Below are 228,377 nucleotides of genomic sequence, written 5' to 3' on the forward strand. Positions count from 1 at the left end.
AGCAGCACCATGATCGCGGCGCTTGCAGACAAGGTCGCCATCTTGCCGGCATGCTGGAGCCCGAATCCGTAGGCGAGCGGCCCCACCGTCTGCCCCATGAAGAAGAAGAACGAATGCAGCGACATTGCTGTGGCGCGCGCCTCGACCGAGAGCTCGCTGGCGAAGACCTGGAGACAGCCATGGGCGATGTAGAAGCCCCAGCCCATCACGACGAGATTCAGCGCCTGCACTTCCCAGCGTGGACCGAAGGCGACGGCGATGAGCTGTGAGGCGACCAGCGTCATCCCTGCGATCATCATGCCCTTCACGCCGAGCCAAGGCAGCAGGCGCGACACCGTGAGCGTGTAGAACAGGCCGCCGACCGCAAAGCCGGCGATGACGATGCCGGCGATCGACAACGAGGTCTGGCCGAGCTCGAACAGGAACGAAGCGATGTAGGGAAACAGGCCGAGCACGCAGCAGCCTTCGATGAACACAGCCGAATAGCAGACATAGGCATTCGGGTTGGTGAAGATGGTGCGATAGCCGGCCTTCAGCGCCGACAGGCTCGTCTTCGGCGGATGCTTGACCTTGGCGCCACGAAAGCCGGCAGCGACTGCGATAGACGCGACGATCACGAGCACACCGAGCACCGCCAGCACGCCGCGCCAGCCGAGGAAATCGCCGATCAGGCCGGAGGCCGAGGCGCCGAGCAGATTGCCGGTCATGGCGCCGGCGAGCGTGCGGCTGATCGCAACCTGGCGTTTCTCGGACCCGACGAGATCGCTGGTCAGGCTGAGCGCCACCGGAAATACGCCGCCGGAGCCGATGCCCGCGAGGATGCGGGTCGCAAACAGAACCGAGAACGACGTCGAGAATGCGCCCAGGATGTTGGCGAGGCCGAGCAGCGCGAGGCAGCCGATCATCAGCCGCGTCTTGCCGAACAGATCGGCGGCGGCGCCGATAATCGGCTGGATGATCGAGAAGGTGAAGGCGAACACCGCGGCAAAGCCCGCGGCGGTCGCGATGCTGACGCCAAAATCCTCGGCGACGTGCGGCAGCACCGGATCGAGTGCACGGGCCGACAAGGCAGCGGCGAAGCTTGCGCCTGAGATGACGTAGAGCGCCGTCGGCAAGCCGGGATCTGGCGGCCGCGCCTCGCTCTGCTGCATCAGCGCGGATTCTTTGCCAGCGCGTCGAACGCGATCAGCCGGGCGATGAGCCCTTCGAACTCGCGCAGCGGCACCATGTTAGGACCGTCGGAAGGCGCGCGATCGGGATCGGGATGGGTCTCGATGAAGACGCCGGCAACGCCGACCGCGACAGCTGCACGCGCCAGCACCGGGACGAATTCGCGCTCACCGCCCGAGGACGTCCCCTTCCCGCCCGGCTGCTGCACCGAATGGGTGGCGTCGAAGATGACGGGTGCGCCGGTGGTGCGCGCCAGGATCGGCAGCGCGCGCATGTCGGAGACGAGCGTGTTGTAACCGAACGAGGCACCGCGCTCGGTGACGAGCACGTTGGGATTGCCGGCGCTCGTGATCTTGGTCACGACGTTGGCCATGTCCCAGGGTGCCAAGAACTGGCCCTTCTTGACGTTGACGACCTTGCCGGTCGCGGCCGCCGCCAGCAGCAGATCGGTCTGCCGGCACAGAAAGGCTGGAATCTGCAGGATGTCCACGGCCTGCGCCACCTCGGCGCATTGCGTGGCTTCGTGCACGTCGGTCAGGACAGGCAGGCCGAGCGAGGATCGGATCTCGGCGAAGATCGGCAGCGACTGCGCAAGGCCCAGCCCGCGCGCCGCCGCCGCGCTGGTGCGGTTGGCCTTGTCGAACGAGGTCTTGTAGACGAGGCCCAAGTTCAGCCGCGCGGCGATCTCCTTCAGCGCGGAGGCGACCTCCAGCGCATGCTGGCGGCTCTCGAGCTGGCAGGGCCCGGCAATGACCGAGATCGGCAAATCATTGCCGAATTTGACCCTGCCGATGGTGACGACCGGCGCCGCTGAATTCGAAGAGCTCAAGGCAAATCCCTCGTTTCGGCGCGACCATAGCCGCCACGAGGGTCGGATCAACCCTCTTCCGCCCGGGCGGTCCGAATATCAGGGTTGCGCCAGGGTTCCCTGCCCGCCGCCTGCTACTTCACCGCCGAGAAGGCGGTCGGGGTCAGGATCTGGCTGACGATGTTGGCGACGATCTGGCCGTCGGCTTCGCTCTCGGCGCGCGCCTTCATCCAGTCCGGATCGGTCATGAACGCGCCCCACTTCTTCTCGCGCTCGGCAAGCGAGTCCCAGGCGAGGAAATAGGTCAGGTCCTGGTTGGATTCGCCGATCAGGGTGGTGAAGAACCCGGCCTGCTTGATGCCGTGCTTCTCCCAGATTTTTAGCGTGGCGGTCTCGAAGCGCTTGAGCAATGCCGGTAGGCGGCCGGGCACGCAACGATAGATACGCATTTCGTAAATCATTCTTGCTCCCTCCCTGGCAGGAGCGGCGGTTATACCCGCTGGCCACAACTCTGTCTTGAGCCTCACCCGGGCGACCTCATGGCGTTTCGCGCATAGCTCGATAGCGCGGAGCCGGCGCTCTTGATAATGTGCAGGCTCGGTCCGGACGGATCAGCCGCCGACGGCCCGAGCAATCGGCAAAACGACCGAAGCGATCAAAGGGGGGCAGAGGCAATGACCTATTTTGATCTCGGACCCTACAGCCGCAAAATCACGACGACCTCGCCCGATGCGCAGCTCTGGTTCGACCGAGGGCTCAACTGGGTGTTCGGATTCAACCACGGCGAGGCAATCAAATGTTTTCGCAAGGCGCTCGAGTTCGATAGCAGCTGCGCCATGGCGCATTGGGGCATCGGCTACGCCGCGGGTCCCAACTACAACCTGCCCTGGGTCCGCTATGACGCACAAGGCCGTCAATTGGCGCTGGCGGCATCATACGATGCGACGCAGGACGCGCTCGCGCAGGCGGATAAGGCGAGCCCGGTCGAGCAAGCGCTGATCCGCGCCTTGTCGGTGCGCTATCCGCAGCGTGAAGCGATCGAGGACATGGCGCCGTGGGACAAGGCCTTCACGCGAGAGATGCGAAAGGTCTTCGCCACGTATCCCGAAGATCTCGATGTCCGAGCCATCTTTGCCGAATCGATCATGAATGAGACGCCGTGGCTGATGTGGGACCTTGAGTCTGGAGAACCCACCAAGGGCGCTGGCACCGAGGAATGCAGGGCCGTGCTCGAACAAGCTTTCGATGGATGGCCGGCTGCGTGGAATCATCCGGGGCTGCTCCATCTCTACGTCCACCTCATGGAGATGTCGCCCTTCCCGCAACGGGCGATGCGGGCTGGGGACCGGCTGCGCGGGATCGCCCCCGATAGCGGCCATCTGATCCACATGCCGACGCATCTCGACGTGCTGTGCGGGCAGTACAACGACGTCCTGCTCTACAATCAGAAGGCGCTGGCGACCGACCGCAGATTCCTCGCTTATTCGGACGATCCGGGTGTCTACCTGGTCTATGTCATTCACAACTTCCACTTCGCCATCTACGGCGCGATGTTCCTGGGTCAATACGCCCCCGCTATCGCAGCGGCCGAGGAACTCATTGCCACCGTGCCCGAGCCAGTGCTGCGCATTCAATCGCCCCCCATGGCGGACTTCCTGGAAGGCTATTTGACGATGAAGCAGCACGTTCTCGTGCGTTTCGGCAAATGGCACGACATCATTGCCCAACAGCTGCCGGAGGATCGCGAGCTATACTGCTCTGTGACGGCGATGATCCACTACGCCAAGGCGGTGGCTCATTCGGCGCTTGGCCACGTCACTGAGGCCGAAACCGAGAAAGCGTTGTTCGCACAGGCGAAGACGCGCGTGCCGGAGAGCCGGCTCGTGCACAACAACAAGGTCGTCGCCCTGCTCGGCGTGGCCGAAGCCATGTTGAATGGCGAACTGGAATATCGCAAAGCCAATTACGACTTCGCGTTCGCTGAGCTGCGCAGATCGGTCGCGCTCAGCGACGCCTTGCCCTATGACGAGCCGTGGGGATGGATGCAGCCACCGCGTCACGCACTCGGCGCGCTGCTGCTGGAGCAGGGACGGGTCGAGGAAGCCGAGGCAGTGTACCGTTCCGATCTCGGCCTCGATGGAAAGCTGAGCCGGGCCTGCCAGCATCCCGACAATCTGTGGTCGCTTCACGGTTTGCACGAATGTCTCATGCGGCGTGGCGACAAGGCCGAGAGGCCGCTGATCAAGCAGCGACTTGACCTCGCCCAGTCGCGGGCGGAGGTGCCGATCGAGGCATCTTGCTTCTGCCGCAGGATGGACATCGCGGCCGCGTAACCGGACGTGCGAGCAAGACTTTGGTCAGGGCAGACCGAGCCGGCTACACCAGCCGGCTCTGCTTCGCCGCTGCCTCGATGAACGAAGCGAACAGCGGATGCGGCTCGAAGGGGCGCGACTTCAGTTCGGGGTGGAACTGGACGCCGATGAACCAGGGGTGGTCCTCGTACTCGACGATTTCAGGCAGCACGCCGTCGGGCGAGAGGCCTGAGAACTTCAGGCCGTGCTGCTCGAGGCGGTCCTTGTAGGCAGTGTTGACCTCGTAGCGATGGCGGTGACGCTCGGAGATTTCGGTTGCACCGCCATAGACCTGCGAGACGCGGCTGCCGCGGTTGAGCGTTGCCGGATAGGCGCCAAGCCGCATCGTGCCGCCGAGGTCGCCGGCCTGCGAGCGCTTCTCCAGCTCGTTGCCGCGCAGCCACTCCGTCATCAGGCCGACCAGCGGCTCCTTGGTCGGGCCGAACTCGGTGGAGTTGGCGTCCTCGATGCCGACGAGGTTTCGCGCGGCCTCGATCACCGCCATCTGCATGCCGAAGCAGATGCCGAAATACGGCACGTCGCGCTCGCGCGCGAACTGCGCCGCCTTGATCTTGCCTTCGGCGCCGCGCTGGCCGAAGCCGCCGGGCACCAGGATGCCGTTGACGTGCTCGAGGAACGGCGCCGGATCCTCCTTCTCGAAGATCTCGCTCTCGATCCAGTCGAGATTGACCTTCACCTTGTTGGCGATGCCGCCATGCGAGAGCGCCTCGATCAGCGATTTGTACGCATCCTTCATGCCGGTGTACTTGCCGACGATGGCGATGGTGACGTTGCCCTCGGGGTTGCGGATGCGCTCGTTGATCTGCTGCCAGCTGCGCAGCTCCGGCGGAATCCGCGAGCCGATGCCGAAGGCGGCGAGCACCTCATCGTCGAGGCCCGCATTGTGATAGGCCTCGGGCACCGCGTAGATGTTGTCGACGTCGCGCGCCTCGATCACGGCGCTTTCGCGCACGTTGCAGAACAGCCCGAGCTTGCGCCGCTCTTCCTTCGGGATCTCGCGATCGGTGCGGCAGAGCAGGATGTCCGGCTGGATGCCGATCGAGCGCAGTTCCTTCACGGAGTGCTGCGTCGGCTTCGTCTTCAATTCGCCGGCGCTGGGAATATAGGGCAGCAGCGTCAGATGGATGTAGACGGCGTGATCGCGCGGCAGCTCGTTCTTGAGCTGGCGGATCGCCTCGAAGAACGGCAGGCCCTCGATGTCGCCCACGGTGCCGCCGATCTCGACCAGCACGAAGTCGTAATCGTCGTTGCCGTCTAGGACGAATTCCTTGATGGCGTTGGTGACGTGCGGAACCACCTGGATGGTCGCGCCGAGATAATCGCCGCGGCGCTCCTTGGAGATGATGTCCTGGTAGATGCGCCCGGTCGTGATGTTGTCGGCCTTGGTCGCGGGACGGCCGGTGAAGCGCTCGTAGTGACCGAGATCGAGATCGGTCTCCGCGCCGTCATCGGTCACGAACACTTCGCCGTGCTGATACGGCGACATCGTTCCGGGATCGAGGTTGAGATAGGGGTCGAGCTTGCGGAGGCGGACCTTGTAGCCTCGGGCCTGCAGCAGGGCACCCAGTGCCGCCGAAGCCAGACCCTTGCCGAGCGAAGAAACCACGCCGCCGGTGATGAATATGTACCGCGCCATGGGACTTAACCTCTAATCCCCTAAATACGATTCGCCAAAGCGATTCGCATTCCGCCCCAAAGATTTTGCGGGCCTGTGGGTGAGCCGAAACGAAGAGTGATGACAGTGCCTTGATGGGGATTGTTGATGCAGGACGGTAGCCACCGCCCTGCATGGCCCCCCTGCTTTATTGCGAGCGCGGCACCTGAGGACCGGTCGGAGCCGGTGCCTGCTGCTGCTCGTCAGCCTTCTTCAGCGAATCCAAGATGCCGCCCGAGGTCGGCGGCGCGATCGGCGACCCGCCGGCCGGCTGGGTCTGCGAGGGCTGGCCGATGATCGACGACGGCTTGCGGTCGTAACCGGCATACCAGGACAGGAACAGGCTGGTGAGGAAGAAGCCGACGGCCAAGATCGCGGTGGTCCGCGTCAGAAGGTTCGCCGTGCCGCGGCTCGACATGAAGCCCGCGCCGCCGCCCATGCCGAGGCCGCCGCCTTCCGACTTCTGGAGCAGGACGGCACCGATCATGACGGCGACGATCATGAGGTGGATGACGATGACAACGGTCTGCATGATATCCTTCCGTCACAAGCGGGCGGCGCCTGACGGCGGCCGATCGCGCTTCGCGGGTTTTCCTGAAGTTGCGCGGTGTTACACGATCGGAGGTGGCAATGCCACCCCCGATCGGGCCCGGTCCCGCGGTTTGGACTTAGCTAGGGGCAGCCCTTGGCGATCGCAAGGAAATCGGCCGCCTTCAGGCTGGCACCGCCGACCAGAGCCCCATTGACGTTCTTCACCGCCATCAGTTCGGCCGCGTTCGAGGGCTTGACCGAGCCGCCGTAGAGGATTCGCATCTTCGCGCCCTCAGCCTTGAACCTGATGGTCAGGAGTTCCCGGATAAAGCCATGAATCTGCTCGACATCCTTGGCTGTGGGGGTCAGCCCGGTGCCGATCGCCCAGACCGGCTCATAGGCCACGACCAGATTGGCCGCCGTCGATCCATCCGGCAGCGAGCCGTCGAGCTGGCCGCGCAGGATGTCCAAGGTCTGGCCGGCGTCGCGCTGGCCCTGCGTTTCGCCAATGCAGACGATCGCAACGGTCCCGGCGCGCCAGGCCGCCTCGGCCTTCTGCCGGATCAGCGCGTCGCCCTCGCCGTGGTCGGCGCGGCGCTCGGAATGGCCGACGATGATGGCGGTCGCGCCTGCATCGGCGAGCATTTCGGCGGCGATATCGCCAGTGTGGGCGCCGGAGGCCTTGGGGTGGCAGTCCTGGGCCCCGACCGCGACCTTCTTGCCGCGCGCCTTCTCGGCGAACGCCGCAACCAGGGTCGCCGGCGGGCAGACCAGCAGGTCGGCCTTGCCAGCCGCGTCTGCCGCGTCGTTGAGCATGGCGTCGAATTCAGCAGCCTGGGCTTTCAGGCCGTTCATTTTCCAATTGCCCGCGATCAGCGGTCGGATGGCGTCGGTCATGTCAATGTCCAGCAGAATGAGGTTTGTTCATGCGCTAGCAGAGGTGCTCCTGCAGTTCCAGAGACCAGAGGCCCTTTCGCCGCAGCTTCAAGTGGTCGCCCGGGGCGAGGTTGCGGGGGGAAAGCCGCCACTTTATGATGATCTATCAATTTGGTGACGCGCTTTTGCGGAATCTGCATTAAGACGCGCTCCGTTCCCCTCCTGACCAAACAAGTTGGACCAAATGCTCCGAGGAATACGCAAGGCCTCATCGAACTGGCTCGGCAAGATCATTATGGCCGTGGTGATGGGCGTGTTGATCATCAGTTTCGGCATTTGGGGCATTGCCGACATCTTCAAGGGCTTCGGCCAGTCCACGGTCGCCAAGATCGGCAGCACCGAGATCTCGCTCAACGAGTTCCGCCAGATCTACACCGACCGCCTGCAACAGATCAGCCGCCAGTTCGGCCGTCCGTTGACGTCCGACCAGGCGCGCGCGTTCGGCCTTGACCGCCAGGTGCTGCAGCAGACCATTGCCGAGGCCGCGCTTGACGAAGAGGCGCGCCGGCTCGGCCTCGGCCAATCCGACGAGCAGATCCGCCAGCTCATCATGAACGACCCCAACTTCAAGGGTATCGGCGGCAATTTCGACCCCAATCGCTTCCAAGCCTTGATCCGCAATTTCGGCTACACCGAGCAGCGCTATGTCGCCGAACAGCGCAAGGTATCGCTGCGCCGGCAGATCACCGGCACGGTCGGCGCCGGCCTCGAGCCCCCGAAGGCCATGGTCGACGTCCTGACGCGCTACCAGAACGAACAACGCTCGATTGAATTCGTCCGGCTCGACGCCGCGCAGGCCGGTCCGATCGACCCGCCCTCGCCCGAGGCGCTTGCCGCCTATTTCGAGGATCACAAGGTCCAGTTCCGCGCGCCCGAATATCGCAAGATCTCCTTCGTCGTGGTCTCGCCGGAAGAGATCGGCAAATGGACCGAGGTCTCGGACGAGGATGCCCGGAAGGCGTTCGAGCAGCGCAAGGATCGGCTGGGCACGCCGGAAAAGCGCCAGATCCAGCAGATCGTGTTTCCGAACGTTGCCGAAGCGCAAGCCGCTCGCGAGCGCCTCGTCGGCGGGACGTCGTTCGAGGACATCGGCAAGGAACGCGGGCTGAGCGCCTCCGACGTCGACCTGGGACTGGTGACCAAGTCTTCGCTCACGCCCGCCGTCGGCGATGCCGCGTTCGCGCTGCCTGCCGGCGAGATCAGCCAGCCGATCCAGAGCGGACTCGGCGTCGCAATCGTCAGGGTCGACAAGATCGAGCCGGGCGCCGAGGCCGACTACACCAAGCTTGTCGGCGACATCAAGCGCGAGATCGCGACTGAGCGTGCGCGCGTCAAGGTCGCCGACCTCCGCGACAAGATGGAAGACGAGCGCGGCGGCGGCTCCAGCGTGATCGATGCGGCGCAGAAGCTCGGCCTCACCGCCGTGACCATCGAGGCCGTCGACCGCTCCGGCCGCGCCCCGAACGGCCAGCCGATCGCCAACATCCCGCAGGGCCTCGACGTGGTGTCGCAGGCCTTCAACACCGACGTCGGCGTCGACAACGACGCGATCTCGTTCAAGGGTGGCTATGTCTGGTACGACGTGCTCGCCATCACGCCCTCGCGCGACCGCAATCTCGACGAGGTCCGCGACCAGGTCGAGGGGCGCTGGCGCCAGGACCAGATCGCGGCCAAGCTGAAGGCCAAGGCGACCGAGATGGTGCAGAAGCTCGAAGCGGGCGGCAAGCTCGCCGACGAGGCCGCCGCTGTCGGCGCCAAGGTCGAGACCGCGACGGGCTTCAAGCGCGACGACTCGCCCGCCGGCGTGCCCGGCACCGTCGTGGCGGCGGCCTTCCGCACCGCCAAGGACGGCATCGGACAGACGGCCGTGAGCGGCGGCGGCGAGGTGATCGTCTTCCGCGTCACCGACATCGTCGATCCCGCGGTCGACTTTGCCTCCGACGCGGTCAAGAAGCTGAAGGAGAGCCTCGACCGCGCCCAGACCGAGGAGCAGGTCGCTTCCTACGTCAACAAGCTTGAAACCGACATCGGGACCACCATTAATCAGGCCGCCTTCGCGCAGGTGACCGGCGCGAACCAGTGAGTTGAAAGCACGCGATGGACGACCTGAAATCGATCATTGGAAAAGTGGCGACCGGCGCCAGCCTGTCGCGTGACGAAGCCGCTTCCGCCTTCGATGCCATGATGAGCGGCGAGGCCACGCCCTCGCAGATGGGTGGGCTCTTGATGGCGCTGCGGGTGCGCGGCGAGACCGTGGACGAGATCACCGGCGCGGTCGCGGCGATGCGCGCGAAGATGCTGACCGTGCAGGCGCCGCCGGAGGCGGTCGACATCGTCGGCACCGGCGGCGACGGCTCCGGCTCGGTCAACGTCTCGACTTGCGCGTCCTTCATCGTCGCGGGCGCCGGCGTGCCCGTAGCCAAGCACGGCAACCGCGCGCTGTCGTCGCGCTCGGGCGCTGCCGACGTGCTGGCCTCGCTCGGGGTGAGGATCGATCTCAAGCCGGAGCAGGTCGGCCGCTGCGTGCGCGAATGCGGCATCGGCTTCATGTTTGCCCCCGCCCACCATCCCGCCATGAAGAACGTCGGCCCCACCCGGGTCGAGCTCGCCACGCGCACGATCTTCAATCTGCTCGGTCCCCTGTCGAATCCGGCCGGCGTGAAGCGGCAGATGGTCGGCGTGTTCTCCAGGCAATGGGTGCAGCCGCTGGCGCAGGTGCTGAAGAATCTCGGCTCCGACTCCGTCTGGGTGGTGCACGGCTCCGACGGCCTCGACGAGATCACACTCACCGGCCCGACCTTCGTCTCCGCGCTTCACAACGGCGAGATCCGGAATTTCGAGGTGACGCCGGAGGAAGCCGGCCTTTCGCGTTGCGAGGCCGGTGCGCTCAAAGGCGGCGACGCCGATGCCAACGCGATCGCGCTGCAGAGCGTGCTCGACGGCAAGCCGAGCCCCTTTCGCGACGTGGCGCTGCTCAACGCCGCCGCCGCGCTGGTCGTGGCCGGCCGTGCCAAGGACCTCAAGGAGGGCGTCGCGATCGGCGTCCGCTCGATCGACAGCGGCGCAGCCAACGCGAAGCTGAAGCACCTGGTCACGGTCTCCAAGAGCTGAACTCCCGCATGTCCGACATCCTGACCAAGATCGAGACCTACAAGCGCGAGGAGATCGCGGCGGCGAAGCGAGCGCGTCCGCTCTCCACCGTCGAGGCGCAGGCCAAGGCCGCCTCCGCGCCGCGCGGCTTCCTGCGCGCGATCAAGGCAAAGCACGCCAAGGGCGGCTACGCGCTGATTGCCGAGATCAAGAAGGCCTCGCCCTCCAAGGGACTCATTCGCGCCGATTTCGACCCGCCGGCACTCGCCAGGGCCTATGAGGCCGGCGGCGCCGCCTGCCTGTCGGTGCTGACCGACACGCCCTCGTTCCAGGGCCATCTCGACTTCATGATAGCCGCGCGCGAAGCAACCTCGCTTCCCGTTCTGCGCAAGGATTTCTTGTTCGATCCCTATCAGGTGGTCGAGGCCCGCGCGCACGGCGCCGACTGCATCCTGATCATCATGGCGGCGCTCGATGACGCCGCCGCAAGAGACCTCGAAGACGCCGCCCTCGCCTACGGCATGGACGTCTTGATCGAGATCCATGACCGCGCCGAGCTCGACCGGGCGCTGAGACTTCGCTCGCCGATGATCGGGGTCAACAACCGTAATCTTCGGACCTTCGAAACCACACTCGCGACCAGCGAGGCCTTGGCGCCGCTGATCCCTTCGGACCGGCTGATGGTCGGCGAGAGCGGCATCTTCACGCCCGAGGACCTCGCCCGGCTGGAGCGCGTCGGCATGGCGACGTTCCTGGTCGGCGAGAGCCTGATGCGGCAGGCCGACGTCACGGCGGCGACGCGCTCGCTGCTCGCGCGCCAGGCGACGGCGCGCGCGGCGGGCACGCGCTGACATGGCGCGCCAGCCAGCGAAGAGGTTGGCCAAAGCGAAGCAGGCCAAAGCCGAGGCGGGCCCGGCCCTCACCCATATCGGCGCCTCCGGCGAAGCGCGGATGGTCGACGTCTCGGACAAGCCCGCGACGGAGCGGCTTGCGGTCGCCGAGGGACGCGTCGTCATGACCAAGACGACGCTCGATCTGATCGTGTCCGGCAACGCCAAGAAAGGCGACGTACTCGGCACCGCGCGCATCGCCGGCATCATGGCCGCCAAGCGCACCTCGGAGCTGATCCCGCTCTGTCATCCGCTCGCGCTGTCAAAGGTCATCGTCGATATCGAGCCTGACGCCAAGCTGCCGGGCTGCGTGGTACGGGCCAGCGTGAAGGTGACGGGACCGACCGGCGTCGAGATGGAGGCGCTCACGGCGGTGTCGGTCGCCTGCCTCACCATCTACGACATGATCAAGGCCGTCGAGCGCGGCGTGCGCATCGAGGGCATCCATCTGGTCGAGAAGCTCGGCGGCAAATCCGGCCATTACCGCGCCTGACGCGGGTTTGCGCAAGCACGCCGGTTTCGCGCCGCGCGCATGGATTGCTTTTGCGCGCGAGCATTCACGTCTCGTTAACCGCGCTTCCTAACTTTACTTCCACACCGTCACCGTAAACCAACGGATGTTCTCAGGGTCCTGAATTGATCCTGACGTGTGCGCGGCAACGAATCCAGCATGAAGATGAAATTCGGCAATCGTCTGTTTGACCAGGTCTTCGTGCGCAGCGGTCCGATCCGCTGGCTGGTGGTTGGCGGCACGCTGCTGATCGCGGCCATCGCCATAGGCTCGGTCCTGATCGCGCAAAATTTCCGGGAGCGGGCGCTGCGCAATTCCGGCCGCGAGCTGGAAAACACCGTACTGCTGCTCGCTCATCATTTCGACCAGCAATTGCAGGACTTCGCCGTCATCCAGAAGGATTTCGTCGATCACGTCCGCACCACCGGAATTGCGACCGGAGAGGACTATCGCAAGCGCCTCTCGGGCGAGGACGTGCATCGGAGGCTGCGGTCGAAGATCGAGGCGCTGCCCTACATGGGCGGCGTCAACATCATCGATGCCGAAGGCAATCTGATCAATTCGTCGACGGCGTGGCCGGCCCCCAAGGTGAATGTCGCCGATCGTGCCTACTTCCGCACCTTCAAGTACGATCCCAATGCGCCTGATGTCCTGATCGAGCCGCTGCACAGCCGCGTCTCCGGTGCGTGGACCATTCTGGTGGCCCGGAGGGTCGTCGGGCCACGCGGCGAGTTCCTCGGTGTGGTCGGACGCGGAATCGAGCCCGCCAACTTCGAGAAGTTCTTCGCCTCCGTGGTGCTCGGCGAAGGCGCGACGATCTCGATGCTGCATCGCGACGGCACACTGCTCGCCCGCTATCCGCAGTCCGGCGAATTGATGGGGCGAAACTTCAAGACCGGACCGTTCGAGCATCAAAGGGTGTTCGGGCTCGATCATTTCGCCGGCCGCTTCAACAGCCCGGTCGACGGCGAGGACCGGCTGATCTCCTCCCGCGCCCTGCCCCACTTCCCGATCCTGGTGATGGCCACCACGACGCGCGCAGCAGCCCTGGCGGACTGGCGCGAGCAGATCGGCATTCTGATCTCGATCGCAGCCTCTTCCGCGCTCGCGATCGCAGGCGTGCTGATTGCCGTCGTGCGCAAGCTGCTGGAGCAGCACCGCCTTTCGCGCGAACAGCTGACGCTGGAGAAGCAGCGGCTCGACCGCGCCGTCAACAACATGACGCAGGGCCTGTTGCTGTTCGATTCCGAGCAGCGGCTCGTGGTCTGCAACCAGCGCTACATCGAGATGTACGGCTTGTCGGCCGAGATCGTGAAGCCCGCCTGCAGCTTTCGGGACATCATCGCCCATCGCAAAACGACCGGCTCGTTTACCGGCGACGTCGATGCCTACGTCGCGCGCGTCCTGAAGGACATCCATCTCCGCAACTCCATGGTGGTCGATACCGCCGACGGCCGTTCGATCCACATCCTCAACGAGCCGCTCGCGGATGGCGGCTGGGTGGCGACCCATGAGGACATCACGGAGCGCCGGCGCATCGAGGAGCGCATCACCCACCTCGCCCACTACGACGCGCTGACGGACCTGCCCAACCGCGCCATGTTTCACGAGCATCTGCGGCAGGAGCTGGCTGCGGCCCGCCACGGCGAGCAGACCGCGGTGCATTACATCGACATCGACGAGTTCAAGGGCGTCAACGACGCGCTCGGCCATCTCGTCGGCGACGAGCTGTTGAAATCGATCGCGACGAACCTCCGCCGCTGTGCCGGCCCGGCAGACTTCGTGGCGCGCCTCGGCGGCGACGAATTCGCCATCGTGCAAGGCGCGGTGACGTCGTTGGATCAGGTCAACGAGCTCGTCGCGCGTGTCTTCGAAACCATCCGCACGCCGGTCGACTGCATGGGCCATCATCTCACCAGCGACGCCAGCATCGGCATCGCGCTCGCGCCGGAACACGGCACGGCGCTCGACCAGATCCTGAAGAATGCGGACATGGCAATGTACGCGGCCAAGTCCGCCGGACGCCACACCTACCGCTTCTTCGAGCCGGCCATGGACGCCAAGGTCCGCGAACGCCGCGACCTCGAGGGCGACCTGCGCCACGCCATCGCGCAAGGCGGCCGCGAAGGCGGGCTCGAGGTGTATTACCAGCCCTGCCTCGGCCTGAAGGACGACCGCATCACCGGCTGCGAGGCGTTGGTGCGCTGGCGCCATCCCGAGCGCGGCTGGGTCTCGCCGGCGGATTTCATCCCGATCGCCGAAGACACCGGCCTGATCAACGAGATCGGCGAATGGGTGCTGGCGACCGCGTGCCGGGACGCGGCAAGCTGGCCCGACGACATCCGCCTCGCCGTCAACGTCTCGCCGGTGCAGTTCAAGAGCGGCACGCTGGCGCTGAAGATCATGGCGGCGCTCGCCGCGTCGAACCTGCCGGCGAGCCGGCTCGAGCTCGAGATCACCGAGGCGGTCCTGATCCGCGACGACGATGCCGCGCTTGCCATCCTGCACCAGCTCCGCGCCATCGGCGTGCGCATCGCGCTCGACGATTTCGGCACCGGCTACTCGTCGCTGAGCTATCTGCACCGCTTCCCGTTCGACAAGATCAAGATCGACCGCTGCTTCGTCGAGGACATCGCCCGTCCCGACGGCTCCGCCAGCATCGTTCAAGCCGTCGTCAACCTGGCGGCCGCCCGTCGCATGACCACGACGGCCGAGGGCGTCGAGACCGAGGAGCAGCAGCGTCTGCTGCGCACGCTCGGATGCTCCGAGATGCAGGGCTATCTGTTCAGCGCCGCCAAACCCGCCGACAAGATGCTGGAGCTGTTCGCGCTGCACCGCAGCCGGCTCGCCCGGCGCGAAAGCCGCGAGAGCCGCCGCCGCGAGGTCGGTTAGGCCGAAACGGCGCTGCAAACCAAATCGCCCGGAAGCGGTCCTCCGCTCCCGGGCGAAACATGATCCGAAACGTCGTAAGATCTAGTTCGGCACTGCAGACTTCGTCGCTGGCTTGGCAGCGACGGCATTTGCCGTAACGCCGTGGAGGAAGTCGTAGGCTGCGTGCAGAGCCTTATCGTCCTTCTCTTCCGGCGGAACGTAGGACTGCGATCCGGTCTGCTCGGTGCCGTCGGCCGACAGATGCCCGCGCATCTGGGATTCCGCCATGGTGTCCATCCGCCCCTTCAGCTCGGGCGGCACGTCCTGGAGGATCTCGATGTCGGGCGCGATGCCCTGGGCCTGGATCGAGCGGCCCGACGGCGTGTAGTAGCGTGCCGTGGTCAGCGCCAGCGCGCCATTGCCGGAGCCGAGCGGAATGATGGTCTGCACCGAGCCCTTGCCGAACGATCGCGTGCCGATCAACGTCGCGCGCTTGTGGTCGTGCAGTGCACCGGCAACGATCTCCGAGGCCGAGGCCGAGCCGCCGTTGATCAGCACCACGATCGGCTTGCCTTTGGTGAGGTCGCCGCCATGGGCGGTGAAGCGCTGGGTTTCTTCCGGACTGCGGCCGCGGGTCGAAACGACCTCGCCGCGCTGCAGGAAGGCGCTCGACACCGACACGGCCTGGTCGAGCAGGCCGCCCGGATTGTTGCGCAGATCAACCACGTAGCCGGCGAGCTTCTCCGGCGGGACCTGCTTGGAGACCGAGGCGATCGCCTTCTTCAGGCCGTCGGCGGTCTGCTCGTTGAACGAGGTGATGCGGATATAGCCGATGTCGCCGTTCTCGACGCGGAAGCGCACCGGACGCACATGGATGATCTCGCGCGTGATCGCAACCTCGAGCGGCGCATCCGCGCCCTTGCGGATGATGGTCAGCTTGGTCTTGGTGTCGACCGGTCCCTTCATCTTGTTGACCGCCTGCTCGAGCGTCATGCCCTGCACGGCCTCGCCGTCGATCTTGCCGATGAGGTCGCCGGACATGATGCCGGCCTTCGAAGCCGGCGTGTCGTCGATCGGCGAGACGACCTTGACGAGGCCATCCTCCATCGTGACCTCGATGCCGAGCCCGCCGAACTCGCCGGAGGTGGTCTCCTGCATCTCGGTCCAGGCCTTGGCGTTCATGTAGCGCGAATGCGGGTCGAGCGAGGTCACCATGCCGGTGATCGCCCCCTCGATCAGCTTGGCATTGTCCGGCTTCTCGACATAGCTGGCCTTGACCCGCTCGAACACCGCGCCGAACAGATTGAGCTGGGAATAAGCATCATTCGCACTCACTGCCGCCCGCGCTGCCCATACGCCGCCCTGCGGGCTGGCTACCAGAAGGGTCAGGCACGCTCCCGTGAGCGCGCCCAGGGGGAACAGCAGGGTTTTCCGCATGAAGGTGCCTTTTGCTTGGCGTTTCTCTTGAGGCTGGGAAACGCCATGCAAATGGCGATCCAGTCCATCTCTCACAATACCATTCTGGTTTCTTCAAGGCCGGGATGCCGCGCTGGCGGGTACACCGAAGAAATCTCTTCGCCTTGGCCTAAACTTTTGGCAACGTTCCGAAACTGTTTCGAAGCAACACGACGCCGGTCCGAGCCGCTCACGCCTCGCAGCTATGCGATTTTAGGATGGTTTTGGAGGGCCGGACGCGATAGGCGATGGCGACAAGACTTCAAATTCTCGGGAGGACAACAATGAATGAAGCGCCCCGCATCCGGCCGGAACGGAACGTCGAGCTCGGCGCCAGCGACGAGCCGTTCCAGAACCTGCACGAGTTCATCCGGAAGGCGCGCGCCAACCTCAACCAGAATGCCTGGGACTACATCGTCGGCGCCGCCGAGACCGAGACCACGATGCGGCGCAATCGCATGGCGCTCGACGAGATCGCCTTCCGCCCGCGCGTGCTGCGCGACGTGCGCAGGATCGATGGCAGCGTCGAGCAGTTCGGCCGCAAGCTGCGTCTGCCGGTGGTGCTGGCTCCCGTCGGCGCACTCGAGATCTTCGATCCGGATGGCGCGGCGAGCGTCGCGCGCGCTGCAGGCAGGTTCGGCGCCGCGCACATGCTGAGCTCGGTGTCCGAGCCCGGCCTCGAGACGACCGCCGAGGCTGCCCCCGATGCACTGCGTCTCTATCAGCTCTATGTCCGCGGCGACGATGCTTTCGTCGCCGATGTCGTCAGCCGGGCCGAGAAGAACGCCTATGCCGCCTTCTGCCTGACCGTCGACACCGCCCATTACAGCCGTCGTGAACGTGACATCGCCAAGCGCTACGTTCGCGAGAGCCGCCTGCGCGCCACCGGCGGCGATTTCCAGAAGGGCCTGGAGTGGCGGACCGTGAAGATGATCAAGGATACGTTCAAAATTCCGCTGATCCTCAAGGGTATCGCCACGGCCGAGGATGCGCAGATCGCGCTCGATCACGGCGTCGAGTGGATCTACGTCTCCAACCATGGCGGACGCCAGCTCGACCACGGCCGCGGCGCCATGCACGTGCTGCCGGAGATCGTCGACGCCGTGAAGGGCCGCGCCAGGATCATGGTCGACGGCGGCTTTTGCCGCGGCACCGACATCGTCAAGGCGATCGCGGCGGGCGCCGACCTCGTCGGCATCGGCCGGCTGCAATGCTGGGCGCTGGCGGCAGCCGGCGAAGCCGGCGTCGCACGGATGCTGGAGCTGCTCGAAGACGAGGTGCTGCGCTGCCTCGGCCTCCTGGGCGCCACCTCATTCGCCGAGATCGATAAATCCTGCCTGCATCCGGCGACCGCCACCAACGCGCCCAGCGTGTTCAGCGCGTTCCCGCTGTTCGATCACGAGCCCTATCGTTACTGACGCGCCATACTGAAGTGAAGGACGCAATGACATCGCTCTCTCCCGGCAGCGCGGATGCGCTGCTGTTCGACCTCGGGCGCGTTGTGCTCGACATCGACTTCTCCAAGGCGATCGCCTGCTGGGCGGGACATGCCGGCTGCCAGCCCGAGGCCATCATCGCGCGCTATGTGCGCGACGAGGCCTACCGGTTGCACGAGATGGGCAAGATCAGCGATGCGGACTATTTCGCCTCGCTGCGGTCCTCGCTCGGGATCGGCATCTCGGATGCGCAATTCCTGGAAGGCTGGAACGCGATCTTCGCCGGCGAGATGCCTGATATCGCCGAGCTGCTGCCGCGGGCGGCGAAGCAGATGCCGCTCTATGCCTTCTCCAACACCAATCGGCCGCACGTCGACTATTTCTCGAAGGAATATGCCGGTCTGCTCGGCCATTTCCGCGAGCTGTATCTGTCCTCCAGCATCGGCCTGCGCAAACCGGATGCCGAGGCCTTCGACCATGTCGTGGCGGCGATCGGCGTGCCGGCCGAGCGCATCGTGTTCTTCGACGACCTCGCCGAGAACATCGAGGGAGCGCGGGCGCGGGGGTTGACCGCCGTGCATGTCACCTCGCCGCGCGATGTCGGGAACGCATTGAAAGCACTGGGGATCTGAGCCGCGGGAAAGCCCGGAGCGCGCTCACTTGCCGGAACAAAAACTGCTGAAATTGTGGAACCTGATCACTTTGTGCATTTTTATACAGAGTTCCGGGAACGGAATACCACCTTTCGGACTCATGAGTCCGTTGGGACTTCTACATTGGACTGATCGACGTGCTGGGCAAGACCTATCTCACCAAGCAAGCCTCTCTCCTGCTCGAATTCGCTAGAACCACCTCGGATTCTGACCTCTCCGCCAAGCTGATCAGCAAGGCCGCCGACCTGAAATCCCAGGCCGATCCGCTGCCCGACAAAGATCAGGGTCCCAAGGCGCCCGACGTCGCGGATTTCAGTCCAGGCGATCCGACGGAGCGTTGACCGATGCTGGCCGTGGCGCTCGTCATTCTCGTCCTTGCCATGGCAATCCTCGTTCCGGTCTGTCTCGCCTTCCGCATCATGCCGCGGCGGAGTTGAGCCGACCTCCTCCACCCCGCGATCACGCAGGATAAATCATCCCGCGTGCTGCTTTGCCTCACGCCTGCACTCGGCTAGAACTCTCGCCGCCCATTGACTGATGTGCTCAGCAGGAGTTCGCCCGTGGCCCTGATGCCGGTTTCTGACGCGCTTGCCGCGGTGTTGGCCGGCGTCGAGCCGCTGGCTGAACAGATGGTTTGCCTCGACGAGGCCTACCATCGTGTGCTCGCCCGCGATGTCGCGGCACGGCGCACGCAGCCGCCGGAGGCAATGTCGGCGATGGACGGCTATGCCGTGCGCACGGCGGACGCGGCATACGATTCGAGGTTGACCGTCGTCGGTGAGGTCGCGGCGGGCCGGCCGTTCGCGGGAAGCGTCGGCCCCGGCGAAGCCGTGCGGATCTTCACCGGCGGCGTCGTTCCCGACGGCGCCGATGCCGTCGTGATCCAGGAGGACACGGCTGCCGACGGCAAACATGTCACGATCAAGGAAGCCGCCATTTTCGGCCGGCACATCCGCCCTGCAGGCGTCGACTTCCGCGAAGGAGACGTGCTGCTGCGCAAGGGAATCCGTCTCACCGAGCGCGATCTCGCCCTTGCCGCCGGAATGAATCATCCGCATCTCGCCGTCATCCGCCGCCCGAGGGTTGCCGTTCTCGCCACCGGCGACGAGCTCGTGATGCCAGGCACCACGCCTGGTCGTGGCCAGATCGTCTATTCCAACGGCTATGCCCTGCATGCGCTCGCCCGCAGCGAGGGCGCCGAGACCATCGACCTCGGAATTGCCGCCGATACGCTGGAGGCGACGTCCGCCGGCATCCGCAGCGCGCGCGAGAGCGGCGCCGACATCCTGATCACGACCGGCGGTGCGTCGGTCGGCGACCACGACCTGGTCCAGCAGGCGCTCAAGGGCGAAGGCATCGCGATGGCGTTCTGGAAGATCGCGATTCGGCCCGGCAAGCCGATGATGCACGGTCGACTAGGCGCGATGCGCGTGATCGGCCTGCCCGGCAATCCCGTGTCGTCCTACGTGTGCGCCTTCCTGTTCATGGTGCCCTTGATTCGCGCCCTGTCGGGCCGTTCAGCGATTCATCATCAGCGCGAGCGCGCCGTGCTGGGCCGCGATCTCGCCGCCAACGACCAGCGCGAGGATTATCTGCGTGCGCGACTGGAGGTGCGCGACGACGGCACGCGCGTCGCCCTTCCCGTCAGCCATCAGGACTCCTCCCTGCTTGCGAATCTCGCTGCGGCACAGGTACTTCTCGTGCGTGCACCGTTCGCGCCGAAGGCCGAGGCAGGGACGCCTTGCGAGGTGCTCCGGCTGCCCGTCTGAGCCGCCCAGCCACACGCATTCCGCGAGTTTGGCCGCGTTCACCATAAATTAAGCAGTTGCGGAACACATATCGAACATATAGTGTCCGTTCATGATTTGTTTCGAGGATGTAGCGGCTTATTGCCGACTTCATCGTCTCGGAATCGAACGACATCAACCGGGGGACTTTGGTCGAGATGTTGACGCGCAAACAATACGAGCTTCTGCGGTTCATCAGCGAGCGTCTGAAGGAAAGCGGCGTGCCGCCGTCCTTCGACGAGATGAAGGATGCGCTCGACCTGCGCTCGAAGTCAGGCATCCATCGCCTGATCACTGCGCTCGAGGAGCGCGGCTTCATTCGCCGCCTGCCCAACCGTGCCCGTGCCATCGAGGTGATCAAGCTGCCCGAGCTCCAGGCCGCCGCCGGCAATCGCCGCGGCTTCACCCCGAGCGTCATCGAGGGCAATCTCGGCAAGGTGCGCGCGAGCTCCAGCCCGCCCGCGGACGAGGGCGAGCGCCCGGTCGCGGTGCCCGTGATGGGCCGCATCGCCGCCGGCACGCCGATCGAGGCACTGCAGACCCGCAGCCACACCATCAGCGTGCCGCCGGACATGCTCGGCTCGGGCGAGCACTACGCGCTCGAAGTGCGCGGCGATTCGATGGTCGAGGCCGGCATCCTCGACGGCGACATGGCGCTGATCCAGCGCAACGAGACCGCAAATACCGGCGACATCGTGGTGGCATTGATCGACGACGAGGAGGCCACGCTCAAGCGCTTCCGCCGCCGCGGCGCCTCGATCGCGCTCGAGCCCGCCAATGCCGCCTACGAGGTCCGCATTCTTCCGCCGAACCGCGTGAAGATCCAGGGCAAGTTGATCGGGCTTTACCGGAAGTACTGATACCGGAAGTCTCAAGCGCCGCGCGCGCTTCGATCGGCATCGGCGATCCAGGATCGGAGCGGATACTTGTCCGCTCCGGCTGGACGGTTTCTCTGGTTCTGCGCCGGCTGTCCGGTCCATCTTCCCGCGCGACATTCGCCCGCGCAGGCGCGCAGCCATTTCTGCTTCGCCGGTAGAGTTGTGCCGGCAGTGCTGATAGCTCCGGCCGAATGCAAGGACGCGAGGTTTGTTCCTATCGAATCCGGGAAAGATAATGTGATCGCGTGCTGCGAACGCGAGCCGCAGATTTGCCCATAACCGAGCAGAGCGTTGTATGCTTCCACTCTGATAGAGGCCTGCGCCTCGAAAGAGACGCGGGTCGCTATCCCAGCATGAGGAGCACCCGATGTGTGACTACAGCTTGCATGCCGTCGCGACGCGCCCCGCCGTAGTCGGCGAGACGATCGTCACGACAACCTTCCGCGGCACCTCGACGCGCGGCTTCGCTTCTGAAGCCGATCCCTCCGTCGCGGTCTGTCTGCTGCCGGGAACGGAGCTCGCTTTCGCCGACGACGTCCGCTACGACAACCGCTGGATCTGGACGCGCACCGTGAACTCTCGCGTCGGCAAGTTCGGCAAGATCGACCCGCACATTCCCGATCGCCATCATGACGCGATCGAATTTCCCGACGGCAAATATGTGCTGGTGACGCAGCTCGTCGAAGGCCAGCGCGCGACCGTGCTGCAATTGCCGGTGACGCAGCCGGCCCCCGAGCGCGAGCACAAGCCGCAGACCGTCGCCGACACGCGGCCCACGATCACGCGCCTGCCGATCGGCTGACGCCCTTCGGCCGAAAGGCCGAGCCCGGGATTGAAATTGCCGTCGCCGGCCGAGGCCGGCGAGCCCGGTGGGTTTTTGTTTCAGGACATTCGATCGGCGAGCCCGCCGCCGCGCCTCGTCGCCGCATGAAGTTTGGGCCGTCCTGCCTGAATTTTGAACGTTCGCTCCGCAGCCAAATGACCGATGCTGCAGTGGCTTGAGGCGGCGGACAGGCTCGATGAAGACCTTCATTCGCGTCGTTGAACTCTGGGTACCCGACCGGACGCGCATGCGGCTGGAATTCGGCGGCGGCCTCTACGACGAAGGGCTGTCCGCGTTCAAGGCCGTCAGCGAAGAGCTGCACTTCGGATATGACGAGGGACTTCCAGGCAAGGCCTGGGCCTGTGGCCACCCCGTCATCCTCACGAAATTCGCCAACTCCTATTTCAAGCGGACCGATCAGGCCGCTGCGGCCGGCCTCACCTGCGGCGTGGCGGTGCCGGTGTTCGCGGGCGAATTCCTGCAAGCCGTGCTGGTGCTGTTCTGCGGCGACGACGAGGCGCACGTCGGCGCGATCGAACTCTGGCACAACGATCCTGATCTCTCGCATGAGATGGGGCTCGTCGATGGCTATTACGGCACCGCGGACATGTTCGAATTCAACTCCCGCCACACCAGATTTCCGCGCGGCTTCGGCCTGCCCGGACGCACCTGGAAGGCGGGCCTGCCACTGATCATCAAGGACTTGCACGACGCCAAGAGCTTCTTGCGCTGGGAGGACGCCGCCAAGGTCGGGATCAATCTCGGCGTCGGCGTGCCCTACGGAACCGGTACCGACCAGACCTGGGTTCTGACATTCCTGTCCGCGCAGGCAACGCCGATTGCACGACGCTTCGAGATCTGGGTCCCGAACGAGGACCGTTCGGCGCTGGTCTTTCGCGCCGGCGATTGCAGCGCACAGACCGACCTCGCCGCACGCTATGCGGCGCAGTCCATCGCCAGGGGCGAAGGCAGCATCGGCGGCGCCTGGGCCGCCGGCATGCCCGCGCTCAACGACGATCTCACCCGTGACGGCTCGATAGCCGGCTCCGAAGCCTGCGCAGCCGGGCTGAGCCGAATGGTGGCCCTGCCGGTCATCGGCAACGGAAGGCTTGACGCCGTGCTGGCCTGGTATTTGTGATCCGCGTCAATCGTCGGCCTGCAAGTCGGCCTCCGATGGCGTTGCGTCCCGGCTGCGGGGCACGGCCGCCTTCGGCACCAGGCTGCCGTCGAAATCCCCCTCGCCGGCGCCGGCAGGCAGCCAGGGACGGCTTGCCCCTCTCGCTCTCACCGCCTGCACCGAAAAACCCTCTCCGCTTCGCGTCAGAGCCAGTGCGCCCTGACCGGCAAGACGCGCCCGATCGACCACCATCGCCGCGCAATCGGACGGCGCGGGCCGCGCCGTCACCACCAGCGCGGCGCGGCTGCAATCATCGGCCAGCGCGTCGATGCGCGTCGCCAACGCGATCAGTCGTCCGTCCGCGAGCGGCGCCACGCAGCCGGACTCGTCACACGACACCCCGCTCGCCATCGAGGCGTTACCGGCATCGCGCGGATCGGCATCGGCAGCCAACCACTCCTTCAGCAGGAAGCTGTCCTTGCTGGCGCGGATCACCTGCAAGCGCCCATCCCCGCCCCGGACCGCGACGCTCGCGCCGTCCCCGGCAATCAGGATATCCGGCTGCCGTACCGACAGTCCCCAGAGGATCGCTGCCAGCAGCACCAGGGCGCCGGACCAGCGCAAGGGCGTGCGCAACAGGCCCATCACGATGAGCCCGAGGCTCGCCGCGATCAGCGGCGCGATCCCGAAGGCGGGAATGCGGCCGACGGCGCCCGGCAGGGCCGCCACCCAGCGCGCGACCAGGACCATCCACTCGATGCCGATCCCCATCAACCACCAGAACACGCCGTCGAGCCCGAAGGGCGCCGCGAGCAGCCCCAACAGCCCGGCCGGCATCACCAGCGCCGAGACCACCGGCATGGCGCCGAGATTGGCGAGCACGCCGTATGGCGTCACGCGATGGAAGTGGAAGGCGGCGTATGGCGTGGTCGCGAGCCCCGCGATCAGCGAGGCCAGGAACAGCATCGCGATCTCGCGGCCGCCCCACAACGCGATCCGCGCCGTTGCGGAATGATCGGGCGAGGCGAGCAGGTTCGGCATGCCGATCTGCACCAGCGCCACCAGCCCGAGCGTTGCCGCAAACGACATCTGGAAGCTCGGATGCACCAACGCCTCCGGCGCGACCGCGAGCACGATCAGCGCCGCCACCGCCAGCGTGCGGAAGGTGATGGCGCGGCGGTCGACCATCACGGCGATCAGCACCACCGCCGTCATGAAGAAAGATCTTTGCGTCGCGACCTCCGCGCCCGACAGCAGAAGGTAAAACGCGGCCGCGACCAGCGCCGCCGCCGCCGACCACTTCTTGATGGCAAAGCCGGCCGCCAGCCCCGGGATCAAGGCCAGCAGCGCGCGCACCGCGAAGAAGACGACGCCGGCGACGACCGCCATGTGATAGCCGGAGATCGACAGCACATGGCCGAGTCCCGAGACGAACATGGCATCGTTCACGGGCGCGGTGATCGCATCGCGCCGCCCCGTGAGCAGCGCCGTCGCAATCGCGCGGTTGTCGCCTTCGAGCGTTGCGCGGATGCGCGCATCGATCGCGTCGCGCAGGCCCTGCATGAAGGCGGCATAGCGCAGCCGCAGGCCGCCGCCATCCGGCGGCGAGGACGCCGTGATCGCGCCCATCACGAAGCCGGAGGCGCCGATGCCCTGGAAGAACATGTCGCGCGAGAAATCGTAGCTGCCGGGGCGCACCGGTGAGATCGGCGGCATCAGCCGCGCCTTCAATTGCACGAAGCTGCCGACCTCCGGCGCCGTGCCCTTGCGCACCGAGAGGCGGACGCGCTCGAGCTTGACGTCGCTGCGCTGCGCCTCTATCGCGCTGACGCGCAGCACGAAGCGATCGGTGCGCTCGCGGATGTCGCGCGCTTCCACGAAGCCCGACAGCGACACCGAATAGAGCGGTTTTGCCAAAACGGTGTGCGCGATACGCGCGGTCTTCCAGGTCGCCACGGCAAAACCAGCCGCGACCGCCGCGAGCATGATAGCAGGCGCAAACAGCCGACTTCGCCGCAGCAGCAACGCGCCGAGCATCAGCGCGATGGCTGTGGCGGCAACCACCCACAGCACCGGCTCATGATCGGCGGCGAAATAAAGCGCGATGCCGCCGCCGAAGGCGACCGGCACCCACGGCAACAACCGGCCAGGCCCGGCCTCGGCCCGCGCCCATTGGCGCAGCGTGTCGACGATCGCCGGCCAGATGCCGAGGCCCGCTGGCGCCAAGCCGCCGGCCGGGGCGGCGCGGCCGACCGGCCACGTCCCGGCAACTCCCTGGGACCGTCCTGGCCGGCCCGGCTCCGCCATTCCCCTGCACCTTACGATACGCGACGGCTGCAGAGGCTACCGGACCGTGCGGCTGCGCGAATAGCGGTACAGATCAGGAACAGGCGTGGACCGGCTTACTTTTCCTCTTTCATCGTCACGGCGACGTCCGCCTTGGCAGACAGCCTCACCTTGTGTCCTTCGACATCGGCAACAACGCCCTTGTCGATGAAATGATGGTGCCCTTTGGAGTCACCTCAACCCTCGGAGAGAACTCCGGTTCGTATCCTTCCGTCATTCCGGGGCGCGCCACTTGGCGCGAGCCCGGAATCCATAACCACGAACTGGGGTTATGGATTCCGGGCCTGGCCCTTCGGGCCATCCCGGAATGACAAACTGGTGAAGAGAGTCCTGCTCAGATCAGCGGCGCCTGCGACGAGGCGTGGTGATTGACGATCTTCCAGTCGCCGTCCTCGCGGATGATGACCCAGCTCATCTTGACGACGAGATCATCCCGCTCGCCCGCGAGATCGAACGTGATGGTCGCGGCCATGTTGATCAGATCAGGGCCGGCCTGCGCGGCGTGCACGTCGGAGAAGGTCGCGCTCGGCCTCCCCCAGCGCGGCAGGCCGTTGAAATAGTCGGCGACGCCATCTCGGCCGTGATAGAGCTTCGGGTTCGAACCGAAGAAGAACGCGTTCCTCGCATAGAGCGACGACAGCGCGGCTGCATCGAGCGTCGCGAAGCCGGCGCACCATTTCGCGATGATGGCGGAAACGATGGCGTCGGCTTCGCTGCTCATGTCCTGCTCAGCCCTTCTCAACCCTTGGCGACTTCCTTCGCGAACGTGTCGCGCAGGCCGATGGTGCGCGAGAACACCGGCTTGCCGGGCGTCGAGTCCTTGTCGCGCACGAAATAGCCCTGACGCTCGAACTGCATCGGCTCGGTCGAATTGCTCTCCGCAACGGATGCCTCGACCCGCGCATCGGCGAGGATCTCCAGCGAGTTCGGGTTGAGATCGGCCGCGAAGTTTGAGGCATCCGGGCTCGGATTAGCGAACAGCTGGTTGTAGATGCGGATCTCCGCCGGCTTGGAGGCCGCTGCCGGCAGCCAGTGCATGGTCGCCTTGACCTTGCGGCCGTCCGGCGCATTGCCGCCCTTGGTCGCAGGATCATAGGTGCAGCGCAGCTCCACCACCTCACCCTTGTCGTTCTTAATCACGCCGGTGCACTTGACGAAATAGGCATAGCGCAGCCGCACCTCGTTGCCAGGCGACAGGCGGAAGAACTTCTTCGGCGGGTTCTCCATGAAGTCGTCCTGCTCGATATAGAGCTCGCGGCCGAACGTGATCTTCCGCGTGCCTGCCGAGGGATCGTCGGGATGATTGATCGCCTCGAGCTCCTCGGTCTGCCCTTCCGGATAATTCTCGATCACCACCTTGAGCGGCTTCAAGACCGCCATGCGCCGCTGCGCCGTGCGGTTCAGCTCCTCGCGGATGCAGAACTCCAGCATGCCGACATCGACGACGCTGTTGGCCTTGGCGACGCCGATGCGCTTGACGAACTCGCGCAGCGCGGCCGGCGGCACGCCGCGCCGGCGCATGCCCGCCATGGTCGGCATGCGCGGATCGTCCCAGCCCGCGACATGGCCGTCGCGGACGAGCTGCGTCAGCACGCGCTTGGACAATAGCGTGTAGGTCAGGTTCAGCCGCGCGAATTCGTACTGATGCGGCTGTGAGGGCACCGGCAGCTTCTCGATGAACCAGTCGTAGAGCGGCCGGTGGTCCTCGAACTCCAGCGTGCAGATCGAATGCGTGATGCCTTCGATGGCATCCGACTGGCCGTGGGCATAGTCGTAGCTCGGATAGATGCACCATGCGTTGCCGGTGCGCGGATGGTGCGCATGCAGGATGCGGTACAGCACGGGGTCGCGCAGATTGATGTTGCCCGCGGCCATGTCGATCTTGGCCCGCAGCACGCGCGCGCCGTTGGGGAATTCGCCCGCCTTCATGCGGCGGAACAGGTCGAGGTTCTCCTCCACGGAGCGTTCGCGGAACGGCGAATTCTTGCCGGGCTCGGTCAACGTGCCGCGCGAGAGGCGGATCTCCTCCTGGGTCTGGTCGTCGACATAAGCGAGGCCGTCGCGGATCAGCTGCTCCGCCCATTCGTACAGGCGGTCGAAATAGTCCGAGGCGAAGAACAAGTTCTTGCCCCAGTCGAAGCCGAGCCAGCGCACGTCGGCCTGGATTGAATCGATATATTCCTGCTCTTCCTTGACCGGGTTGGTGTCGTCGAAGCGCAGGTGGCAGCGGCCCGGAAACTCCTGGGCGACGCCGAAGTTGAGTGCGATCGACTTGGCGTGGCCGATATGCAAGTAGCCGTTCGGCTCCGGCGGGAACCGGGTCACGATCTCCTTATATTTGCCCTGATCGAGGTCGGCCTGGATGATGTCACGAATGAAATCGCGCCCAACCTCAGCTGCCACCGGTTCTGTCATTACGAAAATCCTGTAGGGAAATCAGCGGTCCTTCTGCCAAATTCGCGTGGCCGCGCCAAGAGCATAAGCAAGGCCTGCCGGGTCCGCAGTCGCCCTTTAGTTATGTCCCGTTCCTGCTATACACCACCGCCTCCAATGCATAGGCCCTGCCAAGAATGTCCGATTCCGTCGTCACGCGCTTCGCTCCCTCGCCGACCGGCTTCCTCCATATCGGGGGCGCCCGCACGGCGCTGTTCAACTGGCTCTATGCCAAGAAGCACGGCGGCAAGATGCTGCTGCGGATCGAGGACACCGACCGGGAACGCTCCACGGAGGCGGCGATCGGCGCCATCCTCGACGGGTTGAAGTGGCTCGAGCTCGGCTGGGACGGCGAGGTCATCTACCAGTTCGGCCGCGCCGCCCGGCACCGCGAGGTCGCCGAGCAGCTGCTGGCCGACGGCAAGGCCTATCGCTGCTACGCCACCGCCGAGGAGCTTGCCGCCATGCGCGAGAAGGCGCGCAGCGAGGGGCGCACCCGCCTCTATGACGGCATGTGGCGCGACCGCGACCCGGCGACGGCTCCGAGCGACGTCAAGCCCACCATCCGCCTGCGCGCGCCGCAGACCGGGGAGACCGTGATCGAGGACCAGGTGCAGGGCCGCGTGGTCTGGCAGAACGAGAACCTCGACGATCTCGTCCTGCTGCGCGGCGACGGCAACCCGACTTACATGCTCGCCGTGGTGGTCGACGACCACGACATGGGCGTCACCCATGTGATCCGCGGCGACGACCACCTGATCAACGCCGCGCGCCAGAAGCAGATCTACGATGCGATGGGCTGGGCGCTGCCCAGCATGTCCCATATCCCGCTGATCCACGGCCCGGACGGCTCGAAATTGTCCAAGCGGCATGGCGCGCTCGGCGTCGATGCCTATCGCGCGATGGGGTACCTGCCGGCTGCGCTGCGCAACTATCTCGTCCGGCTCGGCTGGAGCCACGGCGACCAGGAGATCTTCTCGACCGAGGAGATGATCGACGCGTTCGATCTCGGCAGCGTCGGCCGCGCCGCCGCCCGCTTCGATTTCGCCAAGCTGGAAAACCTCAACGGCCACTACATCCGCCACGCGGACGATCAATCGCTCGTGAAGATGCTCGAGGACGTGCTCGACCACATCGTGCCGAGCCGCGACGAGATCAAGGCCAAGTTAAACGACACCACGCGCGCGCAGTTGCTCAAGGCCATGCCGGCCCTCAAGGAGCGCGCCAAGACCTTGATCGAGCTGATCGACGGCGCCCATTTCATCTTCGCCGACCGGCCGCTGGCACCGGATCCAAAGGCGCAGGCGCTGCTGACGCCCGAGAACCGCAAGCTGATCGGCCAGCTACATTCCGCGCTGGAGAAAGTCGAGACGTGGAGCGGCGCCAGCACCGAGGCCGCGCTGCGCGCCTTCGCCGAGGAAAATAGTCTCAAGCTCGGCGCTGTCGCCCAGCCGCTTCGGGCGGCGCTCACCGGACGGACGACGTCCCCTGGTATATTTGAGGTTTTGGACGTGCTGGGGCGCCAGGAAAGCCTCGGCCGGCTTAGGGATCAGGCTACAACGTAAGTCGACCATGCGTGCGGCGATCTTGCAGCGCACATAGCAATAATATACCCATCTCCCCCACATTCTGGAACATCCGGCCTGCCCCTATGGTCGCCCTGGGGGTCTCCGGCTCCGGCCCGTCTCACCACACATCGGGGACCTCTGATGGACGCAAAAGAAAGCCCAAAGACCGCGACGCTGACGGTCGGAAACAAGAATTTCGATCTTCCGATACTCAGCGGCAGCGTCGGGCCTGACGTCATCGATATCGGCAAGCTCTACGGCCAGTCCGGCCTGTTCACCTACGATCCGGGCTTTACCTCGACCGCGAGCTGCCAGTCCAAGATCACCTATATCGACGGCGACGCGGGCGTGCTGGAATACCGCGGCTACCCGATCGAGCAGCTCGCCGAGCACGGCGACTTCCTGGAGACCTGCTACCTCCTGCTCTACGGCAACCTGCCGACCGCCGCGCAGAAGAAGGATTTCGACTACCGCGTGACCCATCACACGATGGTGCACGAGCAGATGGCCCGCTTCTTCCAGGGCTTCCGCCGCGACGCCCATCCGATGGCGATCATGGTTGCGGCCGTCGGCGCGCTCGCCGCCTTTTATCACGACTCCACCGACATCAACGATCCGAAGCAGCGCATGATCGCCTCCATGCGCATGATCGCGAAGATCCCGACGCTGGCTGCGATGGCCTACAAGTACACCGTCGGCCAGCCCTTCATTTATCCGAAGAACTCGCTCGGCTTTGCCGAGAACTTCCTGAACATGTGCTTCGCGGTGCCCTGCGAGGACTACAAGGTTAGCCCGGTGCTCGCCGACGCGCTGGAGAAGATCTTCATCCTGCACGCCGATCACGAGCAGAACGCCTCGACCTCGACGGTGCGCATCGCCGGCTCCTCGGGCGCCAACCCGTTCGCCTGCATCGCGGCCGGCATCGCCTGCCTCTGGGGCCCGGCCCATGGCGGTGCCAACGAGGCCGCGCTGAACATGCTTTATCAGATCGGCACGGTCGACAAGATCCCCGAGTTCATCGCCAAGGTGAAGGACAAGAACTCCGAAGTCCGCCTGATGGGCTTCGGCCACCGGGTCTACAAGAACTACGATCCGCGCGCCAAGATCATGCAGAAGATGTGTCATGCCGTGCTCAAGGAGACCGGCCATGGCGACGATCCGATGCTGAAGGTGGCGATGGAGCTCGAGAAGATCGCGCTCAGCGACCAGTACTTCATCGACCGCAAGCTCTACCCGAACGTCGATTTCTATTCGGGCATCACGCTGAAGGCGATGGGCTTCCCGGTCTCGATGTTCACCGTGCTGTTCGCGGTCGCCCGCACCGTCGGCTGGATCAGCCAGTGGAGCGAGATGATCGAGGATCCCCAGCAGAAGATCGGCCGCCCCCGCCAGCTCTACACCGGCGTCGCAAAGCGCGATTACGTTCCGATCGGCGATCGCAAGTAAGTCCGGATTTATCGTCCTGCGAAACGGCGTCACCCCACGGGTGACGCCGTTTTCATTTTGCGTGCCGTCCGGATGGCCGGCATGATTTCCTTTCAATCTACGCGAGTTTTCTGGCATGCTGCATCCGTGCTCGCGAAGCCCGGAGACCGGTCATGTCCGCGAAGACTGTAGCGTCCCCACGAGCGAAGGCCGGCCGCCGGAAAGCCAAGAGGCCCGCCGCCAAGGCGCGAGCGCGGCGGCGCCGCACGACGGACGCGACGGCCAACGACACCGGCCAGGATTTACCGCCCGTGCCCGCGGTCGAAGAGCAGTCCGGGGAGTACGTGGTGCGAATCCGCTATGGAGGCAGCAAGGGCATGGACGAGATCGTCATTCCGATTGACGATCGGGCATTCTACCCCTCTGTCCAGCGCTGGCGCTACGTGATCGCCAACCGGAGACGGATCGTCCGTTCGACACGCGACGATCTCAGCCGGGAGCTTCAGCAGCTGATAAAGGATCACGCTCGCAATTTCGACGAAGACCAGATCCTTTCGCGGATCAAGGATATGGCGGCCGCCAAACTTGTTGAAGTCGGAATCCCTTACATTGCGGAGGAGGTCGGGCGGTCGGCAAGACTGTTCCCCTGGGAGAGCGCGCTGTGGTTGGCCACCGCCCCCTATCGCAGCGAGCCAAGCGAATTTGCGGTCGTCCGCCATCTGGTAGTTGGATCGCCATATCATCACCAGCTGGCACCCTTGACGGCGCTCGCGGTCGACAGCGGACCCGGAAAACTGCGCGCGCTCTACGAATTCGCGCGAGAGATCGAGATGGTCAGCAGCGCGCTGAAAGAGGTCCGGACCGAAATCATCCGGGATCCAGACCGTCAAGGCCTTCGCGCGAGGATCGAAGCGCTTTCCCCTTCGATCGTGCATCTCGTGGGCGTAGACCCGATGTCTCTGGTCGAGCAAAAGCTCATCGACCAGGCGACCAACGAAGAGGACGGCTTTGTCCTCCGCGCAAGCCCGCAGGGAAGCTCCCAAGGAAGCACTCAAGCCTACGACGCCGTCGGTTCGGTCGACCTGGCCTCGATCGTCACAGCCGGCGCGCAGAAACCCCTGCTGGTGGCAATCAGCAGTTGCTACAGCGCGCAGAGCCTTGCTCCTCTTGCCACCGCGCAAGGCGCCAGGCACGCAATCGGTTTCGTCGACACCATCACCGATGCCGACGCCATGCTGTTCTTCAGCGTCTTTTATCGGACCTTGACGCAGGATTGGAACGTCAAGGACGCTTTCCTTCGTGCCCGGCAACAGTGGATGTCCCAGCCCGGCGGCGACAACGAGCAGCGCTCGGGAGTAGCACTCTGGAGCCAAGTTTCGCTCCTCGACAGCTCTCAGGCTGGAACGATCGCGGCCCGCTCCGCGCAGTCGAGAAGAGCCGCGAAGCACAGGGCAACCTACAAGGACCTCAGGCTGGACATCACTTTGGTCCAGGACAAATCCGTTCCCGGTCGGATGCGTAAGACCTCGAGCGCGAGTTTGAACTACTCGCTGCTTCACAACGACCGCTCGCCGTTCAGTATCTTCACGGTCCACAAAACCAAGGCAGGTCCGCTCGATCTGCTTCAAGTCGAAGTGGTGCTGGAAGTCGGTACGGAATCATGCCGCTGCCGCTTCTCAGAGGAACTGCCGGAGGAAGACGCCACACTCAATCTTCTCGACAAGATCCGGCTCCCTCTCGTCGCGGGCATGCTGCGGCAGACCAGCGAGAGCTTGAGGAGCAACCTCTATATCAAGGTCCAATGCGGCGACCGGATCTTGCGCGAGTCCAGCGAGCGCGTGACCGTGCTTCCGGCAGACGAGTGGCGGGACGACGGCGAGGATCATCGCTGGCTGCCCAGCTTCGTTCTGCCCCGAGACCCGACGGTGTTGAAGGTCGTCGCCTGTGCCCAGCGTTATCTGCAAACATTGCTCGATGATTGCTCTGCAGGCTTCGACGGCTACCAGCAAGTGGTTGAGGACGATTCCAATTCTCCCAACGTGGTCGATCCTCAGGTTCAGGCGATCTGGGCGGCCCTTCAGCACGATCTGCCCGTCAGCTACATCAATCCGCCGCCGTCCTACACCAGCCAGTCGCAGCGGCTTCGAACGCCGACGGAGATATTCAAGGGCAATGCAGCCACCTGCATCGATCTTGCGCTTCTGTTCGCATCGTGCCTGGAGTTCGTGGGCATCTATTCGTCGGTGTTCCTGATTACGGGACACGCGTTTCCGGCCTACTGGAGAAGCAACAAGGCCTGGTGGCGCATGAAAAGCTTTCGATTCGACCAGAGCGAACAGCAGATGCCCGGGCAGATCGGCCGTAGTCAGGACGGCTTCACGACGGGGCAGTCGGCCAATACCAAAGGCCAGACTGAGAGCTGGATGTTCACCGGTACCGACAATCTCGCCGAGCTCCTGAGCTACGTGCAGAAAGGCGAGCTCGTACCGTTCGAGAGTACCTTCGTGACCGCGCGGAAGGGCTTCTTCCAGGCCCTGGAACGGGGCGCGAGCAATCTGCATCCGCACAGCTTCGACGCAATGATCGACATTCAATCCGCCCGCGGCGAAAGCGTCACCCCACTTCCCCTGCTGGACCGGCTCGGCTAGCGCCCCGCGACAAAACACGGAGCCCGCATGACTACGCTCCTTTCTTTCGACGATTGGCTCGCGTCGATGCCGGAAATTGAAGGCGTCCGGCCGCTCGATCGGCTCACGGACGGCATGCGGCCGCAATCCTACCGGCCGACCTATCGGCGCCAGCGCCCGCCGACGGATCCACGGAACGGCTGCCGGATCAGCAGATCATTTCACTCGTGCGCGACGGCGGGATCCTGAGATGGCGCCTCGGCGCCGCCATTCCGATGATGTCCAGTCGCGCCGGATCGCGCGCCGCGCTCCCGACGGGACAGATCGTAAAGCAGTACGCCTTTGAGACTCTCGACACGTCGCAGGTCTATGATGCGCTCCTCAAGCTCGACAGGACGCTGACTCCTGATGCGTCTTATGCGGTCAAACCGTCGACGGGCCTCAGGCGGTTGGTACAGGGCCAACTCCAGCCGCTGACACTGGCCGACCTCGCCGATGTTGCGGGAAAGCGCGTATTGCTGTTGATCCACGGGACGTTCAGCGGATCTGCGGCTCTCATCAAGAACGGACTGGCGAAAGTTCCCGAGGGGCAGCAGCTGCTGACGGGAGCGGAGGCGAAATACGACCTGGTGATCGCCTACGACCACCCCACCCTCAGCGTGAGCCCGGTGATGAATGCTTTCGATCTGGCTGCATTGTTGCGACCTGCGCCGAAGGAGCTCGACATCGTCTGCCACAGCCGCGGCGGACTGGTGGCCCGGTGGCTGTGCGAAGGATTTTGCGAGCCCGCACTGAAGCGCCGGGTGATCTTCGTCGGCTCGCCCCTGGGCGGCACCAGCCTGGCGGCTGCCCCACGTCTCCGCAGCACGCTCGATCTCTTGACGAACATCGCAGACGTCTTGCGGGCGGGCGCGGATCTCGCCGCCGCCAACCCCTTCTTCCTTGCGGCGAGCGGATTGCTGCGGGTGTTCAGCACCGTCACCAATCTCGCCGCCAAGACACCGATATTCGATGCCGCCTTGGCTCTCGTTCCCGGGCTCGATGCGCAATCACGCACCGGCAACAATGAGGAGATTCGACGCCTGCGCATGAATACCGGGAGCGGCGAGTTTGGCGCCCAGCCCATCCAGTACTTCGCGATCAAATCGAATTTCGAGCCGACGGAGATCGGTTGGAATTTCCTCAGGATATTCTCCAAGCCGATGCAGCGTCTCGGCGACCTCGGCGCCGACATCATCTTCGAGTCCGAAAACGACCTGGTCGTCGATACTTCGTCGATGTCCGAAGTCGCGGACGGGCGCCAGGTGACGATCGTCCATGATTTCGGCACGAACCCCCACGTGCACCACACCAACTATTTTGCCCAGAAGGAGACGGCCGCGGCGATCGCGAAGACGTTCACGATCTGAGGTGCGTGACGAGATCGCATCATTGCGCGCTCATCCTCATCGATTGCTGACGTCGCTTCGCCGCGCCCCCTAAATGAGCCGCCGGTGGTGGGTACGCCATCGGCCGGTTTGCTGCCACGCACAACAACAAGTCCGTGCTCACGGCGGCAAGCGCCTTGACAGCCGAAATGCTCCGCGCGCATTCTTACTCTAAGTAAGAATGACGACAGGGATGGAAATGCCGGAGCAGCCGAGAAGTCGGCGGCAGACGCGCGCTGCCATTTTGACTCATCTGCTTCAGTCGGGCGGCTCGTTTCGTCCGCCGCTGGCCAAGGCCGTGCGTCTATCGGAAGCGAGCCTGTCGCGCATCCTGCTTGACCTGAAGGCCGAGGGCCTGATCGAGGAAGTGCGGCGCCCTGCCCCTTATGTCGGCGGCCCGACCGGTCTCGTGTCGCTCGACGGCGCGGTGGCGCTGGCAGCCTTCGAGCTGACGGCGCAGCGGCTCAGCGTCGGGGTCGGCGGCCTGTCGGGTGAACTGCACTACACCGAGCGCGTGCCGCTCCCGAAGACGCCTGACGTCGAGACCGTCGGCCGGGCATTTCGCGAAGCGATGACGTTGTTGCGCGACTGGACGCGACGCCGCCGGATCACCCTCTCGCAGATCGGCGTCTCGATTCCCGGCCTCGGCCGTCTCAGCATATCGGCCAATCCGATCATTCCCTGCGACGTCGCTCGCATCAGCGACATGTTCGGCGCGATGTTCGCGGGCGTGCCGCTCGAATTCACCAATTCGGTCGTCGCGCATGCCACCTTTCACCGCTGCCGCACGGAAAACTACCCGTTCAACGACACGCATCTGTTCGTGCTCGTCAGCCACGGCGTCGCCGGCGCCTGGATGGATGATCCGGCCGAGGCCGATGCTCTGCAGCCGATCGAGCTCGGCCACATGGTGTTCGGGCCTGACGGACCGCGCTGCCGCTGCGGACATCACGGCTGCGTCGAGGCCTATACGTCGATTCCCGCGCTGGCCGCGCTTCTCGGCGTTTCCGAGACCGAGCTGCTCCAGCTCGGCAACGAATGGGTCAACACGGTCCCGATCTCAGCGCGCGTGCGGCAGGAGTTGCGCCGGCGGCTGTTCCGGCTCGGCCTTGCGATCGGCAATACGCTGAACGTCAAGCCGTGCGGCGGCGTTGCGATCAGCGGCTGGCCGTCGCTTCTCGCTGAAGAGGATCGGAAAGCACTGGTCGATGGCATCGACGCCTGCCTGCTGGGCGGACGCAAATTGGCACAGGTCTCCCTCGCCTTCGTGCCGCCGTCGACGGGCAACGACCCGCAGGCTGCGCTCGCCTTTGCCGCCTTCTGTCTCGCCAGCCGTGGCGGCATGCCCGCGGCATCGACGGAGGCGGCCTGACATGCGCTGAGCCTGAACGGCCCGCAAGGGCGAAAGATTTCACACCGGGAGGAACTGCCATGCCGATCACAACAACAAGGCGTCGTCTGCTCGCTGGATCTGCTGCCGCGCTCGCATTTCCGCACCTTGCCCGCGCGCAAGGCGCGGCCAAGCCGCGACTGACCGCAATCTCGCAATGGTCGGCGGGCAGCGATGGGGCCGCCATTACGGCGCTCGGTAAGAAATTCGAGGAGAAAGGGGGCGTCTGGCAGCACTCGCCCGTCCCAGGCTTCACCACGGAGATGATGAACAAGCTGCGGGCCCAGATCATTGCCGGCGATCCGCCGGCCTGTTCGCAGCTCAAGGGGCCCGAGATCGCGGCTTGGTCGAAGATTGCTCCGACCGTGGATCTCGACAGCATTGTCGCCGCCGCCGGCTATGAGAAGGTGGTCGCGCCGGACCTTGCGAAATTGCACAAGCCGGGAGGCAAGTGGATCGCCCTGCCGCTCCAGATCTACAGCACCAACATGCTGTTCCTCTCCAAGCGCGGGATGGACAAGGCTAAGGCCGACAAGATCCCCGTCACCTGGGCTGACTTCAACGAACTTGCCGACAAGATGAAGTCGGCCGGAATGAACTACCCACTCGCCAATGGCGGCACCCGTCCCGATGACGGGCAAAAATTCGAGGCCTCCTTCGCCGGCATCAGCCCGACCGCATATCGCGCGGCGATCATGAACCTCGACAAGAAGGCGCTGGAGGGGCCCGAGATCAAGGCTGCCTTCGCACAAACCCGCAAGATCGCCGACTGGTGCGACCCCAATGTTGGCGCACAGCCCTATGCCACCAATCTGAAGCGCTTCATCGATGGCGACATGGGCATGATGATCCAGGGCGGATGGGCCCAGGGCGTGTTGCGCAACGCCGGGTTCAAGTTCGACGATTTCATCATCGCGCCCGGGCCCAGCGACAACGGCAAGCCGGTCTTCCTCTTGAATGCCGATGCCTTCATCTTCTGGCAGCGCAAGGAGCCTGACTTGCAGGCCGGCCAGATGCTGATGGCCCAGCTCGTCATGGATCCGGCGATCCAGACCATGTATTCGCAGATCACCGGATCGATTCCGGTGCGCACCGATGTCGACCTCTCCGGCGAAGGCTGGTCGGACGGCCAACGGCGGACCGCAGCCGCGCTGAAGGACGCGGTCGCCAACAATCAGGCCGTCCTCAGCCTTGCCCACAACATGGCGCAGCAAAACGGCCTGACCGCCGCGATGATCGACGTGCTCACCGAGTACGTGAAGAACAAGACGATCAAGCCGGAGCAGGCGGTCACTCGTCTTGCCGATGCCGTCGAGGGTGCGCGTTGACCGACGTGGTCGCAACAGCAGCGCGGCCGGGCGACGCCCGACTGGGTGCGCCGGCTGCCCGAATATCTGATGATCTGGGTGCCGCTGCTCCTGTCCGCGGCGCATCTGGTGACGTTTTCGCTCTGGACGATCTGGATCTCGTTCACCCCCTCCACCCTGGTTCCTGTCACTGGCTGGGTGGGTCTGCGCAACTACTCGGCGGTCCTGGCGAGCCGGAACTGGCAGATCGCCTTCGACAATCTGCTGCTGTTCGGCAGTGCTTTCGTGCTGCTGAGCCTGGTGACCGGTCTCCTGCTCGCGATCCTGCTCGATCAGCGCATTCGCGGCGAGAACGTGCTGCGCTCCATCTTCCTCTACCCCCTGGCCGTGTCCTTCGTGGTCACCGGCACGGTCTGGAGCTGGCTGCTCAATCCCGGCATCGGCATCCAGAAGCTCGTTCACGACCTCGGCTGGACATCCTTCAGGTTCGACTGGCTGGTCGACCGCGACATGGCGATCTGGACCATCGTCATCGCCGCGATCTGGCAATCCTCCGGCTTCGCCATGGCGCTCTTTCTCGCCGGTCTCAGATCCGTCGACGCCGACATCATCAAGGCGGCGCAGATCGACGGCGCCGGGCCGATCCGAATCTACCGTCGCGTCGTCTTGCCCACACTCTGGCCGATCACGATCACCGTGGTCGTAGTCCAGCTGCAATTTGCGATCTCGGCCTTCGATCTCGTCCGCGCGCTGACCAATGGCGGGCCTGGAATCGCGACCCAGCTGCCGGCGCTCGTCGTCTACGACCTCATGTTCCAACGCAGCCAGCTCGGCCGCGGCGCGGCAGCGGCGGTGCTCATGCTGCTCATTCTGCTCGCGGTGCTGCTGCCCTATGCAGCCTGGCGTTATCTCCGTCGACGGCGGGCCACCCATGCGTGAGCGAACCTTCGCGCCGAGCCGGCTTCTGATCTATCTCGTCGTGTCGCTGGTCGCGGCCGCCTATCTCGCGCCATTGGTTGTGGTCGTCCTGAACTCGCTCCGCAGCAACGAGGAGATCGCGCAGGCCTCGATGATCGGCTGGCCGCAACAATGGGCCTGGAGCAACTACGCGAGGGCCTGGAGCGGTTTCTGCGTCGCCGAAACCTGCGCCGGCATCCGGCCCTACATGCTGAATTCCGCGCTCGTCACGATACCGGCGACGATCATCTCGACCCTGCTCGGCGCAATCGCCGGTTACGCCGTGTCGCTCTGGCGTTTTCGCGGCGACAACTGGATCTATGGCATCGTGACGCTTGGCCTGTTCCTCCCCCAGCAGATGCGTCTGTTGCCCTGGACCATCGTGCTGCGGGACGTCGGCCTCATCAACACGCTGACCGGCCTCGTGCTGATTCACACCATTCAGGGGCTCTCCTTCACCACGCTGTTCTGCCGCAACTATTACGTCGCCGTTCCCCATGAATTGATCAGGGCCGCGCGGATCGACGGCGCCGGCTTCTTCCGCATCTTCTGGCGCATCATCCTGCCGCTCTCCGGGCCGATCCTGATCGTCACGGTGATCTGGCAATTCACCCACATCTGGAACGAGTTCCTCTATGGCGTGACGTTCACCACCGGCCAGCAGCAACCCGTCACCGCAGCTCTCATCGCGCTGTCCGCCGCAATCGCCGATATCCCGCAGCATGGCGTGCAGAGCGCAGCGGTGATCATCGCCGCGCTGCCCACGCTGTTGATCTACCTTCTCGGCGGCAAGTACTTCGTCCGCGGCCTGACTGCCGGGGCCGTGAAATGATGGAGTTGTCATGGCAGCACTGAGCATTCGCGCCCTGTCCAAGCGCTACGCCAATCTGGAGGTGCTGAAGGACATCGCGCTCGACATCGAGAGCGGCGAGTTCACCGTGCTGGTCGGACCGTCCGGCTGCGGCAAATCCACGCTGCTCAACATCGTCGCCGGGCTGGACCGCCCGAGCGCGGGAACGATCGAAATCGGCGGCCGCGTCGTCAACGACGTCGCGCCGAAGGACCGCGACATCGCCATGGTGTTCCAATCCTACGCGCTCTATCCCTCGATGACCGTGCGCCAGAACATCACCTTCGGCATGGAATGCCGCCACATTCCCAAGACCGAGCAGGACGCTGCGGTCGCCAATGTCGCAAAACTGCTCCAGATCGAGCCGCTGCTCGGCCGCAAGCCCTCGCAATTGTCCGGCGGCCAGCGCCAGCGGGTGGCGATGGGGCGCGCGCTGGTGCGCAATCCCCTGCTCTTCCTGTTCGACGAGCCGCTCTCCAATCTCGATGCCAAGCTGCGAGTCGAGATGCGGATGGAGATCAAGCGCCTGCATCAGCGCATCGGCGCCACCATCGTCTATGTCACCCACGACCAGATCGAGGCGATGACGATGGCGACGCGGATCGCCGTGATGCATCAGGGCAGCGTGCAGCAATTCGCCGATCCCGACACCGTGTACCGCTATCCCGCCAATCTGTTCGTCGCACGCTTCATGGGCTCGCCGCCGATGAACACCATGCCGGCGCGGCTCGAGGCCGAAAATGACGGGCCGGTCGTCGTGATCGGCGCAGGACGGCCCGACGAGCTTCGTCTGCGCCTCAGGGGATATGACGCCGCAGCACCCTTTGTCGGGCGCAAGGTGCTGTTCGGAATCAGGCCGGAATGCATTGCCGAGGGCAGCCGCACGTTTTCCAGCGAAGCGCCTGTCCTCGTCGAGGCGCCGGTGGAGCTGGTCGAGCCGACCGGTGCCGAGACCATGGTGCTCCTGCGGCTCGGCGGCGAGCCCGCGATGGCGCGAGTCTCGCCGGATATCCGCCCCGCGCCCGGCACGTCCGCCGCCTTCGCGCTCGACACTCGCCGCATTTGCCTGTTCGACCCCGAGACGGAGCGCCTAATCGCATGACGAAGACGACCTATTCCAGCCTTGCCGGCCGCGTGGTGCTGATCACCGGAGGCGCCAGCGGCATCGGCGCCGCCTTCGTCCGGGCCTTCGCGGGCCAAGGCGCGCGGGTCGCCTTCTTCGACATCGATAAGGACGCCGGCGAAGCCCTGGTGCGGGAGATCGCGGCCCCGTCCGGGCCCGCGCCGCTGTTCGTGCCCTGCGATCTCCTCGACATCGATGCCCTGCGCAGCGCGATGGCAGAGGCCCGCCGCTCGCTTGGCGACGCCGCCGTTCTCGTCAACAACGCCGCCAACGATCAGCGCCAGGCTCTCGCCGAGGTCACGCCGGCCGAGTTCGACTGGATGATCGGCGTCAATCTCAAGCACGTCTTCTTCGCGGCGCAAGCGGTGGTTCCGCAGATGCAGGCGCGCGGCGGCGGCTCGATCATCAACATGTCGTCGATCGCCTGGATGCGCGGCGCGCCGGCACTGCCGGTCTACGCCGCGGCGAAAGCGGCGATCGTCGGCTTCACCAACTCGCTGGCGCGCTCCGTCGGCCCCGACCGCATTCGCGTCAACGCGATCGCGCCGGGCATGGTGATCACCGAGCGCCAGCGCAGGCTGTGGTATCCGGACGATCGGGTCATCGCCGAGATACGTTCGCGCCAGGCGGTGCCCGATGCGGTAACGCCCGAAGACATTGCCAATATGGCACTGTTCCTCGCATCGGACGAAAGCCAGCGCATCACCAGCCAGTGTTTTCGGGTTGACGCGGGACTCGGCTAAGAGGTGCCCGTTTCGCGCCTTGAAAGATGATCAGAATGATCCGCCCGTCCTGAAGTCGCCGTCCCCAAACGACCCTCCGGTCCCGAAACCATCCGGGGGCGGGATCGGCAACCCTCCGCCAAAGCCCGAGTCCCATGGGCTGGGCCCATGGTGGAAGCCATCACGTAAAACCTGCCCCAGTATCGCACCTCCAACAGCGCCGGTCAGGATACCTCCAAGCACGTTTCCGAGCGATGCCTCATTGCCGAACGTCCCGTAAGGCGTGTCGTAGCCTTGATGCCTTAGTTGCTCCCATTGTTGTTCGACTGTCGCGCGGCGCTGAGCAAGCTCCTTGAGCTTCTTGTGAGTCTCGACTGCCTGGCGAAGCGCTGAATTCATCAACTTATCTGTAGACTGAATGCGGCGCACGATCTCCTCGTCCTTGGGGGTAGGCGTGCGAGTAGCCTCCTCGTAGAGTCTGTGCAGGTCTTCGCGCTGGTCGGCGGCTGCCAGCAGCTCGACCGCATCACGGTAGGGGGCGTCCCCCTCGAGGATCGATGCGTCATAAGTTCGGTCCTGAGCAGCGAGAGCCTCGCGCGCCTTGGCGAGCTGGGCTTCGCGGTGCGTGACGACATCGCGTGCCTTTGCGACTTCAGCTTCAGCGGCCTCGGAACCTGCCTCCACGAGCGCCTTGCGTTCCAAGACCTTCAGGTTGGATCGTTCCTCCTGCAGCTTCGCGATAATCGTCCTGGAGTGGTCCCGCAGCCGCTCAGGGATTTCGTTGAGAAGGGCGTAATTGGCCCGAGCCTGGTCAAACCGGACTACGCCGCTCACCAGCCGGTCCATGTAGCGGGTGAACGGGTTCGCTCGGTAGGCGGCGGTCCCGAACTTCCGACGCCACAGGTACATGAACAGAGGATCGGCTTCGTAGGGACGGCGCTTCTCCTCGCGGTCGGCTTCCGCCTGTATGGCCTTCTTCTCGGCTTGCTGGGCTTGTCCGGCGATCTCGTCAACTCGCGCCCGCACAGAAATCCACTCGGCGTTGGTGCTGATCTTGGCCTCGACGCTCTTACGAATCGTCTCCGCGTCAGCCAAGGCCCGTTGCAGATCATCCAAGGCGGCTTGCCGCTCGGACTCCGCTTGCCGCACCTGTTGCTCGGCTTCGTGCCGCCGCTCGGTCAATTGCTGCAAGGCTTGCTGACGGCTTTGTAGCAGGCTGATGGCCTCGCGCTCCGCGCTATCCAGTTCGCCGACGACTTGGTTCTGTCTGATTGCGTCGAGCTTCAGCCGTGCGAGCTCGCGGAACGCTTCCGTGCGTTGCAGGCGGAGGCGGCCCACTTCTTCAGTGGCCTTCGTATAGGCTCGCTCAACCTGCGCCTCCTGCTGGCGAGCCTTCTGAATGAACCGTTCGATCTCGGCAAGCGCCTGTCTTCCGGATATCATGGCCTTACCATTGCGTGATCGCCCCGCCAAGAACCGGCAACTTGTAATCCACCTCGAGCTGGCCGCGGTGCTTCTCGCCGAGACTGCTTTGCTGCACGATCCCGTCGTCGTTCTTGTCTCGCTGCACTTGCATGGCCGTCGCCTCGCTCACACGCACGCCCCATTTCGAGACCTCTACGGTGCGGCCGTCCTCTTCGCTCGTCACGGGCAGCTTCAGAACACGCCCGTCGGGCGTGACCGGTTCAACGATCAAATAATAGTTGCGGCTGGTCGGATTGCGTTGCGGGATGCGCCAGACACCAGTCGCCTCGCCTGGTCGTGAAACGATGCGCAGAACATATTCGCGGCGCAGCTCCGTGCGCAGCACGTCGAGATCGTTGACAGCCTGCCGTGCGCCGTCGGCATCGCCGCGGGCAATGGCGGCCTTTCCGTCCGCAAGAAGGCTATCGGCCCTCTCCCGCGCTGCTGGCACCTTCGCCTCCCGCAGAAGGTCCTCATACTTCTGCTCCAAGGCCGCCGGCAGCTTCTCGGCCAGATCGACCCTGGTCCGCTCCGCTTGGGCCTGCTCCTGCGCTGCCCGTCGTTGTGCGGGCTCGACTACGCCGAAATGGTAGGCGCCCCAGCCGAACGCCAGCAGCGCCAGCAAAGACAGTACACGGCGACCGATGCTACCACGATTGACCCAGGCGTGCGCGATCGTGCGGGCGAAGCTGGCAGGAGGCGGAGTGTAGACGAAGCGCTGTTCCTTGAGGGCCTGCACCCCCTCGACCAGGATCCGGTCAGGCACTTCGATACCTTGTCCGCGATAGATCTCGCGCAATCGCTTAAGGAGCTGGGCGTCCCGCTGCTCTTCGCCCAGCTCTCGACTGACGAGATTCTCCTGGTGGCGCAGCGTGTCGACGACGTCCATCGCGAGCATCACGTCATTGAGGCTCGACGGAGCCTTCGATGGCTCCTGCCCGATCGATGCAGCTTGATCAGCCATTGGCCGGCAATGCCTGTCCTTCCGCTACGAGACGAGCGATGCGGCGCTTGCCCTCCTCGACAGCGTCACGGATCTCAGCCGAGTTCCGGGTCGCAAGTTGTCGCATTTCCCCAATGATTTCCTGGGAGCGCTCCTGAAATGTGATCACGGAGTCGACGAGCTTCTTGACCGCATCTGCGCGGATCGTCGGGCCATAGCCCGCCCTGATCGCCGCTTCTCCGACCTGATCGCCAATTTCGGCGAGCACTTCGAGACTGCGGGACACGCCCTCCTTCATTTCATTCAGGGTCTGTGTCGACTCATTGAGGCCGAACATGCCCGTGAACGAGGCTTTCAGAGCCGTGAAGACGGAATCGTTGGTCGAGAAGAAGGTTACGGCTTGCGCGTAGACGCGCTCCTTGGCGTTGGTCATCTGCATCAGCCGCGCCATGACGACCTCAGAGGTGTTGTAGCCAATCGTCAGGTTGTCCGAGAGGTCCTTGGCGATCTGGTAGCGTTTCTCCTCGTCCTGGGTGCGCCGAAGTTGCTCGTCCCGGGCAAGTTCGAGCCGCGCGCGTTCAGAGACCTCCTGTCCTGTGAAGTTGGCCACGGCATCGGACGCCTTCTGCAACTCGGCTTGAGCGCCCTCCAGCCTCTGCTCGGCGATCTTGAGCACCTCCAACGCCATGACCTCGGCATGTTTGAGCGCGCCGCGGAAGTCGCGGTAGGCGTCGAGGATGACTTGCTCGCGCTGGATCTGGTCCTTCGTTGAGCGTGTGACGTCCAGATAAACTTGCCTGATCTCATCGAAGCGATCGGCCACATCTCCGCGAGACAGCTTCATCCAGACGTTGTTGATGCGTTCGAAAAGATCGATCTTCTGGTCTTCCAGCTGGTCGACCATTTTCTTGGTGTCGTCGCGAATGGAGTTGAAGGATTCGGTGATCTGACGGTAACGTTCGCCGATCTCCATCGCCTGAACCTGCTCGCGGACGACCTCGTTGAAGACGCTGGTCTGGCCCAGAGTGCGAGCGATGATGACGATCCGATCCTCATCGAGAGTGGTAATTTTCTCCAGCAACCCGGCAATTGGAGCCTCTATGGCCTGGGGCGGCGCAATTCCGATTGCCTGCAAAGCCCGGGTCGCTCTGTCAAGGTACTGCATGGGCGACGTTGCTACGACGTCAGACATTGGCGCCTCGCTTGGAGTTCTTTGATAGGGTTCCTGAACGCTCTCCTGGAATCGACGCTTACGGCACGGAAAGCGCCTCCCTGAAGAATTGCATCCCAATTGCGTGCCGGTCGTCTTGGTTCCAATGGGCCGCCTGACAGCTGTGGCGCCATCGTGGAACGATGCGTTCGCCGCGCCCCACGAAGGCTCTCGTGGCTCACTCGTCAACAACGCCGCCAACGATCAGCGTCAGGTTCTCGCCGAGGTGACGCCGGCCGAGTTCGACTGGATGATCGGCGTCAATCTCAAGCACGTCTTCTTCGCGGCGCAAGCGGTGGTGCCGCAGATGCAGGCGCACGGCGGCGGCTCGATCATCAACATGTCGTCGATCGCCTGGATGCGCGGCGCGCCGGCGCTGCCGGTCTACGCCGCGGCGAACGCGGCGATCGTCGGCTTCACCAACTCGCTGGCGCGGTCGGTCGGTCCCGACCGCATTCGCGTCAACGCGATCGCGCCGGGCATGGTCATCACCGAGCGCCAGCGCCGGCTATGGTATCCGGACGATCGGGTCATCGCCGAGATACGCTCGCGCCAGGCGGTGCCCGATGCGGTAACGCCCGAAGACATTGCCAATATGGCACTGTTCCTCGCCTCCGACGAAAGCCAGCGCATCACCAGCCAGTGTTTCAGGGTCGATGGCGGACTCGCCTAGGCTTGGTGCGCATAAGACCGTTCGAGTGCCCTTTGCTTAGTCCTACGTGACGTTCGACAATAGTGGTTGGAACTAGGAAACCTTGGGAGGTTCGCGCGTTTAGGGGCCGGAGCAAGCCGTGGAGGAGAAGCATGCGAACAGCAATTCTCGCATTGATTGTAGTTGCCGGAAGCGCAATGACCTTCCAAGCAACGGCCCAACAGCAAAAGGCCGCACCCAGTGAGCAAACCAAGGAGGAGATGAAGCGCGACGTGGACCGGGAGCTCAAGGCCGGCCAGCCCAACGAGCAGATGCAGCGCGATGCGGACAAAGGGATCAAGACCCGCAACTCCGGAGAGTCCGGATACGTGGCCGATCAAGACAAGCCGGCCGCTTCGGCGCATCCTCCGGGCCGGCCGGGAAGTGAGCAGACCACCGGTTCGGGTGGCCAGACCGGAACTCCGAAATAGAACACTCGGCGTTCGCTGCGTCTACGGCGAGTTGCGCGGACACCGGAAGTGGCCAGTTCACGGGCCGCATGCGGTCCTGGGTTAGCGTGTCGTCCGCTTGGTTGCCGCCCAAATGTCCTCCCGGGGTCAGTATGTCGCGCTCAGCGAGACCCCGGCGGCAAGTGGCGGCCGTCATAGGGCACACAAGCGCCGGTTGAGGCCAAGACGGTCCCCCGCGTTCTGTCCACCGCCGATAGACGACATCCCAACTGCCTCAAATGATCGGGCTAAGGGTCACGAGGCGACATGGAGCGGGATGTTACTCTATGAACAGCAGTCCCCTCTTCTTACCGCCGTCAAACGTATTTACAGCGTCGAACAGCCGCTTCCGTTCGACTAGCCACGGCTGGAAATCGAAATTGACATCGAGCACGAAAACGAGGTCTTCGGCTTCGAAATAGCCCCCGATTGGGGAATGGTGTCCACTACCAGCACCAAAAATATGCGCGCGATCGAAATTCACGATGTAGCGTCGTCGCGGATCGTTGGAGCGACGGAGATGCTCCAGAAACTGGTTTTCGCTGAGATCGCGCAAGACCGTAACTTTCCGGCTGGTGTTGGACTGGGCGACGTTGGCCAGTTCATCAAGCGTGAGCCCCATGATGCATACGCCTGTCCAGCAACTCCACGTCCCGGCCAGCACCTTGCCTTCCGTCCTTGCCGCCTCGCCAAGGGACCGATACGCATTTGCAACAGCGGCGGGTCCGCAGCGAGAGCCATTTGACTGCCAATCAACGTGTCGTTCAAATGTTGCTGCCACGGGCAGGTGCCACGCACGCTCAATAAGCTCCGGAGTACGTGTGACCGATGACGCTATGGCCTCTGATGGCACGTGCGATTGATTGACCACCAGGGCCCCGGCACACACCAGACTCAGGGCAATCACCAAGCTGCTGATGCTTACGCGGTGCCATCGCTTCATGGATCGGAACCTTGGCGGCAATGACGACTTAGGCGCGCAAAATTATACTGGGAAGCCGGAGAGCGCGAAGGTCCGCGTTCGTCCGGGCTGAAAATGCGAGCGTAATCTCCGACAGGACGACCCGAGTTCTTCTTTGGATCGAAGAGAAAAGCGACAGCCAATCGGACCCTTTCCGCGGCACCCCCGAGACGTATCAGCGTCGAGATCCCAGTGCTAGACTTCCTGCTCCTACCGATTAGGAGGACGAACATGCCCGATAGCGTCTACAAGGTCATTGAACTGGTCGGTACCAGCAGCGACTCATGGGAGAAGGCGGCCGCTAACGCAGTCGAGCAAGCTGCTAAATCTCTCCGAGATCTTCGCATTGCAGAGGTCGTCAAGCTCGACATGCAACTGGATGACCAGGGAAAAGTTGAGGCCTATCGCGCCAAGCTCAACGTATCGTTCAAGTTCGAGGGCTCCTGAGCCTCAGCACCTCGCCCCTTCGGGCGAGGACGGCTCATTGGACAGGCGCGTTGCGGTCCGCCAGCCGGACGCTGTGGCCCATCCCGGAAGTTGGCACTAGTCCGAGCGGGACCGAAGTGCTTTGATGCGCAGGAGCGTATGGCGCGTGGTGCCCCCATGTACATGGTCATTCGCAAGTACAGCAAGGTTCGTTCGGTCGCGGACGCCGCTCGTCGCGCCAAGAGCGGCGTTGGTGAGATCCTAAGACAATCGCAGGGATTCAAATCTTACCATGTGCTGGATGCGGGCGACGGTGTCGGTATCGCGGTGATGATATTTGACGACCGCGAAAGCGCCAACGCAGCGAACGCCAAGATACTGGCATTTGTTCAAGCCAGTCTACCCGACCTCGAACTTGGAGTTCCTGAAATCGCTGCCGGCGAGGTTTTGGTAAACATAGAGCCTAATGGATCCTCGGGGATCAAGTAGTCTAGAGTGCTGCCTGTTGCAGGGGCCTGCCGCCCGCTGATCATGCAGTCTACCCAACCCGCATCGCGTTTGCGGCGGTCGCGCCCCGGCACCGGCATATGCCGGCCAAGAATCTGGCGACTGCGCCCATTTTTCGAGGAGCACAATGCCATGAAGCAACACACCTCCGAAGCATTTTCCACCACAGCCAGGAAACTGCTCATACGGATGCGCATCGTGATGCCACCCAGGGATCCCGATGAAGACGAGGAGGACGAAGACGAGGATGAGGAAGATGATGCCGACGAACCGGCGGTCGTGCGCGAGCCGGACGAAGACTAGACTAGCCGGTGTCTGGCAGGCGGCGTTATACTATCTCTCATGGGCTGGGATGCGAAAGACATAGCGCTTCTCAAAAGGCTCTGGTCCGCGGGACAGAGCGCGGCGCAGATTGCGCGCCATCTCGGCTGCAGTCGTAACGCGGTATGCGGTATGCTGAACCGTCTGGGCCTGAAGCGCGGCCACAAGCCGCCCACAGCGCAGCCCCAGATAAGGCCGGCCCCGAAGCTGAGGCCGTCGTCGGCCTCCTGCGCCCGTCCCATCGCGCGGAGGGTGTCGCCGAGTACAGCAGAGAGGGAGCTGCCAAAGGAATTCAGCCGGCAGCAGCTTTACGCCATTCTGGCTGAGGCGGTCAGAAACACTGGTTAAGAGCTCGCCACGAACCTCCTTGCCCTCCCGTCCATGTCAGGCCCGCCTCGACGGTTCGGAGGTTCATGAGTACGCGCCTTAGCTCGTTCGCCCGCTCTTCCGCCCGCGAGACAAGAAAACAGGGCCCACCTCACACGCATGCGTTGAGGGAACCGGGTTTTAGCTCGCGTTGTTTCGGCTCGGGGTCGTCACAGCCACGTCGCTATAGAGAAGCCCTGTATACGGAAGTATAGTCGCCAAAGGCATATTCCCGATCGATCTTGACCGACTCCGGGGGGATGCGATCCGGCACGAGAAATCTGTCGATTGATCCATCACGCGTAAGCAAGAGATGATCATGCAACATGCGATTGAAGTGCCCTCGGTCGCGCTCGACTCGAATGAATGCAAGCGCCCCGAGGAGGCGCTGCGCGAGAGCGAGGAGCGCTTTCGCACGCTGGTGCAATTCTCCTTCGACGTGTACTGGGAAACGGACGCGGAGCATCGCTTCATCCGCCAGGAGTTCGCCGAGACGCTTCCCGAGCCGCCGGTCTCCGAGATCGGCAGGACTCGATGGGAGGTCCCGTATCTAGAGCCTGACGCAGATGGCTGGCGCAAGCACCGGGAGATACTCGACGCTCACCTCCCGTTTCGCGATTTCGAGCTCGCGCGGCCGATGCCCGACGGCGGCAAGCGCTATATTTCCGTCTCTGGGCTGCCCATCTTTGACAAGACAGGGAACTTCGTAGGTTACCGAGGTGTGGGGCGCCACATCACGGAGCGCAAGCGCGCCGAACAGGCGCTGATCGAGAGCGAGGCCCGCTTCCGTACCTTCGTGGACCACGCGACCGATACGTTCATGCTGCACAGTGAAGATGGTCGCGTTCTCGATGTGAATCGGAATGCCTGCGAAAGTCTCGGCTACAGCCGGACCGAACTGGTTGGGGCAACTGCGGCCTTGTTCGATCTGGAGATGGATGAGGCGACTTGGCGTCGCAACCGCGAGCGTCTCAAGGCCGGCGGCATCGCTACGCTCGAGAGGCGCTATTGCCGAAAGGATGGCACTGTGTTTCCCGTCGAAGTTCGTATGCGGGAATTCTGCGAACACGGCCAGTCACGAATCATTTGTCTGAGCCGCGACATCACCGAACGCAAGCGAACCGCCGAGACGTTCCGAGAGATGCAGGCTGAACTAACACACGCCAATCGCGCGGCGGCAATGGGCCAGGTCACGGCGTCGGTGACACACGAATTAAGCCAACCAATCACCGCGGTGCTCTGCAACGCAGAGGCCGCACTGAACTGGCTAGGAACACAATCTCCGAATTTCGAAAAGGCACAGCAGGCGCTCGCATCCATTGTCGCAGAAGCCAAGCGAGGCGGCGAGATCATCAGTTGGATCCGTTCCTTGATCAAGAAAGCTCCGGCGCCGAAGGAGAGCGTCGATGTCAATGGTGCAATCCTGGACGTGATCACCATAGCCCGTAGCGAGCTGCTCAAACATGATGTCTCGATCCAGACCGATCTCGTTCCGGGCTTGCCGCTCGTGAAGGGCTATCGCGTTCAGCTGCAACAGGTGGTTCTCAATTTGATCCTCAATGCGATCGACGCAATGAACTGTGTCGACCTTGGCGGACGAGAGCTGCGGATCAGCACGGCTGCAGATGCTTCAAATCGCGTTGTTGTCGCCGTACGGGATACCGGACCTGGGCTTGACGTCGCAATCGTTGACCGCCTGTTCGAGCCCTTCTACACCACCAAGCCGGACGGGACCGGCATGGGCTTGTCGATTTGCCAATCGATCATCGAGGCGCACGGAGGACGACTTTGGACTGGTGCGAATGAACCACGGGGGGCCGTGTTTCACTTTAGTCTGCCTTCGCAACAGGGGTGATCCACGTCGCTTTAGCGTAACTCACGCCTTCGCCGTTGCGTTTCCTGGCGTCGGTCTTTGAAGGGCCGCTCACGCTTTGGACGGGGCGGCTCAAGCAGACTTTTATGAAACACCCTAGCTCGTTCGCCGGCCCTGGCGCATCGTTGCGAGCACGATGTCGGCGGCGAGCACGCTCGGCGATTTGTTGCCGGTCGACATGATCTGATCGAGCCTGGCGAAGGCCTCGACCTGCTGCCGGCGCAGCGGAGACTCCGTCAGCACGTCCCGAAGCGCCGGCGCCAGCTTCCCCGGCGTGCATTCCTCCTGCAAATACTCGGGAATGACATCCTTGCCGATCACGAGATTGGCAAGGATCACCGAGGAGACACGGATCGCGCGTCGCAGGATGAACGCCTCGATCGCGCCGACGCGATAGGCCGTCACCATCGGAATGCCCGCCAGAGCGAGCTCGAGCGTCACCGTGCCGGATTTCGCCAGCGCGGCGTGAGCGATGCGGAAAGCCGCACGCCGCTCGTTCTCGCCGATCACGATCTGAGGCTTGACCGGCCAGCTCGCGATGCCTTCGCGGATGGTGGCTTCGAGATGCGGCATGGTCGGCAGCATCAGTTCGAACGCACAGCCCTCACCCCTTAAGCGGCCGAGCGTTGCGCCGAACACGTCGAGATGATGCCTGACCTCGCTGCGGCGGCTGCCGGGCAGCACCAGCAGCACCGGCGGCTCACTGTCGCGGCGCGTCTGCTCCTCCGCACTCGGCCGCAGCGAGCCCAATTGCTCGATCAGGGGATGGCCGACATAGCTGCAGGGCGGCCCGCCGAGCTTGCGGTATTCCTCGGGCTCGAACGGCAGCAGGCCGAGCACGTGGTCGACATAACCGAGCATGGTCCGCGCCCGTCCCGGCCGCCATGCCCAGAGCTGCGGCGAGACGTAATCGACGATCGGGATCGCGGGATTGCGCGCGCGAACGCGGCGGGCGACGCGGTGGGTGAAGTCGGGGCTGTCGATGATGACGAGCACGTCGGGCGCGGCCTCGGTCACTGCGTCGGCGGTCTGCCGGATCAGCCGCAGGATCTTCGGCAATTGCTGCACCACCGCGGCAAACCCGACGATCGAGAGCTCCTCGATCGGAAACAGCGATTCCAGGCCCTCGCGCGCCATGGTGCGGCCGCCGACGCCAACGAACTGCACGCCGTCGCCGAGGCGCTGGCGCAGCACCTTCATCAAGGCGCTGCCGAGCCTGTCGCCGGATTCCTCCGTCGCGATCAGGAAGATCTTGCGCTTGGGATCACGCGACATCACGCGGGCAGGCCGATGACGAAGAGATATTTGGCATCGGCAAGCGCGATCATCGCCTGCGGCTCGGCGGCGATGGTGTTGCCCGCGATGACGGCGATGCCGGCAAGGCCGGCGGCCGCGACGCCCTCGATGGTGCGCGGGCCGATCGTCGGCAGGTCGAAGCGCAGGTCCTGGCCGCTCTTCGGCGCCTTCACCAGCACGCCGCGTCCGGTAGCGGCGCGGATGCGGCCCTCCTCGCGCAGCCGCGCGACGCGGGCGAGCAGCGCGTCGGTGCCCTCGATATCCTCGACCGCCACCACGTGGCCATCGATCACGACCACGGCCTGGCCGATGTCGAACGGGCCGAGTGCGGTCAGCACGGCCCGGCCGCGCGCGATGTCGGCCTTGCTGGCATCGCTCGGCCAGGCGCGGCTGATGCAGCCCTCCGGCATCAAGAGATCCGGCGCGACGTCCTTGATGCCGACCATCCGGAAGCCGTCCTGCTCGAGGATGCGGCCGACACCCGACAGCAGATGATCGTCGCCGCCGCGGAAGGCGCGAATGACGTTGCCGAGCAGGCGCAGCGTCGTGAAGTCGAACCGGATCTCGGACAGCGAAGGCCGCACCAACGTGCCGATGAAGATCAGGTCGCGGCAGCCCTCCTCGCGGAACAGCCGCATCGCGCGTCCGAGCTGGCCGACCGAGATCCAGCGATGCCGGTACTTCTCCACCCGCTGGGGATCGCAGGCCCCGCGCAGCGGAAACAGCACCGGCGTGATGCCGTGCGCGGCGAGCGACTCGGCGACCGCGAACGGCATGGCGCCGCCGCCGGCGACGATGCCGACCGGTGACGAAACCTGCAAAGCCGCCGATGTCGTGCCCGCGGCCATCCCAAGGTCACTCCAAGATCACTTCGCGATGGCGGGAAGACAGAGCGGGCGCTTGCCCTTGCCGATGAAGTCGAGGATTTCGGCGATCGCGGGGTCCTCGCCCGCGAGCGGCCGCGCCGCCTCCAGCCGCTCGGCGAAGGTGCCGGCGCCATGGAATAGCTTCTGGTAGAACGCACGCACGATGGCAAGCCGCTGCTTGGTGAACTTGCGACGCTTCATGCCGATCAGGTTGAGGCCTTCGAGCACGGCATATTGGCCGTTGACGAGACCGAACGGAATGATGTCGTCGCGCACGCCACACACGCCGCCGACCATGACCTGCGGTCCGATGCGGGTGAACTGATGCACGGCGGACAGCCCGCCGATGAAGACGAAGTCGCCGATCTCACAATGGCCGCCGAGCGTTGCCGAGGTCGCGAAGATCACGTCGTTGCCGACATGGCAGTCGTGGCCGACGTGGCTGCAGTTCATGAAATAGCCGCGGTCGCCAACCGAGGTGACGCCCCCGCCAGCGACGGTACCCGCGTTCATGGTGACGGATTCGCGGATGGTGCAGCCCGAGCCGATCCTGAGCTGTGTCAGCTCGCCACGATAGCTGAGCGATTGCGGCGGCGTGCCCAGCGAAGCGAACGGATAGATGGTGCAGCCATCGCCGATCGTGGTTTGCGCCGTGATGTGCACGTGCCCGATCAGCTTGCAGTTCACGCCGATGACGACGTTCGGGCCGATGATGCAATAGGGTCCGATCTCGGTGCCCTCGCCGATCACGGCGCCGTCCGCGATCCGCGCGGTGGGATCAATCTTGCTCATCAAGCCAATCTTACTCGTCAAGAAGGTCGGGTTATGTATTGAAGTCGCTCGGTTTTCGGCTGGTTAGCGCGACTATGCCCGATCTGTCCAGTGACGTATCATCTCGCCGTGTTTCAAGTGCCGGATGAGGCGGCCTTCCCGTCCCGTCGTCAGGTTCATGTGGAGCTTCAACGATCGTGGTCAGGGCCCTGATCCTTCTGCTGGCGCAGCTCGCGGATACTCCGATCGTGTCGGAGGCGGTCGAGACCGGCGAACACCGCCTGGTCGATCTCCAGACATTCGAGTGCCGGGACATCACCCGCAGCACGGTGCTTCAGCGGGTCTGTTACGATCGCGCGCAGCAGGACCTGATCGTCGCGAGCAACGGCGCCTATCACCGCTATTGCGGCGTGACGTCCGACACCGTCGAGCGCCTCCTCGGCGCGCCCTCCATGGGCCAGTTCTTCAACCGGACTATCAGGCGGGAGGCGGCCGGCAGCCGCTACGATTGCACCTGAGCCCAGTGCCGCTCAATCGGTCAACATGGCGCCGACGTCGGCTTCGGCGACGACCTGACCGTTGACCTTTGCATCGCCGTGAAACCACCACATGGTCTTGCGGCGGCCGAGCGAGCGCATGTGATACTCGATCGTATCGCCCGGCAGCACCGGCTTGCGAAACTTGCACTTGTCGATGGTGAGGAAATAGACCGCCCGCGGCTTCTCGGTGCCCTCGACCGACTTGATGCCGATCACGCCCGCGGTCTGCGCCATCGCCTCGATCATCATGACGCCGGGATAGACCGGACGCTCGGGGAAATGCCCCTGGAACGCCGGCTCGTTGAAGGTGACGTTCTTGATGCCGATGCCGCTGTAATCGGCGCGGATGTTGATCACGCGGTCGATCAGCAGCATCGGAAAGCGGTGCGGCAGTGTCTGGAGGATCGCGTTGATGTCCACCAGCTCGAACTTAACAGGTGATTCCGCCGTCATTCCCGTCCCTCGTCCTTCGGATCGGCCTTACTGTCGCGTACCAGCCGCTCCACCGCGATGATCTCCTTGAACCATTGCTTGGTCGGCTTGGCGAAGTGCCCGCCCCAGCGGCCGCCCGGCGGGATGTCGTCCTTGACCGCGCTCATCGCCGTCACCTGCGCCCCGTCGCCGATCTTGAGGTGATTGTTGATGCCAACCTTCGCTCCGAGCGCCACGTTGTCGCCGATGGTCAGGCTGCCGGCGAGGCCGATCTGCGCCGCGAGCAGGCAGTGCCGGCCGATCGTCACATTGTGGCCGATCTGGACCTGATTGTCGATTTTGGTCCCCTCGCCGATCACGGTGTCACGCAAGGACCCCCGGTCGATCGTGGTGTTGGCCCCGACCTCGACGTCGTTCTGAATCAGCACACGCCCGGTCTGCGGCACCTTCAGATGGCCCTCCGGGCCGAAGAAGATGAAGCCGTAGCCGTCCTGGCCGATCGAGCAGCCGGGATGGATCAGCACGTTGTTGCCGATCAGGGCGCACTGGATCGCGGTCCGGGCGCCGACATTGCAATCCCGGCCGATCTTGACGCCGGGACCGATCACCGCCCCGACGCCGATCACGGTGCCGCTGCCGATCTCGACGTCCGGGCCGATCACAGCCAGAGGGTCGACGACCACACCGTCCTCGAGCCGGGCCGTGGGATCGATGATGGCCGATGGCGCGATACCGTCGTTGCCGACCCAGGATTGCGGCCGCAGCGCGTCGGGGTGCCATTCCCGCGCGATCCGGACGAAGGCGCGGAATGGCTGCGCCACCCGCAGCACGGCCACATGTTCGGGCACCTCGGCCTCGAAGCGCGGACTGACTAGACAGGCCCCCGCCTTGGTCGCCCTGAGCTGATCGGCGTATTTGAGGTTGTCGAAGAACGCCAGATGCATCGGGCCCGCTTCGTCGAGCGAAGCAAGGCCCGTGATGACGTGGCCGCCCCTCGCGGGATCGACCAGCTGCGCCTTGGTCAGCGTGGCAATGTCGGCCAACGCTGCGGCAGGCGGCTTTGTGAAGAAGGTCGGCTGCGCCATTCCACCCCGTCGCGGTCCGGCTTCGGCATGAAGCGGTCAGGCCGCATCATGCCTCATGTCTTGGATCGGCACGATCCCTTTCGGAAACCGGCTCCGGGTGATCCGGATCGTGCCGTGCTGATCGAATTAGAACGTGGTGCCGCCGCCGAACCGGAATTCCTGCGTGCGGTCATACCTGCCCTTGCTGAGCGGCACAGCGTAGTCGAAGCGCAGCGGTCCGAACGGCGACTGCCAGATCACGCCGACACCGACCGACGAGCGGACGACCTTGCTGTCGTCATAGACGAGACCGGTGCAGGTCCCCGTGCTCGAGGGATTGATGGTCGACGGGATACAGCCCGGCGCGTTGACTTCGTTGGTGGTGGTCCAGCTCGTCGGCCCCCTGTAGTCGTAGAGGCCGCCGGCGTCGGCATAGACCGCGCCCTTCAGACCCACTTCCTTCGGCAGGAACCAGAACGGCATCTGCAATTCGAACGAAGCACCCCAATACTTGGTGCCGCCGAGCGCATCCTGCGTACCGAACGGATTCAAGTCGCGCGGACCGATGCCGTTCGGGGAAAAGCCGCGGACGAGGTTCGGGCCCATCTGGAAGTGGTCGAGCATGCGCAAATCGGTGCCGATCTTGTTCAGCATGCCGCCTTGCAGGCGGACGAGGCCGACGATGTCGGACACCAGCGGAGTGTAGTACTTCGCGTCGACGACCGACTTCAGGTAGGAGACGTCGCCGCCGACGCCGGCGAAGTCCTGCCGGAAGTCGACGAGCAGACCGTCGGTCGGGTTCTTGTTGTTGTCCAGCGTGTTGTAGGTCAGCGTGTAGCCGAGCGCCGAGGTCAGCGTCTTCCCGCCGGCGAGCTCCTTGCGCACCGGCAGCGAGGCTTCGCCATCGTTGTAGCAGCCGAGGCCATTGGTCGACGACAGATCAATCGGCGGCGTCTGAGACGCGGCGAAGGCTGGGCTGGGGTTGAAGGCAGACGAACCAAGGACGTTGTTACAGTTCGCCAGATACGACGGCAGGGTGATTTCCTGCTGATAGATCGAGTAGCGCACCTGCAGCGAGAGATCTTCACGCAAGGAGAAGCCGAGGCGCGGCGAGAAGCCGAGCGTCTTGGTGCCGTAGGAGATGTAGCTGTTGGACTTCTGCTCACGCTGATAGAGGTCGAGGCCGAGCGCGACGCGGTAGTCGAGCAGGTACGGCTCGACGAACGACAGCGAGTAGCCGCGCGCATACTGGCCATAGGTCACCGCAGCCTTGGCGAACAGGCCGCGACCGAGCAGGTTGCGCTCGGAGATCGAGACTTCGGCCAGCGCGCCGTCGGTGGTGGAGTAACCGCCCGAGACCGAGAAGTCGCCGGTCGACTTTTCTTCCATGTCGACGATCAGGATGACGCGGTCGCTCGACGAGCCCGGCTCGGTCGTGATCTTCACGCTCTTGAAATAGTCGAGGTTCTTCAGGCGCCGCTCGGCACGGTCGACCAGCGCGCGGTTGTAGGCGTCGCCTTCCGAGATGTCGAACTCGCGGCGGATCACGTAGTCGCGCGTGCGGGTGTTGCCGCGCAGGTTGATGCGCTCGATATAGGTGCGCGGGCCCTCGTCGATGTTGAACACGACGGACACGGTGTGCGCTTCGAAGTTGCGGTCGCCGCCGGGCCGGACCACGGCGAAGGCATAGCCGCGGCGAGAGGCTTCGATCTGCATCTCCTCGACCGACTTCTCGACCAATTCGACGTTGTAGAGCGAGCCGACATTGAGACGCGAATAGGCGCGCATCGAGCTCGGATCGAAGTTCGGAATGCTGCTGCGGAAATCCACCGCGCCGACACGGTATTGCTGACCTTCCTCGATCTTGAAGGTGACGTTGAAGCCCTTCTTCTCCGGATCGTACTCGGTGAGCGCCGCGACGACCTGCACGTCGGCGAAGCCGTTCTTGAGGTAGAATCGGCGGATCAGGTCGCGATCGGCTTCGACGCGGTCGGGATCGTAGACGTCACCGCTGCCGAGGAAGCTCAGCAGATTCGTCTCGCGCGTCTTGATCACGTCGCGGAGGCGGTAGGACGAGAAGGCATTGTTGCCGACGAACTCGATCGACCGGACGCCGGTCTTGACGCCCTCCTCGACCGTGAAGATCAGGTCGACGCGGTTGTTGGGCTGCTCGATGATCTCGGGCGTGACGCGCACGTCGTAGCGGCCGGAGCGGCGATAGATTTCGGCGATACGGAGCGTGTCCGACTGCACCATGGCGCGGGAGAAGGTGCCGCGGGCCTTGGACTGGACTTCAGCGGTGAGCTGCTCGTCCTTGATCTTCTTGTTGCCCTCGAAGGCGATGCGGCCGATCACCGGGTTTTCCACCACGGAGACGATGAGCTGGCCGCCGGAACCGCGGTTGATCCTGACGTCCTGGAACAGGCCGGTCTCGATCAACGCCTTGAGGCCGTCGTCGATGGCGGCCTGATCCAGCCGGCCGCCGGGACCCGGCTTGAAATAGGAGCGGATCGTTTCCACCTCGACGCGGCGATTCCCTTCGACGGAAATCGACTGAACGGTCTGAGCGAGCGCAGACGAAGACACGAAAACAGCCCCAACTGGGGCAACCACCGGCGCGCCGAACAAGATCAGGGTCGCGAGCAAGCCCCCCCGGAGTCGCAGTCCAAACTTCATCGCGCAACGCGCCCTTATCATTCCCTGCCAGACCCAACCCCAACGCCGGTCCGGAGATTCCCCAAGTTCAGGCCGCTTGTAGCCAATTTCGCCGACGCCGCAAACGGCCGAAAGCGCCGTAATTCCAATTTCATTCCAAGACGTTGCTCAACAGCAACGCCACAAAAAAGCCCCTATCAGGAAGCTGCCATCCGCAGGATGTCGTTGTAGGTCGCAAACACCATCAACATCAGCACCAGGCCAAGCCCGATTCGGAACCCCATTTCCTGGGTCCGCTCGGACAAAGGCCGGCCCCGGACCACCTCGGCCGCATAGAACATCAGGTGGCCGCCATCGAGCAGCGGGATCGGGAACAGGTTCAAAAGGCCGATCGACACCGACAGCACCGCGCAGAGATTGATCACGAACTGGAACCCGGCGCTGGCCGCCTGCCCCGACATTTTCGCGATTCCCAGGACGCCGCTGACCTCGTTCGGATTGCCCTGGCCGGCGAACAGCGAGCCCAGGAACTTGAAGGTGCTGGTGATGATGAACCAGACCTGCTCGACGCCGATCTTGAGCGCTTCACCTACGCCGACCGGGGTGGTCGAGGCCTCCCCGGCCTGCGACTTATGCTCGATGCCGAGAACGCCGAGACGATGGCTGTTGCCGAAGGGGTCCTTGCGCTCCAGCAGCGCCGGGGTCGCGGTCAGCGAGACGACGGCGCCGTCACGCTTCACCTGGAAGGTAAGAGCCGAACCGGCGTTCATCGCAACGATTCGCTGCATGTCGGCAAAGCTCTCGATGGGCTTGCCGTCGATCTGGATGACGACGTCGCCCACCTTGAAGCCGGCGGCAGCGGCCGCGCCGTTGGCGACGACGCCGTCGACCCGGGCGATCGTGCTCGGCTTGCCGTAATAGAGCGCCATTCCGGCGAAGATCAGCGCGCCCAGGATGAAATTGGCGATTGGTCCGGCCGCGACGATCGCCGCCCGGGGACCGACCTTCTTGTGGTGGAAGCTGCCGGCGCGCTCCTCGGCCGACATAGCCGCCAGCGTCTGGGCCGACGGGGTCGAGGCCTCGCTCTCGTCGCCGAAGAACTTGACGTAGCCGCCGAGCGGGATCGCCGAGATCTTCCAGCGGGTGCCACGGCGGTCGTTGAAGCCGACCAGCTCGGGGCCGAAGCCGAGCGAAAAGGTTAACACGCGTACGCCCGCCCAGCGCGCGACTAGGAAATGGCCGAGCTCGTGGAAGAACACGACAATGGTCAGGACGAACAGGAAGGGAACCGCGTAGCCGAGGAGCCCATGGCTCAACGTATTGAAACTATGGACGAAAAAGTCGATCATCGAATTCCCTCACCCAGCGCCGCAAGGCCCTGGTTCCGAACCAACTAGGATGCCTTTAAGGCAATTTGAGGCAATAGGGCGGCAGCCCTATTTCGCGCAACATGGTCAACAGAGATTGCATCGTCTGCGGAGGTCAGGGGCGCCTGGTTGCCGCCTTTGATCCAATCCTCGAGGGTCGCCTCGACCAGCCGGGCAATCGCACCGAACCGGATCTTGCCGCCGATGAAGGCGGCCACCGCGACCTCGTTGGCGGCATTGTAGACCGTGGTCGCGCCCTTCCCGGTCCGGAGCGATTCGTAGGCCAGCCGCAGTCCGGGGAAGCGCTCGAAGTCCGGCGCTTCGAAGGTCAGCTGGCCGATCTTGGCAAGGTCGAGCTTCGCCGCCGGGCCCTTGATTCGATCGGGCCAGCCGAGGCAATGGGCGATCGGCGTCCTCATGTCGGGCGCACCGAGCTGGGCCACCACCGAGCGGTCGGAAAACTCGACCATGCCGTGGATGATCGACTGCGGATGAACCAGCACGTCGATCTCGTCCGGCGAGAGCGCGAACAGATAGGACGCCTCGATCACCTCGAGCCCCTTGTTCATCATGGAGGCCGAATCGATCGTGATCTTCTGGCCCATGCTCCAGTTCGGATGCTTCAGGGCCTGCTCGAGCGTCGCCTGCTCGATGTCTGAGGGCTTCCAGGTCCGGAACGGGCCGCCGGAGGCGGTGATGATGACGCGGACGAGCTCGTCGCGATTGCCTGAGCTCAGCGCCTGAAACAGCGCGTTGTGCTCGGAATCGGCCGGCAGGATGCAGGCGCCGGCTTTTGCCGCGCGCTGCATGAAGAAGTCGCCGGCGCAGACCAGGCACTCTTTGTTGGCGAGCGCGACATGCGCGCCGCGATCGACCGCGGCCAGCGCCGGCTTCAGCCCGGCAGCGCCGCTGACCGCCGCCATCACCCAGTCGGCCGGACGCGCGCCGGCTTCGATCACCGCGCTTTCGCCGGCGCCGCATTCGGTGCTGGTGCCCGCGAGCGCAGCCTTGAGCTCGGCGAGCTTGGAGGTGTCGGCGATCGCGACATAGCGTGCGTTGAATTCCTTGGCGAGCTTGGCGAGCGCTGCGACATTGCCGTTCGCCGTCAGCGCCTCGACACGGTAGCGCTCGGGCGAGGCGCGCAAGAGATCCATCGTGCTGTCGCCGATCGAGCCGGTGGCACCGAGGACCGTGACGCTGCGAATGTCGGACGCAGCAAGCCTGTTGTTACGCAAGGGAACGGCGCTCATATCCTCACCAAACCATAAGACCGCTTCCGGCGCTATGCACACCATGGCGGAAAAAGCCGATAAACCAGGCCGCCAGGATGGCGGCGACAAAACCGTCCAGGCGGTCCATAAGCCCGCCATGGCCGGGAATTAAGTGACTGGAATCCTTGACACCGAAGCGCCGCTTCACGGCGGATTCGAAGAGATCGCCGAGCTGCGACACCACCGACAGGACGGCGCTGACGAGCAGCAGCGGAACCAGCTTTCCGATCCCGCAGGCGGCGAAGCCGGCCGCGACCGCAAGGCTCGCCGCAAAGCCGCCGAGCGCGCCGGCCCAGGTCTTTTTCGGGCTCACACGCGGCCATAATTTCGGGCCGCCGATGCTGCGTCCGGCGAAATAGCCGCCGATGTCGGTCGCCCACACCACGAGCAGCACGAACATCAGTGCGGAGAAGCCGTTGACGAGATCCTTGCGCACCAGGATCGAGGCCAGCAGCGCCGCCGCCGCATAGGCAAACCCGCTCGCCGCCCACAAGAACTTGCCCCGCGCGATCAGCGTCACGATGGCACCGCCGATGAGGCCGGTGACGACGGAGGTCTTGAGCGCGCCGAAAGCGACGGAGGCTCCCATCATGGCGATCACGACCGTCCCTGCCCCGGTCAGCGCGGCCGATGCTGCGCCCACCACCATCAGCCATTCCGCGAACAGCCCGATCGAGACCAGGGTGACGAGAAGCGCCCACAACCAGCCGCCGGCATAGGCGATCGCGATTGCCAGCGGCGCCAGCACCAGCGCTGCGAGGACCCGCATCACCAGATTGCTCGGGGCAGGCTTGGCGCCCGCCGATGCAGGATCGGGTTCGTTCACGAGGCGGTCTTCGCAACCAGGCCGCCGAAACGGCGCTCGCGCCTGGCAAATTCGGCGATCGCGCTTTCCAGCGCCGCCTTGTCGAAGTCGGGCCAATGGATCGGCACGAACACGAGCTCGCTATAGGCGGCCTGCCACATCAGAAAGTTGGACAGGCGCTGCTCGCCGCTGGTGCGGATGATGAGATCGGGGTCCGGAATGTCGGGCGCGTCGAGATGCGCGCCAAGCGTCTCGGCGTCGATCGTGGCAGGATCCCGCCTGCCCTCCGCGACCTCGTGGGCCAGCTTCTGCGCCGCCTTCGCGATCTCCTGCCGCGAACCGTAGTTGAAGGCGACGACCAGCGTCAGGCGCGTGTTGTCGCGCGTCAGCTCCTCGGCCTCGTTCAGCAAGGCGCAGATGTCGCTCTCGAGCCCCTCGCGCTCGCCGATGATGCGGACCTTGACGCCGTCGCGATGCAGGCTCGCCAGGTCGTTGCGGATGAAGCGCCGCAGCAAGCCGAACAGGTCGCCGATCTCGCTCGCCGGGCGCGACCAGTTCTCCGAAGAGAACGAGAAGATGGTGAGATAGCGGATGCCGAGCTCGTGCGAGGCACGCACCACGCGGCGCAGCGCGTCGACGCCGCGGCGATGCCCTTCCGCCCGCGGCAGACCGCGCGCGGCCGCCCAACGCCCGTTGCCGTCCATGATGATGGCGACATGTGCAGGCGCCTCGGACCTGTCGGGTCCTTCCGTTGCGGGCGCGGCGGCGTTGGACATGAAGGCGGTGCCTTAAACGGTGAGGATTTCTTTTTCCTTGGCGGCCAGCAACTGGTCGATCTCGGCGATGGTGCCGTCGGTCGCCTTCTGCACCTCGTCGGCGTGACGCTTCTGGTCGTCCTCCGACATCTCGTGATTCTTCTCGAGCTTCTTGAGCACGTCGAGCCCGTCGCGGCGGACATGGCGCGCGGCGACCTTGGCGGCTTCGGCATATTTGTGCGCGACCTTCACCAGCTCCTTGCGGCGCTCCTCGTTGAGCTCGGGAATGCGCAGGCGCAGCACCTGGCCCTCGGTCGCGGGCGACAGGCCGAGATTGGAATCGACGATCGCCTTCTCGACGGCCTTGACCATCGACTTGTCCCAGACCTGCACCGAGATCAGCCGCGGCTCCGGCACGCTGACGGTGGCGAGCTGATTGAGCGGCATGTGACTGCCATAAGCCTCGACCTGCACCGGATCGAGCATCGAGGCGGAGGCGCGTCCCGTGCGCAGGCCGCCGAGCTCGTGCTTGAGCGAGGCGACGGCGCCCTGCATGCGGCGCTTCACTTCGTTGAGATCGAAATTACCCGTGGCCATCACGTTTCTCCTTCAAAATCCCGGCGACCGCTCCGCACCGTCCTTTCGGCGCGTCAGATGAGCCGTCAGCCGGCGACGATGGTTCCGTGGCCGACGCCACGCAGAATCGCGCCGATCGAGCCCGGCTCCGCGATCGAGAATACGATGATAGGCAGCGACGTCTCGCGGGCAAGCGCGAAGGCGGTCGCATCCATCACCTTGTAACCGCCCTCGATCGCCTGCGAATGCGTCAGGCGGTCGAACCGCGTCGCGGTCGGATCCTGCTTCGGATCGGCCGAGTAGACCCCGTCGACATTCGTCGCCTTCAGGACCGCCTGCGCGCCGATCTCGGCGGCCCGCAGCACCGCGGTCGTGTCGGTGGTGAAGAACGGGTTGCCGGTCCCGCCGCCGAGCAGCACGATCCGGCCTTCGGCCAGGTATTTGTGTGCCGCGGTGCGGGTGAACAGCTCGGAAATCTCGGGCATGACGAAGGCCGACAGCGTCCGGGCCGGCGTTCCCTTGCGCTCGATCGCCGCTTCCAGCGCGAGGCAATTCATCATGGTGGCGAGCATGCCCATGGTGTCGCCGGTGGTGCGCGACACCCCGCGGGATGAGACCTCGACGCCGCGGACCATGTTGCCGCCGCCGATCACGACCGCGACCTCGGTACCGAGCTTGCGGGCGGCGATCAGATCGTCCGCAACCCGGTCGATGGTCGGCTGATCGATGCCAAAGCCTTGCTGTCCCGCGAGATACTCGCCGGACAGCTTGATCACGACGCGACGATAGACCGGATCAGTCATGAGCACTTTCCTTGTCGGGCGCCGCTTCCGGCGGCACGCCGGAAGGAACTTCCGGCGCTTACTTCTTGCCGCTGGCCGCGGCGACCTCGGCCGCGAAGTCGCTTTCCTGCTTCTCGATTCCCTCGCCGAGAGCATAGCGCACAAAGCCCGCGATTTTCACAGCGCCGCCGACCTTGCCCTCGGCCTCCTTCACCGCCTGCGCCACCGACTTGCCGCTGTCGTGGATGAAGGCCTGCTCGAGCAGGCAGACTTCCTTGTAGTAGGTCTTGAGGCCGGACTCGACGATCTTCTCGATCACGTTCTCGGGCTTGCCCTGCTGACGGTACTTGTCGGCCAGCACGTCCTTCTCGCGCTTGACCACGGCCGGATCGAGGCCGGACGGATCGAGCGCCAGCGGGTTGGCAGCCGCAACGTGCATCGCGATCTGACGGCCGAGCGCTGCGAGCTCATCGGCCTTGCCCGGCGATTCCAGCGCCACGATCACGCCCATCTTGCCGGCGCCGTCAATGACGGCACCGTGGACGTAGTGCGAGACCACGCCCTGGCTCACCTCGAGCTGGGCGGCGCGGCGCAGCGTCATGTTCTCGCCGATGGTGGCGATCGCATCATTGATGGCGGTTTCGATCGTGACGTCGCCGACCTTGGCGGCCTTGATCTTCTCGACGTCGGCACCGACGTCGAACGCGACCTGGGCGATCATCTTGACGAGGCCCTGGAACTGGCCGTTGCGCGCAACGAAGTCGGTCTCGGAGTTGACCTCGACCACGACGCCCTTGGTGCCCTTGGTGAGCGCGCCGATCAGACCCTCGGCCGCGACGCGGCCCGACTTCTTGGCGGCCTTGGACAGGCCCTTCTTGCGCAGCCAGTCCTGCGCCGCTTCCATGTTGCCGTCGTTTTCGGTGAGCGCGGCCTTGCAGTCCATCATGCCCGCGCCGGTCGATTCGCGCAGGTCCTTGACCATCGCAGCTGTGATCGTTGCCATCGTTGAAAATCCTTTGTGCCTGCCGGTTTGCCGCGGCGCGGCATCGAATCGCCCCGCCGCGGTCCATCTCAGGAATTCGCGTCAACTGAAATGGTGGCCGGACCCTATCCGGCCAACCCATCGCTCTTTTTGACTATTCCGCTTCCGCGGTCAGCGCCTTGGCCTTGGCCACCCAGGCATCCGCGCGGCTCGGCAGACCGACTTCCTCGCCGATCGTATGCGCGGTGTCGTGGTCGAGCTCGGCGAGCTGCCAATAGTGGAAGATGCCGAGATCGTTGAACTTCTTCTCGATCGCACCCGACACGCCCGGGAGCTTCTTGAGGTCGTCGGCAGTGCCGCGAGGACCCGCAAGGCCCTGGAAGCCGCTCGAGGACGCCGCCGGCAGCTCTTCGGCGACCGGCTGGGCCGAAGCGCCGATGTCGATGCCCGAATCGCCCTGCGCGCGCGAGATGCCGTCGATCGCCGCACGCGCGACGAGATCGCAGTACAGCGAGATGGCGCGGCCGGCGTCGTCATTGCCCGGCACCACATAGGTGATGCCCTTCGGGTCCGAATTGGTGTCGACGATCGCAGCGACCGGGATGTTGAGCCGCTGGGCTTCCTGGATCGCGATGTCTTCCTTGTTGGTGTCGATCACGAAGATCAGGTCGGGCAGACCGCCCATGTCCTTGATGCCGCCGAGCGAGCGGTCGAGCTTGTCGCGCTCGCGCTGCAGCGTCAGGCGCTCCTTCTTCGTGTAGGAATTGGCTTCGCCGCCCGAGAGCACGTCGTCGAGGTGACGCAGGCGCTTGATCGAGGCCGAGATCGTCTTCCAGTTGGTCAGCGTACCGCCGAGCCAGCGCGAATTGACGAAATACTGCGCGCAGCGCTTGGCCGCGTCGGCAACGCCGTCCTGCGCCTGGCGCTTGGTGCCGACGAACAGGATGCGGCCGCCCTTGGCCACTGTGTCGCTGACGGCCTGGAGGGCCTGGTGCAGCATCGGCACGGTCTGGGCGAGGTCGACGATGTGGATGTTGTTGCGGGTGCCGAAAATGAACGGAGCCATTTTCGGATTCCAGCGGTGAGACTGGTGACCAAAGTGCACGCCAGCTTCGAGCAGCTGACGCATAGTGAAATCGGGCAGTGCCATGGTTCTAATTCTCCGGTTGGTTCCTCCGGAAACGTGTGAGCAAAACGGAGCGTTCTCGCCCCGGTTGCCACCGGACGGCCTTGTGAGCCATGTTTCCGTGTGAGATGGCGCGCTATATAGCGCCATTTCGGCCAGAAGCAAGGAAATAACGGCCTTCGGGGACGCCTCTAGGCTGCTGTCGCATCCCGCATCCCTGCCCCTTGCGCCTCCTAACACCTGGGCTGGCCCGGGGGGCAGCTCTTCGGTGGCGGGCCGGCCGGCCGCGGAGGAGCATGCGGCGCCGGATGCGGCGCGGCGGCCATCGGCGGCGGCGCCGGTCGGGTGACCGGAGGTGGTGGCGGCGGCGGCGCTGGCCGCGCAACCGGCGGCGGCGGTGGTGCCGGCCGCGCCATCGCTGGCGGAGGCGGCGCCGGCCGGGCAACAGGTGGCGGTGGCGCCGGCCGCGCCACGGCCACGGGCGGAGGCGCCGCTCGCGGCGGCGGAGGTGGCGCAACGCGCGGCGGAGGCGGCGGCGTCGGCCTTGCCAGGGCCTGAGGAGGCGGCGGCGGAGCGGCGGGCCTGGCGGCCTGCGGTGGCGCTGGCGCGGGCCGATGATCCTGAACTCCGGACGGTGTCCGCGCCGCTACAGGCGGAGGCGGAGGTGCCGCGGGTTTGACTGCAGTCGGGGCCGCGGGCTTGCCGGTAGCCGCGCTCGGCGGGGGCAAAGCGCCCGGCTGGGGCCCGCCCGGCCTGCCGCGCAGGTCAGGCGCAGGCTGGGTCGTTGCCCCCGGCGGCCTGGGCAGGGCCGCGGACGGGCTCGCCGCGGTTCCGGAAGCCGGCGGGTGATTGGGCGTCGTTGCCGCGTTCGGCTGCGCCGGCGGAACGTTGCCGCTCGGCGCCGTGGCGGTCGCGGCGGGCTTGCCAGGGGATGGGACGGTCCCGGGCACAGCCCCTGCCCTGGCCGGCGGCGGCCCGCCGGGGGTGCCGGGCACGGGCAGCGTATTGGCCGGCGGCAGCTTGGTCGGGGCCAGCGCTTGCGGGGTTGCTGCGGCGTTGCCGGTGGGAGCATTCGCGCTCGGACTGGGCGTGCCGCCGGGCGTCCCCGTCGCGGGCGGCGCTCCGGCCGCTGGGCTGCCCGAAGATCCCGGCACCGGCAGCGTATTGGCCGGCGGCGGCTTGGTCGGGGCCAGCGCTTGCGGGGTTGTAGCGGCGCTGCCGGCGGGAGCGTTTGCGGTCGGACTTGGTGTGCCGCTGGGGGTGCCCGTCGCGGGCGGCGCTCCGGCCGGCGGGCTGCCGGGAGCTCCCGGCGGCGGTACAGTATTGGCCTGCGGCAGCTTGGCGCCGGCGGGCGGCGGCGCTGTCGTGCCAGGCGCGACATTGGCAGGAGCTGGTGTCGCGATACCGGGCCTCGCCGTCGGCTGGATGGTCGCGCTCGGCGGCATCGGCGCCTTGCCCTGCTGGATCAGGGCGGCGCGCTGAACGACCGCCTGCGGCACGGCCGGTCCTGCCGGCGTGGCGCGGCCGGCAACCGCCGGCGCCAGATTGCCAGGTCCGATCCCAGATCCGAGCGCCGGCCCCGTGGCCGGCGGCGGCGCCGGTGGGCGGTTGATGACGGTGTTGATGACCGTGGTATTGTGGATGTTCTGGTAGATGATGTTGTTCGGTGGCGGCGCGACATAGACCGGCGGCCTCACGAACACCGGGATCGGCACGAACACCGGCTGCGGCAGCACGAACAGGCCGACCACCGGCAGCGGCGGCGGCAACACGACGAAATCAGGCGGCGGCGGCGGCAGATAATAGACCGGTGGTGGCGGTGGCGGCGCGAAACCGAAATCGGGATCGCTGAAATACAGCACCGGGCGATCGACATAGACCACCTCCTCCGGCGGCGGTGGCGGCACGTCGTAGTCGATCATCGCGAAGGTCGGCGGCGGCTCGGGCGGCGCGGTGAGGATCGCAAGGCGGCGCCGCGCATCCGCCGCATGCGGCCCGCGCGGATAGCGGCGCAGATACGACCAATAGGCCTCCGGCGTGTCCGTCCGGTAAGTCCGCCGCCAGGTGATGGCTTCGCGGCGCGCGGCAACGATCGCCATCACGCGCTTGGCAAGCGGATCATTCGGATAGGCCGCGAGAAACTCCTCATAGGCCGCCAGCGTGTCGCGCTCGAGCGCGGCGGCATAGGCGTCCTGCACGCCGAGATCGCGGATCGGCTTGCTCCGGATCGCGGCGACCTGGTCGGGCGCAGCCGCCGGCGGCGCATCGGGCGCGCGCTCGAAGAACGAGAATGGCGCCGAGATCTTCTGCTCGTTCCAGGGCACCTGCGCACCCTTGGAGGCCTCGTTGACGCGCAGGCGGACGCGCTCGAACACCTCGGGCAGCGGCAAGCCGCCGGTGCGGATCATCTCGGCGAGCGACTGCGCGTAGATGCCGTAGGGCCCCGGCTCCTCCGGCGCCACCGTGCCGGGCGCGGCATTGAAGGCGATCAGCATGTTCGCCTCGGGCTCGACCAGCGCCAGACCGCTCGCGATCGGCTGACCGCCCTCGATGAAGGGCTGCGCACGGGCTGCGTCGAGCACGACGATATTGGCCTTGAGCGGAATCGATGCGAGCTGGCGCGCATAGTCGCTGATGCGCAGGGCCTCGGTCGGTATGTCGGTGTCGCGGCTGATGTTGGAATCGACCGGGATGAAATAGTTCTCACCGGCGAGCTGCACGCCGTAGCCGGCGAGATAGATCATCGCGACGGTGCCCGGGCCCGACGCCTGGGCCTTCTGGATGAAATCGCGCAAGCTCTTGCGCAGCGTGTCGCCGTCGAGATCGCGCGCGCCGACCACGTCGAAGCCGGCCGCCTGGAGCGTCTGCGCGATCAAGCCGGCATCGTTCGCGGTGGTCGCCAGCGGCGATTTGGCATAGGCGCCGTTGCCGACCACGAGCGCGATGCGCTTCTCCTGCTGCTGGGCGCGGGCCTGATGCGGCGTGCCCGCGGCAAGGGCCACCATCGGCAGGAGAAGGCAGAGAAAGACTTTGAGCGTCCCGCGCATGGCTGTGCCCGCTTTTGTCGTTGAGGTGGCCACCGCGTATCAGGCGCGCGGCGAGCTGAATGGCACTTGAACGAGATGACCGGATTGAGGCGACGACATGGCCGCGCCGCTGCCTGCGCGAGCCCAGCGTAAGATGCAAGACGAGGTGGGCTTCCCGCCTTTGGCCCTCAATTCACGCCATGCCGCGATGCCGAAACCAACAAACGCCTCCCGCTCGCCTATTCGGCCAGTCGGAGCTCTGCAACCGTCGTCCGCGCAGCCTGCTCCTCCAGCGGCATGAAATCCAGCGGCCCCTGATTTTTGTACCCAGAGGTGATCGCGAGCGTGAGGCCCCAGCCGAGCAATCCCGTACTCGAATTTGCGATCATCGCGTTTTTTCGCTCGCTGTAGCGCGCAACGAAGAACAAGGTCTGGCCCGATCGCGCGGTGAAGTCCACGCGCGTGACGCCGAGCGCTGCCTCTTCCGCCACGAATTGATGTTGCCCTGCGGGCCGATCGACATAGACGTATGTCCCTGTCTTCAGACCTTTGACCGGTATTCCATCGATGCTGAATGCCCAGTCGGGATCGCCGATCCCGCCGAAGCCCTTTTCGCGCAGGACGACCACACGTGCTTGCCCTGCTTTCGGTGGGCCGATCTTTCGCTCTGCTGCCGCATAGTCGAGCCCGCTCCTTGCGGTTTCGCAGCCGCACAGCAACAAGGCGGCCACGAACAGTACCAGTCCACGCAGCAACATCACGCCCCCAGAAATTCCCCGGAAGCATCCTAGTGGGAAACACCACTTGGTTGCAACAGCATCCGGCGACCACTGTGTCGAGCGTCAACGGGATAATCCGCCGGCCGGCCTCTCCCTGGAAGAGGCGCGACCATCCCACGCCCGATGCTCTCAGCCCTGGGCGAGCAACTCGACGGTCCCGGTGCTCAGCCGATAGATGCCGCCGACCACCTTGAGCTTGCCCTGCTCGACTGCCGCGTTGAGGATCGGGGCGGCCGATTTCAGCTTGGCGACGTTGTTCATGACGTTCTGGCGGATGGCGTTGTCGAGCGCATTGCCGCTCTGCTGCGCCGCCGCCTTCACCGCCGGCGCGATCGCAGCGACCAGCGAGGGGATGTGTCCCGGCAGCGGCTTGTCGTCCTTTAGCGACTTGATCGTCGCATCGACGGCGCCGCAATTGTCGTGCCCGAGCACCAGGATCAGGGGCGTTCCGAGCACCGCGACAGTGTACTCCATGCTCGCTACGGTCTCATCGCCGGCAAAATTTCCGGCAACGCGGCACACGAACAGGTCGCCGCGTCCGCTGTCGAAGGCATATTCGGGCGCGATGCGGGAATCCGCGCAGCTCAGAACGGCCGCGTAGGGATTCTGGCCGCCGACCAGCGCCTCGCGCTCGTGCTTGAAGTCGTGGCGGCGCGACACGCCCGAGACATAGCGCGCATTGCCTTCCATCAGCCGCTTCAGCGCCGCATCGGGCGACAACACGTTGTGCGGCTTCGGCGGCGCCTTCGCCTCTTTGGCCAACGCGGAGCCGCCAATGGCGGCGGACGCAAATGCTGAACCGGCCAACAGCATCATGGCGCGCCGGGAGGGAGTAACCGGCTGATGCAGGTCGTCAGAGCATTGGTCGCACATGGTGTTTTTCTTCCGTGGTTTCCGGTCCGAACGAGATTGCCGAGACGACAACTGATAGCTGCGCTGGCGCAACTTTGAAACCAGGTGCGAGCCAAATAGTTAAGCTTTGGTTTGCAGCGATGCGCGCAATGTCAGAGCTGCTGCACGTCGACCACGCCCGCCACCGCCTTGATCGCGCCAGCGATCTGCGGCGAGACCTTGAAGCGGCCGGGCAGCTTCATTTCCACCTCGGTCTCGAGGTCGAGCATCAGCACCAGCGAGACCTCGCCGTCGCCGTTTCCGCGCGGTGCGATGCCGGGACTGCCGACCTTCGGCACGCCGCCGTTGGCGGCCGCCATCTCGGGCCCGGCGAGCCGCTTGGCGATCGAGTCCAGCGGCTTGGTGTCGCGCAGGAAGATGCGCAGCCCCTTCTGCGTCTTCGCCGCGGCGTCATCGAGCGGCTCGGCATGCAGCACGCGGGCGCGGACGTCCTCGCCCTGAAGCTCGGCCCCTAATTGCAGCAGCACGGCCGCGCCCGGCTCCAGCACGTCTCGATATTGCGCAAGGCCTTCCGAGAACAGCACCGCCTCGAAATGGCCGGTGGGATCGGACAGCCCCATGATGCCCATCTTGTTGCCGGTCTTGGTACGCCGCTCCATGCGCGAGACCACGGTCGCGGCGACCTTGCCGGCGGTGGCGCCGGTCTTCACCGCGCGCGAGAACTCGGCCCAGCTCTGCACCCGCAGCCGCTTCAGCACGGTCGCGTAATCGTCGAGCGGATGCCCCGACAGGAAGAAGCCGATCGCGTCGTATTCGCGGCGCAGCCGCTCGGCCGGCAGCCACGGCTCGACCTGCGGCAGCATGATGGTCGGCGCATCCGCCGACATGCCGAACATGTCGTTCTGGCCGATGGTCGCAGCTTCATGCGCGCGCTGGCAGGCGGCGAGGATCGCGTCCGCACCGGCAAAGACGCGCGCCCGGTTCGGCTCGAGCGTATCGAAGGCGCCGGCGGCGGCGAGACTTTCGATGATGCGCTTGTTGATCGCGCGCGGCGAGACGCGCGCGGCGAAATCCGCGAGCGAGGTGAACAGGCCGCCCCGGGTGCGCTCCGCGATGATCTGCTCGATCGCCTGGATGCCGACGCCCTTGAGCGCGGCGAGCGCGTAGTAGATCGTGTTCTCGCCGACCTCGAAGGTCGCGCCCGATCGGTTGATGTTCGGCGGCTCGACCTTGATGCCGAGCCGCTGCGCCTCGGAGCGGAATTCGGAGAGCTTGTCGGTGTTGTTCAGATCGAGCGTCATGGACGCGGCGATGAACTCCACTGGATAATGCGCCTTCATGTAGGCGGTGTGGTAGGACACCAGCGCGTAAGCCGCCGCGTGGCTCTTGTTGAAGCCGTAGTCGGCGAATTTCGCGAGCAGCTCGAAGATGGTCTCGGCCTGCCCCTTCGGCACGCCGTTCTTCACCGCGCCCGCGACGAAGATGTCGCGCTGCTTGTCCATCTCGGCGCGGATCTTCTTGCCCATGGCGCGGCGCAACAGGTCGGCGTCGCCGAGCGAATAGCCCGACATCACCTGCGCGATCTGCATCACCTGCTCCTGGTAGATGATGACGCCGAAGGTCTCCTTCAGGATCGGCTCCAGCACGGGATGCAGATATTCCGGCTCCTCGTCGCCGTGCTTGCGCGCGCAATAGGTCGGGATGTTCGCCATCGGGCCCGGCCGATAGAGCGCGACCAGCGCGATGATGTCCTCGAAACGGTCGGGGCGCATGTCGATCAGCGCCCGCCGCATGCCCTGGCTTTCAACCTGGAACACGCCGACCACCTCGCCCCGCGCCAGCATCTGGTAGCTCTCGGCGTCGTCGATCGGCAGCGTGGCGAGATCGATATCGATGCCGCGCGGCTTGAGCAGCTTGCAGGCGACGTCGAGCACGGTGAGCGTCTTCAGGCCGAGGAAGTCGAACTTGACGAGGCCCGCCGGCTCGACCCATTTCATGTTGAACTGGGTCACCGGCATGTCGGATTTGGGATCGCGGTAGAGCGGCACGAGCTCGCTCAAGGGGCGATCGCCGATCACGATGCCGGCCGCGTGGGTCGAGGCGTGGCGGGTCAGGCCTTCGAGACGCTGGGCGATGTCGAAGGCGCGCGCCACCACGGGATCCTCGTCGCGGAACGCCTGCAGCTTCGGCTCGCTCTCGATCGCGGCCGCCAGCGTCACCGGCGCCGCCGGATTCTGCGGCACCAGCTTGGTCAGCTTGTCGACCTGGCCATAGGGCATCTGCAGCACGCGGCCGACGTCGCGCAGCACGCCGCGCGCCTGCAGCGTACCGAAGGTGATGATCTGCGCGACCTGGTCGCGGCCGTAGCGCTGCTGCACGTAACTGATCACCTCGCCGCGGCGGTCCTGGCAGAAGTCGATGTCGAAGTCCGGCATCGAGACGCGTTCCGGATTGAGGAAGCGCTCGAACAGCAGGCCGAACCTGATCGGGTCGAGGTCGGTGATGGTGAGCGCCCACGCCACCAGCGAGCCCGCACCGGAGCCGCGGCCCGGCCCGACCGGAATGCCGTGAGCCTTGGCCCATTTGATGAAGTCGGACACGATCAGGAAGTAGCCCGCGTACTTCATGCGCATGATGACGTCGAGCTCGAACGCCAGGCGCTTGTTATAGTCTTCTTCCGTCGTGCCCTGAGAGAGGCCGTGCACGCGCAGACGGTTGGCGAGCCCCTCCTCCGCCTGCCGCTTCAGCTCGGCCGCCTCGACCGCGGCGGCGTCCGAGCTCGCCGCGGCGCCGACGGTGAAGAACGGCAGGATCGGCTTGCGCGTCATCGGCCGGAACGAGCAGCGCTCGGCGATCTCCACCGTCGAGGCCAGCGCCTCCGGAATGTCGGCGAACAGCACCGCCATCTCGGCGCGCGTCTTGAAGCGATGATCCGGTGTCAGCTGCACACGGTCGGTCTCGGCGATCAGCCGGCCGCCGGCGATGCAGAGCAGCGCATCATGCGCTTCGTAATCGTCAGTGGTCGCGAAATACGGCTCGTTGGTCGCAACCAGCGGCAGTCCCTTGGCGTAGGCGATGTCGATCAGGCCGCCTTCGACGCGCCGCTCCTTCTCGGCGTTGTGGCGCTGCAATTCGATGTAGAGACGGTCGCCGAACAGAGCAGCCAGACGCTCGCACCGCGCGCCGGCGAGTTCGGCCATGCCGCCGGCGAGCGCCAGCGAGATCGGCCCGTCCGGCCCGCCCGTCAGCGCGATCAGGCCCTCGGTCTCGCCTTCGAGCCAGTCAAACTTGATGAACGGAGCATGGCTGTCCGGAGATTCCAGAAACGCGCGCGAGTTCAGCCGCATCAGGCTGCGATAACCGCGTTCCTGCGCGGCGAGCAGCACCACGCGCGACGGCCCCATCGCGTTGCGCGCGTTGGGATCCTGATCGCCGAAATCGATGGCGAGCTCGCAGCCGACGATCGGCTGGATGCCGGAGCCCGCCATCTTGTCGGAGAACTCCAGCGCGCCGAACAGATTGTCGGTGTCGGTCAGCGCCAGCGCCGGCTGGTGGTCTTTCTTGGCAAGCTCGGCGAGCTTGGCGATCTTGATCGAGCCCTTGAGCAGCGAATAGGCCGAGTGAACGTGAAGGTGGACAAATCCGGCGCTCGGCATGGTCGCGTGACGGCCTCTTGCAGATGAGATGGAGCGGTCGTCGGCGCCTCAAGGCATCATGCACTCGCGGCCGACTCGCCTCTCAATGGTGGGGTCTCACAGCTTGAGAGTCCACGCCGGAGCGGCCGCTTGGGCGCGTCGTCCCGCTTTTCCCCAAGAGGTCGGAGAAAGCCGGCCTAGAGCTGCGGAATGACCTGGGCCCAGATCGCGATCATCCCGACGAACAGCGTGATGGACGCCAGTGCGGCGGCTTCTTCCACGAAAACCCTGAACATGGCCTGCTCCCTTGTTGGAACGTATGAAGAACATTGTTCTCATTTCGTTCTATGGAGTCAAGCGATCCGGAAGCCGCCGAAAGGATATGGTTAACTCGCTGAAGACAAACAGCAAAAAAGCCCCGGCCGAGGCCGGGGCTTTCGTCAGCCGCTCACGTGGAGCGGTCAGTCTCAGTAACGGCCGATCATCGGGCCGCCGAACTTGTAGTTCAGGCGGACGAGACCCATGTCGATGTCCTGCCCGATGCGTTCGACAGCGCCACTGGCGAAGGTGACGTTGTGGTCGCCGAGGAAGATGTGGTTGTACTCGACGCCGACCGTCCAGTTCGGAGCAAAACCAAACTCGAGGCCCGCGCCAACCGTGGCACCCCAGCGGGTCTCGTCGGCCCGGTCGAGATTCGCACCCGTCACGACGCTGTAGACGTCGTACTTGTTGCTGACGACCGCCGCACCGCCCTTCGCGTAGAGCAGGACGTTGTTCCAGGCGTAGCCAACCTGACCCGTGATCAGACCGAACGCGTCGACCCGCGTACGATTCCGGAGTCCGGTGAGGCCGCTGATGTTGTCACCCGAGAAGTCGGCCCAGTTGCCCTGGCCCTCGAGACCGAACACGAACTGGCCGGACTGAAAGCGGTAACCGATCTGGCCACCGACGGTGCCGCCGGTCGAGTTGTGGGAGCCTTCCGGACCGAAGCCGACCAGATCCCACGACGTGTCAGCCGAACCGCCGCCGCCGTTGATACCGATGTAGAAGCCGCTCCAGTCGTACACCGCAGCGATCGCCGCCGGCGGTGCTTTGGTGTAGGGCCGTGCCGCGAGATCTGCCGCAAGTGCCGGCGCAGCCGCGCTGAGCGCGACGAGGCTGACAGCTGCAAGCAACAAATTCTTCTTCATTTGATTCCCGTTCCAGTTTCTTCAGTGGGCCCCCCGGCCGTGGTGTCGTCATAACAGCGATCGACGGAATTGCTGTAACCACGAGGCAACAGGTGCGATCGAAAGGACCTTGCTCACTAACAAATGTTTATCGGCACGTGCGCGGAAACCCTTTGAAACAAGGGTCTTCAGCACTTTCAATGTCGCCGAGGCGAGACAAACTGCATGCGCGCGCAACATCGTCGCGCGCACATTCGCGTGATGGGAGAATCGAAAGACACGCTCGAGTTCCGCATCCAAATTGTCGCCATGTTTTCGCTCGCTTTCATCACATTCGCGCTCGCATCAATCGCACGCTCGCCCGCGCGCGTTCAGACGATCATCCCTTCTGCTGCCTCGCTGAGAGCACCGCGCCTCGCTCATGCTCGCCCCCACCGGCATTCTCCCGACAAGCGGAGCTTCACGCGCGAACCTCTGATCCGAGCGAACGTCCCCCCTCGCCGCCCGGGCCGCGCCGCCAGTACCAGAGCGTTCTCGGACGCAGCATTGCCGGCCGTTGTCCGAGTAAATGCGCATGGCGAGCGCAAGTTGTGACCGCGCCAGTCATCGTATAGCGTCCGGTCAAACTTTCCTTTCGCGCAGTCGATCCATGCTCGCTCGCATCCTGCTCCTTGCCTCGCTCTTGCTTCCCGGCACTTTGCGTGCCGAAGCAACGCCGACCGAGAAAGCAGGATTCGCCTCCAGGCTGACGATCTATCTCGCCAAGGGGCCAGCCGACGCATGCGGCCCGGGCTGCGATCGCTGGATCGCCATCGAGGGCGAGATCGATCGGGAGGCTGCGCTGCGCATTCGCCGCTTCCTCGCCGCCGTCAAGGACCTGCAGCGTCCGATCTATCTCCATTCGCCAGGCGGCAACGTCGAGCAGTCTTACGCGATCGCGCGGTTGCTGCGCAGCCGCAAGGCGGTTGCCAGGGTTGGCCGGACGATCGCGACCGCCTGCGCCGCGGGCACGCAGCGAGACGCCGCTTGCCTGAAGCTCAAGAACGCGAGCGGCGAGGTCAAGGCCGAACTCGCCACGAACCGTGCCATGTGCAACTCGGCCTGCGCATACCTGTTTCTCGGGGCGGCATCGCGCGAGGTCGCCCCCGACGCCACAATGGCGGTCCATAACTCCAGGCTGGTGCTCGCCTTCGACGGACGGCCCGATCCGGCGGCGGTCGCAGAATACAGGCGTCGCCGGCTCCTGGCGGCCGATCGCGATCGCGCCGCGTTCATCGCGGCGATGGGAATTAGCCGCGAGCTCGACTCCCTCGTCCGAACGGTGAAGTTCGAAAGCCTGCACGTGCTGACGCGATCCGAGCTGTACGGTTTCGGCATTGACACGCGACCGCTCGCTGAGACGAACTGGTCGCTGGAGAAGGAGGCCCGGCCGTTCGTCCGCAAGATCGCCACGGCAAAGAAGGCGAACGGCTCCGCGTTCCGAACGATGGAGCTGCGGCTGTCTTGCGAAAGCAGCAAGGGCGCGCCGCTGACATTTGTGGCCGAGGTCGACGAAGCGGCCGCCGGCAAGAGCACGATCCTGATCGCGGCGGATGCCGACAAAGAGAAGACCGCCGGAGGAGCTCCGCTGCGGACCGGCAAGTACGAGGTCTGGCGCGGCAACATCGATGCCGACATGATCAAGGCGATACTGGCCTCCCGCTCCCTGCATGTCCGCGAAAGCACGCCGATCGCGGACGACAAGACGGACATCATGACATTCGAGCTCGACCTGGCGGGCCTGCCGTCACAATGGGCTCGGCTCAAGGCATCCTGCGCATTGCCGACGCCGGGCCCGACAAGCTCCTGGCCGACGACGCCTGGGAAAGCGGCTCCCTGGCAGGCACCTCATTGGCCCGAGAGCCCTTGGACGCCCGCCCCCCAACTGACCGTCAGCACAAACCCTCGGCCCGCTCCCTCGCCTTGAAATGAGGTCGGACATCGCCCCGCGGGGCGATTCAACGCGCAACATTCATTCACCCCTCGTCGAGCAGCGAGCGGACCTTGGCGGCCAGGTCTTCGATCGCAAAGGGCTTGGACAGCAAATGCTTGCCGGCATCGAGCACGCCATTGTGGACGATCGCGTTGCGCGTGTAGCCGGTGGTGAACAGCACTTTCAGATCCGGGTATCGTCTCGACAGTTCGGCCGCGAGTTCGGCACCGGTCATGTCGGGCATGACGACGTCCGTGAACAGCAGATCCGGAACGAAGCCGCCTTCGATTTTGCCGATCGCCTCCCGGGCGCTGGCGGCCTCGACGACGGTATAACCAAGCTCGCGCAGGCTTTCGGAGGAGATGCCGCGGACCCGCTCGTCGTCCTCGACGACGAGGATGGTCTCGCTCTGCAGACTTGCACCGGGATGTGGTACGCCGTGCGACGGAGTTGAGACAGGCTCCTCGCCCGCGAAGCGTGGAAGATAGATCTTCACGGTCGTACCGACATCCACCTCCGAATAGATTTTGACATGGCCGCCGGACTGCCGCACGAAGCCGTAGACCTGGCTGAGGCCAAGGCCAGTCCCCTTGCCGACGATCTTGGTCGTGAAGAACGGATCGAAGACCTTTCCCAGCACGTCCGCCGCAATGCCCGTGCCGTTGTCCGTCACCGCAACGAGAACGTACTGCCCGGGCTGCAGCGCGTATTCGCGGGCATATTTTGGGTCTATCGAGGCGTTGGCGGTTTCGATCGTCAGCCTGCCCCCCTTCGGCATGGCATCGCGTGCATTGACCGCAAGATTGACGAGAGCGCTTTCGAGCTGCGCGGGGTCTGCCTTGACGCGCCATAGGCCGGCCGCCAGCACCGTCTCGAGACGGACGAGCTCGCCGAGCGAGCGCTCGAGCAGCTCACTCATTTCACCGACCATCTTGTTGATGTCCACGACCTCGGGCGCAAGAGGCTGCTGTCGCGAGAACGCCAGCAACCTTTGCGTCAAGGTGGCGGCGCGGTTCGCACCATCCATGGCGCTCTCGAGGAAGCGGTCAATGTCGAGCTCGCCCTTGCCGAGCCGCCGTTTGGCGAGATTCAAGCTGCCGAGGATGACGGCCAGCATGTTGTTGAAGTCGTGGGCGATCCCTCCGGTCAATTGCCCGACGGCTTCCATCTTCTGCGATTGCCGCAATTGCTCCTCGGCCTTCATGCGCTCGGCGATCTCGTCGGCGACACGTTGCTCCAGCTCGGCATTGAGCGCTTCGAGCCTGGTCAGCAGCCGGGCGTTGTCGATCGCGGTCGCGGCGTGGCCGGCAATGCCGAGCAATGCGGCCTCGTGCTCTTCGTGGAATCGACCGACCTCCGCATGACCGAAGAAAAGCCCACCGAGCACTTCGCCGCTGCGCGAGACCACGGGGACCGCCAGGTATGACCGGACCGGAAGATGGCCCTCGGGCATGCCTTTCCGCGGCGCATTCTTGCCATAGCGCGGGTCTTGCAGGATGTCGTCCGACCTCACCACGCCCGTGCCTTTGAACGTCGGCTCGAACACGGCGGTGGCGCGCGGCATCGGGAAGTTTTCGAAAGCGGATCGCGGCACGCCGGACAGCGAATACAGCATGTAGCTGCCGCCGTCCGCCGACAGGACGTTATAAAAGAACGCTCCGAACTGGGCACTCGTCAGCTCGACGCCGGCATCGGTCACGATCTGGACGATCTTGTCGAGATCGCGTTCGCGGGCGACCGATGCTCCCGTATCGTTGAGGATTCGCAGATGACGTTCGGTCTTCTTTTGGACGGAGATATCGAGCACAGTCCCGATGAATCGTGTGGCCTGACCATTGGAAAAGATCGTGTGGCCCGTTGCGGCGATCCAGCGCTCGACGCCATCCTCGATGCCGACGGTCCGGTATTCGATGTTGTAGCTTCCCGGAGAATTGGGCTGTAGCGCGTTCGAGACGGCCTCATGAGCGCGCTGCCTGTCGTCGGGATGAATGCCTTTCAGGAATGAGCCCTCATAGCTGACCTCGGTATCCGGCGAGAGACCGAACACCTCCTTGCAGCGGGCGTCCCATCGAAGGATATCGTTGACCGGATCGTAGTCCCAGGTGCCGATCCCTGCGGCCTTGTTGGCGAGGACCAGCCGTTCGGCAGCTTCGCGCGCCGCCTGCTCCGATCGTACGCGCTCGATGTGGGCCCATGATCGCTCCGTCACTTCGGTGAGCAAGGCAAGTTCGCGCGGCGTCCACAGATGGGGGCCACGGTGATGAATGGCCATCAAGGCGGTCAGGCGCCCCTCCTTCACCAAGGGCATGCAGATCGTCGAACCGATCCCGATGCGCTGGAAAGTGGCGGCTTCCTCGGGAGCGATTTCCTTCAGATTGTCGTTGATGATGAGGGGCCGCCCGGCGCCCAGCTCTCGCACCGCCTTCTCGCCGAAGTCGGCAAGGCTGTAGTGCCCCAATATGTGCATCGCACCGGGGGCCGCCCAATCCCCGCGGATGGTGAAGCCGTCCTGATCAGGATCCATGTCGGCATAGGCGCAGCTGGAGACGCCGAGATACTCACCGACCATTCTCGTCGTCACCGCCATGACGCCGTCCGCATCGCGCGTCTTGGCCGTTTGCTTGTTGAGAGCGTCTAGGAAGAGGAGCCGTGCTTCGTTCTCGCGCACCGCGCTCTCAGCGCGCCGACGTTCGACCGCGGTGCGGGTGCGTTCGGCAACCTCGCGGATGAGCTCCAGCTCCGCTGGGCTCCATTCGCGGAGCGTGGCATTGTTCAGGTACAACAGCGCCACAACCCCGTCGGGCTCGGAGATCGGCATGTTGACGAATGCGCGCGCCGAGATCGCCTCGAGAGCTCGGGCGCGGTCGCCGACGCGAGGGTCCTTTTCAGCATCGGCGCAGACGACCGTCTCACCCCGCTTCAAGTCTTCGATATAGCTGCCATAGTCGCGAAAGCGCAGCACACCGGCCAGGCTCGAGATCCCAGGCGCATTCCAGTCGCGCGCGATCGTGATGGTCTCTGCTGAGGTGTCGACGGTGCCGTAACCTGCCCGGCTGACATTGAGACTGCGGCCCAGCAGCTCCGCCGCCGCATAGGCGAGATCGTCGGGGCTGCCGATCTCTCGAATATGATCGCCGAGGGTAGCCAAGACGGCGTTGCGATCGGCCGAGGCCCCCTCGGTCGCTCTCGTCATCGGTCAACCCCGAACACGTCCCTCGCTCCACCTGCATAATGATGAAACGGTAACCGTAGGATGGCCCTTAGGTTCCCCGGCTAAGGGAGCACCTCGCGGTCCTGCAGAGCGGACGTGGCGTGATACGGCGGAAGCGCGCTCTGAAGCGGGCTTAGACCGGCGTATAGATCACGAGCTTCAGCGCGGGATCGTCGTTGGCCTGGAAGCTGGTGTGCTCGAACTGCAGCACGCCCTTGCTCGGATGGTTCATGGTCTTGCGGCCCGAGATGGTGCTGCGGATGTCGTGCGCCCCCCACCATTTGACGAACTCCGGACTGCCCTCGCGCAGCCGCATCAGCAGCTCCGTGAAGGCGGGATCGCCGGCCCAGACGTCGTGGGTGGCGCGAAACATCGCCACCATGCGCTTGGCAACGTCGGTCCAGCTCGCGCCGTAGAATTTTCGCGTCTGCTTGTTCGTCAACACCAGAAGCAGCGTGTTACGATCCTCCTCGGGGAACTGACCGAAGCCAAAGACCTCCTCGGCCGCCGCGTTCCAGGCCAGCACGTCCCAGCGACGCCCGGTGATGTAGGCTGGCTGCTCTAGGCTCTCGATCATCCGCCGGATGGGCGGCGGCACGATCTCGCGGGTGAACGCGTTTCTCGCACCGTCACGGGCCAACGCTTTCAGATGCGCATGCTCGGTCTTGCTGAGCCGCAGCGCACGGGCGAGCGCATCGATGGTGGCGACCGACGGGCTGACCGTTCGGCCCTGCTCGAGCCGGATGTACCAATCGACACCGATCCCGGCGAGTTGAGCCACCTCCTCGCGACGCAGCCCCGCGGTACGCCGCCTGGAGGTCAGGGGAAGTCCGACCGCTTTTGGCGTGAGCTTCTCGCGGCGGGACCGCAGAAAGTCGCCGAATTCGACGCGGCGGGGGTCGGCCATGACGTGCTCCCGTAGGGAGGGACAAGACAATACTAGGATAATACCAGGCCTTCCTGCCCGCCGACAGCCCTTGCATATTCCGTGCACCTCACAATGAGGTGCGAACGAAGGTCAACATCATGAAGGCTGCCGTACTTAAATCTTTCGGATCCCCGCTGGTCATCGAGGACGTCCCCGAACCGGTGCTGGGCACCGGCGAGGTGATCGTCGATGTCGTCGCCACCCGCGTGCTGTCCTATTCCAAGGAAGTGTTCAGCGGTGAACGCAAGTACGCGTTGGACTTGCCCGTCATTCCCGGAGCCGGCGGGGTCGGCCGGGTACGCTCGGTCGGCCCGGACGCAACGAAACTGTCCGTGGGCGACTGGGTGCTCTGCGATCCCACGGTGCGCTCGCGCGACGACGCGATCGCTCCCGACATTCACCTGCAGGGTGTGAGCGCGCGCGGCGAAGGCGGCATGCGGCTACAGAAATATTTCCACCACGGCTCCTTCGCCGAGCGGATGATGGTACCGACGGAGAACCTCACGCGGCTCGGCGAACTCAGCGAAGCAGAAGCCACGCAATGGAGCGTGCTCGGCACCATGCTCGTGCCCTATGGCGGCTTCCTTGCCGCAAAGCTGCAGGCCGGCGAGACCGTGCTCGTGAGCGGCGCGACCGGCAATTTCGGCAGTGCCGCCGTGGCCGTGGCGCTCGCGATGGGCGCGGCCTGTGTCGTGGCGCCGGGCCGAAACGAGAAGATGCTGGCCGAGCTCGTGCGTCGCCATGGCACGCGCGTCAGGCCGGTGAAGCTGACGGGCAACGAGAATGACGACCGCGAACTGATGAAGCGCGCCGCGCCTGGCCCGATCGATTGCGCGTTCGATATCATGCCGCCCTCCGTCGCCACGACGGTGGTGCGCGCCGCGATCATGACGGTGCGGCCCAACGGCCGCATCGTGCTGATGGGCGGCGTCAACATGCAGGGCGGTCCAGGGCTGGAGCTGCCCTACAACTGGATCATGCGCGAATGCATCACAATCCATGGCGTCTGGATGTACCCGCGCGATGCCGCGGCTCGCCTGGTCGCGCTGGTACGCGCGGGACTGCTCAAGCTGGAGGAGTATGAGACGACAGCCTTCGACCTCGATCACGCCAATGCCGCCGTGGAGCACGCCGCGGCCAATGGCGGGCCGTTCAAATCGACGGTAATCAGGCCCTGAGTCCCGAGGCGCGCGGCGCAGCGCCGTCGCCGATTTTTTCGGAAGTCCCACCAAGCACTTGGCTACTGTGCATGGGGTTGTTTTCGCAGTTGTTATTTTGACGTTGAACGCACGCCGCGTCGGGACTGCACCTCTCCCTCCGGAGAGGTGAACGCGCCTGCGACTGGCTTCGGTTAGCTAATCGAGCTCGACCACCTGACCGTGCGACAGGGAGACCCGCCGGTCCATGCGGCCGGCGAGCTCCATGTTGTGGGTCGCGATCAGCATCGACACATGCGTCGCCTTGACCAGCTGCATCAGCGCCTGGAACACGTGCTCGGCGGTGCCGGGGTCGAGATTGCCGGTTGGCTCGTCCGCAAAGAGCACGCGCGGCGCGTTGGCCACTGCACGGGCGATGGCGACACGCTGCTGCTCGCCGCCCGACAGCTCGGCCGGACGATGGGTGATGCGGTCGCCGAGGCCGAGATAACCGAGGATCTCCTTGGCACGCTTGACGGTCTCGGACTTCTTCAGGCCGCGGATCATCTGCGGCAGCATGACGTTCTCGAGCGCCGAGAACTCCGGCAGCAGCCGGTGCGACTGGTAGACGAAGCCGATATCGGTGCGGCGCAGCTGCGTGCGCTCGATGTCGGGCAGTTGCGAGGTCGGCGCGCCCGAGACATAGACCTCGCCGGAATCGGGGGCTTCCAGCAGCCCTGCGATGTGCAGCAGCGTCGACTTGCCCGAGCCAGACGGCGCCACCAGGGCGACGGACTGGCCGGCCCACAGCGCCAGCTTGGCGCCGTCGAGGATCGTCAGCGGCACCTCGCCCTGCAAGTACTGCCGCTTTATCTCGTGGAGATAAATGACCGGCACATCTTCTGCCCCCTGCTGCTGCTCCATCAGTCCCTCACTCGTACCGGAGCGCTTCGACGGGATCGAGGCGCGCGGCGCGCCACGACGGATAGAGCGTCGCCAGGAACGACAGCGTCAGCGCCATGATGACGACGGCCGTGGTCTCGCCGACGTCGATCTCGGCGGGCAGTTTCGACAGGAAGTAGAGCTCCGGCGAGAACAGCTCGGTCGAGGTCAGCCAGGACAGAAATTGCCGGATCGATTCGATGTTGACGCAGATCACGAGGCCGACGCAGAAGCCGACCAGCGTGCCGACGACGCCGATCGAAGCGCCCGTGATCAGGAAGATCCGCATGATCGAGCCCTGCGAGGCGCCCATGGTGCGCAGGATCGCGATGTCGCTGCCCTTGTCCTTCACCAGCATGATCAGGCCGGAGACGATGTTGAGCGCGGCGACCAGCACGATCATGGTCAGGATCAGGAACATCACGTTGCGCTCGACCTGGAGCGCGTTGAAGAAGGTCGAGTTGCGCTGCCGCCAATCGACCAGGAAGATCGGACGGCCCGCCGCCTCCGTCACCGCCTTGCGGAAGGCGTCGATCCTGTCGGGGTTGGTCGTGAACACCTCGATCGAGGTGACGTCGTTGCTGCGGTTGAAGTAGGCCTGCGCTTCGGCAAGCGGCATGAACACGAAGCCGAGATCGTATTCGGACATGCCGATCTCGAACACCGCGACGATCTTGTACGGCTTTATGCGCGGCGTCGTTCCCATGGGCGTCACTGCGCCCTTCGGCGCCACCAGAGTGATGCTGTCGCCGGCATGCAGCGAAAGCTGATCGGCGAGGCGCCGGCCGATCGCAACGCCCTGCCCTTCGTCAAACCCCTCGAGCGAGCCCTGCTTGATGTTCTTGGCGATCGAGGTGAGGTTGTTGAGATCGTCGGAGCGGATGCCGCGCACGAGGACGCCCGAGGCGTTCCATGGCGATGACGCCAGCGCCTGACCGTCTACCACCGGCGCCGCGAGCCGGATGCCCTGGACCTGGCTGAGACGGTCGGCAACGTCCTTCCAGTCGGTCAGCGGCGATTCCAGTGGCTGGACCAGGATGTGGCCGTTGAGGCCCAGGATCTTGTCGAGCAGCTCCTTGCGGAAGCCGTTCATCACGGCCATGACGATGATCAGCGTCGCGACGCCGAGCATGATGCCGAGAAAGGAGAACCCGGCGATGACCGAGATGAATCCTTCCTTCCGGCGCGCCCGCAAATAGCGCGCCGACAGCATCCACTCGAAGGGCGCGAAAGGCGCGGTTTGCACGGTTTCGGTCATGGTCTCATCCATCGCTCGATAATCCCATGATTCGGGGTCAATTGTGGCCGGATTGGCGGCCGCGATATCGCGCGATGAACAATATTCAGCCGACCGGCCTCATCAGCCCACAAGTCTTGCGACCGCGTCGGCAGGCGACATGGTCTCGCGCGCGCCGTCGCTGCGCCGCTTGATCTCGACCTTGCCGTCGGCAAGGCCCTTCGGCCCGATCATGATCTGCCAGGGGATTCCGATCAGGTCGGCGGCGGCGAATTTGGCACCGGCGCGTTGGTCGGTGTCGTCATAGAGCACGTCGACACCCCTGGCCGTAAGATCGGTATAAAGCTTCTCGCAGGCCGCATCGACCGCGGCGTCACCCTGCTTGAGGTTGAGGATCGAGACACGGAACGGCGCCACCGCCTCCGGCCATTTGATGCCGGCATCGTCATGGCAAGCCTCGATGATGGCACCGAGCAGGCGCGAGACACCGACGCCGTACGAGCCGCCATGGATCGGCACGTCGACACCATCAGGCCCCGCCACGAGCGCCTTCATCGGCTCGGAATATTTGGTGCCGAAATAGAAGATCTGGCCGACCTCGATGCCGCGGGTGTTCACCCGCTTGTCCACGGGCACCTCCTGCTCGAACCGCGCGGCATCGTGGACGTCTTCGGTCGCCGCATAGAGCGAGGTCCATTGCTTGATGATCGGCGTCAGATCGCTCTCATAATCCACGTCCTCGCCCGGCACCGGCAGGTCCAGCACGTCGCGATTGATGAACACGCCGGATTCGCCGGTCTCGGCGAGCACGATGAACTCATGGCTGAGGTCGCCGCCGATCGGGCCGGTCTCGGCGCGCATCGGGATCGCCTTCAGCCCCATCCGCGCGAAGGTGCGCAAGTACGCGACGAACATCTTGTTGTAGGCGACGCGCGCCGCGGCCTCGTTGAGATCGAAGGAATAGGCGTCCTTCATCAGGAACTCGCGGCCGCGCATCACGCCGAAGCGCGGACGCTGCTCGTCGCGGAATTTCCATTGGATATGATAGAGATTCAACGGCAGGTTCTTGTAGGACTTCACATAGGCGCGGAAGATCTCGGTGATCATTTCCTCGTTGGTCGGTCCGTACAGCAGCTCGCGCTTGTGGCGGTCGGCGATGCGCAGCATCTCCGGGCCGTAGGCGTCGTAGCGGCCGCTCTCGCGCCAGAGGTCGGCGAGCTGGAGCGTCGGCATCAAGACCTCGATCGCGCCGGAGCGATTCTGCTCCTCGCGCACGATCTGCTCGATCTTCTTCAGCACGCGAAAGCCGAGCGGTAGCCAGGCATAGATGCCCGCCGCCTCCTGCCGGATCATGCCGGCACGCAGCATCAGCCGATGCGAGACGATCTCCGCCTCTTTCGGATTTTCCTTCAGGATGGGCAGAAAGAACCGCGACAACCGCATGGTAATACTCTGGGAATCAGTGATCGCCTGCAGTGAAACCGGATTGGGAGCGAAAACACAAGACGGGAATGAGGAAAAGCCGCTAACGCGGCGAAATACCTGTCATCTTTCCGTTGCCTTCAGGTTTGACTTCAGGAGCACCGTGCTCAGCAAAGCCGGTGAGCCTAGGGCGGTGGCACCTCGAGTTCATCCGCCAGCGTGATCTTCTCGAAATCGCTCACGAGCGCCTCGATGCGCACACGCCAGCGGCCGGCGAAGGGCAGTTCGACCTTGCGCACGTGCCAGTAGCCATCCGGCCCGAGCAAGGCGTCCCGTTCCATCGGCTCGATGCCGCGCTCGGGCAGGCTGAGCGTCAACGTCACCTCTTTGGCCGCCAAGGGCGTCCCATCGCCGGTCATGAGCTGGAGCACGAAATCGTCCTTGCCGACCTTTCCAGGCGACACCAGCACCTGGAACATCGCCTTGTCGCCGTGGATGTGGATCGCCAAAGGCGTCTCGGGAATGATCATTCGCGGCGGCGGCGTGAAGCGCCAGCCGGCGACGACGGCGAAGATGGCGAGGGCGATCACGCATTCGAGGAGGATCGAGCGCTTGAGGATGGCTTGGGCTCCACGATCGCGGGCGAGTGCCGGAGTGAGGCGGAAGCGGTTGAGCGCCGCAAGGGCGAGCAGCATGAGAACCAGGCCGAGCTTGATCGAGAGGATGAGGCCATAGCGGGTCTCGACCAACGCCGAAACTTTTTCGAGCTGAACAATCGCAAGGGCGAGGCCCGTCAATGCCAGCACGCCGACCGCCGGCATGGCGATGCCCGAGAAGCGCTTCACGACGGCGAGTGTTGCCGGCGTCGGCTTCGACAGCAAAGCCGCGAGCGGAGCAAGAGCGCCGATCCACAGCGCAACGCAGAGGCCGTGAAGAAACATCGCCGGGCGCATCATCATTCGAGGCGGCGCCGTTGCGGCATGCCCGCTCATGGCGAGCGACAGGCCCACGCCGACCATGGCAATGATCGCAAGAGCCCGCGAGGACCATGCGCTGCGCAGCGCCAGCAGAGCGAACAGCATCGCGGCGGCAGCAACTAGAAACGCGCGGCCGGCGCTGGTTGCCACCGCGACCTTCCAAGGCGCGGCCGTCGCGAGCGCCGCCGGCGGCAGGCCGAGGAGATCGAGGCCCAGCGCACCTAGCGACACCACCGCGCTCGAAAGGCCGATCGCGAGCGCCACGCGCGGCACGGTCATGCCGGCCAGAGACCATGATATCCAGCGCGCAAACCACACACCGCCGACGCCAACGAACAGTCCGAGATAGAGGCCAACGCGCGCCAGCCAGATCAGCGCGGCCAACCATTGGTCCGTACTCGCGGGCAGCTTCGTTTCCGACGGCATGCCGACTGAAAACATCACCGATCCCACGATCGGATGGCCATCCTGCGAGACCACGCGATAGCTGACGACCGCGGTCCCCTCAGGCAGATCCGCTGGTATCTGGATCGAAATCGTGTCGCCGGACGCACTGACGCGCGTCTCGTCCCGCGCCCTGCCCGTCCCGTCGATCAGCCGGATCGCGCCCGGCGTTACCGGTTCGTTGAACCGCAGCTCGACCACCTTCGGCGCGGTCGCGAGCGTGCTGCCATTCGCAGGCTCGACCGAGATCAGCGCCGCATGCGCGAGCGCACCGCTCGCGAAGCCCGCAGCGAAGAGCAGCGTCGCGAGCGCGGCGAGGAGGCGCATCAGGGTTTCGGCAGGAGCTTGACGCCAGGCGCCGGCGACTTGCTCTCATGCGAATGGCTTGACCCGTCGGTTGGGATCTCGATCCAGCGACGAACGCCGGTCTCGCATTCCTGAACCACTGGGAAGTACAAGGTCGTGTTCGCCTTGAGCTTGTCGGTCAGCACCGTCTGCATGATGAACTCGTCATAGTTCTTGTCCGGCAGCTTGCCGCCGGACCACGCCACCTCCTTGACGCCGGACGAGAGCTTGTTGCCGTGATAGTCGTATTCCCCGGCATATTTTCCCTCCACGATATCGATGGTCCAGCCGGCCTTGGGCATCGGCTTCACCGCGATCACCCCTTCCGGAATCTGTACGCGGATCTTCACCGTCGGCGAGCCCGCGCAGCCATGCGGCACGGTGAACACCGCCTTGTAGGACGCGCCGATCGTGGCTTGCTTGGTCTCAAGCGAGACATGCGCCGCCGCTGGTGTTGCGGCGAGCGCGGCAATCAGGACCAGACAGGATCGCTTCGACATATTCGGCCTCCCGAGAATCCAGAACAGTCTCATTTCATCTTCATTCCCGAATGATCCGGCATTTTCTTCATGTCCATGTGGCCCGAGTGTCCGCCATCGCCCGGCGCCTGCGCGCCGACGCCCTGGACGGCGAGCGCAACAGTGACCTTCCCGGCCTTCTCGAACTGAAGCGTCACCGGCACCTTGTCGCCCTGCTTGAACGGCCCCTTCAGCTCCTGAAGCATCAAATGATTGCCGCCGGGCGCGAGCTTCACGGTCTTGCCGGGCTCGATCGCCAGTCCCTTGTCGAGCGCGCGCATCTTCATCACGCCATTGTCCATGGCCATCTCGTGAATCTCGGCCTTGCCTGCGATATCGGCGGACACGCTGACCAACCTGTCGGCCGCGTTGCCCTTGTTTTCGATCGTCAGATAGCCGCCGGCGACCTTGGCGCCACCCGGCGTCGCCCGGCTCCAGGCCTGCGAGACCACGAGATCGCCGGCCTTGACGTCCTCGGCTGCGACCGCCGCGCTGGTGCCAAGCATCATGGCGGCGGCGAGAAGTGATAGCTTGATCCTGTTCATTTTGTTCCCTCGGTTTTGATCTGATCGACCACGGTCCGTCTTGGTGGTCTCGGCAGCCTCAGTGCGCTTACCATCGATACCTCATTCCGGTGTAGACCGCCCGGCCGGCACCTGGCTCGAACAAGGCCGACGTCGCCGTGGCGCGATCGATGATACTGGCGCTTGCAATGTAGGTCCTGTTGGTGAGGTTTCGACCCTCGATATAGGCGGAGAACGGCCCGCCATTGTCGAAGCCCGCTTTCAATCCGAGCAGTGCATACGGCTCGGTCGTCAACGTGTTCATACTGTCGACAAAATAGGCCTGCGGCACCCATTCGACGTTCGGACCAGCGTAGAATCCGGTCGGATGCTTGTAGAGCAATTCGGCGCGCAAATAGTGACGCGGCGCGCCGGGCAGCTGGTTGTTGCCGAACGCCGTGTCGCTGTCGAAGCGAAAATCGCTGTAAGTATAAGCGAGGTTGAGCCACACCTTATCGGGCGCGCCTCCTGTCACGAAGATATCGCGGAAGATTGCTGCCCCTGCCCCCGCCTCGACGCCCTGGTGGACGGTTCGGTCGGCATTGGTCACGTTGCAATTGCCGAACGCGCTGTACAGGCACAGCAGCTCATCGCGGATATCGGCACGATAGGCGGTCAACTCCCACGAATAGTCGGGCCGTCGCATGCGGGTCCCTATCTCGTAGGTCGTCGCAATCTGCGGGCGGATGCTGGTGAACGGAATCGTCGGAATGCCAGGACCGCGCGCGCTCTCGCCGAAGCTCGGCACTTCGGCGCTCCGCGAGACATTGGCGAAGGCCTGCCACGTCGGGTCGATCTGCCACAGCAGGCCCGCCTTCGGCGACCAAAGATCAAAGCGGGTTGCTCCCGACTGGTCGCCGTCGCTAAGAAACCGGTCCCGCCGATTGCGGGTCGCATGCAGAAATTGCGTGCCGGCAATCGCGGCGACGTTCGGCAGAAAATAGAAGCTGTCCTCCACGTAAACCGAGGTGTTCTCCGAGCGATCGAACGACGACGACAGCAATGCCCCCTTCTGTCCGGCAATGTTGGCGAATTGCTGGTTGTCGATGCTGCCATTCAACAGGTTGACGCCCGCGACCAGCCTGTTGCGGTAACCGCCGATCATGCGGTCGTCCGTGACCTTCGCGAAGCCGCCGTAATCCCTGTAGCGATAATCGAGCCACTGGAAGATCGGATGCATGAGGTGCCGGTCGAGGCCGAAGGCGCCGAACTCGAACCTGGTGTCGTCGAATCGGATCGTCGTTTTGTTTGCCAGCCTGACCGTGTCGATGTTGCGCTGCTGGTCCAGCGCAACGTTCGCCGGAGCCGCGGCCTCCGGATTGCTCAAGGCAGACGCCTTGGTGACGGTTCCTGGAATGCGTTGCCGCACCTCGTTGGCATTGAGATAGAATCGCGTCTCGAAATCCGGCGAGAACTGGTAGCCAACATTGCCGCTCACGCGGTTGCCCGAGCCGAAGCTGTGATCGCGGAAGCCGTCCGTGGCCTGCGTTGATGCGGTGACGAAACCATCCCACGGCCCGTTGGCGCCTCCTGCATTGGCCTGCAGTCGCCTGAACCCGAAGGCTCCCACGTCGAGCGAGACGCCATTCGGAAATCGGTCGCGCCCCGATGGCGTCACGAAGTTGACGGCGCCTCCCAGCGAATTGGCTCCGAACTGCAGCGCGTTCGCGCCCTTGTACACCTCGACATATTTGTAGGCGGTCGGGTCGATCTCCTGGAAATCGCCGTAGCCGTCCGCCGTATTGATCGGGATGCCGTCCATGTAAAGCTGCACGCCGCGCAGATGGAAATTGCGCGACAGGCCGGATCCGCGGATCGAAAGCCGGGTGTCGTCGCCCCATTTCGGTTGCGCAAATACGCCGGGCACGTAGTCCAGGACATCCTTGATCGTGCTGGCGGGAGTCGAGTTCCGGTAGGCCTCCGCTGTGACCAGCGCTACGCCGCCCGGCGTCTGGTTGATCTCGCTCAGCGCCTGCTGGGCGGTGAGAACCGTCAGGGCACCAGGGCCGGGGCCCCCTTCGGAAGCTGCCGTCGGTTGCGGACGCGCAGTTGCGGGCGCGCGGGCCCGCGTTGATCGCGCGGCGGTTCGCTGTGCGCGGGCTGGTGAGGCCCGTTTCTCCCGCGGCGCGTCGACCGTGACGGGAGGAAGCTCGCGTCGGTTTTCCTCGGCGATTGCATTGGACGGCACGACGAGGGCAGAAGCTGAGGCAAGCAGAATCTTACGTGCGGAAAGCAGTCGAAAGAAGCCTGAACGAGGCATGAGGTCATTCCTGATGCCGGCAGAGAGCCGGCGCATTGCGATCCCGGCACGGCGGAAGCCGGCGCGGAGCTGAAGGTTTCGCGGATCAGGAAATGCGAGGGGGAGCGCGCGCCCAAGCGCTCGAACCGTCGATGGCGGCGAGGACCGGCGCGTTCGCCACGTGCCAGACGATGCGGGCGATGGGGCGGACGGGCGTTGAGAACGCCGCATGGGGCGGCGCGTCAAGCGAGGCGTCAGCGTGCGCGAGGCAACAAAGCGCGCATGCGCCAGCTTTCGCGGCCGGTGTCCCGGTCTCGTCGACCGGGCCGCCCTGCTCACTTGCGCTGTGGCAGATGACGCCTGCAGAGAACGGATCGGCCGCAGCCTGGCCGGCCGCGAGACAGGCGGCGATCGGCGCCAGCACCTGCATCACAAGGGCGAGCAGGACCAGAGGCAGGAATTTTTGCAGGCGTGCGCGCATCCGCCGGACCATTCGTTCGTGCGCCAACTAATCACTCGGGCGCAGCTGAGTCGAGGCCAGTTCCGCCGCCTGTTGGGCCCTGCGCAAACTGCTCGAAAAATTGTGGTCGGACGACCCCCACCCCCGGCGGGCCGGTATCTAAGGCAGGGAGACCCGCCCGGCAATCCACAAATTTCTTATATCTGTCATATATTTAGGGGAGCGAAAGCCCGATCGTTTCGTCAGCTGCTCCTATTTTGAACATTCGTTGCCGAAAATGATGACAAGTGAGAAAAGTTGATCTAGCATCCCTCTTGCTCAGGCGCTGACCGCGAGGTCGAGGCCTGGTGGTCCAAGTCTCGGGAGGAGCCCCTGGCGCGCAAAACGCAGCGTCGCCCCGTCAATCAAGATCAAATCTTAAGATCGGGGATAATAGGGTCGACACAATTTTTGAGCGGGGCCAGGGCCCCGCTCTTTTTTTGCCCGCGGCACTGAACTGTCGATGAACGCGGCCTTTCATCCCATCCACGACAGCTTTGAACGTGCGGCCTCGCGTTGCGCCGACCTCACGCCGCTCGTCTATCGACGTCTGTTCGAACTCCATCCGGAAACGCAGGCGATGTTCCGCGCGGATAGCGGTGACCTCGTGAAGGGGTCGATGCTAGGGCTGACGATCGAGGCGATTCTCGACTTCGCCGGCGAGCGCCGCGGGCATTTCCGGCTGATCGCGTGCGAGGTCGCCTCGCACGATGCCTATGGCACGCCGCGCGAGCTGTTCATCGCGTTCTTCGTCGTCATCAGGGACGTGCTCCGCGATCTGCTCGGCGATGAATGGACGCCCGAGATCGCGCGGGCCTGGGATACATTGCTCGCCGAGATCGACGCATTCGCCGCCGCGGCCAGCTGACGCTTTGCGCTGCACCAACGCGCGGGCTGCGACGACGCTGCGGCTGAATGCAGATTGAGTGCGAACAACTCTTGTGAGAGACTTTCGGAGATCGGTAGCGCTACCAATGACGCGCCGACGACAAAATATATGGGAGCGAGCGATGTCCGGGACGAAAGATTTCTCGACGACCAGGCGCGATCTTCTTCAGGCGGCTGCGGCCGCCGGCGCCGGAGCTGCCATCCTCGGCAGCATGGGCATAAACCCCGCACTGGCCGCAGTCGGACGCAGCGAGAAGCCGTTGAAGGCGGCCTTCTCCAACGCCGGCCTCCAGGCCACCTGGTGCGCGCAAGGCAAGCAGGCGGCGGAATTCTGGGGCAAGCTGTTCAATGTCGAGGTGACCTGGTTCGACGGGCAGCTCGATGCGGTGAAGCAGCGCGCGGCGATCGACAATATGGCCTCGCAGAAATGGGACTTCGTCGCGATCCAGGCCTTCGGCATCGGCACCCTCACCCAGCCGGTGCAGAAGATGATCGACGCCGGCACGCCCGTGATCGACATGGACACGCTGATCGCGCCGCTCGATCAGATCAACGTCCATTCCTTCCTCGCTCCCGACAACGAGTTCATGGGCGCTTCGGTGACGCAGGCGCTGTGCAACGCCATGGGCGGCAAGGGCAAGATCATCATGACGCAGGGCGCGCTCGGCCACACCGGTGCGCAGGGCCGCGCCAAGGGCTTCAACTCGGTCGTCAAGCAATTCCCGGGCATCGAAGTGCTGGACACCCAGCCGGCCGATTGGGACGTGTCGAAGACCGCCCGTCTCTGGGAGACCTATCTGACCAAATACCCGCAGATCGATGCGGCCTTCTTCCACAATGACGACATGGCGCTGGCCGCCGCCAACATCATGAAGGCGCGCAATCGCACCAACATCCTGATCGGGGGGGTCGACGCCATGCCGCCGGCGATCCAGGCGGTCAGCGAAGGCCGCATGTTCGCGACCGTCCGCAATCCGTCCTGCCGCATCCATGGCGGCGCGATCGTCGCGGGCGTCTCCGCCGTGATCGGTGGCGAGAAGAGCGGACAGGGCATCCCGAAGAACGTCGTCACCGACGGTCCGGTCGTGACCAAGGCCAACGCCGCCGGAATGCAGTGGATGCAGGATCACTTCCTGATCTGAGCCTCCAGATTTTTCATGAGCGTGGGACAACAGCCCATCCTGGAACTGCAGGGCATCACGAAGAGCTTCGGCGGCGTCGAAGCGCTTCGTGGTGTCGACTTCGCGCTTTATCCCGGCGAAATCCACGGTCTCGTCGGCGAGAACGGCGCCGGCAAGAGCACGCTGATGAAGATCATCGCCGGCGTGCACACCGAGTTCTCCGGCCGCTTCCTGGTCGACGGCCAGGAGATGCATTTTCGCTCGGCGCGCGATGCGCACGCCGCCGGCGTCGCCATGGTGCACCAGGAGCTCAGCGTCGCGCCCGACCTGACGGTCGCGGAGAACGTCTTCCTCGGCAACCAGCCGACCAACGCCTTCGGCCTCGTGCAATGGCGGCGGATGGCGCGCGAGGCGGGCGAGCAGCTTGCACGCTTCGGCATCGACGTCGACCCGATGGCGCGGCTCGGCGACCTCCCGATCGGGCTGCAGCAGCTGATCGAGATCGCGCGCGTGCTGTTCTCCGGCGCGCGCATCGTCATCCTGGACGAGCCGACCTCCGCCCTCTCCCCGCCCGAGGTCGAGCGCCTGTTCGCAACGCTCCGGCGGCTGCGCGAGGAAGGCACGGCGATCGTCTTCATCTCGCATTTCATCGAGGACATCCTGCTGGCGTCCGACACGGTGACCGTGTTCCGCAACGGCCGCAAGGTTGCGGAGACGGCGAGCGCCGCGACCAGCAAGGGCGCGCTGATCGAGGCCATGATCGGCCGCGGCGGCGAGGCGCTCGAGCACAGCTATACCGACGACCTGATGCTGCCGCAGCCGAGCGACAGCAAGGTCATTCTCAGCGTCGACCAGCTGTCGCTGTCCCGCAGCCTTCAGGACGTCTCGTTCGAGGCCCGTGCCGGCGAGGTGCTCGGTATCTACGGCTTCATGGGCTGCGGCCAGCAGGAGCTGTCGCGCATCCTGTTCGGCAAGCTGAAGCCGGACGGCGGCACGCTTGCAGTCGAAGGCGTGCCGAAAACTTTCGCCAGCACGGCGGCGGCGCGGCGCGCCGGCGTGGCGCTGGTGCCGGAGAGCCGGCGCGACATGCTGTTCCACCAGGAGCCGGTCTACAAGAACATCTCGATCAGCATTCTCGACCGCATCTCCTCGCTGCTGCTCAAGCCGGCGCAGGAGCGCGACATCGCCAAGCGCCAGGTCGAGCAGCTGCAGATCAGGCCGCCAGTGGTCGGCCTCGATCTCGGCATGCTATCGGGCGGCAACCAGCAGAAGGTCGCGCTGGCGAAATGGCTGACCTATCCGCCCAAGCTGCTGGTGCTGTGCGAGCCGACCCGCGGCATGGATGTCGGCGCCAAGAACGACGTCATCAACATCGTGCGCGACCTCAGAACAAAGGGGCTCGCGATCATCGTGCTGTCGACCGAGCCGGAAACGGTGCTGTCGCTGGCCGATCGCATCCTCGTGCTCAAGCGCGGCGCCTTGGTGCGTGAATTCAAGAACGAGCCGGTCAGCAAGGACCGCCTGCTGGAAGCGGCGTGACGGAGAAGCACATGAGCAGCGAGACGGCTTTGCCGACAGGACAACGGGCACGGGGCCTTGCGCCCTTCCTGCGCTCGCAGATGCGCAACATCGCCCCGTTCCTGACGCTGATCTTCCTCACCGCCTTCTTCGCCTTCGCCAGCCCCTCCTTCGCGACGCTCGACAATCTCGGCAACATCCTGACCCAGGTGTCGGTGACGGGCATCATCGCTGTCGGCCTCACCTTCGTGATCCTCTGCGCCGAGATCGACCTGTCGGTCGCCAGCATCGCCAACGTCACGGGCATTGCCGTCGCCTACTTCACGCTGCAGGAATCCTACGTCAACATCGCCAACGTCCCGCTGCCCGGCGCGGTCGCGATCATCCTGTCACTCCTGCTCTGCGCCCTGCTCGGTCTCGTCAACGCCCTGGGGCTGACCGTGATCGGCATCCCCTCCTTCATCATGACGCTGGCAATGATGCAGATCGCCGCCGGCATCTCCGCGCTGCTGGTACGCGGCCAGATCGCCTACAAGGTGCCGAGCCTGATCACGACGCTGGGCTCGGGCTCGATCGGCGGCATCCCCTGGATCGTCATCGTCGCCGCCATCATGCTGCTCGGCGGCCATCTGGTGCTGACCTACACACGCTTCGGCCGCTACGTCTACATGGTCGGCGGCAATCGCGAAGCGGCCGAATATTCGGGCCTCAACGTCAAGCTGATCCTCGGCGCGGTCATGGTGATCTCGGCGGTGTGCTCGGGCCTCGGCGGCATGCTCGGCGTTGCCCATTTCGGCAGCGCGCAGCAGAACGAGTTCGACACCTACCTGCTCGATTCCATCGCCGCCGTCGTGGTCGGCGGCACCAGCTTGTTCGGCGGCCGCGGCGGCATCGGCAACACCATCGTCGGGCTTTTCGTCCTCGGTGTTCTCAATAACGGCCTCGACCACGTCAACATCGACAGCTTCCTGAAGATCCTGATCCGCGGCCTGATCCTGCTGGCGGCGCTGGTGATCAACGTCTACGCGCAGCGCTTGAGGGAGAAAGCGGCGGAGTAGACGGCCGGCAAAACAAAAGTGCGAAAACAACCCCATGCACAGTAGCCGGGGCCAGCGGAATCAATGACTTGCCGACGGGTGTCGTGAAATTGCGGATTTTGCGAAGTCGATTTGCTCCGTCGGGCAAAACAGGGGTATAGTGGCATCATCGGCAGCCCGCTTTGAAAGGCCGGTGCACGCCCGTCCCCCGTCATTGCGAGCGCAGCGAAGCAATCCAGACTGCCGCCGCGGAACGATTCTGGATTGCTTCGCTGCGCTCGCAATGACGACGTGGATTCGGGATCAGCTATATCGCGGTCAGCGGGTGCGGTCCAATCGCGAAAATCGAAAATTGCAGTGGCTGGCGCCGCCCGCGAGCGTCTGGGTCCGCTCCAGGCGGATGCCTCGCGTGGCGTAGGCGACGAAGTCGAGGCCGCAGATGTTCGGCAGGATTTCCGTGTCGCCGCGGCGCGCCGCGAGCTTGCAGAAGCCGCAGGCCTTGTAGTCGATGCCGAATTCGAAAGTGTCCTGCGGACCCGGCTCGACGAAATCGTAGACGAAATCTTCCGGAAACTCCGCTTGGTGATCTTTTGTATCGCTCCTTGCCGCCTGCTCGCGCATCAAGGCCTGGTTCTCACGTGACATGAACTGACGCCCTGCGGCGAGACGCTCGGCTTCGGGAATCGTCAGCAGCTGCGCCTTGTAGATTTCCCGCTCGATCTCCCCGATCACGGGTACCGGCACGCCGTGGCGCCGCAGCACCCGACTGATGGCCATAAAGCCGGTCAGGCGCATGAAGAAATCGCTCATGCGGCTTGCCGCGCCGCCGACATAGGGCATCTGGGTGAGGACGATCTCGAATTCGTCCATCACCTCCCGCCTGATTGCGTCGATGTCGGAGAGATGCGCTCCCTCGCGGAGCATCGCTTCGGCACGGTCGATTCGCTCGCGCATGGCGGCCTCCATCGCCTGCCGGTGCGTCTGGTAGAACGGATGAATCTCAGCCATTGGACACCCGATATGATTGGCTCATTGCAACGTCGACGACGCCGCTCATTCCGCGGCGATCGCCTCGATCTCCAGCAGCCAATTGCTGTCGACGGTCTCGACCACCACGACGGTCAGTGCCGGCTGGTGCTCCCCGAGCATCGCGCGGCGAATGGCGCGATTGGCGACGACTTGGCTGCGATCGGTCAGGAACGTCGTGACCTTGACCAGGTGCTCGACGCCAAGGCCTGCCGCGGCGAGCACCTCCCTGACATTGCGCCAGGCCTGCTCGCATTGCGCCTCGAAGCCATCAGGCACGGTGCCGTCGGAATTTTGAGGCACCTGGCCGCTGATGAACAGCAGGCGGCTGCGCTGCTTCAGCTCGAGTCCCATGCAGTAGCCGCCGGCGGGCGGGTGAACCGTTGCGGGATTGTGGCTGACGATGTGGGCTGGGGGCATGGCGTTTCTCCGGATTTGCCCCTCGAACGTATCCGCCGGTATCCCTGCTGCGCAAAGCATCATTGCTGCGGTTCAACGCAAGAAAATCTATTGCAAGGCGGCGGCCCATCGGTGTCAAAGTGAAGTTGCGATGACCTACGCCCTTCCCCCACTCAACGCACTCCGCGCCTTCGAGGCCGCTGCGCGCCATCTCAGCTTCAAGCTGGCCGCGCACGAACTGCACGTTACGCCCGCGGCCGTAGGACAGCAGGTGAAAGCGCTGGAGGCGCGCCTCGGCGTGCAGCTGTTCGAGCGTCTGCACAAGCAGCTCATCCTCACGGAGGCCGGCCGGGCCTATCTGCCCGGGATCTCCGAAGGCTTCCGCCACATTGCCGAGGCGACCTCGCAGCTGAAGCCGGCAGGCACGGTGCTGCTGCAAGTGGGGATCCACGGCAGTTACGACCTGCGCCGCCTCGAACTTGCGGCGTTTCGCAGCGCACATGCAGAGATCGGTTTGAGCGTGCTGCAGCCCGCCGGCCTGCACGAGCTCGTCGAAGGCAAGGTCGACCTCTTGATCGCCCGCGGCGTGAGCCACCATCCGGGCTATCGCTGCGAGCGGATCGATGAGGGATCGGGCGCGGGTGATTGGCTGGTTGCGCCGGAAGGCACGGCAGATTGTCCGGAGATCGTGAGTTTTCGCGTGTGGCTACGCGCGCTATCGGCGGACAATCCGCTCGCAAACCGCCGCCCGCGTCTGGTCGGCGGCGTCGGGAGCTGAGGGGGCACAACGTTGCGCGTCGAGGCCCGGACTTTCTTTCAACTCAACGCCCTACCCGTAAAGAGAAAATCGCGATGACCGTCTATGGCGCGTCGTCATAAACCCGCGCCCTAGATGAGGTCCGCTGTGCAGGGCCAGGAGCTGAATTGCGAGAAGTGGCAGCTGCTGACGTAAAACGGACATCGGCCGGCGAGTTGGCTTCAGCAATAGGACAAAGGGACCATCCTTTCTCTACCCCAGCAGTTCCTTCTGCGGACCGCATTTTCTTGATGCGGAGGTTTGTGGGCGCTTCTCATCCGCGAGACATTCTGTCGCAGAACCATTCGATTTGCCGGAGGACTAATCTCTAGGCGGAAATCTGTCGTTCGCAAGCCGAACGGCATGCAACGGGCGATCTGCGCCGTCAAGGTTGCAAGAGCCGTGGGCGTGGTCGCCCCTTTGCCGATCTGTCCAAGAGCGTGAAGTGGACTGCCGCAATACTGACCACTAGTCACGGAGGAGATACCATGACGGAGATCCGGCTGGCCTCGCTGCAGGGCGGGGCGATTACGCTTGAAAGCGATGCAATTGCTGCCTTTCGTCAAACCTTGCGAGGCAACGTCTGTCTGGCCGAGGAGCCGGGCTATGATGAAGCACGTACGATCTGGAATGCAATGATCGATCGCTACCCGGGCGCGGTCGTGCGCTGCAGAGGGGCCGCTGACATCATTCGTGCTGTACGCTTTGCCCGTGCGCATGGCCTCTTGATCGCCGTGCGCGGCGGCGGCCATAACATCGCGGGCAATGCTGTTTGTGACGGCGGGCTCTTAATTGATCTTTCCCTCATGCGCTCCGTCAGGGTTGATCCATTTCACCGCACCGCGCAAGTAGAGCCGGGCGCGACGCTTGGCGACTTCGACACGGAGGCGCAGGCTTTCGGCCTTGCGACCCCGCTCGGGATCAACTCGACGACCGGCGTTGCGGGATTGACACTGGGCGGCGGCTTTGGGTGGCTCAGCCGCAAGTTCGGGCTTGCCGCTGACAATCTGATCTCGGCGAACGTGGTGACGGCCGAAGGCGAGCTTGTCCGGGCGAGCATCGCCGAGAATACCGACCTGTTCTGGGCGCTCCGCGGAGGCGGAGCCAATTTCGGGGTGGTGAGTTCGTTCGAGTTCCGCCTGCATCCTGTTGGCCCAATGGTTCTGGCCGGACTCATCGTCCATCCCTTTGCGCGGGCGAAGGAGCTGCTCGCGGGCTATCGCGACGTCGCCGCCAAGGCGCCGGACGAACTGACGGTGTGGGTGGTGCTGAGGCAGGCGCCGCCGCTGCCGTTCTTGCCAGCCGAGGTTCACGGCAAGGAGATTGTCGCGTTCGCCGTCTGCTACACGGGAGAGGAGAACGAGGGCAAGCGCGCATTGGAGCCGCTGCGCGCGCTCGGAGAGCCGATCGCGGACGTGATCGGCATGCAGCCCTTCGCGGCTTGGCAGACCGCCTTTGACCCACTGCTTACGCCCGGCGCCTACAATTACTGGAAGTCGCACAATTTCGTTGAGCTCAACGACGGCCTTCTCGATACGCTGGAGAGCCATACGACCAGCCTGCCGACCGGAGAGTGCGAGATTTTCATTGGTCAGCTTGGTGGCGCCACCAGTCGCATGGCCGTCGACGCCACGGCGTTCCCCCACCGCGACGCGAACTTTGTCATGAACGTTCACACGCGATGGCGCGATCCGGCAGATGCGCAACGTTCGATCGCCTGGGCGCGCAGGCTCTTTACCGAGACCGCACCTCACGCAACCGGCGGCGTCTACGTTAACTTCATGCCGGAGGACGAGACCGATCGCGTCGCTGGCGCCTACGGCGCCAATTACGCTCGTCTTGCCGCGCTGAAGGCCAAGTACGATCCCGGCAATCTGTTCCGGTTAAACCAGAACGTCAGGCCGTCCACCGCACAGCGACCGGCCGCCTGACGGGCTACGGAGACGAAGTTGGACATCGGAGAATGGCTGCGCAGCCTAGGCCTCCAATCCTATGAGCAGACATTCCGCGACAACGGAATTGATCTCGAGATCCTGCCCCAACTGACGGTTGAAGATCTCAAGGAGATTGGAGTCCAGGCCGTCGGCCACCGTAGGAAGCTTCTCGATGCAATCGGTCTACTACCAGCGAACCTGGCGGCGCGGCCGCCCGCGTTGGTGGAGCGCCGTCGGCTCACGCTCATGTTCGTCGACCTCGTCGGCTCGACCGACCTCAGCCGCCGACTCGATCCCGAGGAGCTGCGCGAGGTCATGCGAGCCTACTCGAACACAGTGGCGGCAGAGATTGTGCGACTGGAGGGCCACGTCGCGAAGTTTCTGGGAGACGGTGTGCAGGCCTATTTCGGCTGGCCGCGCGCAAGCGAAGATGCAGCAGAGCAAGCAGTCCGGGCAGGACTTGCGGTCGCAACAGCGGTCAGCGGCATGTCATCAGGCGCGGGAGGTCTGCTGGCAGCACGCGTCGGCATCGCCACCGGCCTGGTCGTGGTAGGTGATCTGCTCGGGGAAGGTGCTGCGAAAGAGGAAGCGGTCACTGGAGAGACCCCTAATCTCGCGGCCCGTCTGCAGCAGGTTGCGGAGTCTGGTACGGTCGTTATCGCCGACAGCACGCGCCGGCTGGTCGGCGATCTCTTCGAATTTGTTGAGCTCGGGTCCCTTCAGCTCAAGGGCTTTGCGGAGCCGGTGCAAGCGTGGCGGGTCATCGGCGAAGGCAGGGCAGAGAGCAGGTTCGAGGCGTTGCACGGCGCCCACGTCACGCCACTCGTCGGGCGCGGCGAGGAACTCGATTTGATGATGTCACGGTGGCGGCTTGCAGAAGGAGGGGCTGGACAGGCCGTCCCTATTTTTGGCGAGCCGGGAATCGGAAAATCACGATTGGTGCGCGCGCTGCGCGAACGGCTACAGGCCGAACAAATCACGCTCGTTAGCTACGCCTGTTCGCCGCATCACCTGAACAGCTCGCTCTTTCCCTTCATCTCGCAGCTCGAGCGGGAGGCGCGGTTCGCACCTGAGGATGCTGCGGAAAAACGGCTCGAGCGCCTCGAACTACTCCTTGGCGAAAACGGCGAGGGGCTATCTGGCGATGCAATCCAGCTCCTTGCCGATCTGCTCGGCATTCCAACTGAGAGGCCGAGCACCCAGCCAGAGATGTCGCCGCAGCAAAGGAAGGCGCTCCTGTTTCGCACGTTCGTGGCCCGGCTCGATCGACTTGCCGGTCGTGGCCCGGTGATGATGGTGCTTGAAGATGCGCACTGGCTTGATCCGACCTCGCGCGAGCTGTTCGACCAGATCGTGGATCGTATTCAGGACCTGCCAGTGCTGCTCGTCGCTACATTCCGCCCGGAACTCCCGCCGCCATGGACCGGTTTTCCTCACGTCACGTTGCTCATGCTGAATCGCTTGCCAAAGGCGCAGGTGGTTGTACTCGTCGACCGGATCACCGAAGGCAAAGCGCTTCCCGCCGAGGTCCTCGACCAGATTCTGGCGCGGACGGAGGGAGTGCCGCTCTTTACAGAGGAGCTCACGAAGGCTGTTCTTGAAGCCGGGATCCTCCGCTACACCGGCGCTCGCTACGTCCTCGCGGGCGTATTCCCGTCGTTGGCGATCCCCGCGACGCTGCACGATTCATTGATGGCGCGGCTTGACCGTCTTGCTCCAGTCAAGGAGGTCGCCCAGATCGGAGCCTGTATCGGCCGCGAATTCGATCACGAGTTGCTTGCTGCGGTCGTATCGATGCCAGAGGTGGAGCTCGCCGCGGCGCTTGATCGCTTGGTAGCGTCGGAGCTCGTTTTCCGGCGGGGCCTCGCACCTGCCGCCACCTATGTTTTCAAGCACGCCCTTGTGCGCGACGCCGCCTACGAAAGCCTTCTCAAGCGGCGCCGCCAGGAGCTGCACGCACGGATTGCCACATCGATCGAAGCGCTCTTTCCGCAACTTGTCGAAGCGCAGCCGGAGCTGGTCGCCCGTCACTTCGGCGAGGCGGGCTTGGCAGAGAAGGCCATTCCATACTGGCTGAGGGCGGGGGGACTTGCGGCCGCCCGATCCGCGAATATGGAAGCAATTGCCCATCTGAGATCGGGGCTAGAGTGCGCCCAGTCACTTCCTTCCGGAGCATCACGCTCGCGCTTCGAGCTTGATTTACAGCTCGGACTTGGAGGACCGCTGATTGCAACAAAAGGGTTTGCTTCAGACGAGGCAGAAGCGGCATTCCAGCGGGCGCAGGAGCTCAGCCGTGAGCTGCAGAGCGAGGCCGATCTCTCCGCCGCGCTGAAGGGACTCGGCCACGTCTACCACGTGCGCGCCAAATTGCGCGAAGCCGCGAGCATCGTCGCGGAGACGGAGGCGATAGCAAAACGAAGCGGTGATCCGGTACGCCAGGCCGAAGCCGATCATCTTGCGGGCGTGCTCTCATTCCACCTCGGCCAGTTTCAATTCTCGCGCGACCAGCTTGAGAGAAGTGCGCAAGCCGGCGAATACCGCGGCCGCTATTATTCCGAGGTGTACGGAATCGACATGAGCGTATTCTGCCGCGCCTACATGAGTCATTGCGACTGGCATCTCGGTTATCCGATTCGTAGTCTTAAGATTGCTGAGGAAGGGCTCGCCATCGCGCGCGAGATTTCACATCCATTCAGCATCGCGCTCGCGCTCAATTATCTGGCCATGCTCTGTCAATTCCGGCGAGAGCCCGATGCCGCACTGAAAGCCGCGGCAGAGTCGCGCGACGTCTGCACCGAGTACCGCTTCGACTACTATCGTGCATGGGCCAGCCTCGTTCGCGCCTGGGCGATCGCTGAATCCGGCAGGCTTGAGGAAGGTCTGGCGGACTTTGATACTGGGCTTGAGGATCTCCGGCGAACCAGCGCGGGACTACGCATTCCGCACCATCTTGGGTTGCGCGCGGCGCTTCATCGCAAGGCCGGAAACGCCATGACCGGGCTTCGGATCATCGACGAAGCGGTCGCAATTGCGGACGCAAGTCTCGAGAGCTGGTGCGCCGTCGAGCTTCACCGGGAGCGCGGTGAACTGCTGTTGCTGACAGGCGGGGAGCAGGCGGAAAATCAAGCGGACGCGGAGTTCGAGACCGCGATCAAAATCGCCGCCGCCCAGGGAGCAAAGTTGCCCGAGCTTCGCGCAAGCATTGCGCGCGCCAGGCTGCAAGCGTCACGCGGCATGCGGCGAGAGGCGCGCGACGTTCTTGTGCCGATCTACAGCTGGTTCAGCGAAGGCTTAGAAACGCTCGATCTCGTGGAAGCCCGCAAGATGCTAACAGACTTGTGACGAAGTTATCGCCATAACCGTGCGATCAGGTTCCGGACAAGTCTGAGCTTTCGCATGCTTTGGAGTCAAAGTGCTACCTGGCCCAACCGGCCTGTAATGGCGCCAAGCGGACATCCTGCTGACGCGCCACTTCTGCTGCGTAATTAAAACGCGAAGAACTCAGATTGAGCAAATCTGGTTCGCTCTGGCTCAACGAGCGGACTACCTACTGCCGAGGCGCAACTTCGGGGCATCAGCCCTCGGTCGATGCTAGCGCCGTCCGCCCCGCAATCTCCTCGCTCCGCCAGCACCGCACCACATGCCCATCGGGTCGCGTTTCCAGCGTTGGCCCCGGCTCGCTCCGGCACACCGCCTCCGCATATCGGCAGCGCGGGCTGAAGGCGCAGCCGTTCGGCGGGTTAAGCGGGTTGGGCAGGTCGCCGCCGGTCGTTGCCAGCGGAGCGTGGCGCAAGGGATCGGGGATGGCCGCGATCAGGGCCTGCGTATAGGGGTGCGCCGGACGTTCGAAAATCTCGCGCCAATCGCCGTTCTCGACGATGCGGCCGAGATACATCACGGCGACGCGGTCGCTCATGTGCTCGACCACACCGAGATCGTGGCTGATCATGATGTAGGACAAGCCGAGCGTGTCCTTCAATTCCAGCAGCAGGTTGATGATCTGGGCGCGGATCGAGACGTCGAGCGCCGAGACCGGCTCGTCGCAGATGACGATTCTGGGGTTGAGGATCAGCGCGCGGGCGATGCCGATGCGCTGGCGCTGGCCGCCGGAGAATTCATGCGGATAGCGGTCGGCCTGCTCGGGGCGCAGGCCGACATGCCTCAGCATGCTCGCGACGCGGTCCTCGATCTCGCTTTTCGCGGTTACGCCGTGCACGCGCAGAGGATCCTCGAGCGTGCGGCGAACTGTCTGGCGCGGATTGAGCGAGGCGTAGGGGTCCTGGAACACGATCTGCACGATGCGGGCCAGCGCCTTCCGGTCGCCGGATTGCCGGTTCGTGACGACCTGTCCGTCCAGCACGATGCGGCCGCGCGTCGGCGTGAGTAAGCCGAGGATCGACAAAGCGACGGTCGACTTGCCGGAGCCGGATTCGCCGACGAGGCCGAGGCATTCGCCGCGCTTCAGTTTGAGGTCGACGCCGTCGACGGCGCGGAGCAGCCGACGGCCGCGGCCCAGCAGGCCGCCCCCGAGCGGAAAGTGAACGGCGAGATCCTCCACGCTGAGGATCACATCGTCGTCCGCTCTCCCCTTTGGCTCATGCATGGTGGTGACACCGGACGAAACCGCCCGCCTCCAGCCCATCCGTCTGCGGCGCATTGGTTCGGCAAATATCCGTCGCCTGCGCGCAGCGCGGATTGAACCGGCAGCCGTCGGGGAAACGCGTGATCGCCGGCACGACGCCCGCGATCTCCTTGAGCCTGCTGCGGCCGAGCGCAGCGCGGCTGCCGAGCCGCGGCAGCGAGTCGACGAGGCCCTGCGTATAGGGATGGGAGGGCGCTCGGAAGATGTCGGCCGAGCCGCGCTCCTCGACGATGCGACCGGCATACATGACGGCGACGCGGCGGCAGACGTTGGCAACAAGACCGAGATCGTGACTGATCATCAGGATCGCCGTTCCGCGCTCGGCGCACAGATTGCGCATCAGCTCGATGATCTCCGCCTGCACGGTGACGTCGAGCGCCGTCGTCGGCTCGTCCGCGATCAGCAGGTCCGGACCGCAGGCCAGCGCAATGGCGATCATCACGCGCTGGCGCATGCCGCCGGACAGCTGGTGCGGATAGTCCTTCACGCGCCGCTCCGGCGCTGGGACGCGGACGCTCGCGAGCGCCTCGACAGCCAGCTGGTTGGCCTCCCGCCAGCTCTTGCCCTTGTGCAGCACGAACATCTCGGCGATCTGCCGCCCCACCGGCGAGACCGGGTTCAGTGCCGTCATCGGCTCCTGGAAGATCATGGCAATGCGATTGCCGCGCAGCTGCCTTTGCCGGGCGGCGGACAGGTGCTGGATCTCCTGGCCCTGGAACCGGATGACGCCGCCGGCGATCGACAAGGGTGGCCGCAGCAGGCGGATCAAAGCGAGCGCCGTGATGCTCTTGCCGCAACCGGACTCGCCGACGAGGCCGAACGTCTCGCCGCCATCGATGCGGAATGAAATGCCTTCGGCCGCCGCAACGCGCCTCGCTCCGTCATCGAGATCGATGCGGAGATTCTCGACCTCGAGCAGCGGCGCGCCGGTCATATGCGCCGGCTCCGCGATTGCGGATCGAGGATGTCGCGCAGGCCATCGCCGAGCAGATTGAGGCCGAGCACGGTCAGGAAGATGGCAAGGCCGGGAAAAATCGAAAGCCACGGCGCCGTCGTGATCTGCTCGCGCGCTTCCGACAGCATGCTGCCCCAGCTCGGAAAGGGCGGGCGGACGCCGAGGCCGAGGAACGACAATGCGGCTTCGGACAGCACCGCGCTGCCCATGCCCAGCGTGCCGATGACGACGATGGGCCCCAGCATGTTCGGCAGGAGCTGCGTGATCATGATGCGGATATCACCGTAGCCGAGCACGGTGGCCGCCTGCACGTAGCCCTGGCTCCGCAGCGACAGCGCCGAGGCCCGTGCGAGCCGGCAGGTGAACGACCAGTTGGTCAGCCCGAGCGCGATCAAGAGGCTGGTCAGGCCGGGACCAAGCACCGCCATGATGGCGAGCGCGAAAATCAGCGAGGGGATCGCGAGCATGAGATTGGTCAGGGCGTTGACGACATCGTCCCACCAGCCGCCGAAATAGCCGGCGCTGAGGCCGAGCGCCACGCCGATGACGCTGTTGATGAGCTGCGAGACGATGCCGACCGTCAGCGAGACGCGCGCGCCGTAGAGGACGCGCGAATAGATGTCGCGGCCCTGCGCGTCGGTGCCGAACCACCAGGTCCAGCTCGGGGGCTCCTCCGCATTCATCAGGTTGGCGTCCATCACGGGATCGGTGTGTGCCAGCCAGGGCGCGAGCAGGCCGACGACGATCGCCAGCGCGAACAACGCTCCCCCGATGACGAGATTGGCGCGGAGCTTCATGCGTATCTGATCCTGGGATCGATCACGCCGTAGAGCACGTCGATCAGGAGATTGATCGCGAGAAAGAACAGCACCACGACGAGGATGGAGCCCTGGACGGCCGGAATGTCGCGCTGGAGCACGCTGTCGACCAACAGCGAGCCGATGCCCGGCCAGGAGAACAGTTTCTCGACCACGACCGCCTGCCCCATCAGCGCGCCGAACTGCAGGCCCATGGTCGTGAGGATGAGGACGAGCGCGTTGCGCATGACGTGCCACTTCACGACCCTGGTCTCGCTCATGCCCTTCGAGCGCGCGGTGCGGACGAAATCCGCGGTCATGATCTCGAGCACTGCGGCGCGCGTCGTCCGCGCCAGCAGCGCCATCGGCGAGACGCCGAGCGTCACGGCGGGCAGGATCAGATATTTGAGGCTGCCGTCACCGTAGCCGAAGCTCGGCAGCCAGCCGAGCTTGAGCGCGAACAGGTACATCAAGAGCAGTCCGAGCCAGAACTTGGCCAGTGACAAGCCCGACACCGCCAGCATCATCGAGACGGTGTCGACGAGGCTGCCCGGCCGCAAGGCCGCGACGAAGCCGAGCGGCACGCCGAGCAGGATCGCAAACGCCATGGATGCGAAGATCAGCTGCAGGGTCGGCCAGGCCCGCTTGGCGATCATGGTCGTGACGGGCTCACGGGTCCGGAACGAGGTTCCGAAATCACCGGTCGCGAGCCCGGCGATGTAGGTGCCGAAACGCATATAGACGGGCTGATCGAGGCCAAGCTGCTTCTTCATGCGCAGCTCGACCTGCGGATCGCTGTCGTCGCTCATGCTCGAGACGATGCTACCGGGAACGACGCTGAACAGCACGAACACCAGCAGCACCACGGCGAGCACGGTCGGGATGGTCTGCAGGACGCGGCGGATCAGGAACGCGAGCATCTCAACTTTTCCCCGCTCCCTCCCTCGCCGGTCGCGCTGGAGGGAGCGCGCGTGTCACTTCGCGGGCGAGGTCTCGTCGACCCAGAGGTCCTCGACGTTCTGGTGGGTCAGCTCCGTCGCGTTGAGCTGAATTCCCTTGAGCCAGGGCTGCACCGCCATGACCGCCTTGTTGTAGTTGAAGAACCAGACCGGCGCCTCCTCGTAGAGCAGCGCATTGGCCTTCTGCATCAGCTGGATGCGCTTTGTGGGATCGTCGGCCTGTCCGGCTTCATCGAGGATCTTGTCGAAGTCGGGATTCTTGTAGGTCGTGTAGTTGCAGGCCGCCTGCGGCGTCGCCGAATGGAAGCATTTGAGCGCGGCCTGAGGATCCGGGCCGCTCGCCTGGGAATAGATGAAGGCCTGGTAATCGCCGGTGCGGACCACCTCCGCCAGCACCGCGGTTTCGACCTGCTTGACCTTGGCCTTGATCCCGACCTTGTCCAGCATCGGGATGACGGCCGAGACGATCGGCAGGCCCCAGCTTTCATTCTGGCTGGTGGTCCATTCGAACTCGAAGCCGGATGCGTAGCCCGCCTCGGTGAGCAATTGCTTGGCCTTGGCGGGATCGAAGGGGTAAGGCTTCATCGCCTTGTCGTAGGCCGGCGAGGTCAGCGGCAGCCAGCTGGTGGCGCGGTAGGCCTTGCCCTTGACCAGCTTGTTGATGATCAAATCGGTATCGATGGCGTAATTGATCGCCTGCCTCACGCGCTTGTCGGAGAACGGCTTGACCGCGGGATTCATCCCCATGTAGCGCGTGAACACCTCGGCGACCTCGACGATGGTGCCCTTGAGGTCGGCGTCGGACTGGTAGGCGACGTACTGCGCAGGTCCCAGCACCGAGGTGTCGATCTCCTTGTTGCGGAAGGCGACGTCGCGCGCCGCGGCCTCGCCCATGACCGACACGACGATCTTGTCGGCATAGGGCTTGCCTGGCTTGTAGAACCGGTCCCAGCGCTCCAGGACGATGCGTGATCCCGGCACATGCTCGACGAACTTGAACGGACCGAGACCGATCGGCTTCTGGATGAAGCTTTCCTTGGCGGCCTCGTCGGCGGGATAGATCGAGGTCAGCGCGGTGAAGAAGTAGAAGCCCGGATCGACCTTCTCGGTCAGCTTCATCTCGATGGTGAAGTCGTCGATCTTCTTCAGGCCGGAGATCTCCTTGGCCTGGCCCTTCTCGACTGCGGCCGCGCCCTCGATGACGCGAACGTAACGCGCGCCGGGATAGGCCTTGCTGCCGTCCATGATGCGGTTGTAGGACCAGATGATGTCGTCGGCGGTCATCTTGCGGCCGCTATGGAAATAGGCGTCGTCGCGCAGCTTGAAGGTGTGAACGAGGCCTCCGCCCGAGACCACGCTCTCCTTGGCGAGCTCCAGCACCGGCTTGCCCTCCGCCGAATTCCAGATGTAGAGCGAACGGTGCAGGGCCTTGGCGTAGATCTCGTCCTGGGCCCGCTGCGTGGTGTGAATGTCGAGGCTGGTGAAGCTCGAGCCGTAGGGCGCCGTCATGCGGATGGTTCCGCCCTTGCGCGGTGTCTGCGCCTCCGCTGTGGCGGCGAGCGCCAGTCCCAAACCGGCAACGATCGCGATGGTCTTGAACATCATGTGTCCCCCCGACGCAGGCTTATTCCGACAAGTGATTTGATCATTCGTCGCCTGCCGAAAGCAAGCTTCGTTTTGACGGCAAATGATGCCGGTTCCTGAGGCATGCTTTCGGCGGAGGCGCAATGACGCGGTGCGTCATCGGGCGGGTAGGATCGATGAACATTTTTCGTGATCGAGGCGACCAAGCTCAGGATCATTATCTGAGCCCCAAGGGATGGCGCAAAAATGCATCGCCGAACGCTAGGTGCCCTGCTCGCCACGGGTCTGGTCGCCGCGACGGCCGTGCTGGCGCGCCCGGTCGCGGCCGGCCTGGGTGGAGAGAGCGCGACAAACGCTATCCAGTTCGGCTGGAGTCGCACCTCCGGCGCGAACGACAATGTCGACCAGACCTGGTGGGCGGTCCGGAGCCATGACGCTCTGGACAATTTCGTCGAACGACTGCTCAGCATCCCCGTCGGGATGATGGCGCGCGGTGCGGGGGCACGTTTCGAAGCCAAGCTCTCCGAGCATACCGGCCTGCCGCTGCCCGAAGGGTGGGCCCTCGCGACGGCGAAAGAATCGCCGCAGATCCGGTCGATCTACGCCGAGACGCCGCGCGATTTCGCCTCTGTGCTCGGCTTCTATCGCGACGCACTCGGCAAGCGTGGCGGGACGGAGAAAGACGGTGCGCTCGAAGAGCCGGACCGGGCCGTGATCACGTTCCTGACGAGAGAGGGACCGCTCCTGCTCCGGCTCTCACGTCAGGACGGCAAGACAATTGCCGAGCTGTCGAGGCGCAAATTCGCTCCGGCGACCATCGGCCTGCTGCCGAAGCCGGGGCAAGTGAGGCTGATGCTCGGCAACAAGACGGATGAAGCGGCGGTGATCACCGTCGCCGACCAGGCCGTCCATCTGGCGGCGCACGCCGGCGAAGAACTGGCGAACTCCGACGGTGCCGCAGGCAAATTGCCGGACAGCCAGAAGCTCGATCTGCCGCCCGGCAGGTACAAGGTCACCCTCAAGGTGGATGGCGGAGCGGCAGTGAGCCGGGAGTTCGAGGTCGCGGCCAACGAGACCTGGGGTTTGCTGGCCGGCGCGGACGGCGTCCTGCTGCCGATGCGGCTTTACTAACGTTCCGGGGACGATCTCTCATCTCGTAATGACGGAGCGTGGGGCGGGCGCCTCATCATGTGGCTGGTTCAGCCCGACAATTCCGGCATCCAGTCCCGCAGTTTTCGCGCGGCATTCGTCACATCCGCGATGGTCCGGAACGACGCCGTCTCCACCATCATCGCCCTCGCCAGCCGCACGGCACGGGCTTCGCTGACCGCCCGCGTGCGCGGGTCCTCGATCAGCTCGAAATCGATGTTGTGGGCGAGGCCGAAGATGCGGCGGATGATTTTTGCGGCTGCGAAGCCGACAGCGTCGGCGAACAGGCGTTGCATGTAGCTTTGTCGCTCGGCTTCCAACCGCGCGGCACCCTGTTCGCCGGCGAAAAGCGAGACTGGATAGGCATCGCCGGTGCCTCCCGCCCGCCAGAGATCGAGGAACTTTCGGGTAAACTCGGTCCAGACCTGCTCGACCGTCTCCAGCACCCAGGCCTCGAATGCCGCCCGTTCGCCCGGCGCGCGCTCGTGGCCGGCGGAAGCGAAATAGGCCATCAGGAGATTGGCCAGCACCGCGCCGACGTCGAAGCCCATCGGACCGTAGAACGCGAATTCCGGGTCGATCACGCGGGTCTGGCTATCCGTGACCATGATCGAGCCGGTGTGGAGGTCGCCATGGATCAGCGCTTCCGGACCCGCCATGAATTTCAGCTTCAGCCGGGAGATTACGACGTGCAGCTCCAAGTCCTCGCGCAAGCGCGCGGCAAGGCCGTCGAGATGGGGCGCGGTCCAGCGGTTCTGCTCGGCGATGCGGTAGGGATCGGTGAAGATCAGGTCCTCGGTGATCTTGCAGAGCGCATGGTTGCCGGCAAAGGCCGCGATGGCCTCCTTCTTCTCGGCCGCGGATAGCGCGAGGTCGGAGGTGAAGAACAGCGTCCGCGCCATGAAGGTGGTGATGTCGTCCACGAAGCGTGGATAGCGCGTTGCCGCGACCAGGCCCTTGCGCATGATGATGTGGGGCTCGAGCAGCTCCATCACGGTCAGCGCCAGGGTCTCGTTGTGATGCAGCACGGCCGGCACCAGGCTAGGCGCGAGCTGGGCCTGGCGCGACAGCGCCAGATACTCGTAATGGGCGCGCGACAACGGCAAGGGCCAGCTCTCGCCGACGAGGCGGACGTAAGGCAGCGCCTGCTTCACGGCGATGCCGCCGCGTGCGCCCTTGACGATGAAGACGAGGTTGAGGTTGCCGTCGCCCACCTCGGTGATCGCCCAAGACGCCGGTTCGCCGCCAAGGAGCGCGGAGATATCAGGCAAGCCTGCGAGATAGTCCCGCAAGTCCGCCTCGTGCAAAATCCGATAGTCCCCTGCCCGGTCCCCGGTCATTGCGATCCCATCCCATGTCTGGGCCGGATCGCTACTCCCGATGCTGGCAAGCTCGAGCCGATCCGGCCATTCTTTTCATCGGATCGTAGCCACAATGTACGCTGTCTGCCACCCGCTGCTTTGGTGGCGGCCAAGCTGGGACGCTTGGTCGCGAGCTCCGATTGGTCGATTGAGGAACCCAAGCAGGCTGAGACGGTTTTGGGTTTCTGACCTTCTAAAAGGAGCTAGCGATGAGCCGCGGAATGCCTTCCATGACTGCCCTGCTGGCGATGCTGGCCATCGCCGGGTATCAAAATCGCGACAAGCTGGCGGAGCTGCTGAAAGGCGCCGGCGCCGGCTCGTCCACGGGCGGCCAGCAGCCGCTCGGAGGCATGCTCGGCAATCTCGGCGGCATGCTCGGCGCTGGCGGAATCGGGGGCCTGCTCAATGGCGGGATTGGCGAGCTCCTGGAGAGGTTCAACCAGAATGGGCAGGGCGAGATCGCCGATTCATGGGTGAAGCCAGGCCCCAACAAGGAGATCTCCCCGCCGGAGCTCAAGCAAGCCATCGGCAGCGACGTCCTTGAGAAGCTCGCGCAGCAGACCGGGCTTTCCCAGGAGGAGATCGTCTCACGGCTAACCCGCGAGCTTCCTTCCGCCATCGACAAATACACGCCGGATGGACGCCTGCCCGACGCATAGAAGCAGCGGCTCAACTCGAAAAGGTGTACTCATGAGCATTCTCTGGACCATCATCATTGGCTTTCTCGCCGGCGTGATCGCCAAGTTCATCATGCCGGGCGACAATGAACCGTCCGGGTTCATCCTGACGACCATCCTCGGCATCGTCGGCGCCTTCGTCGCTTCGTATCTTGGGCAAGCGCTGGGCTGGTATCGCCCTGGCGAGGGTGCGGGCCTGATCGGTGCCGTGGTCGGCGCGATCGTCGTGCTGTTTGTTTACGGTCTCTTCGCCGGCCGGCAGCGCCGCGCGATCTAGCTAGAAGGTCTCCCGCTCCAGGAAGCTGGAGCCGATGTCGGCCTTTCTCTTGATCGGATCGTAGTCGCAATAGACGCTGTCCGCGACCAGCGTGTAGCTGGCGCTGACCGTGTATTTGTCCGTCTTGACCGAGTTCAGGCCGATCACCGAGGTGCTCTTGCCGCCGTTCCATTTGAACGGCGTCGAGCTTTTGGCCTGCTCGCAGGCCAGCACGGCCTCGTTGAAGACATAGCCCTCAACGAACGCCTTCAGGGTGCGCACCTGCACCGCCATCCGCCATTCGAAATAGCCGATGGCACCGAGCCCTGCGACGATCAGCACCAGAAGCGCAATGACGATACGCTGAAATGTCATTTTTGACCCCATAACAACGCCAATCAAAACTTAAAATGGCATTCCCATCATCTTCGACAGGCGCTCGATCGAGAGATAGCCGGCATGATAGGCCGCAAGGCCAATGCCGAACACGATTGCCGAGATGATCGTGGTCCAGATCAGCTTGTGCCCCATGCGGGTGAGGATGGGAGCACCGGGGTCGGTGCCGGGCGCGCCAACACCGTCCTCGTGCTGGCTGCGCACGCCAAACGGCAGCGTCACGAACAGCATGACCCACCACAGCACGAAATAGATCGCGAGCCAGGTTGAAATCTGGATGGCCATGACGCGGCCCTATGCCTGCTCGATCTCGACGAGAGCGCCGGAGAAATCCTTCGGGTGCAGGAACAGCACCGGCTTGCCGTGGGCGCCGATCTTCGGCACGCCGTCGCCGAGCACCCTCGCGCCCTCCTTCACCAACGTGTCGCGCGAGGCGATGATGTCGACGACCTCGTAGCAGACGTGATGGATGCCACCGTCGGGATTGCGCTCGATGAACTTTGCGATCGGCGAGGCCTCGCCGAGCGGCTCGATAAACTCGATCTTGGTGTTGGGCAGGGTCGCGAACACGGTGGTGACGCCGTGCTCGGGCAGCGGCACGGCCTCGGAAATCTGGGCGCCGAAGGCCGCACCGTAGATCTTCGCGGCCTTGACCGCGTCCCTGGTCGCGATCGCGACATGGTTGAGCCTGCCCAACATGTTCCCCTCCCTATACCGTCAGTACATGTACCAGACAGGGGGGCTTTTTGCCCCAATGTTCGTTGATCACGGCCCGGACAGCGCGTCGCACCGACTCGGCCAAGGCGTCCGGATCGCGCCGGCGCGCCCTCGGCAGGCCTTCGATGGTCGACATCACGGCATCGAAGACGATGTCGTCGAAGGTCTCGCCGGCCCTGTTCTTCTCGGGGATGCCGACCAAATCGAGCTCGGGATCACCGGCGAGCTCACCCTGCGCGTTCATGGCGATGGCGACGAAGGCGCAGCCGGAAAAGCCCATGCGGCGCCGCTCCACGACGGCACGGGACTTGGAGTCTTCCAGGATCGTGCCGTCCTTGTAGAGCCGCCCCGATGGCACCTCGCCGACGATGCCGGGATCGCCGGGGCCGAGCTTGACGAGGTCACCGTTGCGGCAGACCAGCACGCGCGGCACGCCGGCGGCGCGGGCGAGCTTGGCGTGCTCATGCAAGTGCAGGGCCTCGCCGTGGACCGGGATCAGGATCTGCGGCTTCACCCACGAGATCATATCGCGCAGCTCGTCGCGACGGGGATGGCCGGAGACGTGGACCAGCGCATCGCGGTCGGTGATGACCTCGACGCCCTGCAGCACCAGATTGTTGATGATCGAGCCGACCGCCTTCTCGTTGCCGGGAATGGTGCGCGAGGAGAAGATGACGCTATCGCCGCGGTTCAGCGTGATTTCAGGATGGTCGTCATTGGCGATGCGAGCCAGCGCGGCGCGCGGCTCGCCCTGGCTTCCGGTGCACAGCGCCAGCACCTTGTCCTGCGGCAGGTGGCCATAGACCTCGGGCGAGCGGAAATTCTGCACGCCCTCGAGATAACCGGTCTCGCGCGCGACCTGCACCACGCGCTCCATGGCGCGGCCGACCACGACGACCTCGCGGTCCGCGGCCCTCGCGGCGTCAGCCACCGCTTTGACGCGGGCGACGTTGGAGGCGAACGTCGTCACCGCGACGCGGCCCTTGGCGGATTTGACGAGGTCGATGATGGTTCGGGCGACCTCGGCCTCCGAGGGCGAACGGCCGTCGCGCACGGCATTGGTGGAATCGCCGATCAAGGCGAGCACGCCCTCTTCGCCCAATTCCCGCAGCCGCTTCTCGTCGGTCGCGGCTCCAAGCGTCGGGGTCGGGTCGATCTTCCAGTCGCCGGTGTGCAGCACGATGCCGGCGTCGGTGTGGATCGCCAGCGCATGCGCTTCCGGAATCGAATGCGCGACCGGAATGAACTCGACGTTGAACGGACCGATATCGACACGGCCGCCTGAGGGCACCACGGTGACCGGAATCTCGGGCGCGTTGCGCTCGGCGGTGCATTTGGCCTCGAACAGCGCGGCGCTGAACCTGGTGGCGTAGATCGGGCATTTCAGCTTCGGCCAGAGGTCGATGATGGCGCCGAAATGATCCTCATGGGCGTGGGTCAGCACGAGGCCCATCAGGTTCTTGCGCTCCTTCTCCAGGAAGGAGATGTCGGGCATGATCAGATCGATGCCGGGCAGATGCTCCTCATCGCCGAAGGAGACGCCGAGATCGACCGCGAGCCAGGCGCGCTGGTGACGGTTGCCGAGGCCGTAGATCGACAGGTTCATGCCGATCTCGCCGACGCCGCCGAGCGGCGCAAACACCAATTCGTCCGGCCTTGCCATCACGCTGCTCCCACCGAGGCGGCGGGGCCGAAGAACACCTCGCCGGCCGCCACCGGCACGAGGCGGCCCTCCGCGGTGCGGACGATCAGGCAGCCGGTGTCGTCGATCGTGTCAAAAACACCTTCCAGCGTCATGATTCCCGTGTGGATGGCAACCTTCTCGCCGAGACCGGCGGCGCGCTCCAGCCAGAGCCTGCGGATCTCGGCAAAGCCGCGGCCATTGTCCCAGATGCCGCGGAACTCGACCCAGGCATCCGACAGCGCCATGAATAGCTCCTCGGCGCTGATCTGGACGCCGAGGGCGGCCAGCGACACCGCGGGCGTCGGGGTGCCCTCGGGCGCGGCGACCACATTGGTCCCGATACCGACCACGACGGCAAGGCCGCCACCGACGGCCTCGGCCTCGAGGCCAATGCCGACCAGCTTCTTGCCGCCGGCGAGCACGTCATTCGGCCATTTCAGCGCGTAGCGGGGCCGGCCTTCGCCGAGACGGAGCGAAGCCTCGAGGCTCACCTTCTCCAGCGCCGCCTCCTCGGCCAGCCCCGCGGCAAAGCCGAGCGTGGCGGCGACGGCGGGGGCAACGTCCATGACTTCGAGGATGCTGGCAGCGAGATTGCCGCGCGGCGCGATCCAGGCGCGCTGGCGCCGGCCGCGGCCGGCGGTCTGCTCGGACGTGACGAACCACATCGGGCCGCGCTCGCCGGCCCTGGCGTAATCGATCGCCTCGGTATTGGTCGAGCCGGTCCGTTCGAACGCCGCGAGCCTGTAGCCCGCAGCCGATGCGCGAGGACCGAGCGCGAAGGCCATCCTAGAACAACGACTTTGCCGCGGCGGAGGCGACGCTCACCACGGGCCCCGCGAACAGCGCAAACAGCAGGTTGAACAGGCCAGCGACCGCCAGCACCGTCCGCACTTCGATGCGGACCGGATCGACCCGGCCGGCCGGCTCGTCGAAATACATCGTCTTGACAATGGCGAGATAATAGTAGGCGCCGACGACGCTGGTCAGCACGCCAATGACGGCGAGCGTGAACAGGTTCGCCTTGATGGCGGCGACGAAGACGTACCATTTGGCGAAGAAGCCGGCGAGCGGCGGGATGCCGGCGAGCGAGAACAGCAGCATCGCGAACATGAAGGCGAGCAGCGGATTGGTGCGCGACAGGCCGGCGAAATCGCTGATCTGCTCCACGGCCTGGCCGTTGCGCTTCATGGCGAGAATGATCGAGAACGAGCCGAGCGTCATCGCGACATAGATCACGATGTACATCAACACGCCCTGCGCGCCTTCCACCGTGCCGGAGGCAAGGCCGACCAGCGCAAAGCCCATGTGGCCGATCGATGAATAGGCCATCAGGCGCTTGATGTTGCTCTGGCCGATCGCGGCGAAGGAGCCGAGCGCCATCGAGGCGATCGACACGAAGACCAGGATCTGCTGCCATTGCGAGACGATGCCGGGGAATGCGGTGAGCGTCACGCGGGTGAAGACTGCGAGCGCGGCGACCTTCGGCGCGGACGCGAAGAAGGCGGTGACCGGGGTCGGCGCGCCCTCGTAGACGTCAGGCGTCCACATGTGGAACGGCACGGCCGAGACCTTGAAGCAGAGGCCGACGAGCAGGAAGACCAGGCCGAAGACGAGGCCGACATTCGAGACCGTCGCGGCCGCGGCAATGCCGGTGAAGCTCACCGTGCCGGTGAAGCCATAGACCAGCGACGCCCCGTACAGCAGCATGCCCGAGGACAGCGCGCCGAGCACGAAGTACTTCAGGCCGGCTTCGGTCGACTTGGCGTTGTCGCGGTTCGAGGCCGCGACGACATAGAGCGCCAGCGACATCAATTCGAGGCCGAGATAGAGCGAGATCAGGTCGCCGGCCGAGATCAGCACCATCATGCCGAGCGTCGAGAGCAGCACGAGGATGGCGTATTCGAAAATCCGGCGCGACGGGTCGGACAGGAACTCGGTCGACAGGACGAGCGTCACGGCCGAGCCGATCAGGGCCAGGATCTTCATGAAGCGGGCGAAGTCGTCGACGATGAAGCTGCCGCCGAACGTCACCTGCTTGCCGGCGGGTTGCATGTAGACGAGCGCACCGACCACGATCAGAAGCACCACCGCCAGCGACGTCACGGTCCTGGTCGTCTCCTGCCCGCGATAGGCGCCGAGCATGAGAAGCGCCATCGCGCCGACCGCGAGCACGAGCTCGGGCAGCACCGGCGCCAGTTGATAACCTGCAGTCGAAAAGCTCATGGCGATATCCTGACCTGCCCGATCACTGGAGCAGTGCGGCAGCCTTCACGGCCGTCACGGCGGTGTTGTAATTGTTGACGAGTTGCTGGACCGAGGCGGCCGACATGTCGAGCACCGGCTTCGGATAGACGCCGAACAGGATCGTCAGCGCGATCATCGGGAATAGAATGACGCACTCCCGCAAGGTGAGATCCTTCATGCTCGCCAGCTGCGGCTTGACCAGCGCTCCGAACACGACCTTGCGATAGAGCCATAGTGCGTAGGCCGCCGAGAGGATCACGCCGAAGCTGGCGAAGAACGCGGTCGGGATCGAGACCTTGAAGGTGCCGAGCAGCGTCATGAACTCGCCGACGAAGCCGCTGGTGCCGGGCAGACCGACATTGGCCATGGTGAACACCATGAAGGTCATCGCATAGAGCGGCATCCGGTTGACGAGGCCGCCATAGGCCGCGATCTCGCGGGTGTGCAGGCGGTCGTAGACGACGCCGACGCAGAGGAACAGCGCGCCGGAGACGATGCCGTGCGAGATCATCTGGAACACGCCGCCGGCGACGCCCTGCATGGTGCCGGCGAAGATGCCCATGGTGACGAAGCCCATGTGCGCGACCGAGGAGTACGCGATCAGCTTCTTCATGTCCTCCTGCATCAGGGCGACCAGCGAGGTGTAGATGATGGCGATGGCCGAGAGCGTGAACACCAGCGGCGCGAAGTCGTGCGAGGCCAGCGGGAACATCGGCAGCGAGAAGCGCAGGAAGCCGTAGCCACCCATCTTCAGAAGGATCGCGGCGAGGACCACGGAGCCCGCGGTCGGTGCCTCGACGTGCGCGTCGGGAAGCCAGGTGTGCACCGGCCACATCGGCATCTTCACCGCAAAGGACGCGAAGAAGGCGAGCCACGCCCAGGTCTGCAACGACCGCGGCACCGCGGTGTGCATCAGGGTCGGGATATCAGTGGTGCCGCCGTTCCAGTACAGCGCCATGATGGCGAGCAGCATCAGGACCGAGCCGAGCAGCGTGTAGAGGAAGAACTTGAACGAGGCATAGACCCGGCGCGGACCGCCCCAGACGCCGATGATCAGGAACATCGGGATCAGGCCGCCCTCGAAGAACAGGTAGAACAGCACGAGATCGAGCGCCGAGAAGGTGCCAATCATCAGCGTTTCCAGAATCAGGAACGCCATCATGTATTCGCGGACGCGGTTGGTGATCGCCTTCCAGCTCGCGACGATGCAGAACGGCATCACGGCGGTGGTCAGGATCACGAGCGGCAGTGAGATGCCGTCGACGCCCATGTGGTAGGTGATGCCGGTGGCGAGCCAGTTCGCCTTCTCGACGAACTGGAAGTCGGGGTTGCTGGGGTCGAAGCGCATGACCAGGATCACCGACACCGCGAAGGTGATCAGCGTGGTCCAGAGCGCGATCCAGCGCGAATTGCGCCGCGCCGCTTCGTCGTCACCGCGGCTCAGATAGACGATCAGCGCGCCGACCAGGGGCAGGAACGTCGTGACCGAAAGAATGGGCCAGGTTGTCATTTACTGGCCTCCAAAGCCGAACATGAACCAGGTGATCAGGCCGGCGGCGCCGATCAGCATGGCGAAAGCATAGTGATAGAGATAGCCGGTCTGGATCTTGACGACGTTGCGGGTGACGTCCAGCACGCGGGCCGAGACGCCGTCGGGGCCGAAGCCGTCGATGATGAAGCCGTCGCCCTTCTTCCAGAGCTGGTAGCCGATCCACTTCGCCGGACGGACGAAGATGATGTCGTAGAGCTCGTCGAAGTACCATTTGTTGAGCAGGAACTGGTACAGCATCGGCTGGGTGTTCGCGAGCTCGACCGGCAGATAGGGCCGGCGGATGTAGAACAGGTAGGAGACGAGGAAGCCCAGCACCATCATCACCGTCGGCAGGAAGGCGATGGTCTGCGGGATGTGATGCATCTCTTCGATGATGTGCGGGTTCATCTTCACGGACTCGCGGAAGAACTCCTCGACCCCGTGACCGGCGAACAGCTCCTTGAACGGCAGGCCGGCGACGAACGAGCCGACTGCGAGCACGCCGATCGGGATCAGGATCCAGAGCGGAGCCTCATGCGCGGCCTCGTAATGATGCTCGTCATGCGGCTCGCCGTGGAAGGTCTTGAAGATCAGGCGCCAGGAGTAGAACGAGGTCAGGCCGGCGGCGATGATCGTCATCAGGAAGCCGTACACCGCGAACGGATTGTGCGAGGCGTAGGCGGACTCGATGATCGCGTCCTTGGAGAAGTAGCCGGCGGTGAGCGGGAAGCCGGTCAGCGCCAGCGTGCCGACCACCATCACCGCATAGGTGTAGGGAATCTTCTTCCAGAGGCCGCCCATGTTGCGGATGTCCTGCTCGTGGTGCATCGCGTAGATCACCGAGCCGGAGCCTAGGAACAGCAGCGCCTTGAAGAAGGCGTGGGTGAACAGGTGGAACATGCCGACCGAATAGGCCCCCGCCCCCATCGCCACGAACATGTAGCCGAGCTGCGAACAGGTCGAGTAGGCGACGATGCGCTTGATGTCGTTCTGGACGAGGCCGATGGTCGCCGCGAAGAACGCCGTGGTCGCGCCGAAGAACATCACGACGGCCTGGGCGGTCGGGGCGAGCTCGAACAGCGGCGACAGGCGCGCCACCATGAAGACGCCGGCCGTGACCATGGTCGCGGCGTGGATCAGCGCCGACACCGGGGTCGGGCCTTCCATCGCGTCTGGCAACCAGGTGTGCAGCAGGAACTGGGCGGACTTGCCCATCGCGCCCATGAACAGCAACAGGCAGGTCAGGGTCAGCGCGTCGGCGTGCCAGCCGAGGAAGTTGATGGTCTTGCCGGTGAGGCCGGGCGCGGCGTGGAAGATGGTCTCGAAGTCGGTCGAGCCGACCAGCATGAAGACCGCGAAGATGCCGAGCGCGAAGCCGAAGTCGCCGACGCGGTTGACCACGAAGGCCTTGATGGCGGCGGCGTTCGCCGAGGGCTTCTGGTACCAGAAGCCGATCAAGAGATAGCTGGCGAGACCCACGCCTTCCCAGCCGAAGAACAGCTGCACCAAATTGTCGGCCGTCACCAGCATCAGCATGGCGAAGGTGAACAGCGAGAGATAGCCGAAGAAGCGCGGCCGGTTCGGGTCCTCGTCCATGTAGCCGATGGAATAGAGGTGCACGAGCGAGGAGACGGTCGTCACCACTACCAGCATCACGGCCGTGAGCGTATCGACGCGCAGCGTCCACCAGACCTGGAGATCGCCGGAGAAGATCCAGGGCAGCAGCTGGATCCTGTAGTCGTGATGCATGAAGCCGACGTCGACCAGCGTCATCCAGGACAAGGCCGCCGAGACGAACAGCAGCCCGGTGGTGATCAGCTCGGCTGCGCGCGAGCCCGCCGCCGGCGGCTCGGTCGGGCCATGGCCGTGATCGTCGTGAGCGTCGTCGTGATGGCTCTCGTGGATGACGGAGGCATCCTCGTTGATCTTGTCGGACGCATGGGCATGAGCGCCATGGCCGTGGTCGCCGTGATGCTCGAGCTCGTCGCCCGAGGGGTTGCGGGCATGCGCGCCGAACAGCGCGATCAGGCCAGCCAGAATGGCGCCCAGCAGAGGCAGAAAGACAATTGCCTGAACCATGACTTACTCTTTCCGCATGATCTGATCGGAAAACCGGCGTCCACTTTTCCGGATCATGCGCTCAGCCCTTCATCAGATTGACGTCCTCAACCGCGATCGAGCCGCGGTTGCGGAAATAGACCACCAGGATGGCGAGACCGATCGCAGCTTCGGCAGCCGCGACCGTCAGCACCAGCAGCGCGAAGACCTGGCCGACGATGTCGCCGAGGAAGCTCGAGAACGCCACGAGGTTGATGTTGACCGAGAGCAGGATCAGCTCGATCGACATCAGGATGACGATGATGTTCTTGCGGTTCAGGAAGATGCCGAGGATGCCGAGCGTGAACAGGATCGCGCCGACCGCCAGATAATGTCCGAGCCCGATCGTCATTTCACCCACTCCGCCGCGTCCGCGTCCGAGAGCCCCTGCCCCGGCGCCACCTTGCGCACCGCCATCGCGATGTCGGGCGTGCGCGCGTTCTGAACGTTGATGTCCTGCCGCTTGACCTTCTCCTTGTGGCGGAGCGTCAGCACGATGGCGCCGATCATGGCGACCAGGAGCACCATGCCCGAGAGCTGGAAGTAGTGGATGTACTTCGTATAGAGCACGAGACCGAGCGCCTCGGTGTTGCTGACGTTGGCCGGGATCGCCGCCGTGATCGTCTTGGAGACGCCGGGATTGATGACCCAGAAGCCGACGGTGAGCAGCAACTCGAACATGAAGATGCCGCCGATCACGAGGCCGACTGGCAGGTACTCGATGAAGCCCTCGCGCAGCTCGAGGAAGTCGACGTCGAGCATCATGATCACGAACAGGAACAGCACCGCGACCGCGCCGACATAGACGACGATCAGCATCATGCCGAGGAACTCGGCGCCCATCAGCACGAACAGGCCGGAGGCGTTGACGAAGGCCAGGATCAGGTACAGCACGGAGTGCACGGGATTGCGCGAGACAATCACCATCACGGCCGAGGCGACGCAGACGCCGGCGAAGAGATAAAAGAAGAGCGCGGGAAGGATCATGCCCTCACCTCACCGGTACGGCGCGTCGAGCTCGATCGCCTTGGCGATCTCGCGTTCCCAGCGGTCGCCGTTGGCGAGCAGCTTGGCCTTGTCATAATAGAGTTCCTCGCGGGTCTCGGTCGCGAACTCGAAGTTCGGGCCCTCGACGATGGCATCGACCGGACAGGCCTCCTGGCAGAGGCCGCAATAGATGCACTTCACCATGTCGATGTCGTAGCGCACGGTGCGGCGGGTGCCGTCGTTGCGGCGCGGGCCGGCCTCGATGGTGATGGCCTGCGCCGGGCAGACCGCCTCGCACAGCTTGCAGGCGATGCAGCGCTCTTCGCCGTTCGGATAGCGCCGCAGCGCGTGCTCGCCGCGGAAGCGGGGCGAGATCGGGCCCTTCTCGAACGGATAGTTCAGCGTCGGCTTCGGCTGGAAGAAATAACGCATGGCGAGGAAGAACGCCGAGACGAATTCCGACAGCAGAAGCGAGCGTGCAGTGGCGTTGACGTTGATACCCATGACGGCCCTCACTTCGGCGCGATGCCGGCGAAATGCAGCACGCCGGCCACCACGATCACCATCGCCAGCGACAGCGGCAGGAACACCTTCCAGCCGAGGCGCATCAATTGATCGTAGCGGTAGCGCGGCACGATCGCCTTCGCCATCGCGAACAGGAAGAACATGAAGAACAATTTCAGCGAGAACCAGATGATCCCCGGCACCCAGTTGAAGGGCGGCAGGTCCACCGGCGGCAGCCAGCCTCCGAGGAACAGGATCGTCGCCAGCGCGCACATCGTGACGATTGCGACATACTCGCCGAGCATGAACAAGAGGTACGGCGTCGAGCCGTACTCGACCATGAAGCCGGCGACGAGCTCGGATTCGGCTTCGACGAGGTCGAAGGGCGGACGGTTGGTTTCCGCCAGCGCCGAGACGTAGAACACCACGAACATCGGGAACAACGGCCAGACGTACCAATTCAGGATCGTCAGCTGCGGCAACCCGATCAGGCTGGCGAGGCCGCGCGCGTGCTGGGCCTCGACCACCGCCGTCAGGTTCAGCGTGCCGGCGCAGAGCAGCACGGTGATGATGACGAAGCCGATCGAGACTTCGTAGGACACCATCTGCGCGGCCGAGCGCAGCGCGGCGAGGAACGGATACTTCGAGTTCGACGACCAGCCGGCCATGATGATGCCGTAGATCGACAGCGACGAGATCGCGAAGATGAAGAGGACGCCGACATTGATGTCGGCGATCACCCAGCCGAGATTGGTCGGGATCACGGCCCAGGCGGCGAGCGCGAGCACGCATGAGACTAAGGGAGCAAGAAGAAACACGCCCTTGTTGGCGCCGGCCGGGATGATCGGCTCCTTCAGCACGAACTTCAGCAGGTCGGCGAAGGACTGCAGCAGGCCCCACGGGCCGACCACGTTCGGGCCGCGCCGGATCTGCACCGCCGCCCAGATCTTGCGGTCGGCGAGCAGGATGTAGGCGATCGCGACCAGCAGGACGACGAGCACGAGAACGCTCTGCGCGACCATGATGATCAGCGGCCAGAGGAACCCGGTCCAGAATGCGCTTTCGAAGAATTCCATCAGATCACGCTCACTCCGCTGCGGTCAGCATCTGCCCGGAGGCGAGGCGCGAGCATTCCGCCATCACGGCGGACGCACGCGCGATTGGGTTGGTCAAATAGAAGTCCTCGACCAGAGGCTTGAACGGCGCCTTCTCGGGCGAGCCGCCCTTCCCCGCCAGCTTCTTGATCTGGTCGGCCGAGCCGGCCTCGATCTGGTCGAGACGGATGAGATGCGGCACGGCCTTGAACATCGCCTGGCGCAGCTGCGCAAGCGAGTCGTAGCCGAGCTTCTTGCCGAGCGCTTCCGACAGCGCGCGGATGATCGCCCAGTCCTCGCGGGCCTCGCCCGGCGGGAACGCGGCGCGGCCCGTCATCTGCACGCGGCCTTCGGTGTTGACGTAGATCGCGGATTTCTCGGTGTAGGCGGCCGCCGGCAGGATGACGTCGGCGCGGTGTGCGCCGCGATCACCATGGGTGCCGATATAGACGACGAAAGTGCCGTCCGGCGCCTTGATCTCGTCGGCGCCGAGCAGGAACAGCAAGTCGAGCGTGCCGAAGGTCGTCATCTGCGCAGCATTGAGGCCGCCGCTGGTTGCGGCAAAGCCGATGTCGAGCGCGCCGACGCGCGAGGCGGTCTCGTGCAGCACGCCAAAACCGTTCCAGCCGTCCTTGACTGCGCCGACATCGAGCGCGAGCTTGGCGCTGGCGGCGAGAATGGCGGCGCCGTCGTGACGGGCGGCCGCGCCCGCACCGACCAGGATGATCGGTTTCTCAGCGTTCTTCAGCACGTCCATGAAGGAATGCTTGCCGGCCGCGAGTTCGGCCAGCGTCTCGGTACCGGCACCGAGATGGTCGAAATCATAGGTCAGGTCGGCCTTGGCACCGATCACGCCGACCTTGAAGCCGCCGGCGCGCCAGCGCTTGCGGATGCGGGCGTTGAACACGGCCGCCTCTTTCCGCGGGTTCGCGCCGATGATGAGCAGCGCATCGGCCTGCTCGACGCCGGCGAGCGTCGGATTGAAGATGTAGGAGCCGCGGCCGAGCGCGGGATCGAAGGCATCGCCGCCCTGCACCGCCAGATTGCTCGAACCGTATTTGCCGAGCAGGTCCTTCAGCGCGAACATCTCCTCGACGCCGGCGAGATCGCCTGCGATCGCGCCGATGCGCTTGCCGTCGGTGCGCGCCGCCTTGGCGGCGATCGCAGCGAAGGCCTCGGTCCAGCTCGCTGCGCGCAGCTTGCCGGCTTCGCGGATATAGGGCCGGTCGAGACGCTGGGTGCGCAGGCCATCGACCACGTGCCGGGTCTTGTCGGAGATCCACTCCTCGTTCACGGCCTCGTTGATGCGCGGCAGGATCCGCATCACCTCGCGGCCGCGGGTGTCGACGCGGATCGCAGAGCCGACGCCGTCCATGACATCGATCGACTGGGTCTTGCCGAGCTCCCACGGCCGCGCCGCGAAGGCGTAGGGCTTCGAGGTCAGCGCGCCGACCGGGCAGATGTCGACGAGGTTGCCCTGCAATTCCGACGTCAGGGCGTGCTCGAGATAGGTCGTGATCTCCATGTCCTCGCCGCGGCCCGTGGCGCCCATCTCGGGCGCGCCGGCCACTTCCGCCGAGAAGCGGACGCAGCGCGTGCACTGGATGCAGCGGTTCATCGAGGTCTTGACCAGCGCGCCGAGATATTTGTCCTCGACGGCACGCTTGTTCTCGGCGAAGCGGCTGGTGTCGACGCCATAGCCCATCGCCTGGTCCTGCAGGTCGCACTCGCCGCCCTGGTCGCAGATCGGGCAGTCCAAGGGATGGTTGATCAGAAGGAATTCCATCACGCCTTCGCGTGCCTTCTTCACCATCGGCGAACGCGTCGAGATCTCCGGCGGCTCGCCCTTGGGGCCCGGACGGCAGTCGCGCACACCCCAGGCGCAGCTCGCGACCGGCTTCGGGCCGCCCTTCACCTCGACGAGGCACATCCGGCAATTGCCGGCGATCGACAGCCGCTCGTGATAGCAGAAGCGCGGAATCTCGGCGCCGGCCGCCTCGCATGCCTGAAGCAGCGTGTACTCGGCGGGGACATCGATCTCTTTGCCGTCGATGATGAGCTTGGTCATGTCTCTTACTCCGCCGCGACCATGTTCACGGGATCGCGGACGCCGATGTCATCGACATCGGCCTTGTGCGAATATTGGTCGATGCGCGCTTCGATCTCGTGGCGGAAGTGCGTGATCAGGCCCTGGATCGGCCAGGCCGCGGCGTCGCCGAGCGCGCAGATGGTGTGGCCTTCGACCTGCTTGGTGACCTCGAGCAGCATGTCGATCTCGCGCTTGTGGGCGCGGCCTTCAGCCATGCGGGTCAGGACGCGCCACATCCAGCCCGTGCCTTCGCGGCACGGCGTGCACTGGCCGCAGCTCTCGTGCTTGTAGAAATAGGAGATGCGGGCGATCGCACGGATCAGGTCGGTCGACTTGTCCATCACGATCACGGCGGCGGTGCCGAGGCCCGAGCGCAACTTGCTCAGGCTATCGAAATCCATTGGCGTGTCGATGATCTGCTCGGCCGGCACCATGCGCACCGACGAGCCGCCGGGGATCACGGCCTTGAGGTTGTCCCAGCCGCCGCGAATGCCGCCGCAATGCTTCTCGATCAGCTCACGGAACGGGATGCCCATGGCCTCTTCGACGTTGCAGGGCCGCTCGACATGGCCGGAGATGCAGAACAGCTTGGTGCCGACATTGTTCGGGCGGCCGATGCCGGCGAACCACGCCGCGCCGCGGCGCAGGATATCGGGCGCAACGGCGATGGACTCGACGTTGTTGACGGTGGTCGGGCAGCCGAACAGACCGACATTCGCCGGGAACGGCGGCTTCAGCCGCGGCTGGCCCTTCTTGCCCTCGAGGCTTTCGAGCAGCGCGGTCTCCTCGCCGCAGATATAGGCGCCGGCGCCGTGGGCGACGTAGAGGTCGAACGGCCAGCCGTTGAGATTGTCCTTGCCGATCAGCTTGGCCTCGTAGGCCTGGTCGATCGCGGCTTGAAGGCGCTCGCGCTCGCGGATGAACTCGCCGCGGACATAGATGTAGCAGGCATGCGCATTCATCGCGAAGCTCGCGATCAGGCAGCCCTCGACCAACAGATGCGGATCATGCCGCATGATCTCGCGGTCCTTGCAGGTGCCGGGCTCGGATTCGTCGGCGTTGACGACGAGATAGCTCGGACGGCCGTCGGTCGATTCCTTCGGCATGAAGGACCACTTGAGACCGGTCGGGAAGCCGGCGCCGCCGCGGCCGCGCAGGCCCGAGGCCTTCATCTCGTTGATGATCCAGTCGCGGCCCTTGTCGATGATGTTCTTGGTGCCATCCCAAGCGCCACGACGCCGCGCACCCTCCAGCCCCCAATCATGGAGGCCGTAGAGGTTCTTGAAGATGCGGTCCTTGTCCTCGAGCATATCAGTGCTTTCCGATCAACGAATGGACTGCTTGTAGGCAAGTCCGGCGGCGCAGACGGCGAAGAACAGCGCCCAGAGCAGACTGGTCTCCTGCGAGGCGTTCATGAAGAAACGCTGCAGCAGGAACATGAAAGCAGCCGCGATCGCGGCGTGCATGGCGACAAAGCCCCATTTCTTCACGGCCGCGGTCCCTCCGGTTATGGCGAGATCACGCATCAGGTGATCTCCTTGAGCGTGGTCGGTCCGGTCATCGGCGCCGAGAATTGGCGGCCGTTCTGCGGACCGGGCTTGGGCGGATTGCCCGAAGCGAAGCCATCGAGCACCTTGCCAAAGCTTTCCTTGGTCAGGTCCTCATAGGTGTCCTTGCCGATCAGCACCATCGGCGCGTTCACGCAGGCGCCCAGGCACTCCACCTCTTCCCAGCTGAAATTGCCATCCTTGGAGAGATGGAAGGGCTCGTGATGGATGCGGTGCTCGCAGACGTGGATCAGATCCTCGGCGCCGCGTAGCCGGCACGGCGTGGTGCCGCAGACCTGGACGTGGGCCTTCTTGCCGACGGGGGCGAGCTGGAACATGGTGTAGAAGGTCGCGACTTCCAGCACGCGGATATAGGGCATGTCGAGCATGTCGGCGATGACGCGGATCGCGGCTTCCGACACCCAACCCTCGTTCTGCTCCTGCGCACGCCAGAGGATGGCGATGACGGCGGAGGCCTGACGGCCTTCGGGATATTTTGCGATCTGCTGCCGGGCGAATGCGAGGTTCTCCTCCGTGAACGCAAAGCTCGCGGGCTGGACTTCCTTCGGTGCTAATCGGCGAACGGACATCTCTTCAATCTCTCACTGCATGCGGCGCGCGGACTTGGCATTCAGATTCTTGGCATTCAGGTTCTTGGCGTTCATGGCCTCGATCCTGTCCTGCCAGAATGCGCTTGCGGTGCCGAAAACGTTGTAGCCGACGTGGGTCGAGACCTTGATGCGGTCGAGGATCGACAGCTCGGTCACGGTCTCCATGCGGTTGCTGCGCGGATCGAACACGATCAGCTTCAGCGGGGTCTGTTCGAGGATGAAGCGCGACACGGCGTGAGAACGGTCGCTGCCGTGCTCCTCGCACATGATGACGCTGTCGGCCTGCAGCAGTCGCGCCCCGCCCTTGATCGCCTCGATCTCGACACCCTCGACGTCGAGCTTGATCAGGTATTTGCCGGTGGCCGCGACCTTGCCGTCCTCGATCAAATTGTCGAGCGCGATCACCGGCACCTCCTCGCCGCCCGCCGACTGATCGCCGGCGATGCTGAAGGCTTCGTGCTTGGTGCCCGACAGACGCGCGGTGCCGCGCGCCGCGCCGATGGCGCATTTCATGGTCTCGAAGCGGCCAGCGTTGATGCGGGCATTGTTGGCAAGCTTCGAATAGTTCTGGCCCGACGGCTCGATCGCGATCGCCTTGTGCGCGCCGAATGGCTTGCTCGAGACCAACACCGACCAATAACCGTAATTGGCGCCGCAATCGAGCAGCGTGTAGTCGACGTCGATGGAATCGGCGAACAAGAGCTCGAGCTCGTCCTCGTAAATGTAGGAGCGGTTGAGCAGCTTGCTCCAATAGCCGTCGCCGTAAGGGAATTCGAACACCGCGTCGGGATTGAGCCTGATCGCGATGTTGCGCTCGGGCAGCGTCTTGCGCAGCAAATTCGCGCAGGCGATGTAGCCCATGTGCGAGAAGTGCGAGGAGATCTTCGATCCGGTCACCAGCGCCAAAGGCAGCCGTCCGCTCCCACAGGTTCGCCCCTTCAAGGGCCCCCGAGGCACGGTCAAACTGGATCGGCGCCTGCGCCATCACCGATCGACCTCTCCGAACACGATGTCGAGCGAGCCCAGGATCGCCGAGACGTCGGCCAGCAGATGGCCGCGGCAGATGTGGTCCATGGCCTGCAGATGCGCGAAGCCCGGCGCGCGGATCTTGCACTTGTAGGGCTTGTTGGTGCCGTCGGCGACGAGATAGACGCCGAACTCGCCCTTGGGCGCCTCGACCGCGGCGTAGACCTCGCCGGCCGGCACGTGGACGCCTTCGGTGTAGAGCTTGAAGTGGTGGATCAGCGCTTCCATCGAGCGCTTCATCTCGCCGCGGCGCGGCGGCGCGACCTTGTTGTCTTCGACGACGACCGGGCCCTTGCCGTCGGGCGCGTTCAGCTTCTGGATGCACTGCTTCATGATGCGCACGGACTGGCGCATCTCTTCCATGCGGATCAAATAGCGGTCGTAGCAGTCGCCGTTCTTGCCGATCGGGATGTCGAAATCCATCTCGGCGTAGCATTCATAGGGCTGCGACTTGCGCAAGTCCCAGGCCGCACCCGAGCCGCGCACCATCACACCCGAGAAACCCCATTCCCAGGCTTCCTTCAGCGGCACCACGCCGATATCGACGTTGCGCTGCTTGAAGATGCGGTTGGCGGTGAGCAGACGGTCGAGATCGTCGACCACCTTGAGGAACGGATCGCACCAGGCCTCGATGTCGTCGACCAGCTTCTGCGGCAGGTCCTGATGCACGCCGCCGATACGGAAATAAGCCGCATGCATGCGGCTGCCCGAGGCGCGCTCGTAGAACACCATCAGCTTCTCGCGCTCTTCGAAGCCCCACAGCGGCGGGGTCAGCGCGCCGACGTCCATCGCCTGCGTGGTGACGTTGAGCAGATGCGAGAGGATGCGGCCGATCTCGCAATAGAGCACGCGGATCAGCTGGCCGCGGCGCGGCACCTCGATGCCGAGCAGCTTTTCTGCGGCGAGGCAAAAGGCGTGCTCCTGGTTCATCGGCGCGACGTAATCGAGGCGGTCGAAATAAGGGATCGCCTGCAAGTACGTCTTCTGCTCGATCAGCTTCTCGGTGCCGCGGTGAAGCAGGCCGATATGCGGATCAACACGCTCGACGACTTCGCCGTCCAGCTCCAGCACGAGGCGCAGCACGCCGTGCGCCGCCGGGTGTTGCGGTCCGAAGTTGATGGTGAAGTTGCGGAGGTTCTGCGGTTGCTCGTTCATGATCAGACCTTCGGCCCCGCTTTTTCATCGCCCGGAAGCACCGGATAGTCGGCTCCTTCCCAAGGAGACAAAAAGTCGAATTTGCGGAATTCCTGGTTGAGCCGGACCGGCTCGTACACCACCCGCTTCTCCTGGTCGTCGTAGCGGACCTCGACGAAGCCGGTGAGCGGGAAATCCTTGCGCAGCGGATGGCCCTCGAAGCCGTAGTCGGTGAGGATGCGGCGCATGTCGGGATGGCCGACGAAGAACACGCCGTAGAGGTCGTAGGCTTCGCGCTCGAACCAGTCGGCGCCCGGGAAGACGTCGATCAGCGAGGGCACCTGCGTGGTCTCGTCGGCTTGCGCCTTGAGCCGGATGCGCGCGTTCAGCGTCGGCGACAGGAAGTGATAGATCACGTCGAAGCGCTTCTCGCGATCCGGGTAGTCCACCGCCGTGATGTCGGTGATGTTGACGAACCGGCAGTTCGGGTCATCGCGGAGGTACTTGACCACCTCGACGATCCTGGCGGCTTCGACGTCCACGGTGAGCTGGTTGAAGGCCACCGAGTGACCGGTCGCGGCGCCCGGAAGCGCGCTAACGATCGTCTGCCCCAGGGCGTCGAGCTTGGCGTCGTCCATGACGTAAAACCTTAGCGTTCGATGGTGCCGGTGCGCCGGATCTTCTTCTGCAGCAGCAGCACGCCGTAGAGCAGCGCCTCCGCCGTGGGCGGGCAGCCCGGCACGTAGATGTCGATCGGCACGATGCGGTCGCAGCCGCGCACGACCGAGTAGGAATAGTGATAATAGCCGCCGCCATTGGCGCAGGAGCCCATCGAGATGACGTAGCGCGGCTCGGGCATCTGGTCGTAGACCTTGCGCAGCGCCGGCGCCATCTTGTTGGTCAGCGTTCCCGCAACGATCATCACGTCGGACTGACGCGGCGAGGCACGCGGGGCGAAGCCGAAGCGCTCGACGTCGTAGCGCGGCATCGAGACCTGCATCATCTCGACCGCGCAGCAGGCAAGACCGAAGGTCATCCACATCAACGAGCCGGTACGCGCCCAGGTGATGAGGTCGTCGGTCGCCGCCACGAAGAAGCCCTTGTCGGACAGCTCGGAATTGACCTCGAGGAAGAACGGATCATTGGCCCCGACTGGCTTGCCGGTCGACGGATCCAGAATGCCCTTCGGGGCCGGTGCGATCACCGGACCTGCGGACTGCGTATTCGGGTTCAATCCCATTCGAGGGCCCCTTTCTTCCATTCATAGGCGAACCCGACCGTCAGTACGGCGAGGAACACCACCATGGACCAGAAGCCGGTCGCGCCAAGCTTGCCGAACGCCACCGCCCAGGGAAACAGAAACGCCACCTCGAGATCGAAGATGATGAAGAGGATGGCGACGAGATAGAAGCGGACGTCGAACTTCATGCGGGCGTCGTCGAAGGCGTTGAAGCCGCACTCGTAGGCCGACAGCTTTTCGGGATCCGGCTGCTGGAACGCCACGATGAACGGCGCGATCAACAGCACGAGGCCGATCAGGCCCGCTACCCCTATAAAGACGACGAGTGGAAGATAGTTCTGCAGAATGCCGCTCATTGGCGAGCCCTTTTCCCGCAGCCTCGGGACAGCCACGGATTCGTCCGATTTGGAATTATTCTGAGCCTTAGCGCAGTGCACCAATGGGCGCAAGACACGCTCTTTTCAGGCCCTTTGCCGCCCCCAGAGCGGTGAAAATCCCGGAATCACCCCGCGGCTGGTATGGAGCAGATCGCCAGTGCCAGCAAGGGCTGCGACGGTCTCGCAGGTCAGCCGTTCTGAGATTGCGGCACTCGGGCCGAGGCAGCTATTCGCTGCGCGCTGACCGACCAAATGCTCGGGTTTTGGTGCGGCAGTGCAGCGCCGTAGGGGCAACTTCCCCCTGTTGTCGCGGCGACAGATTTGCCGATCGGCGCGGCCCCGACACCAATGCTGGTGCCGCCGCCTCAGGTGCAGGAAAGACCTGTCCACAGCTCAGAGTAATCGGAGGAGCCATGCGTCATCACGGGACCGGAGCTCGTCCGGCGAATGTATCCGCGACTGGCTCCAAGCCGACCGCGGGCGCGGCGGCGACCTGCCGGTCGCTCGCGCCGCGCCCGGATGAGCTTTGGGCCGGGGGGCATGGCCCGCGAAGCTCATCTTGACGGTGGATCAGCGGACGCCCAGGCGGAGCCGGGCGAACGTCACGGTCGGTTTCTCCAAGTCCCAGAGCCTTCCGGCCCTGCCCTCGGCTGCCCTCACCATTTGTAGGAGACGCTGGCGGTGACGCGCCGACGGTCGCCGTAGAAGCAGGATGTGGCTGACGCGCAGCTTGCGACATAGATCTTGTCGGTCAGGTTGATCACGTTCAGCGCCGTCCGCCAGTTCTGCCATTCATAGTGGAGCGCGAGATCGCCGAGCACGACCGCGGGAACCTCGAGCGTGTTGGCCTGGTCGGCCCAGGACGAGCCGATGTAACGCACGCCGCCGCCGAAGCCGAACCCTGCGAGCGGTCCGTCCTTGAAGGTGTAGTCGGCCCAGCCGGACACCAGGAGTTCGGGTGTGTTGGTCGGCGTCTTGCCGACGAGCGTCGGATCGAGATCCTTGCTCACAAAGAGATTATAGGCCGTGAAGGCGCCGATGAACTTCAGCTCCTTCGTGGCATTGGCCACCGCTTCGAGCTCGATGCCGCGCGAGGTCACCTCGCCGGTCTGATTTTGCAGGAGCGGAACGCTGCCCGGCAACGTGGTCGCGACATTCTGACGGACCAGATCGAAAGCCGAGACCGTGAAATAGCCGTCGAATCCGATCGGCGCGACCTTCACGCCGATTTCGGCCTGCTTGCCGGTCTCCGGCAGGAAAAGCTGGTTCGACGCATTAAGGCCGATGATTGGATTGTAGCTGGTCGAATAGGAGACATAGGGCGCGATGCCGTTGTCGAAATTGTAGATCAGCCCGGCGCGACCACTGAACCTGCTGTCGTCGCGGCTGGCGAGGTTGGCGCCGGTGTCCCGAGCCTCCTGCGTCGTCTCGACCCAGTCATTGCGGCCGCTCAGCACCAGCGTGAAATTGCCGAGCTTCATCTGGTCCTGAACGTAAGTGCCAGCCTGTTTCTGCGTGATGAGGAAGTTGCGGAACGGCGAGCCGGGTAGCGGAACCTCAGCTCCTCCATAGGCCGGATTGAAGACGTTGATCGAGGGCACACCGAACCCGAAGGCCTGGTAATCGTCGATTTGATAGCCCCGCAGATCGACACCGAACAGCATCGTGTGCCTGACGGCGCCGGTGTTGAAACGATACTCCAGCTGGTTGTCGAGATTGGCCTGGTTCGCGGTGTTTTTCGCATACCAGTTATAGCGGCCCATCGTCGCCGTGTTGATGTTGTCCCAGCCGTTGCCGACATAGCCGCGATAGGTGATGTCGACATGCGCGAAGCGAGCGTTCTGCCGGAACGTCACATCGTCGGTGAGATGGCGCTCGAACTGATAGCCGAGCATCTCCTGCTCGCGCGTGAACTTGTCGACACTGGGATCGCCGACGAAGAAGCTGGTCGGGATCTTGCCGAACGGCGCGCTGGTCACTGTGCCCTGATACGGCAGGAAGTTGATGCCGCGGGTATCCTGCTTCGAGGCCGAGGCCAGCACTGTGAAGGTCGTGTCGGCATCGGGCTTCCACGTCACCGACGGGGCGATGAAGTAGTTGTTGTCAGGCGTGAAGTTGACCTGCGTACCGCCGTTCTGGACCTGACCGACCACGCGTGCGAACAGCTTGCCGTTGTCAGGGCTGGTCGCGACCGGGCCGCCCATGTCGAAGCTGACATAGGCGTTGCCGAAATTGTTGACGCCCGCCTCAATGTAGCGGATCGGCTCCGCCGGCGGCATCTTGCTGATGACGTTGACGATGCCGCTCGGGCTCGATCCGCCGTAAAGCACTGCCGACGGACCACGCAACACTTCGACCCGCTCCATGTTGGGGGTCTGCAGCTTCCAGCTTGCGTAAGACGTATAGAACAGTTGCATGCCGTCGAGGAACAGGCCGATATCCTCTGACTTGAAGCCGCGGATCAGCCACCAATCGTTGCGCGTGTCCGTGCCGAAAGTCCCTGCCCGCACGCCGGCGGTGTAGCGCAGGACCTCGTCGAGCTTGTTCGGCTTCTGGTCGCGGATCTGCTCGGCACCGATGACGGACACCGCCTGCGGCGTCTCCATGATCGGCGTGTTGGTCTTGGTGCCCGACGAGCTGCGGCCGGCGACGTAGCCGTTCACCGGCCCGCGCGGCGTCTCGACGAAGCCGACGTCGCGCCGTGGCTGCGGCCTGTTCGTGGCGGGGGTCTGCACCGAGATCCGCGTTGCGCGGCGCTGAGGCGTCGCCGCGGTGCGGCGGCGCGCTTCCGGCGCCGTGACCGTCACCGGCGGAATGTTCTGCGCGCCACTCTGCGCGGAAGATTGTGCAAGCGATGCCTGAGGCATCAAGACCCAAGCGGATGCGGTCGCCAACACGGCCGACCGCAGCATTCCAAGACTGTTCAACGCGCCACCCCAAAGCTGCATGTTCGATGCGTCATGCCGCCTGTTCCCCAACGGCATGCGCTTGCAGTGACGCTTATGTGAGGGCGCGCGATTTCCCTAATTGAAAGCTTCTTAGAAAGACTCTTAGAAGCAGTCCAGATGAGCTTGGCGTCCGCCCCTCCGGGGCCCCCTCGCTCCGGATCGACATGCCAGGCCTCGGAAGGGCGCCGCCTCCAACTCGCACTCCGGGCGAGCCCCGCCAAGCAGAAGATGAAACCATTTTGCGGAACCCGCGAAACCATCCGGAAACAGATGGCCCGTAGAAGATAAGCCTATAGACGGCGGCAAAGCCCGTCGGGAGGCTCAGATGAACCACTCAATTCATTCCGCTGATCGTGCGACCCACCTAAAGATCGTGGTGGTGGCGCTGGTGGCCGGCATTGCCGTGGCCGGCTTCGGGATCGCGGCCCGCACCCACGCCGATTACAGCCAGACCGCCCAGTCCACCCAGGTCATCAAGGCCGGCAAGCCGGTGGTCGTGACCAGCGCGGGGACGTCGGAGATTCGCTGACCTACCGGAAAAGGTCCGGTTTGACACCAAACGGCCGCCTTCGGGCGGCCTTTTCGTTTGGTTTCGCCCATGCGACGGCGCCGTGGGGGATGTTGCCCTCCGCCAGACGCGAGAGGAGCGCAACAAGATGCCCGCCGGGCACGGCGGGCATCCGTCTTCGAGATCACTTACCAGGTATAGCGAAGGCCGGCCTGAGTACCGGCGATCGAGGTTCCGAGTCCGCCAACCCCAGGCAGAAGCGGGTCCGGCACGGTGATGCTGCTGCCATGAACTTCGAGGTAGGACGACAGCTGCGGCGTCCAGAGCACGTTGACCTTTGCGGAACCGCGAAGGCCATTGGTACCGATCATGCCGGCCGCAACGGGGACCGCACCTCCCACGGCGCCGGCGCCGCTCGCATCCACGATCCTGTAGTACTGACCCGAGATCGACGGCTGGACCTTAAAGCCCAGCCAGTCCGCCTCGAATCCTACGCGCATGCCACCGTGAAATTCGGTTGAATCGCCCGTCTTGCTGCCGAAATTGGCGGTATAGTTCTCCGAATAGGTTACGCCGACCGTGGGCTCGAACCACACGGTGTAGGGGAAGTCGAACCGGTATTGGCCGTTCCAGGTATAGGCGATGCCGCTGCCGTCCGCGGTCGCGGCAAGGGGCAGATTGGATGTGCTGCGAGTCCAGCTCGCGAGCGCGGTGAAGTCAGTCGAGAAACCGCCGTTGAGATACGACAGGGTGCCGGAAGTCGATGGAATTGAACCATCGGTAGTCAGTCCGCCATTCGTGAAGGTGTGCGCCCATGAGTGGGAGCCAGTCCCGATGAAGGTCAGCGCGTCGGTTGCAGTGAAGATACCGATCTTGGTCACATCGACTGCGCCGGTCACCGTCGCAACGCTGACCTGGACCCCGCTCGATTGCGCACTGTCGCCACTGCCGACGAGGTTCGCGCCGTAAAGCCAAGCCGCCGGGGGCGGCGCTGCAAGTGCCGGAGCCTTGGCGTAGGCCAAGGCACCGAACGGATTGCTGACACCCCTTGCGGCGAACGGATTACGACGGTCGAAATCCGACTCCTCGCCGCTGAAGCGCAGCATTCCAGGAGGAGCAACGACCCTGCGATGCTGGACCTGGTCGCGGACGTTCTGAATGATGTTCTGGACGGTGTTGTTGATGACTTGCTGCGGAACATTGACCTCCTGTGCCGAGGCCGGTCGCGTCGCAAACAGACTAAGCAAAAAAGGTACGGCAACGGCAAAGCCGCGGCGGAGAACTCCTGCCCTCATGGTCTTCGATCAGCCCCCTGCTGGTTCAGCCCGAGCCTTGGCGGGAGACAAATCCCGCAAGCTTCTGGCGCAGAGTTTTATTGGCACAGCACCCGCCGCGTCTTCACCCGATTGGCTGAATTGTGGGGGCGGGTCCATCAAGCGCGCCCACCTGATGCTCATTTGCAACACTTTCCCGGGCCACGGGGGTGCGCGCCGATCTCCGTCTACTCCGCCCTCGCGCGGTTTCGCTTCTTCGTGGCGCGAATCTGCGTTGCCGCTTGGCTCTCTTCCGGACGTTTCGTGGCCTTGCCTGCATCGCGTGCCCGGATGTGCCGCCGCACGTCCTCTCGAACGTTCTGAATGATCGAGTCGCGTGACGATTCGGCCGGATCATTGCAGCGGGCCACGCTGCACAAAGCGACGAGCAGCGGCAGGGCCAGAATCGGCGCACGGGCGAACTTGACTGTCCTGGTCATCCGCAGTCTCCGAAGATGTCGCCGGCCTCGGCCGCCTGCGCCATCAACACCAGCGCAGCGCGACTGGTTTCACCGCTCGCGATGTGCAGCCTTTTGGTCGAAGCATCGCCACTCCCGGTTCACGAAATCCTGAACACCGAGGCCTTTGATGTCGTCATCCAGCATCCCCTGATGTAAAATCGACGAACAAGCCGCCTTAGCCCACCTCTGCGATTTTTCATTTTCTGAGTTTCTGCCGATGCCTGCCCATTTCGGGATTTTCGTTCTCGCGAGCTCGCGTCCCGTCTTCATGTTGCAGGATCTGGCACGCCGGATCGCCGTTCTCGGCTGCGTAGCGTTGTCGCTGCTCGTTTCGACAATACTGCAGGCGGCCGCCGGAGACAGGATCGCGCTCGTTGTCGGCAACAGCAACTATCGCAAGGTCCCAAAACTCATCAACCCGGCCAACGACGCCGCCGACATGGCGACGTCGCTGGGTCGTCTGGGATATTCCGTCAGGCACCTCGCCGACCTCGACTACAATCATTTCCGGCAGGCCCTCATCGAATTCGGCAATGCGGCGAAGACGGCCGACAAGGCGGTAATCTTCTTCGCAGGCCATGGCGTCGAAATGGACGGAAAGAACTGGCTGATTCCGGTCGATGCCGAAATCAAGTCCGAGATCGATGTCTATGCCGAGGCGATCAATCTCGAGACCCTGATCGATATCTCCGTGATGCCGAAGATCATCGGCCTCGTGGTTCTCGACGCCTGTCGCAACGACCCGTTCGAAACGACGAAGGTCGCCGCCGCGGGACGCGCGCTGTCGTCGCGGCCATCGAAGGTGGCCGCGCCAGTGTCCGGCACACCCCGTTCCCCGACGCCTTTCGCGGCCGACACGCGCGGTCTTGCCCCTGTCGAGGTGAGCGACAACGTGCTCGTTGCCTTTGCGGCCGCTGCCGGCACGACGGCGAGCGACGGGGCCGGGCGGAATAGCCCCTACTCCGGCTCGCTCCTGCGCCATGTCGAAACGCCGCAACTCGAGATCAACTATCTCTTCCGGATCGTGCACGACGAAGTCTGGAAGGAGACCGGGACACAAGAGCCGGCAATCTACGGGACGCTGCCGAAGGGCGACATCTATCTCAACGGCGAAGCCGCCATCGCAAGCGGCGATGGTGGAGCAGATGCCGAGCAGCTCGCCTGGGAGTTCGTCCGCTCGACCAACGAGATCGCGACCTTGCGCCGTTTCGCCCAGCAATTCCCGGCGAGCGCGCATACGGCCGAAATCGACCAGCGCATTGCGCAATTGCAGACGGCTGAAACGAACGCCTGGAAGATCGTCGAGCGACAGAAGTCGCTCGCGGCCTACCGCGCCTATTTGGATCTCTATCCGTTTGGCGAGCATGTCGAGAGCGCCCGGGTCGCGCTGGCTTCGCTCGAGAAGTCGGCTAAGCCGGGCCAAGCCACCGGGCAGATCGACATGCCCGGTCCGCCACCGGCGAGCTATCAGCTCGCCTCGGCCGAGACAACCACCGGCAATTCGGAGGCAGTCGAGAAGGCATGGGACGTCCTCAAGGAATCACGCGACAAGAGCGTGGTTGGCAGGTTTGCCGAGCGCTATCCGAGCTCGCGCCATAACCGCCTGCCGCCGGGCAGCGACCTTGCCCTGCGACCGGTCAATTCCACCGAACTGATGCTGCAATCAGCGCACGACAGCGACGTGAACGCCTGTTTCGACGGCGATTCCGGGGCGTGCGCCAGATCCATCAAAAAATACCCCGACTACGTCCAGCTTCAATTCCAGCTTTGCCGGACCAAGGGCAATCCCAAGGGATGCATGATCAACGCGGTGACCGAGGCGCGCAGGCGCGGGCTCCTGGTTTCCGCCTACACCCGCTCGGAACAGGAAAAGGTTCGCAATCGCGAATATCGGCGAGTGGTTGCACGCGTGAACCAGAATGTCGGCAATGTGGTCAGCGGCGTCGTCAGCAACGTCGTCGGCAATGCCGTTTCGACTGCGGTCAGCAATGCCGCGTCGAGCGCAGCAAGCCGGGCGGCATCGCAGGCGGCATCATCCGCGGCGTCGAGCGCTGCCAGCCGATCAGCCTCGAGCGCCGCATCGAGCGCGGCCAGCAGAGCGGCCTCCACCGCCGCTTCGAATGCCGCGAGCCGCGTCACCATTCCATCGGACATCCGCCTCAAGGAAGACATCACGGCACTCGGCTGGACCGATACTGGCCTCCGCCTCTATCGCTATCGATACAAGGGCGATGCGAGGTTCTATGTCGGCGTGATGGCGCAGGAGGTCGCGCTGCAGACTCCCGCGGCGGTGTCGTCTGGAGTGGACGGGTTTCTGCGCGTCGACTATGGTCTGCTCGGCCTCGATTTCCTCACCGACCGCGACTGGATGAGGCGGCAGCTCCGTTCGGGCATCGACTAAGGGACGCGACTCCATCTTGCGCTGGCTGGCACTGTTCATTGCCATCGGGCTTCTCTTCGACTGCGAAGCGGAAGCTTCCAACCGTCGTGTCGCCTTGGTCATTGGAAACGCGAGCTACGCGAACGCGCCGCCGCTCGGCTCTCCCGTCAACGATGCCGAGGACATTGCCGCGGCTCTCGCCGGCCTCGGCTTCGACGTCGATCTGCGCAAGAACACGACCATCGACGATCTGCGCGTGGGGCTCGTCGCCTTCACCGAGAAGTCCGCCGCTGCGGACATCGCGGTCTTCTATTTTGCCGGATACAGCGCAGCTGCCGGTGTCGGCAGTTACCTGATCCCCGTGGATGCGCATCTTGCGACACCTGAGTCGGCCAACGCAGAGACCGTTCCCCTGGCTGCGGTGACCGCTGCCGCAGGGCGGGCGCGCAGGCTGGGTCTGGTGATCCCGGATGCCATGCGGGAGAACCCGTTCCCTGCGATACCGAATGGCCGCAGCAGCAGCTCTTCCCTGACCTCAGCCGGAAGCGCACCGATCCGCAACACGCTCGTGTTCTTTCCAGCGGAGCCGGGGCGGACCGCGGAAGAAGGCGAAGGCCGCAACAGCCCTTTCGCTGCGGCGCTGCTGAAATACCTCCGGCAGGCCGACCTCGAGATCAACTTCGTGTTTCGCAACGTTCGCGACGAGGTTCGGCAGGCAACGCACCGGAAGCAGACGCCCTACATGTATGGTCAGCTTTCCAAGGACAAGATCTATCTCCATCCCGTCAAGCAAGTCGTCCAGGACGGTACCGCCGTCATGCAGCACTGCGACAGCGCCGTTGCCGGGCTCGCGGATTTGAGGGCAGCCGGCGCCGACCAAGGCGAGACGCGCGACGATACAAAGGTGGCGGGCGCGGTTGCGGCGTGCGCGGAGGCGGTCAAGCGGTCGCCAGGGGTGGACCGCCTGCACTACCAGCTCGGGCGTTCATTGTTCGCCATGCGCGATTACGCGGGAGCCGTGGCGAGCTACAAGGCGGCATCCGAGCTCGGCAACGCACGCGCGCTCTACGAGCTCGGATTGATGTATGAGAACGGCAACGGCGTCGAGAAAGATCCGGCCCGCTCGCGCTTCTACTACGAAATGGCCGCCGAGAAAAAGATTGCGCCAGCACTCGTCAGCCTCGGCCTACAGCAGGAGCGTGGAATCGGCGCGGCCAGCGATCCCGCAAAGGCCTATGCGTTGTATCAGCGGGCCGCCGAGCTCGGCGATGCGACGGCCATCAACAGGATGGGGGAGCTTGCCGAGAAGGGACTGGGAGCCAGGCGAGACCTGAAATTGGCTCGGGCGCTGTACCAGAGGGGCGCCGCGATGGGCGGGCTCGAAGCCCTGGTCAATCTCGCCCGGTGCAACGCCAACGGAATCGGCGGCCGACGGGACCTTGCCGAGGCCAGGCGGCTCCTGGCCAAGGCGGCGCAGGCCGGCAGCACCGACGCACGGCGCATCCTCGCGCATATCGAGGAGTCCAAGCCGAAATAAACGCATTCTGGCGGGGAGGAAGCGATCGGGATGAAACGGCCGTCCAAGCGGCGCTCTTGGCCGCAAAAGACAGCAACTATTTGATCTATTTGCCAAAAATGGCGCGAGAGACGGGGCTCGAACCCGCGACCTCCGGCGTGACAGGCCGGCGCTCTAACCAACTGAGCTACTCCCGCGTGACACGCAATGTCTGCGGAACGAGGGGGGACTTAAAGGCCCGATCTGGTGAAGTCAAGGATGTTGCAGCCGCAGCCCAAACCGGCGGATTCCACTGCTGGCACACACGAACGCGGCCCTCGGCAACGCCGGCGGCGTAGTCAGTCCGGTCCCGAATCGTCTACGCCTCCGGGAACTTGCGGGTCACGGGCCATCTCCCTGCGGACGACCTGCAAGATCGAGGAGGCCAGACATGTCCAAGAAGGATTTGGCTAAGAAGGATCCGGCTAAGAAGGATTCGGCGAAGAAGGCGGCCGCGCCAGCCACGATCACGCTCAAGCACCTCGCCGCCGACATTGCCGAGCGCCAGGATGTCTCCAAAAAGCATGCCGAGGCCGTCCTGACCGACATGGTCGATCTGATCACCAAGCACCTCAAGAAGGGCGACCGGGTCCGCATCGTCGGCCTCGGCATCCTCCAGGTCCGCAAGCGCGCCGCCCGCACCGGCCGTAATCCTTCCACCGGCGAAGCGATCCACATCAAGGCCACCAGGAAGGTCGCGTTCCGCCCGGTGAAGGAACTGAAGGAAGCGATCTGAGGCCACTAAAGCCTGCCCCCGAGCCCGTTCCGGCCGCATCCCGGCCCGCTTTTCTGATATACCGCCTGCTTCCCGAACATTCGGCGGTTTGACCAGAAATGTCCTCCCTCTCCTTTTCGCATACCGTGACCGAGCGCTTCCTGCGCTACGTCACCATCGATACCCAGTCCGATCCGGCATCTCCCAGCTCGCCGTCGACCGAGAAGCAGAAGGATCTCGGCCGCGTGCTCGCTGCCGAGCTGAAGGCCATGGGCGTTGTGGACGCGCATCTCGACGATTACGGCTACGTCTACGGAACGATCCCGGCCAACACCGACAAGAAGGTGCCGGTGATCTGCTTCTGCTCGCACATGGACACCTCGCCCGACGTCACCGGCAAGGACGTCAAGCCGCAAATCGTGAAGAACTATCGCGGCGGCGACATCGTCCTGCCCGGCGACACCAGCCAGGTGATCCGCTTCAATGAGCATCCCGCGCTGAAGAACCAGATCGGCAACGACATCATCACCACCGACGGCACGACGCTATTGGGCGCCGACAACAAGGCCGGCGTCGCCGAGATCATGGATGCCGCGCATTTCTTCATCAACAATCCCGACGTGAAGCACGGCACCATCAAGATCCTGTTCACGCCGGACGAGGAGATCGGCCGCGGCGTCGACAATGTCGACCTGAACAAGCTTGGCGCCGATTTCGGCTACACCATGGACGGCGAGAGCGCGGGCTGCGTCGAGGACGAGACCTTCTCGGCCGACGGAGCCACCATCACCATCAACGGCGTCAGCGCCCATCCCGGCTACGCCAAGGGCAAGATGGAGCACGCTATCAAGATCGCCGCGGCCATCGTCGAGCGTCTGCCGAAGGAGGGCTGCTCGCCCGAGACCACCTCGGGCAAGCAGGGTTTTCTGCATCCGATCGGCATCGACGGCGCGCTCGAACAGGCGACGCTCTCCTTCATCGTCCGCGACTTCACCGAGGAAGGGCTGAAGGAGAAGGAGGCGCTGCTCGAGGGCATCGTCAAGGACGTCATGAAGGATTATCCGCGCTCGACCTACACGTTCGAGGTCAAGGAGCAGTACCGCAACATGAAGCAGGTGATCGATCGTCACCCGCACGTGCTGGAATACGCCATCGAGGCGATCCGCCGTGCCGGCCTGCGCCCGATGCGCACCGCGATCCGCGGTGGCACCGACGGCTCGCGCCTGTCCTTCATGGGCCTACCCTGCCCCAACATCTTTGCCGGCGAGCACGCGTTCCATTCGCGGCTCGAATGGGTCAGCCGACAGGACATGGAAAAGGCGGTGCAGACCATCGTGCATCTGGCGATGATCTGGGAAGAGAAGGCTTGAAGCGCGACGAGACTGGAATGAATCATCACCGCGCTTCGATGCAATACGTCGCGTCCGGCCGTGCCAGCCTTGCGACAGAAGTGGCAGGCGACGGTCCTGCCGTCGTCTTTCTTCATGCGAATGTGTGCGACCGGCGCATGTGGCGCGCTCAATGCGATGAATTGAGCGCCACGCACAGGGCGGTCGGGTATGACCGACGCGGGTTCGGCGAAACCCGCGCCGAGCCCGAAGACTTTTCCGCGCTTGCTGATCTCCTCGTAGTGCTGGAAGCAACCGCAGGCGGCGAGCCCGCAATCCTCGTCGGCTGCTCACTTGGCGGGCGCATCGCGCTTGATGCCGCCGTCCGGCATCCCTCGCGCGTTCGCGCCCTGGTTCTGATCGCCCCCAATGTCGCGGGTGCACCCGATCCGGTCTATCCCGCCGACATCGAGACGCTGATGATGCGATGGAAGGAGATCGAAGCGTCAGGCGATCTTGATCGGATGAACGCGATGAAGGCGCGCCTCTGGCTGGACGGACCACGGGCTGCCGAAGGTCGCGTTGGCGGTCCGGCTCGCGATCTGTTCCTTGATATGAACGGCATCGCACTCCGCTCGCCGCCGTTCGGATCGGACGTCGATATTAGACCCTTCTTCAACCGGCTTCATGAGATCGCAGTGCCGACCCTCATCATATGGGGCGACCTCGATTTCCCCTATGTGCAGGACCGCTGCCGTCATCTCGTCGCGGCAATTCCGGGCGCGGAAGGCCATGAGGTTCGTGATGTGGCCCATCTTCCGAGCCTCGAGTGCCCAGCGGAGATCACAGCTCTCGTTGCGGCGTTCGTTCAGCAACATGCGGGGGCGGACAGGTAGGTCCACCCCCGATTTAGCCTACGGCACCGGCATCGCGCGCGGGTTGCGGTGGAAGCGGTTGGCTCTCGCCATCCAGTTCGGCAACGGCTCTCCATCGCGATGGCGTCCGCCGGCAACCGCCGCGGCCCAGGCCACTGCAGCGCCGATCAAGGTCGCGGCTGCGACCGAGAACGCCACGATGATCGAGTTGCGTCGCGCGCGGTTGATCGCCGTCTTCGCGTCTGCGATCAGGGCGTCAACGCGCTTTTCGGCGTCGGGGGCCGCCAGCCCCGTGACCGCGGCGACCTGCTGCACGAGGTACGTCCGGTCATCGGCGGCGACGCCGCTGTGGCTGGACGACGTCATCAGGATACGTCCGGCTTCGGCGCGCGCTTCCCTCAGGTCGGTGTTCGCAGCGCGGCGCGGCGCGCGGAACAGCTTGTCGAGCTCATAGCTCAACAAGGGCTCGGCCGCCGAGGTGTTGCTCGCCGAACTGCGCATCGGCGAGCGGTCGATCGCGGCGGCGCCGAGAAGCGCCAGCAGCGCGGCGCCGGCCAGGACCGCCAGCGCCCAGGCGGTCAACCCGTGAAGCCCGTCCCGCCGCTCGCCGTCATCCTCGATGGTTGTGAGAGTGGGCTCGGGCCGGGTGGTCCGGCCGGCGATGTAACCGCCAAAGCCAAAACTGACGATCGCCTGGATGATCAGATACAGTCCGGAAAGCAGCGCCAGCGCCGCCGACGCATCGCGCCAGGTCGGCGAGGCCGAACTGACGCCGAGGCCGACCGCGACACCAAAACCGATCAGGATGAACGACATTGCGCTCGCAGCAAGAGCGCCCGCAAACACCGAGCTCCACTGGATCGTTCGAGGCGCCTCGGCTGCCAGGCCGCCTTCGATGACCTCTTCCCGCATCAGAGTTTCGACCGTCATCGCGGCGCTCTCAGCGCAGGCCGAAGAACGACAGGATCGCCATGATGACGACGATCAAGCCGATCAGATAAATCAGTCCGTCCATTGTCCGTCCTCCTCAGTTTCTTCTGCTGGCTAATCGCGAGGTATGAGGAACGTTCCAAATTGGACAGATCGTATGGAACGAACTTGGAGGATGCGGGTTGTCTGTCCAAGTCCTAGGGATAGAGATTGTGAGCACATGAGGCCTCAGCTGGCTCGTCCGGCTGGGGCCTTTCCGCGTTGCGGCCGGGGCGTCTCCTTCTGTCGTATGTTAACGACGCCGGGGCCGGGATCATCAATGATGCGATCAGGGGCGGAACCTCCGGATCAGGAGTGGCGCGTGGACCGCAGAACGGCGTGCCTGCATCAGGCGAATGCATTCCGGGAGAAGGCCCTCGCCGATCCCGAGCACCACGACCAATGGATCGACGAAGCCATCAAATGGCTGGAACGGGCGATGGAAGCGAGCTGTCGGGCTGTCATCACCATGGAAGGTGACGATGGCAGCGACGCTCCGGCCCCCGCGTTCGAAACCATCGCGCCGCATCGGCGCGTCATTGTCCGCCAGTGAGAGGCGCAGGCAGCGTATGCGCTGCTGCGGCAATTGTTCCAGGGATGTAACAATGTTGCGGGTCGACACTGTTCCCGCGCCCATGCTAGGCCGGGCACAGACCGCAACCAGAGTGACCTCGTGCTCGCAAACCGCCAGCCCTCAGGATCCCGCCGCTCGCGCCCCTGGCGCGGGCTGCTGTCCGTCCTGATCGCGGCGGTCTATCTGCTCGCGGGCGCGCTGCACGGCGCGCACGACATCGACGTCACCACGCCCCGCGGCGGTTCGGAGATCGCCGCGTTCCTCGATGGCGCCACAGGCCATGGCGACCACAAGGCCATCGGCGGACATCATTGCCACGGCTGCTTCTCGCTGACCGTGGCGCAGCCGACGCCGTCGACCGCGGCGATCGTGCTGGTGTCGGCCCCGAGCCCGCAACAGGCCCCCCGCCTCGCCGGAATTGTGCCCGATACCGACTCGCCCCCTCCCAGATCCATTGCCTGAACGGATTGGTCGGGCGCCGCGCGCCCATTAGGTTCATCCTTCACAGGTCGATTTCATGTTTTGCAGGGGAATGACCGCGCGTCTCGCGTGCGCGGCAGCGTGTCTGATTGCAGCATCGGCGCTTGCACCGGCTCACGCCCAGACTTTGACGATGCGGAGCGCGCTGTCGCGCGCGCTGGCGGCGAGCCCGCGCCTGACGGCGGCAGAGCGCGACGTCGGCATCGCCACCGGCCAGCGCATCCAGGCGGGCGCCCTGCTCAATCCGGAACTGTCCTACGAACAGGACGATTCGTTTGGCTCCGGCAGATATCGCGGAACGCGCTCGGCCGAGACCACGCTCCAGATCAGCCAGGCCTTCGAGCTGTTCGGCAAGCGCGAGGCGCGGATTGCCGCAGGCGCAGCCGGCGTCGAGGTCGCGGCGATCCAGCGCAAGGCGATCAGGCTGGAAGTGCTGTCGGAGACCGCGATCGCCTTCCTGAGCGTGCTCGGCGCGCAGCGGCGCATCCAGATCCTCGACGAGCAGATCGCCGCGATCGACCGGCTGACGCCGCTCCTGCGCCGCCGTGTCGAGGCCGGTGCCTCCTCGCCGGCGGAGACCGGCCGCGCCGAGGTCGCCTCCGCCCTGGTGAAGGCGGACCGCGAGCGCTTCAAGGCGACGCTGGCGAGCGCCCGGCGCGAGCTTGCGGTGCTAATGGGCGATCCCGCCGCCAAATTCGGCGAGGTGTCCGGCCGGCTCGACACCACCGGACGCCCACCGGCGTTCCAGGCCGTGGTCGCCGCCATCGACGCCAATCCGCAGCTGGTGCGCTGGACCGCGGTCTACGCCCAGCGCAATGCCGAGCTCCTGCTGGCACGGCTCAGGCCCTATCCGGACGTGCGGATCGCGGCCGGCTGGCGCCACTTCAACGAAACGGGCGACGATGCGGCGCGGCTGACCGTCTCCGTGCCGATCCCCGTGTTCGACCAGAACCAGGGCAACATCCTTTCGGCCCAGGAAAGCCTCGCCAAGACCAAAGCCGAGCGCGAGGCCAACCGCAACGCGCTGATCGTGATCGCCGGCCGCGCCTATGACTCTCTGCAAGGCTCCCTGCGCGAGCTCGCGGTGCTGCGCGAGACCGCGATCCCCAAGGCCGTCGAGGCCTCCGAGGCGATCTCGCAAGGCTACGGCCAGGGCCGCTTTACCCTGCTCGAAGTGCTGGATGCCCAAGCCAGCGTCGCGCAGGCGCGGCTTCGCGAGCAGGAGGCGCTGCAGAATTTCCATGCGGGCGTAGCCATCATCGAGGGCCTCGTCGGCAATCCGTTCACGCTGGCGCGGGAGAGCGCACGATGAGGACCTTCTCCACCATTCTCGTCGCCATCGTTGCCGCCGCGCTCGGGGCTTACGGCCATTCCCTGCTCGCGCCGGACAAAGTTGCGCACACCGAGCATGCCGAGCATGGCGAGCATTCCGAGCACAAGAAGCCGAACGATCGCGTCGAGCAGGACGAGCATGGCGCCGACCGCATCCGCATCTCCGACGTCAAGCTGGCGGCCGCGGGCGTCACGCTGGCGGAAGCCGCGAGCGCCACGCTGACCGACACGCTCGCCTTCAACGGCATCCTGCGCGCCAACCAGGAAGCCGTGGTGCAGGTGACGCCGCGCTTTCCGGGCCTCGCCAAATCCATCCAGAAGCGGATCGGCGACAAGGTCGGCAAGGACGACCTGCTCGCCGCGATCGAGAGTAACCAGAGCCTCACCGTCTACGAGCTGAAGGCGCCGATTGCCGGCACCATCATCGAGCGGCAGATCTCGCTCGGCGAATACGCCTCCGAGCAGAAGCCGGCTTTCGTGGTCGCCGACCTCTCCACCATCTGGGTCGACCTGTCGATCTACCGGCAGGACCTCCGCCGCGTCCGCCTCAACGACGAGGTCCTGATCGATCCCGACGACGGCCGCGGCGAGATCAAGGGCACGATCTCCTACATGGCGCCGATCGGCTCAAGCGAGACCCAGACCGCGCTGGCGCGCGTGGTGCTGCCAAATCCGGACGGCCGCCTGCGGCCCGGCCTGTTCGTCACGGCGCGGCTGATCCTCGCGGCGCGCAATGTCGCGGTTGCCGTGCGCCGCAGCGCGATCCAGACGCTGGAGAACAAGACCATCGTGTTCGTGCGCGAGGACGGCGACAAGATCGAGGCGCGCCCGGTCGAAACAGGCGATTCCGATCCGCGCCATGTCGAGATCAAGGCCGGCCTTTCGGCCGGCGAGCATTACGTCGCGGAGAACAGCTTCGTCGTGAAGGCGGAGATGGGCAAGGGCGAGGCCGAGCATGATTGAGCGTCTCATCGCCGTCTCGCTGCAGCAGCGCTGGCTGGTCCTCGTCCTCGCGCTCGGCGCCGTCGCCTTTGGCGCCTGGAATTTCCAGCGCCTGCCGATCGACGCCGTCCCTGATATCACCAACGTCCAGGTCCAGATCAACACCCGCGCCCCCGGCTATTCGCCGCTCGAGACCGAGCAACGCATCACCTTCCCGGTCGAGACTGCGATGGGCGGCCTGCCCAAGCTCGACTACACCCGCTCGCTGTCGCGCTACGGCCTCAGCCAGGTGACAATCGTCTTCAAGGACGGCACCGACATCTACTTCGCCCGGCAGCTCGTCGGCGAGCGCATCCAGCAGGTGAAAGACCAGCTGCCGGCGGGTGTCGAGGTCGCGATGAGTCCGATCTCGACCGGCCTTGGCGAAATCTTCATGTACACCGTCGAGGCCAAGGCGGGCGCGAAGACGCAGGGTGACCGCGACTATTCGCTGACCGATTTGCGCACCGTGCAAGACTGGATCATTCGACCGCAGCTTCGCAACGTGCCGGGCGTGATCGAGGTCAACACGATCGGCGGCTTCGAGCGGCAATTCCACGTGCTGCCGGATCCCGGCAAGCTGATGGCCTACCGGCTCGGCTTCCGCGACGTGATGACCGCGCTCGCCGCCAACAACGCCAATGTCGGGGCCGGCTATATCGAGCGCAACGGCGAGCAATATCTGGTTCGCTCGCCGGGCCAGGTCGGCAACGTCAGCGAAATCCAGGACATCGTCATCGGCTCGCGCGGCGCCAATCCCGTCAGGATCAGGGACGTCGCTGCTGTCAGCGAGGGGCGCGATTTGCGCACGGGCGCTGCGACCTGGAACGGCGAGGAAACCGTGCTCGGCACCGCCATGCTGCTGATCGGCGAGAACAGCCGGACCGTGGCCCGCCGCGTCGCAGCCCGTCTGGAGGACATCGCCAAGTCGCTGCCCGAGGGCGTCGTGACGCGGACCGTCTACGACCGCACCGACCTGGTCGAAGCCACCATCCGCACCGTCCGGAACAACCTGCTGGAAGGCGCGGCGCTGGTGGTCGCCGTGCTGTTCCTGATCCTCGGCAACTTCCGCGCCGCGCTGGTCACGGCCTGCGTCATCCCACTGTCCATGGCGTTGACGATCACCGGCATGGTCGAGACCAAGGTCAGCGCCAACCTGATGAGCTTGGGGGCGATCGACTTCGGCATCATCGTCGACGGCGCCGTGATCATCGTCGAGAACTGCCTGCGCATGCTGGCGGTGGCTCAGCGCGAGAAAGGCGGGCTGCTGACGACGCCCGAACGGCTGCGCGCGATCCTGCGCGGGTCGAGTGAGGTCATCAAGCCGAGCCTGTTCGGCACGCTGATCATCGCGGTGGTCTACCTGCCGGTGCTGACGCTGACCGGCGTCGAGGGCAAGATGTTCACGCCGATGGCACTGACCGTGCTGATGGCGCTCGGCGCTGCTGTGCTGTTCTCCATCACCTTCGTGCCGGCGGCTGTTGCCATTTTCGTCACCGGCAAGGTGTCCGAACATGAGAACCTGTTCATGCGTGCGGCGAAGCGCGCCTACCTGCCCCTGCTCCGCTTTGCCATCGACAATCGCGCCGCCGTCGCCGTCATGGCCGTGATCATCGTGGTCGCGAGCGGCATCGCCGCTTCGCGCATGGGCGGCGAGTTCATCCCGAGCCTGGACGAAGGCGACGTCGCGCTGGCCTCGATCCGGATTCCCGGCACCAGCCTCACCCAGTCGCTGGACCTGCAGAAGGCGCTGGAGAAGCGCGTCATGCAAATCCCGGAAGTGAAGGAGTTCTTCACCCGCATCGGTACCGCGGAGATCGCCACCGACCCGATGTCGCCGGCACAGACCGATGGCTACGTCATGCTGAAACCGCGTGCCGAATGGCCCGACCCCGGCAAGTCGAAATCGGAGGTGGTCGGGGCCATCGAGCATGCGGCAGACGAGATTCCCGGCAGCGCCTACGAAATCTCCCAGCCGATCCAGTTCCGCGTCAACGAGCTGATCTCGGGCGTCCGCACCGATGTCGGCGTCAAGATCTTCGGCGACGATCTCGACATCCTGCAAGGCGCCGCAAAACAGGTGGAGGCCGCGATCCGCGGCATCCGCGGCGCCAGCGACGTCAAGATCGAGCAGGTCTCGGGCTTGCCGATCCTCACCGTCCGCCTCGACCGTCAGGCGCTCGCCCGCTATGGGCTCAGCGTCGCCGAGGTGCAGGGCATCGTCGAGATCGCGGTCGGCGGCAAGTCGGCCGGCAAGCTGTTCGAAGGCGATCGCCGTTTCGACATCGTCGTGCGCCTGCCGGAGCACCTGCGCGGCAATCTCGAGGCGATCAGGGCGATTCCGATTCCGCTGCCGCCCGCCGAGGACGCAGCAATCGGCAGCGCCGTTCGAACGTCGCTGGTCAGCTCTCCCCTCGCCCAGATGCGCTACGTGCCGTTGTCGTCGGTCGCCACCGTCGATGCGACGCCGGGGCCGAACCAGATCAGCCGCGAAAACGGCAAGCGGCGCATCGTCGTCACGGCCAATGTCCGCGCGCGCGACCTCGGCTCTTTCGTCGCGGAGGCCGAGGCGGCCGTTGCCGAGAAGGTCAAGCTGCCGCCGGGTTACTGGATCGGCTGGGGCGGCCAGTTCGAGCAGCTGGTCTCGGCCACCAAGCGGCTGACGATCGTGGTGCCGGTTGCGCTGCTCTTGGTGTTCCTGCTGCTGTTCATGGGCATGGGATCGGCGGCGGATGCGGCGCTGGTGTTCTCCGGCGTGCCACTGGCGCTGACCGGTGGCGTTGCCGCGCTGCTGCTGCGCGGCATTCCGCTATCCATCAGCGCCGGCGTCGGCTTCATCGCGCTGTCCGGCGTTGCCGTGCTCAATGGGCTCGTCATCATCGCCTTCATCGAGCGTCTGCGCAGCGAGGGACGCTCGGTCGCGGAGGCCGTGCGCGAAGGCGCACTGACGCGGCTGCGCCCGGTGCTGATGACGGCGCTCGTCGCCTCGCTCGGCTTCGTGCCGATGGCGCTCGCCACCGGCGCCGGCGCCGAGGTGCAGCGGCCGCTCGCAACCGTGGTGATCGGCGGCATTCTCTCCTCGACCGTGCTGACGCTGCTGGTGCTGCCGGCGCTCTACGTGCTGTTCCGCCGTGACGTGGCAAAGGAAACGCCTACAATGGCCCCTGATTTGGCGGCGTCTGCGGAGCGCTAGATTTGGGCAGCCACGACCACCACGGTCATCACGACCATGATCATGCGGGCCACTCGCATGCGCATGGCCATACGCACGATCATGGTCATGGACACGGCCATGTCCATGCACCCGCCAATTTCGGCAAGGCGTTCGCGCTCGGCATTACGCTCAACATCGCGCTCGTCGTCGCCGAGGCGGTTTACGGCTATGTCGGCAACTCCACCGCCCTGCTCGCCGATGCCGGCCATAACCTGTCGGACGTGCTCGGCCTCGTCATTGCCTGGGGCGCCTCGATCGCAGCCCGCCGCGCGCCCAAAGGCCGCTTTACCTACGGCTTTCGCGCCTCCACCATCCTGGCGGCGCTCGCCAATGCGGTGTTCCTGCTGGTCGCGACCGGCGCGATCGGCTGGGAGGCGATCCTGCGCCTGCGCGAGCCGGAGCCGGTCGCAGGCGCCACCGTCATGGTGGTCGCCGGCATCGGGATCCTCATCAACGGTTTCACCGCCCTGCTATTCGCGAGCGGGCGCAAGGACGACATCAACATCGAAGGCGCGTACCTGCACATGGCCGCCGACGCCGCGGTCTCGCTCGGCGTCGTGGTCTCGGCCGCGCTCATTATCTGGACCGGCTGGCTCTGGCTCGATCCCATCACCAGCCTCGTCATCTGCGCCACCATCCTCTGGAGCACGACCAGCCTGTTGCGCGGCTCCATCGACATGTCGATGGCGGCCGCGCCCAAGGGAACCGACCTCGCCGCAATCAGGGCGTTTTTGCTCGCTCGTCCCGGCGTCTCGGGGATTCACGATCTTCACGTCTGGCCGATCTCGACCACCGAGACGGCGCTGACCTGCCATCTCGTCATGCCCGCGGGCAGCGACGACGCATTCCTGATGCAGACGACGCAGCTCCTCAAGACATCCTTCCGCATCGGTCACACCACGCTCCAGGTCGAGACACATCCGGACAACGGCTGCGCGCTCGCGCCGGATGATGTGGTGTAGGAGTCCCCGGACTATCCGCGTCATTGCGAGCGCAGCGAAGCAATCCAGACGTCCTCCGCAGAGATAGTCTGGATTGCGTCGTCGCCGGCGCAAAATTGCTTCGGAATTTGTCGCGGGCTCCTCGCAATGACGGCGGAGGAGCAGCGCCTACGCAGCCTTCGCCGTCACGATCCAGATCGCGCCCTGCAGCGTCACGCTCTGCCCCTTCAAAAACGGCGCGAGCGCTTCGCGGATCGACGCCTTGGCTGCCTCATACGTCTCAGGGGGTTGGCCCTGGAGCGCGCGGCTGGCCGGGCCGATCTGCAGCGAGCCCTCCACGGCCGCATCGAGACCGCCGCCGATCGCGATATCCATCGGAAGATCATGCGGCTCCATCGCCGCGTCGACGAAGCCTGCGCCTCTCAGGATGCGCATCACGCGCTCTTCCGAGGCAAAGGCGAACGGGCCCGGCTCTTCGGGGCCGACCGGCGGCATCTTGGGCACGTGCTTGTAGACCGCCATCAGCGGCGCCATCGCCCACGGATTCTCCTTCGGCTCTCGCCAGCAAGCAAAGGCGAGCCGTCCCGTCGGCTTCAGCGCGCGGCGAAGATTGGTGAAGGACGCAATCGGGTCGGCGAAGAACATCACACCGAAACGAGAGGCGAGCAGATCGAAGCTCGCCGGCTCGAACGGATGCACCGTCGCATCTGCCAGGATGAAATCGAGCGGCAGGCCTTTCGGCGCAAGCGCGCGCGCCTGCGACAGCATCGGCCCGGAGACGTCAAGCCCGAGCGCAAGACCATCGGGCGCCACCGCCTTTGCAAATGCAAATGTTGTTGCACCAGAGCCGCAACCGACGTCGATCACGCGCTCGCCCGGCCTTGGTCCGGCGCGATCGATCAGCACATCGGCGATCGGCCCGAGCAGCTTCTCCTGCACCGCGTGGCGATCGGCCCAGCGTTGCCCGCTCGGGCCGTTCCAATAGGCGATCTGGTCGGCGTTTTGCTCGTGTCCGCTCGGCTGTTGCATCGGAACCTCATCACGTACCCTTGCCCTGTTCAGCGCCATATCACGAAGTCAAGTCCCGGCGCATCAAATTGAAGGATCGGCGCACAGGCCTCGGATGCTTCCGCAGCTCGCCTACGAATTCGCCCAGGGCAGATGCGCCTTGAGCTTCTCGCCAAGCAATTCCTCGCCGCAAGCGCTCAGATGATCGGGATCGCTGAACGTCAGGCAATCGCCGGTCACCAGGAAATACTGATCAACCTTGAACACGTCATAGAATGACAGGTACTTGAAGGTCTGCGGCCCCTCGGCGACCTCCTTGGCAATCTCGCTGTCAAGCGCCTTGAAATGATGGAGCGAGACGGGGTTCATCCTGAAGCCATCCCTGGCGATTGAGGGCGGATCGCGGAAATTGACCCGTGCTTCAACAAAAGGACCGAGCCATACCACCTTCGCCAGCGGCGCGATGGTCCGGAGATAATTGATGGTGAAGCGCACCTTCTCGTAGTTGATGAGAAAACCAGTCTTCCACTCGAACAGATGGTGGTTCTCCGAGTTACCCTGCAAGTCCGTCAGAAGGTGAGCTCCCGACACGTTGAAGACAATGCCGCGCACCGAAGCGCCGTTGCGCTCCAGGAAGCCTGCGAGCCTGGAATACGGGCAAGCATCGCTGTCGTTCCACGCTCGGCAGCCTTCGTTGACGAGGCCAACGACGAACTCGCCGGGCTTGGCTTTCGCAACCGCGTTGTAGACGTTCTCGCCATGCGAGTCGCCGACGACCATGGTCGCCGCGCCATGCTTCTCGGCACAGGATCGAAACCGCGCCTCGAACGCCTCGTCCGGACGGGGAGACCAGAACCGGCAGCCGCTGTCGATAAGTCGGGCCTTGATGTCGCGCAAGCCGTATTGCTTGATGAGCGCATAGGCCCGCTGGGTCGCCATGTCGTTGCGGGCGAGATAGTTGTTCTCGAGCCCGCCCGTGAAGATGCCGACGAGGCCGAGGCAAGCAAGTCCAGCGGATGCAGCGCCGCAATAGGCGAACACCTCGTTCCGGGTGAAGCGCTTGCGATCGCGCACCGGGCGTTCGACCAGCACGTAGGTCAGGTAGGCCAGGAGCAATGTAATTGCCGAAAGGCCGATGAAGACCGGGATGTTGGCATCATAGATTGCGCCGAGCCGCGCGAACGCGAACACAGGCTGATGCCAGAGATAGGCGCTGTAGCTGATCAGGCCGATGCCAACCAATCCGCGCGTCGCAACGATACGGCCCGATAGCGTGCCAGGTCGCAGGAACACGATCGCCAGCGCCGTGCCGAGTGTCGGCGGCAGCGTGTAGACGCCGGGATAGGGAATGTTGTGATAGGTGAAAATGGGGATCACGATCAACGCAAGGCCGAGCAGCGCTAGCGGCTCCGCGACCAGACGCGGCAAGCGCCGTGCTCCGGCCTCGATACGGCACAACGGCAGCAGTGCACCGATTGCAAGCTCCCAGAACCTTGCCGGCAAGAGGTAGAAGGTCGCTGCCGTCGCGTGATGCGATCCCCACACAGCGAGGGCGAAGCTCAGTATCGCGGTTGCGACAAACAACGCGATGGCGTGACGCCGACCGAGCTTGAGAAACCAGAACAGCGCGATCGGAAACACCAGGTAAAATTGCTCTTCGACCGCCAGACTCCAGGTATGGATGAGCGGCTTGAGCTCGGTTGGCCCGTCGAAATAGCCGCTTTGCGACCAGAAGAAGAAGTTCGAAACGAAACCGCAAACCGAGAGCAGGCTCTTGGCGAACTCCTCGAGATCGTGCGGGCTCAGCGAGTAGATCGCGAACGGAATGCACACGAGGCAGACCAGGAACAGGGGCGGCAGAATGCGCCGGGCGCGCCGCTCGTAGAAGCGGACAAAGCTGAAGCCGCCGTTCTCATATTCGTCCAGGATGATCGATGTGATCAGATAGCCGCTGATCACGAAGAAGACGTCGACACCGACGAAGCCGCCCGAGAATCCGGGAATTCCGGCATGATAGAGAATGACGGGCAGGACCGCGATTGCTCGCAGGCCGTCGATCTCCGGTCGGTAGGGCAGCTTGGTCGGCATATGGCCGGCGTCGGATCCAGATGGTGCTTGGGAGGGCAGCCGCTCTACGCGTCCCGGTTCGGGCCGATATGCCCGAGGCGAAGACAGGCCGCAAGCACAAGATGCGGCCGGAACCGACGGCAGTCGGCCCGTTCCATCCGGCCCGTCCGAGCCGCGTCGGATCGCAGACTGACGCTCGGAGATGTCTCGACGGGCCGCACACTTGGCCCTCTGGTAGCAAAGACATTCTTCCGAACGCCACCCGGTCCCTTCGAAGGACCAAGCGCCGTAGCCTCTGCGTCCGCGAGACCGACACCAGAAACGGAATGTCGCAAAAAGCCCGGCTCGCGGTTGGAAATGCACAGGCGAGCAGCACACTTTCCGCGATTGTAGCCTTCCTGCAACAGCATTCTGAACCAAACTTCGTATGTTGTCCCCGAGGAGTCGACTTTGGCGGGCGAGCGGTCGCTGAGCCACGGCTTGGTGGAATGGGGATGTTGGAATGAAGCAGGTTGCGCCCGCCCTCGTGGCATTGGTGACGTTTTCCGGATCAGCATTGGCAGCCGACCTTCCGCGCAAATCCTCCAGGCCACCGGCTGTCGCCGCAGCAGTCGCCAACTGGACCGGCTGCTACGTCGCGGGCGGCGGCGGCTACGGCATGTGGAATCAGGAAAATTCGACTTTTGTCGACGGTCCGGCCCGCTTTCAGAATGCCGATACCACCACCACGGGCGGCCGCGGATACTTCGGCACGGTACAGGCGGGATGCGACTATCAGTTTGCCGCGGCCGGCGAGCGCTTCGTGATCGGAGCTTTCGGTGATTATGATTTCTCCAGCCTGACCGGACGGCTCACTCCCTCCGGCTTCTCCATGGTTGGTGACGAGAAGATGAGCTCGGCCTGGGCTGTCGGCGGCCGTCTCGGCTGGCTGGCGACTCCCAGCCTGCTGACCTATGTCTCGGCGGGTTACACCGAAGCAACCTTCGACCGCACGAACTTCAATCTGAACTTCCCGCCGTTCGGCGTTTCGGCCGGACTTTATCAGGACAAGCGGACCTACAATGGTTGGTTCATCGGCTCCGGCGCCGAATATGCGCTGGGCTTCCTGCCGGGTCTCTTCTGGAAAACGGAATACCGGTTCTCCGACTTCGATGTCGGGACAAATCCGATCCGGGACACGGCGAGCGGCTTGCCGATCGGCTTTTCCGAAGATTCGAAGAAGTACGTCCACACGGTCCGCAGCGAGTTGGTTTACCGCTTCAATTCGAGCGGATCGGCCGCCGATGTAACTTCCCCTGCCTACCTGAAGGCGCCTCCGACTCCGATGCCGGTTACGAATTGGACTGGCTGCTACGTCGGTGGTGGCGGCGGCTACGGGCTGTGGAATCAGGACAACACGACCTATCTCGACGGACCGCCAAGGACCCGCTTCAGCGATACGGCAACGACCGGAGGCCGCGGCTTCTTCGGCACGGTGCAGGGCGGCTGCGACTACCAGTTTGCGGCAGCGGGCGCCGCCTTTGTCGTCGGCGCATTCGGCGATTACGATCTCAGCAGCCTGAAGGGCCAGCTCAGCCCGCCGCGCTTCGGGATCGTCGGCGAGGAAAAGATGAGCTCGGCCTGGGCGGGTGGCGGCCGGCTCGGCTGGCTGGCCGCCCCGAGCCTTCTGACCTATTTCTCAGTCGGCTATACCGAAGCCAACTTTGACCGTACTGATTTCACCCTCAACGCTGCGCCATTCGGAAGACCAAGCGGCGAGTTCATGGACAAGCGTACCTACCGTGGCTGGTTCATCGGCGCCGGCCAAGAACACGCGCTGAAGATCGTGCCTGGCCTGTTCTGGAAGACTGAATATCGATTCTCTGAATTCAACACCGGGACGAACGCCATCCGCGACACTGCAACGGGTCTGTCGGTCGGAGCGTCAATCGATTCCGAGAAATGGGTTCATGCCGTTCGCAGCCAACTGGTCTATCGCTTCAACTGGGGCGGAGGCCCGGTTGTGGCGAAGTACTGATCTTCCATGCTGATCTCTCGCTAACGCAAAGCCCCGGTTCCTCCGGGGCTTTCGCTTTCTGCATTCGATCGTGTGGAAGTCGGGAACAGAGTTGCGCTCTGGGCTCCAGACCCGACACGAGCGCCCATCCGCGCATTGCGGCCGCATTGGTTTCACCGAACGGCCACATCGGAATCAGACGCCAACCAGATTTCCTCGCTAGGTTCGCGGGCTTCTCAAATAGGAAAGGCATGACCATGCGCAGCTTCACGGCATCCGTCATCGTTGCAGCTCTCTCGCTGGGAACACCTGCCCTGGTGCAGGCACAGGGCGCATCATCGCAATCCGACACGGAGCAACCATCCACGCAGTCCAGCACGGTGATCCGGAGCATACAGGTTGTGGACCTCAAGGAATTGCAGCCGGCCGTGCGCGCGAAGGTCGATGAACTCGTGGCGCATACCAACGAAAAGGACATCCAGTCGCTTCGGCAGTCCATCGACGCCACACCGCAGGCCGCATCCGTGCTCAAGGCCAAGGGCTTGAGCTCGGCACAAGTCGTCGCGATCAACATCGTCGACGGTGTTCTGACGATGTTCACCAAGACGGCCTGACACCCGGAGCATGATCGCCAGCTCCTCGGCCGGACGTCGAGATCCGCGCTGCGAGAAGATTGCCCTGCAGCGGACCTGCTGCAGGGCTGGCCGTGTCCGACATGAAAGCTCTCACCGGGCCGGCAATTGCAGCCGGGTCGGGCGCGCTCGGCCCTTGCTTCGGCACCCGCCGGGGCGCTAAAGAGGCGCCATTGGGCGGTTAGCTCAGCTGGTTAGAGCATCTCGTTTACACCGAGAGGGTCCGCGGTTCGAATCCGTGACCGCCCACCAGCCTTCGCTCGCTTCGCGAGCTACGGCTCGGCAGGCCAGCACAGCAGGTCATGGGCGCGAAGCGAGCGAAGGCTGCCGCGCCGAAGCCCAACGGGCGAAGGCGGGCTTATCGCGGCGAAATTCAGCCCGGCAATCTCAGCCATCAATCCTGCGGACGCCCCGGCAGCAGGGGCACGGCGTCGATCCACACCGCTGCCGATTGGCACCAGATCTGCCTCACCGGCCGCAGCGCGCCGCGCTGGCGGATCGAGCCCCAACGGATGCCCCAATCGTCGGCCTGATCGCCCTCGCCGCTGGTGAACAGCGGGGAACCGCAATCAGCACAGAAATGCTGGAAGCGCATGCGGCCGTTGTCGCCGCGCTTGCCGTAGATTTTGGGCGAGCCACGGGTCAGTCGGACATCGGCCTTGGTGCAGATGGCCGTCACGCGGAACGGCGAGCCGGTCAGCGTCTGGCAATCGGTGCAGTGACAGACCGAGACAGCCTCCGGATCGACCTCGGCCTCGAACGCGATCTTCCCGCAATGGCATTGCCCATCGACGTGCATTGCCTCCTCCCCTTCCCCAAACAAAAACGGCGCCCGAAGGCGCCGTTTTATCATCATTTTCGAGCAGCGATCTCAGTGAGCGGTCAGACCGCCGGCGGCTTCATCGCCGTCCGGCTTCACCGTCACTTTGGTGTCCTCTTCCCAGACGATCGGCGTAGGCTTCTTCACCAGGGCCTTGGCGACGACGTCATCGAGGCGCGAGACCGGGATGATCTCCATTCCGCCCTTGATCGCATCGGAAATCTCCGTGAGATCCTTGGCGTTGTCCTCGGGGATCAGCACCGTTTTGATGCCGCCGCGGGCCGCAGCCAGCAGCTTCTCCTTGAGGCCGCCGATCGGCAGCACGCGGCCGCGCAGCGTGATTTCGCCGGTCATCGCGACATCATGGCGAACCGGGATGCCGGTCATGACCGAGATGATCGCGGTGGCCATCGCAACGCCTGCGGACGGACCATCCTTCGGCGTCGCGCCCTCCGGCACGTGCACGTGGATGTCGCGCTTGTCGAACAGCGGCGGCTCGACGCCGTAGTTGATCGCTCGCGAGCGGACGTAGGACGCCGCCGCGGAGATCGACTCCTTCATGACGTCGCGCAGATTGCCCGTGACCGTCATCTTGCCCTTGCCGGGCATCATGACGCCTTCGATCGTCAGCAGCTCGCCGCCGACATCGGTCCAGGCAAGGCCGGTGACGATACCGACCTGCGGCTCGCTCTCGATCTCGCCGAAGCGGTACTTCGGCACGCCGAGCAACTCTTCCAGAGTCTTCTCGGTGACCTTGACCGACTTCTTCTTGGAGATCATCAGCTCCTTCACCGCCTTGCGGGCCAGTGTAGAGAGCTCACGCTCCAGGTTACGCACGCCCGCTTCGCGGGTGTAGCGGCGGATCAGCAGCAGCAGCGCCTCGTCGTCGATCGAGAACTCCTTGGAGTCGAGGCCATGCTTGGACACCGCGTTCGGGATCAGGTGCTTGCGCGAGATCTCGACTTTCTCGTTCTCGGTGTAGCCCGCGATCCGGATGATCTCCATGCGGTCCATCAGGGGCCCCGGAATATTGAGCGTATTCGCGGTGGTGATGAACATCACGTTGGACAGATCGTAGTCGACCTCGAGATAGTGGTCGTTGAAGGTCCCGTTCTGCTCGGGGTCGAGAACCTCGAGCAGCGCCGAGGACGGATCGCCGCGGAAATCGGCGCCCATCTTGTCGATCTCGTCCAAGAGGAACAGCGGATTGGACGACTTCGCCTTGCGCATCGACTGGATGATCTTGCCGGGCATCGAGCCGATATAGGTGCGGCGGTGACCGCGGATCTCGGCCTCGTCGCGCACGCCGCCGAGCGAGACGCGCACGAACTCGCGCCCCGTCGCCTTCGCGATCGACTTGCCGAGCGAGGTCTTGCCGACGCCGGGAGGCCCGACCAGGCACAGGATCGGCCCCGTCAGCTTGTTGGCGCGCGACTGCACCGCGAGGTACTCGACGATACGCTCCTTGACCTTCTCAAGACCGTAGTGATCGGAGTCCAAGATGGCTTGCGCCTGCTCCAGGTCCTTCTTCACCTTGGACTTCTTGTTCCACGGGATCGACAGCAGCCAATCCAGATAGTTGCGCACGACGGTCGCCTCCGCAGACATCGGCGACATCTGGCGCAGCTTCTTCAATTCATGCTGCGCCTTCTCGCGCGCTTCCTTGGAGAGCTTGGTCTTGGAGATCTTCTCTTCGAGATCGGCGAGCTCGTCGCGACCGTCGTCGTCGCCGAGTTCCTTCTGGATCGCCTTCATCTGCTCGTTGAGGTAATACTCGCGCTGGGTCTTCTCCATTTGTCGTTTGACGCGAGAACGGATGCGCTTCTCGACCTGCAGAACCGAGATCTCGCTCTCCATCAGGCCCAGCACCTTCTCCAGGCGCGTGGTGACGGACAGCGTCTCCAGGATTCCTTGCCGATCGGCGATCTTGACGGCGAGATGCGAGGCGACCGTATCGGCCAGCTTGGCGAAATCAGTGATCGCCTGCACGACGCCGACGACCTCGGCCGAGATCTTCTTGTTGAGCTTCACATAGCTCTCGAAGTCGGACACGACCGAGCGCGCCAGCGCTTCCGCCTCGACCGATTTCGCATCGGTGTCGGCGAGCGCGACGGCGGTCGCCTCATAATAGTCGGCGCGGTCGGTGTACTTCGCCACGCGCGCACGCTCGAGGCCCTCGACCAGCACCTTCACGGTGCCGTCGGGAAGCTTCAGGAGCTGCAGCACGCTGGCAAGCGTCCCGGTCTCGTAAATGGCATCGGGCGCCGGATCATCGTCGGACGCGTTCTTCTGCGTCGCGAGCATGATCAGCGCGTCGTTCTTCATCACCTCTTCGAGTGCGCGGATCGACTTCTCGCGACCGACGAAGAGCGGAACGATCATGTGCGGAAAGACGACGATGTCGCGCAGCGGCAGCACGGGATAGGCGTGCGCTTCGCCATGAACGATGGTTGGCCGGGGTTTTGGATTGGTCATGGCCTTTTCCTTTTGCTTTGCCCCCTTGCACGCAGCCCGCGATCATGCGCAACCGCCACAAGGTGCCGAGGTGATCCGCAGAACCGGTCGGTCCTCTACAAGTTGGACCGGCTCGCCGGAACGGAACTGAGGCGAATCTTGAAGAGAATTTTCGCTCGCCGCCGACATTAGGTGGCTATCGACCCGGGGGGTGTCAAGTCATTGAAAAACGCGCGCCATCAGGCGCTTACGCACGCAACAAGCGACGCAACACCGGCTGCGGAAATACAGTTCCGCAGCCCACTTCGAGGAGACGATTGGAGCGTTCCAGCGCCGTCAGATCAGGCGCTGGCGTTCTCGACGGCGCGATCGGACCGATCGGCGTAGATGTAGAGCGGACGCGCCGTGCCTTCCACGACTTCGCGGGAAATCACGACTTCTTCCACACCCTCCAGGCCCGGCAGGTCGAACATGGTCTCGAGCAGGATCGCCTCGAGGATCGAACGCAGGCCTCGCGCGCCGGTCTTGCGCTCGATCGCCTTGCGGGCGACCGCGCCAAGCGCCTCGTCGGCGAAGGTCAGCTCGATGTTCTCCATTTCGAACAGCCGCTGGTACTGTTTCACCAGCGCGTTCTTCGGCTCGGTCAGGATCTTCTTCAGCGAGGTCTCGTCGAGGTCCTCGAGCGTCGCCACAACCGGCAGACGGCCGACGAATTCGGGGATGAGGCCGTACTTCAGGAGGTCCTCAGGCTCGACGTGACGGAAGATCTCACCGGTCCGGCGATCCTCCGGCGCGAGCACGTGGGCGCCGAAGCCGATCGAGGTCGACCGACCGCGGGCCGAGATGATCTTCTCCAGGCCGGCGAAGGCGCCGCCGCAGATGAACAGGATGTTGGTGGTATCCACCTGCAGGAACTCCTGCTGCGGATGCTTGCGGCCGCCCTGCGGCGGGACCGAAGCCACCGTGCCTTCCATGATCTTGAGCAGCGCCTGCTGCACGCCCTCACCCGACACATCGCGCGTGATCGAGGGGTTGTCGGACTTGCGGCTGATCTTATCGATTTCGTCGATGTAGACGATGCCGCGCTGGGCGCGCTCGACGTTGTAGTCGGCGGCCTGGAGCAGCTTCAGGATGATGTTCTCGACGTCCTCGCCGACATAGCCGGCCTCCGTCAGCGTCGTGGCGTCGGCCATCGTGAATGGCACGTCCAGGATGCGGGCGAGCGTCTGAGCGAGCAGCGTCTTGCCCGAGCCGGTCGGACCGATCAGCAGGATGTTCGACTTCGCGAGTTCGACGTCGTTGTGCTTGGTCTGATGGTTGAGGCGCTTGTAGTGATTGTGCACCGCGACCGAGAGGACCTTCTTCGCATGGCTCTGGCCGATGACGTAATCGTCCAGCACCTTGCAGATTTCCTTCGGCGTCGGAATACCGTCGCGCGACTTGACCAGCGAGGACTTGTTCTCCTCGCGGATGATGTCCATGCAGAGCTCGACGCACTCGTCGCAGATGAAGACCGTGGGACCCGCGATCAGTTTGCGGACTTCGTGCTGGCTCTTGCCGCAGAACGAGCAATATAGCGTGTTCTTGGAGTCGCTCGTGCCGACCTTACTCATTCATGTCTCCGTCCGCGGTTCGATCCCGTTCCGCTCGATCGCTCCATTCCGACACGATGGTCGGCATGAAGCTTAAGTAGAGCAAATTCCGTACCAAAAAAGACCCTACGCTTTACTACATTCCGTGCGAATCACGGTGGCTCGATTCTCCCGCGATCATAGCCGATCAATCGTAGCCAACCATGCTGTCACCCGACTATCAAGAATTCGCTAATCGGGGGTCGCCGGCTACCCGTGACAATACCGTGATTTCCGGTCTTGGCACGGGCGAAGTGATCGAAAACACCCCGGCGTTGCTGGATTGCCACGAAAAACAAGCACGAAAGCGGAACTTTCTGCTTGTCGCAGGGCGCAAAACCGCGTTTTGCGCCGTGCGCACGCGCACCTAACGTGAACGCCGCCCTGACGGGTCCACGGCAAACCGAGGGCTCGTCGTGACGCCCCAGTAGTGCTACGGGGCCTTCGCCGGCGCCGGCTCCTCGGCGCGCTTGTCGATCACCTTGTCGACCAGGCCAAACTCCTTGGCGTCGTTCGCGGTCAGGAACTTGTCGCGCTCCAACGCATCCTCGATCGACTTGTAGGTCTGGCCGGTGTGCTTGACGTAGATCTCGTTGAGCCGCTTCTTCAGGTTCAGGATCTCCTGGGCGTGCAGCATGATATCGGTCGCCTGGCCCTGGAAGCCGCCGGAGGGCTGGTGCACCATGATGCGCGCGTTCGGCAGCGAGAAGCGCATGTCCTTCTCGCCAGCGCAAAGCAGCAGCGAGCCCATCGAAGCCGCCTGACCGGTGCACAGGGTCGAGACCGGCGGGCGGATGAACTGCATGGTGTCGTAGATCGCAAGGCCCGACGTCACCACGCCGCCCGGCGAGTTGATGTACATCGAGATTTCCTTCTTCGGATTTTCCGCCTCGAGGAACAAGAGCTGCGCGACGATCAGCGTCGACATGCCGTCCTCGACCGGGCCGGTCACGAAGATGATGCGCTCCTTCAAGAGGCGCGAGAAAATGTCGTAGGCGCGCTCGCCACGGTTGGTCTGCTCGACCACCATGGGCACGAGGTTCATGTAGGTTTCAACCGGATCGCGCATGAGTCACCTAGGGTTTCGGAGACGGACATCGCCGGGCAGGCTTGCCAGCTTGGCTGGATTTGCCGGAAGGCGAATGGACGTCCTGTGATGCAGGAACTTGGGTAAGAAGTAGAAAGGCGTAGCGACAGATATAGCCCATTTCGCTTCTGACAAGTGCGCAGCGCATTAAGGCTTAATCCGTGGCGGCAGTTGAACTGATTCGCACAAAGAGGCCCAGCCGGCCACCTGGCTAGCTGGGCCTCTTCGCTCATCATCCTTAATAGCGGACTATCTCAAACCCTTCAGGCCGCGGTCTTTTCCGCGTCGTCGTCCTTGTAGAGGTCCTCGCGCGAAACCTTCTTCTCGGTCACGTTGGCGAGCTCGAGGATGAAGTCGACCACCTTGTCCTCGTAGATCGGTGCACGAAGCTGGGCCAACGCCTGGGCGTTGTTGCGGTAGAAGTCCCAGACCTCCTTTTCGCGGCCGGGCATCGAGCGCGCGCGCTCGATCACGGCGCGGCCGACCTCGTCGTCGGTCACCGTGATCTTGTTCTTCTCGCCGATCTCGGAGAGCACCAGGCCAAGCCGCACGCGGCGATCGGCGATCTTGCGATACTCCTCCTTCGCCTTGTCCTCGGTGGTGTCCTCGTCGGCAAAGGTCTTGCCGGCGGAGTCCATCTCGGCCTTGACCGAGTTCCACATCAGGCTGAACTCCTCGTCCACCAGCGAGGGCGGCGCCTCGAAGCGATGCGCCTCGTCGAGGCGGTCGAGCAACGCGCGCTTGACGCGCTGGCGCGTAGCGGTGGCGAACTCGGCGGTCAGGCGCTCGCGCGCGGCTTCCTTGAGCTTGTCCAGCGATTCCAGGCCGAGCGACTTGGCGAACTCGTCGTCGATCGCAAGGTCCTGCGGCGCCTCGATCAGCGTCGCGGTGGTCTCGAACTCGGCCGGCTGCCCGGCGAGCTTGTCGTTCATGTAGTTCTTCGGGAACGACACCTTCAGCGTGCGCGTCTCACCCGCGCCGATGCCGATGAGCTGCTCCTCGAAGCCCGGAATGAAGGTATTGGAGCCGATCAGGACCTGGATGCCCTCGCCGGTGCCGCCTTCGAAGACTTCGCCGTTGATGCGGCCCGTGAAGTTGATGGTGACGCGGTCGCCCTGCTCTGCCTTGGCGCCCTCGCCCTTGTCGGCGTAGGTGCGATTGGAATCGGCGATGCGCTTGATCGCCTCCTCGACGTCGGCGTCGGTGACCTCGGCAACGGGCTTCTCGACCTGGAAGCTCTTGAAGTCGGCGAGCGCGATCGCCGGCACCACTTCGATGGCCACCGTGTAGGTCAGATCCGTCTTGCCGCTCAGCAGCTCCTCGACGTCCTTCTGCTCTGTCGGCATGGTGATTTTCGGCTCGGTCGCGAGGCGGAAGCCGCGCTCGGAGAACAGCTGCGTGTTGGTGTCGCGGATGGTCTGGTCGATGGTCTCGGCCATCACCGAGCGGCCATAAACCTTCTTCAGGTGCGAGACCGGCACCTTGCCCGGACGGAAGCCGTTGATGCGGACCTTGTCCTTGAGGTCGACGAGCTTGGCGCCGGCCTTGGCGTCGAGATCAGACGCGGGAACGCTGATCTTGAACTCGTGCTTCAAACCTTCCGAGAGGGTTTCTGTGACCTGCATGGCGTCCAATCTTCTTTTCGTTCGGCCCCGGCACGTCGCGCGTCGGGACGCTGTCGTTAATCGATCCGGCGCGAGGCGATCGCCTCCACGCCGGTGGTTCATCGGACCCGCTCCAGGCGGATGATCATCCGCGCGAAAGCAGGCCTCGTAATCCGTGCAAACGCGATAAGCGCTTGGTGCGGGCGGAGGGACTCGAACCCCCACAACTTTCGTCACTGGAACCTAAATCCAGCGCGTCTACCAGTTCCGCCACGCCCGCGTGAATTCGCATCAAGACCGGCCGCGATGCCGCGGGCGGCCGGGCTTATAGCATGTGCCTGACTGTTCGCAGCAAAAAAATGGCCTGATGGAGGCAAGCTTCAAGTAGGCACTGCGGCTGGACTTATCCAGCACGGCGTGGTCCGGATCGTGCCATGACAACGCGGATCCATGCTCCCCATCGGCGCGAGGTTTTGGCCGGCTTAGGGGCCTCGGCAGCCGGGCTGATCGTGGGCGGCGCGGGCCCCTCCGTCACGGCCCAGCTCGCGCTGCAGGCGAGGCCGGCAACGCTGGCTTTGAGACCGGGTCAGCCGGCTACACCAATCTGGGAACTGGCCGCGGTAAGCCACCTCAAAGACGTGCGTCTCAAGCGTTTCGACCGGTGCCAGGTGGTCTTCAGCAACAACCTCCCTGTGCCGATTGCGCCAGTCTGGTACAGCCTCCACGCGCCGATGGCCGCCGACCCGCTCCGCGGCCGCGCCCCGGCAGCGCCGGATGCGACGGAAACATCAATTATTTCAGTGCCTAATGCAGGCACCCTGCTGGCCGACTTCCGCCTCTTCGAGCACCGCCTGCAGCAGCCCGCACGCGCGCTTCCGATCATCGTGGCCGAAACCGGCCCGGTCGCCGTCGATCGTGACGAGCTCCTGCTGATCCAGGAATGGCGCCTACGGCCGGATGGCACCGCGGTCCCGCCGGGCCAGGACCCGAAGGACACGACGCCGCTTTACACAATCAACGGAGAGACTTCATTCGAACTCTCAGCTTCGGCGGGCGAGCGGCTGCGGCTACGCTTCATCAACGGCTCGCAACGCTCTGTTCTCGCAATCAAATTGGAAAAACACGAAGTCCGCGTGATGGCCCTCGACGGCCAGCCGGCCGAGCCGTTCCCCGCGCGCAACGGCGCGTTGGTGCTGGCCCCTGGTGCGCGGGCCGACGCCTTCGTGGATGCGGCCACCTCGGCCCCATTTCTGCTGCATGATGGCAAGGAGGCGCGCCGGGTCGGAAACCTGACCGTCTCCAGGACGCTGGAGCGCGCCCCGCTGCCGCCGCCCCAACCGCTCCCGCCGAATGATCTGCCCGAGAAGCTCGATCTGAGAGGCGCCCTGCGGTTCGATGTCGCGCTCGGTACAACCGATGCCGGCTGGGCACGGCCCGCGACCTTCTCCACCGCCTCCGCCCCCGCCTTCCGCGCCAAGACCGGCCGCATCGTGGTGCTGGCGCTGCAGAACCCCGCCCCCATCACCACCGTGTTTCACCTGCACGGCCACCATTTCCGCCTGCTCGACAAGCTCGACGACGGCTGGAAGCCCTACTGGCTCGACACACTCGCGATCGAGCCCGGCCAGACCCAGCGCATCGCCTTCGCCGCGACCACGCCCGGACGCTGGCTGATCGAATCCGTCGCGACCGACTGGGCCGCGCAGCGCCTGGTGCGGTGGTACGGGGTGGAGTGAACGTTCAGTATTCGATGCCCAGCGCGTCATAGATCCGCCGGTGCACGGCCGGCAGCGTCTCGGTAAGGTCCTCCGCGATCAGGCCAGGACCGGCTTCGCTCGCCGCCTCGCCGTGCATCCAGACACCGATGCTGGCGGCCTCGAACGCCGGCACGCCTTGCGCCAGGAGCCCGGCGATGATCCCGGACAGCACGTCGCCGGCGCCGGCCGTGGCGAGCCAGGGCGGCGCATTGGCGGCGATGGTGGCGCGGCCGTCGGGGGCGGCGACGGTGGTGTCCGGGCCCTTCAGCAGCACGACGGCGCCGCAGCGCTCGGCGGCGGCGCGGACGCGCTCGAGCTTGGAGCGGCCGGGATGCTTGTTGCTGAGGTCGGAGAACAGGCGCGGAAACTCGCCTTCGTGCGGGGTCAGCACCACCGCATTGTCCTGCGAGGACTTGATCGATTCAAACAGGCGCTCGGGCGTTGCGGCAAAGCTCGTCAGCGCATCCGCATCGAGCACCAGATGCCGGTGCGCGGTAAGCGCGGTGTGGACGAGATCGCAGGTGCGCTCACCGATGCCAGCACCGGGGCCGATGATGCAGGTGTTGTAGCGCTTGTCGCCGAGCAGCTCGCCGAACTCGACCGCGGTATCGAGGGGGCGCACCATCACCGCGGTCAGCGCGGCAGCATTGATCGCGAGTGCATCGCGCGGGCTCGCCAGCGTCACGAGGCCCGCGCCGGCGCGAAGCGCGCTGCGCGCGGCGAGCCGTGCCGCGCCGGTCGCGGCTGCGTCGCCCGAGACCGCGAGCACGTGCCCGCGCGCGTATTTGTGGCCGTCGATGCGGGGCACCGGAAAGGCCGCGCGCCAGAGATCCGGATCGTTCTCGAAGGTCTGCGGCGCGATCTCCTCCAGCACCTGCCCATCGATGCCGATGTCGGCAACGCGCACGCGGCCGCAATGCATGCGCCCGGGCAACAGCAGATGCGCCGGCTTCTTGCGGAAGAAGGTGACGGTCTCGGTGGCGTTCACCGCCACGCCCAGCACGGCCGCGCTGGTGCCGTTGATGCCGCTCGGCAGGTCGACCGCCAGCACCGGGGCACCGTTGGCGTTGATCGCCTCGATCATGGCGCGCGCTTCGCCATCCACGGTGCGGCTGAGGCCGGCACCGAACAGCGCATCGATGATCAGCGCAGGCCTGCCGATCGCCTGCGGGTTGAACGGCAGCACCGGGTGCTTCCAGCCGCGCGCGGCCGAGGCGGCATCGCCCTGGAGCTGGTCCCGCTCGCACATCAGGATCACCGAGACCTCGCGCCCCTGCGCGGCGAGCTCGGCCGCGGCCACGAAACCGTCCCCGCCATTGTTGCCGGGGCCGGCCACGATCAGGATCGGCCCCTCCTCCACCAGCGCATGGGCGGCCTCGGCGACCGCCTGGCCGGCGCTGAGCATCAGCTTGAAACCGGGCGTGCCGGCCGCGATGGCGAGCTGGTCGGCGCGCTGCATTTCGGCGTTGGTCAGAACTTCCATGCCACTTCCTAGTACAAACGCCTCTTGAACAGGCATATTTGGCGCCGATCCGGCGGCGGGAACGTCGAACTGCACATATATTGAACCGTTTGCCTATTTTGCGGTCTTCGGTATTTTGTGCAGGTCGGCACCATCACTCAGAGATGCTCGTTAAAAGGCTGATAACGCTCCGATAATCAGGGCATTTGCAACTTGGCATAGACCCTGCTTTCGAGGAAGCCGCTTCGGTTCGTCGTGCTCACTGACATCTTGAAGGGCGTGGCCGGCCGTTGTTGCCGGACGGGTCAGGGATCCCGGCACAGAGAAGACAAGATCGTGCGTTGAGAAATGCGCGTCCTGACGAAGACGTTGCTATTGGATCGAAAGGCCGGGAGTCGCGCAGTGAAGAAAATCGAAGCCATCATCAAGCCATTCAAGCTCGACGAGGTGAAGGAAGCGCTTCAAGAAGTCGGTCTGCAGGGCATCACCGTCACCGAGGCCAAGGGCTTTGGCCGGCAGAAGGGTCACGCCGAACTTTACCGCGGCGCAGAATACATCGTCGACTTCCTGCCGAAGGTCAAAATCGAGATCGTGATCGGCGACGATCTGGTCGAGCGCGCCATCGACGCGATCCGCCGCGCCGCGCAGACCGGCCGCATCGGCGACGGCAAGATTTTCGTCTCCAACATCGAAGAGGCGATCCGCATCCGAACCGGCGAATCCGGGCTGGACGCTATCTGAGCCGGGTGCTATCCCGCATTTTGCGACACTCTGACAAGAAATAAGGCTGCTTCGGCGGCCTGATTTCGTTTGTGCGGTCGCGCGCGAACTCGCCAAAAGCGAGAACAATCTTGCTCACCTGGAAACCGACCCGCAGAGCCATAAGGGGTATGCATGAAGACCGCCAAAGACGTCCTGAAATCGATCAAGGACAACGACGTGAAGTACGTCGACCTGCGCTTCACCGATCCGCGCGGCAAGTGGCAGCACGTCACGTTCGACGTCAGCATGATCGATGAAGACATCTTCGCCGAAGGGACGATGTTCGACGGCTCCTCGATCGCCGGCTGGAAGGCGATCAACGAGTCCGACATGTGCCTGATGCCCGATCCGGTGACCGCGACGATCGACCCGTTCTTCGCCGAGACCACCATGGTCATCACCTGCGACGTGCTCGAGCCGACCACCGGCGAGCCCTATAACCGCGACCCCCGCGGCATCGCCAAGAAGGCCGAGGCGATGGTGAAGTCGATGGGCGTGGGCGACGCCGTGTTCGTCGGCCCCGAGGCAGAGTTCTTCGTGTTCGACGACGTGCGCTTCTCCTCCACCCCCTACAACACCGGTTTCCGCCTCGACTCCTCGGAGCTGCCGACCAACTCCGACACCGAATATGAAGGCGGCAATCTCGGCCACCGCGTCCGCACCAAGGGCGGCTATTTCCCGGTTCCGCCGCAGGACTCGGTGCAGGACATGCGCTCGGAAATGCTCGGCGCCATGGCCAAGATGGGCGTCAAGGTCGAGAAGCATCACCACGAGGTCGCTTCCGCCCAGCACGAGCTCGGCATGAAGTTCGACACGCTGACGCTGATGGCCGACCACATCCAGATCTACAAGTACTGCATCCACCAGGTCGCGCACATCTACGGCAAGACCGCCACCTTCATGCCGAAGCCGGTCTACGGCGACAACGGCTCGGGCATGCACGTGCACCAGTCGATCTGGAAGGACGGCAAGCCGGTGTTCGCCGGCAACAAGTACGCCGACCTGTCGGAGACCTGCCTCCACTATATCGGCGGCATCATCAAGCACGCCAAGGCGATCAACGCCTTCACCAACCCGTCGACCAACTCCTACAAGCGTCTGGTCCCGGGCTATGAGGCCCCCGTGCTGCTCGCCTATTCCGCGCGCAACCGCTCGGCGTCGTGCCGCATCCCCTACACCGCTTCGCCGAAGGCCAAGCGCGTCGAGGTGCGCTTCCCCGATCCGCTCGCCAATCCCTATCTCGGCTTCGCCGCGATGCTGATGGCTGGCCTCGACGGCATCAAGAACAAGATGGATCCGGGTCCGGCGATGGACAAGGACCTCTACGATTTGCCGAAGGAAGAGCTGAAGCAGATCCCGACCGTGTGCGGCTCGCTTCGCGAGGCGCTCGAAAACCTCGACAAGGACCGCGCCTTCCTCAAGGCCGGCGGCGTGTTCGACGACGACTTCATCGACGCCTATATCGAGCTGAAGATGACCGAGGTCGAGCGCTTCGAGATGACCCCGCATCCGGTCGAGTTCGACATGTACTATTCGGGCTGATCGGCCTGAACCATCCGCGACAAGCAAAAGGCGCTTCCGGAAGGAGGCGCCTTTTCGTTTTGGCAGCTCGCAGGAAGACCCGACAGAAGGCGGGGATCCGTGGCGGCGTTCGCGAGCATTTATCGTTCGGCGCGGCTCTATCCACCTTCTGGCTGGCCGAGCAGCGGCTTTAACCATTCGCGCGTCAGGCCAATGTCGTCCTCCGTGATCGTGTGCCCCGTCGGCAGCAGGTGATGCGTTACATCGGCGCCCATATGCGCCAGCCGTTGCGCCAGGCGAGCCCCGTCGCCGCGCAGCCGCCGCGCGTCGTTGTCACCATCGATCAGGAGAGCCGGGAAGCGCGAGAGGCGCGTGTCCGGGTCGACCGCGAACGGCGACAGCGGCCTGAGAAGAACGGCACCGGAGAGACAGCGAGGATAGAGCATGAGCAGCGCAGCGGCCATGATGGCGCCGTTCGAAAAGCCGATCGCGACCGGCGGCCTCGGGAAGCGACAGTTCTTCCCGATCCGGACCACCTCGGCGGCCAGCACCTCGGCTCGGGCAAGTAGATCGCGTTCATCGATCGAGCGATCCTCGAACCGGCGAAAGAAAGCGAAGCCGGCCTCCCAGGGCACGGCGCCTCGAAGCGCGACGGCCATCGAGCCCGGGGCGAGCAACCCAGCCAGCGGCACCATGTCGCGCTCCGTACCGCTCGAACCGTGAAGCATCAGCAACGGGGTACGATCCGGAGCGGCACTCTCGATGAAACAATGGTCATGAACCGACAATGGCAATTCCTCGGGCGGACCGAATGGTCGAGACGGCAGGGTGAGTCCATACCCTCGAACCATGCAACAGAAGATGGGATCTGCCTGCACTCTACCACGTCGCCGTGAACGCCCGCTGCAGCTCGGTCGGAGCCGTGGCGCCCGCTCGCGATCAGCACCTCGCCGCTTTCTGTTATGGGTTGTTAGGTCGCGGCATCAAATGGTCGAGCAGGCCGGTGGGGAGCGGAAACACCACGGTCGACGAGCGTTCACCGGCGATGTCGTGCAGAGCCGCGAAGTAACGCAGCTGCATTGCCTGAGGCTCCTGCGCCAGGATCCGGCCGGCTTCGACGAGTTTTTCGGCGGCCTGCTGCTCGCCCATCGCATTGATCACCTTGGCTCGCCGCAAGCGCTCCGCCTCAGCCTGTTTGGCAATCGCGCGAACCATGGTTTCGTTGATATCGACGTCCTTGATCTCTATGCCGGTGACCTTGATGCCCCAGACGTCAGTCTGCTTGTCGAGGATCTCCTGGATATCGGCGTTCAACCTGTCGCGCTCGGCAAGCATCTCGTCGAGCTCATGCTTGCCGAGCACCGAACGCAACGTCGTCTGGGCGAGCTGGCTGGTCGCCGCCATGTAGTCGCCGACCTTGATGATGGCGCGCTCGGGGTCGACGATGCGGAAGTACAGGACGGCGTTGACCTTGACGGAGACGTTGTCCCGCGAAATCACGTCCTGCGGCGGCACCACCTGCACCATCACCCGCAGATCGACCTTGACGAGTTGCTGCACGATCGGGATGAGGAGTATCAGGCCCGGGCCCTTCACACCGGTAAAGCGGCCGAGCGTGAAGACGACGCCGCGCTCGTATTCGCGCAGGATTCGAATAGCCTGGGATAGAAACACGATGACAAGCAGCGCAAGCGCCGCATACGTCAGATATTCCAGCGTCATGATGTACCTCCCTCGCCTGTCCGGGCGGGTGTGCGGCGTATCAGCAGCGTCAGGTCGACGACATTGGCGACCTCCACCGTCTCTCCGGGCTTGAAGGTTTCGGCGCCGCGCGCCTGCCAGCGCTCACCATGGGCGAAGACATGACCTTCGTTCCCGTTCCAGTCGAGAACCTCGGCGGGCAAGCCGCGCATGGCCTGTGCGCCGACCAGCGCAGGAGCTTTGCGGACGCGCCGAAGCGAGCCAAGCACGACCAGAGCAAAGCCGCTGAACACGACCGCGGTGGTGCCGATCACCCACCAGGACAGTTGGTATCCAGGCGCCTCGCTCCTGAAGAGCATCATTGCTCCCAGCACGAAAGCGATGATGCCGCCGAAGCCGACCACCACGGTCGGGTTGAAGGCTTCGACGGTGAGAAGCACGAGTCCCACCAGCATCAGGGCGAGGCCGGCATAGTTGATCGGCAGCAAATTGAGCGCATAGAGGCCGATCAGCAGGCAGATCGCGCCGACGACTCCCGGGGCGACGGCTCCGGGAGACATGAACTCGAAGATCAGGCCGTAGATACCGACCATCAGGAGAATGAACGCCACGTTCGGGTTGGTGATGACCGCCAGGAACCGGGATATCCGTCCGGGCTCGATGGCTTCGACGACAGCATCCTTTGTTGCGAGGCGTTGCGTCTTGCCGCCTGCGAGCTCCACCACACGGCCATCAACCTGCCGCAGCAATTCAGCCTGATCGCGCGCGACGAGATCGATGGCATGTGCCTCCAGCGCGCCGTTGGCAGAGAGTGTTGCGGCCTCGCGGACCGCCCTCTCCGCCCACTCCGCATTGCGGTTGCGCAGCTCGGCGAGGCTTCGGATGAAGGCGACGGCATCGTTCGTGGCCTTCGCCGTCATCGCGTCCTTCGGCTCATCCCTCTTGTCTTTGCCATCCTTGTCGGGTGTGCCGCTCGGCAGGCCCGGCAGCGGCCCGCCAATCTGGACCGGCGTCGCCGCACCGATGTTGGTACCTGGTGCCATCGCCGCGATGTGGGTCGCGTAAAGGATATAGGTCCCCGCACTCGCCGCGTGGGCGCCGGAGGGAGCGACGTAGCCAATGACAGGGACGGGCGAGGCGAGCACATCCGCGATGATCTCGCGCATGCTGGAATTGAGCCCGCCGGGCGTGTTCATCCTCAGAAGCACGACCTCGGCGCGCCGTTCGCTCGCCATGGCCAAAGCCTCTCGCACGTAACTGGCTGACGCCGGGCCAATCGCCCCGTCGATCGAAACAACAAGGGCTACGCGCTTGCTCTCCTCCGCTGAGCTGGGAAGGAGGCAGCAGCTCAAAGCCACGGCGGTGATCGCCGCAACGAGGGCCGCCTTCATGGTCTGCACGGCACGGGCTCCCTTGCAGAGCATATGGTATTCTTCTCATGAACCTCAATGCTGCGCGTGGAGATCAACATTGCGATTGTGCAACGCAATGGGAATGCCCATGCAGGATTGCCGACGCGCTCGGCCTCGGCCAGCGTACGTTGAACCGAAAATTCCAGGACTCACGCACGAGCCGCCGCAATCCTTCATCATGCGCCGCCGTGTCGAGCACGCGCGCACCCTGCTGGAATCGAGGACGCAGCCGATCAAGACTATCGCGCGCGCTGCCGGCTATGAGGATGAGAGCAGCTTCCGCAAGCTGGCACTGATGTCACGCAATCCTATCGTGCGCGACGGATGGAGCGGGCGGTGTGAGGCTGGTGCCGGTGGCATGACCGATGGACGCAGTCCGGTCGCGGCGCTTCGCTGGGCACAGCCTGTGCGCACCTACGATTCAACACAGTAGAGAAACCCCGCGCCACGGAGAGGCCATCAGCTTTCGTTCTGCATCTGACTCCAATTCGTTCTCGAAGAACAAATCAGAGCCGCAAAAACCAGGACGGAGCAATTCCTACTGATTGGTTTACTCCGTCGGAAATTCGGGATGCACCTTGGATAAACAGTCCTCGTAGGGCGGATTAGCCGAAGGCGTAATCCGCCTACTGCGTGCGACGCTCACGCACGTTCGCCAAAGTTACCATCCGCGTTGCTATCTCCTGCCCAATCCGCCGGAAACAGTCCGGCCTCGACATCTCGGTGAAATGACGAATGCGGCCAATCCAACACGCGGGTCACATATCCGCGCTTGACTGGGTTGATGTAGCAATACTCGATATGGCGTGCATAGTCGGTTTCGTCGCGGATGAGGTGCTCCCAGGACCTGTTCCCCATGAACTAAAGATGACGGATTACGCCTTCGGCTAATCCGCCCTACTCAGTCCAAGCCGAGTGCAACGTGGCAGAAGCTGGATTCCCGGCTCTGCGCCGCAACGCTCCGCGTTGCAGCTGGTCCGGGACACGACCGCGGCTACGCCTCCGCCTTCTGCCTTGTCACCAGCGCCTCGCCAAAGGCCTCGAACAGCTTGCGGTTGATCGGATTGTGCTGCGGGTCGTACTCCGCGTGCCATTGCACGCCGAGGGCAAAGCTCGGGGCTTCCGCGATGCGAATCGCCTCGATGGTGCCGTCCTCGGCGATGCCCTCGATCAGCACGCGCTTGCCGGGATCGAGAATGCCCTGTCCGTGCAGCGAATTGACCCGGATCTTCTCGCAGCCGAGAATCGTGGCGAAAGCGCCGCCGGGCGTCAGCTCGACGTCGTGGCGGTCGGCGAACACCACGGTCGGATCGGGATGGATCTCGCCGTTCTCGAGCCGGGGCATGCGGTGGTTCATGCGGCCGGGGATCTCGCGGATCTCGGGATGCAGCGAGCCGCCGAAGGCGACATTCATCTCCTGCAGGCCGCGGCAAATGCCGAACAGCGGAATGCCGCGGGCGACGCAGGCGACCGAGAGGGCCAGCGCGACCTCGTCGCGGTGGATGTCGTAGGGTTCGTGCTTCTCGCAGGGATCGACGTTGAAGCGGGTTGGGTGAACGTTGGCCCGGGCCCCGGTCAGGATGATGCCGTCGACGGTATCGAGCAGCGCCGGGATATCCGTGATGTCGGGGGCTCCAGCGAACATCAGCGGCAAGCCGCCGGAGACTTCGGCCACGGCGCGCAGGTTTCGCTCGCCAACCATCTGGACCTGAAATCGATTCTCGACGCGATAGGAATTCCCGATCACGCCGACGACCGGCTTTCTCATCTCTCGTTCCGCGCCTCCGGATAAGAAGATTCCCCGAACATGCCCCTCCGATGGAACAAATTCAACAGAGGGGATCGCGGGACGGCAATGCTATTTCCGCGCAAATGCCTCCCGGGCGTCCAACCCACCCTCGACGGGCAGGCCCGCGGCCTTCAGCGCAATTGCCGCTGTCTCGCCCGGCGCGGCCAGCCAGGGAAGCTTGGCCTCGATTCCGCGCGTCACGGGCTCCCCGAGCGCGCCTCCGAAGTCGATCGGCCAGAGCCCGTTGGGCACCACCTCGGCGGAGAAGCCGCGGATCGCATAGCCCTCGCCCAGGATTGCCTCTGCCTTGTCGCTGGCGACAAGGCGCGCGGTGTTGGGATCCCTGAGGTCGGCAAAGCTCACGAGCACGGGGATGAGCTCCCCCTGCACCGGGACAATGCCGGTCTGCCGGCTCATGTCCTTGAACGACACCCGGCTGCCGCGCGCGGCGCCATAGGCGCGGAGCGCCACATAGTTGATGTCGTCGAGGTCGAGCTTGGCGCCCTGCTGGTGCGCCAGCAACACCACGATGTTCTTGCCTTGGCCGAGATCGACGAACACGGCCTCCCCGCGCGTCGTGGTGCGGCCGCTGCGGTTATAGTTGCGATCGGGCACGACAGCGAGAATGGCCGACCCGGTCTTGATCCCGGCGGGCGTCGTCACCTCGACCGTCAGGCGGTATTTGTGGTCCGGCCTGTTGATCCGGATCTGGTCGCCGCCGACGAGCAAAGCCAACAGCCCGAGCAGACCCGCCCACTTGCTGATAATGCCCAAGCGCCCCTCACTTCCTTTCGCCACCGCTCTGCACCGTTCGCGCGGCAGCGTCAAACCGGCGCGTTGCCGCTCTTGATCGGAGGCGCGTTTGTCGAAAGAGTGCCCCCCATTGCAGCCACCAAAGACAGGATACGATGTGACCTTTCCCGCAGATGAACGATCCCGCTCCCGTGCCGACCTCGCGCGGGATCAGGCCTGGGCGATCGCGGTCGGAGGCATCGGCGTCGTGCTGTTCACCGCGCTGCTCGCCTTCACCTGGTATTTTGCCGCCACCCTGCTGCTGATCTTCACCGGCATGCTGCTCGGCCTCGGTCTCAACGCTCTGGTCAATGCGCTCGGCCGCCGGGTCCAGCTGCCTCACACGATCCGGCTTGCAATCGTCTGCGTCGCGCTCGCTTTGCTGCTCGCGGGCGTCGCCTATCTCGGCGGCGCTACCATTGCCGAACAGGCCTCGCTGCTGAGCAAGACCATCAAGTCGCAGATCACCAATGTCAGATCCCTGCTCGAGAGCCACGGCATCGACACCAGCTTCTTCGATCTCGGCAACGCTGCATCGGACCCCGCCGCCAACACCTCCTCGGAGGCAACGCCCGCGCCGGCAACTCCTTCGCGCGCTCCGCTGCCCAGTGCCGGCACGCTCGCCTCCAGCGGCGGGGCGATCGTGAGCCAGACATTCAAGCTGCTGCTCGGCACCATCCACGGCGTCGGCAACATCTTCATCGTACTGTTCCTGGGCCTGGCCTTCGCCGCCCAGCCCAGCGTCTATCATGACGGCCTGCTGTTCCTGGCACCGGCGCGGCACCGTACCCGTGTCGCCCTGGTCATCGATCGTATCGCTGAAACGCTCGAGCGCTGGCTGATCGCCCAGATCATCGTCATGATCGCGGTCGGTGCCGTAACCTGGATCGGACTTGCCGTCATCGGCATCCCCGGCGCGTTCATCCTAGGAATCCAGGCGGGCCTGCTCGCCTTCATCCCCACGGTGGGAGCCATCATCGCCGGCGTCATCGTGGTGCTGGCGAGCCTCGCCTCGGGCTGGATCCCCGCTTTGTCGGCATTTCTGCTGTTCATGGGCGTGCACGCGATGGAAAGCTACGTGCTGACGCCGATCCTGCAGCGCCAGGCACTCGACATCCCGCCGGCCACGCTGTTCGCGTTCCAGATCCTGCTCGGCGTCGTGTTCGGCATCTGGGGCCTGGCGCTGGCGCTGCCGCTGGTCGCGATCGCCAAGGTCATGATCGACCACGTCAAGACCTACGAGGCGTCGCCTCTCGCGGAGGCGGCCTAGAGCATGATCCGGCCCCGGAGGGCCGCGTTAGCGCAAAGTGTGGAGCGGTTTTCCGATCATGCTCCCGACATAAAGCCTCAGGTCGTCAGCACGGTCTCGGTGTGCTCGACCTCGGGGGGCGCGGCAAAATACTGGCCGACCAGGCCGCGCCATTCGGTGAAATTCTCCGAGCCGCGGAAGTCCACGGTGTGGTTCTCCAGCGTCGCCCATTTCACCATCAGCCGGTAACGCTGCGGCTTCTCGATCGACTTGTGCAGCTCGAAGCCGTGAAAGCCCTTGGAGCGGCCGAAAGCGGCCTTGGCCTTGGCAACGGCCGCCTCAAAGTCCTTCTCGCTGCCCGGCTTGACGTCGATTTGCGCGATCTCGGTGATCATCGGCTTTCCACCCTGTTTGTTCGATGCCCGTGTCTAGCGTAGCCGGCGCCAAAGAAAAAGGCGCCGAAACGGCGCCCTGCCCGGCCAAATTGCGGGTGCGTCAGGCGAACAGCAGGACGGTGCCCGTCACAATCAGCGCACAACCCGTGAACAACACGAACGGCCAGTAGCTGCGTTGCTGCGTGTAGCGCCCTTGCGCGCGGCGCTCGGTGATCAGCGCGCTCTCGTATTCGTCCGCGGTGGAGAACAGACAGGCGAAACCGCCGCGGGCCGAGGCAGCTTCGGCTTCGAGCGACATCAGGGCGGCTTGCGGATTCCGTCGACGGATCGATTCCATGACCACGATGGTAGGGATCGAATGGTAAACAGAGATTTACCGCAAGCCCGCCCTGCATTCTCACGCGGTGACCGGACGCGCCTGCGGTGCGCCGGTCCGCGCCGCGCTCTGGCGGCGCCAGTTCTCCAGCGACAGCGGCAGCTCCTCGGCCGCCTCGACGCGGTTGCGGCCGCCGCGCTTGGCCTGATAGAGCGCGGTATCGGCCGAGGCCAGCAACACCTCGAGCTCGGTGCCGGCCGGACCGCCGGCGACACCGATGCTGACGGTGGTATCGACCGGGCCTTCATCGACGACGACGCCGGAGGTCTCGAACGCCTCGCGCACGCGCTCGGCGACCAGCACGCCCTCCTCCAGCGAGCACGGCAACAGCGCGGCGAACTCCTCGCCGCCGATGCGGCCCGACAGGTCGGAGATGCGCAAATTGCTGACCACGACCGTCGAGAACAGCTTCAGCATCTCGTCGCCGGCGGGATGGCCGAAGCGGTCGTTGATCGATTTGAAATGGTCGATGTCGAAGATCATCACGGTCACCGGCCGCCCGGCCTTGGCCTCGCGCTCGATCACGCGCGCACAGGCCTCCGAGAAGCCGCGCCGGTTGAGCATGCCGGTCAAGGGATCGGTCGATGCCGCCGTTCGGTGCGCGGTGACGGTGCGTTCCGACACCAGCATGAAGATCACGAACACGGTACCGACGGCGTAGAGTATGAGCTCGACCGCGAACACGGTGACCCAGATGCTCGAGGAGAAGCCGGCATCATGCGGGCGCAGGAAGCTGCCGATCAGGATCGGCAGCATCAACACGCAGCCGTGCATCACCGGCATCACGAAGGCGGGCCAGCGCCGTTGCACGCTCTTGCGCCGTTCGGTCCAGAGCTCGCTCGCAGTCAGCGCCGCGTACACCGAGACGATGCCGGCACCGACGAGCATGCGCAGCATCGATGCCGCGGGATCGAGCAGCGTCGCAGCAGCGACCCAGGCGAGCGCGCCGAGCACGAGCCCCGGCCAGTTCGGGTTGCGGCCGTGGAAGACGCGCGCCGCGTTCCAGACCATGCCGCAGGCGACGAAACCAACGGCGTTCAGTGCAAGGTAAATGTGCGGCCCCAGCTTGTCGCCCGCCGCGGTCCATAGTGCGACGGAGGCGGCACCGAGCAGATAGGCGGTGCCCCACCATTTCAGCGCCGGGCTGTTCTCCTGCTTGCCGAAAAACACCATCATGGCGCCGAGCAGTGCGGCAACCATTGTGGCGACTAAATAGAGCGTGATGCTATCGAGCGACATCATGTCGGCCCCCTCTAGAACATAGCAGTTACGCGATCGGCCCAGCCGATTTGCGCGCCCTTCCGAAGGCGACGCTAGGTCTCGCGAGTTCCATTCAGGTTTTCGCCGGTCCCTAAGTTTTCGGGAAACACGCCATCAATTTGCATACAAACGAACAACAAAAAGGGCGCTGAAATCAACGCCCTTTTGCATCTCATTGAAGCCGCTTTCGCGGCGAATGCGACAAAAGCGATTAACGCTTCGAGAACTGGAAGGAGCGGCGGGCCTTGGCCTTGCCGTACTTCTTGCGCTCGACCACGCGCGAGTCGCGGGTGAGGAAGCCACCCTTTTTGAGCACGGAGCGCAGCTCCGGCTCGAAATAGGTGAGCGCCTTAGAGATGCCGTGACGGACCGCGCCGGCCTGGCCGGACAGGCCGCCGCCGGCGACGGTGCAGATCACGTCGTACTGGCCCGAACGCTGAGCCACGGAGAACGGCTGCTCGATCATCATGCGCAGCACGGGACGGGCGAAATAGACCTCGACCTCGCGCGAGTTGACGGTGACCTTGCCGGCGCCCGGCTTGATCCAGACGCGGGCGACCGCGTCCTTGCGCTTGCCGGTGGCGTAAGCGCGATTGAACTTGTCAACCTTCTTCTCGTGCTTGGGCGCCTCGGGCGCGGCCGCCGTCTTGAGCTGCGAGAGCTGGTCGAGCGACTGAATGGATTCGGCCATGTTATGCGGCCCTCGTGTTCTTGCGGTTCAACTTGGCGATATCGATCTTCTCGGGCTGCTGCGCCTCGTGCGGATGATCGGCGCCGCCGTAGACACGGAGGTTGCCCATCTGCACGCGGCCGAGCGGACCACGCGGGATCATGCGCTCGACGGCCTTCTCGAGCACGCGCTCGGGATGACGGCCTTCGAGGATCTGGCGCGCGGTGCGCTCCTTGACGTGGCCGACATAGCCGGTGTGCTTGTAGTAGGTCTTCTGCTCGCGCTTGCGACCGGTGAGGACCGCATGCTGCGCGTTGATGATGATGACGTTGTCGCCGCAATCGACGTGCGGGGTGTAGGTCGGGAGGTGCTTGCCGCGCAGGCGCATGGCGACGATGGTGGCGAGGCGGCCGACGACCAGACCCTTGGCGTCGATCAGCACCCACTTCTTCGTCACCTCAGCCGGCTTTGCCGAAAAGGTTTTCATGTCGGAGTTTCCGTGGACGGGAGATATCGGCGCGAACACCGCACCAGACTGCGCGCGGTTCTAGAGAAGAGCGGCGCAACGGTCAATGCCCCAGATCTGAAAATAGCTAAGCAAATTCAATAACTTAAAAATATGGTGCGATATTACCTGCAAAAAGCTCAAACGTTTGGAATGGAATAGGTCGAGGTGACATGGGCGATCGGATCGGGTGAGGTCCCGGACAAGAGGTTCACCTCCCCGACCGCAAGGCGCTTGCCGAGCTTGAGCAGCCGGGCCTCGGCCAGCACGTCCTGCCCGGGCTGGCCCTTGCGCAGGAAGTTGATGTTGAGATTGGTGGTGACGGCGAGCCCGATCGGCCCGATCGCGGACAGCAGCACCACGTACATCGCGAAATCCGCGAGCGCCATCAGCGTCGGCCCGGACACGGTTCCGCCGGGCCGCAACATCCGCTCGCTGTAGCGCTGGCGCAAGAGGCTGGTCTGGCCGTCCGCGCTCTCGATCGTGATGTCGTCACCGCTGAAGGCCTGGGGAAACTCATCACGGAGGAACCGCTCGAGCTCCGCCACGCTCATTTTCGCTAACGCCATGCCGTCCCCACCCTCGCTTCGCCTGCCCTGTTACATTAAGTTATCGGTGTCATCCAATTGCAATCATTTAGCGGAAATCGCGTCAATGTCCGTTCAGGCCGCCCGCGCCCCCACCCCGCAACCGCCGATCCTGCTGCGCGAGATCGTCGGCAGCGTCGCCGTGCTCACGCTGAACCGACCAGCCGCGCGCAACAGCCTTTCCGAGGCGATGATCGGACAGCTGCATGCGAGCCTCAACGCGATCGCGGAAGACAAGCACATCCGCGCGGCCGTCATCGCGGCCAACGGCCCCGCTTTTTCCGCGGGCCACGACATAAAGGAACTGACCGCGCGCCGCACCGATCCGGATCGGGGCCGGGCTTATTTTGCGCAGATCATGACGGCCTGCAGCGCGATGATGCAGGCGGTCGTGCATCTGCCGAAGCCCGTGGTCGCGGCCGTCCAGGGCATCGCGACCGCTGCCGGCTGCCAGCTCGTCGCCAGCTGCGATCTTGCGATCGCATCGGAGGAGGCGAAGTTCGCCACACCCGGCGTCGATATCGGCCTGTTCTGCTCGACCCCGATGGTGGCGCTGTCGCGCAACGTCCCGCGCAAGCAGGCCATGGAGATGCTGCTGACGGGCGAGCCTGTCACGGCCGAACGCGCCCGCGAGATCGGGCTCGTCAACCGTGTCGTTCCCGCCGGCACCGAACTCGGCGCCGCGATCGAGCTCGCGCAACAGGTCGCGTTGAAATCCGCCTACACGATCAAGCTCGGCAAGGAGGCCTTCTACCGCCAGGCCGAGATGAGCCTTGCAGACGCCTATCGCTATGCCGCAGAGGTGATGACCGAGAACATGATGGCGCGCGACGCCGAGGAAGGCATCGGCGCCTTCATCGAGAAGCGCGCGCCGACATGGCGGGATGAATGACCCCCGCCAACAAGAAAAGATAAGTGATGAACCACGACGCCTATCCCGACAATTACATCCGCGGCATCCTCAACAGCGTGAAATCGATCGCGATGGTCGGGGCCTCGCCGGTTAACGTGCGGCCGAGCTATTTCGCGTTCAAATACCTGATGCAGCGCGGCTACGACATGATCCCGGTCAATCCCGGCCATGTCGGCAAGGAGCTGCTCGGCAAGCCGTTCGTCGCGTCACTGTCGGACATCGGCCGTCCCGTCGACATGATCGACATCTTCCGCAACTCCAGCCACATCATGCCCGTCGTCGAGGAGGCGCTCACGCTCGACCCGCTGCCGAAGGTGATCTGGATGCAGCTCGGCGCGCGCGACGACGCGGCAGCGGCGAAAGCGGAATCAGTCGGGATCAAGGTGGTCATGAACCGCTGTCCCAAGATCGAATATGGCCGCCTGTCGTCAGAAATCTCCTGGATGGGCGTGAATTCGCGCACGCTCAGTTCCAAGCGCGCGCCGGTGCCGACGCAGGGCATGCGGCTGTCCCTCAATCGGATGAGTGTCGGCGGTGGCGACACCGCCGCATCGGACCGCGCCGCGAAGAACAAGAGCGAGCAAAGCTGACGCGATTGCGAAGGCTTCGTTTCGCAAACGCGACAATGCGCAGCACGATCGTTCCCAAAATGATTCCGATGTGACGCCGCGCCTTGACGGCGGGCACGGCGCCGATCAGCATGCCGCGCGAATTTCAGGCCACAAGAACAGGACGCCCAAATGAGCGATCGCCTTCCGGGATTTTCAACGCTCGCCGTGCATGCCGGTGCACAGCCCGACCCCACCACCGGCGCGCGCGCGACTCCGATATATCAAACGACCTCTTTCGTCTTCAACGATGCCGACCACGCCGCCTCGCTGTTCGGCCTGCAGGCGTTCGGCAACATCTATACCCGCATCGGCAATCCCACCAATGCGGTGCTGGAAGAACGCGTCGCCGCGCTCGAAGGCGGCACGGCCGCGCTCGCGGTCGCTTCCGGCCATGCCGCGCAGGTCGTGGTGCTGCAGCAGCTGCTTCAACCCGGCGACGAATTCATCGCCGCGCGAAAGCTCTATGGCGGCTCGATCAACCAGTTCACGCACGCCTTCAAGAGCTTTGGCTGGAACGTGGTGTGGGCCGATCCCGACGATATCGCGAGCTTCGAGCGTGCGGTGACGCCGCGCACGAAAGCGATCTTCATCGAGTCCATCGCCAACCCCGCCGGCAGCATCACCGACATCGAGGCGATCTCGACCGTGGCGCGCAAGGCGGGCGTGCCGCTGATCGTCGACAACACGCTAGCCTCGCCCTATCTGATCCGCCCGATCGATCATGGCGCTGACATCGTCGTGCACTCGCTGACGAAATTCCTGGGCGGCCACGGCAATTCCCTCGGCGGCATCATCGTCGATGCCGGCACCTTCGACTGGTCCACGGGCGGCAAGTACCCCATGCTCTCGGAGCCGCGCCCGGAATATCACGGCATCCGCCTCCAGGAGACGTTTGGCAATTTCGCCTTCGCAATCGCCTGCCGCGTGCTCGGCCTGCGCGACCTCGGCCCGGCGCTGTCGCCGTTCAACGCCTTCATGATCCTGACCGGCATCGAGACGCTGCCCCTGCGCATGCAGAAGCACTGCGACAATGCCAAGGCCGTTGCCGAATACCTCGCGGGACATCCGGCGGTGGCCTCGGTGAGCTATGCCGGGCTGCCGAGCGACAAGTACAATCAGCTCGCGCGCAAATACGCGCCGCGGGGCGCCGGCGCGGTGTTCACCTTCAGCCTGAAGGGCGGCTACGACGCCGGCGTCAGCCTGGTCTCGAAGCTGCAGCTGTTCTCGCACCTCGCCAATGTCGGCGACACCCGCTCGCTGGTGATCCATCCGGCCTCGACCACGCACAGCCAGCTCGACGATGCCGCCAAGATCAAGTCCGGCGCCGGCCCGGACGTGGTCCGGATCTCGGTCGGCATCGAGGACAAGGAGGACCTGATCGCGGATCTGGAACAGGCGCTGGGGGCGTAGCGCCTGGGAACGACGGCGGCCGTTTTGGCCGCCGCCGGTTAACCCTCATTAACCATATCTGCCCCATACGTCGTGCTTGGATCGCCCCTTTTGATTCGGAGCCGACGATGCTGCGCTGGATGGTGCCCGCCCTGGCTGTGATGCTGACGGCCTCGGCGGCCATTGCCGCCGATCTGCCGGCGACGCCGAAGCGGCGCGCGGCCGGGCCGCCGCAGGAACCACCTCAGGTCTATGTCGAAACCGATCCGGATGCGCTGATCTCGCCGGCCTACGGCATCGGCAGCTACATCCGCAACCTGCCGGGCACGCCGCTGCTGCCGGGCTCCCACACCTTGCCCGGCTATTACGGCCGCCCCTGGAGCTACGATTATCAGGGCGCCTATTACGGCGGGAAACAGGTCGATTATTTCTGGCGCCTGCCCTATGCGTGCGGCGTCTACGGCTATTGCTGATCAGCCGGGCTGATGGTGATCAGCCGGGCTGACCCACGGGGACCGCGCGCGGCTGCGCCTGCGCCGACTGCCGTGACGCCAGCCGCTCCACCTGCACCACTGCCAGCGTCAACACCACGATCGCAACCGCCTGATGGGTCAGCGCGAGATCGATCGGCACCTGGTTGAGCAGCGTGAGGATGCCGAGCACCGCCTGCACGCTCACCGCCGCGAACAGCCACAACGCGCCGCTCGCTGCCGCACCTGCACGCGAGCGCACCGCGTCGATCGCATGCAGCAGCGCCAGCACGATCAACACGTAGGCGGTCATGCGATGCTCGAACTGCACCGTCAGCACATTGTCGAACATGTTGCGCCACCACGGCGTCTCGAACCACAACCGTTCCGCCGAGGGGATGAGCGCCCCATCAATCTCAGGCCAGGTGTTGTAGGCCCGCCCGGCCCGCAGGCCCGCGACCAGCGCACCGAAATAGATCTGCACGAAGGTCACCACGAGCAGCACCGCGCTCGTGAACCGTAGCCGCGCGGACGCCGCGATCTGAGGTCGCTGCTCGAGCCGCCGCACCGTCCAGACGATACCGGCGAAGATCAGGAGCGCGAGCGAAAGATGCGTCGCCAGCCGATATTGCGACACCTCGGTGCGTTCCGTCAGGCCCGAAGCCACCATCCACCAGCCGACCGCGCCCTGGAGGCCGCCGAGCGCGAACAGCAGCCACAGCCTGCGCTTCAGCTCAATCGACAATCCGCCGCGCCAGAGGAAGAACAGGAACGGCAGCAGATAGGCGACGCCGATGAAACGGCCGAGCAGCCGGTGGCTCCACTCCCACCAGAAGATCGTCTTGAACTCGGACAGGCTCATGCCTGAATTGAGCTCGCGATATTGCGGGATCTTCTTGTAGGCCTCGAACGCCTCGGCCCATGCCGCTTCCGACAGCGGCGGAACACTGCCCGTGACCGGTTTCCATTCGACGATCGACAGGCCCGATTCCGTCAGCCGTGTCGCGCCGCCGACCAGCACCATCAACGCGATCAGCGCGGCCACACAGATAAGCCACCAGCGCACGGCGCGATGCGGCTCGGATGGGGCGGAATTCGTCGTCATTTCAAGGACAAAACCAAGCCCGTGGCGAAGAGACTTGAACCGGATTGCGTGCCCCTTATAGTCCCCCGCTCCCGCAGCGCAAGTAACGCGAAAGCCTTAAAGTTCCCGCCATGACGATCCGCACCCGCAAGTTCCTCGGCGCCATCCTGCTGCTGGTGCTGGCCACCGTTTGGGCCCTGCTCGGCATGGCGGTGGCGCAGATGCCGTGGATCGCCGAATCCGGCTGGCGGCAGGCGATCTACTACGTCGTGGTCGGCATGGGCTGGGTGCTGCCGGCGATGCCGATCGTGAGCTGGATGCAGCGGCCCGATCGCCTCAGGTCTGGCTCGTAGCGCTCCCGGTCGGCCGCACCGGCGCAAAGGCGGCGCCCGACACCAGCACGCGCAGCATCCGCAGCGAGCGCACGCGCCCGTCCCAGGAGATCCGCGGCAGCGCGCGCAAGTTCGTGCGTCCCTCCGCCTCCACGATGCCCGGGATCGTCGAGGCCGCGCTGGCGAAGCCCGCCTGCTCTGCCATCACGACGTGGCTGCGCCGGAACGAAGCGCGGTCGCCGAACGGATAGGCGAAATGCCTGATCTCGCGCTGGAAGGCCGATTCCGCCACGGCCTTGCCCATCGTCATCTCGCGCAGTGCGGCCGCGTCCTTCATGTTGGCCAGCATCGGATAGTTCACCGTTGCGCTGCCGATCGTCACGAGCGGATCGCCGGCGAGCCTGGCGAGGTCCTCCCAATCCATCGACGCCTCGCGCGAGAGCGCAGCGAGGTCGATCCGATAGCGCGTACAGAGATCGGCGATCGCTGCCGACACATCCGCCGGCGGCAGCGAGCGCAGCCAGCTCTCCAGATGCGAGAACAGCGCCTGCTTTCCGGCCTTGTCGGCCACCGTGAAGCGCTGCTCCTTCTCGCCCATCATCAGGTCGATGCGGCTCTCGCGCGCAATCACCTGCTCCAGCCCGAGCCACCAGGCCTCGCCGACCCCGTCGGGAAAAGCGGTCGGCACATAGATCGTGAATGGCACGGCGTGACGCGCCAGCACCGGATAGGCGAAGCTGATGAGATCCTTGCCGGCGCCATCGAAGGTCAGCGCCACGAAGCGCCGCTTCTCCGGCAGCGTCACCGCACGCCGGCAGACCTCGTCCATGCCGAGGAAATCGTAGTTCCACCGCTTCAGCGCGCGGATGGCGCGGTCGAGGAATTGTGCCGTGATCTCGTGCTCGCGCAGCGGCTGAAATCCGCGCCGCCGCGGCCGCACGTAGCGGAAGCGCAGGATGGCGCCGGCACCGCGACTACGCAGCGCGGCCTGGCCGGTGAACCAGGCCAGCTCGAGGCGCAGCCGTTCCAGCCATCTGTCGTCGGAAGCCAAAATCCCACCCTTCGCGCGCGCCGGCGGTCAGTTCCCTCGCCCAAGTCATTACCCTTTGTTGACCTTTGTTTGCAAAGGTCGGCCACGGGCCGAAGTACGTATTTTCGATTTCTCGACAGGTTTCGCGAATGACCATGGCTGCGGCGATGCAAAGCCGGACGGCAGAAGCGCCAGCGCGGTCGAGAGCGAGCCGTATCGCACAGGTCGACATCGTCACCGATCTCGCTGAGGCCGAGGCGGTCTGGCGCGGCTTCGAGGCCAGTGGCCATCTTTTCACGCCCTACCAGCGCTTCGATCTGCTCGATCCGTGGCAGCGGCTGGTCGGCGCCCGTGAAGGTGCCCGGCCGTTCATCGTGATCGCCCGCGACGCCGATCGCCGCCCGCTCCTGCTGCTGCCGCTCTCGCTGCGGCAGGGCCACGGCGTGCGCACCGCCGGCTTCATGGGCGGCAAGCACACCACCTTCAACATGGGCCTTTGGAACGCCGAGTTCGCAGCCGAGGCCGCCAGCGCCGATCTCGATGCACTGCTTGCGCCGCTCGGCGAGCACGCCGACGTGCTCGCACTGACACAGCAGCCCGAGCGCTGGCACGACCAGCAAAACCCGTTTGCAGCCCTGCCGCGGCAGCGCCCGATCAACGGCTGTCCGCGACTGGTGATGGAGCCGGACGGCCCGCCGGCATCGCGGATCAGCAATTCCCTCCGCCGCCGCCTCAAGAGCAAGGAGAAGAAGCTTCAGTCCCTCGCCGGCTACCGCTATCACCTGGCGACGTCGGACGCAGACGTCATTCGCCTGCTGGATTGGTTCTTCCGTGTCAAGCCGGCGCGGATGGCGGAGCAGAAGCTGCCGAACGTCTTCTCCGAACCCGGCGTCGAGCAATTCGTCCGCAGCGCCTGCCTCGCGCCGCGCGGCGAAGGTCACGTGATCGACATCCATGCGCTCGAATGCGACGAGGAGGTGATCGCGATCTTCGCCGGCGTCGCCGACGGCGAGCGCTTCTCGATGATGTTCAACACCTACACGATGTCCGAGCACGCCCGCTACAGCCCCGGCCTGATCCTGATGCGCTACATCATCGACCGCTACGGCGAGCGCGGCTACCGCTCGCTCGACCTCGGCATCGGCTCGGACGATTACAAGCGGATGTTCTGCAAGGACGACGAGGAGATCTTCGACAGCTTCGTGCCCCTGACCTCGCGCGGCAGGCTCGCGGCGATGGCGATGTCCTCGCTCAGCCACGGCAAGCGGCTGGTGAAGCAGAACCAGATGCTGTTCGACATGGCCCGCCGGCTGCGGCAGGCGTTCGGGTAAGACCTCTCCACCAGCGAGCCTTGCACCCTCCCCTGGAGGGCCCTGGAGGGGGAGGGTCGTTACGCATGCAGCGAAGCGAAATGCGTAACGGGGTGGGGTGACGGTCCCTCCACATCCAACAGTGCCCGAGTGGAGAGATCACCCCACCCCGCTCGCGCTGCGCGCGATCGACCCTCCCCCTCCAGGGGAGGGTAAGAGCAGCACCAATTTCACTCAGTCTCTCGAACGCCCGGCAGCGGCGTCCCTCACCTACGCCGCGACAACGCGCGGCGTCTCGGCGGCATCGGACGGCTGCACCGGCTTGCTCAGCATCGCCACCGCGCTGAAGCCGACGGCTCTCAGCTGCTCGCACATCTGCGCGCGCGCATCCGGTGCCATCGCGGCGTCGGGCACCACGACGGCGCGGGCATGCGCCGTCAACAGCTCGGCCGGAAGGTCGGAGGCGCTGCCGGCATCGATCAGCACGTGGTCGTAAGCCCGCAGCAGCGCGTCGATCGCGAGTGCGACGCGCGGCGATTGCAGCAGGCTGCGGTCGAAGCCGGGACGGCCGGCCATCACCAGATGCAGCCGCGACAGCTTGTCCCGGGTGATGACTTGCGCGAACGAGGCCTCGCCCTGCATCAGCTCGGCAAGGCCGGGAGCCTGCGCATCGGCGGAGACTGCGGCAATGGTCGGCGAGGAGGCGGCGAGATCGACCACGACGACGCGTGCATCGCGCGCCAGGTTCCGCGCCAGCGTCAGCGTCGACAGCGTGATGGCTTCGCCGGGCGCCGTGCCGAGCACCGTGACCTTCTTGGCCGCAGTGCCTGCGGCACGCAGTTCGTCGGCCAGACGTTCGATCTCGGCGAATTCGCTCGTATCCAAATCGGCCGTTATCTCCGGCTGCAGCGGCGCGGGCTCCGCCAACATCGGATCCAACATTGGTTCGCCGCCCCTGTCGACCACGGGTTCGATGGCCCGCTGAACGACCAGCGGCTCCTCGCGCACCGGCGCCGGCGCAGAGCTCATCGCCGCGCCCGGCGCGGTCTGTCGCAGCAGCTCGCCGGTGACGACGACGCCGGACGAGAGCAGCAGCGTTGCGATCGTCGCGATCAGCACGATCGGCAGCTTCTTCGGATAGGCCGGCGTGTTCGAGACGATGGCGCGCGAGATGATGCGGCCGTCGGTCGGCGCGGTGTCGATGGTCTCGCGGGTGTTGGCCTCGCGGTACTTGGCGAGATAGGTCTCGAGCAGATCGCGCTGCGCCTTGGCTTCCCGCTCCAGCGCGCGGAGCTGGACGTCCTGGCCGTTGGTGGAGGCCGCCTGCTTCTTGAGCTGCTCGAGACTCACGGTGAGGCCATCGACCCGGCCGCTGGCGATGCGGGCGTCGTTCTCGAGCGAGCGCGAGATCTTGGCGGCTTCATCGCGGATCTGATTGTCGAGGTCGCCGAGCTGCGCCTTCAGCTCCTTGATCCGGGGATGATTGCCGAGCAGCGTCGACGATTGCTCGGCGAGCTGGGCGCGCAGCGTGACCCTCTGCTCCGACAGCCGGCGCATCAATTCGGAGTTTACGACCTCGGATGCCTCGATCGGCTTGCCGCTCTGGAGCATCTCCTTGATCAGCCGTGCCTTGGATTCCGCATCCGCCTTCATCGAGCGCGCATTGTTGAGCTGGGTGTTGACCTCGCCCATCTGCTGGTTCGACAGCGTGGTGTTGTTGGTACCGATGAACAGGCTGGACTTTGAACGGAAGTCCTCGACCCTGGCTTCGGCGTCCGAGACCTTCTTGCGCAAACTCTCGATCTCGCCGGCCAGCCATTGACTGGCGTTCTTGGCCTGCTCCTGGCGCGCCCCCTGCTGCAGCACGAGATAGCCGTCTGCGATCGAGTTGGCGACGCGCGCGGCAAGCTCGGGATCGGCGGACTGGAATTCGACCACGATCACGCGCGACTTGTCGACGGCGTAGGCCTGAAGGCGTTCGTAATAGGAATCGAGCACGCGCTCTTCCGGCGTCATCGCGAACGGATCGCGGACGATGCCGACGAGCGCGGCAAGCGACTTGAGCGGCGAGATGCCCTGCAGCACCGGATCGAATTCGGGGCGCTCGGCGAGCTTGTTCTTCTTGATGATCTCGCGCGCCAGATCGCGCGATAGCACCAGCTGCACCTGGCTGGTGACGGCCTCGGCATCGAGCGCCTGCCGCTCCTCGGTGCGGTCGCTGTTCGGACGCAGGAACACGTTCTCGCGGCCGTCGATCAGAATCCGGGTTTCAGATTTGTAGCGCGGCGTGACGAGATTGACGATGGCGAGCGAGGCAACGAGCGCCAGCACCGTCGGCACGATGACCCAGCCGCGCTTGCGCGCCAGGGCCGCACCGAGCGCGTGCAGGTCGATGTCGCCGGATTCGACCTGCCCAGGCTTGGCGATGACGGGAGCGGACTTCGCTGCGGGCTTCGCTTCGATCTTGGCCTCAACCTTGGCTTCGATCTTCTCGGCCTTCGCTTCGCGCTTTTCAGCCTTCGTTTCGCTCTTGGGCGCAGCTTCGCCTTTGGACTTCGCGACGGCCCGCGCGATCACAGCCTTTTCCTTGCCGGCACGCCAGAACGCTAAACGCATCGAACACTCCCGCAGGGCAACGCTGCGACTCTACCTCAACCGGGGCGATTACACTCCATTAAGGTTGCCGCTGGGTTAATCGCCACGACACGCGCCTTGCGCGCGCCGAGCCGTCACCGTTTGTTAACCACGAGGCCCCTTAATCCATCTCGATTATTTCGTGAGAATTGTTCGGCAGTCGCCGTCGAGCTGGTTTTGATCATGCCCCCCTCTCCCGACCGGCCGCTTCGCATCCTTCACGCCGTGCGCGCTCCGGTCGGCGGGATCTTCCGCCACATCCTCGACGTCGCCAACGGCCAGGTCGACCGCGGCCATCATGTCGGCATCCTCGCCGACAGCCTCACCGGCGGCGAGCGCGCCGACAAGGCGCTGACCGAGCTTGCGCCGCGCCTGAAGCTCGGCGTCCACCGCATGGCGATCCGCCGCGAGCCGTCGCCCGACGACGTCCTGGTATGGCTCCGCATGCGGCGGCTCATCGCCACGCTCAAGCCCGACGTGCTGCACGGCCACGGCGCCAAGGCCGGTGCTTTCATCCGCATGCGGCGGCGCTCGGACGACACGATCCGGATCTACACCCCGCATGGCGGCTCGCTGCACTATCCGCTCAACACCTTCAAGGGCGAATTCTACGCACGGCTCGAACGCGCGCTGATGGACTCGACGGACCTGTTTCTGTTCGAGAGCGCCTTTGCCCGCGACACCTATCAGCGCATCGTCGGCACGCCCAAGGGCGTGGTGCACTGCGTTTTCAATGGCGTGACGCCGGAGGAATTCGAGCCGGTCGTCACCGCCGAGGATGCGACCGACCTCTGCTATGTCGGCGAGTTCAGGCACATCAAGGGCGCCGACCTGCTGGTCGATGCTGTGGCGCGCCTGCACGAGGGCGGCAAGAAGGTGACGCTCACGCTCGGCGGCGACGGCGAGGAGACGGCCGCGCTGAAAGCACAGGTCGATCGGCTCGGCCTGGCGAGCGCCATCCGCTTCATCGGTCACGTCAAGGCGCGCTACGGCTTCTCCAAGGGGCGGCTGCTCGTCGTCCCCTCGCGCGGCGATTCCATGCCTTACGTCGTGATCGAGGCCGGCGCCGCGGGCATTCCGATGATCGCATCCAAGATCGGCGGCATTCCCGAGATCCTGGGCGTCGACAGCCCCGCGCTGTTCGCGCCCAGCGATCCCGAGGCCATGGCGGAGGCGATCGCCGCAGCGCTGGACGATCCGCAAACGACCGCGCAACGCGCACTCTCCTTGCGCGAGCGTATCTCGGCGCACTTCTCGCAAGCCGCGATGGTCGAGGGCGTGCTCGCCGGCTATCGCGACGCATTTGCCAATCATTAACCATCCTTAAGCCAGCTTTAGAAAATCTTCCGATTTGTTCGATAATCGAAGCGCCAGGGGATGCTTGCCCGGGCGCGTAAGGCCGTGCCGCGGGTCTGGAATGGACGTGAACGCCCGTGGAACCGCTCAACGCACGCTCGATGCTCGATGCCGCGGCCAGCGCTGCGGCAAAGCCTGCTGACCAGCCCTTCGTGGAGCGCCGTCGCCGGCTCTCGCCTGCCGCGCTCGAAGTCGTCAACCAGAAGGTCGCCCGCGCCTATTCGCCGATCGTGATCGCCGGCTTCGTGCGCCTTGCCGATTTCGCGCTGCTGAGCCTCGTCGGCATCGCAATCTATCTCGGCTACGTCATGCCGCTCGCGGGGGCGTTCAGCTGGATCTATCCGGCCGAGGTCATCGCCGTCGCCATCGCCGCCGTGGTCTGCTTCCAGGCCGCCGACATCTACCAGGTGCAGCTGTTCCGTGGTCAGCTCCGGCAAATGACGCGGATGATCTCGTCCTGGTCGTTCGTCTTCCTGCTCTTCATCGGCATCTCCTTCTTCGCCAAGTTCGGCAGCGAAATCTCGCGGCTGTGGCTCGCCGCCTTCTACTTCCTCGGACTCGCCGCGTTGATTGCCGAGCGCCTGGTGCTGCGCGCGCTGGTCCGCGCCTGGGCGCGCCAGGGCCGGCTCGACCGCCGCACCATCATCGTCGGATCCGACAGCAACGGCGAGGAACTGGTCGAGGCGCTGAAGGCGCAGGAGGATTCCGACATCCACGTGCTCGGCGTGTTCGACGACCGCAACGACAGCCGCGCGCTCGACACCTGCGCCGGCGCGCGCAAGCTCGGCAAGGTCGACGACATCGTCGAGTTCGCCCGCCGCACCCGCGTCGACCTCGTGCTGTTCGCGCTGCCGATCTCGGCGGAGACGCGCATCCTGGAGATGCTGAAGAAGCTCTGGGTGCTGCCGGTCGATATCCGCCTCTCCGCGCACACCAACAAGCTGCGCTTCCGGCCCCGCTCCTATTCCTATCTCGGCGAGGTGCCGACGCTCGACGTGTTCGAGGCGCCGATCACCGATTGGGACCTGGTGATGAAATGGCTGTTCGACCGTATTGTCGGCAGCCTTGCGCTGCTCGCAGCCCTGCCGGTGATGGCGTTGGTTGCGCTCGCCGTGAAGCTCGACAGCCCCGGCCCGGTGCTGTTCCGACAGAAGCGGTTCGGCTTCAACAACGAGCGCATCGACGTCTACAAGTTCCGCTCGATGTACCACCATCAGGCCGACCCGACCGCCTCGAAGGTGGTGACCAAGAACGATCCGCGCGTCACCCGCGTCGGCCGCTTCATCCGCAAGACCAGCCTGGACGAACTGCCGCAGCTCTTCAACGTGGTGTTTTCAGGCAATCTGTCGCTGGTCGGCCCGCGCCCGCATGCGGTGCAGGGCAAGCTGCAGAGCCGGCTGTTCGACGAAGCCGTGGACGGCTATTTCGCCCGCCACCGCGTCAAGCCGGGCATCACCGGTTGGGCCCAGATCAACGGCTGGCGCGGCGAGATCGACAACGAAGAGAAGATCCAGAAGCGCGTCGAGTTCGACCTCTATTACATCGAGAACTGGTCGGTGCTGTTCGACCTCGTCATTCTCCTGAAGACGCCGATCTCGCTGCTGACCAAGAACGAGAACGCGTATTGAGTTGAGTTTTTCTGTCATGGCCCGCGAAGGCTGGGCGATGACGGCGTTGTGCGGCGTGCGAGTAGCGTGAGCGTGTGATGGCGTATGCGGCGACAGCCGGTGGAGTGAACGCAGCCGCAACGGCCGCGCCCGGCGTGCTGGCGTTGCAGCGCGCGCTGGTGTGGCTGGTCGGCGCCTCTGGCGCCATCGTCTTCATCGAGCCGAGCCCTTACGAGATCGCGACGCTGCTCGCGACCGTCGCCTTTTTCGCCACCGGCCTGCGCCTGCGTCTCGTGCTGATGCCGCTGCTGTTGATGCTGATCCTGCTCAATGTCGGCTACACCATCAGCGCGATTCCGCTGTACGAGCGGACGGAGGTGGTGAGCTGGATCGCGACCTCCTGGTACATGGCGGTGACCGTATTGTTCTTCGCCATGGTCATCTCCGAGGACACCGAGGCCCGGCTCGACATGCTGCGCCGCGGCCTCGTGGTCGGCGCGATGATTGCCGCGCTCCTGGCGATCGCCGGCTACTTCCACCTGGTTCCCGGCGGCAACGACCTCTTGACGCTCTACGGCCGCGCGCGCGGCACCTTCAAGGACCCGAACGTGCTCGGCGCCTACCTGATTTTGCCGGCGCTGTTCGCGCTTCAGAGCGTGGTCTCCGATAAATTGGCCAAGGCATTCCGCAACGTCATCGCCTTCGGCATCATGTCGCTGGCGATCCTGCTCGCCTTCTCGCGTGCGGCCTGGGGCGGCCTGGTGCTGACCTCCGCCTTCATGCTGGCGCTGATGGTGCTGACCAGCCGCACCAATGCGCAACGTTCGCGCATCGTCATCATGGCGATCGTCGCCGCGGTGCTCGGCCTCGCGCTGATCGCCGTGCTGCTGTCGCTCGACTCCACGGCGGAGATGTTCAAGCAGCGCGCGAGCTTCGGCCAGAGCTATGACGAAGGCCGCTTCGGCCGGTTCGGCCGGCACATCCTGGGTGCGGAGATGGCGCTCGATCTGCCGTTCGGCATCGGTCCACTGCAATTCAACCGCTACTTCCCCGAGGACACCCACAACTCCTACCTCAACGCCTTCATGTCCGGCGGCTGGCTCTCCGGCGCGTGCTATCCCGCGCTGGTCTTCACCACCGTCATCATGGGTTTCCGCCACGTCTTCATCCGTGTGCCGTGGCAGCGCGCCTACCTCGCGGTCTTTTCCGCCTTCCTCGGCACCGTCGGCGAAAGCTTCGTGATCGACACCGACCACTGGCGGCACTTCTGGATGATGCTGGGTGCTGTGTGGGGCATGATCGCGGCCGCGCAGGTCTACAAGGCTAGGATTGGTGAGGACGCTTCTTCAGCTTGAGCTCGGGCCGCTTCTCCGGAGGCGTATCGAGCAACCCCTTCAGCGCCTCGGTTGCTGCCAGCACACCCTTGTAAGCCTCATTGGCAAAGCGCAGCAGCAAGCGCAGTTCCTCGTCGGAATAGACACCGAAGACCTTCTCCATCGCCTGCTGCATCGGCACGTAGAATTGGCCGAGCATTGCGATCGCCTCGGGCACGACCGCGATGAACACCTTGCGACGGTCCTTCTCGTCGCGCTCGCGGCGCACGAGGCCAGCCTTCTCGAGCCGGTCGACGACGCCGGTGATCGCACCGGTCGTCAGGCCCGTAACCTCGGAGAGCCTCCCTGCGGTGACGCGCCCCTCGAGATACAGGATGTCCATGCATTCGAGGTCGGAATTGGCAATTCCGGCAACGTTGGCAACGGTCTGTCCGTAGAGCACGCCCTGCGCGGACGACCTGCGCATGGCATCCTCGAGCTCCTGCAGCAGCGCAGCGCGCGCCTTCGTCCTTGACAAGGCCCACCTCATCTCTTAGGCAATATATATCTTAGTTACTAAGATAATTAGTGACCGTAATTTCTCCTAGCACCACGGAAACGTCGGGAGCAAGCCATGGCCCACCGTCCCCGCAAGGCGCTGATCATCGGCGCCGGCATCGCCGGCCCCGTCGCCGCGATCCTGCTGCGCCGCGCCGGCATCGAATCCGCGATCTACGAGGCCTGGCCCTATTCGAAAGGGATCGGCGGCGGCCTGCAGATCGCACCGAACGGCATGCATGTCCTGGACGAGATCGGGCTGGCGAAGCAGCTGATCGACCGCGGCTCGGTCGCGGAAGCCTTCGACTTCTATTCGCAGGGCGGCGAGAAGCTCGGCTCGATCAACCGCGACCTGGCGCGGCGCTTCGGCCAGCCGGCCGTCAACATCGCGCGCGCCACGATGAACGAGATCCTGATCGACAAGGCCTGGTGCGCCTCTGTCTCGCTCTATTTCGAGAAGCGCCTGATCAAGATCGAGGATCGCGGCGACCAGCCGATCATCGCCTACTTCGCCGACGGCACCACCGCCGAAGGCGACTTCCTGATCGGCGCCGACGGCGTGCACTCGGTCGTGCGCCGCCAGGTCGTGCCTGACGGCCCGCAGCCGTTCGACACCGGCCTGATCGGCTTCGGCGGCTTCGTGCCGCGTGCCGTGCTCGACGGCAGATCCATCGGCCAGCACGTCGAAACGACCTTCGGCCAGAGCGGCTTCTTCGGCTATGGCTATTGCAGCTCCGATCCGAAAGACGGCGTGATGTGGTGGAGCACGCAGCCGGCGCACGGCATGGACGCGGCGACGTTCCGCGCGCTCGACCATGCGACGCTGAAGCAGCATCTGCGCGGCGTCCATCACGGCTGGCATGATCCGATCCCCGCCATCATCGAAGCGGCCGAGAACATCGTGGTCACCGACACGCTCGACGTCGCGACCCTGCCGACCTGGTCGCGCAAGCGTTCGGTCTTGATCGGCGATGCCGCGCACGCGACCAGCCCCCATGCCGGCCAGGGCGCCTCGCTGGCGCTGGAGGACGCGATGCGATTTGCTCGGCTGATGCAGGAGGGCCAGGAGCTCGGCGCCACCTTCCAGGCCTTCGAGGCCGAGCGCCGCCCGCGCACCGAGAAGATCGTCGCGATCGCCCGCCGCAACGGCAACAGCAAGCGCGAGTTCAGCGCCACCGGCGCCTGGATGCGCAATCAGATGCTGAAATGGCTGCTGCCGCTGGGCGCCAAGGGCATGGACTTCATGTACGCGTATGATGCCAGGGCGGCGTGACAGAGACGGTGCCGTAGGGTGGGCAAAGCGCAGCGTGCCCACCACTGAGAGATGGTGGGCACGGCGCGTTGCGCCTTTGCCCATCCTACGAGAGCCGACCTAGCTCTCCACCCCAAACGTCAGCCCGGCATTGTCCTGCAGCCGTTTGATCAGCTTGTGCTGCATCGCCGCGCCTGGCGTCCAGAAGCCGGCGGGAACGTCGCTCGCATCGCGCAGCAGGCAGATCGCGCATTCGGAGATCATCTTCGAGGTCGAGCCGTAGCCGGGATCGCGGTCGCCGGTGACGCCGGCGCGGACCATGCGGCCGTCGGGGGCGATCGCGACATAGAGCAGGTTGAACAGGCCGTTCTCCCGCTCCTCTTTCGACGGGCCCTCGCCCGGCTTCGGCGCGTTCGGCCCGGTCTTCTCGGCATTGGCTGCCATCACGCGCTTGGCGTTGGCCTCGCCCTTCTCGCCGGGACCGGTCAGCACCATCTCGTCGTAGACGAAGTCCTTCCCGTAGGGAAAGCCCATCAGCATGTTGGAGCGATGGACGTTGCGGGTGTTGATCAGAGCCATCATGAACGGCGCGGCCCAGGATTGCAGGTCCTCTTCGAAGACCGCCCTGTTGCCCTTGGGCTGTTTCGGGCCGGTGAAATCAGGTGTCAGCGCGAAGTGGTCGTTGAGGATGGCGACGAGGCTGAGGTCCTTGGCGACGGCATCGAAGGTCGCCTTCGCGCTCGCCGCGGTGCCGCCTGACAACGTGCCGCGCATGTCGCGCACGCGGCCCTTCACACGTGGTGCCGGCGCGCCGAACACGCGCTTTGCCTCCTCCTGCACGAAGAAGGTGCCGAGCTCGAACGGCACGGAATCATAGCCGCAGGAGAACACGATGCGCGCGCCGCTCGCCTTGGCCGCCGCCTCGTACTTGTCGATCATCTGCCGCATCCACACCGGCTCGCCGCAAAGATCGAAATAATCGACGCCCGCAGCGACGCAGGCAGCGAGCAGATCCTCGCCGTAGAACTGGTAGGGACCGACGGTCGTGATCACCGATTTGGTCTGCGCCACCATCGCCTTCAGCGACGCCGCATCCGACGCATCCGCCACGATCAGCCGCGTGTCGGCCGGCGCGCCGATGGCGTCACGCACCGATGTCAGCTTGTCGAGGCTGCGGCCCGCCATCGCCCATTTGAGCGCCTTGTCGTCCTTGTAATGCGCCGCCAGATATTCGGCGACGAGCTGGCCGGTGAAGCCGGTCGCGCCGTAGACGACGATGTCGAATTTCGCAGAGCTCATGATCGGCCTTTACTTCTTCGCGTAGCTCACGCCCATGCCGGCACGGACGTCGCTTTGAATGCCATAGGGCGGGATCGGATAGCGCAGGCCGTTCTTGGCCAGCGCCTTCATGCCCTCGATCGCCCTGGCGAGATGGGAGGGCTTCAAGGCCATCAGCATCTCCTCGTCCGGCACGCCGCCATAGCGCCGTTCGGCATAGCATGGCAAGGACAGGCTGGGCTCCCCGGTCTTGAGCGCCCGCCCCCAGGAATCCGCGCAGGCGGTCTCGCCGACCACGCCCCATTCGAACTTCTTGTAGCCGGTATATTGCAGCCCGTTGATCAGGATGATCATCTGCCCCGGCGTCGCATAGACGAGGCAGATGTCGGGCGGATCGAGCCGGCCGCTGGCGAGCGGACTGACGGCGAGCGCCTGATAGTGTCCGAACGGAACCACGTCCAGCGCCTCCTGGCGCTTGCGCGCGTCGTCCGCCGTGCCATGCCACACCCCTACATAGTTCTCGCCGGCGAGCCATTTCTCGTCCTGCGGCGCAAGACCGATCACCGCACGGCATTGGCTACCCACGAGATCGTCGGCGGTGATGCCGACGGTCCAGCCCAGGCGCGCGGCCATGCTGACGATCTGGTCGGTGGTGTGAATTGCGTTCGGGCGGCGGATCTTCGGGATCGCCTCCATCTCCGCGATGCTCGCGAACAATTTCATGCCGATCACGTTCGTCTTCAGCCGCAGCAGGCTGTTGAGATCGGCGACGAGGCCGGCAAGGTCGATCCTGTCCGTACTCTGCTGTTGCATGGCTTCCTCCGCGCCGGCGATGGTGCGCCGCGTATTCTTGTTTTGCGGCTTTGTTCTAGTCCCTGCCCGGTCCCGGAAGCAACTCGGAGATCCTGCCCATCAGACGGTAAGCGGTAAGACCGATCCACTCGCGCACCGCAACTTCGGTTCGTCTCAAGCCGTCCGCGCCCATGTTGGTGAAGGAGAATAGATCCTCACGTCCCCCCATCCGCCAGTCCACCGGATAGGCCTCGACGTCAAATCCGGCCTTGCGGAAGATTCCCATCGAGCGCGGCATATGGAAGGCCGACGTCACCAGGAGCCAGCGCTCGCCGGGCTTTGGTGATACCAATTGCTTGGTGAAGATCGCATTCTCCCAGGTGTTGCGGGAGTTACGCTCGAGGATCAGGCGGTCCTTCGCGATGCCGAGATTCTCCAGGATCGGCGCGGAATAGTCGGCCTCCCTGGCCTCGCTCGATACCAGGTTCGCGGAGCCTCCGGTGAAGACGATGCGCGCATTGGGGTAGCGGCGCGCAAGCTCGGCCGGCGCAAACAGACGATCGGCCGCGTGCGCGACGACCGGCGTGCGATGCGCCGCCGACAGATCGGTGTCGACCGAGCCGCCGAGCACGATGATGCCGTCGGGCGCGCCGCGCGAGGCGTCCCACGCCGGGAAGCGCGACTCCAGCGGGTAGATCAGGAGATTGCCGAGCGGCGAGAACGCCGCGAGCGCCAGCAGCACCAGCGTGGTCACGGCAAGCCGGCGGCCAAACGCGGCAAAGCGCGTCGCCATCAGCAAGACAGACACAATTCCGAGCTCGACCAGAAGATTGATCGGCAGCAGCGCGACGCCGATGGTCTTGGAGAGAGCGAAAAACAGAGGAGCCTCGCTGGAATGATCGTGCCTGCCATGCGCGGGCTTGGCCGGCCCGGCCTTGTTCGGAAATCCTTCTTGAAAGAGGATCGATCGCCGGGTCAAGCCCGGACCGATCAAACCAACCGGACGCGGCAAATGACCCATCATCACCTGCATTCCAGCCCTGAAACCTGCCATTGGGGCTTCTTCGAAGCCGCACTCAAGCCCGTCCTCACCGTGGCCAGCGGCGACGAGGTCACGGTCGACACCATCAGCGGCGGTCCCGACATGCTGCCTGATCGCGACAGGTTTCACATTCCGCCCGAGATGCACCAGGTTCATGCCAGAAACGAGCGCATGCTGCCGGGCCACATCCTCACCGGTCCGATCGCGGTCGAAGGGGCCGAGCCCGGCGACGTGCTCGCGGTCGAGATCCTCGACGTGCAGCTCCGGCAGGATTGGGGCTGGAACATGATCAAGCCGCTGTCCGGCACCCTGCCCGACGATTTCCACGAGACGCGGATCCTGAACATTCCGCTCGACCGTACCAGGATGGTCGGCCGCATGCCGTGGGGCCTCGACCTGCCGCTGAAGCCGTTCTTCGGCGTGATGGGCGTATCGCCGCCGCCAGCCTGGGGCCGCATCTCCTCGCTGATTCCGCGCGCGATGGGCGGCAATCTCGACAACAAGGAGCTCGGCGCAGGTGCGACGCTATATCTGCCGGTCTTCGTGCGAGGGGCAATGTTCTCCTGCGGCGACGGCCATGGCGTGCAGGGCGACGGCGAGGTCTGCGTCACCGCAATCGAGACCGCGCTGCAGGGCCGCTTCCGCCTGACGCTGCGCAAGGACCTGAAGCTCGACTACCCCCGCGCCGAGACGCCGACGCATTACATGACCATGGCGATGGACCCCGATCTCGACCAGTGCGTGGTGCGCGCGCTGCGCGACATGATCGCGCTGCTCGGCGAGACGCGAAATCTGTCGCGCGAGGACGCCTACACGCTGTGCAGCCTCGCCGCCGATCTCCGGGTGACCCAGACCGTCAACGGCGCCAAAGGCATCCATTGCATGATCGAAAAGGCGATCGTGCACGGCTGAGCCGGGCCGCCCCTTCCCGACCGATTGACGACCCCCGCCGCCCGGTCTACCGCGCGGCGCGCTGAGTCGTGGGTAATTTCCCGTGCGATTCCAACATGCTGAGCGTCACGCACAGCCTGCATTTGACTTCCGCCCCCGAACCTAAATAGAGTCTTAATCGTTACTTTTATGTATCCGAGTAAGAGGCTAGCGTTCGGGCCATGGCCACCGAAAAAGCCGAGACTGACCGCATTCCCGTAACCTTGGCGCTCTCGACCATCGCGTATCTGGAGAAGCTGGTGAGACAGGGCACCCACGGCACCAGCGTTCCCGGCGTCGCACGGACATTGATCGAGGAAGGCATCCGTCTCGCCATCAAGGACGGTCTTCTGTCGATCCGCGACAATGGCAGGACGTGAGCGCGCTCGGTACGTGAGGCGGACGGATCTCGAGACCGCGGATGGCCGACATCTGCAACCTGGGATCGCCGACAAATGCCTGTTCTCTCACCGACCTGGACCGACGAACGAATCGAACTCCTGAAGCAGCACTTCGAGGCCGGCCTCTCCTGTCGCGAGATCGCCGCCGACATCGGCGTCAGCCGCAACGCGGTGATCGGCAAATTGTCGCGGCTCAATCTGACGCGCGGCCGGACGGTCGACGACCGCAAGGTCCAGGACAGAGGCCTGGCGCCGGCGCGGATGCGCAAGGCTGTGCCGCGGCTGCAATACGAGATGCTCGCCACGCTCTATGGCGAGACCGATGCGCCGGTGGTTGCCGGCCCGATCGACGAGGCCAACCGCTGCTCGCTGCTGGAGCTGTCGGAGAATCGCTGCCGCTGGCCGATCTCGACGCCGGGCGCAGACGATTTCTGCTTCTGCGGCAACACGGCGCCGGACGGCCAGCCCTATTGCGCCGGCCACAGCCGCCTCGCCTACCGGCCGCCGGCGCGCACCCGCGCGATACGCGGCTGACGTTGCGCGCAGCTGGACAACAAAAAACCTCCGGCGGGGCATCGCCGGAGGTTTCTGGAGGCTTAGCATGAAGCTAAGAGCCGCAACTTTCGTATTTGGCTGAGAGCTATATAGCTTAGTAACTCAGGTAAGTAAATAAGTTTGATGCATTCGAATCGCATGGCTCGCCTTCGTGTTCCGCATCAGCAATTTGATTTTCCGAAACGATGCCCATGAAAAAACCCCGGCGGTTTACCGCCGGGGTTCTCCGATCGATTTGCGCGATCGATGATCAGAAGTTGCGCTGAGCGCGCAGCAGCATGCTCACCGAATCCTGGTCCTTCAGCTCGTACACGGCCGCCGGCTTCGCAGCCGAGGGAATGCCCGGGCTGTTGATGGCGCCAGAGTACTTCTGGTCCAGACGCGACCAGCTGAGGTCGGCCGTGAACGCCAGGCCCTTGACCGGGGTCCACACGGTGTTCACACCGACCACCGCGAAGTTGAAGTCCGGATTACAGGTCGAACCGGCCACGGCGATCGCGGCGAAGTTGGTGCAGATCAGGCCTTTGCCCGTCGTGCCGTACCTCAGCTGAGCATAGCCACCGTAGATGGCGCTGGCCCAGTTCGGGCTCCAGTTGTGGGTATAGCCACCACGAAAGCCCCAGGTCTTGACGGTGTCGATACCGGTACCGGTTCCGAACACGCCGTCGGCGACACCGGCGAACCCGGTGCTCTGATAGGCGCCGTTGCCGCTGCCGCTGAACATGAAGAAGCTCTGCGGGAACAGGCTCTGGAAGTTGTAGCGGGTCGCACCGTCCGTGTAGACGGCCTGCAGGTTGATGACGTCACCCGCGCCGGTCGGGATGTTCTTGATCGACAAGGCGCCCTGCACGGCCCAGCCCCACTTGTCGGAGGGATGACCGGAGACTTCAGTCGCGCCGTAATAGGCTGAATGCAGCTCATGGGCCGCGACCGAGATCTGCGCCAGACCCCAGGCCTGGTCGACACGAACCTGACCGATCACCTCGGGCATGCGCGTGCCGCCCCAAGCGCTGGCGCCATAGACGCCGGTCACGAACTGCGCCGCCGTACCCGACGACACGTTCCAGAGGTTCGACTGACCATTGTTCGCCGACGTCTCGTCCTGCAGCGCGAACGAAGCAGTGATGCCCTGGCCGAAGTCGGCCGTGTAGGCAACCTGGTTCACGCCGTTGACGTGGTTGGAGCCGCCCGGAATGGTATCGGGGCCGCCCGCCGGATAGCTCTGCCAAGGAGCGTCGAAGATCGAGACCGTGCGGCCGAAGGTGAAGCCGGCGAACTGGATGAACGCATGGTAGAGACCGAGCGAAGCCGAACTGGTCGAGAACGCCGAGGGATTGCTGCCAGTGACGTTCGTGGAGTCATAGCTGACGACGAGGTCGGCGTAGGTACGAACGACGCCGTATTCGGTCGCCGTGCGGGTATCGATGTTGAAGTCCAGACGAGCGCGGGTGTAATAGTAGTTGGTCAGACGGTTGTTGGACCCGCCGTTCACACTGCTCGAGCTGTTCCTGAAGCCATAGTCGCCGCCGCCGCCGAGAAGCATGTCGGCGCGGACGTAACCACCGAGCTTGATGCAGGTATCGGTGCCCGGCATGTAGTAGAAACCTGCGCCGTAGAGCGAGCAGATCTTCACGTACTCGACCGCCTTGGCCTTGACCGGAAGATCAGCTGCCTGAGCTCCACCAACGGCGATCAATCCCGCCGCAGTGCCGAGCAAAAGGCTCTTCACCACTTTCATTTAAAACCTCCAAGTTGCTCATTTAACGGAGACCGGACCATGAGGCCCCCCAGATCCCCGTCTCTTCATCAAATCCGCTCGGCCGCTTCGCGTTTTCGGACGTACCCGCATTCGCGAGGGACGTGAGCGAACCACCTGCAACGGGACGATCGAGAACCCCCCACCGTCACGGATCAATATGCCCGCGCAGCTCCGTTAATCAAAATAGTTTATTAGATCAGCTTTGTAGTTTCACTAACCGTGTGTCCGCGGCGCAACACCGGGGGTGGGCCGAGAAGGTTGATCGGGTCATATTTGTAGTTTTCGTGACACAATTAGCCTGCTCTGCACTTGCGTCAGAGCAGAGTTGCGTGGACTATGCCCACAAACGAACGATCGAAAAGAGAATCAGCTTGCGGGAGTGACGCTGTGTCCGCGACGAGGAAAGAAGGGGCGCGCCTGCGCACCATCGGCAACCTGGATATCATCAGGCGATTCACCTGGGAGATATCGTCGATCAACATGTATCTCGAGGAGCTGCGTCAGTTCTGGGCGAGGACGCTCGGCATCAGCGGGCCGCAATGGCTGATCCTGATGGCGATCTCCGACCTCGACAAGGACGACGGCATTCCGGTCAACGTCGTGTCCAAGCTCCTCCACGTCGATCCGTCCTTCGTCACCACCCAGTCCAAGCTGCTGGAAAAGAAGGGTCTGTTGCGCCGCCGCCCCTCGCCGACAGACGCGCGCGTAGTCCGGCTGTCCCTGACCGAGAAGACGCAGAAGCACCTGGCGAGCCTCAACGAGCAGTACAAGACCATCAAGGAATTCGTCTTCCGGGAGTTCGACGAGGCCGAGCTCGCCGAATTCACCACCAAGCTCGCGACGCTGAAGACCCGGCTGGAAAAGGCCTGCGTCCGCCTGAGTCTCGACTTCTGAGGCGGAAGCCGGCGGCTAGACCCGCCTGGGCGCGCGAAGGCGCGATTCGAGCCAGTCGAAGATGTACTCGTTGGCAAGGCTCGGATTGTCGGCATGGGCCTGTGCCGCGCCGGTCTCCGCCGCAGTGAACACTTTGAGCATGACGTCCGAGCTGCCGAGCCGGGAGTTCTGGACCAACTGACGCGCCCGGTCGGCCTTGAGCCAGCCGTCCTCGCCGAGGGTGATCAGCACCGGGCAGTCGGCGCTGGAGGCCATCAGCGGCGCATGCGGCACCGGCACGATGCTGACGTCGCTCATCGCGAATCGGCTGGCGAAGAAGGCTCGCTCGTGCAGGTCCCACAGGCCGCCGTCGCAGACGGCGGCGGCAAGCCGCGGCTCCTGCAATACCGCGCGCGCCACGAAGGACGAGCCCCAGCCATCGGCGACGATTGCGACGCGCGCGAAATCGACGTCCTGCCGCGTCTCCAGATAGTCCATGACGCCGGGGATCGCGCTCTCGAGATCCCTGCGCCGCAAGAGCGTATCGAGAAAATCGTCGCGCTGGTCGCCGAACAGGTCGAGCGCCAGCATCGAGAAGCCGCGCTCGCGCGCGTGCGGCTCGAGCTTGAACAGAAATTCTTCCTTGCGGTGGCCGGGCTCGCCGATGCAGATCACAGTCGGCGCCGGCTCCGTCCCCGACGACGCAGGAAGGAAATAGCCCTGCAGCGAATGCCCGTCGAGCCAGGGTATCGTCACCACCTCGCCGGCCGGCCTGCGCGCGGTGAGGTAGCTGCGCGCGCATTCCTGCGTGGCCAGCACCGCCACCCAGCGGCGCTCGTCGGCGGCGTCGAGCGGCATCGCTGCGGCCCCATAATAGTTCATGGCGCGCAGCCAATTGCGCTGCGCACTGGCGCGGTGGCCCTCCGCGAACGCGGCCTCCGCGCGCTGCCGATTGGTCTGCGCCAGCTTCTTCCACTCGCGGTGCCAAGAGCGGTCGTCGTCGGGCTTCAGGTGCCGCGCGATCATCAGGCATTCCGCGATCGTGGCGCCGCCCTCCTGGGCCGCCGTGAGCAGCCGCGTGAACTCAGCTGAAATGTCCTCTCGCTCCGGGCAAAAGGTCCAGTCGTCGGAGAGGCATGCGGGCATCATCGAAAGCTACGCTCTAAAAGCTACGCTCTAATCGTCGCGTTACGCGATTGACTAAACCATTTCAGATCGCCGACCAAGCCGCCTCGCGCGGCATTACAGGCATTTGAGATCAACATCGCTTGAACATCGTCATGACGGATGGATGACATTCCAACAGCTCATGGTGCGCGACGAACATTGGCAGCAGCTGACACATAGAATTGTCCGAGCGTCTCTTGCCATGACGACCATCATAGCCATATTAGCGCGCCTCGTTGGCGCGCTAACGAATATGACCCCTAGCGGCGGCGTGCGCGCACGCCTCTCCTTCGAGACGGCGCTGACGCGCCTCCTCGGGCTTTCGGGTGCGATGGGTGGGCGCCCCGCCGGCGGCCTCAACCAAGCCGCCAGCCGACCTCCTGCGTAAAACTTTCGTAGAAGGCACGGTCGTAAGCCTGCTCCGGCGTGGCGCGCACACGCTCGTCGAGGCGCTCGGCATCCTCGCCGACGAGGATGCGCCACCGCTCCGCCTTGACGCCGTCCAGAATGATCTTCGCCGCCTGGGCGGCCGTGGTCGGCGCGTCCTCCAGGAAGCTGCGGGCGCGCTCGGCGAACGCGGCCTGGATGTCCTCGTCCGACATCTTGTCTGCATCCGGCACGCCGGCGGCGGCCATGCGCTTGCGGGTCAGTGCCACCTCGTCGGCGTTGAGCCGCTCCGAGCCGTCGCCGCTCTGCACCTTGCGCGAATTGGAGACGATCGACGTGCCGATATGGCCGGGCATCACCACCGAGCATTTGACGTGTGGGGCGTGCAGGCGAAGATCGTTGATCAGCGCTTCGGTAAATCCCTTCACCGCGAACTTCGCGGAGCTATAGGCGGTGTGCGCCTGCCCCATGCCGATCGAAGCCCAGAAGCCGTTGACGCTCGCGGTGTTGACGATGTGGGCCTCGTCCGCCGCGACCAGCATCGGCAGGAAGGTGCGCACGCCGAGATAGACCCCGCCCCAACAGATGTTGAAGGTGCGCTCCCATTGCTCGCGGGTGTTGGTGAACAGGCTGCCGCCGCCGCCGATGCCGGCATTGTTGAACAAGAGATGAACCTTTTCGGTCTTCTGCTGCTCGGCGACCTCATCGCGAAACCGCTTCAGATGATCCTCGATCGCCACGTCGGCGACGTGCGTCGTGACGCGCAGGCCCTGCGGCAGCTTCTCGACTTCGCAGAGCCGTTTGGTCTCGGCCATCGCCGCTTCCGAGACGTCGCACATCGCGACGTTGCAGCCTTCGGCGACGAGCTGCCGCGCGAGCTCACGCCCCATTCCCGTGCCGCCGCCGGTGATGACCGCGATCTTTCCAGCAAAATCCTTCATGGGACTTCGGTCCCTCCCCTTGTCGGTGTGTTTCTTGGTCACGGCGCCGCTGACCGCGGCGCGCGCAAAACTGTAGCAGCGCGACATCCGCGGGTAAAAGCCGCGCGTTGCCCTCTTCGCCTTCGGTAATTTCGGCGGGCGGACTACGCGCGATGCCGCGCGCGGGCCTTGTGAAGTGGCTCATAGGCGACACGGCCCGGACAATCGATCATTCCCAGGTGTTTTCCAGCGGGTTCCCCGTATTTGTCCGGCTTCGGGTTAATGGCAATTTTTTTACAATCCGAATCGCCAAATGGGGGGTGGACGCTGGATTTGAGTCGGCCAGGCCAGCGTGTTGTTTGCGTGTCACAGGCTCTGGCACTCCGCTTGCATCCTCTTCGTGGTCAGAAACAACCAACGAGGTGATAGGAATGTTCGTGACCGTCGTTGCCGTGCTTTGCCGGCTTGGCGCAGCCAGCTCAGGCAGTTGTGTCGAGGAAATCGTGACCGACAGCAACATGACACCCGAGATTTCGCTGATGCAGTGCGCGATCGGCGCACAAGCGCCTCTCGCGAAGTGGATGGGTGAGCATCCGATTTATCACGCGAACTGGCGCCTCGAGCGCTACAAATGCGTGCCGGGTCACTATGAGATCAAGGGCCACGCCTAAGGCCCCGCAAAACCACTGGTACCGAGACCACGGATACCAGAACGATCAATCCAAGAGGAAACGCCCGTGGGCCGCTTATCCCTCCGCGCGGACACGGCGCCAGACCGATCACGGCAGGCGCTCTGTGACCATGATCACGCCCTCCCTCTAAGCCACTTCACGCAAGATGATCGCGCGTGCCCGCCGTCCTTCCGGCGTCGGCATCAGCGCGAAGTTGTGCGGCTGCTCGCGCAATAGATGCAGCTCGATCGGCACGCCCACCGCCCTCGCCCTTGCGGCAAGGTCGACGCTGTCGGGATAGAGAAGATCGCGCGTGCCCGAAAAGATCGTCATCGGCGCGAGCCCGCGGAAACCGCCGTTGAGCGGGCTGACGAAGGGATGGCCGACCTCGAGCTCGCCGGCATAGAGCCGCGCGGCCTCAACGATGCCCGGAATATCCTGGATCGGATCGCGCGCGGCGATCGCAACCTGCTCCGGACGGCTGACCGAGGCATCGGCCGCGGGCGAGATCAGCAGCATCCGGCTCGGCTGCCGATGCCCGCGATCGCGCAGCCATTGGCAGGCGGCGAGCGCAAGGCCAGCGCCGGCCGAATTGCCGACGACCGTCACCTTTGCATCGGCCGCGTCTTCCAGCAGCATGCGCAGCAGCTCGGCCGTCGCCGGCACGACGTCCTTGGCGGTCGCCCGCGGCGCCAGCGGGTAGATCGGCACGACACAGCAGACGCGCGCCTTGCGCGTCATCTCACCGATGAAGCGCCAATGCGCCGGCGCGATCTCGTTGATGTAGCCGCCGCCATGCAGGAACATGACGTAGTTGCAGCCCTCGTAGCCCGACGCCGGAGCAGTGTAGTAGACCGGCCAGCCGCCCATCTTGGTCAGCGTCACCTCGACGCCGCCGCCGACCCCGATCGGCTCGTGAGAGGCCGGGGCCAGCGCCAGCTTCTGCACACGCGCCTGCACCGCTTCGGCGGATGCGAGCTGCGCCTTGTACGGAAGCTGGCGCAGCAGCAGGTTGAACGCCCGGCTTTGCAGGCTTGGTGCAGGATCGCGCGACGTCCGCGCGCCGAATACGCAGCCGCCCGGACAGAATTGAAAGGCCGACACAAGTCTCGCAACGCTCATCGCCACATCCCCATCCGGCTGTTTCGACCCGGCGACGAAGAGGGTTGCCGACCCGCCGCCATTGGACGATATAATGCGAGCATTCACTCGCTTTTCCTACTCGCATTCAGATCACAAGTCCGTGGCCCGCAAACCGTCCACAACACCCCGGAAAAATGCCTCGCAGAAGCGATCCCGTGCCACCGTCGACGCGCTGGTCGAGGCAACTGCTCGCATTCTGGTCAAGGAAGGCTTCGAGAAGACCAGTACCAACCGCATCGCCGAGATCGCCGGCGTCAGCGTCGGCTCGCTCTACCAATATTTTCCCAGCAAGGAGGCGCTCGTCGCCGCCGTGATCGACCGCCACAACGAGGCGATCATGAATGTCGTCCGCGCCGCCTTCGCGGAGGTCGCCGATCTGCCGATCGAGAAGGCTGTGCGCCGCCTCGTCACCGTCGCGATCGAGGCCCATCAAATCGACCCGAACCTGCATCGCGTCCTCGCCGAGCAGATCCCCCGCTCCGGCCACCTCGCCGAGGTCGAAGCCTACAGCCACGAAGTCAACGCCCTCGTGCGCGCCTATCTCGAACGTCACCGCAAGGAGATGCGCAAGCTCGACCCCGCGCTCGCAGCGTTCATGTGCGTGAGCGCGATCGAAGCCATCGCGCACAACACGGTGCTGAACGGCGAGATGCTGTCGGAGAAGATGGTGAAGGTGCTGGTGGACGAGACGACGCGGATGGTGGTGGGGTATTTGAGGTAGGTGGGCGACAAGCCAGGGCACTTGCGATCTAGCTCCGCACGATCCTTCTTGAGCTTCGCATCTGGCCTGATGACGATCGCACTGCCCGCGTCCAAAGCTGATCGTATTTGCGCGACTCATCCTCCGCCGGGACGCGACCGCGTCAGTCGTCGCGCGGTAACTCGCCTCGCCAATTTAAATATTTAAATATATTTAATTTTGACAAATTAAATCATTATTATTTGAGGCCGGGGAGAGCCGGAGCGTGGTCAAGCACGCTCTTGCTCCGCGATGTCGGTATGTCATCACCGTTTTTGCGCGTCTTAAGGAACGCGACCTCTGAGCTTGCATTGTCGGCTTGATCTTCAATCGTTCATGAGGTCGACAATGCATCTTCTCGTCAGAATGGCGGCGATTGCGACAGTCCCTGCTTGGATCGGGTTGAACGCGAACGGCGCTCAAGCACAGGATTTCCATGACCGGTGGTCCATCATTCCGAAGGCTCAGGCAGAGCCGGCGCCTGCTGGACCCGAACAGCCGAAGAAGGATCAGATTGAGGCGCCACCTCCAACCGCACAAGAGCCATCGGCTGATCGCTCGGGCATGCGATCTTTCAATCGAGTCTTTACTGGAAAGGCCTCCTATTATTCATATTCCAAAGGCAAGACAGCGAGCGGTTCGACATTCAATCGGAATCACCTCACGGCGGCGCATCGCACCCTACCGTTCGGCACCAAGGTCCGCGTGACCCATGGAGGAAGCAGCGTCATCGTCACCATCAACGACAGAGGCCCGTTCATTCGTGGCCGCGTCCTCGATCTCTCGCTCGCTGCCGCGCGCAGCTTGGGGATTACGAGTCGCGGCGTAGCCCAGGTTCGTGCCGAGGTGCTGTAGCAGATGACTCTTGAAGCGCCGTGACATTGAATAACCGGACGCGCTTGTGGATCTGCCCGCTCGAGTGGCTCGCCGCCTTCATCGGCATCAGCGCGATTGAGCCGGTCGCGCAAAATACCGCACTGGCGCGATGGCCACGTTGTGCGCCACCGACTCGATCGTGCTGACGCGGATGAAGGTCGCCGGATCGAGGTCGATCTTGCGCATCTCGTTGCGGCGGCTTTCGAGATAGGTGCGCACCAACGCGTGGACCTCGCAGTAAAGGCTTCGCCTCCCGCTTATCTGGGCGACAAAGGCCGCCGGCTCTGCCTACGAACAGGAGGTATTGAACAGCGTACCGGGGGCGACCTTGTCGAGGCACTCTTCGTCAGCGCCGGCGGCGGTTGTCAAACCTCGGTTAAGGGCGGCTGCCGCGAATCCGTCCCGCGAGCGACCTGCGGCACCCTTCCGCCGCCGCGCAGGACAAGATGCTCGACGGAGCCGGTGCTTTCCGGCGCTCTCTTTCCATCTACCGGACTCTCATGTGAAGATTTCTCCACTCGCTTTGACCAGGCTCTGTAGTAGGCAACCGCCGTCATGATCGCGATTCCTGCCGCTCCGACGAGCAGTTGAGCGAGGATGCCGTTCCCTGCCAACTGCAGGATGAAGTACCCGATGAAGGCCAGCAGAATGCCCACACAAAACACTTCGAGGGACTGCTGGCCGCACTTTATCAGCGGTCGCCAGATGGTGGCTTGTAGCCCGCGCGCATCGATCGGTATGAACCGGGCACCCAGGATAATCAGCACCATCAAATGAAGATAGCGGTAGGGCGCCAGATTGGTCTTGTCGTTGGGATTGAAAAGCTCGAACAAGGCGGGCCCAAACAAGGCCCGGAGCTGAGGCTGGTGAGCAGCTAACGTCATGAGCGCCCCAAAAATCAAATAGGCAATCGCAACGACCAGCACGAACCTGGACCGTAGCAGGAAATGCAGGCGCCCCGCACCGGTCAACGCGAGCCATGCGCCCGTCACAAACAGAAGCTGCCACGCCAGCGGATTGAAGTACCAGCTTCCCGACGGGTAGGAAGGCAGATTCCAATGGAATTGCCGCGCAGCCAGATACAACAGCACCGACCCGATCATGACGGCGTCGGGAAATCTCAACATCAACCAGAGGATGGGAGGAAACAGCCCCATCAAAACGACGTAGAGCGGCAGCACGTCCAAATTCAGAGGCTTGTATCTCAGCAAAAGCCCCTGCGTCATCATCTCTACCGGCGCGCTGGTGACCGGTCCGGCGTTGAACAGATTGACCAGATCAGGGGCGTTGAACCTTTCCGACAGGAAATGGACAAAAGCCAGGTAGATCAGGAATAGCAGGATATGCGCCGTGTAGATTTGCCATACGCGCCTGAATAGCCTGCTGGTTCCGAACACAAAGCCTCGCTCCATCTTTCGCGTATATACGAGCGCTGAGGTGTAGCCGGAGATGAATACGAACAGGTCGGCCCCGTCGCTGAATCCATAATTTCGGAACGAACACCACACCAGCACCGTGCCGGGGACATGGCCGAGAAACATCGCCCAGTTGGCGAGGCCGCGAAACAGGTCGAGACGCAAATCACGTTGAGGTGGCGGCAGCGCAAGCCCGAGCTTCATTCTGCTTTCCGTCGTGCAACGATTCGCGATCGATGTACGCGACCCAGCACCGAGAAGCTGCCGAGATCGCTCACGCTAGATGCCGGGCTGAGAGCCTCATTTGAGGAGCGACTTCGCCCAAAGGCAATTGCACCACGTCGGTCTCGCCGAGAGCGAGTGAAGTTTGATGCGGTCAATAGAACAATGTTGGCGCACTGAGGTCAGCCGGATATTGACCTGAGTCAAGCGACCCGCCGAGTGCCCCAGTACTGTACATGCATGACCTCGAACGCGCGGAGGCTAACCGGCGTTCGGATTTTCCCACGGATAGCTGGCAGGGAATCTTGGTTCCGAGCAAAACGCGCGCGCTGTGTCATCGGGCCTGACCTGATGGGCGTTTCCTCGGTTGGTCGTGGGAGATGGTGCGCACGCTGGTGGACCACGCGGATCGCGATGGGGTATTCGAGGTGGTGGCGTCAGTCCTCGGCGCGTGTGCCTTTATGGAAGCCGGCGGAAGCTCCTCGCAGGATAACAATTAGTCTATCGTCGATGCTCCGCAACGCCGATCATTTCGGCGGGCAGAGGAAGGCCGTCAGGCTTCCTTCTTTTTCACGCTAATATTTCCATCGCCCTCGATATATGCTTCTACCACGTCCGAGGGGCTCGCTATGCCCTCCTCGCGCAGCTTGCTCATCAACTCGTCCATCGTCACCAGTTCCTGCCGCATGTGGCGGCGAAGGACCTGCCCGTTTTTGATGAGCAGGAGCGGCGCCGGGCGAGCAAGCCGCTCCACGAAAGGCACGTGATACCCGACCCAGTCGATGGCGAGATTCCAGAAAATGATGGTGGCAACGAGCACGATACCTTCTGTGATCGAGCGGTATTCGCCCGCCATGCCATTCTGCGCCGCGTCCGCCAGCAGGACGACGAGAAGCACATCAGGGATGCTGAGCCCGCCGGTTTGCCGCTTCAAAATGAAGCGCATCAGCGTGAAGATGCCGAGATACATGATGGTGCCCCGCACGATTATTTCCGTGACGGAATGCGTCGGGACGAAGATCTCGCTCCACGATAGCTGAAACATGTTGCCCTCGCCTAAATGGAAGCGTCCTGATGCCGCGTATCGAAACTCTTATCGACACGAACGGTTTCGGATTGCGAGGAGAATGGTCAAGATTGAGCCTCTCGCCGACAGCTCGGTCGTCATTGTCCGACGATCCGCTCCTTACCCCGGTCCGACGAGTCACATCGTTTCGGAAAAACCTTATGTCCCAATGACATCGCTACTGTGCATGGGGTTGTTTTCGGCGTCTTGATGTACCGCCCGCCGCAGGCCCCGCTTCTGGTCACAGGCATCCCTCGCGGCCCGGAGCAGGCTTCGCGCCGACGGTCAACCCGACAGATGTTGAAAAAATGGTCGGAGCGAGAGGATTTGAACCTCCGACCCCTAGTCTCCCAGACTAGTGCGCTAACCGGGCTGCGCCACGCTCCGAATGCCGTTCCATTAGCTAGGATCGCCGCTTTGCGCAAGGCGAGGCCGCAGCATTTTGCTGGATCCGCCAAAGCTTCCGGAACTGCCCCGGAAAGCCCGCGGGACCGCCCTAGCCCTCCTTCAGGGCCTGATCCAGCATCTCCCGGCAGGCGACGAGGTCGCCGAGGACCCGCTCCAGCCGCTCCCGGTCGAGCGCGCTGGGGCCGGCGGGCGCGGCGGCGCCGCCTTTGCGGAAGGTGGTGAGGATCTCCTCGTCGTCGATCTCGGTGAAGCGGAAGTCGATGCCTTCCTCCTCATCGCCCTGATAGTCGTCATCGTCGGTGTCGGTGACGCCCTTGATGGGGGCCTCGTCCTCCGGCTCCATCAGGCTCGCGCCGATCGCGTCCTCGATCGCGCCGAACGAGACCGCGGCCGCGCTGTCGGCGAGGCCCTGCACCGATTTGACGCCGTGCTCTTTCAGGATGCGCTGCACCCCGCGGATGGTGTAGCCCTCGCCGTAGAGCAGCCGGCGGATGCCCTTGAGCAGGTCGACGTCGTCGGGGCGGTAATAGCGGCGGCCGCCGCTGCGCTTCATCGGCTTGATCTGGGAGAAGCGGGTCTCCCAGAACCGCAGCACGTGCTGCGGAATGTCGAGTTCCTGCGCTACTTCGCTGATGGTTCGGAACGCATCCGGCGCCTTGTCCAAAGGCCAGTCCTTTCCGAAAGGCGGTTACGCCTCTTCTTGAGCCTGGGTGGCGTCGCCGTTGGTGCGGTGCTGGGCGTTGATCCGCTGCTTCAGGATCGCCGATGGCTTGAACACCATGACGCGGCGCGGCGAGATCGGCACCTCGGTGCCGGTCTTCGGGTTGCGGCCGATGCGCTGGCCCTTCTTGCGCACCATGAAGGAGCCGAACGAGGACAATTTCACCGTCTCGCCCTTCTCCAGGCAGTCGGTGATCTCCTTCAGCACGAGTTCCACGAAGGCAGACGATTCCGTGCGCGACAGGCCCACCTTCTGGTAGACGGCTTCGCACAGATCGACACGCGTTACGGTTTTGCTGGTCTCGCTCATCGCCCTGCCCCACCTCACGGCGAACAATTCTTGTCTGAAATTATGAGCTTACGATACGGCGGTCAACACCGCACATCAATGCAGACGTAGCGATAATCGGCGGTGATTCCGGCAAAATTTTATCGGTGTGGCTTACCAGCGCACCAGCGCCGAGCCCCAGGTAAAGCCGCCACCCATGGCCTCCAGCAGGACCATGTCGCCCTTCTTGATGCGGCCGTCCTTGCGCGCCACCGAGAGCGCCAGCGGGATCGAGGCCGCCGAGGTGTTGCCGTGGCGGTCCACCGTCAGCACCACCTTCTCCGGCGCGATGTGCAGCTTGTGCGCGGAAGCATCGATGATTCGCTTGTTGGCCTGGTGCGGCACAAACCAGTCGATGCCGTCGGCATTGAGCCCTGTCGCCGCAAAGGCATCGACGATGACGTCGGTGATCATGCCGACCGCATGCTTGAAGACCTCGCGGCCCTCCATGCGCAGATGGCCGACGGTCTGGGTCGAGGACGGCCCGCCGTCCACGAACAGCTTTGCCTTGTGGCGGCCGTCGGAGCGCAGATGCGTGGTCACGATGCCGCGGTCGGTCGCGGCATTGCCGGGCTGCTCCTGCGCCTCCAGCACTACGGCGCCGGCGCCGTCGCCGAACAGCACGCAGGTGCCGCGATCGTTCCAGTCGAGGATGCGCGAGAAGGTCTCCGCGCCGATCACCAGCGCCCGCTTGTAGGCCCCGGTGCGCAGGAAATTGTCGGCGGTGGCAAGCGCGAACACGAAGCCCGAGCACACCGCCTGCAGATCGAAGGCCGCGCCATGATTGATGCCGAGGCCGTGCTGCACGGCGACGGCGGTCGCGGGGAAGGTGTTGTCGGGCGTCGAGGTCGCCAGCACGATCAGCTCGATCGATTGCGCGTCAACGCCGGCATCGCGGAGCGCCGCCTGTGCCGCCTTGATGGCGAGGTGCGAGGTGAACTCGCCCTCGGCCGCGATGTGCCGCTCGCGAATTCCGGTGCGCTGCACGATCCACTCGTCGGAGGTATCGATGCGCGCCGCCAATTGGGCGTTGGTCACCACCTGCTCCGGCAGATAAGAGCCGCAGCCGAGCACGACCGAACGAATCTGAGTCACGAAACATCCTCCGGCGCGGGCTGCACGAATTTGAGTGCACCACCCTCGCGGTTGAGCATCTGATTGATCTTGTTCAGGAGATCGTAGTGAGCCATCTCATAGCCAACATCGATCGCATAGGCAAAGCCTTCGGCGTTGGTTCCGCCGTGGCTCTTGACCACCACCCCGTTCAGTCCCAGCAGCACGCCACCATTGGACTTGTTGGGGTCCATTTTGTCGCGCAGGGCCTGGAAGGCGCTGCGCGCGAAGAGATAGCCGAGCTTGGACATCCAGCTCCGCTGCATCTCGTGACGAAGCAATTCCGCCATCTGCCGTGCGGTTCCCTCGGCCGCCTTCAGCGCGATGTTGCCGCTGAAGCCTTCGGTGACGATCACGTCGGCGAGCCCCTTGCCGATGCCGTCGCCCTCGACGAAGCCGATATATTCGAGCTCCGGCAGGTTCCGCGCCCGCAGGATCTCGCTGGCCTCGCGGATCTCCTCGTGCCCCTTGATCTCCTCGGCGCCGATATTGAGCAGCCCGACCGTGGGCCGGGTCTTGTTGAACAGCACGCTCGCCTTGGCCGCGCCCATCACCGCCATCGACACCAGATGGTGGGCATCGCCGCCGAGGGTGGCGCCGAGGTCGAGCACGACGGACTCCCCGCGCAGGGTCGGCCAGATCGCCGAGATCGCCGGCCGATCGATGCCCGGCAGTGTGCGCAGATGGAAGCGCGCCATCGCCATCAGCGCGCCGGTGTTGCCGGCGGAGATCGCGACGTCCGCCTCGCCCTTCTTGACCGCGTCGATCGCGAGCCACATCGAGGAGGTCTTGCGGCCGCGCCGCAGCGCCTGGCTCGGCTTGTCCTCCATGCTGACGGCGACGTCGGTATGGACGATCTTGGAGGCGGCCTTCAGCTTCGGGTGCTGGTCGAGCTCGGGCTCGATCCTGGCGCGGTCGCCGACCAGCAGGAACTCGGTGTCGCGATGCCGGCCAAGCGAGATGGCGGCGCCCGGAATGACCACGGCGGGGCCGACATCGCCCCCCATGGCGTCCAGCGCGATGCGAACCTTGCTTGGCATGTAAGTCCTGGAAACCTGGTCTGGTGCGGTCTTGGGATCAGCGGGGCCGCAAAATGGGTTCGCCACCGGGACGGCGGCCGGCCAAGCGCCACGCCGCACCCGGACCGGGGCGCGACAATAGCGTTTTGTACCCCCGAAACAACCTCTTGCCCCCAGCCTTTTGCATTCGGGGCAATCCGGCCGCCGGCCGTGGATTTCGCGAAAAATCCATTGAATTCAGACAGATCAACAGCTGCCTCAAACCATCAGGGCAAATGGCTCGCGTCCCCTGGCAAGGCAGCCGCGAGCCAAAATGCCCCTCATTGGCCCTTCTTCTTGTCCTGCAATGCCTTCAGCACGGCGAAGGGATGGTCTTCGGGATCGGGAGCGGTGACCTCCGCCTCGAACACGGCCCCCTCCTTGCGCGGATAGGGATCGATCGCCAGGAACAGGACGTCGGTGGCGAGCCGGCCGAGGTCGATGATGCCGCCCGTGATCGGCTCGGGCGGGTCGGCAACCTCGGGCGGCGCCTCGTCGTCCTGCCCCTCCTCGATCAGATCGGCCAGGCGGCGCGCCTCGGCCTCGGGGGCGAACATCAGGTCCACCTCCTCCTCGATCTCGCTCTCGATCGGATCCAGCGTGACGACGCAGGTCTGGCCGATCCGGCCACGAACCAGGCCCGTGACCTGGACCCGCCCCCCGCTTTTCGGCACGACATCGAAGCTGGCATCGGCGGACAGGATCTCGCGCAAGCCCGCGACCTCCGCCATCGCCTGCCGCTCGGCCACTGAGGCCTCGAGCTCGCGGTGCAGCCCGCCGTCCGGGATTTGCGCAACGATGACGGGCGCCCGCCAGGGATCGCGCTCGGTATCTGGTCGGCTCATGGCGTGACATCCTCTGACAGCGCCCGGGGAAACTTGAAGGACGCGCGCAGCAGCGCGGCCTCGTCGGTCCGACCAAGATCGGCCTCGCTGGCCCTCGCATAGGCCGCGAGCCGCTCCGCCTGGTCGAAGCCGGTCCCATTCAAGATATTCTTGCAGATCGCCGCTGCCAGCGCCTCGCCGCCGGCTTCCATCGCCTGGTCGTAGGCCTGGACGCGGCCGTAGAAAGCCTCTCCGAAGGCCCGCATCCGCTTCGGCACGGTCTGGTCGCCCACCCCCATCTCGCGCAGATTGTCGTCCATGTCCTCGCAGAAGCGGTCGAACAGCGCCTGCGACAGCTCCGCGGCGCCCTGAACCGCGCGCAGACGGCGCAGCAGCAGCCAGAGATGCAGCAGCAACAGGTCGAAACGCCCGTTAACCGTATCGGGCACACCCAAGACCCGGTAAAACAGGGGTTCTCGCGCCTGCGTCACGATCATGCCATAGATCGCCTCAATGGTGCCGGGCGGGGTTCGCCGGGGTTTCCTGAAGTGATTGAACGGCCAAAGCATTGTGGTTTCCGCAAGCGGGCGCGCGCGAGTTGCATTCAGACGCCCAGCCCGGTACTTCAGCGCCTCGCGCGACGCAAGGGGACGGAATCAGTTCCGCTATGACGACAACGAACCAGATCAGCCTGCGCGCGGATATGCGGCGCGGCCTTCATGCCTGCTGGCGCGGCCTGCGCATGCTCGCGGCCACCGCCGTGATCGGCGTGGCCCTTGCAGCCTGCACCGGCGAGCAGTTCCAGAAGGGTTACATCCTGCCGCCCGGCGCGCTCGAGCAGATTCCGATCGGCGCGAGCCAGGATCAGGTGCTGATCGTGATGGGCACGCCTTCGACGGTCGCGACCCTCGACGGTGAAGTGTTCTACTACATCTCGCAGCGCTCGGAGCGCCCGGTCGCCTTCATGAACCAGAAGGTGGTCGATCAGCGTGTCATCGCAGTCTATTTCGACAAGACCCGGCGCGTGCGCCGGCTTGCGAATTACGGTCTCCAGGACGGCAAGATCTTCGACTTCATCAGCCGCACCACGCCGACGTCGGGTCAGGAGATGAGCTACCTCACCCCGCTGTTCAAGCTGCTCAGCTTCAACTGAGGCCGTCGAAGGATTCGATCGAAGCGGCTTGTCGCTTCGATCGAAAATGCGCGTCGAACGAGACTCCTGAAGCCGTTTAATTCCATCGCAAGGTATATGAGCTTACGTCTGCGTCGTCGTGCCGCTCTCTGCGCGGCACTTGTCGTCGCGCGCGACTTGCGGTCGCACGTGCCGTTCCCTACGGTTTCCGCAAAGCAAGAAGCAGGAGTGGATTCGTGCATAAGCCTTTGTTGTCCCGCCGTCGTGTGCTCGCCGGTGCTGCCGGCCTTTCGGCCGCAGCGATTCTGCCGCGATCGAGCCTTGCCGACTGGAAGCCCACTGAAAACGTTCGTCTCATCGTGCCGGCCGCGGCCGGCGGCTCGACGGACGTGATGGGCCGCCTCCTGGCCGCGCATCTGCAAGCCGCCTGGGGTCAGTCGACTGTGGTGGAAAACCGCTCCGGCGGCGGCGGCACGATCGGCACCGCCGAGGCCGTGCGCGCCAAGCCGGATGGTCACACCATCCTGGTCGGCAACCCCGGCCCGAACGCGATCGCCTACAGCATCTTCAAGAACCTCAGCTACAAGCCGGACCAGCTTCAGCCGGTCTCGAACATGATCCGGATTCCGAACATCGTCTCGGCGCATCCGAAGACCGGCGTCAAAACGATTCCCGAGCTGATCGCGTATCTGAAGGCCAATCCGGACAAGCTCAGCTACGCCTCCTCCGGCGTCGGCCAGAGCCCTCATCTCACCGGCGCCTGGTTTCTCCAGCTCACCGGCTTGAAGATGACGCACATCCCGTTCCGCGGCGCCGGCCCCGCGCTCCAGGCCGCCCTTGCCGGCGACATCCAGATCCTGTTCGACAATCTCTATCCGACCCTGCCTCAGGTGCAGAGCGGCACGCTCAACGGTCTCTGCGTCACCACACCCGAGCGCAGCGACCTCGCCAAAGACCTGCCGACCATGCGCGAGAGTGCGCCGGAGCTGGCGAATTTCGACGTGTCCTCCTGGTTCGCCGTCTTCCTGCCGAAGGGCGCCTCACCCGAGGTGCTGGGCGCGCTCAATCTCCAGGTCAAGGCGATGCTGGAGCGCGAGGACGTCAAGAAGCAGATCGCCGCCATGGGCGCCCGCGCCGACTACGGCACGCCCGAGCAGTTCGCCGCCTTCGTGGACGCCGAGACGAAGAAGTTCGCCGGCATCATCCAGAAGGAAGGCCTGCAGATGGACGTGCAGTAGGTCCCTCCCCGTCATTGCGAGGGGAGCCGATAGTGCTCCCTCCCCTCCCTGCCGGGCCACGCCGCCCCCTTCCGGCAAAAAAGTGAAAAACAACCCCATGCACAGTAGAGGCGCTGTCGCAGGACGGCACGATGTCCGCTCGATCAAGCTATTGCCGTGTCGAGCAAATCAGCGGCAAGGGAGCATGGAACGCAGCAAACGCAGCTCGTGTTGTCCGTCGCGAAACATCGACGCGCAACGCCGATTGGTCAAGGCGCAGGAATAGCTCCGGAATCGCAGCTCAAGGCCAGCGCGCATTTGGCATTTTACGAATCCCGTGGGACGCGTCGGGCAAACTCGGAGATCTTCGTATCGGCGCACCTACTTCGCCCGGGGGTGCCGATCGCCACACCGGTGAGCGTTCCGTTCATGTGCATCGGACCATACAGCTCACCATAGGTATTGCACCCAAACACGCGATGGGTTCGGTACAGTCGTGACATGTCGCGGGCGCATTGATGCTCGACGCCCATACGCCTCTGAACGGACTCGAATCCGATATAGAGCGAGACCTCCCCGATTTCTTGCTGGATTTGCGCGAAAAGGTTGCCGGTTGGGTCGACCGGGTCACGCAGAGTGGCCACAGTGAACACGAGGCCTTTGTCGATGGCGGAGGCAAAATGCAGCGTGCCGTCCGCATCGACCCGTCGTATCGCACGTGCAAAATACGCATCGCCGATCCGTACGAGCACAGGATGGGATGCAAACGCAGCGAGATCGAGTACACTGTCGGTGATGCCCGCCATGCGCGAATATTCGGCTGCTGCTGGCTCGGCATTCAACTCGCTAACAGTGCGTCGATCCGGATCAGCCTCCGTCACCACCATCTTTTCTGCGCAAGGCTCGCAAGTGTCGCAAGAAAAGATAAGGAACGGCAACGCTGTCTTAAACACAAGGAGCACCGCCGCATCCGTATGGGCGCGGCCCCCGAAATAGACCCAGCTGCGGTCAAATCGCAGACCATCTGCGGCCGAGCCGCCGACCAGCGGAATATGACCAAGCGAGGCATGAATCGCCGCCAAGACGACTTCTTCTCGCTGGCACATGCCATCGATGAGCAAGAGCCCGAAGCAGCGCTCACCGTCGGCATTGCGGCCCTTTCGGAAGAAGCTATGTCGAAGATCTGCGCCAATCGCGCGATGGTCTTCGATGCGAAAATTTGAGAGCCCCAGGATGGGGTGAGCGGTCACGTCGAAGTCGGCAGCGCTGAAGGCGAGCGCGACGATGCTGTTTTCATCCCATCCATTGAGCGCAATCTCGCCGGCGGTCGTGCAGCCGAAGACGGGGATGCCCACAAAGCGGGTCCTCATTTCGGCCGCAAACCGTTGCGGATCGTAACGCGGTGAAACAAAGACGAGCACCGCCGCAACACCGCTGGCCGGGAGAACGCTTGCCAGCTCCGCTGCCGCACCGGCGGGGGTAGACGCCTTGCTCTCGACGGCTACAACGCCGAATGAGCATCGATCGAGCATCCGCGTCAAGAACCTGATCGCTGAAGCGCGACGAATTCCGATTGAATCATCATCGCGCTTTAGCTCGTTCAGTTTACACGCGTGGCGAGCAACTCGGACAGGTTGGCGTCGAGCTGCGCGAGCATCTGCGGATCGGTGCCGAACAAGCCCAGGTGCCCGTCGATGCTGGCCAGCGGGCGCAACTCGCTCCCCGGAATGAGCCGTTGCTCGGCCTCGCAGTCGGCCGGCGGGAAGAACATGTCGTGACTGATCGGCATCACGAATGTCTTCGCCTTGATCCGCCCGAGAGCGGCAGCAAGGTCGCCGTCGGCGTTGCGGCTGACGTCGCCGCGCTGCCACTTCCACGCCATGGATAGCAGATTGTTCGGGTCCATCGGCGCGAAGTATCCGGTCATGAAGGTGTCGACAAAGCCCTGCATGGTTTCGAAACCTAGCGCCTTGTGTCGGTTGGCACGGAAGAAGTCGGTGCTCCAACCCATCACGGTCCAGAGCTTCGCCTGTCGCTTGAGGCCCGCAGCGACATCGGCCGGCGAGCCGTAGTGTCCCCCGCTGAAGCCCGGATCGGTCGTGATGGCCTCATTCAGCGTCTCCGCGAAGAGGAAGTCGTGCTCGGTGTTTTTCGCCGTACCGGCGATCGGCGCCGCGCGTTTGACGAAATCCGGATAGCGCACAGCCCATTCGTAGGTTTGCTGCGCGCCCATCGAGCCCCCGACCACGAGAGCAAGGCTCGTTAGCCCGAAGTATTCGGTCAACAGCCGGTGCTGGGCGCGAACGTCGTCCCCGATGCGGACCTTTGGGAAATTTGGTCCGACCATCGCTCCGCTGGCGTTGTGCGGCGATGTCGACAATCCACTGCCGATTTGGTTGACCACGATGATGAAGTATTTCGTGGGATCGAGTGCCCGGCCCGCGCCGATATAAACCTGCTCCATGATCTTGCTCGTGCCCGAGTACCAGGTGGGGACGAGAATGGCGTTGTCCTTCGCAGCGTTGAGCGTGCCGTGGGTGGCGACGGCGAGCTTGCAGTCGGGAATGGCCCCGCCATCCTCGAGCAGAAGGTCGCCGATGTTGATCATCTCGTAGGGGCCGTGACCTTCAGGCCCGTAATAGGGATTGTTGCTCATTTGGCTTTTCCTTTGGAGCCGTAGGGTCAGGTCATCGCGAGACCGGGATAGCCGCTGGCGGCGAGCTCGTCGCATTGTCGATTGTAGTTGCCGACGCCGCCGATATAGGACAACAGCCGGCGCGGCTTGCCGTCGACGTTAGAGCCCATGTACCAAGAGTCGGTTTTGACCACGAGCGTCGCCGCAGCGGTGTCGTCATGGTGCTTCACCCAATTGTCTTCGAACTCGCGGGTGGCCTCGATCGTTTGCTTGCCTTGCATCCGCGCGTAGTCGATGCAGTCGGCGATCCAGTCGACTTGCTGCTGCAGACAGGTGGTCATGTTGCAGAGAGCAGCCGAAGGTGCGAGCGGCGCGCCGGTCGTGAACAGATTCGGATAGCCATGGACCTGAAGGCCCATGGCGGTACGGATCTCCTGCTTCCACTGTTCTTTCAGCGAACGACCGTCGCGGCCGCGGAAGTCGATCCGGCTCAGCGCGCCGGACCCGGCGTCGAAGCCGACAGCGAGGATGATGACGTCGACCTCGTGAACCTTGCCGTCAGAGGTTTGGATACCCTCGGGCACGATGCGCTCGATCGGCGTGGACCGGCAGTCGATTGCTTCGACGTTGTTCTGCAGATAGACCTCGAGATAGCTGTTCTCGAGCGGCACGCGGTGCGTGCCGAAGCCATAATCGGACGGGATCAGGAGGCTGCACAGTTTTGGATCGTTGCGCAGGCGCTCACGCATCTTGCCCCGTACGAAATCGGACACGACGGCGCTGACCGATTCGTCGAAGAACATTTCCGGGAAGGTCGCCAGCCACATCGACAGCGAGCCCTCTTTCCAGAACTTTTCCAGTACTTCCGTGCGCTCTCCGGGCGTCAGCTCCGCCCAGGGACGGTTCTCGAAGTCGTAATGGAAGCCGGCGAAGGTCGAACGAACGCGCTTCTTCAGATCGTGGAATTGACTGGCCCAAAGGTCCCATTCGGCCTGGCTGTACTGCGGATTTTTCATCGGCACCACGTATTGCGGGGTCCGCACGAAGATCTTCATTTCGGCCACGTCAGGGGCGATGGTCTGGATGACCTGGATTCCGGTCGCGCCGGTGCCGATCACCGCGACCCGTCTGCCTTTGAGATCGACGCCCTGTTTCGGCCATCGTCCGGTATGGTGGATCTCGCCGCGGAACGTCGACTGGCCGGGAAAGCGGTCCACGAGCGGAGCCGACAGCATGCCGCAACAAGCAAGGACATATTGAGTGTCGATCGTCTCGCCAGCCTCCGTCGTGACCGTCCAGCGGCCGTCCTTCTCGCGATAGTGGGCCGAGACGATGCGGCTGTTGAATTGAATGTCCTTCTTCAGGTCGAGGTGGTCCGCAACGAAGTTCAGCCAGCGCTCAGTCTCCGGCTGCGCGGGAAATCGCTCGCTCGGCTTCCAGGCCTTGTACAGCTCCTCGGAGAACCAATACTGGTAGACCTCGACTTGGGAGTCGAAGCGCGCACCCGGATAGCGGTTCCAGTACCAGGTGCCACCCACCCCCGATGCCGTATCGTAAGCGCGGACGCTCAGTCCCATCTCTCGCAGGCGATACAACTGATAGAGGCCGGCGATCCCGGCGCCGATGACCAGTGCGTCCAAGTGCGTCGTCGGTGCATCCGCACGCGACGCATGTGTCGACTCCAACAAGGTGCCCATAACGTTTCCCCTCTTTTGTACCGGCCGCTTGAGCGACCGAATGGCCATTCGGCTGTGGGAAGGACGTTAGAAGCGACGTGCAGTGTCGTCTTGAAGGAACCAGTGAGCTTGTTGAAGGATCGGGTGAAGAAGCGCTAGCGAGGACTATCGTCCCTGAGGGCGGCCGGTGTCCGGCCCAGCCGTGCGCGCATGACGCGCGTTAAATGGGCCTGATCCGCGAAGCCGCATTCCGACGCGATCGCCTTCACCGGCAGGCGGCCAAGAGCCAGCATTTGCTGAGCTTTTTCGAGCCGACGGTCGAGGACATACTGGTGGGGGCTGGTCTGAAACGAGGCACGAAAGCGCTTCCCGAAAGTCCATACGCCCATCGAGGCGACTTCGGCGAGCTCTTCGAGCGAGAGCGCCTGATCGATCCGGGCTTCGATGTAGTCGACAATGCGTTTGCGTATTGCCGGGGGCAGTTCGCCCCTTCCGGACTTGTCGACAAACTGAACGGATGCAAAGTTGCGAAGCAGATTGACGACGAGCTGCGTACTCAGCGCGTCGACGTATAACGCACCTCCGATGCCGTTGCCGCCGGCTTCGCGAGATATGACCTCGACGGCTTCGGTCACGATCGGACTTTGCGTGCGCAATATGTCGTGCAGCCGCACCGCTGCGATCGGCCGCTCAAGGACGTCGGCAGCCACGCGGGAGACCACAGTGTCCGAGAGATAGACATGCGAGACGTCGATCTGCTCGGTCCAGTGCCAGTGCGATGCCTGCGAGCGGGTCAATAGCGAAATATCGCCCGGATGACACTCGGTCCGGGTCCAGCGCCCCTCGAAACGCCGCTCCATCATGGTGCTGCCGCGCTTGTAGGAGACGATCATGAAGTCGGCCATCGCGGGCACTGGGACGTCGAGACCACGATAGCGATAGGTCCGCAGCTCAACGCCCCTCCAGCCTTGACCGGCACTGCAGCGCAGCAACTCGCCCGGTACAAAGCGCGGCAGTTCATCCGGTCGAATGAGCAGTGCCATGGGATTTTTCCAACGTCGCGGACTGACGGCACCTGTGCGAACTATTGTCAACAGCAGGTTTGTACGTGTCAAGCTGAGCCTGAATTGCGCGGCGTGCGCCCGCCAGAACCAAGCCCTACAGATGGACATGCGGTGACGCGCAGCGTCATTCCGGGGCGGCTCGAAGAACCGAACTCCGGTGCGCAAATTGCGCACCTGAGAATCTCGATATCCCGGGTCTGGTCCTTCGGGCCATCCCGGAATGACAATGCAAAACAAAAACCCCGCGGCTCACGCCGCGGGGTTTTGCCTTTCGTCGTTTGCAGTTCAGTGCGCCAGGATCGCCAGCAGCAGCAGCGCCACGATGTTGGTGATCTTGATCATTGGGTTCACCGCGGGTCCCGCCGTGTCCTTGTAGGGATCGCCGACGGTGTCGCCGGTCACCGCGGATTTGTGGGCATCAGAGCCCTTGCCGCCGAAATGGCCGTCCTCGATGTACTTCTTGGCGTTGTCCCAGGCGCCGCCGCCCGAGGTCATGGAGATCGCGACGAACAGGCCCGTCACGATCACGCCGAGCAGCATGGCGCCTACGGCCGAGAACGCCGCCGACTTGCCGGCCGCGCCGCCGCCCGCGATCGCATAGATCAGGAAGTAGACGACGATCGGCGAGAGCACCGGTAGCAGCGAGGGGATGATCATCTCCTTGATCGCCGCGCGCGTGAGCAGGTCGACCGCCTTGCCGTAGTCAGGCTTGTCGGTGCCCTGCATGATGCCCGGCTTCTCGCGGAATTGCCGCCGCACCTCCTCGACGATCGCGCCTGCCGCACGGCCGACCGCGGTCATGCCCATCGCGCCGAACAGATACGGCAACAGACCGCCGAACAGCAGGCCCACCACGACGTAGGGATTGTTCAGCGAGAAGTCCGGATTGACGCCGGCGAAGTAGGGATACTGCGCGGAGCCGGCCACGAAGAACTTGAGGTCCTCGTTGTAGGCCGCGAACAGCACCAAGGCACCCAGACCGGCCGAGCCGATCGCGTAGCCTTTGGTGACCGCCTTGGTGGTGTTGCCGACCGCGTCGAGGGCGTCGGTCGACTTACGCACCTCCTTCGGCAGTCCCGCCATTTCGGCAATGCCGCCGGCATTGTCGGTGACGGGGCCGAAGGCGTCGAGGGCGACGATCATGCCGGCCAGCGCCAGCATGGTGGCGGTCGCGATCGCGATGCCGAACAGGCCGGCGAGGCTGTAGGTGACCAGGATGCCGGCGATGATGACGATCGCAGGCAACGCGGTCGCTTCCATCGAGATGGCGAGGCCCTGGATCACGTTGGTGCCGTGGCCGGTGACCGAGGCCTGGGCGATCGACTTCACCGGACGATAGTCGGTGCCGGTGTAGTATTCGGTGATCCAGATGATCAGCGCGGTGACGACGAGGCCGACCACGCCGCATTCGAACAGCGCCATGCCGGTGTAGTTGACGCCCTCGAGCTTGCCGAAGCCGATCAGGTAGTAGATCACCAGGGCGATGCCGATCAGCGACAGGATGCCGGTCGCGATCAGGCCCTTGTAGAGCGCGCCCATGATCGACTGGCTCGGCCCGAGCTTGACGAAGAAGGTGCCGATGATCGAGGTGATGATGCAGATGCCGCCGATCGCGAGCGGCAGCGTCATCATGTTGGCGAGGATCGGCGTCTTGGCGAAGAAGATCGCCGCCAGGACCATGGTGGCGACCGCGGTCACCGCATAGGTCTCGAACAGGTCGGCCGCCATGCCGGCGCAGTCGCCGACGTTGTCGCCGACGTTGTCGGCGATGGTCGCGGGATTGCGCGGATCGTCCTCGGGAATGCCGGCCTCGACCTTGCCGACGAGGTCGCCGCCGACGTCCGCACCCTTGGTGAAGATGCCGCCGCCGAGACGGGCGAAGATCGAGATCAGCGAGGCGCCGAAGCCGAGCGCCACCAGGGCGTCGACAACGACGCGGCTGTCAGGCGCCAGCTTCAGCGAATGGACCAGGAAGGCGAAATAGAGGGTCACGCCCAGCAGCGCGAGACCGGCCACCAGAAGGCCAGTGATGGCGCCCGCCTTGAAGGCGAGCTCGAGGCCGCCGGCCAG

General features: G+C 64.4%; 200 protein-coding genes, 4 tRNA genes and 4 pseudogenes (2 of these 208 cut by a window edge). 83 read left to right on the plus strand and 125 right to left on the minus strand.

Features of this window, described 5'->3' with window-relative positions:
* The 3 genes from ACVWYQ_RS05790 to ACVWYQ_RS05800 form a co-directional block, all read right to left on the minus strand.
* A protein-coding gene (locus tag ACVWYQ_RS05790; protein ID WP_271537754.1) for an MFS transporter crosses the window boundary here: on the minus strand, window positions 1-1,151 show its 5' portion. It extends 58 nt beyond the left edge of the window; the window shows 1,151 of its 1,209 coding nt (coding positions 1-1,151); it begins with the start codon at window positions 1,149-1,151; the stop codon falls past the left edge of the window.
* Window positions 1,151-1,999: a 3-deoxy-8-phosphooctulonate synthase gene (gene kdsA, locus ACVWYQ_RS05795; RefSeq protein WP_271537752.1), complete on the minus strand. Its 849-nt coding sequence runs from the start codon at window positions 1,997-1,999 to the stop codon at window positions 1,151-1,153. Before kdsA ends, ACVWYQ_RS05790 begins: the two co-directional genes overlap by 1 nt.
* A 113-nt stretch (window positions 2,000-2,112) precedes the next feature.
* Window positions 2,113-2,439, minus strand: a complete 327-nt coding sequence (locus ACVWYQ_RS05800; protein WP_271537750.1) for an NIPSNAP family protein — start codon at window positions 2,437-2,439, stop codon at window positions 2,113-2,115.
* Window positions 2,440-2,652: 213 nt separating this feature from the next.
* On the opposite strand from ACVWYQ_RS05800, the gene ACVWYQ_RS05805 reads away from it, so the two are divergent.
* Window positions 2,653-4,311: a hypothetical protein gene (locus tag ACVWYQ_RS05805; protein ID WP_271537748.1), complete on the plus strand. Its 1,659-nt coding sequence runs from the start codon at window positions 2,653-2,655 to the stop codon at window positions 4,309-4,311.
* Between the two features lie 43 nt (window positions 4,312-4,354).
* Here the strand turns inward: ACVWYQ_RS05805 and ACVWYQ_RS05810 are convergent, their stop codons facing one another.
* The 3 genes from ACVWYQ_RS05810 to tpiA form a co-directional block, all read right to left on the minus strand.
* On the minus strand, window positions 4,355-5,986 hold the full coding sequence (locus ACVWYQ_RS05810) for a CTP synthase (RefSeq protein WP_157283627.1): 1,632 nt from the start codon (window positions 5,984-5,986) through the stop codon (window positions 4,355-4,357).
* Between the two features lie 166 nt (window positions 5,987-6,152).
* Window positions 6,153-6,536: a preprotein translocase subunit SecG gene (gene secG / locus ACVWYQ_RS05815; RefSeq protein ID WP_036009912.1), complete on the minus strand. Its 384-nt coding sequence runs from the start codon at window positions 6,534-6,536 to the stop codon at window positions 6,153-6,155.
* A gap of 140 nt (window positions 6,537-6,676) precedes the next feature.
* On the minus strand, window positions 6,677-7,432 hold the full coding sequence (gene tpiA, locus ACVWYQ_RS05820; RefSeq protein WP_456725504.1) for a triose-phosphate isomerase: 756 nt from the start codon (window positions 7,430-7,432) through the stop codon (window positions 6,677-6,679).
* A 223-nt stretch (window positions 7,433-7,655) separates the two neighbouring features.
* Here tpiA and ACVWYQ_RS05825 point away from each other — a divergent pair, with 223 nt between their 5' ends.
* The 5 genes from ACVWYQ_RS05825 to ACVWYQ_RS05845 all read left to right on the plus strand — a co-directional run bounded on the left by ACVWYQ_RS05825 (window position 7,656) and on the right by ACVWYQ_RS05845 (window position 14,854).
* A complete protein-coding gene (locus ACVWYQ_RS05825) occupies window positions 7,656-9,554 on the plus strand; it encodes a SurA N-terminal domain-containing protein (RefSeq protein WP_271537742.1) in 1,899 nt (632 codons plus the stop codon).
* 14 nt (window positions 9,555-9,568) lie between these two features.
* Window positions 9,569-10,582, plus strand: a complete 1,014-nt coding sequence (gene trpD, locus ACVWYQ_RS05830; RefSeq protein ID WP_271537740.1) for an anthranilate phosphoribosyltransferase — start codon at window positions 9,569-9,571, stop codon at window positions 10,580-10,582.
* A gap of 8 nt (window positions 10,583-10,590) precedes the next feature.
* Complete coding sequence (gene trpC, locus ACVWYQ_RS05835; RefSeq protein WP_271537738.1) at window positions 10,591-11,412, plus strand: indole-3-glycerol phosphate synthase TrpC; 822 nt, start codon at window positions 10,591-10,593, stop codon at window positions 11,410-11,412.
* Between the two features lies 1 nt (window position 11,413).
* Window positions 11,414-11,944: a cyclic pyranopterin monophosphate synthase MoaC gene (gene moaC / locus ACVWYQ_RS05840; protein ID WP_271537736.1), complete on the plus strand. Its 531-nt coding sequence runs from the start codon at window positions 11,414-11,416 to the stop codon at window positions 11,942-11,944.
* A 177-nt stretch (window positions 11,945-12,121) separates the two neighbouring features.
* Entirely contained in the window at window positions 12,122-14,854 is a 2,733-nt protein-coding gene (locus tag ACVWYQ_RS05845) for a bifunctional diguanylate cyclase/phosphodiesterase (protein WP_271537734.1), read from the plus strand.
* An 81-nt stretch (window positions 14,855-14,935) separates the two neighbouring features.
* Here ACVWYQ_RS05845 and ACVWYQ_RS05850 read toward each other — a convergent pair whose 3' ends face one another.
* Window positions 14,936-16,270: a S41 family peptidase gene (locus ACVWYQ_RS05850; protein ID WP_271537732.1), complete on the minus strand. Its 1,335-nt coding sequence runs from the start codon at window positions 16,268-16,270 to the stop codon at window positions 14,936-14,938.
* Window positions 16,271-16,572: 302 nt separating this feature from the next.
* On the opposite strand from ACVWYQ_RS05850, the gene ACVWYQ_RS05855 reads away from it, so the two are divergent.
* From ACVWYQ_RS05855 to ACVWYQ_RS05885, 7 genes are all read left to right on the plus strand, one after another.
* On the plus strand, window positions 16,573-17,706 hold the full coding sequence (locus tag ACVWYQ_RS05855; RefSeq protein ID WP_271537729.1) for an alpha-hydroxy acid oxidase: 1,134 nt from the start codon (window positions 16,573-16,575) through the stop codon (window positions 17,704-17,706).
* Between the two features lie 26 nt (window positions 17,707-17,732).
* Window positions 17,733-18,356 (plus strand): HAD family hydrolase, encoded by a 624-nt coding sequence (locus ACVWYQ_RS05860; RefSeq protein ID WP_036025208.1) that lies wholly within the window; start codon window positions 17,733-17,735, stop codon window positions 18,354-18,356.
* Between the two features lie 158 nt (window positions 18,357-18,514).
* Entirely contained in the window at window positions 18,515-18,718 is a 204-nt protein-coding gene (locus tag ACVWYQ_RS05865) for a hypothetical protein (protein WP_128265692.1), read from the plus strand.
* A gap of 219 nt (window positions 18,719-18,937) precedes the next feature.
* On the plus strand, window positions 18,938-20,146 hold the full coding sequence (locus tag ACVWYQ_RS05870) for a molybdopterin molybdotransferase MoeA (RefSeq protein ID WP_271537726.1): 1,209 nt from the start codon (window positions 18,938-18,940) through the stop codon (window positions 20,144-20,146).
* 176 nt (window positions 20,147-20,322) lie between these two features.
* Window positions 20,323-21,024: a transcriptional repressor LexA gene (gene lexA, locus ACVWYQ_RS05875; RefSeq protein WP_036009965.1), complete on the plus strand. Its 702-nt coding sequence runs from the start codon at window positions 20,323-20,325 to the stop codon at window positions 21,022-21,024.
* Window positions 21,025-21,409: 385 nt separating this feature from the next.
* Window positions 21,410-21,844, plus strand: coding sequence for a hypothetical protein (locus tag ACVWYQ_RS05880; protein WP_271537723.1), 435 nt, complete (start codon window positions 21,410-21,412; stop codon window positions 21,842-21,844).
* A gap of 217 nt (window positions 21,845-22,061) precedes the next feature.
* The gene (locus ACVWYQ_RS05885; protein WP_271537721.1) at window positions 22,062-23,003 is read left to right on the plus strand and encodes a GAF domain-containing protein; all 942 of its coding nucleotides are present in this window, start codon (window positions 22,062-22,064) and stop codon (window positions 23,001-23,003) included.
* A 6-nt stretch (window positions 23,004-23,009) separates the two neighbouring features.
* On the opposite strand, the gene ACVWYQ_RS05890 is transcribed toward ACVWYQ_RS05885, so the two are convergent.
* From ACVWYQ_RS05890 to ACVWYQ_RS05905, 4 genes and pseudogenes are all read right to left on the minus strand, one after another.
* Complete coding sequence (locus tag ACVWYQ_RS05890) at window positions 23,010-25,289, minus strand: ComEC/Rec2 family competence protein (RefSeq protein ID WP_456725505.1); 2,280 nt, start codon at window positions 25,287-25,289, stop codon at window positions 23,010-23,012.
* Window positions 25,290-25,384: 95 nt separating this feature from the next.
* Window positions 25,385-25,504: pseudogene (locus ACVWYQ_RS05895) on the minus strand (DUF2171 domain-containing protein); the annotation flags it as partial.
* A 158-nt stretch (window positions 25,505-25,662) separates the two neighbouring features.
* Complete coding sequence (locus ACVWYQ_RS05900; protein ID WP_456725506.1) at window positions 25,663-26,049, minus strand: nuclear transport factor 2 family protein; 387 nt, start codon at window positions 26,047-26,049, stop codon at window positions 25,663-25,665.
* A gap of 17 nt (window positions 26,050-26,066) precedes the next feature.
* The gene (locus ACVWYQ_RS05905) at window positions 26,067-27,743 is read right to left on the minus strand and encodes a glutamine--tRNA ligase/YqeY domain fusion protein (RefSeq protein WP_271537714.1); all 1,677 of its coding nucleotides are present in this window, start codon (window positions 27,741-27,743) and stop codon (window positions 26,067-26,069) included.
* A 155-nt stretch (window positions 27,744-27,898) separates the two neighbouring features.
* Here ACVWYQ_RS05905 and gltX point away from each other — a divergent pair, with 155 nt between their 5' ends.
* The 10 genes from gltX (at window position 27,899) to ACVWYQ_RS05955 (ending at window position 41,178) form a co-directional block, all read left to right on the plus strand.
* Window positions 27,899-29,326, plus strand: coding sequence for a glutamate--tRNA ligase (gene gltX, locus ACVWYQ_RS05910; protein ID WP_271537712.1), 1,428 nt, complete (start codon window positions 27,899-27,901; stop codon window positions 29,324-29,326).
* A gap of 144 nt (window positions 29,327-29,470) precedes the next feature.
* Entirely contained in the window at window positions 29,471-30,775 is a 1,305-nt protein-coding gene (gene gltA, locus ACVWYQ_RS05915) for a citrate synthase (protein ID WP_271537710.1), read from the plus strand.
* 152 nt (window positions 30,776-30,927) lie between these two features.
* Entirely contained in the window at window positions 30,928-33,402 is a 2,475-nt protein-coding gene (locus ACVWYQ_RS05920) for a CHAT domain-containing protein (RefSeq protein ID WP_271537708.1), read from the plus strand.
* A gap of 206 nt (window positions 33,403-33,608) precedes the next feature.
* Complete coding sequence (locus ACVWYQ_RS05925) at window positions 33,609-34,790, plus strand: esterase/lipase family protein (protein ID WP_271537707.1); 1,182 nt, start codon at window positions 33,609-33,611, stop codon at window positions 34,788-34,790.
* Window positions 34,791-35,001: 211 nt separating this feature from the next.
* Window positions 35,002-36,180 (plus strand): ROK family transcriptional regulator, encoded by a 1,179-nt coding sequence (locus ACVWYQ_RS05930; RefSeq protein ID WP_271537986.1) that lies wholly within the window; start codon window positions 35,002-35,004, stop codon window positions 36,178-36,180.
* A 59-nt stretch (window positions 36,181-36,239) separates the two neighbouring features.
* A complete protein-coding gene (locus tag ACVWYQ_RS05935) occupies window positions 36,240-37,526 on the plus strand; it encodes an ABC transporter substrate-binding protein (RefSeq protein ID WP_157283611.1) in 1,287 nt (428 codons plus the stop codon).
* 69 nt (window positions 37,527-37,595) lie between these two features.
* Window positions 37,596-38,444 (plus strand): carbohydrate ABC transporter permease, encoded by an 849-nt coding sequence (locus tag ACVWYQ_RS05940; RefSeq protein ID WP_157283666.1) that lies wholly within the window; start codon window positions 37,596-37,598, stop codon window positions 38,442-38,444.
* Complete coding sequence (locus ACVWYQ_RS05945) at window positions 38,437-39,294, plus strand: carbohydrate ABC transporter permease (RefSeq protein WP_198399728.1); 858 nt, start codon at window positions 38,437-38,439, stop codon at window positions 39,292-39,294. Before ACVWYQ_RS05940 ends, ACVWYQ_RS05945 begins: the two co-directional genes overlap by 8 nt.
* Window positions 39,295-39,304: 10 nt before the next feature.
* Window positions 39,305-40,414: an ABC transporter ATP-binding protein gene (locus ACVWYQ_RS05950; RefSeq protein WP_271537702.1), complete on the plus strand. Its 1,110-nt coding sequence runs from the start codon at window positions 39,305-39,307 to the stop codon at window positions 40,412-40,414.
* Window positions 40,411-41,178, plus strand: a complete 768-nt coding sequence (locus ACVWYQ_RS05955; RefSeq protein ID WP_271537700.1) for an SDR family NAD(P)-dependent oxidoreductase — start codon at window positions 40,411-40,413, stop codon at window positions 41,176-41,178. The genes ACVWYQ_RS05950 and ACVWYQ_RS05955 overlap by 4 nt, the downstream gene beginning before the upstream one ends.
* A gap of 30 nt (window positions 41,179-41,208) precedes the next feature.
* Here ACVWYQ_RS05955 and ACVWYQ_RS05960 read toward each other — a convergent pair whose 3' ends face one another.
* From ACVWYQ_RS05960 to ACVWYQ_RS05970, 3 genes are read right to left on the minus strand one after another with little or no spacing between them, the layout of a single operon-like run.
* On the minus strand, window positions 41,209-42,600 hold the full coding sequence (locus ACVWYQ_RS05960; protein ID WP_456725507.1) for a hypothetical protein: 1,392 nt from the start codon (window positions 42,598-42,600) through the stop codon (window positions 41,209-41,211).
* Window positions 42,601-42,604: 4 nt separating this feature from the next.
* Window positions 42,605-43,585, minus strand: coding sequence for a DUF6384 family protein (locus ACVWYQ_RS05965; RefSeq protein ID WP_271537696.1), 981 nt, complete (start codon window positions 43,583-43,585; stop codon window positions 42,605-42,607).
* Window positions 43,578-44,756, minus strand: a complete 1,179-nt coding sequence (locus ACVWYQ_RS05970) for a cell surface protein (protein WP_157283605.1) — start codon at window positions 44,754-44,756, stop codon at window positions 43,578-43,580. The genes ACVWYQ_RS05965 and ACVWYQ_RS05970 overlap by 8 nt, the downstream gene beginning before the upstream one ends.
* A 184-nt stretch (window positions 44,757-44,940) precedes the next feature.
* Between ACVWYQ_RS05970 and ACVWYQ_RS05975 the strand changes: the two are divergent.
* Both ACVWYQ_RS05975 and ACVWYQ_RS05980 read left to right on the plus strand, forming a co-directional pair.
* A pseudogene (locus ACVWYQ_RS05975) lies at window positions 44,941-45,447 on the plus strand (SDR family NAD(P)-dependent oxidoreductase); the annotation flags it as partial.
* A gap of 131 nt (window positions 45,448-45,578) precedes the next feature.
* Entirely contained in the window at window positions 45,579-45,896 is a 318-nt protein-coding gene (locus tag ACVWYQ_RS05980; RefSeq protein ID WP_157785238.1) for a hypothetical protein, read from the plus strand.
* Window positions 45,897-46,194: 298 nt separating this feature from the next.
* Here ACVWYQ_RS05980 and ACVWYQ_RS05985 read toward each other — a convergent pair whose 3' ends face one another.
* On the minus strand, window positions 46,195-46,857 hold the full coding sequence (locus tag ACVWYQ_RS05985) for a phytochelatin synthase family protein (RefSeq protein WP_271537693.1): 663 nt from the start codon (window positions 46,855-46,857) through the stop codon (window positions 46,195-46,197).
* Window positions 46,858-47,106: 249 nt separating this feature from the next.
* Here ACVWYQ_RS05985 and ACVWYQ_RS05990 point away from each other — a divergent pair, with 249 nt between their 5' ends.
* The 5 genes from ACVWYQ_RS05990 to ACVWYQ_RS06010 all read left to right on the plus strand — a co-directional run bounded on the left by ACVWYQ_RS05990 (window position 47,107) and on the right by ACVWYQ_RS06010 (window position 50,350).
* Window positions 47,107-47,322: a dodecin family protein gene (locus tag ACVWYQ_RS05990; RefSeq protein WP_036010047.1), complete on the plus strand. Its 216-nt coding sequence runs from the start codon at window positions 47,107-47,109 to the stop codon at window positions 47,320-47,322.
* A 156-nt stretch (window positions 47,323-47,478) separates the two neighbouring features.
* Window positions 47,479-47,790: a hypothetical protein gene (locus ACVWYQ_RS05995; protein ID WP_036009997.1), complete on the plus strand. Its 312-nt coding sequence runs from the start codon at window positions 47,479-47,481 to the stop codon at window positions 47,788-47,790.
* 150 nt (window positions 47,791-47,940) lie between these two features.
* Window positions 47,941-48,111 carry a hypothetical protein gene (locus tag ACVWYQ_RS06000; RefSeq protein ID WP_193760664.1) on the plus strand — a complete coding sequence of 57 codons (171 nt, stop codon included), beginning with the start codon at window positions 47,941-47,943 and terminating at the stop codon, window positions 48,109-48,111.
* Window positions 48,112-48,150: 39 nt separating this feature from the next.
* Window positions 48,151-48,477: a GcrA family cell cycle regulator gene (locus ACVWYQ_RS06005; RefSeq protein WP_271537688.1), complete on the plus strand. Its 327-nt coding sequence runs from the start codon at window positions 48,151-48,153 to the stop codon at window positions 48,475-48,477.
* A gap of 337 nt (window positions 48,478-48,814) precedes the next feature.
* A complete protein-coding gene (locus ACVWYQ_RS06010; RefSeq protein WP_456725508.1) occupies window positions 48,815-50,350 on the plus strand; it encodes a PAS domain-containing sensor histidine kinase in 1,536 nt (511 codons plus the stop codon).
* A gap of 114 nt (window positions 50,351-50,464) precedes the next feature.
* Here the strand turns inward: ACVWYQ_RS06010 and lpxB are convergent, their stop codons facing one another.
* Genes lpxB through lpxA form a run of 3 tightly spaced genes read right to left on the minus strand, consistent with a single transcriptional unit; the run spans window position 50,465 to window position 53,322 of the window.
* Entirely contained in the window at window positions 50,465-51,643 is a 1,179-nt protein-coding gene (gene lpxB / locus ACVWYQ_RS06015) for a lipid-A-disaccharide synthase (protein WP_271537682.1), read from the minus strand.
* Window positions 51,643-52,512, minus strand: coding sequence for an LpxI family protein (locus ACVWYQ_RS06020; protein WP_157283600.1), 870 nt, complete (start codon window positions 52,510-52,512; stop codon window positions 51,643-51,645). The genes lpxB and ACVWYQ_RS06020 overlap by 1 nt, the downstream gene beginning before the upstream one ends.
* Window positions 52,513-52,530: 18 nt before the next feature.
* Complete coding sequence (gene lpxA / locus ACVWYQ_RS06025) at window positions 52,531-53,322, minus strand: acyl-ACP--UDP-N-acetylglucosamine O-acyltransferase (RefSeq protein ID WP_271537679.1); 792 nt, start codon at window positions 53,320-53,322, stop codon at window positions 52,531-52,533.
* Between the two features lie 176 nt (window positions 53,323-53,498).
* Here lpxA and ACVWYQ_RS06030 point away from each other — a divergent pair, with 176 nt between their 5' ends.
* Window positions 53,499-53,819 (plus strand): KTSC domain-containing protein, encoded by a 321-nt coding sequence (locus ACVWYQ_RS06030; RefSeq protein WP_404540898.1) that lies wholly within the window; start codon window positions 53,499-53,501, stop codon window positions 53,817-53,819.
* Between the two features lie 12 nt (window positions 53,820-53,831).
* Here the strand turns inward: ACVWYQ_RS06030 and fabZ are convergent, their stop codons facing one another.
* From fabZ to ACVWYQ_RS06110, 16 genes are all read right to left on the minus strand, one after another.
* Window positions 53,832-54,293 carry a 3-hydroxyacyl-ACP dehydratase FabZ gene (gene fabZ / locus ACVWYQ_RS06035; protein ID WP_036010015.1) on the minus strand — a complete coding sequence of 154 codons (462 nt, stop codon included), beginning with the start codon at window positions 54,291-54,293 and terminating at the stop codon, window positions 53,832-53,834.
* Complete coding sequence (gene lpxD, locus ACVWYQ_RS06040) at window positions 54,290-55,357, minus strand: UDP-3-O-(3-hydroxymyristoyl)glucosamine N-acyltransferase (RefSeq protein WP_271537674.1); 1,068 nt, start codon at window positions 55,355-55,357, stop codon at window positions 54,290-54,292. The genes fabZ and lpxD overlap by 4 nt, the downstream gene beginning before the upstream one ends.
* A 126-nt stretch (window positions 55,358-55,483) precedes the next feature.
* Window positions 55,484-58,012: an outer membrane protein assembly factor BamA gene (gene bamA / locus ACVWYQ_RS06045; RefSeq protein ID WP_271537672.1), complete on the minus strand. Its 2,529-nt coding sequence runs from the start codon at window positions 58,010-58,012 to the stop codon at window positions 55,484-55,486.
* Window positions 58,013-58,188: 176 nt separating this feature from the next.
* Window positions 58,189-59,340, minus strand: coding sequence for an RIP metalloprotease RseP (gene rseP / locus ACVWYQ_RS06050; RefSeq protein WP_157283596.1), 1,152 nt, complete (start codon window positions 59,338-59,340; stop codon window positions 58,189-58,191).
* Window positions 59,341-59,384: 44 nt separating this feature from the next.
* Window positions 59,385-60,608, minus strand: coding sequence for a 1-deoxy-D-xylulose-5-phosphate reductoisomerase (gene dxr / locus ACVWYQ_RS06055; protein ID WP_225125195.1), 1,224 nt, complete (start codon window positions 60,606-60,608; stop codon window positions 59,385-59,387).
* A 4-nt stretch (window positions 60,609-60,612) separates the two neighbouring features.
* A complete protein-coding gene (locus tag ACVWYQ_RS06060; protein WP_271537667.1) occupies window positions 60,613-61,455 on the minus strand; it encodes a phosphatidate cytidylyltransferase in 843 nt (280 codons plus the stop codon).
* A complete protein-coding gene (locus ACVWYQ_RS06065; RefSeq protein WP_157283594.1) occupies window positions 61,452-62,210 on the minus strand; it encodes an isoprenyl transferase in 759 nt (252 codons plus the stop codon). The genes ACVWYQ_RS06060 and ACVWYQ_RS06065 overlap by 4 nt, the downstream gene beginning before the upstream one ends.
* Before the next feature lie 12 nt (window positions 62,211-62,222).
* Window positions 62,223-62,786, minus strand: coding sequence for a ribosome recycling factor (gene frr / locus ACVWYQ_RS06070; RefSeq protein ID WP_025036556.1), 564 nt, complete (start codon window positions 62,784-62,786; stop codon window positions 62,223-62,225).
* 65 nt (window positions 62,787-62,851) lie between these two features.
* Window positions 62,852-63,568, minus strand: coding sequence for a UMP kinase (pyrH, locus tag ACVWYQ_RS06075; protein ID WP_157283593.1), 717 nt, complete (start codon window positions 63,566-63,568; stop codon window positions 62,852-62,854).
* A gap of 58 nt (window positions 63,569-63,626) precedes the next feature.
* On the minus strand, window positions 63,627-64,550 hold the full coding sequence (tsf, locus tag ACVWYQ_RS06080) for a translation elongation factor Ts (protein WP_157283592.1): 924 nt from the start codon (window positions 64,548-64,550) through the stop codon (window positions 63,627-63,629).
* Between the two features lie 133 nt (window positions 64,551-64,683).
* The gene (locus tag ACVWYQ_RS06085) at window positions 64,684-65,679 is read right to left on the minus strand and encodes a 30S ribosomal protein S2 (protein WP_157283591.1); all 996 of its coding nucleotides are present in this window, start codon (window positions 65,677-65,679) and stop codon (window positions 64,684-64,686) included.
* Window positions 65,680-65,888: 209 nt separating this feature from the next.
* Window positions 65,889-68,702 (minus strand): caspase family protein, encoded by a 2,814-nt coding sequence (locus tag ACVWYQ_RS06090; protein ID WP_404540888.1) that lies wholly within the window; start codon window positions 68,700-68,702, stop codon window positions 65,889-65,891.
* Between the two features lie 218 nt (window positions 68,703-68,920).
* Entirely contained in the window at window positions 68,921-69,439 is a 519-nt protein-coding gene (locus ACVWYQ_RS06095) for a hypothetical protein (protein ID WP_275499779.1), read from the minus strand.
* 150 nt (window positions 69,440-69,589) lie between these two features.
* Window positions 69,590-70,333 (minus strand): carbonic anhydrase, encoded by a 744-nt coding sequence (locus ACVWYQ_RS06100; RefSeq protein WP_404540887.1) that lies wholly within the window; start codon window positions 70,331-70,333, stop codon window positions 69,590-69,592.
* Window positions 70,334-70,464: 131 nt separating this feature from the next.
* Window positions 70,465-73,968 carry a DNA polymerase III subunit alpha gene (dnaE, locus tag ACVWYQ_RS06105; protein ID WP_404540885.1) on the minus strand — a complete coding sequence of 1,168 codons (3,504 nt, stop codon included), beginning with the start codon at window positions 73,966-73,968 and terminating at the stop codon, window positions 70,465-70,467.
* A gap of 446 nt (window positions 73,969-74,414) precedes the next feature.
* Entirely contained in the window at window positions 74,415-75,137 is a 723-nt protein-coding gene (locus tag ACVWYQ_RS06110) for an outer membrane protein (RefSeq protein ID WP_271537996.1), read from the minus strand.
* 628 nt (window positions 75,138-75,765) lie between these two features.
* Between ACVWYQ_RS06110 and ACVWYQ_RS06115 the strand changes: the two genes are divergently transcribed.
* Window positions 75,766-77,082, plus strand: a complete 1,317-nt coding sequence (locus ACVWYQ_RS06115; RefSeq protein ID WP_404540883.1) for a hypothetical protein — start codon at window positions 75,766-75,768, stop codon at window positions 77,080-77,082.
* Between the two features lie 49 nt (window positions 77,083-77,131).
* Here ACVWYQ_RS06115 and ACVWYQ_RS06120 read toward each other — a convergent pair whose 3' ends face one another.
* Window positions 77,132-80,281: a GAF domain-containing protein gene (locus ACVWYQ_RS06120; RefSeq protein ID WP_404540881.1), complete on the minus strand. Its 3,150-nt coding sequence runs from the start codon at window positions 80,279-80,281 to the stop codon at window positions 77,132-77,134.
* A 151-nt stretch (window positions 80,282-80,432) separates the two neighbouring features.
* Window positions 80,433-81,206, minus strand: coding sequence for a helix-turn-helix transcriptional regulator (locus ACVWYQ_RS06125; protein WP_271538000.1), 774 nt, complete (start codon window positions 81,204-81,206; stop codon window positions 80,433-80,435).
* Window positions 81,207-81,325: 119 nt separating this feature from the next.
* Here ACVWYQ_RS06125 and ACVWYQ_RS06130 point away from each other — a divergent pair, with 119 nt between their 5' ends.
* Window positions 81,326-82,405 carry a quinone oxidoreductase family protein gene (locus ACVWYQ_RS06130; protein WP_275510036.1) on the plus strand — a complete coding sequence of 360 codons (1,080 nt, stop codon included), beginning with the start codon at window positions 81,326-81,328 and terminating at the stop codon, window positions 82,403-82,405.
* Between the two features lie 177 nt (window positions 82,406-82,582).
* On the opposite strand, the gene ACVWYQ_RS06135 is transcribed toward ACVWYQ_RS06130, so the two are convergent.
* The 8 genes from ACVWYQ_RS06135 to ACVWYQ_RS06170 form a co-directional block, all read right to left on the minus strand.
* Entirely contained in the window at window positions 82,583-83,287 is a 705-nt protein-coding gene (locus ACVWYQ_RS06135; protein ID WP_036025279.1) for an ABC transporter ATP-binding protein, read from the minus strand.
* 7 nt (window positions 83,288-83,294) lie between these two features.
* Window positions 83,295-84,575, minus strand: a complete 1,281-nt coding sequence (locus ACVWYQ_RS06140) for a lipoprotein-releasing ABC transporter permease subunit (RefSeq protein WP_157283581.1) — start codon at window positions 84,573-84,575, stop codon at window positions 83,295-83,297.
* Window positions 84,576-84,665: 90 nt separating this feature from the next.
* Complete coding sequence (gene proS, locus ACVWYQ_RS06145; RefSeq protein ID WP_404651544.1) at window positions 84,666-85,985, minus strand: proline--tRNA ligase; 1,320 nt, start codon at window positions 85,983-85,985, stop codon at window positions 84,666-84,668.
* 164 nt (window positions 85,986-86,149) lie between these two features.
* On the minus strand, window positions 86,150-87,712 hold the full coding sequence (locus tag ACVWYQ_RS06150; protein ID WP_456725509.1) for a copper resistance CopC/CopD family protein: 1,563 nt from the start codon (window positions 87,710-87,712) through the stop codon (window positions 86,150-86,152).
* Window positions 87,712-88,230 (minus strand): YcnI family copper-binding membrane protein, encoded by a 519-nt coding sequence (locus ACVWYQ_RS06155; RefSeq protein WP_456725510.1) that lies wholly within the window; start codon window positions 88,228-88,230, stop codon window positions 87,712-87,714. Before ACVWYQ_RS06155 ends, ACVWYQ_RS06150 begins: the two co-directional genes overlap by 1 nt.
* 29 nt (window positions 88,231-88,259) lie before the next feature.
* Entirely contained in the window at window positions 88,260-88,793 is a 534-nt protein-coding gene (locus tag ACVWYQ_RS06160; RefSeq protein WP_157283577.1) for a copper chaperone PCu(A)C, read from the minus strand.
* A 67-nt stretch (window positions 88,794-88,860) separates the two neighbouring features.
* Complete coding sequence (locus tag ACVWYQ_RS06165; protein ID WP_404540873.1) at window positions 88,861-91,071, minus strand: TonB-dependent receptor family protein; 2,211 nt, start codon at window positions 91,069-91,071, stop codon at window positions 88,861-88,863.
* An 85-nt stretch (window positions 91,072-91,156) separates the two neighbouring features.
* On the minus strand, window positions 91,157-91,543 hold the full coding sequence (locus tag ACVWYQ_RS06170; RefSeq protein ID WP_036010108.1) for a DUF2946 family protein: 387 nt from the start codon (window positions 91,541-91,543) through the stop codon (window positions 91,157-91,159).
* Between the two features lie 469 nt (window positions 91,544-92,012).
* On the opposite strand from ACVWYQ_RS06170, the gene ACVWYQ_RS06175 reads away from it, so the two are divergent.
* The 4 genes from ACVWYQ_RS06175 (at window position 92,013) to ACVWYQ_RS06190 (ending at window position 96,134) form a co-directional block, all read left to right on the plus strand.
* Window positions 92,013-92,417 carry a globin gene (locus ACVWYQ_RS06175; protein ID WP_456725511.1) on the plus strand — a complete coding sequence of 135 codons (405 nt, stop codon included), beginning with the start codon at window positions 92,013-92,015 and terminating at the stop codon, window positions 92,415-92,417.
* A 142-nt stretch (window positions 92,418-92,559) separates the two neighbouring features.
* The gene (locus ACVWYQ_RS06180; protein WP_036038951.1) at window positions 92,560-93,579 is read left to right on the plus strand and encodes a sugar ABC transporter substrate-binding protein; all 1,020 of its coding nucleotides are present in this window, start codon (window positions 92,560-92,562) and stop codon (window positions 93,577-93,579) included.
* Window positions 93,580-93,594: 15 nt separating this feature from the next.
* The gene (locus tag ACVWYQ_RS06185; RefSeq protein ID WP_456725512.1) at window positions 93,595-95,097 is read left to right on the plus strand and encodes a sugar ABC transporter ATP-binding protein; all 1,503 of its coding nucleotides are present in this window, start codon (window positions 93,595-93,597) and stop codon (window positions 95,095-95,097) included.
* 11 nt (window positions 95,098-95,108) lie between these two features.
* Complete coding sequence (locus ACVWYQ_RS06190) at window positions 95,109-96,134, plus strand: ABC transporter permease (RefSeq protein ID WP_456725513.1); 1,026 nt, start codon at window positions 95,109-95,111, stop codon at window positions 96,132-96,134.
* A gap of 297 nt (window positions 96,135-96,431) precedes the next feature.
* Here ACVWYQ_RS06190 and ACVWYQ_RS06195 read toward each other — a convergent pair whose 3' ends face one another.
* Together ACVWYQ_RS06195 and ACVWYQ_RS06200 are read right to left on the minus strand one after the other, a co-directional pair.
* On the minus strand, window positions 96,432-97,121 hold the full coding sequence (locus ACVWYQ_RS06195) for an L-2-amino-thiazoline-4-carboxylic acid hydrolase (protein WP_456725514.1): 690 nt from the start codon (window positions 97,119-97,121) through the stop codon (window positions 96,432-96,434).
* 45 nt (window positions 97,122-97,166) lie between these two features.
* Complete coding sequence (locus tag ACVWYQ_RS06200; protein WP_456725515.1) at window positions 97,167-97,559, minus strand: RidA family protein; 393 nt, start codon at window positions 97,557-97,559, stop codon at window positions 97,167-97,169.
* Between the two features lie 130 nt (window positions 97,560-97,689).
* Here ACVWYQ_RS06200 and ACVWYQ_RS06205 point away from each other — a divergent pair, with 130 nt between their 5' ends.
* From ACVWYQ_RS06205 to ACVWYQ_RS06215, 3 genes are all read left to right on the plus strand, one after another.
* Window positions 97,690-98,316, plus strand: coding sequence for a LysR family transcriptional regulator (locus ACVWYQ_RS06205; RefSeq protein ID WP_456725516.1), 627 nt, complete (start codon window positions 97,690-97,692; stop codon window positions 98,314-98,316).
* 506 nt (window positions 98,317-98,822) lie between these two features.
* Entirely contained in the window at window positions 98,823-100,265 is a 1,443-nt protein-coding gene (locus ACVWYQ_RS06210; protein WP_271538009.1) for an FAD-binding oxidoreductase, read from the plus strand.
* 18 nt (window positions 100,266-100,283) lie between these two features.
* Window positions 100,284-103,610, plus strand: coding sequence for an AAA family ATPase (locus ACVWYQ_RS06215; protein ID WP_456725517.1), 3,327 nt, complete (start codon window positions 100,284-100,286; stop codon window positions 103,608-103,610).
* Between the two features lie 232 nt (window positions 103,611-103,842).
* On the opposite strand, the gene ACVWYQ_RS06220 is transcribed toward ACVWYQ_RS06215, so the two are convergent.
* From ACVWYQ_RS06220 to ACVWYQ_RS06240, 5 genes are read right to left on the minus strand one after another with little or no spacing between them, the layout of a single operon-like run.
* The gene (locus ACVWYQ_RS06220) at window positions 103,843-104,871 is read right to left on the minus strand and encodes an ABC transporter ATP-binding protein (RefSeq protein WP_456725518.1); all 1,029 of its coding nucleotides are present in this window, start codon (window positions 104,869-104,871) and stop codon (window positions 103,843-103,845) included.
* Window positions 104,864-105,844, minus strand: a complete 981-nt coding sequence (locus ACVWYQ_RS06225) for an ABC transporter ATP-binding protein (RefSeq protein ID WP_456725519.1) — start codon at window positions 105,842-105,844, stop codon at window positions 104,864-104,866. The genes ACVWYQ_RS06220 and ACVWYQ_RS06225 overlap by 8 nt, the downstream gene beginning before the upstream one ends.
* Complete coding sequence (locus tag ACVWYQ_RS06230) at window positions 105,841-106,662, minus strand: ABC transporter permease (protein WP_404651528.1); 822 nt, start codon at window positions 106,660-106,662, stop codon at window positions 105,841-105,843. Before ACVWYQ_RS06230 ends, ACVWYQ_RS06225 begins: the two co-directional genes overlap by 4 nt.
* Window positions 106,659-107,582, minus strand: a complete 924-nt coding sequence (locus ACVWYQ_RS06235; protein WP_456725520.1) for an ABC transporter permease — start codon at window positions 107,580-107,582, stop codon at window positions 106,659-106,661. The genes ACVWYQ_RS06230 and ACVWYQ_RS06235 overlap by 4 nt, the downstream gene beginning before the upstream one ends.
* Before the next feature lie 54 nt (window positions 107,583-107,636).
* Window positions 107,637-109,226, minus strand: coding sequence for an ABC transporter substrate-binding protein (locus tag ACVWYQ_RS06240; protein ID WP_404540857.1), 1,590 nt, complete (start codon window positions 109,224-109,226; stop codon window positions 107,637-107,639).
* Between the two features lie 225 nt (window positions 109,227-109,451).
* Here ACVWYQ_RS06240 and ACVWYQ_RS06245 point away from each other — a divergent pair, with 225 nt between their 5' ends.
* Window positions 109,452-110,336, plus strand: coding sequence for a hypothetical protein (locus ACVWYQ_RS06245; RefSeq protein WP_456725521.1), 885 nt, complete (start codon window positions 109,452-109,454; stop codon window positions 110,334-110,336).
* Window positions 110,337-110,404: 68 nt separating this feature from the next.
* Here the strand turns inward: ACVWYQ_RS06245 and mtnK are convergent, their stop codons facing one another.
* Entirely contained in the window at window positions 110,405-111,694 is a 1,290-nt protein-coding gene (mtnK, locus tag ACVWYQ_RS06250) for an S-methyl-5-thioribose kinase (protein ID WP_404540853.1), read from the minus strand.
* 230 nt (window positions 111,695-111,924) lie between these two features.
* Here mtnK and ACVWYQ_RS06255 point away from each other — a divergent pair, with 230 nt between their 5' ends.
* Both ACVWYQ_RS06255 and ACVWYQ_RS06260 read left to right on the plus strand, forming a co-directional pair.
* Window positions 111,925-112,374 carry a YidB family protein gene (locus tag ACVWYQ_RS06255; RefSeq protein WP_036025325.1) on the plus strand — a complete coding sequence of 150 codons (450 nt, stop codon included), beginning with the start codon at window positions 111,925-111,927 and terminating at the stop codon, window positions 112,372-112,374.
* Window positions 112,375-112,405: 31 nt separating this feature from the next.
* On the plus strand, window positions 112,406-112,669 hold the full coding sequence (locus ACVWYQ_RS06260; RefSeq protein ID WP_028178196.1) for a GlsB/YeaQ/YmgE family stress response membrane protein: 264 nt from the start codon (window positions 112,406-112,408) through the stop codon (window positions 112,667-112,669).
* Here ACVWYQ_RS06260 and ACVWYQ_RS06265 read toward each other — a convergent pair whose 3' ends face one another.
* The 22 genes and pseudogenes from ACVWYQ_RS06265 to ACVWYQ_RS06370 form a co-directional block, all read right to left on the minus strand.
* On the minus strand, window positions 112,670-113,023 hold the full coding sequence (locus tag ACVWYQ_RS06265; RefSeq protein WP_036025327.1) for a hypothetical protein: 354 nt from the start codon (window positions 113,021-113,023) through the stop codon (window positions 112,670-112,672).
* A gap of 30 nt (window positions 113,024-113,053) precedes the next feature.
* Complete coding sequence (locus ACVWYQ_RS06270; protein ID WP_025036606.1) at window positions 113,054-113,329, minus strand: DUF1467 family protein; 276 nt, start codon at window positions 113,327-113,329, stop codon at window positions 113,054-113,056.
* A gap of 9 nt (window positions 113,330-113,338) precedes the next feature.
* Window positions 113,339-113,743 (minus strand): methylmalonyl-CoA epimerase, encoded by a 405-nt coding sequence (mce, locus tag ACVWYQ_RS06275; protein ID WP_157283560.1) that lies wholly within the window; start codon window positions 113,741-113,743, stop codon window positions 113,339-113,341.
* Between the two features lie 10 nt (window positions 113,744-113,753).
* Window positions 113,754-115,424 (minus strand): ribonuclease J, encoded by a 1,671-nt coding sequence (locus ACVWYQ_RS06280; RefSeq protein WP_404540850.1) that lies wholly within the window; start codon window positions 115,422-115,424, stop codon window positions 113,754-113,756.
* A complete protein-coding gene (locus ACVWYQ_RS06285) occupies window positions 115,424-116,230 on the minus strand; it encodes a biotin--[acetyl-CoA-carboxylase] ligase (RefSeq protein WP_404540848.1) in 807 nt (268 codons plus the stop codon). The genes ACVWYQ_RS06280 and ACVWYQ_RS06285 overlap by 1 nt, the downstream gene beginning before the upstream one ends.
* Window position 116,231: 1 nt before the next feature.
* Complete coding sequence (gene nuoN, locus ACVWYQ_RS06290) at window positions 116,232-117,668, minus strand: NADH-quinone oxidoreductase subunit NuoN (protein WP_225113103.1); 1,437 nt, start codon at window positions 117,666-117,668, stop codon at window positions 116,232-116,234.
* 22 nt (window positions 117,669-117,690) lie between these two features.
* Entirely contained in the window at window positions 117,691-119,199 is a 1,509-nt protein-coding gene (locus ACVWYQ_RS06295) for an NADH-quinone oxidoreductase subunit M (protein ID WP_036025336.1), read from the minus strand.
* Complete coding sequence (nuoL, locus tag ACVWYQ_RS06300; RefSeq protein ID WP_157283557.1) at window positions 119,200-121,299, minus strand: NADH-quinone oxidoreductase subunit L; 2,100 nt, start codon at window positions 121,297-121,299, stop codon at window positions 119,200-119,202.
* Window positions 121,300-121,360: 61 nt separating this feature from the next.
* Complete coding sequence (gene nuoK / locus ACVWYQ_RS06305) at window positions 121,361-121,669, minus strand: NADH-quinone oxidoreductase subunit NuoK (RefSeq protein ID WP_036010170.1); 309 nt, start codon at window positions 121,667-121,669, stop codon at window positions 121,361-121,363.
* Entirely contained in the window at window positions 121,666-122,304 is a 639-nt protein-coding gene (locus tag ACVWYQ_RS06310) for an NADH-quinone oxidoreductase subunit J (RefSeq protein WP_036010173.1), read from the minus strand. The genes nuoK and ACVWYQ_RS06310 overlap by 4 nt, the downstream gene beginning before the upstream one ends.
* A 9-nt stretch (window positions 122,305-122,313) precedes the next feature.
* Window positions 122,314-122,808 (minus strand): NADH-quinone oxidoreductase subunit NuoI, encoded by a 495-nt coding sequence (gene nuoI / locus ACVWYQ_RS06315; protein WP_157283556.1) that lies wholly within the window; start codon window positions 122,806-122,808, stop codon window positions 122,314-122,316.
* Between the two features lie 8 nt (window positions 122,809-122,816).
* On the minus strand, window positions 122,817-123,884 hold the full coding sequence (nuoH, locus tag ACVWYQ_RS06320; protein ID WP_085969087.1) for an NADH-quinone oxidoreductase subunit NuoH: 1,068 nt from the start codon (window positions 123,882-123,884) through the stop codon (window positions 122,817-122,819).
* 10 nt (window positions 123,885-123,894) lie between these two features.
* Entirely contained in the window at window positions 123,895-125,970 is a 2,076-nt protein-coding gene (gene nuoG / locus ACVWYQ_RS06325) for an NADH-quinone oxidoreductase subunit NuoG (RefSeq protein ID WP_271538018.1), read from the minus strand.
* A 5-nt stretch (window positions 125,971-125,975) separates the two neighbouring features.
* Window positions 125,976-127,301 carry an NADH-quinone oxidoreductase subunit NuoF gene (gene nuoF / locus ACVWYQ_RS06330; protein ID WP_036025343.1) on the minus strand — a complete coding sequence of 442 codons (1,326 nt, stop codon included), beginning with the start codon at window positions 127,299-127,301 and terminating at the stop codon, window positions 125,976-125,978.
* A gap of 15 nt (window positions 127,302-127,316) precedes the next feature.
* Window positions 127,317-127,517, minus strand: coding sequence for a hypothetical protein (locus ACVWYQ_RS06335; RefSeq protein ID WP_157283554.1), 201 nt, complete (start codon window positions 127,515-127,517; stop codon window positions 127,317-127,319).
* Window positions 127,517-128,128: an NADH-quinone oxidoreductase subunit NuoE gene (gene nuoE / locus ACVWYQ_RS06340; RefSeq protein ID WP_036025344.1), complete on the minus strand. Its 612-nt coding sequence runs from the start codon at window positions 128,126-128,128 to the stop codon at window positions 127,517-127,519. Before nuoE ends, ACVWYQ_RS06335 begins: the two co-directional genes overlap by 1 nt.
* Before the next feature lie 12 nt (window positions 128,129-128,140).
* Window positions 128,141-129,134, minus strand: a pseudogene (locus ACVWYQ_RS06345) (FkbM family methyltransferase).
* Window positions 129,134-130,330 carry an NADH-quinone oxidoreductase subunit D gene (locus tag ACVWYQ_RS06350; RefSeq protein ID WP_036010192.1) on the minus strand — a complete coding sequence of 399 codons (1,197 nt, stop codon included), beginning with the start codon at window positions 130,328-130,330 and terminating at the stop codon, window positions 129,134-129,136. Before ACVWYQ_RS06350 ends, ACVWYQ_RS06345 begins: the two are co-directional and overlap by 1 nt.
* Before the next feature lie 2 nt (window positions 130,331-130,332).
* Window positions 130,333-130,947 carry an NADH-quinone oxidoreductase subunit C gene (locus ACVWYQ_RS06355; protein ID WP_036010195.1) on the minus strand — a complete coding sequence of 205 codons (615 nt, stop codon included), beginning with the start codon at window positions 130,945-130,947 and terminating at the stop codon, window positions 130,333-130,335.
* Window positions 130,948-130,958: 11 nt separating this feature from the next.
* A complete protein-coding gene (locus ACVWYQ_RS06360; protein WP_193760674.1) occupies window positions 130,959-131,543 on the minus strand; it encodes a NuoB/complex I 20 kDa subunit family protein in 585 nt (194 codons plus the stop codon).
* Window positions 131,540-131,905 carry an NADH-quinone oxidoreductase subunit A gene (locus tag ACVWYQ_RS06365; RefSeq protein WP_008136158.1) on the minus strand — a complete coding sequence of 122 codons (366 nt, stop codon included), beginning with the start codon at window positions 131,903-131,905 and terminating at the stop codon, window positions 131,540-131,542. The genes ACVWYQ_RS06360 and ACVWYQ_RS06365 overlap by 4 nt, the downstream gene beginning before the upstream one ends.
* A 677-nt stretch (window positions 131,906-132,582) precedes the next feature.
* Complete coding sequence (locus tag ACVWYQ_RS06370) at window positions 132,583-134,838, minus strand: TonB-dependent siderophore receptor (protein ID WP_404540844.1); 2,256 nt, start codon at window positions 134,836-134,838, stop codon at window positions 132,583-132,585.
* 361 nt (window positions 134,839-135,199) lie between these two features.
* On the opposite strand from ACVWYQ_RS06370, the gene ACVWYQ_RS06375 reads away from it, so the two are divergent.
* Window positions 135,200-135,403, plus strand: coding sequence for a hypothetical protein (locus ACVWYQ_RS06375; RefSeq protein ID WP_036010204.1), 204 nt, complete (start codon window positions 135,200-135,202; stop codon window positions 135,401-135,403).
* A 167-nt stretch (window positions 135,404-135,570) separates the two neighbouring features.
* Here the strand turns inward: ACVWYQ_RS06375 and ACVWYQ_RS06380 are convergent, their stop codons facing one another.
* Both ACVWYQ_RS06380 and ACVWYQ_RS06385 read right to left on the minus strand, forming a co-directional pair.
* A complete protein-coding gene (locus ACVWYQ_RS06380) occupies window positions 135,571-136,677 on the minus strand; it encodes a hypothetical protein (protein ID WP_456725522.1) in 1,107 nt (368 codons plus the stop codon).
* A 206-nt stretch (window positions 136,678-136,883) separates the two neighbouring features.
* Window positions 136,884-137,135 (minus strand): hypothetical protein, encoded by a 252-nt coding sequence (locus ACVWYQ_RS06385; protein WP_271538022.1) that lies wholly within the window; start codon window positions 137,133-137,135, stop codon window positions 136,884-136,886.
* 238 nt (window positions 137,136-137,373) lie between these two features.
* Between ACVWYQ_RS06385 and ACVWYQ_RS06390 the strand changes: the two genes are divergently transcribed.
* Together ACVWYQ_RS06390 and ACVWYQ_RS06395 are read left to right on the plus strand one after the other, a co-directional pair.
* Window positions 137,374-139,557, plus strand: a complete 2,184-nt coding sequence (locus ACVWYQ_RS06390; protein WP_456725523.1) for a caspase family protein — start codon at window positions 137,374-137,376, stop codon at window positions 139,555-139,557.
* A 16-nt stretch (window positions 139,558-139,573) separates the two neighbouring features.
* Window positions 139,574-141,073 (plus strand): caspase family protein, encoded by a 1,500-nt coding sequence (locus tag ACVWYQ_RS06395; protein WP_271538024.1) that lies wholly within the window; start codon window positions 139,574-139,576, stop codon window positions 141,071-141,073.
* 99 nt (window positions 141,074-141,172) lie between these two features.
* Here the strand turns inward: ACVWYQ_RS06395 and ACVWYQ_RS06400 are convergent.
* Window positions 141,173-141,249: transfer RNA gene (locus ACVWYQ_RS06400), tRNA-Asp, on the minus strand.
* 233 nt (window positions 141,250-141,482) lie between these two features.
* On the opposite strand from ACVWYQ_RS06400, the gene ACVWYQ_RS06405 reads away from it, so the two are divergent.
* The 3 genes from ACVWYQ_RS06405 (at window position 141,483) to ACVWYQ_RS06415 (ending at window position 144,030) form a co-directional block, all read left to right on the plus strand.
* Window positions 141,483-141,827 carry an HU family DNA-binding protein gene (locus tag ACVWYQ_RS06405; protein WP_275499854.1) on the plus strand — a complete coding sequence of 115 codons (345 nt, stop codon included), beginning with the start codon at window positions 141,483-141,485 and terminating at the stop codon, window positions 141,825-141,827.
* 98 nt (window positions 141,828-141,925) lie between these two features.
* Complete coding sequence (gene pepT / locus ACVWYQ_RS06410) at window positions 141,926-143,176, plus strand: peptidase T (RefSeq protein WP_036025351.1); 1,251 nt, start codon at window positions 141,926-141,928, stop codon at window positions 143,174-143,176.
* Complete coding sequence (locus tag ACVWYQ_RS06415; protein ID WP_271538027.1) at window positions 143,173-144,030, plus strand: alpha/beta fold hydrolase; 858 nt, start codon at window positions 143,173-143,175, stop codon at window positions 144,028-144,030. The genes pepT and ACVWYQ_RS06415 overlap by 4 nt, the downstream gene beginning before the upstream one ends.
* Window positions 144,031-144,048: 18 nt before the next feature.
* Here the strand turns inward: ACVWYQ_RS06415 and ACVWYQ_RS06420 are convergent, their stop codons facing one another.
* Window positions 144,049-144,939: a hypothetical protein gene (locus tag ACVWYQ_RS06420; RefSeq protein WP_404540837.1), complete on the minus strand. Its 891-nt coding sequence runs from the start codon at window positions 144,937-144,939 to the stop codon at window positions 144,049-144,051.
* A gap of 361 nt (window positions 144,940-145,300) precedes the next feature.
* Here ACVWYQ_RS06420 and ACVWYQ_RS06425 point away from each other — a divergent pair, with 361 nt between their 5' ends.
* From ACVWYQ_RS06425 to ACVWYQ_RS06450, 6 genes are all read left to right on the plus strand, one after another.
* On the plus strand, window positions 145,301-145,531 hold the full coding sequence (locus tag ACVWYQ_RS06425) for a hypothetical protein (RefSeq protein ID WP_275510062.1): 231 nt from the start codon (window positions 145,301-145,303) through the stop codon (window positions 145,529-145,531).
* Window positions 145,532-145,651: 120 nt separating this feature from the next.
* Complete coding sequence (locus tag ACVWYQ_RS06430; protein WP_271538030.1) at window positions 145,652-146,014, plus strand: hypothetical protein; 363 nt, start codon at window positions 145,652-145,654, stop codon at window positions 146,012-146,014.
* A 55-nt stretch (window positions 146,015-146,069) separates the two neighbouring features.
* On the plus strand, window positions 146,070-147,344 hold the full coding sequence (ihpA, locus tag ACVWYQ_RS06435) for a divalent metal ion exporter subunit IhpA (protein ID WP_275499863.1): 1,275 nt from the start codon (window positions 146,070-146,072) through the stop codon (window positions 147,342-147,344).
* Window positions 147,341-148,327 (plus strand): divalent metal ion exporter adaptor subunit IhpB, encoded by a 987-nt coding sequence (ihpB, locus tag ACVWYQ_RS06440; RefSeq protein ID WP_404540835.1) that lies wholly within the window; start codon window positions 147,341-147,343, stop codon window positions 148,325-148,327. Before ihpA ends, ihpB begins: the two co-directional genes overlap by 4 nt.
* Window positions 148,320-151,538 carry an efflux RND transporter permease subunit gene (locus ACVWYQ_RS06445; protein ID WP_404540833.1) on the plus strand — a complete coding sequence of 1,073 codons (3,219 nt, stop codon included), beginning with the start codon at window positions 148,320-148,322 and terminating at the stop codon, window positions 151,536-151,538. Before ihpB ends, ACVWYQ_RS06445 begins: the two co-directional genes overlap by 8 nt.
* Window positions 151,539-151,540: 2 nt before the next feature.
* Window positions 151,541-152,521: a cation diffusion facilitator family transporter gene (locus ACVWYQ_RS06450; RefSeq protein WP_456725524.1), complete on the plus strand. Its 981-nt coding sequence runs from the start codon at window positions 151,541-151,543 to the stop codon at window positions 152,519-152,521.
* 147 nt (window positions 152,522-152,668) lie between these two features.
* Here the strand turns inward: ACVWYQ_RS06450 and ACVWYQ_RS06455 are convergent, their stop codons facing one another.
* Window positions 152,669-153,529 carry a class I SAM-dependent methyltransferase gene (locus ACVWYQ_RS06455; protein ID WP_271538034.1) on the minus strand — a complete coding sequence of 287 codons (861 nt, stop codon included), beginning with the start codon at window positions 153,527-153,529 and terminating at the stop codon, window positions 152,669-152,671.
* 111 nt (window positions 153,530-153,640) lie between these two features.
* On the minus strand, window positions 153,641-155,596 hold the full coding sequence (locus ACVWYQ_RS06460; RefSeq protein WP_404540829.1) for an acyltransferase family protein: 1,956 nt from the start codon (window positions 155,594-155,596) through the stop codon (window positions 153,641-153,643).
* Window positions 155,597-156,077: 481 nt separating this feature from the next.
* Here ACVWYQ_RS06460 and ACVWYQ_RS06465 point away from each other — a divergent pair, with 481 nt between their 5' ends.
* From ACVWYQ_RS06465 to ACVWYQ_RS06475, 3 genes are all read left to right on the plus strand, one after another.
* Window positions 156,078-157,592, plus strand: coding sequence for an outer membrane protein (locus ACVWYQ_RS06465; protein ID WP_271538036.1), 1,515 nt, complete (start codon window positions 156,078-156,080; stop codon window positions 157,590-157,592).
* Window positions 157,593-157,822: 230 nt separating this feature from the next.
* A complete protein-coding gene (locus ACVWYQ_RS06470; protein ID WP_456725525.1) occupies window positions 157,823-158,185 on the plus strand; it encodes a hypothetical protein in 363 nt (120 codons plus the stop codon).
* 193 nt (window positions 158,186-158,378) lie between these two features.
* Window positions 158,379-158,455: transfer RNA gene (locus ACVWYQ_RS06475), tRNA-Val, on the plus strand.
* Window positions 158,456-158,597: 142 nt separating this feature from the next.
* On the opposite strand, the gene ACVWYQ_RS06480 is transcribed toward ACVWYQ_RS06475, so the two are convergent.
* The 3 genes from ACVWYQ_RS06480 to clpX form a co-directional block, all read right to left on the minus strand.
* Window positions 158,598-159,002 (minus strand): GFA family protein, encoded by a 405-nt coding sequence (locus ACVWYQ_RS06480; protein ID WP_456725526.1) that lies wholly within the window; start codon window positions 159,000-159,002, stop codon window positions 158,598-158,600.
* Window positions 159,003-159,074: 72 nt separating this feature from the next.
* Window positions 159,075-161,498, minus strand: coding sequence for an endopeptidase La (lon, locus tag ACVWYQ_RS06485; RefSeq protein ID WP_036010279.1), 2,424 nt, complete (start codon window positions 161,496-161,498; stop codon window positions 159,075-159,077).
* Window positions 161,499-161,818: 320 nt separating this feature from the next.
* Window positions 161,819-163,090 carry an ATP-dependent Clp protease ATP-binding subunit ClpX gene (gene clpX / locus ACVWYQ_RS06490; protein ID WP_157283535.1) on the minus strand — a complete coding sequence of 424 codons (1,272 nt, stop codon included), beginning with the start codon at window positions 163,088-163,090 and terminating at the stop codon, window positions 161,819-161,821.
* 182 nt (window positions 163,091-163,272) lie between these two features.
* Here clpX and ACVWYQ_RS06495 point away from each other — a divergent pair, with 182 nt between their 5' ends.
* Window positions 163,273-163,479, plus strand: coding sequence for a hypothetical protein (locus tag ACVWYQ_RS06495; protein WP_225150083.1), 207 nt, complete (start codon window positions 163,273-163,275; stop codon window positions 163,477-163,479).
* Between the two features lie 62 nt (window positions 163,480-163,541).
* Here the strand turns inward: ACVWYQ_RS06495 and ACVWYQ_RS06500 are convergent, their stop codons facing one another.
* From ACVWYQ_RS06500 to ACVWYQ_RS06510, 3 genes are all read right to left on the minus strand, one after another.
* Window positions 163,542-164,177: an ATP-dependent Clp protease proteolytic subunit gene (locus ACVWYQ_RS06500; RefSeq protein WP_025036638.1), complete on the minus strand. Its 636-nt coding sequence runs from the start codon at window positions 164,175-164,177 to the stop codon at window positions 163,542-163,544.
* 281 nt (window positions 164,178-164,458) lie between these two features.
* A complete protein-coding gene (gene tig / locus ACVWYQ_RS06505; protein ID WP_456725527.1) occupies window positions 164,459-165,820 on the minus strand; it encodes a trigger factor in 1,362 nt (453 codons plus the stop codon).
* Between the two features lie 174 nt (window positions 165,821-165,994).
* Window positions 165,995-166,079, minus strand: a tRNA-Leu gene (locus ACVWYQ_RS06510).
* Between the two features lie 154 nt (window positions 166,080-166,233).
* On the opposite strand from ACVWYQ_RS06510, the gene ACVWYQ_RS06515 reads away from it, so the two are divergent.
* Window positions 166,234-167,535 carry a multicopper oxidase family protein gene (locus tag ACVWYQ_RS06515; RefSeq protein ID WP_456725528.1) on the plus strand — a complete coding sequence of 434 codons (1,302 nt, stop codon included), beginning with the start codon at window positions 166,234-166,236 and terminating at the stop codon, window positions 167,533-167,535.
* A 4-nt stretch (window positions 167,536-167,539) separates the two neighbouring features.
* On the opposite strand, the gene ACVWYQ_RS06520 is transcribed toward ACVWYQ_RS06515, so the two are convergent.
* On the minus strand, window positions 167,540-169,039 hold the full coding sequence (locus tag ACVWYQ_RS06520; RefSeq protein ID WP_404540823.1) for an NAD(P)H-hydrate dehydratase: 1,500 nt from the start codon (window positions 169,037-169,039) through the stop codon (window positions 167,540-167,542).
* Window positions 169,040-169,420: 381 nt separating this feature from the next.
* Here ACVWYQ_RS06520 and ACVWYQ_RS06525 point away from each other — a divergent pair, with 381 nt between their 5' ends.
* Entirely contained in the window at window positions 169,421-169,759 is a 339-nt protein-coding gene (locus ACVWYQ_RS06525; protein WP_007603495.1) for a P-II family nitrogen regulator, read from the plus strand.
* A 153-nt stretch (window positions 169,760-169,912) separates the two neighbouring features.
* Window positions 169,913-171,322 (plus strand): type I glutamate--ammonia ligase, encoded by a 1,410-nt coding sequence (glnA, locus tag ACVWYQ_RS06530; protein WP_036010292.1) that lies wholly within the window; start codon window positions 169,913-169,915, stop codon window positions 171,320-171,322.
* A gap of 137 nt (window positions 171,323-171,459) precedes the next feature.
* Here the strand turns inward: glnA and ACVWYQ_RS06535 are convergent, their stop codons facing one another.
* From ACVWYQ_RS06535 to ACVWYQ_RS06545, 3 genes are all read right to left on the minus strand, one after another.
* Entirely contained in the window at window positions 171,460-172,179 is a 720-nt protein-coding gene (locus tag ACVWYQ_RS06535; protein WP_456725529.1) for an alpha/beta hydrolase, read from the minus strand.
* Window positions 172,180-172,261: 82 nt separating this feature from the next.
* Entirely contained in the window at window positions 172,262-173,023 is a 762-nt protein-coding gene (locus tag ACVWYQ_RS06540; RefSeq protein ID WP_036025384.1) for a slipin family protein, read from the minus strand.
* Entirely contained in the window at window positions 173,020-174,402 is a 1,383-nt protein-coding gene (locus ACVWYQ_RS06545) for an NfeD family protein (protein WP_404540819.1), read from the minus strand. The genes ACVWYQ_RS06540 and ACVWYQ_RS06545 overlap by 4 nt, the downstream gene beginning before the upstream one ends.
* Before the next feature lie 190 nt (window positions 174,403-174,592).
* On the opposite strand from ACVWYQ_RS06545, the gene ACVWYQ_RS06550 reads away from it, so the two are divergent.
* A complete protein-coding gene (locus ACVWYQ_RS06550; RefSeq protein WP_404540817.1) occupies window positions 174,593-174,847 on the plus strand; it encodes a hypothetical protein in 255 nt (84 codons plus the stop codon).
* A 209-nt stretch (window positions 174,848-175,056) separates the two neighbouring features.
* Here the strand turns inward: ACVWYQ_RS06550 and ACVWYQ_RS06555 are convergent.
* From ACVWYQ_RS06555 to ACVWYQ_RS06565, 3 genes and pseudogenes are all read right to left on the minus strand, one after another.
* Window positions 175,057-175,263, minus strand: a pseudogene (locus tag ACVWYQ_RS06555) (REP-associated tyrosine transposase); the annotation flags it as partial.
* A gap of 145 nt (window positions 175,264-175,408) precedes the next feature.
* On the minus strand, window positions 175,409-176,182 hold the full coding sequence (locus tag ACVWYQ_RS06560; protein WP_036025392.1) for a gamma-glutamyl-gamma-aminobutyrate hydrolase family protein: 774 nt from the start codon (window positions 176,180-176,182) through the stop codon (window positions 175,409-175,411).
* Between the two features lie 90 nt (window positions 176,183-176,272).
* Window positions 176,273-176,977, minus strand: a complete 705-nt coding sequence (locus tag ACVWYQ_RS06565) for a hypothetical protein (RefSeq protein WP_404540815.1) — start codon at window positions 176,975-176,977, stop codon at window positions 176,273-176,275.
* A 136-nt stretch (window positions 176,978-177,113) separates the two neighbouring features.
* On the opposite strand from ACVWYQ_RS06565, the gene ACVWYQ_RS06570 reads away from it, so the two are divergent.
* On the plus strand, window positions 177,114-178,265 hold the full coding sequence (locus tag ACVWYQ_RS06570; protein WP_404540813.1) for an AI-2E family transporter: 1,152 nt from the start codon (window positions 177,114-177,116) through the stop codon (window positions 178,263-178,265).
* A 77-nt stretch (window positions 178,266-178,342) separates the two neighbouring features.
* On the opposite strand, the gene ACVWYQ_RS06575 is transcribed toward ACVWYQ_RS06570, so the two are convergent.
* The 6 genes from ACVWYQ_RS06575 to ACVWYQ_RS06600 form a co-directional block, all read right to left on the minus strand.
* The gene (locus tag ACVWYQ_RS06575) at window positions 178,343-178,639 is read right to left on the minus strand and encodes an antibiotic biosynthesis monooxygenase family protein (RefSeq protein WP_025036647.1); all 297 of its coding nucleotides are present in this window, start codon (window positions 178,637-178,639) and stop codon (window positions 178,343-178,345) included.
* 100 nt (window positions 178,640-178,739) lie between these two features.
* On the minus strand, window positions 178,740-178,976 hold the full coding sequence (locus ACVWYQ_RS06580; protein ID WP_157283526.1) for a hypothetical protein: 237 nt from the start codon (window positions 178,974-178,976) through the stop codon (window positions 178,740-178,742).
* Window positions 178,977-179,036: 60 nt separating this feature from the next.
* A complete protein-coding gene (locus ACVWYQ_RS06585; RefSeq protein ID WP_157283525.1) occupies window positions 179,037-180,257 on the minus strand; it encodes a GGDEF domain-containing protein in 1,221 nt (406 codons plus the stop codon).
* 229 nt (window positions 180,258-180,486) lie between these two features.
* Window positions 180,487-180,966 carry a 30S ribosomal protein S9 gene (gene rpsI / locus ACVWYQ_RS06590; protein WP_018642439.1) on the minus strand — a complete coding sequence of 160 codons (480 nt, stop codon included), beginning with the start codon at window positions 180,964-180,966 and terminating at the stop codon, window positions 180,487-180,489.
* A gap of 1 nt (window position 180,967) precedes the next feature.
* Entirely contained in the window at window positions 180,968-181,432 is a 465-nt protein-coding gene (gene rplM, locus ACVWYQ_RS06595) for a 50S ribosomal protein L13 (RefSeq protein ID WP_018642440.1), read from the minus strand.
* 158 nt (window positions 181,433-181,590) lie between these two features.
* Complete coding sequence (locus tag ACVWYQ_RS06600; RefSeq protein WP_024341189.1) at window positions 181,591-182,019, minus strand: PaaI family thioesterase; 429 nt, start codon at window positions 182,017-182,019, stop codon at window positions 181,591-181,593.
* A gap of 85 nt (window positions 182,020-182,104) precedes the next feature.
* On the opposite strand from ACVWYQ_RS06600, the gene ACVWYQ_RS06605 reads away from it, so the two are divergent.
* From ACVWYQ_RS06605 to ACVWYQ_RS06620, 4 genes are all read left to right on the plus strand, one after another.
* Window positions 182,105-182,929 carry an enoyl-CoA hydratase gene (locus ACVWYQ_RS06605; RefSeq protein WP_404540809.1) on the plus strand — a complete coding sequence of 275 codons (825 nt, stop codon included), beginning with the start codon at window positions 182,105-182,107 and terminating at the stop codon, window positions 182,927-182,929.
* 26 nt (window positions 182,930-182,955) lie between these two features.
* Complete coding sequence (locus ACVWYQ_RS06610) at window positions 182,956-183,540, plus strand: CoA-binding protein (protein ID WP_157283523.1); 585 nt, start codon at window positions 182,956-182,958, stop codon at window positions 183,538-183,540.
* Window positions 183,541-183,690: 150 nt separating this feature from the next.
* On the plus strand, window positions 183,691-184,971 hold the full coding sequence (locus ACVWYQ_RS06615) for an O-acetylhomoserine aminocarboxypropyltransferase (protein WP_157283522.1): 1,281 nt from the start codon (window positions 183,691-183,693) through the stop codon (window positions 184,969-184,971).
* Between the two features lie 107 nt (window positions 184,972-185,078).
* Window positions 185,079-185,423 carry a hypothetical protein gene (locus tag ACVWYQ_RS06620; protein ID WP_271538049.1) on the plus strand — a complete coding sequence of 115 codons (345 nt, stop codon included), beginning with the start codon at window positions 185,079-185,081 and terminating at the stop codon, window positions 185,421-185,423.
* Between the two features lie 19 nt (window positions 185,424-185,442).
* Here ACVWYQ_RS06620 and ACVWYQ_RS06625 read toward each other — a convergent pair whose 3' ends face one another.
* Window positions 185,443-186,525 (minus strand): COX15/CtaA family protein, encoded by a 1,083-nt coding sequence (locus ACVWYQ_RS06625; RefSeq protein WP_271538050.1) that lies wholly within the window; start codon window positions 186,523-186,525, stop codon window positions 185,443-185,445.
* 110 nt (window positions 186,526-186,635) lie between these two features.
* Here ACVWYQ_RS06625 and ACVWYQ_RS06630 point away from each other — a divergent pair, with 110 nt between their 5' ends.
* Window positions 186,636-186,857, plus strand: a complete 222-nt coding sequence (locus ACVWYQ_RS06630; RefSeq protein WP_225156946.1) for a DUF2842 domain-containing protein — start codon at window positions 186,636-186,638, stop codon at window positions 186,855-186,857.
* On the opposite strand, the gene ACVWYQ_RS06635 is transcribed toward ACVWYQ_RS06630, so the two are convergent.
* Complete coding sequence (locus tag ACVWYQ_RS06635) at window positions 186,841-187,887, minus strand: polysaccharide deacetylase family protein (protein ID WP_271538051.1); 1,047 nt, start codon at window positions 187,885-187,887, stop codon at window positions 186,841-186,843. The two genes, ACVWYQ_RS06630 and ACVWYQ_RS06635, sit on opposite strands and share 17 nt — an antisense overlap.
* Before the next feature lie 128 nt (window positions 187,888-188,015).
* Between ACVWYQ_RS06635 and ACVWYQ_RS06640 the strand changes: the two genes are divergently transcribed.
* Window positions 188,016-189,197 carry a GNAT family N-acetyltransferase gene (locus tag ACVWYQ_RS06640; RefSeq protein WP_271538052.1) on the plus strand — a complete coding sequence of 394 codons (1,182 nt, stop codon included), beginning with the start codon at window positions 188,016-188,018 and terminating at the stop codon, window positions 189,195-189,197.
* 249 nt (window positions 189,198-189,446) lie between these two features.
* On the opposite strand, the gene ACVWYQ_RS06645 is transcribed toward ACVWYQ_RS06640, so the two are convergent.
* On the minus strand, window positions 189,447-191,792 hold the full coding sequence (locus ACVWYQ_RS06645; RefSeq protein WP_456725530.1) for a GumC family protein: 2,346 nt from the start codon (window positions 191,790-191,792) through the stop codon (window positions 189,447-189,449).
* Window positions 191,793-191,993: 201 nt separating this feature from the next.
* On the opposite strand from ACVWYQ_RS06645, the gene ACVWYQ_RS06650 reads away from it, so the two are divergent.
* The 3 genes from ACVWYQ_RS06650 (at window position 191,994) to ACVWYQ_RS06660 (ending at window position 196,128) form a co-directional block, all read left to right on the plus strand.
* On the plus strand, window positions 191,994-193,127 hold the full coding sequence (locus ACVWYQ_RS06650; RefSeq protein WP_456725531.1) for a glycosyltransferase family 4 protein: 1,134 nt from the start codon (window positions 191,994-191,996) through the stop codon (window positions 193,125-193,127).
* Window positions 193,128-193,243: 116 nt separating this feature from the next.
* Entirely contained in the window at window positions 193,244-194,794 is a 1,551-nt protein-coding gene (locus tag ACVWYQ_RS06655; protein WP_456725532.1) for an undecaprenyl-phosphate glucose phosphotransferase, read from the plus strand.
* Window positions 194,795-194,871: 77 nt separating this feature from the next.
* Entirely contained in the window at window positions 194,872-196,128 is a 1,257-nt protein-coding gene (locus ACVWYQ_RS06660) for an O-antigen ligase family protein (RefSeq protein ID WP_456725533.1), read from the plus strand.
* Here ACVWYQ_RS06660 and ACVWYQ_RS06665 read toward each other — a convergent pair.
* On the minus strand, window positions 196,097-196,573 hold the full coding sequence (locus ACVWYQ_RS06665) for a MarR family winged helix-turn-helix transcriptional regulator (RefSeq protein WP_456727125.1): 477 nt from the start codon (window positions 196,571-196,573) through the stop codon (window positions 196,097-196,099). The two genes, ACVWYQ_RS06660 and ACVWYQ_RS06665, sit on opposite strands and share 32 nt — an antisense overlap.
* Window positions 196,574-196,720: 147 nt before the next feature.
* On the opposite strand from ACVWYQ_RS06665, the gene ACVWYQ_RS06670 reads away from it, so the two are divergent.
* Complete coding sequence (locus ACVWYQ_RS06670) at window positions 196,721-197,917, plus strand: FAD-dependent monooxygenase (RefSeq protein WP_456725534.1); 1,197 nt, start codon at window positions 196,721-196,723, stop codon at window positions 197,915-197,917.
* A gap of 99 nt (window positions 197,918-198,016) precedes the next feature.
* Here the strand turns inward: ACVWYQ_RS06670 and ACVWYQ_RS06675 are convergent, their stop codons facing one another.
* The 3 genes from ACVWYQ_RS06675 to ACVWYQ_RS06685 are packed head-to-tail and all read right to left on the minus strand — an operon-like array spanning window position 198,017 to window position 200,810.
* Window positions 198,017-199,195: a saccharopine dehydrogenase family protein gene (locus ACVWYQ_RS06675; protein ID WP_271538058.1), complete on the minus strand. Its 1,179-nt coding sequence runs from the start codon at window positions 199,193-199,195 to the stop codon at window positions 198,017-198,019.
* A gap of 9 nt (window positions 199,196-199,204) precedes the next feature.
* The gene (locus ACVWYQ_RS06680) at window positions 199,205-199,987 is read right to left on the minus strand and encodes a DUF169 domain-containing protein (RefSeq protein WP_275499911.1); all 783 of its coding nucleotides are present in this window, start codon (window positions 199,985-199,987) and stop codon (window positions 199,205-199,207) included.
* Window positions 199,988-200,042: 55 nt separating this feature from the next.
* The gene (locus ACVWYQ_RS06685; protein WP_456727126.1) at window positions 200,043-200,810 is read right to left on the minus strand and encodes a YdcF family protein; all 768 of its coding nucleotides are present in this window, start codon (window positions 200,808-200,810) and stop codon (window positions 200,043-200,045) included.
* A 168-nt stretch (window positions 200,811-200,978) separates the two neighbouring features.
* On the opposite strand from ACVWYQ_RS06685, the gene ACVWYQ_RS06690 reads away from it, so the two are divergent.
* From ACVWYQ_RS06690 to ACVWYQ_RS06700, 3 genes are all read left to right on the plus strand, one after another.
* On the plus strand, window positions 200,979-201,920 hold the full coding sequence (locus tag ACVWYQ_RS06690) for an acetamidase/formamidase family protein (RefSeq protein WP_271538060.1): 942 nt from the start codon (window positions 200,979-200,981) through the stop codon (window positions 201,918-201,920).
* A gap of 200 nt (window positions 201,921-202,120) precedes the next feature.
* A complete protein-coding gene (locus ACVWYQ_RS06695; protein ID WP_024341172.1) occupies window positions 202,121-202,318 on the plus strand; it encodes a hypothetical protein in 198 nt (65 codons plus the stop codon).
* Window positions 202,319-202,393: 75 nt separating this feature from the next.
* On the plus strand, window positions 202,394-202,873 hold the full coding sequence (locus tag ACVWYQ_RS06700; RefSeq protein WP_456725535.1) for a GcrA family cell cycle regulator: 480 nt from the start codon (window positions 202,394-202,396) through the stop codon (window positions 202,871-202,873).
* Between the two features lie 271 nt (window positions 202,874-203,144).
* Here the strand turns inward: ACVWYQ_RS06700 and ACVWYQ_RS06705 are convergent, their stop codons facing one another.
* The gene (locus ACVWYQ_RS06705) at window positions 203,145-204,632 is read right to left on the minus strand and encodes a porin (RefSeq protein ID WP_271538062.1); all 1,488 of its coding nucleotides are present in this window, start codon (window positions 204,630-204,632) and stop codon (window positions 203,145-203,147) included.
* Between the two features lie 408 nt (window positions 204,633-205,040).
* On the opposite strand from ACVWYQ_RS06705, the gene ACVWYQ_RS06710 reads away from it, so the two are divergent.
* Window positions 205,041-205,547, plus strand: coding sequence for a MarR family winged helix-turn-helix transcriptional regulator (locus ACVWYQ_RS06710; protein ID WP_271538063.1), 507 nt, complete (start codon window positions 205,041-205,043; stop codon window positions 205,545-205,547).
* A 15-nt stretch (window positions 205,548-205,562) separates the two neighbouring features.
* Here ACVWYQ_RS06710 and ACVWYQ_RS06715 read toward each other — a convergent pair whose 3' ends face one another.
* Window positions 205,563-206,675 carry an alpha/beta hydrolase family protein gene (locus ACVWYQ_RS06715; protein WP_456725536.1) on the minus strand — a complete coding sequence of 371 codons (1,113 nt, stop codon included), beginning with the start codon at window positions 206,673-206,675 and terminating at the stop codon, window positions 205,563-205,565.
* Window positions 206,676-207,049: 374 nt separating this feature from the next.
* Window positions 207,050-208,021, minus strand: coding sequence for an SDR family NAD(P)-dependent oxidoreductase (locus ACVWYQ_RS06720; protein ID WP_157283505.1), 972 nt, complete (start codon window positions 208,019-208,021; stop codon window positions 207,050-207,052).
* 410 nt (window positions 208,022-208,431) lie between these two features.
* On the opposite strand from ACVWYQ_RS06720, the gene ACVWYQ_RS06725 reads away from it, so the two are divergent.
* A complete protein-coding gene (locus ACVWYQ_RS06725) occupies window positions 208,432-208,671 on the plus strand; it encodes a hypothetical protein (RefSeq protein ID WP_025036674.1) in 240 nt (79 codons plus the stop codon).
* A 147-nt stretch (window positions 208,672-208,818) separates the two neighbouring features.
* On the opposite strand, the gene ACVWYQ_RS06730 is transcribed toward ACVWYQ_RS06725, so the two are convergent.
* A complete protein-coding gene (locus tag ACVWYQ_RS06730) occupies window positions 208,819-209,793 on the minus strand; it encodes an alpha/beta hydrolase fold domain-containing protein (protein ID WP_271538066.1) in 975 nt (324 codons plus the stop codon).
* Between the two features lie 121 nt (window positions 209,794-209,914).
* On the opposite strand from ACVWYQ_RS06730, the gene ACVWYQ_RS06735 reads away from it, so the two are divergent.
* Window positions 209,915-210,535, plus strand: a complete 621-nt coding sequence (locus ACVWYQ_RS06735; protein ID WP_271538067.1) for a TetR/AcrR family transcriptional regulator — start codon at window positions 209,915-209,917, stop codon at window positions 210,533-210,535.
* A gap of 366 nt (window positions 210,536-210,901) precedes the next feature.
* Complete coding sequence (locus ACVWYQ_RS06740; RefSeq protein ID WP_271538068.1) at window positions 210,902-211,408, plus strand: septal ring lytic transglycosylase RlpA family protein; 507 nt, start codon at window positions 210,902-210,904, stop codon at window positions 211,406-211,408.
* 87 nt (window positions 211,409-211,495) lie between these two features.
* Here ACVWYQ_RS06740 and ACVWYQ_RS06745 read toward each other — a convergent pair whose 3' ends face one another.
* The 10 genes from ACVWYQ_RS06745 to ACVWYQ_RS06790 form a co-directional block, all read right to left on the minus strand.
* Window positions 211,496-211,648, minus strand: a complete 153-nt coding sequence (locus ACVWYQ_RS06745) for a hypothetical protein (RefSeq protein WP_271538069.1) — start codon at window positions 211,646-211,648, stop codon at window positions 211,496-211,498.
* Window positions 211,649-211,794: 146 nt separating this feature from the next.
* Window positions 211,795-213,048 (minus strand): OpgC domain-containing protein, encoded by a 1,254-nt coding sequence (locus tag ACVWYQ_RS06750; protein WP_271538070.1) that lies wholly within the window; start codon window positions 213,046-213,048, stop codon window positions 211,795-211,797.
* A 571-nt stretch (window positions 213,049-213,619) separates the two neighbouring features.
* Entirely contained in the window at window positions 213,620-214,111 is a 492-nt protein-coding gene (locus tag ACVWYQ_RS06755) for a DUF421 domain-containing protein (protein ID WP_157283499.1), read from the minus strand.
* Between the two features lie 330 nt (window positions 214,112-214,441).
* Window positions 214,442-214,519, minus strand: a tRNA-Pro gene (locus ACVWYQ_RS06760).
* A gap of 109 nt (window positions 214,520-214,628) precedes the next feature.
* On the minus strand, window positions 214,629-215,204 hold the full coding sequence (locus ACVWYQ_RS06765) for a MerR family transcriptional regulator (RefSeq protein ID WP_271538071.1): 576 nt from the start codon (window positions 215,202-215,204) through the stop codon (window positions 214,629-214,631).
* A gap of 24 nt (window positions 215,205-215,228) precedes the next feature.
* On the minus strand, window positions 215,229-215,570 hold the full coding sequence (locus ACVWYQ_RS06770) for an integration host factor subunit alpha (protein ID WP_036010431.1): 342 nt from the start codon (window positions 215,568-215,570) through the stop codon (window positions 215,229-215,231).
* 132 nt (window positions 215,571-215,702) lie between these two features.
* A complete protein-coding gene (locus ACVWYQ_RS06775) occupies window positions 215,703-216,683 on the minus strand; it encodes a beta-ketoacyl-ACP synthase III (RefSeq protein WP_036025462.1) in 981 nt (326 codons plus the stop codon).
* Window positions 216,680-217,741: a phosphate acyltransferase PlsX gene (gene plsX, locus ACVWYQ_RS06780; protein WP_404540754.1), complete on the minus strand. Its 1,062-nt coding sequence runs from the start codon at window positions 217,739-217,741 to the stop codon at window positions 216,680-216,682. Before plsX ends, ACVWYQ_RS06775 begins: the two co-directional genes overlap by 4 nt.
* Before the next feature lie 299 nt (window positions 217,742-218,040).
* Complete coding sequence (locus ACVWYQ_RS06785) at window positions 218,041-218,604, minus strand: YceD family protein (protein ID WP_456725537.1); 564 nt, start codon at window positions 218,602-218,604, stop codon at window positions 218,041-218,043.
* Entirely contained in the window at window positions 218,601-219,152 is a 552-nt protein-coding gene (locus ACVWYQ_RS06790) for a ubiquinol-cytochrome C chaperone family protein (RefSeq protein WP_036025467.1), read from the minus strand. The genes ACVWYQ_RS06785 and ACVWYQ_RS06790 overlap by 4 nt, the downstream gene beginning before the upstream one ends.
* A 98-nt stretch (window positions 219,153-219,250) precedes the next feature.
* Between ACVWYQ_RS06790 and ACVWYQ_RS06795 the strand changes: the two genes are divergently transcribed.
* Both ACVWYQ_RS06795 and ACVWYQ_RS06800 read left to right on the plus strand, forming a co-directional pair.
* Window positions 219,251-219,736: an outer membrane protein assembly factor BamE gene (locus ACVWYQ_RS06795; protein ID WP_036010444.1), complete on the plus strand. Its 486-nt coding sequence runs from the start codon at window positions 219,251-219,253 to the stop codon at window positions 219,734-219,736.
* A 215-nt stretch (window positions 219,737-219,951) separates the two neighbouring features.
* Complete coding sequence (locus ACVWYQ_RS06800) at window positions 219,952-220,953, plus strand: Bug family tripartite tricarboxylate transporter substrate binding protein (RefSeq protein WP_404540750.1); 1,002 nt, start codon at window positions 219,952-219,954, stop codon at window positions 220,951-220,953.
* A gap of 305 nt (window positions 220,954-221,258) precedes the next feature.
* Here ACVWYQ_RS06800 and ACVWYQ_RS06805 read toward each other — a convergent pair whose 3' ends face one another.
* The 5 genes from ACVWYQ_RS06805 to ACVWYQ_RS06825 form a co-directional block, all read right to left on the minus strand.
* Window positions 221,259-222,464 carry an FIST signal transduction protein gene (locus ACVWYQ_RS06805; RefSeq protein WP_404546198.1) on the minus strand — a complete coding sequence of 402 codons (1,206 nt, stop codon included), beginning with the start codon at window positions 222,462-222,464 and terminating at the stop codon, window positions 221,259-221,261.
* Between the two features lie 68 nt (window positions 222,465-222,532).
* Window positions 222,533-223,588: an alpha/beta fold hydrolase gene (locus ACVWYQ_RS06810; RefSeq protein ID WP_404546196.1), complete on the minus strand. Its 1,056-nt coding sequence runs from the start codon at window positions 223,586-223,588 to the stop codon at window positions 222,533-222,535.
* A gap of 26 nt (window positions 223,589-223,614) precedes the next feature.
* The gene (locus tag ACVWYQ_RS06815) at window positions 223,615-225,264 is read right to left on the minus strand and encodes a flavin-containing monooxygenase (RefSeq protein ID WP_456725538.1); all 1,650 of its coding nucleotides are present in this window, start codon (window positions 225,262-225,264) and stop codon (window positions 223,615-223,617) included.
* Between the two features lie 134 nt (window positions 225,265-225,398).
* Window positions 225,399-226,286: an AraC family transcriptional regulator gene (locus ACVWYQ_RS06820; protein ID WP_271538078.1), complete on the minus strand. Its 888-nt coding sequence runs from the start codon at window positions 226,284-226,286 to the stop codon at window positions 225,399-225,401.
* 306 nt (window positions 226,287-226,592) lie between these two features.
* On the minus strand, window positions 226,593-228,377 hold the 3' portion of the coding sequence (locus ACVWYQ_RS06825) for a sodium-translocating pyrophosphatase (protein WP_271538079.1). The gene runs 336 nt beyond the window's last position; only the last 1,785 of its 2,121 coding nucleotides appear in the window; its start codon lies off the right edge, out of view; the stop codon is at window positions 226,593-226,595.

Source organism: Bradyrhizobium sp. USDA 3397 (genome assembly GCF_054060965.1).

Coding starts and splice junctions, on each gene's coding strand:
- ACVWYQ_RS05800 (WP_271537750.1), bottom strand. CDS start 2,439: ATGATTTACGAAATGCGTATCTATCGTTGCGTGCCCGGCCGCCTACCG.
- ACVWYQ_RS05805 (WP_271537748.1), top strand. CDS start 2,653: ATGACCTATTTTGATCTCGGACCCTACAGCCGCAAAATCACGACGACC.
- ACVWYQ_RS05810 (WP_157283627.1), bottom strand. CDS start 5,986: ATGGCGCGGTACATATTCATCACCGGCGGCGTGGTTTCTTCGCTCGGC.
- secG (WP_036009912.1), bottom strand. CDS start 6,536: ATGCAGACCGTTGTCATCGTCATCCACCTCATGATCGTCGCCGTCATG.
- tpiA (WP_456725504.1), bottom strand. CDS start 7,432: ATGACCGACGCCATCCGACCGCTGATCGCGGGCAATTGGAAAATGAAC.
- ACVWYQ_RS05825 (WP_271537742.1), top strand. CDS start 7,656: ATGCTCCGAGGAATACGCAAGGCCTCATCGAACTGGCTCGGCAAGATC.
- trpD (WP_271537740.1), top strand. CDS start 9,569: ATGGACGACCTGAAATCGATCATTGGAAAAGTGGCGACCGGCGCCAGC.
- trpC (WP_271537738.1), top strand. CDS start 10,591: ATGTCCGACATCCTGACCAAGATCGAGACCTACAAGCGCGAGGAGATC.
- moaC (WP_271537736.1), top strand. CDS start 11,414: ATGGCGCGCCAGCCAGCGAAGAGGTTGGCCAAAGCGAAGCAGGCCAAA.
- ACVWYQ_RS05845 (WP_271537734.1), top strand. CDS start 12,122: ATGAAGATGAAATTCGGCAATCGTCTGTTTGACCAGGTCTTCGTGCGC.
- ACVWYQ_RS05850 (WP_271537732.1), bottom strand. CDS start 16,270: ATGCGGAAAACCCTGCTGTTCCCCCTGGGCGCGCTCACGGGAGCGTGC.
- ACVWYQ_RS05855 (WP_271537729.1), top strand. CDS start 16,573: ATGAATGAAGCGCCCCGCATCCGGCCGGAACGGAACGTCGAGCTCGGC.
- ACVWYQ_RS05860 (WP_036025208.1), top strand. CDS start 17,733: ATGACATCGCTCTCTCCCGGCAGCGCGGATGCGCTGCTGTTCGACCTC.
- lexA (WP_036009965.1), top strand. CDS start 20,323: ATGTTGACGCGCAAACAATACGAGCTTCTGCGGTTCATCAGCGAGCGT.
- ACVWYQ_RS05880 (WP_271537723.1), top strand. CDS start 21,410: ATGTGTGACTACAGCTTGCATGCCGTCGCGACGCGCCCCGCCGTAGTC.
- ACVWYQ_RS05885 (WP_271537721.1), top strand. CDS start 22,062: ATGAAGACCTTCATTCGCGTCGTTGAACTCTGGGTACCCGACCGGACG.
- ACVWYQ_RS05890 (WP_456725505.1), bottom strand. CDS start 25,289: ATGGCGGAGCCGGGCCGGCCAGGACGGTCCCAGGGAGTTGCCGGGACG.
- ACVWYQ_RS05900 (WP_456725506.1), bottom strand. CDS start 26,049: ATGAGCAGCGAAGCCGACGCCATCGTTTCCGCCATCATCGCGAAATGG.
- ACVWYQ_RS05905 (WP_271537714.1), bottom strand. CDS start 27,743: ATGACAGAACCGGTGGCAGCTGAGGTTGGGCGCGATTTCATTCGTGAC.
- gltX (WP_271537712.1), top strand. CDS start 27,899: ATGTCCGATTCCGTCGTCACGCGCTTCGCTCCCTCGCCGACCGGCTTC.
- gltA (WP_271537710.1), top strand. CDS start 29,471: ATGGACGCAAAAGAAAGCCCAAAGACCGCGACGCTGACGGTCGGAAAC.
- ACVWYQ_RS05920 (WP_271537708.1), top strand. CDS start 30,928: ATGTCCGCGAAGACTGTAGCGTCCCCACGAGCGAAGGCCGGCCGCCGG.
- ACVWYQ_RS05930 (WP_271537986.1), top strand. CDS start 35,002: ATGGAAATGCCGGAGCAGCCGAGAAGTCGGCGGCAGACGCGCGCTGCC.
- ACVWYQ_RS05935 (WP_157283611.1), top strand. CDS start 36,240: ATGCCGATCACAACAACAAGGCGTCGTCTGCTCGCTGGATCTGCTGCC.
- ACVWYQ_RS05940 (WP_157283666.1), top strand. CDS start 37,596: ATGATCTGGGTGCCGCTGCTCCTGTCCGCGGCGCATCTGGTGACGTTT.
- ACVWYQ_RS05945 (WP_198399728.1), top strand. CDS start 38,437: ATGCGTGAGCGAACCTTCGCGCCGAGCCGGCTTCTGATCTATCTCGTC.
- ACVWYQ_RS05950 (WP_271537702.1), top strand. CDS start 39,305: ATGGCAGCACTGAGCATTCGCGCCCTGTCCAAGCGCTACGCCAATCTG.
- ACVWYQ_RS05955 (WP_271537700.1), top strand. CDS start 40,411: ATGACGAAGACGACCTATTCCAGCCTTGCCGGCCGCGTGGTGCTGATC.
- ACVWYQ_RS05960 (WP_456725507.1), bottom strand. CDS start 42,600: ATGATATCCGGAAGACAGGCGCTTGCCGAGATCGAACGGTTCATTCAG.
- ACVWYQ_RS05965 (WP_271537696.1), bottom strand. CDS start 43,585: ATGGCTGATCAAGCTGCATCGATCGGGCAGGAGCCATCGAAGGCTCCG.
- ACVWYQ_RS05970 (WP_157283605.1), bottom strand. CDS start 44,756: ATGTCTGACGTCGTAGCAACGTCGCCCATGCAGTACCTTGACAGAGCG.
- ACVWYQ_RS05980 (WP_157785238.1), top strand. CDS start 45,579: ATGCGAACAGCAATTCTCGCATTGATTGTAGTTGCCGGAAGCGCAATG.
- ACVWYQ_RS05985 (WP_271537693.1), bottom strand. CDS start 46,857: ATGAAGCGATGGCACCGCGTAAGCATCAGCAGCTTGGTGATTGCCCTG.
- ACVWYQ_RS05990 (WP_036010047.1), top strand. CDS start 47,107: ATGCCCGATAGCGTCTACAAGGTCATTGAACTGGTCGGTACCAGCAGC.
- ACVWYQ_RS05995 (WP_036009997.1), top strand. CDS start 47,479: ATGTACATGGTCATTCGCAAGTACAGCAAGGTTCGTTCGGTCGCGGAC.
- ACVWYQ_RS06000 (WP_193760664.1), top strand. CDS start 47,941: ATGAAGCAACACACCTCCGAAGCATTTTCCACCACAGCCAGGAAACTG.
- ACVWYQ_RS06005 (WP_271537688.1), top strand. CDS start 48,151: ATGGGCTGGGATGCGAAAGACATAGCGCTTCTCAAAAGGCTCTGGTCC.
- ACVWYQ_RS06010 (WP_456725508.1), top strand. CDS start 48,815: ATGCAACATGCGATTGAAGTGCCCTCGGTCGCGCTCGACTCGAATGAA.
- lpxB (WP_271537682.1), bottom strand. CDS start 51,643: ATGTCGCGTGATCCCAAGCGCAAGATCTTCCTGATCGCGACGGAGGAA.
- ACVWYQ_RS06020 (WP_157283600.1), bottom strand. CDS start 52,512: ATGGCCGCGGGCACGACATCGGCGGCTTTGCAGGTTTCGTCACCGGTC.
- lpxA (WP_271537679.1), bottom strand. CDS start 53,322: ATGAGCAAGATTGATCCCACCGCGCGGATCGCGGACGGCGCCGTGATC.
- fabZ (WP_036010015.1), bottom strand. CDS start 54,293: ATGACGGCGGAATCACCTGTTAAGTTCGAGCTGGTGGACATCAACGCG.
- lpxD (WP_271537674.1), bottom strand. CDS start 55,357: ATGGCGCAGCCGACCTTCTTCACAAAGCCGCCTGCCGCAGCGTTGGCC.
- bamA (WP_271537672.1), bottom strand. CDS start 58,012: ATGAAGTTTGGACTGCGACTCCGGGGGGGCTTGCTCGCGACCCTGATC.
- rseP (WP_157283596.1), bottom strand. CDS start 59,340: ATGATCGACTTTTTCGTCCATAGTTTCAATACGTTGAGCCATGGGCTC.
- dxr (WP_225125195.1), bottom strand. CDS start 60,608: ATGAGCGCCGTTCCCTTGCGTAACAACAGGCTTGCTGCGTCCGACATT.
- ACVWYQ_RS06065 (WP_157283594.1), bottom strand. CDS start 62,210: ATGTCCAACGCCGCCGCGCCCGCAACGGAAGGACCCGACAGGTCCGAG.
- frr (WP_025036556.1), bottom strand. CDS start 62,786: ATGGCCACGGGTAATTTCGATCTCAACGAAGTGAAGCGCCGCATGCAG.
- pyrH (WP_157283593.1), bottom strand. CDS start 63,568: ATGACTGATCCGGTCTATCGTCGCGTCGTGATCAAGCTGTCCGGCGAG.
- tsf (WP_157283592.1), bottom strand. CDS start 64,550: ATGGCAACGATCACAGCTGCGATGGTCAAGGACCTGCGCGAATCGACC.
- ACVWYQ_RS06085 (WP_157283591.1), bottom strand. CDS start 65,679: ATGGCACTGCCCGATTTCACTATGCGTCAGCTGCTCGAAGCTGGCGTG.
- ACVWYQ_RS06090 (WP_404540888.1), bottom strand. CDS start 68,702: ATGCGCGGGACGCTCAAAGTCTTTCTCTGCCTTCTCCTGCCGATGGTG.
- ACVWYQ_RS06095 (WP_275499779.1), bottom strand. CDS start 69,439: ATGTTGCTGCGTGGACTGGTACTGTTCGTGGCCGCCTTGTTGCTGTGC.
- ACVWYQ_RS06100 (WP_404540887.1), bottom strand. CDS start 70,333: ATGTGCGACCAATGCTCTGACGACCTGCATCAGCCGGTTACTCCCTCC.
- dnaE (WP_404540885.1), bottom strand. CDS start 73,968: ATGCCGAGCGCCGGATTTGTCCACCTTCACGTTCACTCGGCCTATTCG.
- ACVWYQ_RS06110 (WP_271537996.1), bottom strand. CDS start 75,137: ATGAAGAAGAATTTGTTGCTTGCAGCTGTCAGCCTCGTCGCGCTCAGC.
- ACVWYQ_RS06115 (WP_404540883.1), top strand. CDS start 75,766: ATGCTCGCTCGCATCCTGCTCCTTGCCTCGCTCTTGCTTCCCGGCACT.
- ACVWYQ_RS06120 (WP_404540881.1), bottom strand. CDS start 80,281: ATGACGAGAGCGACCGAGGGGGCCTCGGCCGATCGCAACGCCGTCTTG.
- ACVWYQ_RS06125 (WP_271538000.1), bottom strand. CDS start 81,206: ATGGCCGACCCCCGCCGCGTCGAATTCGGCGACTTTCTGCGGTCCCGC.
- ACVWYQ_RS06130 (WP_275510036.1), top strand. CDS start 81,326: ATGAAGGCTGCCGTACTTAAATCTTTCGGATCCCCGCTGGTCATCGAG.
- ACVWYQ_RS06135 (WP_036025279.1), bottom strand. CDS start 83,287: ATGGAGCAGCAGCAGGGGGCAGAAGATGTGCCGGTCATTTATCTCCAC.
- ACVWYQ_RS06140 (WP_157283581.1), bottom strand. CDS start 84,575: ATGGATGAGACCATGACCGAAACCGTGCAAACCGCGCCTTTCGCGCCC.
- proS (WP_404651544.1), bottom strand. CDS start 85,985: ATGCGGTTGTCGCGGTTCTTTCTGCCCATCCTGAAGGAAAATCCGAAA.
- ACVWYQ_RS06150 (WP_456725509.1), bottom strand. CDS start 87,712: ATGCGCCTCCTCGCCGCGCTCGCGACGCTGCTCTTCGCTGCGGGCTTC.
- ACVWYQ_RS06155 (WP_456725510.1), bottom strand. CDS start 88,230: ATGTCGAAGCGATCCTGTCTGGTCCTGATTGCCGCGCTCGCCGCAACA.
- ACVWYQ_RS06160 (WP_157283577.1), bottom strand. CDS start 88,793: ATGAACAGGATCAAGCTATCACTTCTCGCCGCCGCCATGATGCTTGGC.
- ACVWYQ_RS06165 (WP_404540873.1), bottom strand. CDS start 91,071: ATGCCTCGTTCAGGCTTCTTTCGACTGCTTTCCGCACGTAAGATTCTG.
- ACVWYQ_RS06170 (WP_036010108.1), bottom strand. CDS start 91,543: ATGGTCCGGCGGATGCGCGCACGCCTGCAAAAATTCCTGCCTCTGGTC.
- ACVWYQ_RS06175 (WP_456725511.1), top strand. CDS start 92,013: ATGAACGCGGCCTTTCATCCCATCCACGACAGCTTTGAACGTGCGGCC.
- ACVWYQ_RS06180 (WP_036038951.1), top strand. CDS start 92,560: ATGTCCGGGACGAAAGATTTCTCGACGACCAGGCGCGATCTTCTTCAG.
- ACVWYQ_RS06185 (WP_456725512.1), top strand. CDS start 93,595: ATGAGCGTGGGACAACAGCCCATCCTGGAACTGCAGGGCATCACGAAG.
- ACVWYQ_RS06190 (WP_456725513.1), top strand. CDS start 95,109: ATGAGCAGCGAGACGGCTTTGCCGACAGGACAACGGGCACGGGGCCTT.
- ACVWYQ_RS06195 (WP_456725514.1), bottom strand. CDS start 97,121: ATGGCTGAGATTCATCCGTTCTACCAGACGCACCGGCAGGCGATGGAG.
- ACVWYQ_RS06200 (WP_456725515.1), bottom strand. CDS start 97,559: ATGCCCCCAGCCCACATCGTCAGCCACAATCCCGCAACGGTTCACCCG.
- ACVWYQ_RS06205 (WP_456725516.1), top strand. CDS start 97,690: ATGACCTACGCCCTTCCCCCACTCAACGCACTCCGCGCCTTCGAGGCC.
- ACVWYQ_RS06210 (WP_271538009.1), top strand. CDS start 98,823: ATGACGGAGATCCGGCTGGCCTCGCTGCAGGGCGGGGCGATTACGCTT.
- ACVWYQ_RS06220 (WP_456725518.1), bottom strand. CDS start 104,871: ATGCATGAGCCAAAGGGGAGAGCGGACGACGATGTGATCCTCAGCGTG.
- ACVWYQ_RS06225 (WP_456725519.1), bottom strand. CDS start 105,844: ATGACCGGCGCGCCGCTGCTCGAGGTCGAGAATCTCCGCATCGATCTC.
- ACVWYQ_RS06230 (WP_404651528.1), bottom strand. CDS start 106,662: ATGAAGCTCCGCGCCAATCTCGTCATCGGGGGAGCGTTGTTCGCGCTG.
- ACVWYQ_RS06235 (WP_456725520.1), bottom strand. CDS start 107,582: ATGCTCGCGTTCCTGATCCGCCGCGTCCTGCAGACCATCCCGACCGTG.
- ACVWYQ_RS06240 (WP_404540857.1), bottom strand. CDS start 109,226: ATGATGTTCAAGACCATCGCGATCGTTGCCGGTTTGGGACTGGCGCTC.
- ACVWYQ_RS06245 (WP_456725521.1), top strand. CDS start 109,452: ATGCATCGCCGAACGCTAGGTGCCCTGCTCGCCACGGGTCTGGTCGCC.
- mtnK (WP_404540853.1), bottom strand. CDS start 111,694: ATGACCGGGGACCGGGCAGGGGACTATCGGATTTTGCACGAGGCGGAC.
- ACVWYQ_RS06255 (WP_036025325.1), top strand. CDS start 111,925: ATGAGCCGCGGAATGCCTTCCATGACTGCCCTGCTGGCGATGCTGGCC.
- ACVWYQ_RS06260 (WP_028178196.1), top strand. CDS start 112,406: ATGAGCATTCTCTGGACCATCATCATTGGCTTTCTCGCCGGCGTGATC.
- ACVWYQ_RS06265 (WP_036025327.1), bottom strand. CDS start 113,023: ATGACATTTCAGCGTATCGTCATTGCGCTTCTGGTGCTGATCGTCGCA.
- ACVWYQ_RS06270 (WP_025036606.1), bottom strand. CDS start 113,329: ATGGCCATCCAGATTTCAACCTGGCTCGCGATCTATTTCGTGCTGTGG.
- mce (WP_157283560.1), bottom strand. CDS start 113,743: ATGTTGGGCAGGCTCAACCATGTCGCGATCGCGACCAGGGACGCGGTC.
- ACVWYQ_RS06280 (WP_404540850.1), bottom strand. CDS start 115,424: ATGGCAAGGCCGGACGAATTGGTGTTTGCGCCGCTCGGCGGCGTCGGC.
- ACVWYQ_RS06285 (WP_404540848.1), bottom strand. CDS start 116,230: ATGGCCTTCGCGCTCGGTCCTCGCGCATCGGCTGCGGGCTACAGGCTC.
- nuoN (WP_225113103.1), bottom strand. CDS start 117,668: ATGAGCTTTTCGACTGCAGGTTATCAACTGGCGCCGGTGCTGCCCGAG.
- ACVWYQ_RS06295 (WP_036025336.1), bottom strand. CDS start 119,199: ATGACAACCTGGCCCATTCTTTCGGTCACGACGTTCCTGCCCCTGGTC.
- nuoL (WP_157283557.1), bottom strand. CDS start 121,299: ATGGTTCAGGCAATTGTCTTTCTGCCTCTGCTGGGCGCCATTCTGGCT.
- nuoK (WP_036010170.1), bottom strand. CDS start 121,669: ATGACGATCGGGCTCGGACATTATCTGGCGGTCGGCGCGATCCTGTTC.
- ACVWYQ_RS06310 (WP_036010173.1), bottom strand. CDS start 122,304: ATGATCCTTCCCGCGCTCTTCTTTTATCTCTTCGCCGGCGTCTGCGTC.
- nuoI (WP_157283556.1), bottom strand. CDS start 122,808: ATGGGTATCAACGTCAACGCCACTGCACGCTCGCTTCTGCTGTCGGAA.
- nuoH (WP_085969087.1), bottom strand. CDS start 123,884: ATGGAATTCTTCGAAAGCGCATTCTGGACCGGGTTCCTCTGGCCGCTG.
- nuoG (WP_271538018.1), bottom strand. CDS start 125,970: ATGACCAAGCTCATCATCGACGGCAAAGAGATCGATGTCCCCGCCGAG.
- nuoF (WP_036025343.1), bottom strand. CDS start 127,301: ATGCTCGAGGACAAGGACCGCATCTTCAAGAACCTCTACGGCCTCCAT.
- ACVWYQ_RS06335 (WP_157283554.1), bottom strand. CDS start 127,517: ATGCGTGATCTCGCCATAACCGGAGGGACCGCGGCCGTGAAGAAATGG.
- nuoE (WP_036025344.1), bottom strand. CDS start 128,128: ATGTCCGTTCGCCGATTAGCACCGAAGGAAGTCCAGCCCGCGAGCTTT.
- ACVWYQ_RS06350 (WP_036010192.1), bottom strand. CDS start 130,330: ATGAACGAGCAACCGCAGAACCTCCGCAACTTCACCATCAACTTCGGA.
- ACVWYQ_RS06355 (WP_036010195.1), bottom strand. CDS start 130,947: ATGGACGACGCCAAGCTCGACGCCCTGGGGCAGACGATCGTTAGCGCG.
- ACVWYQ_RS06365 (WP_008136158.1), bottom strand. CDS start 131,905: ATGAGCGGCATTCTGCAGAACTATCTTCCACTCGTCGTCTTTATAGGG.
- ACVWYQ_RS06370 (WP_404540844.1), bottom strand. CDS start 134,838: ATGCTGCGGTCGGCCGTGTTGGCGACCGCATCCGCTTGGGTCTTGATG.
- ACVWYQ_RS06375 (WP_036010204.1), top strand. CDS start 135,200: ATGAACCACTCAATTCATTCCGCTGATCGTGCGACCCACCTAAAGATC.
- ACVWYQ_RS06380 (WP_456725522.1), bottom strand. CDS start 136,677: ATGAGGGCAGGAGTTCTCCGCCGCGGCTTTGCCGTTGCCGTACCTTTT.
- ACVWYQ_RS06385 (WP_271538022.1), bottom strand. CDS start 137,135: ATGACCAGGACAGTCAAGTTCGCCCGTGCGCCGATTCTGGCCCTGCCG.
- ACVWYQ_RS06390 (WP_456725523.1), top strand. CDS start 137,374: ATGCCTGCCCATTTCGGGATTTTCGTTCTCGCGAGCTCGCGTCCCGTC.
- ACVWYQ_RS06405 (WP_275499854.1), top strand. CDS start 141,483: ATGTCCAAGAAGGATTTGGCTAAGAAGGATCCGGCTAAGAAGGATTCG.
- pepT (WP_036025351.1), top strand. CDS start 141,926: ATGTCCTCCCTCTCCTTTTCGCATACCGTGACCGAGCGCTTCCTGCGC.
- ACVWYQ_RS06420 (WP_404540837.1), bottom strand. CDS start 144,939: ATGACGGTCGAAACTCTGATGCGGGAAGAGGTCATCGAAGGCGGCCTG.
- ihpA (WP_275499863.1), top strand. CDS start 146,070: ATGTTTTGCAGGGGAATGACCGCGCGTCTCGCGTGCGCGGCAGCGTGT.
- ihpB (WP_404540835.1), top strand. CDS start 147,341: ATGAGGACCTTCTCCACCATTCTCGTCGCCATCGTTGCCGCCGCGCTC.
- ACVWYQ_RS06445 (WP_404540833.1), top strand. CDS start 148,320: ATGATTGAGCGTCTCATCGCCGTCTCGCTGCAGCAGCGCTGGCTGGTC.
- ACVWYQ_RS06455 (WP_271538034.1), bottom strand. CDS start 153,529: ATGCAACAGCCGAGCGGACACGAGCAAAACGCCGACCAGATCGCCTAT.
- ACVWYQ_RS06460 (WP_404540829.1), bottom strand. CDS start 155,596: ATGCCGACCAAGCTGCCCTACCGACCGGAGATCGACGGCCTGCGAGCA.
- ACVWYQ_RS06465 (WP_271538036.1), top strand. CDS start 156,078: ATGAAGCAGGTTGCGCCCGCCCTCGTGGCATTGGTGACGTTTTCCGGA.
- ACVWYQ_RS06470 (WP_456725525.1), top strand. CDS start 157,823: ATGACCATGCGCAGCTTCACGGCATCCGTCATCGTTGCAGCTCTCTCG.
- ACVWYQ_RS06480 (WP_456725526.1), bottom strand. CDS start 159,002: ATGCACGTCGATGGGCAATGCCATTGCGGGAAGATCGCGTTCGAGGCC.
- lon (WP_036010279.1), bottom strand. CDS start 161,498: ATGACCAATCCAAAACCCCGGCCAACCATCGTTCATGGCGAAGCGCAC.
- clpX (WP_157283535.1), bottom strand. CDS start 163,090: ATGAGTAAGGTCGGCACGAGCGACTCCAAGAACACGCTATATTGCTCG.
- ACVWYQ_RS06495 (WP_225150083.1), top strand. CDS start 163,273: ATGCTGTCACCCGACTATCAAGAATTCGCTAATCGGGGGTCGCCGGCT.
- ACVWYQ_RS06500 (WP_025036638.1), bottom strand. CDS start 164,177: ATGCGCGATCCGGTTGAAACCTACATGAACCTCGTGCCCATGGTGGTC.
- tig (WP_456725527.1), bottom strand. CDS start 165,820: ATGCAGGTCACAGAAACCCTCTCGGAAGGTTTGAAGCACGAGTTCAAG.
- ACVWYQ_RS06515 (WP_456725528.1), top strand. CDS start 166,234: ATGACAACGCGGATCCATGCTCCCCATCGGCGCGAGGTTTTGGCCGGC.
- ACVWYQ_RS06520 (WP_404540823.1), bottom strand. CDS start 169,039: ATGGAAGTTCTGACCAACGCCGAAATGCAGCGCGCCGACCAGCTCGCC.
- glnA (WP_036010292.1), top strand. CDS start 169,913: ATGAAGACCGCCAAAGACGTCCTGAAATCGATCAAGGACAACGACGTG.
- ACVWYQ_RS06540 (WP_036025384.1), bottom strand. CDS start 173,023: ATGACGCTGGAATATCTGACGTATGCGGCGCTTGCGCTGCTTGTCATC.
- ACVWYQ_RS06550 (WP_404540817.1), top strand. CDS start 174,593: ATGCGCCGCCGTGTCGAGCACGCGCGCACCCTGCTGGAATCGAGGACG.
- ACVWYQ_RS06560 (WP_036025392.1), bottom strand. CDS start 176,182: ATGAGAAAGCCGGTCGTCGGCGTGATCGGGAATTCCTATCGCGTCGAG.
- ACVWYQ_RS06575 (WP_025036647.1), bottom strand. CDS start 178,639: ATGATCACCGAGATCGCGCAAATCGACGTCAAGCCGGGCAGCGAGAAG.
- ACVWYQ_RS06580 (WP_157283526.1), bottom strand. CDS start 178,976: ATGGAATCGATCCGTCGACGGAATCCGCAAGCCGCCCTGATGTCGCTC.
- ACVWYQ_RS06585 (WP_157283525.1), bottom strand. CDS start 180,257: ATGATGTCGCTCGATAGCATCACGCTCTATTTAGTCGCCACAATGGTT.
- rpsI (WP_018642439.1), bottom strand. CDS start 180,966: ATGGCCGAATCCATTCAGTCGCTCGACCAGCTCTCGCAGCTCAAGACG.
- rplM (WP_018642440.1), bottom strand. CDS start 181,432: ATGAAAACCTTTTCGGCAAAGCCGGCTGAGGTGACGAAGAAGTGGGTG.
- ACVWYQ_RS06600 (WP_024341189.1), bottom strand. CDS start 182,019: ATGGCGTTAGCGAAAATGAGCGTGGCGGAGCTCGAGCGGTTCCTCCGT.
- ACVWYQ_RS06605 (WP_404540809.1), top strand. CDS start 182,105: ATGTCCGTTCAGGCCGCCCGCGCCCCCACCCCGCAACCGCCGATCCTG.
- ACVWYQ_RS06610 (WP_157283523.1), top strand. CDS start 182,956: ATGAACCACGACGCCTATCCCGACAATTACATCCGCGGCATCCTCAAC.
- ACVWYQ_RS06615 (WP_157283522.1), top strand. CDS start 183,691: ATGAGCGATCGCCTTCCGGGATTTTCAACGCTCGCCGTGCATGCCGGT.
- ACVWYQ_RS06620 (WP_271538049.1), top strand. CDS start 185,079: ATGCTGCGCTGGATGGTGCCCGCCCTGGCTGTGATGCTGACGGCCTCG.
- ACVWYQ_RS06625 (WP_271538050.1), bottom strand. CDS start 186,525: ATGACGACGAATTCCGCCCCATCCGAGCCGCATCGCGCCGTGCGCTGG.
- ACVWYQ_RS06630 (WP_225156946.1), top strand. CDS start 186,636: ATGACGATCCGCACCCGCAAGTTCCTCGGCGCCATCCTGCTGCTGGTG.
- ACVWYQ_RS06640 (WP_271538052.1), top strand. CDS start 188,016: ATGACCATGGCTGCGGCGATGCAAAGCCGGACGGCAGAAGCGCCAGCG.
- ACVWYQ_RS06645 (WP_456725530.1), bottom strand. CDS start 191,792: ATGCGTTTAGCGTTCTGGCGTGCCGGCAAGGAAAAGGCTGTGATCGCG.
- ACVWYQ_RS06650 (WP_456725531.1), top strand. CDS start 191,994: ATGCCCCCCTCTCCCGACCGGCCGCTTCGCATCCTTCACGCCGTGCGC.
- ACVWYQ_RS06660 (WP_456725533.1), top strand. CDS start 194,872: ATGGCGTATGCGGCGACAGCCGGTGGAGTGAACGCAGCCGCAACGGCC.
- ACVWYQ_RS06665 (WP_456727125.1), bottom strand. CDS start 196,573: ATGCGCAGGTCGTCCGCGCAGGGCGTGCTCTACGGACAGACCGTTGCC.
- ACVWYQ_RS06670 (WP_456725534.1), top strand. CDS start 196,721: ATGGCCCACCGTCCCCGCAAGGCGCTGATCATCGGCGCCGGCATCGCC.
- ACVWYQ_RS06675 (WP_271538058.1), bottom strand. CDS start 199,195: ATGAGCTCTGCGAAATTCGACATCGTCGTCTACGGCGCGACCGGCTTC.
- ACVWYQ_RS06680 (WP_275499911.1), bottom strand. CDS start 199,987: ATGCAACAGCAGAGTACGGACAGGATCGACCTTGCCGGCCTCGTCGCC.
- ACVWYQ_RS06690 (WP_271538060.1), top strand. CDS start 200,979: ATGACCCATCATCACCTGCATTCCAGCCCTGAAACCTGCCATTGGGGC.
- ACVWYQ_RS06695 (WP_024341172.1), top strand. CDS start 202,121: ATGGCCACCGAAAAAGCCGAGACTGACCGCATTCCCGTAACCTTGGCG.
- ACVWYQ_RS06700 (WP_456725535.1), top strand. CDS start 202,394: ATGCCTGTTCTCTCACCGACCTGGACCGACGAACGAATCGAACTCCTG.
- ACVWYQ_RS06705 (WP_271538062.1), bottom strand. CDS start 204,632: ATGAAAGTGGTGAAGAGCCTTTTGCTCGGCACTGCGGCGGGATTGATC.
- ACVWYQ_RS06715 (WP_456725536.1), bottom strand. CDS start 206,675: ATGATGCCCGCATGCCTCTCCGACGACTGGACCTTTTGCCCGGAGCGA.
- ACVWYQ_RS06720 (WP_157283505.1), bottom strand. CDS start 208,021: ATGAAGGATTTTGCTGGAAAGATCGCGGTCATCACCGGCGGCGGCACG.
- ACVWYQ_RS06725 (WP_025036674.1), top strand. CDS start 208,432: ATGTTCGTGACCGTCGTTGCCGTGCTTTGCCGGCTTGGCGCAGCCAGC.
- ACVWYQ_RS06730 (WP_271538066.1), bottom strand. CDS start 209,793: ATGAGCGTTGCGAGACTTGTGTCGGCCTTTCAATTCTGTCCGGGCGGC.
- ACVWYQ_RS06740 (WP_271538068.1), top strand. CDS start 210,902: ATGCATCTTCTCGTCAGAATGGCGGCGATTGCGACAGTCCCTGCTTGG.
- ACVWYQ_RS06750 (WP_271538070.1), bottom strand. CDS start 213,048: ATGAAGCTCGGGCTTGCGCTGCCGCCACCTCAACGTGATTTGCGTCTC.
- ACVWYQ_RS06755 (WP_157283499.1), bottom strand. CDS start 214,111: ATGTTTCAGCTATCGTGGAGCGAGATCTTCGTCCCGACGCATTCCGTC.
- ACVWYQ_RS06770 (WP_036010431.1), bottom strand. CDS start 215,570: ATGAGCGAGACCAGCAAAACCGTAACGCGTGTCGATCTGTGCGAAGCC.
- plsX (WP_404540754.1), bottom strand. CDS start 217,741: ATGCCAAGCAAGGTTCGCATCGCGCTGGACGCCATGGGGGGCGATGTC.
- ACVWYQ_RS06785 (WP_456725537.1), bottom strand. CDS start 218,604: ATGAGCCGACCAGATACCGAGCGCGATCCCTGGCGGGCGCCCGTCATC.
- ACVWYQ_RS06790 (WP_036025467.1), bottom strand. CDS start 219,152: ATGCTTTGGCCGTTCAATCACTTCAGGAAACCCCGGCGAACCCCGCCC.
- ACVWYQ_RS06795 (WP_036010444.1), top strand. CDS start 219,251: ATGACGACAACGAACCAGATCAGCCTGCGCGCGGATATGCGGCGCGGC.
- ACVWYQ_RS06805 (WP_404546198.1), bottom strand. CDS start 222,464: ATGCTCGATCGATGCTCATTCGGCGTTGTAGCCGTCGAGAGCAAGGCG.
- ACVWYQ_RS06810 (WP_404546196.1), bottom strand. CDS start 223,588: ATGAGCAACAATCCCTATTACGGGCCTGAAGGTCACGGCCCCTACGAG.
- ACVWYQ_RS06815 (WP_456725538.1), bottom strand. CDS start 225,264: ATGGGCACCTTGTTGGAGTCGACACATGCGTCGCGTGCGGATGCACCG.
- ACVWYQ_RS06820 (WP_271538078.1), bottom strand. CDS start 226,286: ATGGCACTGCTCATTCGACCGGATGAACTGCCGCGCTTTGTACCGGGC.